At 73.8% G+C, this 230686-nt stretch carries 191 protein-coding genes, 1 tRNA gene and 3 pseudogenes (1 of these 195 cut by a window edge); 72 read left to right on the plus strand and 123 right to left on the minus strand.

The window, feature by feature from the left end; genetic code table 11:
* Positions 1 to 544: 544 nt before the first annotated feature.
* The 11 genes from ACZ514_RS12855 (at position 545) to ACZ514_RS12905 (ending at position 10120) form a co-directional block, all read left to right on the plus strand.
* A complete protein-coding gene (locus tag ACZ514_RS12855) occupies positions 545 to 628 on the plus strand; it encodes a putative leader peptide (protein ID WP_312847410.1) in 84 nt (27 codons plus the stop codon).
* A 219-nt stretch (positions 629 to 847) separates the two neighbouring features.
* Complete coding sequence (locus ACZ514_RS12860; protein ID WP_468165033.1) at positions 848 to 2554, plus strand: nitrite/sulfite reductase; 1707 nt, start codon at positions 848 to 850, stop codon at positions 2552 to 2554.
* Positions 2551 to 2730 (plus strand): hypothetical protein, encoded by a 180-nt coding sequence (locus ACZ514_RS12865; RefSeq protein WP_360896096.1) that lies wholly within the window; start codon positions 2551 to 2553, stop codon positions 2728 to 2730. Before ACZ514_RS12860 ends, ACZ514_RS12865 begins: the two co-directional genes overlap by 4 nt.
* Positions 2727 to 3425, plus strand: coding sequence for a phosphoadenylyl-sulfate reductase (locus ACZ514_RS12870; RefSeq protein WP_469124702.1), 699 nt, complete (start codon positions 2727 to 2729; stop codon positions 3423 to 3425). Before ACZ514_RS12865 ends, ACZ514_RS12870 begins: the two co-directional genes overlap by 4 nt.
* Complete coding sequence (cysC, locus tag ACZ514_RS12875; protein ID WP_468165037.1) at positions 3425 to 4006, plus strand: adenylyl-sulfate kinase; 582 nt, start codon at positions 3425 to 3427, stop codon at positions 4004 to 4006. The genes ACZ514_RS12870 and cysC overlap by 1 nt, the downstream gene beginning before the upstream one ends.
* Positions 4003 to 4944 carry a sulfate adenylyltransferase subunit CysD gene (cysD, locus tag ACZ514_RS12880; RefSeq protein WP_468697371.1) on the plus strand — a complete coding sequence of 314 codons (942 nt, stop codon included), beginning with the start codon at positions 4003 to 4005 and terminating at the stop codon, positions 4942 to 4944. Before cysC ends, cysD begins: the two co-directional genes overlap by 4 nt.
* A gap of 2 nt (positions 4945 to 4946) precedes the next feature.
* The gene (locus ACZ514_RS12885) at positions 4947 to 6275 is read left to right on the plus strand and encodes a sulfate adenylyltransferase subunit 1 (RefSeq protein WP_468165041.1); all 1329 of its coding nucleotides are present in this window, start codon (positions 4947 to 4949) and stop codon (positions 6273 to 6275) included.
* Between the two features lie 227 nt (positions 6276 to 6502).
* Positions 6503 to 7630: an aliphatic sulfonate ABC transporter substrate-binding protein gene (locus ACZ514_RS12890; protein ID WP_468697368.1), complete on the plus strand. Its 1128-nt coding sequence runs from the start codon at positions 6503 to 6505 to the stop codon at positions 7628 to 7630.
* A 34-nt stretch (positions 7631 to 7664) separates the two neighbouring features.
* Entirely contained in the window at positions 7665 to 8456 is a 792-nt protein-coding gene (locus ACZ514_RS12895; RefSeq protein WP_469124703.1) for an ABC transporter ATP-binding protein, read from the plus strand.
* Positions 8443 to 9348, plus strand: coding sequence for an ABC transporter permease (locus tag ACZ514_RS12900; RefSeq protein WP_468165047.1), 906 nt, complete (start codon positions 8443 to 8445; stop codon positions 9346 to 9348). The genes ACZ514_RS12895 and ACZ514_RS12900 overlap by 14 nt, the downstream gene beginning before the upstream one ends.
* A 10-nt stretch (positions 9349 to 9358) precedes the next feature.
* Positions 9359 to 10120, plus strand: coding sequence for a sirohydrochlorin chelatase (locus tag ACZ514_RS12905; RefSeq protein ID WP_469124704.1), 762 nt, complete (start codon positions 9359 to 9361; stop codon positions 10118 to 10120).
* A gap of 45 nt (positions 10121 to 10165) precedes the next feature.
* Here the strand turns inward: ACZ514_RS12905 and ACZ514_RS12910 are convergent, their stop codons facing one another.
* From ACZ514_RS12910 to mgt, 3 genes and pseudogenes are all read right to left on the minus strand, one after another.
* Positions 10166 to 11167, minus strand: coding sequence for a ketopantoate reductase family protein (locus ACZ514_RS12910; RefSeq protein ID WP_469124705.1), 1002 nt, complete (start codon positions 11165 to 11167; stop codon positions 10166 to 10168).
* Positions 11168 to 11257: 90 nt separating this feature from the next.
* Entirely contained in the window at positions 11258 to 11821 is a 564-nt protein-coding gene (locus ACZ514_RS12915; protein ID WP_469124706.1) for a DUF1697 domain-containing protein, read from the minus strand.
* Positions 11818 to 13079: pseudogene (gene mgt / locus ACZ514_RS12920) on the minus strand (macrolide-inactivating glycosyltransferase). The gene ACZ514_RS12915 and the pseudogene mgt overlap by 4 nt, the downstream one beginning before the upstream one ends.
* 145 nt (positions 13080 to 13224) lie before the next feature.
* Between mgt and ACZ514_RS12925 the strand changes: the two are divergent.
* A complete protein-coding gene (locus ACZ514_RS12925) occupies positions 13225 to 14088 on the plus strand; it encodes an aminoglycoside phosphotransferase family protein (RefSeq protein WP_468165055.1) in 864 nt (287 codons plus the stop codon).
* Positions 14089 to 14254: 166 nt separating this feature from the next.
* Here the strand turns inward: ACZ514_RS12925 and ACZ514_RS12930 are convergent, their stop codons facing one another.
* On the minus strand, positions 14255 to 14980 hold the full coding sequence (locus ACZ514_RS12930) for an exonuclease domain-containing protein (RefSeq protein WP_468165057.1): 726 nt from the start codon (positions 14978 to 14980) through the stop codon (positions 14255 to 14257).
* Positions 14981 to 15152: 172 nt separating this feature from the next.
* The gene (locus ACZ514_RS12935; RefSeq protein WP_468165059.1) at positions 15153 to 16427 is read right to left on the minus strand and encodes an SAV2148 family HEPN domain-containing protein; all 1275 of its coding nucleotides are present in this window, start codon (positions 16425 to 16427) and stop codon (positions 15153 to 15155) included.
* Between the two features lie 296 nt (positions 16428 to 16723).
* On the opposite strand from ACZ514_RS12935, the gene glgX reads away from it, so the two are divergent.
* On the plus strand, positions 16724 to 18838 hold the full coding sequence (gene glgX, locus ACZ514_RS12940; RefSeq protein WP_468165061.1) for a glycogen debranching protein GlgX: 2115 nt from the start codon (positions 16724 to 16726) through the stop codon (positions 18836 to 18838).
* Here the strand turns inward: glgX and ACZ514_RS12945 are convergent.
* Positions 18823 to 20091 carry an MFS transporter gene (locus ACZ514_RS12945; protein ID WP_469124707.1) on the minus strand — a complete coding sequence of 423 codons (1269 nt, stop codon included), beginning with the start codon at positions 20089 to 20091 and terminating at the stop codon, positions 18823 to 18825. The genes glgX and ACZ514_RS12945 overlap by 16 nt on opposite strands.
* Before the next feature lie 94 nt (positions 20092 to 20185).
* On the opposite strand from ACZ514_RS12945, the gene treY reads away from it, so the two are divergent.
* On the plus strand, positions 20186 to 22483 hold the full coding sequence (treY, locus tag ACZ514_RS12950; protein WP_469124708.1) for a malto-oligosyltrehalose synthase: 2298 nt from the start codon (positions 20186 to 20188) through the stop codon (positions 22481 to 22483).
* Positions 22484 to 22522: 39 nt separating this feature from the next.
* On the opposite strand, the gene ACZ514_RS12955 is transcribed toward treY, so the two are convergent.
* Positions 22523 to 23620: a serine hydrolase domain-containing protein gene (locus ACZ514_RS12955; protein WP_469124709.1), complete on the minus strand. Its 1098-nt coding sequence runs from the start codon at positions 23618 to 23620 to the stop codon at positions 22523 to 22525.
* Positions 23621 to 23881: 261 nt separating this feature from the next.
* Positions 23882 to 24454 (minus strand): C40 family peptidase, encoded by a 573-nt coding sequence (locus ACZ514_RS12960; protein WP_468165069.1) that lies wholly within the window; start codon positions 24452 to 24454, stop codon positions 23882 to 23884.
* Positions 24455 to 24658: 204 nt separating this feature from the next.
* On the opposite strand from ACZ514_RS12960, the gene ACZ514_RS12965 reads away from it, so the two are divergent.
* Together ACZ514_RS12965 and ACZ514_RS12970 are read left to right on the plus strand one after the other, a co-directional pair.
* The gene (locus ACZ514_RS12965) at positions 24659 to 25456 is read left to right on the plus strand and encodes an RICIN domain-containing protein (protein WP_469124710.1); all 798 of its coding nucleotides are present in this window, start codon (positions 24659 to 24661) and stop codon (positions 25454 to 25456) included.
* 107 nt (positions 25457 to 25563) lie between these two features.
* On the plus strand, positions 25564 to 26796 hold the full coding sequence (locus ACZ514_RS12970; protein WP_469124711.1) for a M14 family zinc carboxypeptidase: 1233 nt from the start codon (positions 25564 to 25566) through the stop codon (positions 26794 to 26796).
* Here ACZ514_RS12970 and ACZ514_RS12975 read toward each other — a convergent pair.
* Together ACZ514_RS12975 and ACZ514_RS12980 are read right to left on the minus strand one after the other, a co-directional pair.
* Complete coding sequence (locus tag ACZ514_RS12975; RefSeq protein ID WP_469124712.1) at positions 26778 to 27236, minus strand: GNAT family N-acetyltransferase; 459 nt, start codon at positions 27234 to 27236, stop codon at positions 26778 to 26780. The genes ACZ514_RS12970 and ACZ514_RS12975 overlap by 19 nt on opposite strands.
* A 207-nt stretch (positions 27237 to 27443) precedes the next feature.
* Positions 27444 to 28016 carry an FHA domain-containing protein gene (locus ACZ514_RS12980; protein WP_468165077.1) on the minus strand — a complete coding sequence of 191 codons (573 nt, stop codon included), beginning with the start codon at positions 28014 to 28016 and terminating at the stop codon, positions 27444 to 27446.
* A 121-nt stretch (positions 28017 to 28137) separates the two neighbouring features.
* Here ACZ514_RS12980 and treZ point away from each other — a divergent pair, with 121 nt between their 5' ends.
* On the plus strand, positions 28138 to 29889 hold the full coding sequence (gene treZ, locus ACZ514_RS12985) for a malto-oligosyltrehalose trehalohydrolase (protein WP_469124713.1): 1752 nt from the start codon (positions 28138 to 28140) through the stop codon (positions 29887 to 29889).
* 48 nt (positions 29890 to 29937) lie between these two features.
* Here treZ and ACZ514_RS12990 read toward each other — a convergent pair whose 3' ends face one another.
* Positions 29938 to 30813: an alpha/beta fold hydrolase gene (locus ACZ514_RS12990; protein ID WP_468165081.1), complete on the minus strand. Its 876-nt coding sequence runs from the start codon at positions 30811 to 30813 to the stop codon at positions 29938 to 29940.
* A gap of 82 nt (positions 30814 to 30895) precedes the next feature.
* Between ACZ514_RS12990 and ACZ514_RS12995 the strand changes: the two genes are divergently transcribed.
* Positions 30896 to 31450, plus strand: a complete 555-nt coding sequence (locus ACZ514_RS12995) for a CGNR zinc finger domain-containing protein (protein ID WP_468165083.1) — start codon at positions 30896 to 30898, stop codon at positions 31448 to 31450.
* A gap of 37 nt (positions 31451 to 31487) precedes the next feature.
* On the opposite strand, the gene ACZ514_RS13000 is transcribed toward ACZ514_RS12995, so the two are convergent.
* Positions 31488 to 32336, minus strand: a complete 849-nt coding sequence (locus tag ACZ514_RS13000; RefSeq protein WP_469124714.1) for a LysR family transcriptional regulator — start codon at positions 32334 to 32336, stop codon at positions 31488 to 31490.
* A 160-nt stretch (positions 32337 to 32496) separates the two neighbouring features.
* Here ACZ514_RS13000 and ACZ514_RS13005 point away from each other — a divergent pair, with 160 nt between their 5' ends.
* Positions 32497 to 33276: a CTP synthase C-terminal region-related (seleno)protein gene (locus ACZ514_RS13005; protein WP_468697338.1), complete on the plus strand. Its 780-nt coding sequence runs from the start codon at positions 32497 to 32499 to the stop codon at positions 33274 to 33276.
* Positions 33277 to 33349: 73 nt separating this feature from the next.
* Positions 33350 to 33422 (plus strand) — tRNA-His (locus ACZ514_RS13010).
* A 72-nt stretch (positions 33423 to 33494) separates the two neighbouring features.
* Here ACZ514_RS13010 and ACZ514_RS13015 read toward each other — a convergent pair.
* Positions 33495 to 34250 carry an alpha/beta fold hydrolase gene (locus tag ACZ514_RS13015; protein WP_468165089.1) on the minus strand — a complete coding sequence of 252 codons (756 nt, stop codon included), beginning with the start codon at positions 34248 to 34250 and terminating at the stop codon, positions 33495 to 33497.
* A gap of 125 nt (positions 34251 to 34375) precedes the next feature.
* Positions 34376 to 36436 (minus strand): phosphocholine-specific phospholipase C, encoded by a 2061-nt coding sequence (locus ACZ514_RS13020; protein WP_469124715.1) that lies wholly within the window; start codon positions 36434 to 36436, stop codon positions 34376 to 34378.
* 378 nt (positions 36437 to 36814) lie between these two features.
* Here ACZ514_RS13020 and ACZ514_RS13025 point away from each other — a divergent pair, with 378 nt between their 5' ends.
* Genes ACZ514_RS13025 through ACZ514_RS13050 form a run of 6 tightly spaced genes read left to right on the plus strand, consistent with a single transcriptional unit; the run spans position 36815 to position 42629 of the window.
* Complete coding sequence (locus tag ACZ514_RS13025; protein WP_468165093.1) at positions 36815 to 37837, plus strand: 3-oxoacyl-ACP synthase III family protein; 1023 nt, start codon at positions 36815 to 36817, stop codon at positions 37835 to 37837.
* On the plus strand, positions 37834 to 38580 hold the full coding sequence (locus ACZ514_RS13030) for a glycosyltransferase family 2 protein (protein WP_469124716.1): 747 nt from the start codon (positions 37834 to 37836) through the stop codon (positions 38578 to 38580). Before ACZ514_RS13025 ends, ACZ514_RS13030 begins: the two co-directional genes overlap by 4 nt.
* Entirely contained in the window at positions 38580 to 40070 is a 1491-nt protein-coding gene (locus ACZ514_RS13035) for a class I adenylate-forming enzyme family protein (protein ID WP_469124717.1), read from the plus strand. The genes ACZ514_RS13030 and ACZ514_RS13035 overlap by 1 nt, the downstream gene beginning before the upstream one ends.
* A complete protein-coding gene (locus ACZ514_RS13040) occupies positions 40067 to 40642 on the plus strand; it encodes a glycosyltransferase family 2 protein (protein WP_469124718.1) in 576 nt (191 codons plus the stop codon). The genes ACZ514_RS13035 and ACZ514_RS13040 overlap by 4 nt, the downstream gene beginning before the upstream one ends.
* Positions 40639 to 41730 (plus strand): cytochrome P450, encoded by a 1092-nt coding sequence (locus tag ACZ514_RS13045; RefSeq protein ID WP_469124719.1) that lies wholly within the window; start codon positions 40639 to 40641, stop codon positions 41728 to 41730. The genes ACZ514_RS13040 and ACZ514_RS13045 overlap by 4 nt, the downstream gene beginning before the upstream one ends.
* Positions 41727 to 42629, plus strand: coding sequence for an NAD-dependent epimerase/dehydratase family protein (locus ACZ514_RS13050; protein WP_468165103.1), 903 nt, complete (start codon positions 41727 to 41729; stop codon positions 42627 to 42629). The genes ACZ514_RS13045 and ACZ514_RS13050 overlap by 4 nt, the downstream gene beginning before the upstream one ends.
* Here ACZ514_RS13050 and msrB read toward each other — a convergent pair.
* From msrB to ACZ514_RS13070, 4 genes are all read right to left on the minus strand, one after another.
* The gene (gene msrB / locus ACZ514_RS13055; RefSeq protein WP_469124720.1) at positions 42610 to 43017 is read right to left on the minus strand and encodes a peptide-methionine (R)-S-oxide reductase MsrB; all 408 of its coding nucleotides are present in this window, start codon (positions 43015 to 43017) and stop codon (positions 42610 to 42612) included. The genes ACZ514_RS13050 and msrB overlap by 20 nt on opposite strands.
* 15 nt (positions 43018 to 43032) lie before the next feature.
* Positions 43033 to 44436, minus strand: coding sequence for a UDP-N-acetylmuramate--L-alanine ligase (murC, locus tag ACZ514_RS13060; protein ID WP_469124721.1), 1404 nt, complete (start codon positions 44434 to 44436; stop codon positions 43033 to 43035).
* A 60-nt stretch (positions 44437 to 44496) separates the two neighbouring features.
* Positions 44497 to 44964, minus strand: coding sequence for an indole-3-glycerol phosphate synthase (locus ACZ514_RS13065; protein WP_468165108.1), 468 nt, complete (start codon positions 44962 to 44964; stop codon positions 44497 to 44499).
* A 144-nt stretch (positions 44965 to 45108) separates the two neighbouring features.
* Complete coding sequence (locus ACZ514_RS13070; protein WP_468697322.1) at positions 45109 to 45891, minus strand: pyrimidine reductase family protein; 783 nt, start codon at positions 45889 to 45891, stop codon at positions 45109 to 45111.
* Positions 45892 to 45927: 36 nt separating this feature from the next.
* Here ACZ514_RS13070 and zapE point away from each other — a divergent pair, with 36 nt between their 5' ends.
* The 5 genes from zapE (at position 45928) to ACZ514_RS13095 (ending at position 51017) form a co-directional block, all read left to right on the plus strand.
* Positions 45928 to 47034, plus strand: a complete 1107-nt coding sequence (gene zapE / locus ACZ514_RS13075) for a cell division protein ZapE (RefSeq protein ID WP_467892046.1) — start codon at positions 45928 to 45930, stop codon at positions 47032 to 47034.
* 62 nt (positions 47035 to 47096) lie between these two features.
* Positions 47097 to 47525 carry an OsmC family protein gene (locus ACZ514_RS13080; protein ID WP_468165112.1) on the plus strand — a complete coding sequence of 143 codons (429 nt, stop codon included), beginning with the start codon at positions 47097 to 47099 and terminating at the stop codon, positions 47523 to 47525.
* Between the two features lie 150 nt (positions 47526 to 47675).
* A complete protein-coding gene (locus tag ACZ514_RS13085; protein ID WP_469124722.1) occupies positions 47676 to 49016 on the plus strand; it encodes an alkaline phosphatase PhoX in 1341 nt (446 codons plus the stop codon).
* A 262-nt stretch (positions 49017 to 49278) separates the two neighbouring features.
* Positions 49279 to 50100 carry a PPK2 family polyphosphate kinase gene (locus tag ACZ514_RS13090; protein ID WP_469124845.1) on the plus strand — a complete coding sequence of 274 codons (822 nt, stop codon included), beginning with the start codon at positions 49279 to 49281 and terminating at the stop codon, positions 50098 to 50100.
* Positions 50101 to 50117: 17 nt separating this feature from the next.
* Entirely contained in the window at positions 50118 to 51017 is a 900-nt protein-coding gene (locus ACZ514_RS13095) for a polysaccharide deacetylase family protein (protein WP_469124723.1), read from the plus strand.
* 140 nt (positions 51018 to 51157) lie between these two features.
* On the opposite strand, the gene ACZ514_RS13100 is transcribed toward ACZ514_RS13095, so the two are convergent.
* The 6 genes from ACZ514_RS13100 to ACZ514_RS13125 all read right to left on the minus strand — a co-directional run bounded on the left by ACZ514_RS13100 (position 51158) and on the right by ACZ514_RS13125 (position 57245).
* A complete protein-coding gene (locus ACZ514_RS13100) occupies positions 51158 to 52141 on the minus strand; it encodes a hypothetical protein (RefSeq protein WP_469124724.1) in 984 nt (327 codons plus the stop codon).
* 44 nt (positions 52142 to 52185) lie between these two features.
* Positions 52186 to 54615, minus strand: a complete 2430-nt coding sequence (locus tag ACZ514_RS13105; protein ID WP_469124725.1) for a hypothetical protein — start codon at positions 54613 to 54615, stop codon at positions 52186 to 52188.
* Entirely contained in the window at positions 54612 to 54992 is a 381-nt protein-coding gene (locus ACZ514_RS13110) for a DUF6507 family protein (RefSeq protein ID WP_469124726.1), read from the minus strand. Before ACZ514_RS13110 ends, ACZ514_RS13105 begins: the two co-directional genes overlap by 4 nt.
* A 110-nt stretch (positions 54993 to 55102) precedes the next feature.
* On the minus strand, positions 55103 to 55759 hold the full coding sequence (locus ACZ514_RS13115) for an ABC transporter (RefSeq protein WP_468165120.1): 657 nt from the start codon (positions 55757 to 55759) through the stop codon (positions 55103 to 55105).
* On the minus strand, positions 55756 to 56574 hold the full coding sequence (locus ACZ514_RS13120; protein ID WP_468697449.1) for an ABC transporter ATP-binding protein: 819 nt from the start codon (positions 56572 to 56574) through the stop codon (positions 55756 to 55758). The genes ACZ514_RS13115 and ACZ514_RS13120 overlap by 4 nt, the downstream gene beginning before the upstream one ends.
* Positions 56571 to 57245 carry an AIM24 family protein gene (locus ACZ514_RS13125; protein ID WP_468697311.1) on the minus strand — a complete coding sequence of 225 codons (675 nt, stop codon included), beginning with the start codon at positions 57243 to 57245 and terminating at the stop codon, positions 56571 to 56573. The genes ACZ514_RS13120 and ACZ514_RS13125 overlap by 4 nt, the downstream gene beginning before the upstream one ends.
* Positions 57246 to 57316: 71 nt before the next feature.
* Between ACZ514_RS13125 and ACZ514_RS13130 the strand changes: the two genes are divergently transcribed.
* From ACZ514_RS13130 to ACZ514_RS13150, 5 genes are all read left to right on the plus strand, one after another.
* Complete coding sequence (locus tag ACZ514_RS13130; protein WP_468165124.1) at positions 57317 to 58066, plus strand: peptidyl-tRNA hydrolase; 750 nt, start codon at positions 57317 to 57319, stop codon at positions 58064 to 58066.
* A 171-nt stretch (positions 58067 to 58237) separates the two neighbouring features.
* Entirely contained in the window at positions 58238 to 59521 is a 1284-nt protein-coding gene (locus ACZ514_RS13135) for an MbnB/TglH/ChrH family RiPP precursor modification enzyme (RefSeq protein ID WP_469124846.1), read from the plus strand.
* Positions 59518 to 60582, plus strand: a complete 1065-nt coding sequence (locus ACZ514_RS13140; protein ID WP_468165126.1) for a TIGR04222 domain-containing membrane protein — start codon at positions 59518 to 59520, stop codon at positions 60580 to 60582. The genes ACZ514_RS13135 and ACZ514_RS13140 overlap by 4 nt, the downstream gene beginning before the upstream one ends.
* 84 nt (positions 60583 to 60666) lie before the next feature.
* On the plus strand, positions 60667 to 61425 hold the full coding sequence (locus ACZ514_RS13145; protein WP_468165128.1) for a TIGR04222 domain-containing membrane protein: 759 nt from the start codon (positions 60667 to 60669) through the stop codon (positions 61423 to 61425).
* A 107-nt stretch (positions 61426 to 61532) separates the two neighbouring features.
* Positions 61533 to 63314 carry an alpha/beta hydrolase gene (locus ACZ514_RS13150; RefSeq protein WP_469124727.1) on the plus strand — a complete coding sequence of 594 codons (1782 nt, stop codon included), beginning with the start codon at positions 61533 to 61535 and terminating at the stop codon, positions 63312 to 63314.
* Positions 63315 to 63425: 111 nt separating this feature from the next.
* Here the strand turns inward: ACZ514_RS13150 and hemQ are convergent, their stop codons facing one another.
* Positions 63426 to 64139, minus strand: a complete 714-nt coding sequence (hemQ, locus tag ACZ514_RS13155; RefSeq protein ID WP_388938559.1) for a hydrogen peroxide-dependent heme synthase — start codon at positions 64137 to 64139, stop codon at positions 63426 to 63428.
* Positions 64140 to 64162: 23 nt separating this feature from the next.
* Positions 64163 to 65641 (minus strand): protoporphyrinogen oxidase, encoded by a 1479-nt coding sequence (gene hemG / locus ACZ514_RS13160; RefSeq protein ID WP_468165132.1) that lies wholly within the window; start codon positions 65639 to 65641, stop codon positions 64163 to 64165.
* Between the two features lie 139 nt (positions 65642 to 65780).
* Here hemG and ACZ514_RS13165 point away from each other — a divergent pair, with 139 nt between their 5' ends.
* Complete coding sequence (locus tag ACZ514_RS13165; protein ID WP_468165134.1) at positions 65781 to 66788, plus strand: DUF4349 domain-containing protein; 1008 nt, start codon at positions 65781 to 65783, stop codon at positions 66786 to 66788.
* Between the two features lie 63 nt (positions 66789 to 66851).
* On the plus strand, positions 66852 to 68231 hold the full coding sequence (locus ACZ514_RS13170) for an FAD-dependent oxidoreductase (protein WP_468165136.1): 1380 nt from the start codon (positions 66852 to 66854) through the stop codon (positions 68229 to 68231).
* 85 nt (positions 68232 to 68316) lie between these two features.
* Here the strand turns inward: ACZ514_RS13170 and hemE are convergent, their stop codons facing one another.
* Positions 68317 to 69381, minus strand: coding sequence for a uroporphyrinogen decarboxylase (hemE, locus tag ACZ514_RS13175; RefSeq protein WP_468165138.1), 1065 nt, complete (start codon positions 69379 to 69381; stop codon positions 68317 to 68319).
* A 91-nt stretch (positions 69382 to 69472) separates the two neighbouring features.
* Here hemE and ACZ514_RS13180 point away from each other — a divergent pair, with 91 nt between their 5' ends.
* The 5 genes from ACZ514_RS13180 to ACZ514_RS13200 all read left to right on the plus strand — a co-directional run bounded on the left by ACZ514_RS13180 (position 69473) and on the right by ACZ514_RS13200 (position 76076).
* Positions 69473 to 70129 carry a DUF3000 domain-containing protein gene (locus ACZ514_RS13180; RefSeq protein WP_468697292.1) on the plus strand — a complete coding sequence of 219 codons (657 nt, stop codon included), beginning with the start codon at positions 69473 to 69475 and terminating at the stop codon, positions 70127 to 70129.
* Between the two features lie 274 nt (positions 70130 to 70403).
* A complete protein-coding gene (locus tag ACZ514_RS13185) occupies positions 70404 to 71066 on the plus strand; it encodes a helix-turn-helix transcriptional regulator (protein WP_007267191.1) in 663 nt (220 codons plus the stop codon).
* Positions 71067 to 71192: 126 nt separating this feature from the next.
* The gene (locus ACZ514_RS13190) at positions 71193 to 72479 is read left to right on the plus strand and encodes an HRDC domain-containing protein (protein WP_468165142.1); all 1287 of its coding nucleotides are present in this window, start codon (positions 71193 to 71195) and stop codon (positions 72477 to 72479) included.
* 244 nt (positions 72480 to 72723) lie between these two features.
* Positions 72724 to 73950: a thiolase family protein gene (locus ACZ514_RS13195; protein WP_388938543.1), complete on the plus strand. Its 1227-nt coding sequence runs from the start codon at positions 72724 to 72726 to the stop codon at positions 73948 to 73950.
* On the plus strand, positions 73947 to 76076 hold the full coding sequence (locus tag ACZ514_RS13200) for a 3-hydroxyacyl-CoA dehydrogenase NAD-binding domain-containing protein (protein WP_468165144.1): 2130 nt from the start codon (positions 73947 to 73949) through the stop codon (positions 76074 to 76076). The genes ACZ514_RS13195 and ACZ514_RS13200 overlap by 4 nt, the downstream gene beginning before the upstream one ends.
* Positions 76077 to 76136: 60 nt before the next feature.
* Here ACZ514_RS13200 and ACZ514_RS13205 read toward each other — a convergent pair whose 3' ends face one another.
* A complete protein-coding gene (locus tag ACZ514_RS13205) occupies positions 76137 to 77873 on the minus strand; it encodes a polysialyltransferase family glycosyltransferase (protein ID WP_468165146.1) in 1737 nt (578 codons plus the stop codon).
* Positions 77870 to 78847 carry a glycosyltransferase family 2 protein gene (locus tag ACZ514_RS13210; protein WP_468165148.1) on the minus strand — a complete coding sequence of 326 codons (978 nt, stop codon included), beginning with the start codon at positions 78845 to 78847 and terminating at the stop codon, positions 77870 to 77872. The genes ACZ514_RS13205 and ACZ514_RS13210 overlap by 4 nt, the downstream gene beginning before the upstream one ends.
* A gap of 273 nt (positions 78848 to 79120) precedes the next feature.
* Between ACZ514_RS13210 and ACZ514_RS13215 the strand changes: the two genes are divergently transcribed.
* The 4 genes from ACZ514_RS13215 to ACZ514_RS13230 are packed head-to-tail and all read left to right on the plus strand — an operon-like array spanning position 79121 to position 83177.
* Complete coding sequence (locus tag ACZ514_RS13215) at positions 79121 to 80398, plus strand: DUF6716 putative glycosyltransferase (RefSeq protein WP_468165151.1); 1278 nt, start codon at positions 79121 to 79123, stop codon at positions 80396 to 80398.
* Positions 80399 to 80433: 35 nt separating this feature from the next.
* On the plus strand, positions 80434 to 81192 hold the full coding sequence (locus ACZ514_RS13220; protein WP_468165153.1) for an acylneuraminate cytidylyltransferase family protein: 759 nt from the start codon (positions 80434 to 80436) through the stop codon (positions 81190 to 81192).
* Between the two features lie 3 nt (positions 81193 to 81195).
* Entirely contained in the window at positions 81196 to 82116 is a 921-nt protein-coding gene (locus ACZ514_RS13225; protein WP_468165155.1) for an N-acetylneuraminate synthase family protein, read from the plus strand.
* Positions 82113 to 83177, plus strand: a complete 1065-nt coding sequence (locus tag ACZ514_RS13230; RefSeq protein ID WP_468165157.1) for a hypothetical protein — start codon at positions 82113 to 82115, stop codon at positions 83175 to 83177. The genes ACZ514_RS13225 and ACZ514_RS13230 overlap by 4 nt, the downstream gene beginning before the upstream one ends.
* Here the strand turns inward: ACZ514_RS13230 and ACZ514_RS13235 are convergent.
* Positions 83151 to 84191: a PLL family lectin gene (locus tag ACZ514_RS13235; protein ID WP_469124728.1), complete on the minus strand. Its 1041-nt coding sequence runs from the start codon at positions 84189 to 84191 to the stop codon at positions 83151 to 83153. The genes ACZ514_RS13230 and ACZ514_RS13235 overlap by 27 nt on opposite strands.
* A 245-nt stretch (positions 84192 to 84436) precedes the next feature.
* On the opposite strand from ACZ514_RS13235, the gene ACZ514_RS13240 reads away from it, so the two are divergent.
* On the plus strand, positions 84437 to 85546 hold the full coding sequence (locus ACZ514_RS13240; RefSeq protein ID WP_468165161.1) for an LCP family protein: 1110 nt from the start codon (positions 84437 to 84439) through the stop codon (positions 85544 to 85546).
* Between the two features lie 64 nt (positions 85547 to 85610).
* Here ACZ514_RS13240 and ACZ514_RS13245 read toward each other — a convergent pair whose 3' ends face one another.
* The 13 genes from ACZ514_RS13245 to ACZ514_RS13305 all read right to left on the minus strand — a co-directional run bounded on the left by ACZ514_RS13245 (position 85611) and on the right by ACZ514_RS13305 (position 102484).
* The gene (locus tag ACZ514_RS13245; protein WP_468165164.1) at positions 85611 to 87107 is read right to left on the minus strand and encodes an amino acid permease; all 1497 of its coding nucleotides are present in this window, start codon (positions 87105 to 87107) and stop codon (positions 85611 to 85613) included.
* 110 nt (positions 87108 to 87217) lie between these two features.
* Positions 87218 to 89131 (minus strand): 1-deoxy-D-xylulose-5-phosphate synthase, encoded by a 1914-nt coding sequence (gene dxs / locus ACZ514_RS13250; RefSeq protein ID WP_469124729.1) that lies wholly within the window; start codon positions 89129 to 89131, stop codon positions 87218 to 87220.
* 252 nt (positions 89132 to 89383) lie between these two features.
* Positions 89384 to 90643: a sugar ABC transporter permease gene (locus tag ACZ514_RS13255; RefSeq protein ID WP_469124847.1), complete on the minus strand. Its 1260-nt coding sequence runs from the start codon at positions 90641 to 90643 to the stop codon at positions 89384 to 89386.
* Between the two features lie 29 nt (positions 90644 to 90672).
* Positions 90673 to 91461 carry an ATP-binding cassette domain-containing protein gene (locus ACZ514_RS13260; RefSeq protein WP_388938517.1) on the minus strand — a complete coding sequence of 263 codons (789 nt, stop codon included), beginning with the start codon at positions 91459 to 91461 and terminating at the stop codon, positions 90673 to 90675.
* Positions 91462 to 91640: 179 nt separating this feature from the next.
* Positions 91641 to 92756: a sugar ABC transporter substrate-binding protein gene (locus ACZ514_RS13265; protein ID WP_468165166.1), complete on the minus strand. Its 1116-nt coding sequence runs from the start codon at positions 92754 to 92756 to the stop codon at positions 91641 to 91643.
* Between the two features lie 118 nt (positions 92757 to 92874).
* Entirely contained in the window at positions 92875 to 94089 is a 1215-nt protein-coding gene (locus ACZ514_RS13270) for an ROK family transcriptional regulator (RefSeq protein WP_468165168.1), read from the minus strand.
* Between the two features lie 277 nt (positions 94090 to 94366).
* The gene (locus ACZ514_RS13275) at positions 94367 to 95296 is read right to left on the minus strand and encodes a carbohydrate ABC transporter permease (RefSeq protein WP_468165170.1); all 930 of its coding nucleotides are present in this window, start codon (positions 95294 to 95296) and stop codon (positions 94367 to 94369) included.
* A 12-nt stretch (positions 95297 to 95308) separates the two neighbouring features.
* A complete protein-coding gene (locus ACZ514_RS13280; protein ID WP_468165172.1) occupies positions 95309 to 96253 on the minus strand; it encodes a carbohydrate ABC transporter permease in 945 nt (314 codons plus the stop codon).
* 38 nt (positions 96254 to 96291) lie between these two features.
* Positions 96292 to 97716: an N-acetylglucosamine/diacetylchitobiose ABC transporter substrate-binding protein gene (gene ngcE / locus ACZ514_RS13285; protein WP_468165174.1), complete on the minus strand. Its 1425-nt coding sequence runs from the start codon at positions 97714 to 97716 to the stop codon at positions 96292 to 96294.
* Between the two features lie 320 nt (positions 97717 to 98036).
* Positions 98037 to 100754 carry an aconitate hydratase AcnA gene (acnA, locus tag ACZ514_RS13290; RefSeq protein WP_468165176.1) on the minus strand — a complete coding sequence of 906 codons (2718 nt, stop codon included), beginning with the start codon at positions 100752 to 100754 and terminating at the stop codon, positions 98037 to 98039.
* A gap of 326 nt (positions 100755 to 101080) precedes the next feature.
* Complete coding sequence (locus tag ACZ514_RS13295; protein ID WP_468165178.1) at positions 101081 to 101533, minus strand: hypothetical protein; 453 nt, start codon at positions 101531 to 101533, stop codon at positions 101081 to 101083.
* Entirely contained in the window at positions 101530 to 102051 is a 522-nt protein-coding gene (locus ACZ514_RS13300) for an RNA polymerase sigma factor (protein ID WP_468165180.1), read from the minus strand. Before ACZ514_RS13300 ends, ACZ514_RS13295 begins: the two co-directional genes overlap by 4 nt.
* Positions 102035 to 102484 carry a DUF3995 domain-containing protein gene (locus ACZ514_RS13305; RefSeq protein ID WP_468165182.1) on the minus strand — a complete coding sequence of 150 codons (450 nt, stop codon included), beginning with the start codon at positions 102482 to 102484 and terminating at the stop codon, positions 102035 to 102037. The genes ACZ514_RS13300 and ACZ514_RS13305 overlap by 17 nt, the downstream gene beginning before the upstream one ends.
* A gap of 402 nt (positions 102485 to 102886) precedes the next feature.
* On the opposite strand from ACZ514_RS13305, the gene ACZ514_RS13310 reads away from it, so the two are divergent.
* Positions 102887 to 104416 carry a helix-turn-helix domain-containing protein gene (locus tag ACZ514_RS13310; protein WP_468165184.1) on the plus strand — a complete coding sequence of 510 codons (1530 nt, stop codon included), beginning with the start codon at positions 102887 to 102889 and terminating at the stop codon, positions 104414 to 104416.
* Positions 104417 to 104715: 299 nt separating this feature from the next.
* Positions 104716 to 106095, plus strand: a complete 1380-nt coding sequence (locus ACZ514_RS13315; protein WP_469124730.1) for a cytochrome P450 — start codon at positions 104716 to 104718, stop codon at positions 106093 to 106095.
* Positions 106096 to 106107: 12 nt separating this feature from the next.
* On the opposite strand, the gene ACZ514_RS13320 is transcribed toward ACZ514_RS13315, so the two are convergent.
* Entirely contained in the window at positions 106108 to 106677 is a 570-nt protein-coding gene (locus ACZ514_RS13320) for a hypothetical protein (RefSeq protein ID WP_469124731.1), read from the minus strand.
* Between the two features lie 37 nt (positions 106678 to 106714).
* Positions 106715 to 108280 (minus strand): MFS transporter, encoded by a 1566-nt coding sequence (locus tag ACZ514_RS13325; RefSeq protein WP_468165190.1) that lies wholly within the window; start codon positions 108278 to 108280, stop codon positions 106715 to 106717.
* Between the two features lie 83 nt (positions 108281 to 108363).
* Here ACZ514_RS13325 and ACZ514_RS13330 point away from each other — a divergent pair, with 83 nt between their 5' ends.
* Positions 108364 to 110433: a S9 family peptidase gene (locus ACZ514_RS13330; RefSeq protein WP_469124732.1), complete on the plus strand. Its 2070-nt coding sequence runs from the start codon at positions 108364 to 108366 to the stop codon at positions 110431 to 110433.
* A 92-nt stretch (positions 110434 to 110525) separates the two neighbouring features.
* On the opposite strand, the gene ACZ514_RS13335 is transcribed toward ACZ514_RS13330, so the two are convergent.
* The 14 genes from ACZ514_RS13335 to ACZ514_RS13400 form a co-directional block, all read right to left on the minus strand.
* Positions 110526 to 111539 (minus strand): ABC transporter ATP-binding protein, encoded by a 1014-nt coding sequence (locus ACZ514_RS13335; RefSeq protein WP_469124733.1) that lies wholly within the window; start codon positions 111537 to 111539, stop codon positions 110526 to 110528.
* Positions 111536 to 112558, minus strand: coding sequence for an ABC transporter ATP-binding protein (locus ACZ514_RS13340; protein ID WP_468165196.1), 1023 nt, complete (start codon positions 112556 to 112558; stop codon positions 111536 to 111538). Before ACZ514_RS13340 ends, ACZ514_RS13335 begins: the two co-directional genes overlap by 4 nt.
* The gene (locus ACZ514_RS13345) at positions 112558 to 113544 is read right to left on the minus strand and encodes an ABC transporter permease (protein ID WP_468697178.1); all 987 of its coding nucleotides are present in this window, start codon (positions 113542 to 113544) and stop codon (positions 112558 to 112560) included. The genes ACZ514_RS13340 and ACZ514_RS13345 overlap by 1 nt, the downstream gene beginning before the upstream one ends.
* Positions 113541 to 114518: an ABC transporter permease gene (locus ACZ514_RS13350; RefSeq protein ID WP_469124734.1), complete on the minus strand. Its 978-nt coding sequence runs from the start codon at positions 114516 to 114518 to the stop codon at positions 113541 to 113543. The genes ACZ514_RS13345 and ACZ514_RS13350 overlap by 4 nt, the downstream gene beginning before the upstream one ends.
* A 23-nt stretch (positions 114519 to 114541) precedes the next feature.
* A complete protein-coding gene (locus ACZ514_RS13355) occupies positions 114542 to 116284 on the minus strand; it encodes an ABC transporter substrate-binding protein (protein WP_468165200.1) in 1743 nt (580 codons plus the stop codon).
* Positions 116285 to 116532: 248 nt separating this feature from the next.
* Positions 116533 to 117243, minus strand: coding sequence for a GntR family transcriptional regulator (locus ACZ514_RS13360; RefSeq protein ID WP_468165202.1), 711 nt, complete (start codon positions 117241 to 117243; stop codon positions 116533 to 116535).
* Between the two features lie 56 nt (positions 117244 to 117299).
* A complete protein-coding gene (locus ACZ514_RS13365; RefSeq protein ID WP_468697443.1) occupies positions 117300 to 118226 on the minus strand; it encodes an ornithine cyclodeaminase family protein in 927 nt (308 codons plus the stop codon).
* A 62-nt stretch (positions 118227 to 118288) separates the two neighbouring features.
* Entirely contained in the window at positions 118289 to 119308 is a 1020-nt protein-coding gene (locus ACZ514_RS13370) for a proline racemase family protein (protein ID WP_468165204.1), read from the minus strand.
* The gene (locus tag ACZ514_RS13375; protein WP_468165206.1) at positions 119305 to 120309 is read right to left on the minus strand and encodes a proline racemase family protein; all 1005 of its coding nucleotides are present in this window, start codon (positions 120307 to 120309) and stop codon (positions 119305 to 119307) included. Before ACZ514_RS13375 ends, ACZ514_RS13370 begins: the two co-directional genes overlap by 4 nt.
* 32 nt (positions 120310 to 120341) lie before the next feature.
* Complete coding sequence (locus ACZ514_RS13380; protein WP_468165208.1) at positions 120342 to 121268, minus strand: dihydrodipicolinate synthase family protein; 927 nt, start codon at positions 121266 to 121268, stop codon at positions 120342 to 120344.
* Positions 121269 to 121343: 75 nt separating this feature from the next.
* The gene (locus tag ACZ514_RS13385; protein WP_469124735.1) at positions 121344 to 122828 is read right to left on the minus strand and encodes an FAD-dependent oxidoreductase; all 1485 of its coding nucleotides are present in this window, start codon (positions 122826 to 122828) and stop codon (positions 121344 to 121346) included.
* Positions 122809 to 123120 carry a (2Fe-2S)-binding protein gene (locus tag ACZ514_RS13390; RefSeq protein ID WP_468165213.1) on the minus strand — a complete coding sequence of 104 codons (312 nt, stop codon included), beginning with the start codon at positions 123118 to 123120 and terminating at the stop codon, positions 122809 to 122811. Before ACZ514_RS13390 ends, ACZ514_RS13385 begins: the two co-directional genes overlap by 20 nt.
* A 153-nt stretch (positions 123121 to 123273) precedes the next feature.
* Entirely contained in the window at positions 123274 to 124443 is a 1170-nt protein-coding gene (locus ACZ514_RS13395) for an NAD(P)/FAD-dependent oxidoreductase (RefSeq protein WP_469124736.1), read from the minus strand.
* 92 nt (positions 124444 to 124535) lie between these two features.
* Positions 124536 to 126932, minus strand: a complete 2397-nt coding sequence (locus ACZ514_RS13400) for a collagenase (RefSeq protein WP_468697164.1) — start codon at positions 126930 to 126932, stop codon at positions 124536 to 124538.
* A gap of 168 nt (positions 126933 to 127100) precedes the next feature.
* On the opposite strand from ACZ514_RS13400, the gene ACZ514_RS13405 reads away from it, so the two are divergent.
* A complete protein-coding gene (locus tag ACZ514_RS13405) occupies positions 127101 to 128474 on the plus strand; it encodes an aminopeptidase P family protein (protein ID WP_469124737.1) in 1374 nt (457 codons plus the stop codon).
* 75 nt (positions 128475 to 128549) lie between these two features.
* On the opposite strand, the gene ACZ514_RS13410 is transcribed toward ACZ514_RS13405, so the two are convergent.
* Positions 128550 to 129455 (minus strand): LysR family transcriptional regulator, encoded by a 906-nt coding sequence (locus ACZ514_RS13410; RefSeq protein WP_469124738.1) that lies wholly within the window; start codon positions 129453 to 129455, stop codon positions 128550 to 128552.
* Positions 129456 to 129558: 103 nt separating this feature from the next.
* Between ACZ514_RS13410 and ACZ514_RS13415 the strand changes: the two genes are divergently transcribed.
* On the plus strand, positions 129559 to 130305 hold the full coding sequence (locus tag ACZ514_RS13415; protein WP_468165224.1) for an SDR family NAD(P)-dependent oxidoreductase: 747 nt from the start codon (positions 129559 to 129561) through the stop codon (positions 130303 to 130305).
* A gap of 85 nt (positions 130306 to 130390) precedes the next feature.
* Here ACZ514_RS13415 and ACZ514_RS13420 read toward each other — a convergent pair whose 3' ends face one another.
* Both ACZ514_RS13420 and ACZ514_RS13425 read right to left on the minus strand, forming a co-directional pair.
* The gene (locus ACZ514_RS13420; protein WP_469124739.1) at positions 130391 to 130789 is read right to left on the minus strand and encodes a RidA family protein; all 399 of its coding nucleotides are present in this window, start codon (positions 130787 to 130789) and stop codon (positions 130391 to 130393) included.
* The gene (locus ACZ514_RS13425) at positions 130786 to 131907 is read right to left on the minus strand and encodes an acyl-CoA dehydrogenase family protein (protein ID WP_469124848.1); all 1122 of its coding nucleotides are present in this window, start codon (positions 131905 to 131907) and stop codon (positions 130786 to 130788) included. Before ACZ514_RS13425 ends, ACZ514_RS13420 begins: the two co-directional genes overlap by 4 nt.
* A 135-nt stretch (positions 131908 to 132042) precedes the next feature.
* Here ACZ514_RS13425 and ACZ514_RS13430 point away from each other — a divergent pair, with 135 nt between their 5' ends.
* The 3 genes from ACZ514_RS13430 to ACZ514_RS13440 all read left to right on the plus strand — a co-directional run bounded on the left by ACZ514_RS13430 (position 132043) and on the right by ACZ514_RS13440 (position 135590).
* The gene (locus tag ACZ514_RS13430) at positions 132043 to 133662 is read left to right on the plus strand and encodes an AMP-binding protein (protein ID WP_469124740.1); all 1620 of its coding nucleotides are present in this window, start codon (positions 132043 to 132045) and stop codon (positions 133660 to 133662) included.
* 4 nt (positions 133663 to 133666) lie between these two features.
* Positions 133667 to 134467, plus strand: coding sequence for a PaaX family transcriptional regulator (locus ACZ514_RS13435; protein ID WP_468697151.1), 801 nt, complete (start codon positions 133667 to 133669; stop codon positions 134465 to 134467).
* Between the two features lie 283 nt (positions 134468 to 134750).
* Entirely contained in the window at positions 134751 to 135590 is an 840-nt protein-coding gene (locus ACZ514_RS13440) for a GNAT family N-acetyltransferase (protein ID WP_469124741.1), read from the plus strand.
* A gap of 1 nt (position 135591) precedes the next feature.
* Here ACZ514_RS13440 and ACZ514_RS13445 read toward each other — a convergent pair whose 3' ends face one another.
* The 9 genes from ACZ514_RS13445 to ACZ514_RS13485 all read right to left on the minus strand — a co-directional run bounded on the left by ACZ514_RS13445 (position 135592) and on the right by ACZ514_RS13485 (position 144998).
* Positions 135592 to 137904, minus strand: a complete 2313-nt coding sequence (locus ACZ514_RS13445) for a bifunctional salicylyl-CoA 5-hydroxylase/oxidoreductase (RefSeq protein WP_469124742.1) — start codon at positions 137902 to 137904, stop codon at positions 135592 to 135594.
* 4 nt (positions 137905 to 137908) lie between these two features.
* A complete protein-coding gene (locus tag ACZ514_RS13450) occupies positions 137909 to 138736 on the minus strand; it encodes an enoyl-CoA hydratase family protein (RefSeq protein ID WP_469124743.1) in 828 nt (275 codons plus the stop codon).
* Positions 138737 to 138845: 109 nt separating this feature from the next.
* Complete coding sequence (argF, locus tag ACZ514_RS13455) at positions 138846 to 139856, minus strand: ornithine carbamoyltransferase (protein ID WP_469124744.1); 1011 nt, start codon at positions 139854 to 139856, stop codon at positions 138846 to 138848.
* 84 nt (positions 139857 to 139940) lie between these two features.
* Positions 139941 to 141167: an arginine deiminase gene (locus ACZ514_RS13460; protein WP_468165239.1), complete on the minus strand. Its 1227-nt coding sequence runs from the start codon at positions 141165 to 141167 to the stop codon at positions 139941 to 139943.
* A gap of 55 nt (positions 141168 to 141222) precedes the next feature.
* The gene (locus ACZ514_RS13465; protein WP_468165241.1) at positions 141223 to 141690 is read right to left on the minus strand and encodes a hypothetical protein; all 468 of its coding nucleotides are present in this window, start codon (positions 141688 to 141690) and stop codon (positions 141223 to 141225) included.
* A gap of 292 nt (positions 141691 to 141982) precedes the next feature.
* On the minus strand, positions 141983 to 142723 hold the full coding sequence (locus ACZ514_RS13470) for a hypothetical protein (RefSeq protein ID WP_468165243.1): 741 nt from the start codon (positions 142721 to 142723) through the stop codon (positions 141983 to 141985).
* Between the two features lie 133 nt (positions 142724 to 142856).
* Positions 142857 to 143087, minus strand: coding sequence for a hypothetical protein (locus tag ACZ514_RS13475; RefSeq protein ID WP_388938431.1), 231 nt, complete (start codon positions 143085 to 143087; stop codon positions 142857 to 142859).
* A gap of 106 nt (positions 143088 to 143193) precedes the next feature.
* Positions 143194 to 144060: a homocysteine S-methyltransferase gene (gene mmuM, locus ACZ514_RS13480; protein ID WP_469124745.1), complete on the minus strand. Its 867-nt coding sequence runs from the start codon at positions 144058 to 144060 to the stop codon at positions 143194 to 143196.
* A 14-nt stretch (positions 144061 to 144074) separates the two neighbouring features.
* Positions 144075 to 144998, minus strand: coding sequence for an LLM class F420-dependent oxidoreductase (locus ACZ514_RS13485; RefSeq protein ID WP_468165247.1), 924 nt, complete (start codon positions 144996 to 144998; stop codon positions 144075 to 144077).
* A gap of 202 nt (positions 144999 to 145200) precedes the next feature.
* Between ACZ514_RS13485 and ACZ514_RS13490 the strand changes: the two genes are divergently transcribed.
* Positions 145201 to 145482 carry a hypothetical protein gene (locus tag ACZ514_RS13490; RefSeq protein ID WP_468165249.1) on the plus strand — a complete coding sequence of 94 codons (282 nt, stop codon included), beginning with the start codon at positions 145201 to 145203 and terminating at the stop codon, positions 145480 to 145482.
* A 101-nt stretch (positions 145483 to 145583) separates the two neighbouring features.
* On the opposite strand, the gene ACZ514_RS13495 is transcribed toward ACZ514_RS13490, so the two are convergent.
* From ACZ514_RS13495 to ACZ514_RS13510, 4 genes are all read right to left on the minus strand, one after another.
* Positions 145584 to 146072 carry a DUF6099 family protein gene (locus ACZ514_RS13495; protein ID WP_468165252.1) on the minus strand — a complete coding sequence of 163 codons (489 nt, stop codon included), beginning with the start codon at positions 146070 to 146072 and terminating at the stop codon, positions 145584 to 145586.
* A 122-nt stretch (positions 146073 to 146194) separates the two neighbouring features.
* Entirely contained in the window at positions 146195 to 146590 is a 396-nt protein-coding gene (locus ACZ514_RS13500; RefSeq protein ID WP_468165254.1) for a nucleotide pyrophosphohydrolase, read from the minus strand.
* Positions 146587 to 147897, minus strand: a complete 1311-nt coding sequence (locus ACZ514_RS13505) for an AAA family ATPase (RefSeq protein ID WP_469124746.1) — start codon at positions 147895 to 147897, stop codon at positions 146587 to 146589. The genes ACZ514_RS13500 and ACZ514_RS13505 overlap by 4 nt, the downstream gene beginning before the upstream one ends.
* A 66-nt stretch (positions 147898 to 147963) precedes the next feature.
* Positions 147964 to 148359, minus strand: coding sequence for a cell division protein SepF (locus ACZ514_RS13510; RefSeq protein WP_388938420.1), 396 nt, complete (start codon positions 148357 to 148359; stop codon positions 147964 to 147966).
* A gap of 98 nt (positions 148360 to 148457) precedes the next feature.
* Between ACZ514_RS13510 and ACZ514_RS13515 the strand changes: the two genes are divergently transcribed.
* On the plus strand, positions 148458 to 149081 hold the full coding sequence (locus ACZ514_RS13515) for a TetR/AcrR family transcriptional regulator (protein ID WP_468165258.1): 624 nt from the start codon (positions 148458 to 148460) through the stop codon (positions 149079 to 149081).
* Between the two features lie 43 nt (positions 149082 to 149124).
* Positions 149125 to 149862: a DUF2470 domain-containing protein gene (locus tag ACZ514_RS13520; protein ID WP_469124747.1), complete on the plus strand. Its 738-nt coding sequence runs from the start codon at positions 149125 to 149127 to the stop codon at positions 149860 to 149862.
* 28 nt (positions 149863 to 149890) lie between these two features.
* Here ACZ514_RS13520 and ACZ514_RS13525 read toward each other — a convergent pair whose 3' ends face one another.
* From ACZ514_RS13525 to ACZ514_RS13550, 6 genes are read right to left on the minus strand one after another with little or no spacing between them, the layout of a single operon-like run.
* Positions 149891 to 151213 (minus strand): LLM class flavin-dependent oxidoreductase, encoded by a 1323-nt coding sequence (locus ACZ514_RS13525; protein WP_468697121.1) that lies wholly within the window; start codon positions 151211 to 151213, stop codon positions 149891 to 149893.
* A 43-nt stretch (positions 151214 to 151256) separates the two neighbouring features.
* Positions 151257 to 152198, minus strand: coding sequence for an ABC transporter permease (locus ACZ514_RS13530; RefSeq protein WP_469124748.1), 942 nt, complete (start codon positions 152196 to 152198; stop codon positions 151257 to 151259).
* Positions 152195 to 153010: an ABC transporter ATP-binding protein gene (locus tag ACZ514_RS13535; protein WP_468165266.1), complete on the minus strand. Its 816-nt coding sequence runs from the start codon at positions 153008 to 153010 to the stop codon at positions 152195 to 152197. Before ACZ514_RS13535 ends, ACZ514_RS13530 begins: the two co-directional genes overlap by 4 nt.
* Before the next feature lie 6 nt (positions 153011 to 153016).
* Positions 153017 to 154057 (minus strand): ABC transporter substrate-binding protein, encoded by a 1041-nt coding sequence (locus ACZ514_RS13540; protein WP_468165268.1) that lies wholly within the window; start codon positions 154055 to 154057, stop codon positions 153017 to 153019.
* Between the two features lie 30 nt (positions 154058 to 154087).
* Positions 154088 to 154660, minus strand: coding sequence for an NADPH-dependent FMN reductase (gene ssuE, locus ACZ514_RS13545; RefSeq protein WP_468165270.1), 573 nt, complete (start codon positions 154658 to 154660; stop codon positions 154088 to 154090).
* A gap of 34 nt (positions 154661 to 154694) precedes the next feature.
* Entirely contained in the window at positions 154695 to 155672 is a 978-nt protein-coding gene (locus ACZ514_RS13550; RefSeq protein ID WP_469124749.1) for a TauD/TfdA dioxygenase family protein, read from the minus strand.
* Positions 155673 to 157370: 1698 nt separating this feature from the next.
* On the opposite strand from ACZ514_RS13550, the gene mutA reads away from it, so the two are divergent.
* Genes mutA through meaB form a run of 3 tightly spaced genes read left to right on the plus strand, consistent with a single transcriptional unit; the run spans position 157371 to position 162430 of the window.
* A complete protein-coding gene (gene mutA / locus ACZ514_RS13555) occupies positions 157371 to 159236 on the plus strand; it encodes a methylmalonyl-CoA mutase small subunit (RefSeq protein WP_469124750.1) in 1866 nt (621 codons plus the stop codon).
* Positions 159233 to 161434, plus strand: coding sequence for a methylmalonyl-CoA mutase (gene scpA, locus ACZ514_RS13560; protein WP_469124751.1), 2202 nt, complete (start codon positions 159233 to 159235; stop codon positions 161432 to 161434). The genes mutA and scpA overlap by 4 nt, the downstream gene beginning before the upstream one ends.
* 12 nt (positions 161435 to 161446) lie before the next feature.
* On the plus strand, positions 161447 to 162430 hold the full coding sequence (gene meaB / locus ACZ514_RS13565) for a methylmalonyl Co-A mutase-associated GTPase MeaB (protein ID WP_469124752.1): 984 nt from the start codon (positions 161447 to 161449) through the stop codon (positions 162428 to 162430).
* Between the two features lie 35 nt (positions 162431 to 162465).
* Here the strand turns inward: meaB and ACZ514_RS13570 are convergent, their stop codons facing one another.
* Together ACZ514_RS13570 and ACZ514_RS13575 are read right to left on the minus strand one after the other, a co-directional pair.
* Positions 162466 to 165750, minus strand: a complete 3285-nt coding sequence (locus ACZ514_RS13570; RefSeq protein WP_469124753.1) for an NACHT domain-containing protein — start codon at positions 165748 to 165750, stop codon at positions 162466 to 162468.
* Positions 165751 to 165824: 74 nt separating this feature from the next.
* The gene (locus tag ACZ514_RS13575) at positions 165825 to 166826 is read right to left on the minus strand and encodes an asparaginase (protein WP_468165284.1); all 1002 of its coding nucleotides are present in this window, start codon (positions 166824 to 166826) and stop codon (positions 165825 to 165827) included.
* A 143-nt stretch (positions 166827 to 166969) separates the two neighbouring features.
* Between ACZ514_RS13575 and ACZ514_RS13580 the strand changes: the two genes are divergently transcribed.
* On the plus strand, positions 166970 to 167419 hold the full coding sequence (locus ACZ514_RS13580) for an Lrp/AsnC family transcriptional regulator (protein WP_468165286.1): 450 nt from the start codon (positions 166970 to 166972) through the stop codon (positions 167417 to 167419).
* A gap of 135 nt (positions 167420 to 167554) precedes the next feature.
* Positions 167555 to 169381 (plus strand): AfsR/SARP family transcriptional regulator, encoded by a 1827-nt coding sequence (locus ACZ514_RS13585; protein ID WP_469124754.1) that lies wholly within the window; start codon positions 167555 to 167557, stop codon positions 169379 to 169381.
* A 28-nt stretch (positions 169382 to 169409) separates the two neighbouring features.
* Here ACZ514_RS13585 and ACZ514_RS13590 read toward each other — a convergent pair whose 3' ends face one another.
* Together ACZ514_RS13590 and ACZ514_RS13595 are read right to left on the minus strand one after the other, a co-directional pair.
* Complete coding sequence (locus tag ACZ514_RS13590) at positions 169410 to 169991, minus strand: hypothetical protein (protein WP_469124755.1); 582 nt, start codon at positions 169989 to 169991, stop codon at positions 169410 to 169412.
* Between the two features lie 66 nt (positions 169992 to 170057).
* The gene (locus tag ACZ514_RS13595) at positions 170058 to 170846 is read right to left on the minus strand and encodes a 4'-phosphopantetheinyl transferase family protein (protein ID WP_469124756.1); all 789 of its coding nucleotides are present in this window, start codon (positions 170844 to 170846) and stop codon (positions 170058 to 170060) included.
* Between the two features lie 216 nt (positions 170847 to 171062).
* On the opposite strand from ACZ514_RS13595, the gene ACZ514_RS13600 reads away from it, so the two are divergent.
* Complete coding sequence (locus tag ACZ514_RS13600) at positions 171063 to 172070, plus strand: TauD/TfdA family dioxygenase (RefSeq protein WP_469124757.1); 1008 nt, start codon at positions 171063 to 171065, stop codon at positions 172068 to 172070.
* A gap of 73 nt (positions 172071 to 172143) precedes the next feature.
* Here ACZ514_RS13600 and ACZ514_RS13605 read toward each other — a convergent pair whose 3' ends face one another.
* From ACZ514_RS13605 to sbnA, 25 genes are all read right to left on the minus strand, one after another.
* Positions 172144 to 174705 carry an FtsX-like permease family protein gene (locus tag ACZ514_RS13605; RefSeq protein WP_469124849.1) on the minus strand — a complete coding sequence of 854 codons (2562 nt, stop codon included), beginning with the start codon at positions 174703 to 174705 and terminating at the stop codon, positions 172144 to 172146.
* On the minus strand, positions 174705 to 175484 hold the full coding sequence (locus ACZ514_RS13610) for an ABC transporter ATP-binding protein (protein WP_467894956.1): 780 nt from the start codon (positions 175482 to 175484) through the stop codon (positions 174705 to 174707). The genes ACZ514_RS13605 and ACZ514_RS13610 overlap by 1 nt, the downstream gene beginning before the upstream one ends.
* 217 nt (positions 175485 to 175701) lie before the next feature.
* Complete coding sequence (locus ACZ514_RS13615; protein ID WP_469124758.1) at positions 175702 to 176427, minus strand: hypothetical protein; 726 nt, start codon at positions 176425 to 176427, stop codon at positions 175702 to 175704.
* 265 nt (positions 176428 to 176692) lie between these two features.
* On the minus strand, positions 176693 to 177514 hold the full coding sequence (locus ACZ514_RS13620; RefSeq protein WP_468165298.1) for a 4'-phosphopantetheinyl transferase superfamily protein: 822 nt from the start codon (positions 177512 to 177514) through the stop codon (positions 176693 to 176695).
* A gap of 30 nt (positions 177515 to 177544) precedes the next feature.
* The gene (locus ACZ514_RS13625) at positions 177545 to 178933 is read right to left on the minus strand and encodes an alkaline phosphatase family protein (RefSeq protein ID WP_469124759.1); all 1389 of its coding nucleotides are present in this window, start codon (positions 178931 to 178933) and stop codon (positions 177545 to 177547) included.
* Positions 178930 to 180129 (minus strand): metabolite traffic protein EboE, encoded by a 1200-nt coding sequence (gene eboE, locus ACZ514_RS13630; RefSeq protein ID WP_469124760.1) that lies wholly within the window; start codon positions 180127 to 180129, stop codon positions 178930 to 178932. The genes ACZ514_RS13625 and eboE overlap by 4 nt, the downstream gene beginning before the upstream one ends.
* Positions 180130 to 180150: 21 nt before the next feature.
* Positions 180151 to 181008: a TatD family hydrolase gene (locus ACZ514_RS13635; protein WP_468165305.1), complete on the minus strand. Its 858-nt coding sequence runs from the start codon at positions 181006 to 181008 to the stop codon at positions 180151 to 180153.
* A 131-nt stretch (positions 181009 to 181139) separates the two neighbouring features.
* Complete coding sequence (locus ACZ514_RS13640; protein WP_469124761.1) at positions 181140 to 181814, minus strand: EboA domain-containing protein; 675 nt, start codon at positions 181812 to 181814, stop codon at positions 181140 to 181142.
* Entirely contained in the window at positions 181811 to 182707 is an 897-nt protein-coding gene (locus ACZ514_RS13645) for a sugar phosphate isomerase/epimerase family protein (RefSeq protein WP_469124762.1), read from the minus strand. The genes ACZ514_RS13640 and ACZ514_RS13645 overlap by 4 nt, the downstream gene beginning before the upstream one ends.
* Entirely contained in the window at positions 182704 to 183690 is a 987-nt protein-coding gene (locus ACZ514_RS13650; RefSeq protein ID WP_469124763.1) for an SCO3242 family prenyltransferase, read from the minus strand. The genes ACZ514_RS13645 and ACZ514_RS13650 overlap by 4 nt, the downstream gene beginning before the upstream one ends.
* A complete protein-coding gene (locus tag ACZ514_RS13655; protein WP_469124764.1) occupies positions 183687 to 184907 on the minus strand; it encodes an inositol-3-phosphate synthase in 1221 nt (406 codons plus the stop codon). Before ACZ514_RS13655 ends, ACZ514_RS13650 begins: the two co-directional genes overlap by 4 nt.
* A gap of 76 nt (positions 184908 to 184983) precedes the next feature.
* On the minus strand, positions 184984 to 185772 hold the full coding sequence (locus tag ACZ514_RS13660; RefSeq protein WP_468165315.1) for a Tat pathway signal sequence domain protein: 789 nt from the start codon (positions 185770 to 185772) through the stop codon (positions 184984 to 184986).
* 191 nt (positions 185773 to 185963) lie between these two features.
* Positions 185964 to 187376 carry an MFS transporter gene (locus tag ACZ514_RS13665; protein ID WP_469124765.1) on the minus strand — a complete coding sequence of 471 codons (1413 nt, stop codon included), beginning with the start codon at positions 187374 to 187376 and terminating at the stop codon, positions 185964 to 185966.
* On the minus strand, positions 187373 to 188383 hold the full coding sequence (locus tag ACZ514_RS13670) for an ornithine carbamoyltransferase (protein WP_469124766.1): 1011 nt from the start codon (positions 188381 to 188383) through the stop codon (positions 187373 to 187375). The genes ACZ514_RS13665 and ACZ514_RS13670 overlap by 4 nt, the downstream gene beginning before the upstream one ends.
* Positions 188384 to 188387: 4 nt before the next feature.
* Positions 188388 to 194933 (minus strand): amino acid adenylation domain-containing protein, encoded by a 6546-nt coding sequence (locus tag ACZ514_RS13675; RefSeq protein ID WP_469124767.1) that lies wholly within the window; start codon positions 194931 to 194933, stop codon positions 188388 to 188390.
* Positions 194930 to 200107 (minus strand): amino acid adenylation domain-containing protein, encoded by a 5178-nt coding sequence (locus ACZ514_RS13680; RefSeq protein ID WP_469124768.1) that lies wholly within the window; start codon positions 200105 to 200107, stop codon positions 194930 to 194932. Before ACZ514_RS13680 ends, ACZ514_RS13675 begins: the two co-directional genes overlap by 4 nt.
* 80 nt (positions 200108 to 200187) lie before the next feature.
* Positions 200188 to 200427: an MbtH family protein gene (locus ACZ514_RS13685; protein ID WP_468165325.1), complete on the minus strand. Its 240-nt coding sequence runs from the start codon at positions 200425 to 200427 to the stop codon at positions 200188 to 200190.
* Between the two features lie 143 nt (positions 200428 to 200570).
* A complete protein-coding gene (locus tag ACZ514_RS13690; RefSeq protein WP_469124769.1) occupies positions 200571 to 201743 on the minus strand; it encodes an FAD-dependent monooxygenase in 1173 nt (390 codons plus the stop codon).
* The gene (locus ACZ514_RS13695; protein WP_468165329.1) at positions 201740 to 203197 is read right to left on the minus strand and encodes a condensation domain-containing protein; all 1458 of its coding nucleotides are present in this window, start codon (positions 203195 to 203197) and stop codon (positions 201740 to 201742) included. The genes ACZ514_RS13690 and ACZ514_RS13695 overlap by 4 nt, the downstream gene beginning before the upstream one ends.
* Positions 203194 to 203922 carry a DsbA family protein gene (locus ACZ514_RS13700; protein WP_469124770.1) on the minus strand — a complete coding sequence of 243 codons (729 nt, stop codon included), beginning with the start codon at positions 203920 to 203922 and terminating at the stop codon, positions 203194 to 203196. The genes ACZ514_RS13695 and ACZ514_RS13700 overlap by 4 nt, the downstream gene beginning before the upstream one ends.
* A gap of 45 nt (positions 203923 to 203967) precedes the next feature.
* A complete protein-coding gene (fabG, locus tag ACZ514_RS13705) occupies positions 203968 to 204711 on the minus strand; it encodes a 3-oxoacyl-[acyl-carrier-protein] reductase (RefSeq protein WP_469124771.1) in 744 nt (247 codons plus the stop codon).
* Between the two features lie 87 nt (positions 204712 to 204798).
* Positions 204799 to 205893, minus strand: coding sequence for a beta-ketoacyl synthase N-terminal-like domain-containing protein (locus tag ACZ514_RS13710; RefSeq protein ID WP_469124772.1), 1095 nt, complete (start codon positions 205891 to 205893; stop codon positions 204799 to 204801).
* Positions 205890 to 207158, minus strand: a complete 1269-nt coding sequence (locus ACZ514_RS13715) for a beta-ketoacyl-[acyl-carrier-protein] synthase family protein (protein WP_468165337.1) — start codon at positions 207156 to 207158, stop codon at positions 205890 to 205892. Before ACZ514_RS13715 ends, ACZ514_RS13710 begins: the two co-directional genes overlap by 4 nt.
* Entirely contained in the window at positions 207155 to 207418 is a 264-nt protein-coding gene (locus tag ACZ514_RS13720; protein ID WP_467894902.1) for an acyl carrier protein, read from the minus strand. Before ACZ514_RS13720 ends, ACZ514_RS13715 begins: the two co-directional genes overlap by 4 nt.
* Before the next feature lie 64 nt (positions 207419 to 207482).
* A complete protein-coding gene (gene sbnA / locus ACZ514_RS13725; RefSeq protein WP_468165339.1) occupies positions 207483 to 208517 on the minus strand; it encodes a 2,3-diaminopropionate biosynthesis protein SbnA in 1035 nt (344 codons plus the stop codon).
* 177 nt (positions 208518 to 208694) lie between these two features.
* Here sbnA and ACZ514_RS13730 point away from each other — a divergent pair, with 177 nt between their 5' ends.
* The 3 genes from ACZ514_RS13730 to ACZ514_RS13740 all read left to right on the plus strand — a co-directional run bounded on the left by ACZ514_RS13730 (position 208695) and on the right by ACZ514_RS13740 (position 212354).
* Positions 208695 to 210293 (plus strand): tryptophan halogenase family protein, encoded by a 1599-nt coding sequence (locus ACZ514_RS13730; RefSeq protein WP_469124773.1) that lies wholly within the window; start codon positions 208695 to 208697, stop codon positions 210291 to 210293.
* A gap of 128 nt (positions 210294 to 210421) precedes the next feature.
* Positions 210422 to 211060 (plus strand): flavin reductase family protein, encoded by a 639-nt coding sequence (locus tag ACZ514_RS13735; RefSeq protein WP_468165343.1) that lies wholly within the window; start codon positions 210422 to 210424, stop codon positions 211058 to 211060.
* Entirely contained in the window at positions 211047 to 212354 is a 1308-nt protein-coding gene (locus ACZ514_RS13740; protein WP_468165345.1) for a cation:proton antiporter, read from the plus strand. Before ACZ514_RS13735 ends, ACZ514_RS13740 begins: the two co-directional genes overlap by 14 nt.
* A 100-nt stretch (positions 212355 to 212454) precedes the next feature.
* Here the strand turns inward: ACZ514_RS13740 and trpD are convergent, their stop codons facing one another.
* From trpD to ACZ514_RS13785, 9 genes and pseudogenes are all read right to left on the minus strand, one after another.
* Positions 212455 to 213552, minus strand: coding sequence for an anthranilate phosphoribosyltransferase (trpD, locus tag ACZ514_RS13745; protein ID WP_468171014.1), 1098 nt, complete (start codon positions 213550 to 213552; stop codon positions 212455 to 212457).
* Positions 213553 to 213586: 34 nt separating this feature from the next.
* Entirely contained in the window at positions 213587 to 213793 is a 207-nt protein-coding gene (locus ACZ514_RS13750; RefSeq protein ID WP_468171010.1) for a hypothetical protein, read from the minus strand.
* A gap of 264 nt (positions 213794 to 214057) precedes the next feature.
* Entirely contained in the window at positions 214058 to 215386 is a 1329-nt protein-coding gene (locus tag ACZ514_RS13755) for a class II 3-deoxy-7-phosphoheptulonate synthase (protein WP_469124774.1), read from the minus strand.
* 26 nt (positions 215387 to 215412) lie between these two features.
* Entirely contained in the window at positions 215413 to 216009 is a 597-nt protein-coding gene (locus ACZ514_RS13760; RefSeq protein WP_468171004.1) for an anthranilate synthase component II, read from the minus strand.
* Positions 216006 to 217544: an anthranilate synthase component I family protein gene (locus ACZ514_RS13765; RefSeq protein ID WP_468171001.1), complete on the minus strand. Its 1539-nt coding sequence runs from the start codon at positions 217542 to 217544 to the stop codon at positions 216006 to 216008. The genes ACZ514_RS13760 and ACZ514_RS13765 overlap by 4 nt, the downstream gene beginning before the upstream one ends.
* Before the next feature lie 85 nt (positions 217545 to 217629).
* Positions 217630 to 218664, minus strand: coding sequence for a 2,3-diaminopropionate biosynthesis protein SbnB (gene sbnB / locus ACZ514_RS13770; RefSeq protein ID WP_468170998.1), 1035 nt, complete (start codon positions 218662 to 218664; stop codon positions 217630 to 217632).
* A gap of 77 nt (positions 218665 to 218741) precedes the next feature.
* Complete coding sequence (locus tag ACZ514_RS13775; RefSeq protein WP_469124775.1) at positions 218742 to 221702, minus strand: AfsR/SARP family transcriptional regulator; 2961 nt, start codon at positions 221700 to 221702, stop codon at positions 218742 to 218744.
* Between the two features lie 407 nt (positions 221703 to 222109).
* A pseudogene (locus ACZ514_RS13780) lies at positions 222110 to 222718 on the minus strand (LysR substrate-binding domain-containing protein); the annotation flags it as partial.
* A gap of 139 nt (positions 222719 to 222857) precedes the next feature.
* Positions 222858 to 223034 (minus strand): annotated as a pseudogene (locus ACZ514_RS13785) (helix-turn-helix domain-containing protein); the annotation flags it as partial.
* Positions 223035 to 223112: 78 nt separating this feature from the next.
* Here ACZ514_RS13785 and ACZ514_RS13790 point away from each other — a divergent pair.
* Positions 223113 to 223859: an SCO6745 family protein gene (locus tag ACZ514_RS13790; RefSeq protein ID WP_469124776.1), complete on the plus strand. Its 747-nt coding sequence runs from the start codon at positions 223113 to 223115 to the stop codon at positions 223857 to 223859.
* A 3-nt stretch (positions 223860 to 223862) separates the two neighbouring features.
* On the opposite strand, the gene ACZ514_RS13795 is transcribed toward ACZ514_RS13790, so the two are convergent.
* From ACZ514_RS13795 to kdpF, 4 genes are read right to left on the minus strand one after another with little or no spacing between them, the layout of a single operon-like run.
* Entirely contained in the window at positions 223863 to 224576 is a 714-nt protein-coding gene (locus ACZ514_RS13795) for a potassium-transporting ATPase subunit C (RefSeq protein ID WP_468697087.1), read from the minus strand.
* A 6-nt stretch (positions 224577 to 224582) separates the two neighbouring features.
* A complete protein-coding gene (kdpB, locus tag ACZ514_RS13800) occupies positions 224583 to 226685 on the minus strand; it encodes a potassium-transporting ATPase subunit KdpB (RefSeq protein WP_469124777.1) in 2103 nt (700 codons plus the stop codon).
* Positions 226682 to 228346: a potassium-transporting ATPase subunit KdpA gene (gene kdpA / locus ACZ514_RS13805; protein ID WP_469124778.1), complete on the minus strand. Its 1665-nt coding sequence runs from the start codon at positions 228344 to 228346 to the stop codon at positions 226682 to 226684. The genes kdpB and kdpA overlap by 4 nt, the downstream gene beginning before the upstream one ends.
* A 4-nt stretch (positions 228347 to 228350) precedes the next feature.
* Positions 228351 to 228440 carry a K(+)-transporting ATPase subunit F gene (gene kdpF, locus ACZ514_RS13810; protein WP_468170977.1) on the minus strand — a complete coding sequence of 30 codons (90 nt, stop codon included), beginning with the start codon at positions 228438 to 228440 and terminating at the stop codon, positions 228351 to 228353.
* 576 nt (positions 228441 to 229016) lie between these two features.
* Here kdpF and ACZ514_RS13815 point away from each other — a divergent pair.
* The 3 genes from ACZ514_RS13815 to ACZ514_RS13825 all read left to right on the plus strand — a co-directional run.
* On the plus strand, positions 229017 to 229541 hold the full coding sequence (locus ACZ514_RS13815; protein ID WP_468170974.1) for a toxin-antitoxin system HicB family antitoxin: 525 nt from the start codon (positions 229017 to 229019) through the stop codon (positions 229539 to 229541).
* An 86-nt stretch (positions 229542 to 229627) separates the two neighbouring features.
* Positions 229628 to 230473: a DUF4097 family beta strand repeat-containing protein gene (locus ACZ514_RS13820; protein WP_469124779.1), complete on the plus strand. Its 846-nt coding sequence runs from the start codon at positions 229628 to 229630 to the stop codon at positions 230471 to 230473.
* A 61-nt stretch (positions 230474 to 230534) separates the two neighbouring features.
* Positions 230535 to 230686 carry the 5' portion of an ATP-binding cassette domain-containing protein gene (locus tag ACZ514_RS13825; protein ID WP_469124780.1) on the plus strand. The gene runs 841 nt beyond the window's last position, so the window shows 152 of its 993 coding nt (coding positions 1–152); it begins with the start codon at positions 230535 to 230537; the stop codon falls past the right edge of the window.

The following is a 230686-nucleotide window of genomic DNA, read 5'->3' on the forward strand; positions in this document are numbered from 1 at the left end:
GGGGCGGGGTCGGTGCCGGGGTGGGGTGTCGTCCGGGGCGGGCTTCGATGTTCGGCGCCCGTTCCGGATCTGCGTCGTACGGGGTGGCTCGCGCCGAATTCATCTCGTTTTAGCCCCGGACGACACCCCACCCCGTCCCCGCCCCCTCACGCAGCCACCTCCAGCCCCCGCCGGCAGCTCCAACCCCGCCGCCAACTCCAGCCCTCCGGCGCTTGAGGCGCGGGGGGCCAACTCCAGCCTCGCCGGCGATTGAGGCGCGGGGGGCCAACTCCAGCCCCGCCGGCGTTTGAGGCGCGGGGGTCTGGGGGCTGGCCCCCAGGACACGGTCCGCAGACGCACAGGCTGCGCCACCACACCCAGCCCCGCCGGCGTTTGAGGCGCGGCCCGGGAGAGGGCCGCACCCCACAGAACCCCCGCCCGGCAGCGCAGCCCTGAGCGCGGCTGCGCAGTGACGCCCGTCACGTCGTCCCAGGATGCGGGACCAGTTCGTCCGGATCGTGGACAGTAGTGGACTCCTCCAATCGCCACATGCCACGCTTCGGCCATGAATGGAGCTGGAATCGCCTTGGTGAGTCGGCGGCACGTCGACCTCGGCCGCATGTCCAGCGCCATCTGTCCGGCGCGCTGACGGAACCAGCGACCGCCGCACATCGCCGCAGTCCCCGCCGCCGCGGACGCGTCGATCACCCGCAAGCCCCCTGAGGCCGAACACCGCCCCCTGCCCGCCGGCAACCCCGGCACGCGGGCGGATGCCGGCCGCACCTGCTCAGAGACTCCAGCGTGACAGGGGCGCGCCGCCGCTCCCCCCTGCCTCCACCTCGAGCCGTTGAAGAAGGACGTACCCGCCATGGCCGCCACCCCTGATACGCCCGCAGCCGCCCCCGCAGCCGCAGCGCGCCGCAAGACCGGCCGTCACCGCGGCGAGGGCCAGTGGGCCGTCGGACACCACACGCCCCTCAACGGCAACGAGCAGTTCAAGAAGGACGACGACGGTCTCAACGTGCGGACACGCATTGAGACGATCTACTCCAAGACGGGCTTCGACTCGATCGACCCCAACGACCTGCGCGGACGCATGCGCTGGTGGGGCCTGTACACCCAGCGCAAGCCCGGGATCGACGGCGGCAAGACCGCGGTCCTGGAGCCGGAGGAGCTGGACGACAAGTACTTCATGCTGCGCGTCCGCATCGACGGCGGCCGGCTGACCACCGAGCAGCTCCGCGTCATCGGTGAGATCTCCGAGGAGTTCGCGCGCGGCACCGCGGACCTCACCGACCGCCAGAACGTGCAGTACCACTGGATCCGGATCGAGGACGTCCCGGAGATCTGGCGCCGCCTGGAGGCCGTCGGCCTCTCGACCACCGAGGCCTGCGGTGACACGCCCCGCGTCATCCTCGGTTCGCCCGTCGCCGGCATCGCCCGGGACGAGATCATCGACGGCACCCCCGCCATCGAGGAGATCCACCGCCGCATCGTCGGCAACCCGGCCTTCTCCAACCTGCCCCGCAAGTTCAAGTCCGCGGTCTCCGGCTCGCCGCTGCTCGACGTGGCGCACGAGATCAACGACATCGCCTTCGTCGGCGTGAACCACCCCGAGCACGGTCCCGGCTTCGACGTCTGGGTCGGCGGCGGTCTGTCCACCAACCCCAAGCTGGGCGTCCGGCTGGGCACCTGGGTCTCCCTCGACGAGGTCCCGGACGTCTACGAGGGCGTCATCTCGATCTTCCGGGACTACGGCTACCGCCGCCTGCGCACCCGCGCCCGTCTGAAGTTCCTCGTCGCCGACTGGGGCCCGGCCAAGTTCCGCCAGGTCCTGGAGGACGAGTACCTGAAGCGGAAGCTGACCGACGGCCCCGCGCCCGAGCAGCCCTCCGGCCAGTGGCGTGACCACGTCGGCGTCCACCAGCAGCAGGACGGCAGGTTCTACGTCGGCTTCGCGCCCCGCGTCGGCCGCGTCGACGGTGCCACCCTGACCAAGATCGCGGACATCGCCGAGCAGCACGGTTCCGGCCGGCTGCGCACCACCGCCGAGCAGAAGATGATCGTCCTCGACATCGAGGCCGACCAGGTCGACTCGGTGGTCGCGGCCCTGGAGTCGCTGGACCTGCGGGTCAAGCCGTCGCCCTTCCGCCGCGGCACCATGGCCTGCACCGGCATCGAGTTCTGCAAGCTGGCCATCGTCGAGACGAAGGCCCGCGGCGCCTCGCTGATCGACGAGCTGGAGCGCCGCCTGCCGGACTTCGCCGAGCCGATCACCATCAACATCAACGGCTGCCCGAACGCCTGCGCCCGTATCCAGGTGGCGGACATCGGTCTCAAGGGACAGCTGGTCCTGGACGACGACGGCAACCAGGTGGAGGGCTACCAGGTGCACCTGGGCGGCGCGCTGGGCCTCGAGGCCGGCTTCGGCCGCAAGGTCCGCGGCCTCAAGGTCACCTCGGCCGGTCTGCCCGACTACGTCGAGCGGGTCGTCAAGCGCTTCGCGGAGGAGCGCGAGGACGGCGAGCGCTTCGCCGCCTGGGTCGGCCGCGCCAGCGACGCGAGCCTCTCATGAGCGAGCGCGCCGCACCGTTCTACTGCCCGTACTGCGGCGACGAGGACCTGTTTCCCCACGAGACGGGTCACGGCGCCTGGGAATGCAGGGCCTGCAACCGGGCCTTCCAGCTGAAGTACCTCGGGCTGCTGGCCCGGGGCGTTCGGTCCGACACCGCTGGAGGGGACGAGATATGACCACCACTCAGGAAACCGGTCTCAAGGAGCTCGCCGAGCGGGCGGGCCGGGACCTGGAGGAGGCTTCCGCCACGGAGATCCTGCGGTGGGCCGTGGAGACGTTCGGGAACAGGTTCTGCGTGACGTCCTCGATGGAGGACGCGGTCGTGGCGCATCTGGCGTCGCGGGTGCGGCCGGGTGTGGACGTGGTGTTCCTGGACACGGGCTACCACTTCGAGGAGACCATCGGGACGCGGGACGCGGTGGCGGCGGTGATGGACGTCAACGTCATCACGCTGACCCCGCGCCAGTCGGTGGCGCAGCAGGACGCCGAGTACGGGCCGAGGCTGCACGACCGTGACCCCGACCTGTGCTGTGCGCTGCGCAAGGTCAGGCCGCTGGAGGAGGGTCTGACCGGGTACGACGCGTGGGCCACGGGTCTGCGCCGGGACGAGTCCCCGACCCGGGCGAACACGCCGGTGGTCGGCTGGGACGAGAAGCGGCGGAAGGTCAAGGTGTCGCCGATCGCCCGCTGGACGCAGGCGGACGTGGAGGCGTACGTGGCCGAGCACGGGGTGCTGACCAATCCGCTGCTGATGGACGGTTACGCCTCGGTGGGCTGCGCTCCCTGCACGCGTCGTGTGGCGGAGGGCGAGGACGCGCGGGCCGGCCGGTGGGCGGGTCTGGGCAAGACCGAGTGCGGGTTGCACGGCTGATGGCGACGAGTGAAGAAGTGACGGAGACGGAGCGGATGAGCGTGAGCGACCAGGGCGCCACGGTGTGGCTGACCGGGCTGCCGAGCGCGGGCAAGACCACGATCGCCTACGCGCTGGCCGAGCGGCTGCGCGCCGAGGGCCACCGGGTGGAGGTGCTCGACGGGGACGAGATCCGCGAGTTCCTCTCGGCGGGGCTGGGTTTCGGCCGGGAGGACCGGCACACCAACGTGCAGCGGATCGGGTTCGTCGCCGAGCTCCTGGCGAGCAACGGCGTCAAGGCGCTGGTGCCGGTGATCGCGCCGTTCGCGGACAGCCGTGACGCCGTCCGCGAGCGGCACGCGGCCGCCGGGACCACGTACCTGGAGGTGCACGTGGCCACCCCGGTCGAGGTGTGCTCCGAACGTGACGTGAAGGGCCTGTACGCCAAGCAGGCGGCGGGCGAGATCACCGGTCTGACCGGGGTCGACGACCCGTACGAGGCACCGCAGAAGCCGGACCTGCGGATCGAGTCGCACACGCAGACCGTGCAGGAGTCGGCCTCGGCCCTGCACGCACTGCTCACCGAGAGGGGTCTGGCATGACCACCGCCGCGCACCTGCACACCGATTCCGGTTCCGACGCGCCCTACGCGCTGTCGCACCTCGACGCCCTCGAGTCCGAGGCGGTGCACATCTTCCGTGAGGTGGCGGGGGAGTTCGAGAAGCCGGTGGTGCTGTTCTCCGGCGGCAAGGACTCCATCGTCATGCTGCACTTGGCGCTGAAGGCGTTCGCGCCCGCCGCGGTGCCGTTCGCGCTGCTGCACGTGGACACCGGGCACAACTTCCCCGAGGTCCTCGCCTACCGCGACCGCGCCGTCGCCCGGCACGGCCTGCGCCTGCACGTGGCCTCCGTCCAGGAGTACATCGACGCCGGCAAGCTCCGCGAGCGCCCCGACGGCGTCCGCAACCCGCTCCAGACCGTCCCGCTCACCGAGGCGATCCAGCGGCTGAAGTTCGACGCCGTCTTCGGCGGCGGCCGCCGCGACGAGGAGAAGGCCCGCGCCAAGGAACGCGTCTTCTCCCTGCGCGACGAGTTCTCCCAGTGGGACCCCCGCCGCCAGCGCCCCGAACTGTGGCAGCTCTACAACGGCCGCCACGCCCCCGGCGAACACGTCCGCGTCTTCCCCCTGTCCAACTGGACCGAGCTGGACGTGTGGCAGTACATCGCCCGCGAGGGCATCGAACTGCCCGAGATCTACTTCGCCCACGAGCGGGACGTCTTCCAGCGCAACGGCATGTGGCTCACCGCCGGCGAATGGGGCGGCCCAAAGGACACCGAGCCCGTGGAGAAGCGCCTCGTGCGCTACCGCACCGTCGGCGACATGTCCTGCACCGGCGCCGTCGACTCCGACGCGACCACGCTCGACGCCGTGATCGCCGAGATCGCCGTGTCCCGGCTCACCGAACGGGGAGCGACCCGCGCCGACGACAAGCTGTCCGAGGCCGCGATGGAAGACCGCAAGCGCGAAGGGTACTTCTAACCATGACGACCACCACCGAGCAGCTCAGCGCCACGACGCTGCTGCGCTTCGCCACCGCGGGTTCCGTCGACGACGGCAAGTCCACCCTGGTGGGCCGCCTGCTGCACGACTCCAAGTCGGTCCTGGAGGACCAGCTGGAGGCCGTGGAGCGGGTCTCCGCCGACCGGGGCCAGGACGCGCCCGACCTGGCGCTGCTCACCGACGGCCTGCGGGCCGAGCGGGAGCAGGGCATCACCATCGACGTGGCCTACCGCTACTTCGCCACCGCGCGGCGCCGGTTCATCCTGGCCGACACCCCCGGGCACGTGCAGTACACCCGGAACATGGTCACCGGCGCCTCCACCGCCGACCTGGCCGTGGTCCTCGTCGACGCCCGCAACGGCGTCATCGAGCAGACCCGCCGCCACGCCGCCGTCGCCGCCCTCCTGCGCGTCCCCCACGTCGTCCTCGCCGTCAACAAGATGGACCTCGTCGGCTACCGGGAGACGGTCTTCGCGGAGATCGCCGAGGAGTTCACCGCGTACGCCTCGGAGCTGGGCGTCCCGGAGATCACCGCCATCCCGATCTCGGCGCTGGCCGGCGACAACGTGGTGGAGCCCTCGGCGAACATGGACTGGTACGGCGGCCCGACGGTGCTGGAGCACCTGGAGACCGTCCCCGTCAGCCACGACCTCACGGCCTGCCCGGCGCGTTTCCCCGTGCAGTACGTGATCCGGCCGCAGACCGCCGAGCACCCCGACTACCGCGGCTACGCGGGCCAGATCGCCTCCGGCGTCCTGCGCGTCGGCGAGGCCGTCACCGTCCTGCCCTCCGGCCGCACCTCGGTCATCGAAGGCATCGACGCCCTCGGCGGGTCCGTGGACATCGCCTGGTCGCCGCAGTCGGTGACGCTGCGCCTCAAGGACGACATCGACATCTCGCGCGGTGACCTGATCGCGCCGTCCGCGAGCGCCCCCGCCACCACGCAGGACGTGGTCGCGACGGTCTGCCACGTGGCCGACCAGCCGCTGGCCGTGGGCGCGCGGGTGCTGCTCAAGCACACCACGCGCACGGTCAAGGCGATCGTCAAGGAGATCCCCTCGCGGCTGACCCTCGACGACCTGTCGCAGCACCCGGACCCCGGGCAGCTCGTGGCCAACGACATCGGCCGGGTCGTCGTCCGTACCGCCGAGCCGCTCGCGCTCGACGCGTACGCCGACTCGCGCCGCACCGGGTCCTTCCTGCTGATCGACCCGGCCGACGGAACGACCCTGGCGGCGGGCATGGCGGGCGAGGCCTTCGCCGCCAAGGCCGAGACCGTGCAGGCGGACGAAGAAGGGTGGGACTTCTAGATCATGTTCGGCGACATCTACTCCACCTTCGCGAAGGAGGGCGGCCGCGTGGGCAGCGGCGCCCTCGGCAGCGGCCAGGGAGGAGTGGCGCGATGTGTGCGATGACCGCACCGCCGTCGGCGTCCCGCCGTCGCGCCCTCGCTCCGCACGACCCCTGCCTGCCCTTCCACCCCAGACGAAGACATGCGCCGTAGTCCACAGACGGCGCGTCGAGAGGACGTCCTCCCGTGCCTGCCACCGGTTCCACCCGTAAGACCCTGCGCCGCGGCGTCGTCGCCGCAGCGGCCCTGCCCCTCCTGATCGGCGCGCTCGCCTCCTGCGGCTACGGCTCGCAGGCCGAGAAGACGGACGCGAAGGCGTCCGGCGCCGCCGACGGCGGCGGCCCGAAGCTCTCCGCCTCCGAGGTCCGCATCGGGTACTTCCCGAACCTGACCCATGCGACCGCCCTGGTCGGCCTCCAGGAAGGCCTGATCGAGAAGGAACTGAACGGCACCAAGGTCAAGCCGCAGTCCTTCAACGCCGGTCCGTCCGAGATCGAAGCCCTCAACGGCGGCTCTCTCGACATCGGTTTCATCGGTCCCTCGCCGGCCATCAACGGCTACGTGAAGTCCAAGGGGCAGAACCTGCGGATCGTCTCCGGCTCCGCCTCGGGCGGCGTGAAGCTGGTCGTGAACCCGGACAGGATCAAGTCCCTGGACGACCTCAAGGGCAAGAGGATCGCCACCCCGCAGAAGGGGAACACGCAGGACGTCGCGTTCCTCAACTGGATCGCCGAGAAGGGCTGGTCGGTCGACCCCGAGTCCGGCAAGGGCGACGTCTCCGTCGTCCGCACGGACAACAAGGTCACCCCGGACGCCTTCAAGCAGGGCTCCATCGACGGCGCCTGGGTGCCGGAGCCGACGGCTTCCAAGCTCGTCTCCGACGGGGGTTCCGTCCTCCTGGAGGAGACCTCCCTGTGGCCCGACAAGAAGTTCGTGATCACGAACGTGATCGTGTCGCAGAAGTTCCTCAAGGAGCACCCGGACGTGGTCGAGGCCGTGCTCAGGGGCACGGTGAAGACCAACGAGTGGATCAACGCCAACCCGGACAGGGCGAAGGCGTCCGCCAACGCCCGGCTGAAGGCGGACAGCGGCAAGGAGCTCGAGGCGAAGGTCCTCGACCCGGCGTGGCAGAGCATCCTCGTCACCGACGACCCGCTGGCGAACACGCTGAAGACGGAGTCGGACTGGGCGGTCAAGGCCAAGCTCCTCGAGAAGCCCGACCTGGCCGGCATCTACGACCTGACGCTCCTGAACAAGGTCCTGAAGGCCGCCGGCAAGCCCGCGGTCGCCGACGCCGGTCTCGGCGCCAAGTAAATCCGTAGTCCAGCAACCCCAGGAGGTGACGACCATGGCCACCACTCTCGCCAAGGCTGCCGAGGGCGCGGTAGCGGAGCAGACGCACGCCACCCGCATCGAGCACGTCTCGAAGTCCTTCCCCGGCCCGGCCGGATCGCAGCTCGTCCTGGACGACATCAGTCTCGATGTCGCTCCTGGCGAGTTCGTCACCCTCCTGGGGGCCTCGGGGTGCGGAAAGTCCACCCTGCTGAACCTGGTCGCGGGTCTGGACGAGCCGTCCGCGGGGTCCATCGAGACCCTCGGGCGTCCGGCCCTGATGTTCCAGGAGCACGCCCTCTTCCCCTGGCTCACCGCCGGCAAGAACATCGAACTGGCCCTGCGGCTGCGGGGGGTGGCGAAGACCGACCGCAAGCCCGAGGCCGAGCGGCTGCTGGAGCTGGTCCGTCTCGGCGGCGCGTACGGCAAGCGCGTCCACGAGCTGTCGGGCGGCATGCGCCAGCGCGTCGCCCTCGCCCGCGCCCTCGCCCAGGACAGCCGGCTGCTGCTGATGGACGAGCCGTTCGCGGCCCTCGACGCCATCACCCGCGACGTCCTGCACGGCGAACTCACCCGCATCTGGGAGGAGACCGGCCTGTCGGTCCTCTTCGTGACCCACAACGTCCGCGAGGCCGTCCGCCTCGCCCAGCGCGTCGTCCTCCTCTCCTCCCGCCCCGGCCGGGTCGCCAAGGAGTGGACCGTCGACATCCCGCAGCCGCGCCGCATCGAGGACGCGGACGTCGCGGAACTGTCCCTCGAGATCACCGAACACCTGCGTGGGGAGATCCGCCGCCATGGCCAGCACTGACACCACCCCGAAGGCCGGGGCCGTCCGGGGCACCCGCGACGACCTGGCCGGCCTGGAGGCCGGACTCGACGCCCTCGACGCGGTCCAGACCCACCGCACCCCGGTGCGCGAGGTCCTCACCAAGAAGGTCCTGCCGCCGGTCGTCGCCGTCGCCCTGGTGCTGCTGGTCTGGCAGGTCCTCGTCGCGGCGAAGGTCACCGAGGAGACCAAACTCCCCGCCCTGTCCGCTGTCTGGGACAGCCTGTCCGACATGTGGCTCAAGGGGACCCTCCTCGAGGTCGTCTGGACCTCCGTCTCCCGCGGCCTGCTCGGCTTCCTCCTCGCGCTGGCCATCGGCACCCCGCTCGGCCTGCTGGTCGCCCGGGTGCGGTTCGTCCGCGCCGCGATCGGCCCGATCCTCCAGGGCCTGCAGTCCCTGCCGTCGGTGGCGTGGGTGCCGCCCGCGGTGCTCTGGTTCGGGCTCAACGACGCCATGATGTACACGGTGATCCTGCTCGGCGCGGTCCCGTCGATCGCCAACGGCCTGGTCTCCGGCATCGACCAGGTCCCGCCCCTGTTCCTGCGGGCCGGCCGCACCCTGGGCGCCACCGGCCTGCGCGGCGCCTGGCACGTGGTCATGCCCGCGGCGCTGCCGGGCTACGTCGCCGGTCTCAAGCAGGGCTGGGCCTTCTCGTGGCGCTCCCTGATGGCCGCCGAGATCATCGCCAGCTCCCCCGACCTGGGTCTGGGCCTGGGCCAGCTCCTGGAGAACGGCCGCAACAACATCGACCTGCCGGGCGTGTTCCTCGCGATCATCCTGATCCTGGTCGTCGGCATCGCCATCGACCTGCTGATCTTCAGCCCGGTCGAGCGGTGGGTGCTGCGCAGCCGCGGCCTGCTGGTCAAGAGCTGAGACCGGTCCCATGTCCCGCGCACTTCTCGTGATAGCCCACGGCAGCCGCGATCCGCGGCACGCGGCGACCGTGCGCGCCCTCGTCGGGCGGGCCCGGTCGCTGCGGCCGGGGCTCCGGGTGGAGACGGCCTTCCTCGACTTCAACGGGCCGACCGTCTCCCGCTCCCTGGCCTCCCTGTACCTGGCGGGGGTGCGGGAGGTCGTGGCCCTGCCCCTGCTGCTGACCCGCGCCTTCCACGCGAAGGCCGACGTCCCGGCGGTCCTGGCGGAGGCCGCCACGCGCCTGCCCGGCCTCTCGGTCCGGGTCGCGGACGTCCTGGGCCCGCACCCCCTCCTGGTGGCCTCCCTGGAGCGCCGCCTCGCCGAGGCCGGCCTCGGCCTCACCCCGGCGGACCGCGCGACGACCGGCGTCGTCCTCGCGTCCGCCGGATCCACCGACCCGGAGGCGATCGCAGTGATCGCTGAAATCGCGCGGGAGTGGCGGCACACCGGTTGGTGCGCCGTGCGGCCTGCGTTCGCCTCCGCCGCCCTTCCCCGCACGGAGGACGCCGTACGCGCCCTGCGCGCGGAGGGCGTCCGCCGCGTGGCGGTCGCCCCGTACGTCATCGCCCCGGGTTTCCTCCCGGACCGCATCACGGCGGGCGCCGGGGCGGCGGGCGCGGACGTGGTCGCCGGCGTCCTGGGCGCCACCCCGGAACTGGCCCGCCTCCTGCTGCACCGCTACGACACGGCGGCCGGCCGCCAGGCGCCCGCCGCGGCCCTCACGGCCTGAACGGCGTCCGCCCGGGTCCGCGTACGAGGACCCGGGGCGGGCCGGTCAGCCGCGGGCGGCGGCCTCGTCGGCCAGGGCGGTCAGGTCGGTGATGGACATCGCGCCCGGCGGGAGTCCCTGGCGGGCGAAGATGTTCGCCGCCTGGCGCAGGACGTCGTTGACCGGGGTGGGTACCCCGTGGAGGCGGCCCAGCAGGGAGATCTCGCCGTTGAGGTAGTCGGCCTCGACCGAGCCGGTGCCCCGGGCCAGGCTCTGCCAGGAGGAGCCGCCGCGCACGCCCGCCGGCTGCTCGGCCTTTCCGTCGCGGGCGGCCGACTGTTCGGCCTCGGTGGCGTAGCCGATGCCCGCCGCGTCGAAGGCGGCCTTGCCCTCGCGGATCGCCCGCAGCAGCAGGGCCGCCTTGGCGGGGTCCGGCTCGGGGCCGGTGGTCGCCTGGATCGCGTTGCCCAGGTTCCCGAGGAGCTTCGCGTACTTCCACCGCATCACGTCCTCGACGACCGGCGCCTCGAAGCCCGCCCCGGCGAGGTCGGCGGCGACGGCCCTGATCCGCGCGTCCGATCCGCCGGCCGCCCTCCCGAGGTGCAGGATGCCGGTGGCGGGGGCGCACAGGGCCGAGACGGTTCCGGGCTCCAGGAAGGTGGCGGGCAGCCAGACGCAGACCCCGTAGACCCGGGAGAACCGGCGCAGCGCGAGCCGTTCGCTCTCGACGCCGTTCTGCGCGCACAGCAGCGGGAGCCGCTGCGCCGCCGTGCCGCCGCCGGCGACCTCCGCGTCGCCCCACGCGTCGAGGGCGGCGATGGCGTCCTGGGTCTTCACCGTCAGCAGCAGTGCGTCGTCCGGGCGCAGTCCGCCCAGTTCCGCCGGGCCGGTGACCACGGGCAGCCGGTGGAGGCGGGTGCCGTCGGCGGTGGTGAGCCGCAGTCCGTCCTTCTTCAGTGCCTCGGCGTGCGCGCCGCGGGCGACGAGGACGACCTCCCGGCCCGATTCCGCGAGGCGCCCGCCGAGGGTCGCGCCGACCGCGCCGGCGCCGATGATGATGTAACGCATGCCCAGAGCCTGGCACACCGGTCGGGTACCGCCGCCGTCGGGCCGTGACGGGCCCTTCCCGCGGCCGTCGTGCCCGCCGGGCGCGGGACTTCAGAGGCGGGTCAGCTCCATGAGCTTGACGACGGTGTTCCAGTTCCGGCTGGTGACGTCCAGGCCCTTGACGACGGCGGGCCGGTTGAGGGCCTCGGCCAGTTTCGAGCGGCCGAGGCCCTCGGGCGCGTAGAGGTAGAGGACGCGGTCCCCCAGGCGGTACTCCTCGGGGAGGTACGCGGCGGCGTCGAGCGCGGCGAAGCGCTCCGGGCCGGGCTGTTCGGAGAAGAAGGTGACGTGGAGCTGTCTGCCCTCCAGTTCGGCGGCCGGGAAGGGGCAGGCCTCGGCGACGGCCGCCAGGTGGTCGCCGTCGACGACCAGGCAGGCCACCCGGAACCCGAAGTGGGTCTCGATGGCCGCTTCCAGGTCCCGGGCGAGGGCGTCGGGGTCGGTCCCCGTGCTGCTGAAGACGGCGTTTCCGCTCTGCAGGTACGTGCTCACGTCGCCGTGGCCGAGGCCCTCCAGTACCGCGCGCAGTTCGGCCATCGGGACCTTCTTGTGCCCGCCGACGTTGATGCCGCGCAGCAGGGCGGCGTACTTCTTCGCACTCGCGTTCTTCGTCATGGCCGAACCCTAGGGGGTGCCTGTGACAGCGCGGCCTCGATGAGGTCGGCGGCCTGCCGGGTGCCGCCCTCGGAGGCCATGCCGGCGCGGACGGCCTCCGCCCGGACGGCGGTTCCGGGGTCGGCGAGCAGGCCGAGGACGGCCTCGCGCAGGGTGGTGGCGTTCGCCTCCTCCATCGGGAGGTGGCGGGCCACGCCGAGGGCGGCCAGCATGTCGGCGTTGCCGAACTGGTCGACGGCCTGGGGCACGGCCACCATCGGGGTCGCGGTGGCGAGGCCCTCCTGGCTGCCGCCGGCACCGGCGTGGGTGATGAAGGCGTCGGCCTGGCGCAGGACGTCCAGCTGCGGGACCCAGTGGTGGACCTCGACGTTGGCGGGGATGTCCCCCAGGTCGGCCTCGTCGGTGAACTTTCCGATCTGGAGGACGACGTGCCAGTCGGGGAGGTCCCCGAAGGCCTCGGCGCAGGCGCGGTAGAAGGCGGGCTGCTTCGTGAAGGTGGAGCCGAGGGAGACCAGGAGGACCTTCTTCCCCTCGGCGTGGGCGGGCCGTTCCCAGGTGCCCTGGGTGGCGCTGCGGTCGCCCTGGCAGGCGCCGACGAAGGTGTGGACGGCGGGGTCGACCCGGTCGGCGTGCGGCTGCAGGGCGCGGGGGATCAGGACGATGCTGCGGGACGGGCGGCCGACGAAGTGGTCCGGGTCGGCGTCGATGCCGTTCCCGTCGAGCCAGGCCCGGAAGCGGGCGTAGTACGCCCGGCCGCGCTCGGAGGCGCGCAGTTCGGCGGTCATGGGGGCGGCGACCTCCTCCTCGTAACCGGTCCAGGCGACCAGGTTCGGGGAGAGGGAGATCGCGGGGACGCCCCAGCGGCGGGCGAGGACGGGCGCCGGGTAGGCGGTGATGTCGTGGAGGACGAGGTCGGGTTCGTCGCCTTCGAAGGCGTCCGCGAGCTGCGGGAGCGCCTGGACGGCGTCGTTCAGGAAGGGCTCGACGTGGTCGACGAGTTCGGTGCCCCAGGCCTCGGGGTCGTCATCGGTGGGCAGGGTGGACTTCCAGATCACCGGGGTGGCGCCGGTCTCCGCGACCCTGTCGGCGAAGGGGGCGGGGATGGCGTAGCTGACGCGGTGTCCCCTGGCGACGAGTTCCCGGATGACTTCGATGCCGGGGTTCACGTGCCCGGCGGCGGCGATGGAGAACATGGCGATGTGGGCGGGCTTGCCTGAGGTCATGCCGCGAGCTTAACGAGACGAGACGTCTCGTTCAACCGGAGGGGGGCCGCCGGGACATCCCCGTCCGGAAATCGACCTGATGGCTCGTTCCTCCTCCCGCCGGGGGCTCCCGGGCCCGGAATGCGAGACTGGGGCGATCCACGGTGATCACGACGACCCGGCGAAGGACGAGACGAACGCATGGACGAGGCGCGGGCCAGGCACGTACTGGCGGAGGCGGGACTGGCGGGCGCGGGAACGGACCGCCCGGAGCTGCTCGCCTTCGGCGAGAACGCCGTCTTCGCGGTCGGCGGCCTCGTCGTCAAGGTGGGCCGCGAGGCGGGACTGCTGGAGCGGGCCGGGCGGGAACTGGCGGTCGCGGACTGGCTCGCCGACGCCGGGATCCCGGCGGTCCGGGCCGCGGAACCGAAGCCCCGGCTGGTGGACGGGCACCCGCTGACCCTGTGGCACCGGCTGCCGGAACCGGTCCGCCCGGCGGGCCCCGAGGACCTCGCGGCACTGCTGCGGCCGCTGCACGCGCTGCCCGCGCCCCCCTTCGCCCTGCCCGCGCGGGACCTGCTGGGCGGGGTCGAGCGGTGGCTCCGGCTGGCCGGCGCGGCCGTCGACCCCGAGGACGCGGCGTACCTGCGCGCCCGGCGCGACGCCTACGCGGGCGAGGTCGCCGCACTCGCCCCGCACCTGCCGCCCGGCCCCGTCCACGGCGACGCCCTGCCCCGCAACGTCCACGTGGGCCCGGACGGGCCGGTCCTGGTGGACCTGGAGACGGTCTCGGCGGACCTGCGGGAACACGACCTGGTGGTGATGGCCCTGTCCCGGGACCGCTACGGGCTGCCCGCCGCCGCCTACGAGGCCTTCACGGCCGCGTACGGGTGGGACGTACGGGAGTGGGAGGGCTGCACCGTCCTGCGCGGCGCCCGCGAGACGGCGAGCTGCGCCTGGGTCGCCCAGCACGCGCCGTCCAACCCCAGGGCCCTGACCGAGTTCCGCCGCCGCGTGGCCTCCCTGCGCGACGGCGACACGGAAGCCCGCTGGCACGCCTTCTGACGCCGTGACGGCGCCGGCCCGCCCCCGGGCGTGCTTCGACGCGCACCTCCCCATAAGCCGGCCGGTCCGCGTCCGCGCCGTCCCGCGGGCCGTCGCGGGCGGTGCGGTGCCGCACGGCCGGCCCGCTCCCGGGCCGAAACCGTCCAGGCGGTCCGCCCGGTGGGGCTCAGGCCGTGGCCGGGACCGGCCCGCGCAGCGGCCACGCCGTGTCGATCACCGCGTCCGGGCTGCCCTGGCGGCGCAGGTACGACTGGAAGTCGCGGGCCCAGCGGGCGTGCCAGCCGCCCTGCCGGTCGTGCAGCTCGGCCGGGCTGAGCGCGGCCACCTGCGGATGCCGGGCGGCTATCGCGCGGGCCACCTGTACCGCCGCCAGGGCGTCGGCCCCCGCGTCGTGCGCGGCGTCGAGGGTGACCCCGTACACCCCGCACACCGCCTCCAGCGTCCGCTTGCCGCGCCGGAAGCGGTCCACGGCCCGGTCTATCGTCAGCGGGTCCACCACCGGGCCGGTCTCGGCGCCGCCCAGCCGGTCGGCGAGCGAGGGCAGCCCGTGCCGGGCCAGCTCCGCCGAGAGCAGGGTCAGGTCGAAGGCCGCGTTGTACGCGACGACCACGGCTCCGCCGCGCCAGTGCTCCACCAGGGCCGCCGCCACCTCCTCGGCGACCTCCCGCACCGGGCGGCCCTCCGCGACGGCCCGCTCCGTGCTGATCCCGTGGATGGCCGCGGCCTGCTCGGGGATCGGTATCCCCGGATCCGCGAGCCAGCCGCGCCTGGCGTGCACCTCACCGCCCCGCACCTCGACCACCGCGGCCGTCACGATCCGGGACTCGCCCGGCTCCGTACCGGTCGTCTCCAGGTCGAACCCGACCAGCGCTCCCCCGTGCCACGCCTCCATGACGCGCCCCTCCCCCGTGTTTCAGGTCAACGCGTTTCAGCCTGCCACGCGGCACTGACACCGGGCCGGGCCACCCCCGCGCGACCGTCCCGTACCCGGCCCGGTACGGCCGGATGCGGGAGACCGACGGGAACCCGACGGAAGCGGGGCGGGCGGGCCGGGGGCCGCCCGGTCACGACACCGGCCGCGAGTCCTCCCACACCGACTCGAACTCCTCCCGGTACGTCTGGAACAGCCCGTGGTCGGCGTCCTTCGGCACCCCCCTGCCGCCCCCGCGCAGCACCAGCACCGGCGCCTCCATGCCCCGGGCCCGGCGCAGGTACGACTGGACCACCGCGATCCCCGAGGACTGGCCCTCCACCAGGTACGCCGTGAAACGAGGGGTCTCGTCGAAGACGTGGATGTCGAAGCGCGACGGGTCCTTCAGACCGGCCCGCACCCTGCGCACGTGCAGGATGTTCATCTCCACCGACCGGCTCAGCTCGCCCTTGCGCAGCCCCAGCTCGCGCTCGCGCCGCTTGACGGCGCTGCTCGCCGGGTTCAGGAACAGCAGCCGCACCCGGCAGCCGGCCTCCGAGAGCCGCACCAGCCTGCGGCCCGAGAAGTTCTGCACCAGCAGGTTGAGGCCTATGCCGATGGCGTCGAGCCGGCGCGCGCCCCCGAAGAGGTCCTCCGCCGGGAGCTGCCGCTGGAGCCGCACCCGGTCGGGGTGGACCGAGATGACGTCCGCGTACCGGTCCCCGACCAGGTCCTCGACGGCGTCGATCGGCAGCCGGTCCGCCGAGGGGCTGCCCGAGCCGGCGCCCAGCACCTCCAGCAGCCGCGCCGAGGCGCGTTCCGCCTGCTCCAGCACCGCCCGCGACAGCGCCCGGTTGCGGGAGACCACGTTGCGGGTGACCTCCAGCTCGTCGAGGGCCAGCTCGATCTCGCGCCGGTCGTCGAAGTAGGGCTCGAAGCAGGGCCAGTGCTGGACCATCAGCTCGCGCAGCTGCGGCAGCGTCAGGAAGCTGAGCACGTTGTCGTCGGCCGGGTCCAGGAGGTAGCCCTTGCGCCTGCTGACCTCGCGCACCGCCACCGCCCGCTGCACCCATTCCTGCCCGGCGGGTCCCGCGGCGGCGACCACCCAGTCGTCCCCGCCGTGCACCGGCTCGTAGACGGGCCGCAGCACGGCGCCGACCACCGAGCGCAGCCGCTGCTCGATGAGGTTCAGCCAGATGTACGCGCGGCCCGCGCGCTGGGCCCGCGTACGGACCTCGCTCCACGCGTCCGCGCCCCAGTCGAGCTCGGCCCCGGCCCGCGCGTCCCCGGCCTCCTGCGGGGCCAGCGACACCGCCGCCCCGGCCGCCGCCGCGCCCGGCACACCGGCGGACGCGCCGCCCGCCGTGTCCGCCGGGCCACCCTCGTGACCGCTGTCACCAGGGGGCAGCTCCAGACCTCCCGAGCTCACCCGTGCACCGCCTTCTGCGTCTGGACGCCCGTCTCCAGTGATCACGGAAGGGTACTCCGCGCACGCGGCCCGACGCAGCCCGAAGCCGTCCCCCATGACCTCAGGTCCCCTGGTCCGGCCGTCCGTTGACCCATTATGTGATGCCCGGACAGTCGGTTGACCCGCCTATCGGGTCTCCGGTTCACCCATCGGCAGCATGCCAAGTCCACGCGTGGGGCACCTCTTTCGGGGAAGATCTGGCAGAGACGTGATGCACGCCGGAGCGAGCCGGACCAGGACGGGAAGAGTCGTTAGCCATGCAAGTCTGGCCGGGACAGGCGTATCCGCTGGGCGCCACGTACGACGGGGCGGGCACCAACTTCGCGGTGTACTCGGAGGTCGCCCGCCGCATCGAGCTGTGCCTGCTGCACGACGACGGCTCGGAGACGGCCGTCGAGCTGCGCGAGACGGACGCCTTCGTCCGCCACGCCTACCTGCCCGGGATCATGCCCGGCCAGCGGTACGGGTTCCGCGTGCACGGGCCGTACGAGCCCGAGCGCGGGAACCGCTGCAACGCGGCGAAGCTGCTGCTGGACCCGTACGCGCGGGCCATCAGCGGGCAGGTGTCCTGGGGCGAGGAGGTCTACGGCTACCACTTCGGCCGGCCCGACTCCCGCAACGACCTGGACTCGGCGCCGCACACGATGAGTTCGGTGGTGGTGAACCCGTACTTCGACTGGGCCAACGACCGGCCGCCGCGCCACGAGTACCACCACACCGTGCTGTACGAGGCCCACGTGAAGGGCCTGACCATGCGCCACCCGGACCTGCCCGAGGAGCTGCGGGGCACCTACGGGGCGCTGGCGCACCCGGCGGTGATCGGGCACCTGGCGAAGCTGGGGGTGACGGCGCTGGAGCTGATGCCCGTACACCAGTTCGTCAACGACCACCGCCTGGTGAACGACGGGCTGAGCAACTACTGGGGCTACAACACCATCGGCTTCTTCGCCCCGCACAACGGCTACGCCTCCGGGGACCGGGGCCAGCAGGTGCTGGAGTTCAAGTCGGCGGTGCGGGCCCTGCACGAGGCGGGGATCGAGGTGATCCTGGACGTGGTCTACAACCACACCGCCGAGGGCAACCACCTGGGGCCGACGCTGTCCTTCCGCGGCCTGGACAACGCCTCGTACTACCGGCTCGCGGACGACCCCCGTCACTACATGGACACCACGGGGACCGGGAACTCGCTGCTCATGCGCTCCCCGCACGTACTCCAGCTGATCATGGACTCGCTGCGGTACTGGGTGACCGAGATGCACGTGGACGGCTTCCGCTTCGACCTCGCGGCCACGCTGGCCCGGCAGTTCCACGAGGTGGACCGGCTGTCCTCGTTCTTCGACCTGGTGCAGCAGGACCCGGTGGTCAGCCAGGTGAAGCTGATCGCGGAGCCCTGGGACCTGGGCGAGGGCGGCTACCAGGTGGGGAACTTCCCGCCGCTGTGGACCGAGTGGAACGGCAAGTACCGCGACACCGTCCGGGACTTGTGGCGCGGGCAGCCGCGGACGCTCGCGGAGTTCGCCGGGCGGCTGACGGGCTCCTCCGACCTCTACCAGGACGACGGGCGCCGGCCGCTCGCCTCCATCAACTTCACCACCTGCCACGACGGGTTCACGCTGCGCGACCTGGTCTCGTACAACGAGAAGCACAACGAGGCGAACCGGGAGGGCAACCGGGACGGCGAGACGCACAACCGGTCCTGGAACTGCGGGGTCGAGGGGCCCACCGAGGACAAGGAGGTGCAGGAGCTGCGCGAGCGGCAGATGCGCAACTTCACCGCCACCCTGATGCTGTCGCAGGGCGTGCCGATGCTCAGCCACGGAGACGAGTTCGGCCGCTCCCAGGAGGGCAACAACAACGCCTACTGCCAGGACAACGAACTGTCCTGGGTGACCTGGCCGGAGCCCGGCAAACCACCGCCCGCGCTGCTGGAGTTCACCCGCCGCATGGTCTGGCTGCGGCGCGACCACCCGGTGTTCCGGCGGCGCCGGTTCTTCCACGGACGGCCGGTGGAGGGCACCCACGACGAACTCTCCGACATCGCCTGGTTCACCCCGCACGGCGAGGAGATGCGGGCGCGGGACTGGCAGGCGCAGCACGCGCGGGCGCTGACCGTGTTCCTCAACGGGGAGGCGATCTCCGAGCCCGGCACGCGCGGGGAGCGGATCACCGACGACTCGTTCCTGCTGATGTTCAACGCGGGCGCCGAACCGCAGGAATTCACCGTTCCGGCCGGGCACGGCGCGCACTGGCGGCTGGTCGTGGACACGGCGCGGGCGGAAGTGCCGCCACCCGGCTCCGGGCCGCAGTACGCGGCCGGGGACCGGGTGCCCCTGACGGGGCGGAGCCTGGTGGTGCTTCAGCGGCCGGCGTAGCCGGCGGCGGTGCCTTCGGGCGAGGGAGCGGGCCGGGCCGCGGCGGAGGCACCCGCCGGGGGCCGGGCGGACGGCACCCGGGTCACGAGGGCGATGACCAGGCACAGCGCGGCCGCGCCCACCGCCACGGCGAAGGCCCCGGCGGGCCCGTACGACTCGGCGAGCCGCCCGGAGACGGCGAGCGCGGCGGCCTGCCCGGCCACCAGGGAACTCGCGGCGAAGGCCATCGACTCGGCGAGCCGGGCCGGCTCCACGACGCGTTCGGTGAGCGCGAACGCGGTGATCAGGTGCGGGGCGTAGGCGGCTCCGAGGACGGTGACGACCGCGTACAGCGGCCAGAGGGTCTCGGTGAACAGCAGCGGCACCGAGAGGACCAGCGCGGCGCCGGTGGCCACCCGCCAGCGCAGCCTCAGCCCGAAGCGGGCGGGCAGCGCGCCGAGCGCGAGACCGACGGCGGCGCTGGCGACGCCCATGGCGGCATACACCAGCCCGGCCTGGCCCGGGACGCCCAGCTTGGCGGTGAGCGAGGCGATGCCCGCCTGGCAGGCGCCGAACATGGCGCCCTGGAGGGCGAGGGAGCCCCGTACGGCGTGCACCACGCGGGGCGGGCGGGCGGGCCGGGCGCCGCCGGTGCGCCGCGGCGCGGGGGCGCCCGCCGTGACGGCGGCGGTCGGGTGCAGGGCGTACGCGGTGCCGAACACGGCCACGAGCGCGGCGGCGCCGCCCAGGGCGACGGCCGGGTGCGCGACGAGCGCGGCGAGGCCCACGAGGGCCGGGCCGAGCACGAAGGAGACCTCGTCGAGGGTGCCCTCCAGCGAATGCACGGCGCCCACCACCTTCTCGTCGGCGCCGGCGCGGTGCGCGAGCGCGACGGAGCGGGTGCGGGCGAGCGGCCCGATCAGCGGTACGGAGGCCCCGGCGACGGCGCCGAGCGCGGCAAGGGGGGCGGTCGCGAGCCCGCCGAGGGCGCCGGCGACGAGCACGGCGGTGGCGAGGGCGTTGACGGCGGCGGCGGTGAGCACGACGGGCCGCTGCCCGTGGCGGTCGGCGAGCCGGCCCAGGACGGGCCCGCAGACCACCTGGCCGGCCGAGAGGGTGCCGCCGACGATTCCGGCGGTGGTCAGCGATCCGCTGGTCCCGGCGACCAGCAGGACGCTCCCGAACTGGGACATGGCGACGGGCAGTCGGGCGAGGAAGGAGACGAGCGGGAGCAGGGGCCCGGTCAGGGCGATGACGTGTCGATAGGTACTCACGGTTCCGGCCACTTGATCGACACTAACGCGCTGGAGTCACCCGGATGCATTGGGTCATGGCACGGAATCGCCCGGGCGGGGTACGTACGTTCTCATGACCCTGGGGTATTCAAGCAGCCGATCGGAATCCGACGCGTCGACACCGGACGTCCCCGCGTCGACCTACCGCCTCCAGCTGAGCCCGCGCTTCACGTTCGCGGCGGCCGAGGCGGCCGTGCCGTACCTCGCCTCGCTCGGCGTGTCGCACCTGCACCTGTCCCCCGTGCTGGAGGCCGTGCCCGGCTCCGAGCACGGGTACGACGTCGTCGACCACGCGCGGGTCCGCGCCGAACTGGGCGGCGAGGCGGGGCTGCGCGCGCTCGCGGCGGCGGCGCGGGCCCACGGGCTGGGGCTGGTCCTGGACATCGTGCCGAACCACATGGCGGTACCGGTGCCGTTGCGGCTCAACCGGCCCCTGTGGGAGGTGCTGCGGGAGGGGCCGGACTCGCCGTACGCCCGGTGGTTCGACATCGACTGGGAGGGCGGCGGGGGGCAGGTGCTGCTGCCGGTGCTGGGCGGCCCGGACGAGGACTGCGAGGTGGCGGCCGGGGAAGGCGGCGAGGAACTGCTCCGGTACGCGGGCGGGCTGGAGCTGCCCCTGCGGGCGGGGACGGCCGCGCTGCCGCTCCGGGAGCTGCTGGACGCGCAGTGGTACCGGGCCGCCTGGTGGCGCGAGGCGCGGACGGCCCTGAACTACCGGCGGTTCTTCACGATCTCCGACCTGATCGGGGTGCGGGTGGAGGACCCGGCCGTGTTCGCGGCCGGTCACGGGAAGATCCTGCAACTGGTGCGGGAGGGTGTGGTGTCCGGCCTGCGGATCGACCACGTGGACGGGCTCGCGGATCCGGAGCAGTACCTGCGGCGGCTGCGGGCCGCGGTCGGGAGCGGGTGCTGGATCGTCGTGGAGAAGATCCTGGCCCGCGGGGAACGGCTGCCCGCGTCCTGGCCGGTGGCCGGGACCACCGGATACGACGCGCTGCACCGGGTGGACGGCGTGTTCACCGACCCGGTGGGGGTGCGCCGGCTGGCGCGCTCGTACGGGGAGGCCGCCGGGGGGCCGGCCTCGTGGGAGGAGACCGCCTCGGAGGCCGCGCGGGAGGTGCTGACGGTCGATCTGGCCGCCGAGCTGGCGACGCTGGAGCGGTGGGCCGGCCCGGAACTGGCCGTCGGCGTGCGGGAGCTGCTGCTCGCCTCGCCGGTGTACCGGACGTACCCGGGCGGACCGGGGCCCTCGGCGGCGACCCTGGCGCGGGCCGCCGCGCGGGCGGGGGCCGCGGTGGTCGAGGGCGTACGGGAGCTGCTGCTGAGGGAGCCCGCCTTCGCGGCGCGCTTCGCGCAGACCTCGGCCGCCCTGCGCGCCAAGTCCCTGGAGGACCGTGCCTTCTACCGGTGGGCCCCGCTGCTGTCGGCCACCGAGGTCGGCGGGGAGCCCGGGGACCCGGCGGTGTCCGTCGCCGGGTTCCACGCGTACTGCGCGGAGCTGGAGCGGGAATGGCCCGCCTCCGGGACGGTGCTGTCCACGCACGACACGAAGCGCAGCGCGGACGTGCGGGCCCGGATCTCGGTGCTGTCGCAGGCCCCGGAGGCCATGGGGGCGCCGGGCGGGGCCGACCCGCAGCTGGCGTGGGTGGCCCGGCAGAGCGCGCTCGGGCTGGGTGAGGCGCCCGAACGGGAGTCCCGGCTGGCGGCCGCCCTGCTGAAGGCCGCGCGGGAGGCGGCGGTGCACACCTCCTGGACCGACCCCGACGAGGCGTACGAGGCGGGCATCGCCGGTCTGGTGCCCCGGGAGGCGGTGGAGCTGCCGCCGGAACTGGCGGAGGCGGCCCGGGCCAACCTGCTGGGGATGACCCTGCTGCACCTGGCGATGCCGGGGGTGCCGGAGGTGTACCAGGGCTGCGAGTACGAGTACCGGGCGCTGGTCGACCCGGACAACCGCCGCCCCGTCGAGTTCCCCCGGAAGGCGCTCGCCGCCCTGGACGCCGGCGCCGCCCCGCCGGACCCGGCCCGGGAGAAGCTCGCGCTGACGGCGGCGCTGCTGCGGCTGCGCCGCGACCGGCCCGGGCTGTTCACCGGCTATGCCCCCCTGCCCGCCCGGGGCCCGGCCGCCGACCACTGCGTGGCCTTCGCCCGTCCGGCCGGGCTGATCGCGGTGGCGACCCGCCTCTCCCACCGCCTCGCGGCCGCGGGCGGCTGGCGCGGCACCACCCTGGAGCTGCCGGAGGGGCGGTGGGCGCGGGTCGGCAGCCGGCCGGGCGGGACGGCCGGCGCCGAGTACGGGGGGCGGGTGGCGCTGGCGGAGCTGCTGGACGGGGTGCCGGTGGCGGTGCTGGTGCGCGAGGAGGCGTACCGGTAGGGGGCGGGGGCCGCCCGCCGGGAATGAGCGGGACGGCCCTCAGGCGTTCCGGCAGAGGGCCGTGTCCACGAGCTTCTCGACGTGCCTGGTGACCGCTCCGTCGACCGGGTCGGTGGTCACCGCGACAGCGGCGGCGCGCCCGTCCTCGGTGACTCCCCCGCGGGTCTCGTAGCCGGCGATGTCGCCGCCGTGGCCCCAGTAGACGCCGCCGCACGACAGCGGCCTGCTCATCAGGCCCAGCCCGTAGCCGGCTCCCGTGTCGCCGAGGGGGACGGTGGTGCGCATCTGGGCGAGCTGGGCGGGCCGCAGGAGGCGGCCGTCCAGGAGCGCGGTGAGGAACTGGTTGAGATCGGCGTTGGTGGAGATCATCTGGCCGGCGGCCCAGGACGCGGAGGGGTCGATCTCCGTGACGTCGCGCAGGGGCGCGCCCGGCGCGTCCTGGTGGTAGCCCCTGGGATGGGGTTCCCGGATGGTCATGTCGCCGGCGGCGGGGAAGTAGGTGTGGCGCAGTCCGAGGGGCCGGACGATCCGTTTGTCGATCTCCTCGCCGAGGGGACGGCCGGTGGTCTTCTGGACGATGAGGCCGGCCAGGACGTAGTTCGTGTTGCTGTAGGCCCAGCCGGTTCCCGGTGCGAAGACGGCCTTGTGCCGGAAGGCGATGTCGAGGACGTCGCGGGGTTCGAGGTAGCGGTGCCCGAGGATGTCGTCGGTGACGTCCGCCTCGTAGTCGGGCAGTCCGCTGGTGTGCTGGAGGAGTTCGCGGACGGTGATGCGGCTCCCGTCGATCCCTTCGCCGCGCACGAGGCCCGGGAGGTGGGTCTCGACCTTGTCGTCGAGGCCGATCCTGCCCTCGCCGACCAGTTGCAGCACGACCACGGCGGTGAACGTCTTCGTGTTGCTGCCGATGCGCACCTGCCCGTCCCTGGCGCCGGCGGTGTACGTACGGGAGCGCCCGTCGCGGTCCGTGACGCTCGCCAGGGCGGCGGGCACGCGGTCCTCGGCCACCAGGGCGTTCAGCCCCTGTTGGACGGGGTCCGGGCGGGCGGTGGCGGCCGCGGCCGGGGCCAGGGCGCCGACGGCCATGACGGCCGCGGCCGCGGCTCGTGCGAGGGTCCTGCGACGGGTCTGCCTGGGCATGGGTGAACTCCTACGGAAATGCGGGGAATCGGTGGTGTGCCCAGCATTTCCGTATGCGGCGGTCCGGGCGATCCTGCTGCCCGCATGCCGCGGGGTGGGGCTTTCCCCCGGCCGCCCCCGCCTGCCCCCGGGCCTTCCCTCAGCGCCAGGTCCGGTCGCCGTCGAGCGTGCCGGCGTCGGCGGTGGTGGCCGCCGGGGCGGAAGCGGGCAGGATGCCCGCGGGGACGGCCGTACGGGCGTCCACGCCGTGCCCCGGTGGGGTCAGCCGACGATGTTGACGGGGCGGTAGGCGTGGTAGCCGTCGCGGCCGTTCACGCCGTAGGAGTGCTTCTTCCAGCGCGTTCCGACGCCGCCGGCCTGCTCGTAGGACTTGTAGACGGTGTGCGCGCTGTTGGCCCAGCCGTCGAAGATGACGACGTGGCGGTGGTCGGCGCTGCTGCTGTTGGCCTTGATGACCAGGTCGCCGGGGGCGAGGTCCTTCATGGCGATGCGGCGGGTGAAGCCGTCGTTCTTGAGGGAGACGGTGTTGGGGCCGGGCTTGCGCAGACCGAGGGTCATGGAGACGTAGCCGGAGCAGTCCTGCCGGTAGCCGTCCTTCCAGTATGTGGTCTGGCTGTAGGGGACCGGGCGGCCGTTGTTGGCGGTCAGCCACGTCCTGGCCCGGGCGAGGACCTCCGAGCGGGTGATGCGGGGAGCCGCCCGGAGGGTCTCGGCCGAGGAACCGGCCGAGGAACCGGCCGCGGGGGCCGGCGGCGCGGCCAGCGCGAGGGAGCCCAGGGACAGGAGGGTGGTCAACGCGGCCGTGGCCACGCGGCGGGTGAGGTTGACGGACATGCCCGTCCTCCGATTTCCGGCAGGGGGAACGCGCCGGTACGGCGCAGGTGGTGGGATCGCCGCTCACTCGACGGGGAGCCGGCTGACGCAGAGTCTGCGGCGGTCCGGCGAGGCCGCGCAACGCTGTCCCGTTTGCTTCGGGCAAGTCGGGATCCCTACCCTTTTGACCTGCTGGGACACGACCATCCCGGGACAGGGGCGAGCATGGTGGACGTCGGCGGGCGCAGCCCGGGGCAGCAACTGGGCGGGGCGCTGAGGGCGCTGCAGCAGCGGTCGGGGCGGACGCTGCGCTCCCTGGAGTCGGAGGTGATGATCAGCGACTCCTCGCTGTCCCGCTACTTGCGCGGCAGCACCGTCCCGCCGTGGAGCACCGTCCGGGACCTGTGCCGGGCCCTGGGCGCCGACCCGGCGGAGTACCGGGCCCTGTGGGAGGCGGCGGACCGCAGCCAGCCGGCGCCTCCGCCGCCGCCCCCGGTCCGCCCGTGGTGGCGCGGCCGCTGTGCGTGGGCGGCCGTCGGCGCCCTGGCCGGGCTGGTGCTCGGCACCGCGCTCTGCCTCCTCGTCCTGGCGCCCGGGCCGCCGCCCCCGCAGCCGCGCGCGGCGGGCGGGGGGCCGGCTGGGGAGGCGCCGCCACGGACCGACCTGACGCGGATCTTCGTCAACCGCTCCACGGGCAGCTGCCTGGACCACAGCCTCGACCAGGGCCTGCGCTCCTTCCCGCCGAACGGCACGAGCTACCAGCGCTGGACCGTCCACCCGCTGCCCGACGGCACCAGCACGGTCAGGAACCACGCCACCGGTGCCTGCCTGGACAGCGACGAGGAGGGCGGACTCGTCGCCCGCTCCTGCGACAAGGCCCCGTCGCAGCGGTGGACCGTCACGACGTGGCCCGACGCGTCGGCCGAGGTCAAGAGCCGGACCACCGGTCAGTGCCTGGACGACGGACCCGCCGGCCTGCGCGCCCTGCCGTGCGACCGTTCGGACCGTCAGAAGTGGGGCTGAGCGCGGGTCCCGTAGCGGACGGCATGCTCACGGCACCGGCCGAGGGCCCCTGCCGGGCACACGTACGTTCGGTCCCCGCGGAGCAGTAGCCGGCCGGTATGGCGGGCATGGCATCACATGTGACCCTCCTCCGTGACATGTGCTATCCCACCCCGCACGAACTCGCCCTGGCCGGACGGGCCCTGGCCGACGCGCACCCCGGCCGGGTGCGGATGCGGCAGGCCGGTGTCTCCCGGGGCGGCAGGCCGCTGTGGCTGCTCTCCGTCGACGGGCGGCGCGGCGCGCCCCGGGAGGTGCTCGTCGTCGCCGGGGCCCATGCCAACGAGCCCGTCGGCGGAGCGACCGCGCTGGACCTCGCCCGGCGGGTGATCCGGACGGGGGGCGGCGGCGCCGGCTGGCACTTCCTGCTCTGCGCCGACCCCGACGGCGCCGACCTGCACCGCACGCCCCGCCCGTACTCGCTGCTGGACTACCACCGCAACTTCTACCGGCCGCCCGGCCCGGAACAGCCCGAGTGGGCCCCGTCCCTGCTCCCCCCGGACCGGCTCCCGCCCGAGACCCGCGCCCTGACCGCCCTCCTGGACCGGCTGCGGCCGGTCCTCCAGGTCTCCCTGCACGGTACGGACCTCGGCGGGTCCTGGGTCCAGCTGACGCGTGACGTGCCGGGACTGGCCGAGCCCTTCGGGAAGTCGGCGGCCGAACTGCGGATCCCGGTGGAGACCCGGGCCTCGGACGCGGCCGGCTGGGGCACGCCCGGACCCGGGATATTCGTGATGCCGCAGGCCGGGAGCGAGGACACCCGGCTCAGTACCTGGTGCCGCCACCACGGGACCACCGCGATCGTCGAAGTCCCCATGTGGGCCTCGCCCGTGGTGGACGACCCGGCCCCGCACCCGGACCCCCGGCGGGCCCTGCGCGTGCTGGCGGAGCGGCTGACCGGTGAGGCCGCGCGGGTGGCCGGGCTGCGGGTGGGGGTCGCGGCGGCCGGGCCGGGCGCGGCCGCCCTGCTGCGGGCGGTGGACTGGACGCTCGGGCTGATCCCGCAGGTCACCGCCGAGTGGACGGCTCCCGGGGCCCCCGCCGAGGCCACCGCGGCCTCCCTCGGCAGCATCGACGCCTTCGGGCGGCGGCTCTCGCTGCGCGCCGCCGCGATGCTGCTGCGCGTCCTGCGGTCCCAGGCCCATCCGTCGGCGCCCGCCCTGGACCGCCTGGTGACGGGGTGGTGCGAGGAGTTCTCCGCCCGCTTCCAGGCCCGCTGGGTGCCGGTGGCCACGCAGGTGGAGCACCAGTCGCGGACGGTCCTGGCCGCGTACGGGTGTCTTCAGACCGGCCAGGCGTAGCGCCGCTTGGGGCGGCCCGTGGCGCCGAGGCGGTCGTAGAAGCGGATCGCGCCCTCGTTCCAGTCGGGGGTCTGCCACTCGACGTGCTCGAGGCCGAGGCGCCGGGCGAGACCGGCCACGCCCGCCATGAGGGCCGCCCCCAGACCGTGGCCCCTGGCCTCCTCGGCGAGGTAGAGGCAGTCCATGTGGAGGTAGGGGCGGGCGTCCCAGAACGCGAACTCCTCCGAGCAGGCGGCGTATCCGGCCACCGCGCCCGCGGGGGTCTCGGCGAGCAGCACCCACAGCCGGGCCTCCTCGGCGAACAGCCGGGGACCGAGGCGCTCGCCGAGGTCCGCGGGCCGGGGCGCGGACTTCTCGTACGCGACGTGCTCGTGGATGAGTTCGGTGAGACGCGGAAGGTCTTCGGGACGGGCGGGGCGCACGAGGTCGGTGTGGTCCATGAAGGGCATACTGCCGGGCTTCCGGTCGGCGGTGGAGCACGGGTGTCCTGCCGGCCCGCGGCCGGCGCCGAACCCGGGACGGGAGGCCCCGGGCGGTCGGCCGCCGGCCTCCTCGCTCCGCTGCCGGACCGTCCCCGCCGTCACCGGGCCCAGCCCGGACGGCGGTCCGTCACGGACCGGTCGTGCCCGACCGGCGCTGCCGGCCGCTCACTCCTGCGAGAGCCGGAAGCTCACCCTTCCGAATCCCACCTGGTCCCCCGGCCGCACCACGGCCGTGCCCGTCACGCGGCGCCCGTTGACGGTGGTGCCGTTGGTCGAGCCGAGGTCCCGCAGCAGCCACGTCCCGTCCCGCATGCTCAGCTCCGCGTGCGCCCGCGAGACCGTGTCGTGGCTGAGCCGCAGCCCGTTGCCCGGGTCGCGGCCGATCCGCAGCGGGCCGGCGGCCGGGTGGGGGAACAGCAGCGCGGGCAGGCGCTCCACCTGCCAGGCCCGGCGTACGCCGGCGGACACCGCCGAGGCCCGGCCCACCCAGCCGAACAGCCGGCTGGTCCACGGGCCCGCGGCGCCGCGCGCTCCCTCCCGCGTCTGGAGGTCGGCGAGGAGGACGGCGAGGTCCTCGGAGCGACGGGCCGCCAGCGCGAGTTCCATACGGCGCAGGAAGGTGTCGTGCGACAGCCTGCCGAGGGCCGCGCCCTCCCTGAGCTGGCCCAGCGCCCGGTCGCGCTCCGCATCGGAGAGCCGGGGGGCCGGATAGGCGGGGAACTCGAAACTCGACGTCACAGGGTGATTGTCGGCCCGTCGGGTGCGGGGTGTCCAGAACTCCCCCGCCGGGCCCGGAATGATGGGCACGATACGGGCAGGATACGCATGCTGGACACCGCCGGAGACGAGGGGACCGTCCGTGCAGTTCGAGGTGTGGGCACCGCTGACAGGTCGGGTCGCCATGCGACTGAACGACACCGCCTACGAGATGAGCCCCGACCCGGCACCCGGGCGCTCCGGCTGGTGGGTCGCCGAGGCCCCGGCGGCCGACGGCGACCGGTACGGGTTCCGCCTCGGCGACGATCCGGTGGTCCGGCCCGATCCGCGCGGGCGCCGGCTGCCCGACGGTACGGAGGGCCTGTCGGCGGTGGTCGACATGGCGGCCCTCACGCCCCGGGTGCCGCCGCCGCGCGTCCCGCTCCAGGACGCGGTCCTGTACGAGCTGCACGTCGGCACCTTCACCCCCGAGGGCACCTTCGAGGCGGCGGCCGCCCGCATGGGGTACCTGGCCGGGCTGGGCGTCACGCACGTGGAGCTGATGCCGGTCTGCCCCTTCCCTGGCCGGCACGGCTGGGGGTACGACGGCGTCGCGCCGTGGGCGGTGCACGAGCCGTACGGGGGCCCGGCGGGGCTGGCGGCGTTCGTGGACGCCGCGCACGCCGCCGGGCTCGGGGTGGTGCTGGACGTGGTCCTCAACCACCTGGGCCCCTCCGGCAACCACCTCCCCGCCTTCGGCCCCTACTTCACCGACACGCACCACACGCCCTGGGGCGCGGCGCTGAACCTGGACGCGCCCGGCTCCGACGAGGTCCGCTCGTACCTGATCGGGAGCGCGCTCGCCTGGCTGCGGGACTACCGGATCGACGGGCTGCGGCTGGACGCGGTGCACGCGCTGGCCGACGGGCGGGCGCTGCACTTCCTGGAGGAACTGGCGGCGGCCGTGGACGGGCTGGCGGCGGAGACCACGCGCCCGCTCTTCCTGATCGCCGAGTCCGACCAGTGCGATCCCCGCCTGACGACGCCGCGTGCCGCCGGGGGCCTGGGGATGCACGCGCAGTGGAACGACGACTTCCACCACGCGCTGCACTGTGCCCTGACCGGTGAATCGCAGGGCTACTACGCGGACTTCGCCGAGGCCCCGCTCGGCGCCCTCGCCAAGACCCTGACGCGGGCGTTCTTCCACGACGGCACCTGGTCGTCCTTCCGCGGCCGCACCCACGGCCGGCCGGTGGACCGGCGCCGCACCCCCGCGCACCGTTTCGTCGGCTACACCCAGACCCACGACCAGGTCGGCAACCGGGCGCTGGGCGACCGGCTGTCGGCCTCCTGCTCCCCCGGGCTGCTGGCCTGCGCGGCGGCGCTGGCGCTGACCGGGCCCTTCGTGCCGATGCTGTTCATGGGCGAGGAGTGGGGCGCCGGCACCCCGTGGCAGTACTTCACCGACCATCCCGACCCGGAGCTCGCCGAGGCGGTGCGCAGCGGCCGGCGGCGGGAGTTCGCGTCGCACGGCTGGAAGGCGGAGGAGATCCCGGACCCGCAGGACCCGGCGACCCGCGCCCGGTCCTGCCTGGACTGGGCCGAACCGGAACGGGAGTCGCACGCCTGGCTGCTGGAGTGGTACCGGACCCTGATCCGGCTGCGCCGCACCCACCCGGACCTGCGCGACCCGGACCTCGCGGCGGTCCGGGTGGCGTACGACGAGGAGCGCCGCTGGCTGACCTTCCGGCGGGGCGAGGTGCGGGTGGTGGTGAACCTGTCGACGGAGTCGGTGACGGTGGCGCTGGGCCGCAACGGGGTGCGGGTGCTGGCCTCCTGGGAGCCGGTGGAGCATCCGGGGCCGGACGGACGGATCCGCGTACCGGGCGAGTCGGCGGTGGTGCTGGGGCCGTGACGCCACCGGGGAACCCCGGGGTCGCCGCCAGGTCCCGCGGGATGCCGGCTACGGGAGATCCGTGAGGAACGCCGCGATCAGGGGGGCGATCTCCGGGAGGTGGGTTTCCAGGGCGAAGTGGCCCGCGCCCTCGAAGACGTGGACGTCCGCGTCCGGGGCGTCCCGCAGGTACGCCTTGGCCCCGGCCGGGGTGAAGAAGGGGTCCCCGGCGCCCCAGACGACCAGCACCGGCACCCCCGCCGACCGCAGCCAGGCCTGCCAGGCCGGGTAGTGCGCGAAGTTGGAGGCGTAGTCGAAGGCGAGGTCGGCCTGGGCGTCGGTCCGTCCCGGCAGGTTCAGGTAGTGGACGTCCAGGGTCCAGCTGTCGGGGGAGAGGAGGCCGGTGTCGGCGACGCCGGTCTCGTACTGGAAGCGGGTGCCCTCCAGGGTGAACAGGCCCCGGACGCGCTCCTCGTCGGCCGGGACCTCCCGCCGCAGAGCGGTGAACTCGCGGGCGGCGTCCGAGAGGCCCTCCTCGTACGCGTTGCCGTTCTGCACGATCAGCCCGGTGACCCGTTCGGGGCGCCGCGTGGCGAGCCGGAGTCCGACGGGGGCGCCGAAGTCGAAGACGTACAGGGCGAAGCGGTCGAGGCGCAGGGCGTCGGTGAAGCCCTCCACGATGTCGGCGAGCCGGTCGAAGGTGTAGGTGAACCCCTCCGGTGCCTCGGTCCGGCCGAAGCCGGGGTAGTCCGGGGCGATCAGGCGGTACGGGGTGTCGCCGAGGGCGTCCATCAGGCGGGCGAACTGGTGCGAGGCGGTCGGGAAGCCGTGCAGCAGGAGGAGTACGGGGCCGTCGGCGGGGCCGCTCTCGCGGTAGGCGACGCGTACGCCGTCCACGTCGACGGTGCGGTGCCGGACGGACGGGATGGTGCGGCGAGCGGTCATCACATGCCTCCTGGGTGGGTGGTGGCATTAGCTTTGCCGATCACCCGCTAATGGGTCAAGCGATTCAGGTATCATTAGCCAGGTGAAGGTGACCTTTCCGCTCATCGGCGAGCCGCTGGCTCTGGACCTCCTCAACACCCGCACCGCCGGGGGCGATCTCGTCGCCGGTCCCGCGGGCCTCGCGGCGTGGCTGGCCGAGCAGGCCGGGAGGCTGACGCCGGTCGAGGAGACGGGCGCGGCCGAGGTGGCCGCCGTACGGGCCGTACGGGAAGCCGCGCGGGCGGCGCTCGAGGCCACCCTGCGCGGTGAGCGGCCCCCGGCCGGCGCCCTGCGCACGCTGAACGCCGCCCTGTCCGCCGCCCCGTCCCACCGGGAGCTGGCCTGGACCGGGGCAACCGGCCTCACCGCGGCCCCGCACCGGCCGCCCGGCCCCGCGCGGCGGCTGGCGGCGGAACTGGCCGAGGCGGTCGCGGAGCTCCTGACCGATCCCCGCGTGACGTCGGTCCGCGCGTGCGAGGCGGAGGACTGCGTCCTGCTCTTCCTGCCGGCGCATCCGCGACGCCGCTGGTGCGTGGCGGCCGCCTGCGGCAACCGCGCGCGGGTGGCCCGCTATTACGCCCGTCACAAGCGCCCGTGACACCCGTCGCCGGCCGGGCCGGGAGCCGGCGCGGCGGTCATGCCGGGCCTCCCGCCGTGAGGCGTGCGGCGAGCGCGGCGGCCGCGCCGGACAGGCCGGCGGGCGCGAGCAGCTCCGTACGGTGCGCGAGGCGGGGTGCGGCGAGCGGTACGGCGACCCCCGCGCGGGCGGATTCGGCGAGCGGACGCGGCAGCAGCACGAGGCCGTGCCCGGCGGCGGCGAGAGCGCACAGGGCGTGCGGGTCGGTGCCCTCGTAGCGCAGGCCGCCGCGTCGGGCGGTGAGCGGCAGCCCCACGTCCGGCGCGTCGAGCCAGCGCGCGTCGGCGAGGTCGTCGAGCCGGACGGAGCGCCGCGCGGCGAAGGGGTGCCCGGCGGGGAAGAGGACGGCGAGCTCCTCCTCGCCGACGCCGGTGACCCGCAGCGGGGCCACGTCGGGCAGCCGCAGCGGGTCGCTCGGGGCGGCGAGGCCGTCGACCAGCCCGAGGTCGCAGTCCCCGGCGGCGACAGCGGCGGGCACCCGGTCCGGGGGCAGTACCCGCAGGGTGACGCCGGTGGCGGGCAGGGCGGCGGGCAGCCGGGGGCCGGCGGCGGCGAGCGGGGAGGCGGCGAGGGTGATCCGGCCGGGCGGGGCGGTGGCCAGCCGCAGTACGTCGGCACGGGCCGCGTCCAGCCGCAGCAGCAGTGGCCGGGCGTGCTCCAGCAGCCGCGCCCCGGCCGGGGTGGGGGCGACGGGCCGCCGGGTGAGCAGCTCGGTGCGCAAGTCGCCCTCGAGCGCGGCGATGTGCTGGGAGACGGCGGACTGGGTGTAGCCGAGTTCGCGCGCGGCGGCGGAGAAGGAGGCGAGGCGGGCGACGGCGGTGAAGGTGCGCAGCAGGTGGGGGTCCATGCCCGCAGGATGGCACCGCACCTCGGCTCCACCCCTCAGCACCCCACCTGGGCACCACCCCCACAGCACCGCTCGTCAGCACCGCCCATCAGCGCCGCTTATCGGCCGTGCGGAAAAGGTCGTTGGCGCTGGAGCGGCACGGGGTCGCAGGATGGTCCGCATGACCACCGCGCAGACCGCGTACGGCCCGTCCGTCGCCCGGATCGCCCTCGTCGGCGACCGCTCCCCGCACGTGGAGTCCCACACCCGGATCCCGCTCCTGCTCGACGCGCTGGCCGCCCGCGACGGGCTGGTGCTGGACGCCTACTGGATCCCGACCTCGGCCGCCGCGGCGGAGGCCGCGGCGGGGACCCTGTCCGGGTTCGACGCCGTGTGGGTGCTGCCGGGCAGCCCGTACGCGAGCGAGGCCGGGGCGCTGGCGGCGATCCGGGTCGCCCGGGAGGAGGGCGTGCCCTTCCTCGGGACGTGCGGGGGCTTCCAGCACGCGCTGCTGGAGTACGCCCGCCACGTCTGCGGGCTGGCGGGGGCCGCGCACGCCGAGAACGACCCCGGGGCGGACGACCCGCTGATCGCCCCGCTGACGTGTTCGCTGGCCGGGCACGAAGGACTCGTACGGACCGAGCCCGGTTCCCTGGCCGAGTCGGCTCTCGGGGCGGAGCGGTCGACGGAGCGCTACCACTGCCATTATGGGCCCTCGGCCCGCCACCTGCCGGTGCTCGCCGCGCACGGGCTGCGCATGTCCGGGCACGACGGGGAGGGGCGGGTGCGGATGGCGGAGCTGCCCGGGCACCCCTTCTTCCTCGCCACCCTCTTCCAGCCGGAGCTCGCCGGGGACGGCTCGCGTCCCCACCCGGTGATCCGCGCCCTGGCCGTCGCGGCCGTCGCCCGCGCCGCGCGCCGCGCGGCCGGGACGTCCGCCGGCCGGCGGGACGCCGGATGACCGGTCGCGGGACCACCCGTGGGATCGGCTATGCTGTGCGTGCACGACGAACGGGTGGTCACCGCCCTTCGTGGTGGGTGTAGCTCAGTTGGTAGAGCACCTGGTTGTGGTCCAGGTGGCCGCGGGTTCAAGTCCCGTCACTCACCCTGTTGGTCCCGTAGCGGGTACGAGGTTCGCCTCGTGCCCGCTACGGGCTTTTCCGCCGGACGGGCCCGGGATCAGCCCCGCAGGAAGGCCTCCACCTCCGTGACGAAGGCCACGGGCGTCTCGTGCGGCGGGTAGTGGCCGGCGCCGGGGATCGTCACGACCCTGCAGTTCGGGTACGAGGCCTGGAAGGTCGTCCGCATGACCTCGGCGGTCAGGGCCAGGTCGTACTCCCCCACCAGGACGAGCACCGGCACGGTGCTGCCCTTGACCGCGGCGGACAGGTCGCGCGGCTGCCAGTCGGCGAAGTAGCCGGCGAAGGCCTCGGGGCGGGAGACGGCGAGGGAGTGGCCGACCATGCGCTCCAGCCAGTGGCGGCTCGCCCGGTGGCCGGTGACCAGGTCGAGGATGGTGCGGCGCTTGTCGGGGTCCTCGGCGGCGCCGTGGAAGAGGGCGTGGGTCGCGTCGTCCATCGCGTACGGCCCGGCGGGCACCGGGGTGAGCCCGATGAGCTTCTCGACGCGCTCGGGGGCGCGGGCCAGGACCTGCTGGGCGGCCTTGCCGCCCATGGAGTGGCCGATCAGGGAGAAGGTGTCCCAGCCCAGCTGGTCGGCGAGGGCGAGGACGTCGTCGGCGATCTCCGGGACGGTGTAGCGGCCGGACACGTCCCGGCGCTCTCCGTAGCCCCGGTAGTCGAGGAAGGCGTACGAGAACCCCCGCGGGTCCAGGTAGTCGAGCACGGAGCCCCAGTTGGCGGAGGTACCGAACCAGTCGTGCAGCACGATGACGCGGACGGGTCCGGTGCCGATCCGGCGATGGGCGATGGCCATGCGTTCTCCCTCGGTGACGGGGGTGGCGGAAACCGACGCCGTAGGTACTGCCCATCCGGCCCCCGGTCACACCACCGCCCGCGGCGGTGGTGTGACCGGGCCGGTCCGCCCGGAGGGCGGACGTGTCAGACGGTCCTGATCGCCGGGTCCGAGACGCCCGCGGCACCCGTCTCCACGTGCCCCGCGAAGCGGCGCAGGAAGGTGGTGTCGGCGTCCGAGACCACGGAGACGTCGTACCAGCGGCCCGAGGCGCGCAGGTCGACGGTGTGGGAGACGGTGGCGCCCGGGTTGACCCTGAAGGTCTGCGGGGCGCCGCCGTAGGTGTTGGTCACGGTGAGGTTCACCGCGGCGGTGCCCCCGTTGACCAGGGTCAGGGCCAGGTTGCCGGTGGCGTCCACGTGGCGGGCGGTGACCTCGGGGCCGGCCTTCTTCGCCGGGCCCTTCCAGGTGCGCAGGAAGCCGTTGGGGCCCCAGACCGTGAGGTCGATCCTGTTGCCGGTGGAGCTGCTGGTGGACCAGGTGTCCGAGAGGGTCTTGCCCGCCTCGACCGTGTAGGGCCAGGGGCCGTCCGTGCGGTTGCCCGAGGTGCTGTGGAAGTGGGCGCCGAGCCGGGGACCGGAGGAGAAGGTGAGCGTGAACTTGCCGGTGGAGACGGTGCGGGAGCCGTCCACGTACGGGCTGTAGCCGAGGGCGCGGGCGGGCTTGGACCCGGCCTCCTGCCTCGGCAGGGTGCCGGAGGCCGGCGGGGTCGGGTAGTAGGACGGGTGGCGGTTCTTGTCCGGCGGCACGTACCCGGCCGTCGAGGGCAGGGCGGCGGGCGCCGCGTCCGCCAGGGTGAAGTCGAAGGCCGAGGTCAGGTCGCCGCAGACCGCGCGGCGCCACGGGGAGATGTTGGGCTCGTGCACCCCGAAGCGCTTCTCCATGAAGCGGATCACCGACGTGTGGTCGAAGGTCTCCGAGCAGACGTAGCCGCCCTTGCTCCACGGGGAGACCACGATCATCGGGACGCGCGGCCCGAGTCCGTAGGGGCCGGCCGCGTACCCGCCGCCACCGGGGTAGAGGTCGCGGGAGACGTCGGCCGTGGACAGGCCCCAGGCCGAGGAGGCCGGCGGGTACGGCGGGACCACGTGGTCGAAGAAGCCGTCGTTCTCGTCGTACGTGAGGAAGAGGGCGGTCTTGGCCCACACCGCCGGGTCGGCCGTCAGCGCGTCGAGGACCTGCGAGATGTACCAGGCACCGAAGTTCGCCGGCCAGTTCGAGTGCTCGCTGAACGCCTCGGGGGCGGCGATCCAGGACACCTGGGGCAGGGTCCCGTTCAGCACGTCCGCGCGCAGCCGGTCGAAGTAGCCGTCGCCCGCCTTGACGTTCGTGCCGGTGCGGGCCTTCTCGTACAGGGCGCTGCCGGGCTGGGCGTTGCGGTAGGCGTTGAAGTACAGCAGCGAGTTGTCGCCGTAGTTCCCGCGGAAGGCGTCGTTGATCCAGCCCCAGTGACCGGCCGCGTCCAGGCCGTCGCCGACGTCCTGGTAGACCTTCCAGGAGACGCCGGCGGCCTCCAGGCGTTCGGGGTAGGTCTTCCAGCCGTACCCGGCCTCCTGGTTGCCGAGGACCGGGCCGCCGCCCAGGCCGTCGTTGCCGGTGTGACCCGTCCACATGTAGTAGCGGTTGGGGTCGGTGGCGCCGATGAACGAGCAGTGGTAGGCGTCGCACACGGTGAACGCGTCGGCGAGGGCGTAGTGGAAGGGGATGTCCTTCCGGGTCATGTACGACATGGTGGTGGCGGTCTTCGCCGGGACCCACTTGTCGTACTTGCCGTTGTTGTAGGCCTGGTGGCCGCCCGCCCAGTCGTGGTCCAGGCCCGTGAGGAACTGCATCCCGAGGTCTTCCGCCTGCGGGTTGAAGGGCAGGACGTCCTTCGACCCGTCGGACTGGTGGAAGACCGGCTTGCCGTTGTCCTGGAGGACCGGCCGCGGGTCCCCGAAGCCCCGGACCCCCTTCATCGCGCCGAAGTAGTGGTCGAAGGAACGGTTCTCCTGCATCAGGACGACGACGTGCTCGATGTCCTGGATCGTTCCGGTGACGCCCTGCGCGGGAATGGCGGCGGCGCGCGCGATGCTCTCGCCGAGCATCGTGGCGGCCGCGGTGCCGCCGGCGATCTGGAGGAACCTGCGTCGGTTGAGTTCAGCCATGGGTGACGACCTCTAGGGGGTGAGGGGGGATCGAGGGGCGCCCCAAGGACAGCGGTCCCGGGGTACCGGACGGGGATCCCCGTCTGACGTCGGGCCGTACAGCGGACGAACGGAAGGCCCCGTCGACGACGGCTCCAGGACGGTCCCGGCATCCGCCGCACCGGCCTCCCGCGCACCGCGACGGAGCCCCGGCGGGGGCCTGAAGGGGCGTGCCGTGCGCTCCGCTGCCGGAACGGTACGTCCCTCACGCCGCGCACGACAGACCCCGGTGTCACCCCGGCCGGCCCGGAGCGGCACGCGCGCCTACTCAGCGCCCCCACAAGGGAACTGAGCATCCGTACTCAGGCCCCGGCGCGGCCCGGTCGTCATCGTGGAGGCATGTCCAGACAGTCTTGTGATCCGCGCCCGCGCGTCGGCATAACCGCCGTCGCCAGCCTGCTCCCCGAGGACGCCGTGTCGTCCGACGAGCTCCAGCGGGAGGTGTCCCGGCGCAGCGGTCTCGCGCTGCCCGCGCGGCTCCTGACGCAGGCCACCGGGATCGTGTCGCGCAGGGTCGCGGCCCCGGGGGTGTACGCCTCCACGCTCGCGGTGGGCGCGGCCCGCCGGGTGCTGGACTCGGCCGGGCTCTCGCCGCTCGACGTGGACCTGCTGGTCTTCGCCTCCGCCTCGCGGGACGTGGTCGAGCCGGCGACCGCGCACATCGTGCAGGCCGGACTCGGTTCCCGGGCGCACGCGGTGGACGTGACCAACGCCTGCAACAGCTTCGTCAACGGGATCGACCTCGCCCGCAGCGCGGTCCTCGCCGGGCGGGCCCGGCGGGCGCTGGTGGTCACCGGGGAGACCCCGAGCCGGGCGGTGCGCAAGGACCCCGCCGGCCTCGCGGAGTTCCGCGGCGCCTTCGCGGGCTACACCTTCGGCGACGCGGGCGCGGCCGTCCTGCTGGAGGAGGTGGGCAGCGGCGGGATCCTGGACGTGGACAGTGAGACGCATTCCGAGCACTGGGAGGTCGGGGGCATCCCGGGCGGCGGGTCGCGGCACCCGCGCGGGGACGCGTACACCTACTTCCAGGGGGACGGGCACGAGCTGCGCGGCGTGTTCGAGAAGGTGGGGACCGCGGTCATCGACCGGACGCTGCACCGGACGGGCATGGACTGGGACGGCTTCGCGAAGGTGCTGGTGCACCAGGTGACGGTGCCGTACCTGGAGCGGTTCGCGGAGCTGACCGGGGTACCCGAGGAGAAGCTGGTGGTCACGGTGCCCGAGCTGGGGAACGTGGCGAGCGCGAGCATCGGGGTGCAGCTGGACCGGGTGTTCGCCGGGCTGGCGACCGGGGAGCGGGTGCTGTTCGTCGGGCTGGGCGGCGGGATCAGCATCATGACGATGGTCTGGGAGAAGTCGTGAGCGCGCGCCTGTGGGTGGTGGTGCCCGCGCACGAGGAGGCGGCGCGGCTCGGCCGGACCCTGCGGGCGCTGGCCGAGCAGCGGGACCGGGACTTCACCCTGCTGGTCGTGGACAACGCCTCGGCGGACGGCACCGGCCGGATCGCGCGGGAGTTCGCGGCGGGGGCGCCCTTCCCGGTGGAGGTGATCGAGGAGCCGGAGAAGGGGGTCGGCTCGGCGGTGGACACCGGTTTCCGGTACGCGATCGGGCGCGGCGCCACGCTGCTGGCGCGCACGGACGCGGACTGCCTGCCCCGGCCGGGGTGGACGGGCGCGGCCCGGGCCGCGCTGCTGGCCCGGCCGGGGCTGGTGTGCGGGCGGGTCACGGCCCGGCGCGACGAGCACGGTCCGCTGGGCCGGGCCGGTTTCGCGTGCCTGGTCGCGCTGGCGGCGCTGTTCGGGCGGCTGCGGCCCGGGCACGCCCGGCGGCACGGCTTCCGGGCGCCGTACCGGATGCACGCCGGGAACAACATGGCGATCACCGCCGAGCTGTACCTGGCCGTGGGCGGGATGCCGCGGCGCCCCTCGCCGACGGACCGGCTCTTCCTGAACGCGGTACGCCGCCACACCGACCGGATCTCCCGCTGCCGGGGCATGGTCGTGGAGAACTCCACGCGCCGGCTGCGCGCGTACGGCCTCGCCGGGACCGCCCGCTGGTACCTCGGCCGGGGCAGCGGCACGCACGGAACGGACGACCCCCGCTGATGCTGGACCGACTCGAACACGCGCTGCGGGCCCGCCCCGAGCAGCCCGCCGTGCTCTCCGCGACCCGTTCCGGCGGCACCCGGGTCCGCGCCACCCGGGGCGAAGTCGCCGCGCTGGCCGACGGCTTCGCCGCGGCGCTGCACGCGCGCGGACTGCGCGCCGGGGACACCGTCGGCGTCGCGGTGCGGCCGGGCCCGCGCGCGCTGGCGGTGCTGCTCGCGCTGTGGCGGCTCGGGCTGTGCGGCGCGGTGCTGGACCCCGGTGCCGGGGCGGAGGTGCTGCGGGCCCGGCTCCGGCTGGGGCGGCCCGCGCTGGTGCTGGCCGACGCCGCCGCGCAGGCGGTGGCGGGATGGGCCCGGCCGCTGGCCCGGCGGGCGGCGCTGGAACTGCCGGAGCTGGCCTCGCTGGGGCCGGTGGCCACGGTGGGGCCGCGGCTGCCGGGGTGCGCGCCCGCCCTGGGGCGGGGGGCGTCCGGGGCGGGGGCGCCGGCCCGGTACGAGGGGGACGGGGACGCGGTGGTCGTGTTCACCTCCGGGACCACCTCGCGGCCCCGGGCCGTGGTGCACACCCGGGCGGGGCTGGCCGCGGGGATGGAGACGGTCTCCGCGCTGTTCGCCGCCGGGGGCGGCCGCGGGGAGCCCGTGCTGGGCGGGACCTTCTTCGTGCTGGTGCCGTCGCTGACGGGCGGGGCGCCGGTCGCGCTGCCGGCCCGCTCCCCCGCGACGCTGGCCCGGCAGCTGGACCGGCTCCGGCCCCGCGACACCTATCTGACCCCGCCCCAGCTGCGGGACGCGCTCAGCGCGGGGGCCCGGTTCGGGGGCCGGGTGTGGACGGGTTCGGCTCCGGCGAGCGCCGAACTGCTGGGCCGGGTCCGGGAGGCGGGCGCGGAGCAGGCGTGGGGGGTGTACGCGCTGACCGAGCTGTTCCCCGCGGCGGCGGTGGAGTCCCGGGAGAAGGCCGCCTTCGAGGGGGCCGGGGACCTCGTGGGCGCCCCGCTGCCCGGGGTGCGGACCGCCGTGGACGCGGACGGCCAGCTGCTGCTGACCGGGCCCGCGGCCCGGGACCGCTACCTGGGGGAGCCGCCCGACCCGTGGGTGGCCACCGGGGACCGGGCGGCCCTGGACGGCGCCGGGCGGATCGTGCTGGGGGGCCGCTGCAAGGACATGGTGCTGCGCAGGGCGGAGAACATCTACCCGGGCCTGTACGAGCCGGGCCTGCACGTGCCGGGGGTGGAGCTGGGCGTGCTCGTCGGGGTCCCGGCGGGCGACGGGGACGAGCGGCTGGTGGCGGTGGTCCAGCCGCGCCCCGGTGTCCCCGAGCCGGCCCTGCGCGCCGCGCTGTCCGAACCGCTGCGGCGGATGGGCACCGCCCGGCCGGACGCGCTGCTGTTCGCGCGGATCCCGCTGTCGGGGCGCTCGCGCAAACCGGACCGGGCGGCGGTGTCCGCGCTGGCGGCCCGGCTGGTGACGGCCGCCGGGACGGGGTTGTGAGCCTGTGGGTGGTGATCCCCGCGTACCACGAGGCGGGGTCGATCGGGGCGACCCTGGCGGCGCCGGCCGCGCCGTACGACACCGGCTTCCGCCTGGTGGTGGTGGACAACGCCTCCACCGACGGGACGGCCCGGATCGTACGGGAGTTCGCACGGTCGGCGCCCTTCCCCGTCGAGCTGGTCCACGAGCCCGGGCCGGGGGCGGGGACCGCCGCCGGCACCGGCTTCCGGCACGCCGTACGCGGCGGGGCGCGCCTGTTGCTGCGTACGGACGCGGACTGCCTGCCCGCCCGGGACCGGACGGCCGTCGCCCGGGCGGAGTCCGGCCGGGGGGCGGAGGCGCTGTGCGGGCGGAGCGTGCCGCGCCGGGACGAGCGGCCGTCCTCCGCCGAGTCCCGGCTGCTGCCGGCGCTGGTGCGGCTGGCCGCGCTGTACGGGCGCGTGCGCGCCGCGCACCGGGTGGTGGAGAACAGCCCGCGGCGGCTGCGCTCCTGGGGTGCGCGGCGCACCCTGCTCTGGTACTGGGACCGGCGCTGCCGGCCCACCAACACGGAAGAGGTCCACGTCAGATGACCACCACCGCCCGGGCACGGGCTCGCCGGCGCGACCGCCGGGTCTACCTGCGCAGCCACCCGTTGCTGTTCGGGCTGCTCGCCGCCACGCGCGGGCGGGCCGTGCGCCGGATCGGGGGCACGGTGCTCGTGCACGACGCCGACGCCTACCGGGAGGCGCTGACCCGGATCCCGCTGGACCGGACGGCGGCGGGCACCACGGGCGGGGCCGCGCGGGAGGCGCTGCGCGGGGACGGCGGGGTGCTGTTCGACCAGGAGGGCGGCGGGCACCGGGCGGGCCGGCGTTCGCTCGCGGAGGGCCTCGGCGCGGCCGGGGTGGAGGAGCTGCGCGCGGTGTGGCGGCCGCTGCTGGTACGGGGTCCGGCTCCGCTGGCCCGGGGCGCGGAGGTGGACGTGGTGGCGCTGGCGCGGGAGCTGGCCGGCACGGTGGCGGCGGCCCTGCTGGACAGCCCGGCCGCGCCGCGGGAGCTCGCGGAGGCGGCCGCGCGGGCCGCGTCGGCCTCGGTGCGCAGCCACCTGCCGGGCCCGCCGAGGCCCGGCGCGGGGGCGGCGGCGGCCCGGGCGGCGGAGCACCTGCGGGGGCTGCTGGGCGGCGGGGACGCCCTGGACGCGATGGTGGCGGTGGCCGCGGTGAACACCACCGTGGCGGCGGTGCCCCGGGCCGTCGCCTGGTGCGCGGACGCCGGGCTGTGGGGGCAGGCCGCGGACCCGGTGCTGCGGCCGCGGCTGGCGGAGGAGCTGCTGCGGGTCACGGCGGCCTCGCCGCTGCTGCCCCGGGTCGCGGCCGGGGCGGGGACCGTCGGGGGCTGTCCGGTGCGGGGCGGGGACCGGCTGCTGCTGGTGGCCCGGTACGCGGCGGGGGCGCACCGGCGCGACCCGGACGGGCGGGATCCGGCGGGGGCGGGGACGGCGCGGCTGGTGTTCGGGGCGGGGCCGCACGTGTGCCCGGGGGCCCGGCTGGCGACCGTCCTGCTGGGCGACGTCCTGGAGGCGCTGGCTCCGTACCGGCCGGTGGTGACGCGCTCCCGGGTGGACCGGCGGGCGGCCCTGCCGGGGTGGCGGGTGCTGCGGCTGAGGGCGGGTTCATGAGGATCGCGGTGACGGGGGCGAGCGGCTTCTGCGGCGGGCACGTGGCCCGCGCGGCCGCGGCGTCGGGTGCGGCGGTGGTCTGCCTGGGCCGCGGGCCGGGCCCGCTGGGCGAGCACCGGTTCTGGGACGCGGCGTCCGCCGTGCCGGACCTGTCGGGCGTGGACGTGGTGGTGCACTGCGCGGCGGCGGTGGGCGATCCGGCGCCGGGCTCGCGGGCGGAGGCCGCCATGCGCGCCGTCAACGTCGGGGGCACCGAGCGGCTGCTGCGCGCGGCGGCCGGGCGGCCGGTGGTGTGGGTGAGCAGCGCGAGCGTCTACGACCCGCGGCGGGACCGTCGCCGCGTCACGGAGGACCATCCCCGAGCGCACCACCTGAACGCGTACGGCCGTACGAAGGCGGCGGGCGAGGCGCTGGCGCTGGAGGCGGGCGCGGTGGTCCTGCGCCCGAGGGCGGTCTACGGTCCGGGCGACACCCAGCTGCTGCCCCGGCTGGTCTCCCGGGTCCGCGCCGGGACCCTGTTCCTGCCGGGGCCGGACGTGCGGCTGAGCCTGACGGCGGTGGAGAACCTGGCGGACGCCTGCCTGGCGGCGCCCGGCTGGGTCCCGGGCGCGTACAACGTGGCGGACGCGGCCCCGTACGGCCGGGACGCGGCGGTCGGCGCGGTGCTGCGCGCCCACGGGGTCCGTGCCCGCGTCCGGCACCTGCCGCTCCCGGCGGCGGGCGCGGCGGCCCGGGCGGCGCAGTCGCTGGCCCGCCTCAGCGGATCCGAGCCGGTTCTCAGCCGTTACGCGGTGGACCAGCTGGCGCACCCGGTGGTCCTGGACCTGACCAGGGCCCGCTCCCAGGGGTGGACCCCGCGGCGGACCCTGGAGGACTACCTCAGCTCTGTGCGGGGGTGAGCCGCAGGGAGATGCTGTTGATGCAGTACCTCTGGTCCGTCGGGGTGGGGTAGCCCTCGCCCTCGAAGACGTGGCCGAGGTGGGAGCCGCACTTCGCGCAGAGGACCTCGGTGCGGACCATGCCGTGCGAGGTGTCGGCCTTCAGCTCCACCGCCTCGCTGTCCTTCGGGTCGTAGAAGGACGGCCAGCCGCAGTGCGACTCGAACTTCTCCGAGGAACGGAAGAGCTCGGCGCCGCAGCCGCGGCAGGAGTAGACGCCTTCCGTCTTGGTGTCGGTGTACTCACCGCGGAAGGCGGGCTCGGTGCCGGCGAGGCGCAGCACCTGGTACTCCGACGGGGTCAGCTCCGCCTGCCACTGCTCGTCCGACTTCTGGACCTCGTACGCCATGACTCTCCCGCTCCCTCAGTTCGACAGGCGGGCGATGGTTTCCAGGATCCGGGGGCCCAGATCCGTGACGTCGCCCGCGCCCATCGTGAGAACGAGATCGCCGGGCTTGGCCATTCCCGCGATGACGTCGGCGACGGCGTCCTTGTCGTGCTCGGCGGCGACGTCGGCGCCGGCGGTGCGGGCTGCGGAGATGATCAGTTCGCTGGTGACGCCGGGGATCGGGTCCTCGCGGGCCGGGTAGATGTCGAGGACGACGGAGGCGTCGGCGAGGGCGAGTGCCTGGCCCATCTCCTTGCCCAGTTCCTGGGTGCGGGAGAACAGGTGGGGCTGGAAGACGACCAGGATGCGGGAGTCCCCGGCGGCGCCGCGGATGGCCTCCAGGTCGGCGGTCATCTCCGTGGGGTGGTGCGCGTAGGAGTCGATGACCTGGACGCCGGCCGCTTCGCCCTTGAGCTGGAGGCGGCGCTTGACGCCGGTGTACTTGCCGAGGGCCGAGGCCAGGTTGTGCGCGGGGATGCCGAGGGCGACGCCGGCGGCGAGGGCCGCGACGGCGTTGTGCGCGTAGTGGCGGCCGGGCACGGAGACCGTGAAGGTGAGCGGGCGGCCGTCGAGGAGGACGGTGACCTCGCTGGTCAGACCCCGCGGGGTGATCTTGGTGATGCGGACGTCGGCGTCCTCGTCCTCGCCGTACGTGACGACGTTCAGGCCGTCGCGGCCGGCGACGCGGCGGGCGATCTCGGCGGCGCCTTCCTGGCCGTGGGCGACGACCAGGGTGCCACCGGGGACGATCTTGCCGACGAAGGTCTCGAAGGACTCGTAGATCTCCTCCATCGACGCGTAGTTCGCGTGGTGGTCGAGCTCCGCGTTGAGGATGATCGCGACCTGCGGGGTGTACTTGTGGAAGCTGCGGTCGCTCTCGTCCGCCTCCGCCACGAAGACCTCGCCCTCGCCGTGGTGGGCGTTGGAGCCGGGGGCGTCCAGGTCGCCGCCGATGGCGTAGGAGGGGTCGAGGCCGAGCGCCGAGAGGGAGACCGCCAGCATCGAGGTGGTGGTGGTCTTGCCGTGGGTGCCGGCGACGGCGATCGGGCGCAGGCCGTCCATGACGGAGGCGAGGGCGTCGGAGCGGTGCACGACCGGGATGCCGAGCTCGGCGGCGCGGGCCAGCTCGGGGTTGTCGGCGCGGATCGCGCTGGAGACGACGACGCAGGTGGCGTCGGCGGCGAGGTGGCCGGCGGCGTGCCCGATGTGGACCGTGGCCCCGTGGGCGCGCAGCGCCTGGGCGGTCTCGGAGTCACGGGAGTCGCTGCCGGCCACCCGCGCGCCGCGCTGGGCGAGGATCTTCGCGATGCCGGACATGCCGGCGCCGCCGATGCCGATGAAGTGGGGCCGTTCCATCGCGGTCGGCAGGCCGGGCTTCATTCAGGTCGCTCCAGGATCGAGTGCGGGACGCGCTGCCCGCCGGGGTGTGTCCGCCCCAGCCTATTCGTTGTGGGCGAAGAGCTTGAGCACCGGAACCTCCACCTTGTGCCGGGCGCGGGAGGCCCAGTCGCGGTGGAAGAACTCCTCGACCAGGTGCGGGGCGGTCAGGACGATCACCTCGTCGGCGTTGGTCTCGTCCACCACGGCCTTGAGTTTGTCGAGGGGATGGTCCTCGACGATCTGGCCGACGGCCTCGGCGCCCTTGGCCCGCAGGGCGGCGAGCGAGTGTTCGAGCGCCTGTGCGGCGGGGCCGAGGGCGGCGTCGCCCTCGGGTACGTCGGCCTCGCGGAGGGCCTCGGGCAGTTCGCCGAGCGCCACGTCGTCGATGGCCCGCAGCAGTCGGTCCCGGTCTCCCCTGGGTTGCATGAGGACGAAGAAGGAGACCGGGTCCTCTCCGTGCAGAGTGGTGACGAAGTCCACGTCCACCGGGGTCAGCGGCTGCTCGATCATCAATACGCTCGTGAACACGGACGCCCTCTCCTTCATGGCGGGGGCCGGTCGGCCGGCCCCTGCAAAAACCATCCTGCCCCGCTGGCGCGCGGGGCCTCGCAGCTATGTGTGCCCAGGTACGTACCCCTCGGAAGCTAAGCGGAACGAGAAATTCCGCTCTTGTCAGATCCGACGGTAGCTGGTGAAGAGGAACCCGGCCTCTTCCAGTACGCAGGCGGGCGCGAGCCGGTGCGGAACGGTGACGGAGGGCCCGCCGGAGATCCGCTGGGCGTCACCCGCCGTGAGCGTCGGGGAGATCGTCAGGCACAGCTCGTCGAGCACGTCGGCGGCCACGAACTGGCCCAGCAGCCGGGGTCCGCCCTCGGTCAGCTGGCGGCGCAGCCCGCGCGCGGCCAGCTCGCGCACCGCCCGCTCCGGGTCCACCGCGGCCCCCTCGCCCGCCACCACGACCTCGGCGCCGGCCGCGGTCGCCTCCGCCACCCGGTCGGAGGGGGCGCCGGCGCCGGTGACCACCAGGGTGGGGACCAGGGGCGAGGTGAACAGGGGCAGGCCGAAGTCCAGGTCCAGGCTCGCCGTGACCACGGCGATGACGGGCGCGGGCCCCTGTCCGGCGGCCGTGCGGCGCGCCGCGAAGGCCTCCCGGGCCCGGGCCGGGCGGTAACCCTCCTGGCGAACCGTTTCCGCCCCGACGACCACCACGTCGGCCAGGGCCCTCAGGGTGCCGAAGATCCGCATGTCGGTCTCGCCGGAGATGGGATGCGAGCGGCCGTCGTGCTGCGCGGCGCCGTCGAGGGTGGAGACCATGTTGGCCCGCAGCCAGTGCGCGCCGGGGGCGAGGTCCGGATAGGCGTACGCTTCGGCCAGCTCGTCGAGCGACCACTCGCGGTCGGCCGTGGCCCCGGACGGGGCGGATGTCTGATCGGTCACAGGGAACAGGCGTCGCATCGGTGCAGTGTGACACGCCCCGTAGAGTTAAGAGCTGTGTCAACATCACTCTCCACCTCCGGTCCTGCATCCGGGCGGCCCCCGATAGCCGACGCGGGGCCCCTCGCCCTGTGCGCCCGCGAGCCGCGCGTGCCGGCCGAACGGCTGGTGGCCGAGATGGTGCCGCCGCCGCGCTTCGACTCGGTGCGCTTCGACACCTACGACCCGGACCCGGCCCAGCCGAGCCAGTCCGAGGCCGTCACCGTGCTGAGCGGCTTCGCCGCCGGCCTGGGCGGCGCGCACGCCAGCGGCGCCGGCAAGCGCAGGTGGTTCCAGAAGAAGGCCCCGGCCCCCGCCGCCGGACCGCGCGGGGTCTACCTCGACGGCGGCTACGGCGTCGGCAAGACCCACCTGCTCGCCTCCCTCTGGCACGCCACCCCGGCCGAGCCCGCCCTCAAGGCCTTCGGCACCTTCGTGGAGCTCACCAACCTGGTCGGCGCCCTCGGCTTCCAGCAGACCGTCCAGACCCTGGGCGGTCACCGGCTGCTGTGCATCGACGAGTTCGAGCTGGACGACCCGGGCGACACCGTGCTGGTGTCCTCGCTGCTCAGCCGCCTGGTGGAACAGGGCGTGGCGCTGGCCGCCACCTCCAACACGCTCCCGGGCAAGCTCGGCGAGGGCCGCTTCGCCGCCGCCGACTTCCTGCGCGAGATCCAGGGGCTGTCCGCCCACTTCCGGCCGCTGCGCATCGACGGCCAGGACTACCGCCACCGCGGCCTGCCCGAGGCCCCGGCGCCCTTCTCCGACGAGCAGGTCACGAAGGCCGCGTACGCGACCCCGGGCGCGAGCCTCGACGACTTCCCGGGCCTGCTGGAGCACCTGGCGAAGGTCCACCCGAGCCGCTACGGGGCGCTGACCGACGGGATCGCCGCGGTCTGCCTGACGGACGTGGTGCCGGTTCCGGACCAGTCGACGGCGCTGCGCCTGGTGGTGCTGGCCGACCGGCTGTACGACCGCGAGGTCCCGGTCCTCGCGTCCGGGGTGCCCTTCGACAGGCTGTTCAGCGAGGACATGCTCAACGGCGGTTACCGGAAGAAGTACTTCCGAGCCATATCGCGGCTCACCGCGCTCGCACGCGACGCGAAACCCCTGGTGTCCCAGTAGGTTTGGCACGGCCGGGTCGCTTCTCGCGGCCCGGCCGTTTCCACTTCTGCGAAGGGATCACCATGGCTGCCACACGTAACGCACACGCCGTCTGGGAAGGCGACCTGTTCGAGGGCAAGGGCGTCGTCACCCTCGACTCGTCCGGCCTCGGCAGCTACCCCGTCTCCTGGCCCGCGCGGACCGACGAGGCGGCGAACGGGCGGACCAGCCCCGAAGAGCTGATCGCCGCGGCGCATTCCAGCTGCTTCAACATGGCCTTCTCGAACGGCCTGGCCAAGGCCGGCAACCCGCCGGCGAAGCTGACCACCTCGGCCGCGGTCACCTTCGTGCCCGGGCAGGGCATCACCGGCATCCACCTCACCGTCGAGGGCGAGGTGCCCGGCCTCGACGAGGACGCCTTCGTCGCCGCCGCCGAGGACGCCAAGAAGAACTGCCCCGTCAGCCAGGCGCTGACCGGTACGACGATCACCCTGAGCGCCAAGCTCGTCTGATCCGCGCACCACCACCGGGCCCCCGCGCAGGCCGCCGGGGCCCGGTGGGGTGACGGGCCGCGTCCCGCGCACCGCGTCGCGGCCCCCGCCGCGGTGCGCCGTGGTACCACGGGCCGGTCACTCCTCCAGCCGCCCACCGCGGAGCCGCCGATGTCCGTCACCCGACGCAGCCTGCTCGCCGCCGGCGCGGTCGCCTTCAGCGGGGCCCTCGGAGCGCTCTTCGCCACGGGGGGCGCCCGCGCATCCGCCCGGGGGTACGGGCCGCTGCTGCCCGACCCGGCCCGGCTGCTGGACCTGCCCGCCGGATTCTCGTACCGGGTGCTCTCGCGCGCCGGGGACCCGCTGCGCTCGGGCGGGGGGACGGTGCCGGCCAACTGCGACGGCATGGCCGCCTTCGGCGCGGGCCGCGGCCGGCTCCGCCTGGTCCGCAACCACGAGAACCGCGCCACGGCCGCGCTGCGCGTCCCCGCCGCGGCCGGGCTCACGTACGACCCCGCGGCGCTGGGCGGCTGCACGGTGCTCGAGCTGGACGCGGCGGGGCAGGTGTCCGCCGAGCGGGTCGGGCTGGCCGGGACCGCCGTCAACTGCGCGGGCGGGCGCACCCCCTGGGGCACCTGGCTGAGCTGCGAGGAGACCGAGGAGCGGGCCGGGGAGTCCGGGTACGCCCGGGACCACGGGTACGTCTTCGAGGTGGATCCCGCCGACCCGCATCGGCTCGGCGCCGTCCCGCTGACCGCGCTGGGCCGTTTCGCGCACGAGGCCGTCGCCGTGGACCCGTACCGGGGGGTGGTCTACGAGACCGAGGACGCCTTCGTACGGCCCTTCGGGCTCTTCTACCGCTTCCTGCCCGCGCTGCCGCTCGGCGGCCGCGGCTCCCTGCGCGCCGGCGGCGCCCTGGAAGCCCTGCGGGTGCCCGGGGTCGCGGACCTGGCGGAGGTCGACGAGCCGGGGGCGGAGTTCCCCGTGGAGTGGGTCCCGGTACCGGACCCCTCGGCGGCCGGTACACCGGTCCGCTTCCAGGACTTCGGCCCGCGCGGGATCACCCACGCGCAGAAGCTGGAGGGCTGTTACTGGGGGGACGGCGGGGTGTACTTCGTCTCCAGCTACGCCCGCAGCGGCGAGGGGGCCGCCGCCGACCACCACGGCCAGGTCTGGTTCCACGACCCGCTGCGCGGCAGGCTGCGGCTGGACGTGCTCTTCGGCCCGGCGGCGGCCGCCTCCCCGCCCGGGGACTCCCCCGACAACATCTGCCTGGCGCCCGACGGCGGGCTGATGGTGTGCGAGGACGGCGGCGGCGACCAGTACGTCTTCGGCGTGACTCCGGGCGGTGAGGTCTATCCGGTGGCCCGCAACGCCGACGACATCGGCACGCCGGGTGCGCCGGCGTGGGGGGAGTTCGCGGGGGTGACCTTCTCCCCCGACCGGCGGACGATGTTCGTCAACGCCTACGCGCCCGGCACCACCTTCGCGGTGACCGGCCCCTGGCGGTGAGCCGCCCCCCGGCCGCGGCCGTCTCGCGCCCGCGTCCCGCGTGCCGCACGATCGTACGGAACCGAACGGATCGGGGTGGACAGCGGTGGCCGACGAGGAGAAGAGCGGCAGGGGCGCCCGGAGGTCCGGGGACGCGCCGGGGTCCGGGGACGCCCGCACGGCGACGGACTCCGGGGAGGACGCCCGGCAGGCCGACGGAGCGGGCGGGGACGCGCGCGAGCGCGGCGGAGCGCGCGGGGAGGAGACCCGGGCGCTCGGGCCCGTGCTGCGGGTGACGCCCGGGGAGCGGGTCGCCCTCGCCGCCCTGGACCCCTCCGCGACCCCCGGCGGGCCGCGGGACAAGGCGGCCGCCCTCGCGGCCACCGCCCGGCTGGCCGAACCGCTGGCCTCCCTCCAGGAACGGCTCTACGCGGCCAGCACCGCCGGTGACCGCCGCCGGGTCCTGCTGGTCCTCCAGGGCATGGACACCAGCGGCAAGGGCGGCACCGTCAAGCACGTGATCGGCCACCTCAACCCCTCCGGCTGCCGCATCAAGGCCTTCAAGGCCCCCACGGAGGAGGAGCGCGCCCACCCCTTCCTCTGGCGGATCGAGAAGGCCCTCCCCCTGCCGGGCGAGATCGGCATCTTCGACCGCTCGCACTACGAGGACGTCCTCGTCGCGCGGGTCCACGGGCTGGTGCCGCGCGAGCGGCTGGAGGGCCGCTACGCCGGGATCAACCGCTTCGAGCAGGCGCTCGCCGACGACGGCGTGACCCTGGTCAAGGTCTTCCTCCACATCGGCTACGAGGAACAGCGCGCACGGCTCCTGGAGCGGCTCGACAACCCCGGCAAGCACTGGAAGTTCAGCCCCGGGGACATCGACGAGCGCGCGGCGTGGCCCGCGTACCGGGAGGCGTACGAACGGGCGCTGGAACGCTGCTCGACGGCGGCGGCGCCCTGGTACGTGGTCCCCGCGGACCACAAGTGGTACCGCAACTGGGCGGTCGCGAAACTGCTGCTGGAGCACCTGGAGGAGATCGGCCCGCGGTACCCGCCGGGTGACTTCGACGTCCAGGAGTGCCGCGCACGCCTACTTGCCACATAGTCATATATTTTGCGTACGTGACCCTTTCCGTACGCAAAGCAGCGGCCGCGGCCGTGCTCGGTGCCGCCCTCGCGGGATGCGGGGGCGGCCCCTCGGGCACCCCGCAGGGCTCCGGGCAGGCACGACTGGCCAGCCCCGCGGCCTCCCGGCCCGCCACCGCGTCCACCCAGGCCTCCCCCTCCGCCCCCGCCTCCGCGCTGCCCGGCGCGCCCGCCCGGGTGCCGGTCCTGCCCCCCGGCCCGAACGGCCTGGCCCCCGTCTTCGAGCGGGCCCGGCAGCGCTCCGAGAAGACGGTCGCGCTCACCTTCGACGCCGACATGACCTCCGACCAGGGGCCGCGCGCCGCCTCGGGGGAACGGTTCGACAACCCGGACCTGATCGCGACCCTGCGCCGGCTGAAGGTGCCCTCGACGGTCTTCATGACGGGCCGCTGGGCGGAGGAGTACCCCGACCAGGCCAAGTCCATCGGCACGGACCAGAACTTCGAGATCGCCAACCACTCGTACAGCCACCACGCGTTCACCTCCCCCTGCTACGGACTGCCCGCGCTGGACGCCGGGGCGGCGCGGGCCGACGTGGACCAGGCCTTCGCGGCGTTCCGGAAGGCGGGCGCGGTCAACACCGTCCCGTACTTCCGTTTCCCCGGCGGCTGCTACGACGACCGGGCGCTGCGGGCGCTGTCCCCCGCCGGGGTCACCGCGGTGCAGTGGGACGTGGTCAGCGGGGACGCCTTCGCGAAGGACCCGGACGCGGTGGCGGAGCAGGTGCTGGCCGGGGTCAAGCCCGGTTCGGTGGTGGTCATGCACTGCACGCGCAGCGCGGCGCCGGTGACCGAGCAGGCGATCCAGAAGATCGTCCCCGAGCTTCGGAAGAGAGGGTTCAGCTTCGTGAAGGTGTCGGAGCTGGTGGGGAAGTGACGTCTCTGGGTCCGGGGCGCGGGCCCGACGCCGGCGTCAGCGAGATCATCAGCGCCCTGTCCGCCGGCATACGGCCGGCACGGTGCGGCACGACGCCCGCAGCCGCCCCAGCATCAGAGCGGCTGCATCCGTCGACACCCTCAGAACCTTCCGGACAGTTCCTCCAGCGCGTCCAGCGTGACCGCCTCCTGCGCCGTGGCTTCGACGACCGAGCCGCCCGGGCCCTCGTCCGACCTCCCGACCAGCTCCTCCAGAGCTTCCACCGCCCCGAAGCCCCGGCGCTTCAGGGAGCGGAGCTGCAGCAGCCACGGGACGCCGGCCGTGAAGGCCTCGTCACCCGCCGCGTTGCGCGGCTCGTACCCGGCCGCCGCGTCACCGACGGACGCCCAGAGGTAGCCCAGGACTTGTCCTCCACGCAGCACCCGCGCGTAGCGCACGGGATGCTCCGTGGTGCTCTCGTAGTCCTCGCCCCCGTGTTCACCGGGCACGAGCCTCATCAGCCGCTTCCAGCGCGCGGGGATCTCGAAGTTGCCCCACGAGTCGTCATACTCCGCCCCCTCCACCAGCAGGTCGGCGAATCCGTCCGGCGTGGGGCGGGCGTGCTTGGTGGCGTCCCCGGGGTCGGTCTCCGACCCCGTCAGCTCGGAAATCCGCTCCAGCCCGGCGGCGAGCCGGGGGGCGTTCTCCGCAGCGACTTCGGGCTGCGCACGCTCTCGGAGGTCCTGGGTCAGGCATGCGTCGGCGTAGGTGGACAGCACGAGCAGCATCGCACCCTCGCCCCACACATCGACCCGTACGGTGAACAGCTTCTCCGCACGGCGTCTGACTCCGGACTCCGTCCATTCGCCGGGCAGCCTGAGGCTCACTGTCAGCAGACGGCCCGCCAGGAGTCCTACGCCAGCGGCCTGCTCGCCAGCGGCGGCCAAGTCCTGGCCGAGGCTGCCGCCGGAGGCCAGCGGAACGCCATGAACCTCGAAAAGGGGGCTGCCCATCGCCTGCCGGTCGCTGAGCACGACCGCAGCCGTGCCCCCGTCCGTGACCAGCCCGGCCGAAGCCAGGACGCTCCTGACGTCCGACAGCAGGCCGAGCGCCCTCGCGGTGCCGTTCTCCGCTGCGTCGGACACCGGAGAGGGCTCCCAGTACCATTCGCCCACGGGCTCAGATGTGATCACTGGCTTTCCTTCAGAATTCCCATGGGGTCGGTCGGAGTTCCACGCGGAACCACGATGATTCCGTCGTCAAGTCGAAGGACGAAGGCTACGCCCTTACCGGCACCCCACTTGCCGCGTCCGTTCTGGTGGATCTCCATCAGCTGGTCGACCGCCCCATTGGCCCTCCACTGCGCCATGGTGCCCTGACCGTCGACGAGCATGAGCTTGTTCTTGGCCGTCGAGTGGGTGATCTGGCTGAGGTACTTTCCGCGGGTGATCTCGCTCACCGGGTCGATGGGGTTCTCCAGACGCTTCATCTGGTAACCCCAGGACTCCCCGTCCTTCGGACCGTAGTAGACGTCGGTGTCCTCGAATTCCGCCTTCTTGACCTCGAAGTGAATGTCTTCACCCTTCAGACCGCTCTTCCGCAGGTCGTCAGCGAAGATGATTTGGTCGAGTGCGGGTTCGAGCATGCCCGCCTTGCGTGCCCCCATGCTGGACACGACCTGCGAGAAGTTCTCGCTCTCCCTGAAGGCGCCGGAGCTGATGATCTCCGCGACGTGCTGGCCGCGCGGGTTCTCCGCCAAGCGTTCGATCGCCCGCTCGAGGACATCCGGCTTGGGGCGCTCCTTGCCGGGAAGCTGCTTGACCGCGTCGCGGAGCTGCTGCTCCGCCTCACCACCACGGACCAGCGGCCTGGGCTCGCCGCCACCGGGCGGCGTGTGCTCTCCGGCCGGGGGCTGCCCGTCGCCCGGGCCGTCGCCATGGCCGCCGCCGGGGGTGTGGTCGCCACCAGGACCGTCACCCGGGCCGTCGCCGTGGCCGCCGCCCGTGGAGGGGCCGTCGCCGTGGCCGCCCGTGGACGGGGTGTCGGTGTGGCCGCCGGTGGTGGGGGTGGTGTCGGTGTTGCCGTGGCCCCCTGTGCCGCTGTTGCCCCCGGGTTCGGTGTGGCTGTTGTGCGGGGTGTTGTCCGCGATGCCGCCGGGGGTGTGGGTCGTGACCCCGCCCGGGGTGTGGGTCGCGATGCCGCCCGGGGTGTGGGAGGTGACGTCCGTGGGGCGGGCGCCTACGCCTACGGGGACTTCCTCGCGCTTGGGGACTTCGGCCAGGGGGTGGTCGGGGCCCTTGGGGACCGAGGTGAGGTCCTGCTTGGGCAGGCCCTTGTGGTCCAGCAGCTGGTTCGTCGTCTTGTCGAAGTACTGGGGGCGTCCGAGGGCGTCGTCGGGGAGGCGGACGGTGTCGTCCGGGTGCGGGAACTTCACCCCCGGCGCGTCCGCCTTGGGCAGGTCCTTCCACACCACGTCGTCCAGCTTCGGGAACGCCCCGTCGACCTTGCCGAGGTTGGCGAACATGTCACCGATCTTCAGCTTCGCCAGGGAGCCGGCCTTGCCGATGTAGGTGATCGGGTCGATCAGCTTGCCGGCCTTGCCCGCCACGCTGACGACCTTCGCGACCGAACCGGCCTTCGCCGCCGTCCCCGCACCACCGGTGAACACCGTGGTCAGGACGTTGAAGGTGACCGCACCCGCCGCACGCGCCGGGTTCTTGCCCCACTCGTCCCACGCCACCAGCGCCTTGCCGGTCTCCTTCATCGCCGTACGCGAATCCCGCAGCCAGCCCGGCAGGTCCTTCTCATCGGCCATCCAGAACGCCGTACCCACCCCCGGCGTGACGGTGATCGCAAGACCCGTCGCCAGCTTCGCCAGGCCCAGCCACGCCTGCCCCGCCGCGTCCGCGCCATCCACACCCACCAGCGTGCCCAGGCCGCGGATCGTGCCCCAGATGCCGTCCACGATCAGGCCGTCCCACACGAACGACTTGATCCAGTAGCCGACCTCCCACGCCCGGTGGGTCTCCTCCAGCTGCGAACCCCACGGCAGATCCTGCGCCTTGTCGAGGTCCTCACCCCTGTAGCCGTACATGTTCGCACCGTGCGAACCGTCATCAGCCGTCAAAGGCGGCGCACAGTACAACGCACGGATCTTGTTCGCACACGTACGCTCCGCCGCCCAGAAAGCGGAGACGGCGGCGTTGACGTCGTGGATCAGATCGTTGTTCTCATTGATCTTGTCCGCGTCGTCCTTCCAGTGCTCATCCCCCGCGATCTTGTTGCTGAAGGTGGTCGCCTTCGCCTGCAACTCCTTCAGCCGCGCCACGATCGGACGCGCCTCGGTCACGTACTCGCCCAGCGCCTTCGCCGCCGACTCCAGCTGGTCCGCGAAGAAATCGCTGTCGGTCTTCACCGGCTTCGTCGTCGCGAACAACCGCGCCGCCTCAGGAGCCGAGTAGAACGCCGACAGGCCCTGGAACTCACCGTCCACGTTCGACCCGGCATCACGGAACGTCCCCGCCGCCGCCGCGATCGCCGTACGGTCCTGCTCCAGCGCGTCCAGATCACCCGTGAACTGCGGGATCGTGCACGGATTGATCGGTACGTGGTCGGTCACTTCTGACCCGCCCCCGGGAGATCGACCTTCGGCTCCTTCAGGGCCTCGCGCTGCGCGTTCTGCGCCTGCTCGATGTTGCCCTGCACGTACGCCGTCGTGGCCTTGACGACGCCGTTGATCGAGGCCTCCGTACGGGCTCCGATGTACGAGAGACGGTATTCGTGGGATTTCATGAGCTCACCCAGCGCGCCGGCGATCGGGCCCATGCCGCCGCCCTCGCCGCCGGTGCCGCCGCCCGGCGTGACCGTGCCCGCGTGCTTCGCCGCCTCCGGCAGCTCCGTCTGGAGCGTCTTGCCCGCCTTCTGGAAGCCCTCGGCGGCGGTGATCGTCTTGCTGACGACCCCCTGCACGCCCGACGGCTTGATGTCCCAGTCCATGCCCTACCCCCGTGTCCTTCGCGTCCCTCGTCGCGTCCCGTTTCGGCACGGGCGGCACGGGCAGCACGGGCGGCCTCACCGCCCGGCGCGGCCCCCGCGGTCCCGCCCCGTCAGCTCCCCCGCGTGCTGACGAGGCAGGCCACCGCCCCCGCCGCCCCCGCCAGCAGCAGTGCGCCCGCCAGTGCGCCCAGCGGCAGCGGAACGGCGTCCGAGCGGGCGGCCTCCACCAGCGCGGACACCGCGCGGCGGGCCGGGGAGAAGGGCGCGGCCCAGGCCAGCACCGAACCCACGCCCCCGGCGAGCACCGCGGGGCCGCGGGCCCGCAGCAGCGGCCTGCTGCACACCGCGCCCACGGCCGTCCCCGTCAGGGCGCACACCGCCACCGCCACCGCCCCGGCGAGGGCCGTCGCGGCCGGGGGCCGCTGCCCGAGGTCGCCGAGCAGCAGGGCGGGGGCCGCGCCCGCCGCCCCGGCGAGCAGTGCCCCGGCCAGCGCCGTGAGCAGGGCCGCCGCGTGCACCCGTACCGGACCGGCCGCGGCGGCGGAGACGGCCCGGGCCGCCGGGGGTTCGGCGGTGACGCAGATCCGGGCCAGCCAGGCGCTCACCGGCACCAGGCCGGCCGCCGCGTAGCCGAGGGCGTCGGGTGCCGGGTCGCCGGAGCGGATGCCGGCCGCGAGGAACGCCGCGTACAGGACGGACGGGGCGATCCAGCGCTGGGAGCGCAGCAGCAGGGCTCCCTGGTAGCGCAGCAGGGCGGCGACGGTCACGGGAGTTCCTCCACGGCGCGGATGTGCCAGGGCGGGAGCGCGGTGAGCAGCTCGCGCAGCACGGCGTCGGAGCGGGCGGCGTCCACGGTCAGCAGGACGCCGCCGTCGGGGGCGGGCACGGCGGCCAGGCCGGCGGGCGGGGCGGCACCGGGCGGGCCGGCCGCGTGGATCCGTACGGCGGGGGCGCGGGCCGGGGCGGGCGGGGCGGCGGGCGCCAGCGTGCCGCCCCGGAGCCGGTAGTGGGCGTCGGGCAGGCCGGCCAGCCGGGCGGGGTCGTGGTCGACGAAGACCACCGTGCCCCCGGCGGCGGTGCGTTCGGTGACGGCCCGGTCCAGCTCCGCCCGGGCTGCGGCGTCCAGCCCGGTCCAGGCCTCGTCGAGGACGAGCAGCGCCGGCCCGGCGAGCAGCGCCTGGGCGACGGCCACCTTCTGGCTGGTGCCCTTGGACAGTTCGGCCATCGGGGTGCGGGCGTGGCCGGCGGCGCCGAACCGCTCCAGGGCCCCGGCGGCGCGCCGGGCGGCCTCGGCGGCCGTCAGGCCGTGCACCCGGCCCAGATGGGTCAGGTAGGCGCCCGCCGTGAGCGGCAGGGCCGCCGGGAAGCGTTCGGGGACGTAGGCGGTGCGGGACGGGCGGCCCTCGACGCGCCCCGTGGTCGGCGCGTCGATGCCGGCGATGACGCGCAGCAGGGTGGACTTGCCGCCGCCGTTGCCGCCCTCGACGCGGACCAGGGAGCCGGCCGGCAGCTCCGCCGTGATGCCGCGCAGCACCCAGGGCCGCCGCCGGCCGTAGCGGCGGCCGACGTCGGTGAGCCTCAGTGGGCGGCCGCCGTCTCGGTGACCTCGCTGGGCCGGACGATGACGAAGCCCTCGCCGCTCAGCTTCAGCTGGACGGCCTCGCCGGAGCCGCCGCGGATCATGGAGCCGACGGACTGGGAGCGGTGCAGCCCGGTCTCCAGCGCCGCGCTCCAGCCGACCACCGCGTCCGTGTCCACGTACACCGGCGACTGCGCGGTGACCGGGATGACGAGCGGGTTGCCGTCGCAGACGACGGCGAGCTTTCCGGTACCGGTGAAGACGCTGTTGAAGAGGCCGCCGGCGGTCATGCCGGCGCCCTTCACCATCCTGATCTCGTAGGAGAGCGTCGCGTCGAAGCACAGGACGTTGCGCCCGTTGACGGTCAGGGCGTCGCCGGGCTCGAGGTCGACGATGAAGCAGTTGCCGGCCTGGTGCGCGAACCACGCCTCCCCCTGGCCGCGTACGGACATCAGCGCGAGGCCCTCTCCGGTGACGGCCCGCTTGAGCATCCCGCCGATGCCCTGGCCCCGGCGTTCGAACTGGAGGTTCCCGCGGAAGGCGACCATGGAGCCCTGCCGGGCGAGCATCTCCCCGTTGACGGCGTACTTGACGGACTTGGCGTTCTGCAGGGTCATACCGGGCGCGGTGGCGGGCTGGGCGAGGTTCTCGCTCGCGAAAAGGTCGCTCTTCATGGACCCGATCCTCGCCCGCGCCGGCCACCCGGGGCATCCTCCTGAAGGCGGAGCCTGGCATCCTTGGCGGGATGAGCAGCCAGCACCCGAACGAGACCACAGACGTACCCGCGGTCGGCGCGGACAGCCCCTTCCGGCGCGAGCACGCCCTGCGCGACGAGGCCCCGCAGTTCGTCCTGCCGCTGGTGGTGCGGATCGAGAAGACCGACCCGCCGGCGCGGACCGACGCGCTGGAGACGGCGGCCCGCGCGGTACTGGTCCTGCTGGCGGACGAGCGGTCGCACGGCGAGGGCGAGTGGGCCCGGGCGGTGCGCGACTGGCAGGACGCGCGGATCCGCAAGGTGGTCCGGCGGGCGCGCGGGGCGGAGTGGCGCAAGGCGGGGGCCCTGCCGGGGGTCACCGTGGAGGGGGAGGCGTCCGAGGTCCGCGTCTTCCCGCCGGTGCCGCTGGACGGCTGGCCCAAGGAGCTGGCCAAGCTCCAGGTGTCGGGCACCGACCTGGACGACCCCGAGCCGGCCGGTCCGGTCGAGCCGGGCGTGCCGGTGCTGTGGCTGAACCCGGACCTCGGCATGTCGGCGGGCAAGGCGATGGCCCAGGCCGGGCACGCGGCGCAGCTGGCCTGGTGGGAGCTGACCGCGGCCGAGCGGGCCCTGTGGCAGGCCTCCGGCTTCCGGCTGGCGGTACGCACCGCCCCGCGCGAGCGGTGGGCGCTGCTGAGCGGGAGCGGGCTGCCGGTGGTCCGGGACGCCGGCTTCACGGAGATCGCCCCGGGCTCCTGCACGGTGGTGTCGGACCATCCGGCGCTGCGCGCCCGGCTGTGAACCGGCCTGAGCCGTCGGTGAACCCGCCGTGAGCCGGCGGTGAGGCGGCGGTGAGGCGGCGGGAACCTCAAATGTTGCTCTGAACGTCCCCTCCTCGTGGTTGGGCGTGCCCGTGGGAGGTCATCACTTCGGCACACGGTCCGTGAAGGGGGCGAGGGGGACATGAAGCCCATGGAACGCCTGGGGGTGGGCATCGGCTGGCGGCCGGAGATCGCGGACGCGGTCGAGCGGCTGGACGGCCTGGACTGGGTCGAGGTGGTGGCGGAGAACGTCTGTCCGGGCCACCTGCCCGAGTCCCTGGTGCGGTTGCGCGAGCGGGGGGTCAGGGTCGTGCCGCACGGGGTCTCGCTGGGCCTGGGCGGGGCCGACCGTCCCGACCCGGGGAAGCTGGCGGCGCTCGGGGAGCGGGCGGTGGCCCTGGGGGCGCCGCTGGTCACCGAGCACATCGCCTTCGTACGGACCTCCTCGCCGCTGCTGGAGGCCGGGCACCTGCTGCCCGTGCCCCGGACCCGGGACGCGCTGGACGTGCTCTGCGAGAACGTCCGGATCGCGCAGGACGCGCTGCCCGTGCCGCTGGCCCTGGAGAACATCGCCGCGCTGTTCACCTGGCCCGGGGAGGAACTGACGGAGGGGCGGTTCCTGACCGAGCTGGTCGAGCGGACCGGCGTACGGCTCCTCGTCGACGTGGCCAACCTGCACACCAACCGCGTCAACCGCGGCGAGGACCCCGCCGCCGTGCTGGACGGGATCCCGCTGGAGGCGCTGGCGTACGTGCACGTCGCCGGGGGCGTGGAGCGCGACGGCGTCTGGCACGACACCCACGCCCACCCCGTGCCGCCCGTGGTGCTCGACGTCCTGGCCCGGCTGCGCGAGCGGGTGGACCCGCCCGGCGTCCTGCTGGAGCGGGACGACGACTTCCCGCCCGGGCCGGAGCTGGCCGCCGAACTGGGCCGGATCCGCGCGGTGGTGGACGCGGGCGGGCCCCCGGGCGCCCTGCGCGAGCGGCTCACCCTCCGCGAGGACGCGGCGGGCACGGCCGGTGAGGCCGCGCGGACCCGGCTGGGGCTCGGTCAGGCGGCCCTGCTGTCGGCGCTGGTCGCCGGGACACCCGTGCCCGAGGGCTTCGACCGGCAGCGGGTCCGGGTGCAGGCGCGGGCGCTCGCCGCCAAGCGGGCCTCGGTGGTCGCGAAGGTGGCGCCGGAGCTGCCCGGCATCCTGGGCGGTCCCGCCGCGTACCGCACGGCCTTCCTGCGCTACGCCCGCAGCCGCCCGATGACGGCGGGGTACCGCCGGGACGCCCTGGACTTCGCCGAGTACCTGCTCGTGCGGGAGCTGCCGGCCGACCCGGCCGCCCGCGGCCGGCTCGCCGCGTGCTGGCGGGAGCGCGCGGGGGTGCGGCCGCCGGGCCGCTTCACCCGCTGGGCGCGCGCCCTCGTGGGAAGGGCGTCGCCGTGAACACGCTGGCCGTCGCCGTCTGGGCGGCGGTGACCGTCTCCACCCTCCTGATGCTGCGCTCCCTGCGCCGCTCCCGGCCGCCGGTGCCCGGGCCCGCGCCCGCCGTGCACGACCTGTCCGAGGCGGCGTTCCTCGCGGGCGGTCCCGGCACGGTGGTCGACACGGCGCTCGTCTCGCTGCTCGGGGACGGCCGGCTGCTCGTCGGCGGCCCCGGCATCGTGCAGGCGCGGCCCGGGGCGCGGGGCGCGGACCCCGCCGAACGGGCCGTGCTGCTGGCGCTGTCCCGGGCGCCGTCGGGGTGGCTCTACCAGGTGCGGTACGCCGCCATGCGGGAGCCGGCCGTCCAGGAGACCGGGGACGCGCTGGCGGCGCGCGGGCTGCTCTCGGCCCCCGGCGCGGGGCGCGGGACGCGTCGCTGGGGGCTGGTGCAGGCGGTGGTGTGCCTGGTGATGCTCCCGTTGTCGCTGCCGGTCACCTTCGTCTTCCTGGTGACGGCCCCGGAGCCCGGGGTGCCGTTCGCCCTCACCGTGCTCCCGGTCCTGCTGGGCGGCCTCGTGGCGGGCCTGGTGTGCGCGCGGCGGGCCGGGCGGCGGATCACCCCGGCGGGGCGGCGGGCGCTGGCCGCCTTCCGGGAGCGGTACGCGGCCGATCCGGCTCCCCGGGTGCGGACGGCGCTGTTCGGGCTGCGGGGCCTGCCGGATCCGTACCTGCGCGAGCTGCTGGTGCCGGCGGCCCGCGGTACCCGGCTGGCGGCGGCCCAGTCCCGGGGGCGCGGGACCGGTGCGGCGGGCACGTCGGGCGCGTACGGGGCGTCGGCGGAGCCGTTGGCGGTGCTCTGGTGCGCGATGGGCGACGGCGGGGGCGGTTCCTCCGGGCCGGGCGGCTGCGGGGCCTCGGGGAGCGGCTGTGCCGGCGGCTCGGGCCACGGGTGCTCCGGTGGTTCCGGTGCGAGCTGCTCCAGCGGTTCGGGTTCCAGCTGTTCCAGCGGTTCGGGTTCGAGCTGCTCCAGCGGTTCGAGCTGCGGGGGTTCCTCCGGTTCCAGCTGCTCCAGCAGTTCCTGACCGTCCATCACCGGCGGATCACGAGCTGCTCACGCTTGGGCACCGGCGGCGCGCACGCGGCTCCGGCGGCGATAGAAATCGGCCATGCTCTGGATCTTGTTCCTGCTGCTCGCCTGGGCCGGGGTGCTGACCTCGGCCGCGTGCCTGCTGCGGGCCGCCACCGAGGCCGCCGAGCCGGTGTCCCGCCCCGGCGCCGCCCGGCGGCAGGGGGCGCTGAGCCTGTACGAGGCGGCGTACCTGTCCGGCGGCCCGGAGAGGGTCGCCGTACTGACCCTGCTGTCGATGGCGCGCCGCCACCGGCTGCTGCTCGCCCGGACCGGCTGGGTCACCGTGCTCGACCCGGTCGCCCGGGACGCCCACGAGCGGGCGGTGCTGGGCGCGTTCGGGCCCGACGGCCGCTCCCCGGTGTCCGCCGTCCGGCGGGCCGCCGCCGCGCACGCCGCCGTACGGGCCCTGGCGGACCGGCTGGACGAAGCGGGCCTCACGGTGCCGTGCGGGCCGCGGGAGGCGGTGGCGGACGGGGCCCGGTCGGTGCGCCGGGCCGCCGTCCTGGTGGTGGCGATGGCGGGGGCCGCGCTGGCCGTTCCGGGGGACGGGGCGGATCCGGCGAGGGTGCTGTACTGGTTCGCCCTGCCGGTGCTGCTCGCGGTGTGCTGCGCGGCCGCCGCCGGCCCCGAGGGCCCCGCCCGCTCCCCCTGGGCCTCCCCCGCCGGCCGGCGCCTGCTCGTCGCCCTGGACCGGGACCGCTGCGCCGCCGACCCGCTGGCGGCGGTGGCCGTGCGGGGACTGCGCGCGGTACGGGACCCGGAGCTGCGGGCGGCACTGGGGCGCGACACGCCGTGAGCCCTACGGCAAGAGGGCGTACCCGGTGCCGTGTCGCGGCGGTGTGCCTGTACTGGCGCGCGGTCCTGGCATCTCATCGGACCGGACGATGAGATGAAGGGGCCGCCATGCGGACGTTCCGGACGACGACGCGCCTCCGGCGGGGGACCGCCGCCGCGGCGCTCTGCCTCGCCCTGTGCACCCCCGCCCCGGCGGCCCGGGCGAGCGCGGACGGCACCGGGGACGGGTCCTGGAGCGGGCCCGGGGACGGGAGCACCGCTGCGGAGGACGCCGGGGCGGAACTCGTCGCCCGGCGGGCGGCCGCCGCCGCGCTGCGGCCGGCGGCCGGGCAGGCCGGGCCCGCCGGGGCGGCGGGGGCTCATGGGGCTCCGGTGACGGGCACCCGGCCCGTGCCCCGGCCCCGGACCGGGGGCGGACGGCTGGAGTTCCGGCCCTGTCCCGCCGTCGAGGAACTGCCCGATCCCGTGCGGTGCGCCACGCTGCGGGTCCCGCTCGACTACGCCCGCCCCGACGGCCCGCAGATCTCCCTCACCGTCAGCCGGGTCCCGGCGAGCGGCCACGGCGGCGCCGCCCGGCAGGGCGCCCTCGTCCACAACCCCGGCGGACCGGGCGCCTCCGGGATGTACTTCCCGCTGCTCGCCGACCGCCCCGCGTGGAGGCGCATCGCGGCCGCCTACGACCTCGTCGGCTACGCACCGCGCGGAGTCGGCCGCTCCGCCCCGCTGGCCTGCCAGGACCCGGCCGAGTGGCCGCAGGGGCCGACCCAGGTCCCGGCCGATCCCCCACCCGCCCACAAGCGGGAGCGGCTGGCCGCGGCCCGGGCCTACGCCGAGGGCTGCGCCCGGCACGCGGGCCCCGCGCTCGCGTACTACACGACCCTGAACAACGCCCGCGACCTCGACGTGCTCCGGGCCGCGCTCGGCGAGCGGCGGCTGACCTTCCTGGGGGCCTCGTACGGCACCTACCTCGGGGCGGTCTACGCCACCCGCCACCCGGAGCGCGTGCGCCGCATGGTCTTCGACTCGGCGGTCGATCCCCGCCCGCGCGGCGTCTGGTACCTCAACAACCTCGCCCAGGCCCCCGGCTTCGAGCGCCGCTGGGCCGACTTCCGTGCCTGGGCGGCCCGTCACCACGCGGCGTACGGGCTCGGCACCACGGCGCGGGCCGTGCGGGAGAGCTACGAGAAGGTCCGCGCGGCCGTGGCCCGCACCCCTGCGGGCGGGGTGGTCGGGACGGGCGAGCTGCACGCCGCGTACCTCCAGACCGCGTACTACGACGACGTCTGGCCGGACCGGGCCGCGGCCCTCGCCGCCTTCCTGCGCGGCGACCCGGCCCCGCTCGTGCGGCAGGCGGCCCGCGATCCGCGAACGGCGCGCGAGGCGGCCAACGCGACGGCCGTCTACACGGCGGTGCTGTGCAACGACGCCCCCTGGCCCGCCGACTGGGAGACCTGGGACCGCGACCACACCGAACTGGCCCGCCGGGCCCCCTTCGAGACCTGGGCCAACGCCTTCCTGAACCTGCCGTGCGCCTCCTGGCCCGTATCCGGCCGGCAGCGGCCCGTCGAGGTCGGGGCGGAGCCGGGCCGTCTGCCCGGCACCCTGATCGTCGCGGCGGAGCGGGACGGGGCCACGCCCCACCGGGGCGCGCTGGCACTCCAGGGGCGGCTCGGGGACCGGGCCGCGCTCGTCACGGAGCGGGGGGCGGGCACCCACGGGGTGGCCGGCGGACGCAACGCGTGCGTGGACCGGCACGTGGAGCGGTATCTGCTGACGGGCGCCACCCCGGGGTGGCGCGTCACGTGTGCGCCGCATCCGGAGCCCGCGCCGGTGTCGCTGGACGACGGGGCGGCGAGCACCTCAAGGGCGCTGCTGCCGCCGGTCGTCTGAACTTCCGGGCGGGGTCTCCGGCTGCGTCGATTCGGGGGCAGGGCCTCCCGATCCCCGGAGTCCACCCTTGTGTCACGGGTGTCCCTCCGGTCCTTCCCCCCAGGGGAGGTATCAGGCGAGCCCGGCCACCAGGTCGGCGACGGACTTGCGGCGCCCGGTGTAGAAGGGCACCTCCTCGCGGACGTGCATCCGGGCCTCGGAGGCACGCAGGTGGCGCATGAGGTCGACGATGCGGTAGAGCTCGTCGGCCTCGAAGGCCAGCAGCCACTCGTAGTCGCCCAGCGAGAAGGAGGCGACGGTGTTGGCGCGCACGTCCGGGTATCCGCGGGCCATCTTGCCGTGGTCGGCGAGCATGCGGCGGCGGTCCTCGTCGGGCAGCAGGTACCAGTCGTAGCTGCGCACGAAGGGGTAGACGCTGACGTAGTCGCGGGCGACCTCGTCGGCCAGGAAGGCCGGGATGTGCGACTTGTTGAACTCGGCCGGGCGGTGCAGGGCCATGTTCGACCACACCGGCTCGAGCGCCCGGCCCAGCTTGGTGCGGCGGAACAGGTTGTAGGCGGTCTGCAGCTCGTCCGAGGTCTCGGCGTGCCACCAGATCATGATGTCCGCGTCGGCGCGCAGGCCGGAGACGTCGTAGGTGCCGCGGACGGTGATGTCCTTGGCGGCCAGCTGGTCGAACAGTTCCTGGACCTCGTCGGCGAAGCCGGTGCGGTCCTCGGGCAGGACGTCCTTCAGCTTGAAGACGGACCACAGGGTGTAGCGGATGACCTCGTTGAGGTCCTTCGCCTTCTTCCCCGCGTTGGGAATCTTCTCTGGTGCAGTCATGTGTCCATTGTCCCGTGTGCTGATCAGTGGTCTGTCCCAGGGGTGGCCAAAGCGGCGGTCACCGCGTCGGCCGCCTTCCCGGCGCTCGCGACGCAGGCCGGGATGCCGACCCCGTCGTACAGGGCCCCGCAGACCGCGAGACCCGGCAGCCCGGCCACGGCGGACCGGATCCGCTCGACCCGGGCGAGGTGGCCGACCGGGTACTGGGGCAGTCCGCCGTCCCAGCGGGTGACGGTGGCGGCCACCGGCCGGGCGGCCAGCCCGACGGCCTCGCCGAGGTCACGGAGGGAGACGTCGACCAGCTCGGAGTCCTCCCGTTCGAGGTCGCCCTCGTCGCCGTGGCGGCCGATGGAGGTGCGCAGCAGGAAGAGCCCAGGATCGGCCCCGGCCCAGGCCCACTTGTTGCTGGAGAAGGTGGACGCCTTGATCGTGCGGCCGTCCACGGGCGGTACGAGGAACCCGCTGACGCCCCCGTCGGTGATCGCGGCGGGCAGGTCGGAGCGCCGGAAGGCCATCGTCACCAGGGCCATGGAGGCGTACTCGGCCTCGCGCAGGCCGGCGGCCGCCGCCGGGGCGAGGCCGGCCAGCAGCGCGGCGGCGGGTCCGGCCGGGGTGGCGAGGACCACGGCGTCGGCGTCGACGGCCTCGCCGTCGGTGGTGACCCGCCAGCCCGCGGGCGTACGGCTGAGCCCGCGCACCGGGGTGCCGGTCAGGATCCGCGCCCCGGCGGCCCGGCAGGCGTCGGCGACGGCGAGCGGCAGCCGGCCGATGCCTCCGGAGATCCCCGCGAAGAAGGTGCCGGAGGCTGCCGCGCCGATGACGGTGGTCCGCTCGGCGGCCGCGCGGGCCGCGGCCCCGCTCTGGAGGGAGCGGACGCTCTCGGTCAGCGTGCGGTGGGTGCGGACGGCCTCGTAGAGGGCGGGGACGGCGGCGCGCAGCGAGATGCGGTACGCGTCGCCGGCGTAGACCCCGCCGAGCAGCGGTTCGACCAGGCGGTCGACGACTTCGCGGCCCATCCGGGCGGCGACGTACTCGCCGACGGCCACGTCCTCGCCGACCTCGGTGGGCGGGAGCCCGGTGTCGGCGGCGATGCGGGCGAGGCCCTCGGCGGACAGCACGCCCGAGGCGGCGAGCGCGGCCGTGTCGCCCGGGACGCCCATCACGTGCCCGCGCGGCATCTCCCGCAGCGTGCCCCGGGTCCACAGCCGGGCGGTGGTGGTGGCCGGAGCCTGGAGGGCGTCGCCGAGGCCGACGGCGCGCGCCAGTTCCAGCGCCTCGGGGCGGCGGGCGAGCACGGATTCGGCGCCGAGGTCGACGGGGTTCCCCGCGAGCTCTCCGGCGTACAGCTTGCCGCCGAGGCGCGGGCCGGCCTCCAGGAGGGTGACGCGGAGTCCGTCGGAGAGGAGCCGGTGGGCGGCGGCGAGGCCGGAGATGCCGCCGCCGATGACGACGGCGTGCCGCGAGCGGCCCGGCCGGTCCGTACGTGTGTCCGCTTCGTGCATGAACACATCGTCTCAGACCGGCCGGTGAGGCCTGAACGTGACCGCATCGGGACCGGGCCGGAACCTCGCGGGCGCAACCCGGCGGGGGCCGCCGGACGTCGAAACGGGGACATCAGCCGATCCCCCGGGGGTACTGACGATGCACACGCTCCACAGACACCGCCGCGCCGCGGCGCTGGCCGGCCTCCCGCTCGCGGCGGCCCTCGTGCTCACGGGCTGCGGGGCGGACGGCGGAGGCGCCGCCTCCGACCGGGCGGCGGCCGCCGGCCCCCGGGAGGGCGCGGCCGCCCCGGGCAAGCCGGGGGCCGGGGCCGCCGCTCCCCCGGCGGCGGCCCAGGACTCCAAGGCCGGGCCGCAGGCGCCGCTGCGTCCGCACGTCATCCGTACGGGGACGCTGACCATCGAGACGGGCGAGCCGCAGAAGGCGCTCGCCACGGCGCGTACGGCGGCCGAGGGCGCGGGCGGGTACGTCGGGAACGAGTCCACCGAGCGCGGCCGCGACGGCCGGCTGACCTCGACGCTGACCCTGCGCGTGCCGGGTGAGCGCTTCGACGCGGTGATCGGCGCGCTGGAGGGCAGCGGGAAGCTGCTGAACCGCAAGGTGGAGGCGCAGGACGTGACCGAGAAGGTCGCCGACGTCGACAGCCGCGTCAAGTCGCAGCAGGCGAGCGTGGCCCGGGTGCGGGAGATGATGGAGAAGGCGTCGGCGCTGAGCGACGTGGTGATGCTGGAGGGCGAGCTGAGCCGGCGCCAGTCGGACCTGGAGTCGCTGCTGGCCCAGCAGAACGCGCTGAAGGACCAGACCGCGCTGGGCACCATCACGGTGTCGGTCTCGGAGCCCGCCGCCGGGCCGGAGAAGTCCCGGGAGGAGGAGCCGGGTCTGGGCGATGCCCTGGGCGGCGGCTGGGGCGTGTTCGTCACGCTCGTGCGCTACCTGGCCCTCGCGGTGGCGGCGGTCCTGCCGTTCGGGATCGCCGCCGCCCTGCTGGCCCTCGGGTTCAGGGCGTACCGCCGCTTGCGCCCGGCGAAGCCGAAGACGGGCCTCAGGCGGACCCTGGTGCCCCGCCAGGGTCCGCCCGCGGATCCGGAGCCGGCCGCCGCGGGCGCGGGTGCCGCGGAGCGGACTGGAGCGGATCTCCAGGACTGACGGCGGGTCCGCCCGTAGCGTGTCCCCGTACACGCAGGCGACGGCGCGGAGGCGGGGCGGACGATGGCGGTGGAACGACTGGTGGTGGTCGGCGGTGACGCGGCGGGGATGTCCGCCGCGTCACAGGCCCGGCGGCTGAGGGGTCCGGCGGAGCTGGAGATCGTCGCGTTCGAGCGCGGGCACTTCACCTCGTACTCCGCGTGCGGGATCCCGTACTGGGTCGGCGGGCTGGTCGGCGAGCGGGACGACCTGATCGCCCGCACCCCGCGGGAGCACCGTGAGCGGGGCATCGACCTGCGCACCCGGACGGAGGTCGTGGAACTGGACGTGCCGGGCCGCCGGGTGCGCTCCCGGGACCTGGAGAGCGGCGCCGAGTCCTGGACGGGCTACGACAAGCTGGTCCTGGCGACGGGCGCCCGCCCGGTCCGGCCGAAGCTGCCGGGGATCGGCGCGCACGGGGTGCACGGCATCCAGACGCTGGACGACGGCCAGCGCCTGGCGGACACGCTGGAGCGTACGGAGGGCCGCCGGGCGGTCGTCGTCGGCGCGGGCTACATCGGCGTGGAGATGGCCGAGGCCCTGGTGAACCGGGGGTACGAGGTCACCGTGCTGCACCGGGGCCCGCAGCCCATGTCCACCCTGGACCCGGACATGGGCGCCCTGGTGCACGCCGCGATGAACGCCATGGGCATCGTGACGGTCGCCGACGCCGAGGTGGTGAAGATCCTCTCGGACGAGGAGGGCCGCGCCCGCGCGGTGGCCACGGCCGACGGCCGGGAGTACCCGGCGGACGTGGTCGTGCTCGGCCTCGGCGTGGAGCCCCGTACGGCCCTGGCCCGCGCGGCAGGGCTGCCGCTGGGCGAGTCGGGGGGCCTGCTGACGGACCTGTCGATGCGGGTCCGGGGCCACGAGGACATCTGGGCCGGCGGTGACTGCGTGGAGGTGCTGGACCTGGTGGCGGGCCGCCTGCGGCACATCCCGCTGGGCACCCACGCCAACAAGCACGGGCAGGTGATCGGCTCGGGCGTGGGCGGCGGCTACGCCACCTTCCCCGGCGTGGTCGGCACGGCGGTCAGCAAGGTCTGCGACCTGGAGATCGCCCGTACGGGGCTGCGCGAGAAGGACGCGCGGGAGGCGGGGCTGCGCTTCGTGACGGCGGCCATCCGCTCGACGAACACGGCGGGCTACTACCCGGGCGCGCAGGAGATGACGGTCAAGATGCTGGCGGAGCGGCGCACGGGCCGCCTGCTCGGTGTCCAGATCGTCGGCGGGGCCGGTTCCGCGAAGCGGGTGGACATCGCCGCGGTCGCCCTGACGGCGGGCATGACGGTGGACCAGGTGGTCTCCCTGGACCTGGGGTACGCCCCGCCGTTCTCCCCGGTCTGGGACCCGGTGCTGGTCGCCGCCCGCAAGGCGGTCGCGGCGGTCCGGGCGGCCGGGTAGGACCGCGGGCCGGGCGGCGGAACGCCGGCGCGCCGCGGGACGGTGTCCCGCGGCGCGTGGGGGCCGCCCGGGCGGGCGGCGGGGGTCAGCGGGCCGTGCTGGTGTGGACGTACTCGACCAGGCGGGTCAGCGCGTCCGGGTCGGTGGTCGGCAGGACGCCGTGGCCGAGGTTGAAGACGTGGCCCTCCAGGCCGGCCGCGGCGGCCAGGACCTCGTCCGTCTTGGCCCGGACGGCCTCGGGGGTGGAGAAGAGGACGGCCGGGTCCAGGTTGCCCTGGAGCGCCTTGCCGGGGCCGACGCGGCGGACGGCCTCGTCCAGCGGGACCCGGTAGTCGACGCCCATGACGTCCGCGCCGGCCTCGCCCATCAGGCCGAGCAGCTCACCGGTGCCCACGCCGAAGTGGATGCGCGGGACGCCGTACGGGGCGACGGACTCCAGGACCTTCGCGGAGGCGGGCATGACCGAGCGGCGGTAGTCCGCCGGGGCGAGGGCGCCGACCCAGGAGTCGAAGAGCTGGACCGCGGAGACGCCGGCCTCGATCTGGACCTTCAGGAAGGCGGAGGTGATCTCGGCGAGGCGGTCGAGCAGCTCGGCCCACAGCTCCGGGTCCCCGTACATCAGGGCCTTGGTGTGCTCGTGGTTCTTGGAGGGGCCGCCCTCGACGAGGTAGCTCGCGAGGGTGAAAGGCGCGCCGGCGAAGCCGATCAACGGCGTGCCGCCCAGTTCACCCGTGAGCATGCCGATCGCCTCGGTGACGTACGGGACGTCCTCCGGGGTGAGGTCGCGCAGCTGTGCGAGGTCCTCGCGGCGGCGGATCGGCTGGGCGACGACGGGGCCGATGCCCGGCTTGATGTCGAGGTCGACGCCGATGGCCTTCAGCGGCACCACGATGTCGGAGAAGAAGATCGCCGCGTCGACGCCGTGGCGCCGCACGGGCTGCATGGTGATCTCGGTGACCAGGTCGGGGCGCATGCAGGACTCCAGCATGGCCGTGCCCTCGCGCACCTTGCGGTACTCGGGGAGTGAGCGGCCGGCCTGCCTCATGAACCACACCGGGGTGTGCGGCACCGGCTCCCGCCGGCACGCCTTCAGGAAGGCGGAATCGTACGTCTGGCTCGGCGGGCCCTGGGGGCGGTCGTTGGCGCTCACGACCCAAATCTTCGCACGTATGAAGAAGTGCCCGGCCCGGCGCGGGTGTCCCTGCGCCGTACGGGCGCCCGTTCCGCCTAGTCTTCCCGGCATGGCTGCGGCTCAGGGACGATTTTCAGATGGCGCCGAGGGTACGGACAGCGCGAAGGAGAGTTCCGTCCCGCTCCCGTTCCGGCGGGCGGTCGACGGCTTGCGCAAGGCGCGGCTGCGGTCCGGGATCGAGATCGAGCCGACGAAGCCGCCCCAGCGGCTGGCGCCGTACGCCTACGCGCTCGAGGCGGCGGTGGTGGAGGGCGAGGACGACCTCGCCGACGGCCGGCTCATCCTGCTGCACGATCCGGCCGGGCACGACGCCTGGCAGGGCACCTTCCGCCTGGTGACGCTGGTCCGGGCCGAGCTGGAGCCGGAGATGGCGGCGGACCCGCTGCTGCCGGAGGTGTGCTGGTCCTGGCTGACGGGGGCGCTGGACGCGCGCGGGCTGGCGTACGGGGAGGCGAGCGGCACCGTGACGATGGCGGCCTCACACTACTTCGGAGGGCTCGCGGAGCGGCGTCCGGCCACCCAGATCGAGATCAGGGCCTCGTGGACGCCGCGCGAGGGGGCGGGCGGGGTGCCGGACACCACCGCGCACCTGGCGGCGTGGTGCGAGCTGCTGTGCCAGATCGCGGGACTGCCTCCGATGGGGCCGACGGACAACGTCACGGGCGTGGTGTCCCTGCCACAGCGGCGTGGTCCGCACCACCCGTAGCCGGCCGTCCCGAGGGGGCCGTCCGGCCCCGTGCGCGCACGGGAACGACCGCTCGATGTCGTAACGGTGTGTCAGAAGTGCGTTCGCCGGGCGGCCTTCTGATCGCCCTTTGATCGATCGTGCGTCCGAATTGCCCGAATTGTTACTCACCAAATCGTGATCATTCCCTAAAGCCGGGTGGGTGACGTGCCGAAGGACTCAGTGACCATCCGCACGGTGCGAACCGGCTTCCTTCCCCGAGCCGGCCGTCCCGCCACTCCCCCAGGAGGCCTAGGTGTCCGTTCTTCTCGAGCAGCCCGCAAGCCTGGTCGCCTACCGCCCGAACAAGCCGACCGCCATGGTCGTCGTGGCCGACCCGCGCGTACGCTCCACCGTGACCCGCCATCTGTGGGCCCTCGGAGTCCGTGACGTGATCGAGGCTTCGTCCATCGCGGAGGCCCGCCCCCGCGTCGGCAGCCCGCGCGACATCTGCGTGGCCGACGTACACCTGCCCGACGGTTCCGGTCTCACCCTGCTCTCCGAGACCCGCGCCGCAGGCTGGCCGAACGGCCTGGCCCTGTCCGCCGCCGATGACATCGGTGCCGTGCGCAACGCCCTCGCGGGCGGAGTGAAGGGCTACGTCGTCACCGGAACCCGGACCAACATCGGGCTCCCCACCCGGCCCGGCGCCGCCCCCATCGGCGCCGCCGCCGCCCGTATGCACCGCCGCCCCCCGGGTGCCCCGAGCCACCCGGGCGGCTACCGAGAGCTCTCCGGCCGCGAGGTCGAGGTCCTGCGCCTCGTCGCGGAGGGCCAGTCCAACAAGGCCATCGGCGTCTCGATGGGCCTGTCCGCCCTGACCGTCAAGTCCCACCTCGCCCGGATCGCCCGCAAGCTGGGCACCGGCGACCGGGCCGGGATGGTCGCCGTCGCGCTGCGGACGGGGATCATCCACTGATCCCGTCCCGAGGCTCCCGGGCGGACCGCCCGGTGACCCCGGGAACCGGCCGCCGTTCTCCCCCGCGCGCCCGTCGACGGAACGTTCCGGCGACGGGCGCGTCCCATACACGGATACCCTTTACCGGTGACCGACGCCCAAGAGACCGCAGCACACCTGCGCACCACCACCGGGGGCGGCCCCCCGGACGCCGAGGTTCCGTCCGATGGGCAGCCGACGCCGATTCCCTTGCTCGAGCCCCGTGAGGGCATCCCGCCGGTCGTCGCCGACGCCGAGGGCCTCGCCCGCGTCGTCGCGGCCTTCGCCGCCGGCACCGGGCCCGTGGCCGTGGACGCCGAGCGCGCCTCCGGTTACCGGTACGGCCAGCGCGCCTACCTGGTGCAGCTGCGCCGCGAGGGCGCGGGCTCCGCGCTGATCGACCCGGTCGGCTGCCCGGACCTGTCCGCGCTGGGCGAGGCCCTTTCCGGGACGGAATGGATCCTGCACGCCGCCACCCAGGACCTGCCGTGCCTGCGGGAGATAGGCATGGTGCCCGCCTCGCTCTTCGACACCGAGCTGGCCGGCCGCCTCGCGGGCTTCCCCCGGGTCGGACTCGGCGCCATGGTCGAGAGCGTGCTCGGCTACGCCCTGGAGAAGGGGCACTCCGCCGTCGACTGGTCCACCCGCCCGCTCCCCGAGCCCTGGCTGCGCTACGCCGCGCTCGACGTGGAGCTGCTGGTGGACCTGCGGGACGCGCTCGAGGAGGAACTGGACCGGCAGGGCAAGCTGGAGTGGGCCCGCCAGGAGTTCGACGCCATCGCCTCGGCCCCGCCCGCCCCGCCCCGCAAGGACCCCTGGCGCCGCACCTCCGGCATGCACAAGGTGCGCCGCCGCCGGCAGATGGCGGTCGTGCGGGAGCTGTGGGAGTCCCGCGACCGCATCGCGCAGCGCCGGGACGTCTCCCCCGGCAAGGTGCTGGGCGACGCCGCGATCGTGGAGGCGGCCCTGGCCCTTCCCGTGAACGTGCACGCCCTGTCGGCCCTGCCCGGCTACGGGCAGCGGATGGGCCGGCGCCAGCTGGACCAGTGGATGGCCGCCGTCGAGCGGGCGAGGGCCCTGCCCGAGAGCGAGCTGCCGCAGCCGGGCGCGTCCCCTTCGGGTCCGCCCCCGCCGCGTTCCTGGGCGGACAAGGACCCGGCCGCCGCGGCCCGGCTGTCGGCGGCCCGTGCGGCCGTCTCCGCGCTGGCCGAGCGGCTGAACCTGCCGCAGGAGAACCTGATCACGCCGGACACGGTCCGCCGGGTGTGCTGGGAGCCGCCCAAGCGGCTCGACGCGGACGCGGTGGCGCAGGCCCTGGCCGGTCACGGCGCCCGTCCCTGGCAGATCGAGCAGGTGACCCCGGCCCTGGTCACGGCCCTGGCCGCGACCGCCTGAGCCCTCGAACCCCGTGCAGGCCCCCGGCTCCCGAGCCGGGGGCCGCGCGCGTTCCCCCCGCCCCGCCGGGGTCTCCCGCCGCCCGGGCCGGCGCCGGCGGAGTGTGACCTTCGCCGCTCCTCGGGGAGGGGGTGTGCACATTGGTTACCCGCAAGTAGCATGGGCCGGGTGAGCGGGCGCTCAGCCACACCGGCCGGGCCGCCCCCGCGCAGCAGCGCCATCCCGTACCTGGAGGAGAGCCAACGTGCCTCGTACCGTCAGGGACGTCGTCTTCGTCGACGGCGTCCGCACCCCGTTCGGCAAGGCGGGCCCGAAGGGCATCTACCACGAGACCCGCGCCGACGACCTCGTCGTGAAGGCGATCCGGGAGCTGCTGCGCCGCAACCCGGACCTGGACCCCAAGAAGATCGACGAGGTCGCCATCGCCGCGACCACGCAGATCGGCGACCAGGGCCTGACGCTGGGTCGCACGGCCGGCATCCTCGCGGGCCTGCCGCAGTCCGTCCCGGGCTACTCCATCGACCGCATGTGCGCCGGCGCGCTGACCGCCGTGACCGCGGTCGCGGGCGGCGTGGCCTTCGGTGCGTACGACGTCGCCCTCGCCGGCGGTGTCGAGCACATGGGCCGCCACCCCATGGGCGAGGGCGTCGACCCGAACCCGCGCTTCGTCTCCGAGAAGCTGGTCGACGAGTCCGCCCTGTTCATGGGCATGACCGCCGAGAACCTGCACGACCGGTACCCGACGATCACCAAGCTCCGCGCCGACCAGTACGCCGTGCGCTCGCAGGAGAAGGCCGCCAAGGCGTACGCCGACGGCAAGATCCAGCAGGACCTGGTCCCGATCTCGGTGCGCAACACCAACGAGGCCGCGGGTGAGACGGGCTGGGGCCTGGTCACCTCCGACGAGCCGATGCGCCCGGGCACCACGCTGGAGAACCTGGCCGGCCTGAAGACCCCGTTCCGTACGCACGGCCGGGTCACCGCGGGCAACGCCGCCGGTCTCAACGACGGCGCCACCGCCGCGATCATCGCGTCCGAGGACTTCGCCCGGGAGAACAACCTCCCGGTCAAGATGCGCCTGGTCTCGTACTCCTTCGCGGGCGTCGAGCCGGAGGTCATGGGCTACGGTCCGATCCCGGCCACCGAGAAGGCCCTCGCCCAGGCCGGCCTGTCCATCGAGGACATCGGCCTGTTCGAGATCAACGAGGCCTTCGCCGTGCAGGTGCTGGCCTTCCTGGAGCACTACGGCATCGCCGACGACGACGCCCGGGTGAACCAGTACGGCGGCGCCATCGCGTTCGGCCACCCGCTGGCCTCCTCCGGCGTCCGCCTGATGACGCAGCTGGCCCGCCAGTTCGAGGAGCAGCCGCACGTCCGCTACGGCCTGACCACCATGTGCGTCGGCTTCGGCATGGGCGCCACGGTCATCTGGGAGAACCCGCACTTCACCGCCGAGGGAGACGCCAAGTGAGCACCACCGCTGAGCTCCTGAAGGGTGCGGCCGAGCTGTTCCCGGACGAGGTCGTCACGTCCGCGCACGTCCGCCACCTGGACCTGCCGTTCGGCGCCGGGCGCTTCGCGCTCATCACGCTGGACAACGGTTTCGACCACACCAAGCCGACCACCTTCGGCCCGCAGTCGCTCGCCAACCTGAACGCGGCGATCGACCAGGTCGAGCAGGAGGCCACCGCCGGCTCCATCGTCGGCGCGGGCATCACCGGCAAGCCGTTCATCTTCGCCGTCGGCGCCGACCTCAAGGGCGTCGAGCTGCTGAAGCGGCACGACGACGCGCTCGCCATCGGCAAGGGCGGTCACGACGTCTTCAAGCGCCTCTCCGCGCTGGCCGTCCCCACCTTCGCGTACTACAACGGCGCGGCGATGGGCGGCGGTGTCGAGGTCGGCCTGCACTGCTCGTACCGCACCGTCTCGAAGGCCATCCCGGCCTTCTCCCTGCCCGAGGTCTTCCTCGGCCTGGTCCCGGGCTGGGGCGGCTGCGCCATCCTCCCGAACCTGATCGGCGCGGAGCGCGCGGTCTCGGTCATCATCGAGAACTCGCTGAACCAGAACCGCCAGCTCAAGGGCAAGCAGGTCTTCGAGCTCGGCATCGCCGACGCGATCTTCGAGGGCGCGGACTTCCTGGAGCAGTCCCTGCTGTGGACCGCGAAGGTCCTCAAGGGCGAGACCGAGGTCGTACGGGCCGAGGTCGACCGCGGCGAGGCCTGGGACGCGGCCGTCGCCAAGGGCCGCTCCCTCGCGGACTCCAAGGTGCACGGCGCCGCTCCCGCCGCCTACCGCGCGCTGGACATCATCGCCGCGGCCAAGGACGGCGACCTCCAGGCCGGCTTCGACGCCGAGGACGCGGCCCTGGCCGACCTCATCATGGGCGGCGAGCTGCGCTCGGGCATCTACGCCTTCAACCTGGTCCAGAAGCGCGGCAAGCGTCCGGCCGGCGCCCCGGACAAGTCGCTGGCGCGCCCGGTGACCAAGGTCGGCGTCGTCGGCGCGGGCCTGATGGCCTCGCAGCTGGCGCTGCTGTTCCTGCGCCGCCTGGAGGTGCCGGTGGTCCTCACCGACATCGACCAGGAGCGCGTGGACAAGGGCGTGGGCTACGTCCACGCCGAGATCCAGAAGCTGCTCGGCAAGGGCCGCATCAACCAGGACAAGGCCAACCGCCTGACCGCCCTGGTGACCGGCGTCCTGGACAAGGCCGAGGGCTTCGCGGACGCGGACTTCATCATCGAGGCCGTGTTCGAGGAGATGTCCGTCAAGCAGAAGGTGTTCGCGGAGGTCGAGGCGGTCGCCCCGGCGCACGCGATCCTCGCCACCAACACCTCCTCGCTGTCGGTGTCGGAGATGGCCTCCAAGCTCCAGCACCCGGAGCGCGTGGTGGGCTTCCACTTCTTCAACCCGGTCGCGATCCTCCCGCTGCTGGAGATCGTCCGCGGTGAGCGGACCGACGACGCCTCGCTGGCCACGGCCTTCGGCGTCGCCAAGAAGCTGAAGAAGACCGCGGTCCTCACCAAGGACGCCCCGGCGTTCGTCGTGAACCGCATCCTGACCCGCTTCATGGGCGAGATCCAGAACGTCATCGACGAGGGCACCCCGGTCGCCACCGCCGAGAAGGCCATCGAGCCGCTCGGCCTGCCGATGTCCCCGCTGGTGCTGCTGGAGCTCGTCGGCCCGGCGATCGGTCTGCACGTCTCCGAGACGCTGAACCGCGCCTTCCCGGAGCGCTTCACCGTCTCGCCGAACCTCAAGCGCGTGGTCGAGGCCGGCAAGCGCGGCTTCTACGTCTACGACTCCGGCAAGCCGGAGCTGGACCCCGAGGTCGCCGCCCTCCTGGTGCAGGGCGACTCCGTCCTGACGGAGGAGCAGGTCCGCGACCGCGTCCTGGACGCGGTGGCGCAGGAGATCGGCCTGATGCTGGAGGAGGGTGTCGTGGCCGAGGCCCAGGACATCGACCTCTGCCTCATCACCGGTGCGGGCTGGCCCTTCCACCTGGGCGGCATCACCCCGTACCTGGACCGTGAGGGCGTCTCGGAGCGGGTGAACGGCAAGAAGTTCCTCGCCCCCGGCGTCGCCAGCGTCCCGGCGTAACACCCCGCGGTACGCAGAACGGCCCCGTCCGCACCTGGTGCGGACGGGGCCGTTCGCGTGTCACCTGCGGCCGAGCCGGCCCGATTTGACCAGGCGCTGGGCGGCCGGCGAGTCCGGGTTCAGGGCCAGCGCCCGCCGGCCCGCCTCGCGGCGCAGGTCGTCGCCGGGCTTGCCCAGTTTCGCGGCGGTCTCGGCGATCCGCAGCCAGACCAGGGCGCGCCCGCTGTCCGCGGAGATCTGGATGGCCCGCTCGATCCGCCGCCTGGCCTGGTCGGTCTCCTTGCGGCGGATGTGGGCCTGGGCCATGCCGATGAGCAGGTCGAGGTTCTCGTGCTCGGCGAGCAGCCGCGCGCCCACCTCCAGGACGCCCCGGTCGTCCTTCGCCTCGACGAGGGAGGCGAAGCCGCTGAGGGTGATGTCGGTGAAGGGCACGTCGTCGTCGGCCCGTTCCCTGGCGGCGAGGAAGGTCCAGCCCTTGCCGCGCCGCCACTTCCAGGTGCGCGGGCCCGGCAGGTCCAGACGGGTCCGGGTCCGCTCGTTGAAGTGCATGGACAGCTCGGGCCGGCCCTCCCACTGGTCGACGGCGGCGGCCACGTACTCCTCGGCCACCGGGCGCAGGAAGGCGTACCGCTTGGGCTGCATGCAGTAGCCGACGGCCTGGACGTACGGGGTGACCTCGCCCCGGATGTACCCGACGTCCAGCACCCGGTCGGCCGGCGGGCCGGCCGGGGCGTCCAGGTCGGGCAGCAGGGCGTGGGTGAGGGTGGCGGGGATGCGGTTGCTGTTGGCGTACGGCCGCATCCGGCGGATCACCTCGAGCGCGCCGATCTGGGCGACGGGGATCCCGTACAGCGCGCGGGCGGTGAACAGGCCCGTGGAGAAGCAGCCGATGACCTGGCGGGGGCGCAGGTACTCGAAGACGGTCTCGGCGAGGACCGGTACGTCCAGCAGCAGGAAGGGGACCCCGGCCGCGCGGGCCGCCTCGCCGAGGGTGTCGGCGAGGCTGGAGGGGGCGCTGGGGTGGGGTTTGAAGACGATCGAGGTGTGGCCGAGCCGCAGCGCGTGCCGGAACATCCGCAGGTGCAGCTCCTCCTCTTCCTCCTCGGTGAGGATGCCGAGGGGGGAGAGGTACTGGCCGAGCAGCACGGCGCCGTCCGGGCCGGTGCGGGCGGGCTGCGGCGGGACCACCCGGTCGAGGATCGGACGGCACGCGTGGGTGACCTCCGCCATCAGCTTGAGGACGGCGGCGGTGTGCACCGGCTGCGAGGGGATGCCGTACTCGGTGAGGAGCATGGGCAGCAGGGTGGGGACCAGGTCGAGGTAGAGCACCCGTTCGATGCGGCCGTGGATGGCGCGGGGCAGGTCGTTGCGCGTGGGGCCGTAGCTCATCAGCCCGTCGGCGTACACGGCGAGCGTGGCGTCCGAGAAGATCTTGCAGAGGGTCTGGGCGGGTTTGACCTGGATCGACTCGACGACGAGTTCCAGGGGACCGGGCCGGATGCCGATCTTCTCCGCCATGACGGTGCGCCACAGCGGGGCGTCCTCGTCCCGGGGGGACCAGAGCGCCGGGTGGAACGGGTAGATCAGGTCGTTCCAGTAGACGACGCGGTGGAAGCGCGCGAGCACGGCGGCGGCGCCCGGCATCTGGTGCAGGGGGGTCGCGACTTCGGGGATGTCGACGTTGTTGCACACCAGCAGGATGCGCTCGCGGTCGTCGTGGCCGAGCTGGCCGGCGTCGATGGCGGCGGCCACCGTCATGGCGCCGTACAGGGTGGAGGCGGCGAATATCCGGGTCATCGGGCGGCGGCGCCCGGGTGACGGGACATCAGTGCTCTGAGCTTCTTCACGCGTGGGGAGTCCATTCCTTCCAGCGTCCCCTCGAGGACGTCCTGGGGGAGGTCGAAGAGGATCCGCGCGGACCGCTCCATCAGCAGGCCGCGGGTGAGTTCCTCGTACGACTCGGCGCGGTCCATGTGAATGACGATGAGCGCGCAGAGGGTGCGCATCGCCTTGAAGGAGAGTTCGTATCCGCGCGGATGTCCCGCGAGTTCCTCGAATATGAGGCGGAAGGCCGGAAGGAAGTCGAGCTGCCGCTCGTCGGGGACCTTCGTCAGGGAAGTGGCCACATCGCGGCGGTAGAAGATGCCGTGGAGGTCGACGACCCCGAAGGAACGCGTCCTCAGGTGCAGCTTGTAGAACCAGGGGCGGTCCTCGGCGGTGCGCAGGCTCTCGTCGAAGAACAGCGCGCCGGCCTCCAGGAGGCGCTCGCGGTCGTAGATACCGGCCCAGGACTGCGGGTAGTCCATGAAGGTCGAGGCGTCGACCGGGCCGATGTAATCGGCGGGATCCAGCGGAAGGGCCCTCGGCGCGAGGGGCGCCATGACGATCTTCCGCTTTCTTCCGTAGACGCGGACATGGCCGGTGCGCAGGAAGTCCACGCCGGCCTGGCTCATCCAGCCGACCAGTTGCGCGAGATATCCGGGGGCGTACCAGTCGTCGCCGTCGAGGAAGGTGAAGAAGCGTCCGCGGGCGGCCGCGAGCCCTATGTTGCGGGTGGCCGATATCCCCAGATTCCGCTCGTTCCGGATCAGTACGGCACCGGGAATCCCCGGCACCATTTCCTGCAGGATCTCTGACGTCCCGTCAACGGATCCGTCGTCCACGACGATGAACTCGAAATCCTCCCGGGCATTGAGCGCCAGCGACTTGAGCGCCGTCCGGCAGAACTCCCGGACGTCACACATCGCGACGATCACCGAAAGGGTCACCACCGGAAGCACTCACCTTCTCCCCATTTGCCCACACACCTCCGGCGAAGCCGCACGGACGGACCGGACATCATGATAGAAGCGCCCGGAGAGGGTCCCGGAACCCGTGGGTGTGACGTACAACTCCCTCGGCGGTCGAAGCCTTTTCGTGACACATAAGGCTGAGGTGAGCATGTAGGGTCTATCGGGCCCGGCGACAGTCCCGCCCCTGCCCGCGCTCGGCCGCGGGTACGCCGACGGCAGTTGGGCTCCGCCGACCGACCCGGGAATCACCAAGTGCGCATCCACGTGCTCGCAGACTCCGACACCCGCTGGAAATGGGGCGCGGGGCTGGCGGTGGGCCTGGCACCGGGCAGCGAGGTGCACGCCCACATGCTGCGGGGCCGCAGCACCCCGACCGCGCGCCAGCTGGCGGAGGTCGGCATCACCCCCGCCTCGATCACCGAGGCCACGCTCGCCGGTTTCGCGGCGGCGCCGGAACTCGACGGAGCGGATCTGATCATCCTGGGCACGGTGGGCGGCGCCACGCACGCGGCCCTGCACGCGCTCGCCCACCGGTTCGCGGGAGCGCCCCGGCGGCCGATCGTGATGACCGGTTACGTCGGCGTCGTCTACGAGAAGATGGCCGACGGGCTCCTGCTGCGCGCCGGGGCCGACATCGTCCTCGCCAACAGCCCTTTCGACCGGCGCCGTTTCACCGAGGTGTACGAACCCCTCGGAATTCCCGTTTCCTGCATCGTCCAGACGGCACTGCCCTTTCTCGACCAGAGACCGTACGACCCGAGCCGGACCCACGCCACCCACCCCTACACGGTGTGCTTCGCCGTCCAGCCCTCGGTGCCCGCCGACCGCAACGGCCGGCTCTACATGCTGCGCCGCGCCATATCCCACGCGCGCCTGCGCCCGGGGCGCGACGTACTGGTCAAACTCCGCAGCAGGCCCGGTGAGGCGACCACCCATGTGGAGGCCTTCCACTACCAGGTCCTCGCGGAACAGCTCGAAGAACCGCTGCCGCCCAATCTGCATTTCGTCTACGGAAACATGTCGGACACCCTCGACCGTACCGACCTGCTGGTGACGGTCAGTTCCACCGCCGCGCTCGAATCGATGCACCGCGGAATGCCGACCGCCATCCTCAGTGATCTCGGCGTCCGGGAAGTCCACGGAAACCACTACTTCACCGGTTCGGGCTGCGTCACCGACTGGACCGCGATAGACGAGGGCGACGCCCCGCTCGCGGACGAGGCCTGGACGGCGGACCAGGGCATCCGCGCGGTGGATCCGTACGGGGAACTGCGCCGCCGCATCGAACAGCTGCGCGGCGTCCCGCTGCCGCCGATATCCCCGTACTACACGGCCGTCAGCGCCCCCGAATACGTGGGGACCCTGCTGCGCCGCCGGGGCCTGAACCCGGACGGCTCCCCCGGCGCCGGTGCCGCCGCGGGGCGCCCGAGCGGCCCCATGCGGCGCACCTCCCGCCGTGTGCTGAAGGTGGCCTACCAGTTCGGGGTCCAGCGCGTGGCCCCGAAGATCCAGCAGTGGGGCGGCGTATGAGCGCCCCCGTCGTCCGCACCCCAGGGGGAAGCCTCGTGAACGTCACCGCCGTCATACCCGCCCGGGGCGGCTCCAAGGGCATCCCCGGGAAGAACACCGCCGAGGTCGGCGGGGTCCCTCTCGTCGCCCGCGCGGTCCTCGCCTGCCGGGGCGCGGCCCACGTGACCCGGGTCGTGGTCTCCACCGACGACGCGGCGATCGCCCGGGCCGCCCGCGGGGCCGGGGCCGAGGTCGTCGACCGCCCCGCCGAGCTGGGCTCCGACCGGGCCTCCAGCGAATCCGCGCTGCTGCACGCGCTGGACGTACTGGAGGAGCGGCACGGGGAGCCCGTGGACGTCCTCGTCTTCGTCCAGTGCACCAGCCCCTTCACCACCCCGGAGGAGGTCGACGGGACGGTCCTGGCCGTGGTCCGCGACGGCGCCGACTCCGCCTTCACCGCGGTGCCCTTCCACGGCTTCCTGTGGGGCACCGGCCCCGACGGGGCCGGCCCGGGCCACCACGCGCACGGCGTCAACCACGACAGCTCCGTACGCCTGCGCCGCCAGGACCGCACCCCCGAGTACCTGGAGTCGGGCGCCGTCTACGCCATGCGCGCCGACGGCTTCCGCCGGCACGGCCACCGCTTCTTCGGCCGGACCCAGCTCGTCCCCACGGCCCCGGAGCGGGCCATCGAGATCGACGAACCCGGCGACCTCGACCGGGCACGGGCCCTGGCCCCCCTCCTCGACCCGCAGCAGACACCGGCGGCCCCGTCGTCGCCGGACCCCTCGCAGTACCCCGGAAAGGAACTCTGAACAGTGGTGCACAGCAACCGGATCCGCCGCATCGGGAACAAGGAGGTCGGCCCCGGCCGGCCCACCTATGTGATCGGTGAGATCGGGATCAACCACAACGGTGAGCTCGCGAACGCCCTCGCGCTGATCGACGCGGCCGCCGACGCGGGCTGTGACGCGGTGAAGTTCCAGAAGCGCACCCCCGAGATATGCACCCCGCGCGACCAGTGGGACATCGAGCGGGACACCCCCTGGGGGCGGATGACCTACATCGACTACCGCCACCGCGTGGAGTTCGGCGAGGACGAGTACCGGGCCATCGGCGAGCACTGCGCCGCACGGGGCCTCGACTGGTTCGCCTCCCCGTGGGACACCGAGGCCGTGACCTTCCTGGAGAAGTTCGGCGTACCGGCCCACAAGGTGGCCTCCGCCTCCCTGACCGACGACGAGCTGCTCCTCGCCCTGCGCGCGACCGGCAAGACGGTCATCCTGTCCACCGGCATGTCCACCCCCCAGCAGATCCGGCACGCGGTGGAGGTGCTGGGCAGCGCCAACGTCGTCCTGCTGCACGCCACTTCGACGTACCCGGCCAAGGCCGAGGAGCTCAACCTGCGCGTGATCAACACGCTCCAGGAGCAGTACCCCAACGTCCCGATCGGCTACTCCGGCCACGAGACCGGCCTCCAGACCACGCTGGCCGCCGTCGCCCTCGGCGCCTGCGCCGTCGAGCGGCACATCACCCTCGACCGCGCCATGTGGGGCTCCGACCAGGCCGCCTCCGTCGAGCCCGGCGGCCTCGCCCGGCTGGTCCGCGACATCCGCACTATCGAGACCGCCCTCGGCGACGGCGTCAAGCGCGTCTACGACTCCGAGCTGGGCCCCATGAAGAAGCTCCGCCGCGTCCAGGGCACCCTCGCCGCCGAGGGGGTGACGGCCTCGGCATGAGCGACACCCTCGCCCTGGTGGAGAGCCCGGCTCAACTACTGAACGTCCTGGAGTGGGCGTACGTCCACCCGGGCGAGGCAGCGTCCCTCACCATCGCCGTCCTCCAGCCGACGGACCCGCGCTCGCGTGCGCAGGTCCGCCGGCTGTGCCGGTTCGCCTCGCAGTCCAAGGTGGTCTGGCGGCGCTACGAGGTGCGCGCCGGCTACCTGGGACGGGCGGGCGAACTGGTCCGTCTCGGCCGGGCGGTCGCGGCCGCCCGGCGCCTGGTCATCGGGGACCTGTTCTCCCGTACGATCCAGCTGCTGCTGCCCCGCTCCAAGGCCCGTGAGGTGGTCGTCGTCGACGACGGCACCGCCACCACCGAGCTGGTCAGCCTGCTCACCTGCGGGCAGCAGCTGACCCGCTGGCACCAGGGCGAGCTCAAGCCCTCCGCCAAGGGCGGCCCGGTGAACCGCTGGCTGGCCCGCGGGGACCTGGAACGGGCCACCTTCTTCACCTGCATGCCCGTCACCGCACCGCCCGGCACCGAGCTGCGGCCCAACGACTACGCGTGGAGCCGGGCGGCCTTCGGCCCGGTGCGCGTGCGGTCCGGGGCCGACCTGGCGGGCAGCTCCCTGGTGGAGACCGGCGTCGTCGACGAGGACCGGTACATCGAGGCGGTCGGCTGGATCGCGCGCCACCGGGCGGCCGGGCGCTACTTCGCGCACCGCAGGGAGAGCGGCCCCAAGCTGGAGCGGATCGCCGCGCTCACCGGCATGGAGATCGTCCACCCCGAGCTGCCGCTCGAACTGACCGTGCTGACCGAGCCGGTCGGCCGGACCGTGCTGACCTTCGCGTCCACCATCGCCTACACCCTGCCCATCGTGCTGGCCGGCTCCCCCGTGCGGGTGGAGCTGTGCGACATCGACGACGCCTGGATCACCCCGGACACGGCCGGCCGGTCGGTGGACTTCCTGCGCCGGATATCGGCGCTGGCGGTGGACCGGCACAACCTGCCGAGGATCCCGCCGCAGGGGCGCCGGCGCCCCGAGCCGTCAGAACCGCTGCCAGCGGCCCAGTGACAGGCCGGAGCTGTCCTTCTGCCGGTTGACCAGCAGTTCGCCCCGGGCGCCGACACAGGCGATGACGACCATGCCCCGGGCGTCGACCGCGAGGGCCGGGGAGCCCAGGCACTCCTCGCCGATCTCGGTCCACCAGAGTCCGGCCGCCTCGTGTTCCGTCGGGTACGCCGCGAGGGCGGTGCGCCCGTTCACCGCCCGGTAGGCCAGCACCGTGCAGTCGTAGCCGTCGACCAGCGCCCGGACGGCGGCCACCGCCCCGGCCGCCGGCCCGCCGCCCAGCGCCAGCACCCCGGCGCCGTCCCGGCAGGCGAACACCCCGCTCCCGTCGGCGGCGTGCCAGAAGTGGGTGACGCGGCCCGGAGCCGTCTCCAGCGTCCGCACCGAACCGTCCTGGGCGAGGTACGGGATGTCCTCGCCCCGCTCCAGCGGGCCGCCGGGGCCCGTCTGGGCCCAGCGGGACAGACCCCGCTCGCCGGGCGCCGCCAGCCAGACCCGGCCCTCGGAGGTGGAGTCGGCGCCGGTGCCCTCGAAGAACTTGCTGCCGCGGAGGTCTTCCCAGTCCCGCCAGCCGCCCTTCCTGTCCTGGCGTTTGACGTGGACGCCGCGCCCGGCGTTGCGGACGAAGACGTGGGGCGCGCCCTGGGCGTCCACCGCCAGCGTGGGCGGGCCGCCGCGGTGGTGCATGTCGGGCCGCTGGTAGAGGGTGCCGAGGGAATGCCAGGGGCCCATCGGGCGGCCGCTCTGGTACTGCACCGCGTGGTGGTAGGTGACCGTCTCGGCGTCCCCGGTCCGGGTGCGGCGCCGGCCGGCGAAGTGGGCGTACCCGTCCGGTCCCTGGCCCACCGCGAGGTCGGTCAGGCCGTCGGCGGGGAAGAGGTCGGGGCCGCTCCAGCCGGGTCCGCCGGGGGCGCGCTCGGTCCAGCGGAGCAGGCCGTCCTCGGCGCGCGCGTAGGCGGTGAGCCGGCCGTCCTTGCCGGCGAGGAGCCAACGGCCGGTCAGGGGGCCCAGCGCCACGGTGTTCCAGTCGCCGGCGGGAGCTCGGCCCGCTCCGGGGGCGGGCCGCTCGGGGGACCTGTTCGGAGCGCGTCGGGATCGCGTCGCCATGAACCGCAGCAACCCTTCCGCTTCACCATTCGAACAGAATCAGGATACCCCGGGGGCCCGGGGCGGCCTCCTGCGTCTATGTTGTAGCCCGCGAGATCCCCCCGAGATCCCCACCGGATCTCCCGCCACCCGTTCGGAAGGACCGGTCCCCGGGCATGACTTCAGACTCCACCGCCGCCACGACACCGCCCCGCTCGCGCGCCGCCCGGATCAGGCGGGGGCTCGCCTGGACGGCGGCCGTCGTGGTCCTCGGCGCGGCGGGGTCCGGCTGGTGGGTCTACGACCACCTCAACGGGAACATCGACAGCGTCGACCTGGACCAGGCCATCGGCACGGACAACCGGCCGCCCAAGTCGGCCGGCAACGCGCAGAACGTCCTGGTGCTCGGCTCGGACTCGCGGGCCGGCGCCAACGGCGAACTGGACCACGGCGACGTGAGCGGCGCCCGCTCCGACACCGCCATGCTGGTGCACATACCCGAGGGCCGGGCCAGGGCCACCGCGGTGAGCATCCCGCGCGACACCCTGATCACCCGGCCCGAGTGCAAGGACGAGGACGGCAGGACCGTTCCGGAGGCGAGCCGGGTCATGTTCAACTCCGTCTACTCGCTGGGCGGTCCGGCCTGCGTGGTCAAGACGGTGGAGCAGCTGTCCGGGATCCGCGTGGACCACTTCGTCGAGGTGGACTTCGCCGGCTTCAAGGGGCTGGTGGACGCCCTCGGCGGGGTCACCGTCACCCTCGACCAGCCGATGACCGGCGCGAAGGGCGGCCTCAGGCTGGACGCGGGCACGCACCGGCTGAACGGCACGGACGCGCTGAAGTTCGTACGGACCCGCTACGGCTACGGGGACGGCAGCGACCTCGGGCGCATAGGACTCCAGCAGCAGTTCATGATCGCGATGCTGTCCGAGATCAAGAAGCAGGACGCCTTCGGCAATCCGGCGCGGCTCTACAAGCTGGCCGACGCCGGCACCAAGTCGCTGACCACCGACTCCGATCTGGCCTCGCTCACCGCGCTGTCCGACTTCGCGCGGAGCATGAAGGGCGTGGACCCGTCCACCATGGAGACCATCATGCTGCCGGTGGCCTACGACAAGGTGGACCGCAACCGCGTCGTCGTCGCACAGGAGCAGGCCTCCCTGCTGTGGGAGGCCCTGCGCACCGACCAGAAGGTCCCCGCCGCGGCGAAGGACTCCCCCGCCAAGGGCGGCCCGGGCGCCAAGTCGCCGGCGCCCGGGCATTCCCCGTCGGCGGGTTCCCGGTGAACCGCCGCGTCCGCCCCTGGTGACCTGAGTCGGAGATCTGCTGGTGGATCTCCGACTCAGGTCACTAGTACTCGGCGTCCTGGCCGGCCTGGGCCAGGCGGCTCTTGCGCCTGCCGTACAGGAAGTAGACGACGATGCCGACGACCATCCAGATGCCGAAGCGCAGCCAGGTCTCGGCCGGCAGGTTGAGCATCAGCCAGAGCGAGGCCGCCATGGACAGGATCGGGATCACCGGCACCCACGGGGTGCGGAAGGCCCGGTGCAGGTCGGGGCGGGTCCTGCGCAGGATGATCACGCCGAGCGCCACGATGACGAAGGCGAACAGGGTGCCGATGTTGACCAGTTCCGCGAGCTTCTCGAGGCTGGTGAACCCGGCGACGACGGCGATGAGCACACCGAGCAGCAGGGTGGCCCGGTAGGGGGTGCGGTACTTCGGGTGGGTGACGGAGAAGACCCGCGGCAGCAGTCCGTCGCGGCTCATCGCGAAGAACACGCGGGTCTGGCCCAGCAGCAGGATCATGCACACCGTGATGAGGCCGACGGACGCCCCGAGGCTGATGGCCCCGGAGAAGAAGGGCTGGTCCACGGCCTTGAAGGCTTCGGCGAGCGGGGCGGTCGGCGACATCTCCCGGTAGTACTGCATCCCGGTGACCACGACCGTCACCGCGACGTACAGCACCGTGCAGATCAGCAGCGAGCCCAGGATGCCGCGCGGCATGTCCCGTTGGGGGTTCCTGGTCTCCTCTGCCGCGGTGGCCACGACGTCGAAGCCGATGAAGGCGAAGAAGACGAGGGAGGCCGCGGTGAAGATGCCCATGACGCCGAAGTTGGTGGGTTCGTAGCCGAACAGCAGCTGGACCAGTGGCGCGTGCCAGCCGGCTCCGCCGGACTGCGGCTCGGCGGGCGGGATGAACGGGGAGTAGTTGTCGGCCTTGATGAAGAACAGGCCCGCGATGATGACCAGCATCACCACGGTGACCTTGATGGCGACGACGACCGCGGTGATGCGGGCCGACAGCTTCGTCCCGACGACGAGGACCGCGGTCAGCACCAGGACGAGCAGGAAGGCCAGCAGGTCGAAGGTTCCGCCCTCGTCGGGCCCGGACAGCGCGACGGGCATGTCCCAGCCCAGGTTCGTGTGCATGAGGTGGCGTACGTATCCGGACCAGCCGACCGCCACGACGGCGGTGCCGAGCGCGAACTCGAGCACCAGGTCCCAGCCGATGATCCAGGCGGGCAGCTCGCCGATCGAGGCGTACGCGAAGGTGTACGCCGAGCCGGCCACCGGGACGGTGGACGCGAACTCGGCGTAGCAGAGCGCTGCGAGGGCGCAGACGACGCCCGCGGCCACGAAGGCGAGGGCGGTGGCGGGTCCGGCGTTGTTCCGGGCCGCGATGCCCGTGAGGACGAAGATGCCGGTGCCGATGATGACGCCGACACCGAAGACCGTCAGGTCCCAGGCGGAGAGCGATTTGCGGAGCGCGTGCTCCGGCTCCTCCGTGTCACGGATGGACTGCTCCACCGTCTTGGTGCGGAACGGGCTGTTCTGATCCGTGCTCACCTACGCACCTCCCAAGAAGTACGCGAACGGGCCGGGAGGCCCACCCCTCAAGGGTGATCTCCCGGCCCGTGACGTGCAACCGCGCGGTCCGGCCCGTCGGGCCCGTCCGGCTAGTCGAGGGCGGCGGGCTCGTTCTCGTAGCGCCCGTCCAGCTTGGCGACCAGACCGGTGACCTGGCGGGCGATGTCCGGAGCGGTCAGGCCGATCTCGGCCATGATCTCCTTGCGCAGCGCGTGGTCGAGGAAGCGCTGCGGGATGCCGAAGTCGCGCAGCGGCACGTCGACGCCCGCGTCGCGCAGGGCCTGCGAGACGGCCGCGCCCACGCCGCCGGTGCGGCCGTTGTCCTCGACGGTGACGACGACCCGGTGGCGGTCCGCGAGCGGGGCCAGGGCCTCGTCCACGGGCTTGACCCAGCGGGGGTCGACCACGGTCGAGGAGATGCCCTGCTTGTCCAGCAGGTCGGCGATCTCCAGGCACATCGGGGCGAGGGCGCCGACCGAGACGAGGAGCACGTCCGGCCGGGTGACCTCGGGGGCCGGGGTGCGCAGGACGTCCATGCCGCCGATCCGGCCGACGGCGGGGACGGCCGGGCCGACGACGCCCTTGGAGTAGCGGACGACCGTCGGGGCGTCCTTGACCTCGACGGCCTCGCGCAGCTGGGCGCGCAGCTGCTCGGCGTCGCGCGGGGCGGCCAGCCGCAGGCCGGGGACGACCTGGAGGATGGACATGTCCCACATGCCGTTGTGGGAGGCGCCGTCGTCACCGGTGACCCCGGCCCGGTCCAGCACGAAGGTGACCCCGCACTTGTGGAGGGCCACGTCCATGAGGACCTGGTCGAAGGCGCGGTTGAGGAAGGTGGCGTACACCGCGAAGACGGGGTGGACGCCGCCGGTGGCGAGCCCGGCGGCCGAGGTGGCGCCGTGCTGCTCGGCGATGCCGACGTCGTAGATGCGGTCCGGGAAGGCCTCGGCGAACTTGTTGAGGCCGACCGGGTGGAGCATGGCGGCGGTGATGCCGACGATGTCCGGGCGCTCGTGGCCGAGCTTGACCATCTCGTCGGCGAAGACGGAGGTCCAGCTGGCGGCGGCGGTCTTGACCGGCAGCCCGGTGTCGGGGTGGATCACGCCGACCGCGTGGAAACGGTCCGCCTCGTGCTCCAGGGCCGGGGTGTAGCCCCGGCCCTTCTGGGTGAGGCAGTGGACGATGACCGGGCCGCTGAAGCGCTTGGCGCGCTGGAGGGCGGACTCCAGGGCCTCCATGTCGTGGCCGTCGATGGGGCCGATGTACTTCAGGCCCAGGTCCTCGAACATGCCCTGCGGGGCGATGAAGTCCTTGAGGCCCTTCTTGGCGCCGTGCAGGGTCTCGAAGAGCGGCTTCCCGACGACCGGGGTGCGCTCCAGGATCTCCTTGCCGCGGGCCAGGAAGCGTTCGTAGCCGTCCGTGGTGCGCAGGGTGGCCAGGTGGTTGGCGAGGCCGCCGATGGTGGGGCCGTACGAGCGCTCGTTGTCGTTGACGACGATGACGAGCGGGCGGTCCTTGGCGGCGGCGATGTTGTTCAGCGCCTCCCAGGCCATGCCGCCGGTCAGCGCGCCGTCGCCGATGACGGCGGCGACGTGGTGGTCCTCGCGGCCGAGCACCTCGTTGGCCTTCGCGAGGCCGTCGGCCCAGCCCAGCACCGTGGAGGCGTGGGAGTTCTCGATCACGTCGTGGTCGGACTCGGCGCGCGACGGGTAGCCGGACAGGCCGCCCTTGGCGCGCAGGTTCCCGAAGTCCTGGCGGCCGGTGAGCAGCTTGTGGACGTAGGCCTGGTGGCCGGTGTCGAAGAGGACCTTGTCCTTGGGCGATTCGAAGACCCGGTGCAGGGCGATCGTCAGTTCGACCACGCCGAGGTTGGGGCCGAGGTGCCCGCCGGTCTTGGAGACGGCGTCGACGAGGAAGGACCTGATCTCGGCGGCGAGCTGAACCAGCTCCTCCTGGCTGAGCCGGTCCAGATCGCGCGGTCCCTTGATGCGGGTCAGCAGCACCCGTGCCTCCTTGCAGTTGCTTGCTGGTCTGTCGAGTCTAATGTTCCGCTCGCGGAGCCGGTCATCGGGCGGTCCCTGGCGGGTCACACCCGTGTCATACCTGCGCTCCCGGCAGCGGCGTCACACCTCCCGAACGGGCGTATACCCGCACATCCGTACGCCTGCGCGCACGCACGGGTGCCCGGTGCCACACGCAGTGGCACCGGGCACTGTGACGGGTCTTACCGCCCGGGATCGGCCCAGGTCGCGCGGTCAGGCGCGGCCGGCCGTCTTCTGGGTCTTGCGGGTCACCGAGTCGATGACCACCGTGGCGAGCAGGACGGCACCGGTGATCATGTACTGGACCGGGGTCGCGATGCCCTCCAGGGCCAGACCGTACTGGATGCTGGTGATGACCATCACACCGAGGAGGGCGTTCCAGGTCCGGCCGCGGCCGCCGAAGAGGCTGGTGCCGCCGATGACGGCCGCCGCGATGACGTTCATCAGGAGGTCGCCGGCGCCGGCGCTCTGGTTGGCCGCCGCGATCTTGGAGGCCCAGAAGAGGCCGCCGATGGCCGCGAAGGTGCCCGCGATCGCGAAGACCGCGATGCGGATCCCGTTGACGTTGATGCCCGCGCGGCGGGAGGCCTCGACGCTGCCGCCGAGGGCGAAGACGTTGCGGCCGAAGGTGGTGCGGCGCAGGACGAAGTCCGTACCGACCAGGGCCACCACGAAGAGCACCAGCGCGAGCGGCAGGCCCTTGTACTGGTTGAACACGACGGCGGGGCCGAACGTGAACAGGGCCAGCAGGCCGGTGCGCAGCAGGATCTCGCTCAGCGGCCGGGAGGGGACCCCCGCGGCCTCCTTGCGGCGGTTGTCGGAGAAGGTGGCGAGGAAGTACGCCACCGTGGCGAGCGCCGCGAGACCGTAGCCGGCGGCCACGTCCGAGAAGTAGTACGTGGTGAGCTGCCCGACCACGCCCTCGGAGTCGAGGTTGACGGTGCCGTTGCTGCCCAGGATCTGGAGCATCGCTCCGGACCAGAACAGCAGGCCGGACAGGGTGACCGCGAAGGCGGGGGCCCCGATCTTGGCGAAGAAGAAGCCGTGGACGGCCCCGATCAGGGCGCCGCCGGCGACGGCGGCGAGGATCGCGAGCCACTCGTTGACCCCGTGGGTGACGGCGAGGACGGCCACGATCGCGCCCGAGACGCCGCTGACGGAGCCGACCGACAGGTCGATCTCGCCGAGCAGCAGGACGAAGATGATGCCGACGGCCATCATGCCGGTGGCGACCATGGTGATCGCGATGTTGGAGAGGTTCTCCGGGGAGAGGAAGTTCGAGTTCAGCCCCTGGAAGATGCCCCAGATGATGATCAGGCCGAGGACGACCGGGATCGAGCCCAGGTCGCCGGCCTTCATCTTGCGGCCGAACTCGCTCAGGTAGCCGGACAGCCCCTGCTCGCGCACGAGCAGGCGCGGGTCCACCACGGGGATGGCGTCCGCCGGGGCGGCCGGGTTGGCCAGCTTGGCCACCTCTTCCGCCGAGGTGTGGTGTTCGGTGCTCACTTGCGGGCCTCCCCGGTGCGGGCCGCCCGGCGGGTCACGGCGTTGTCCGTGGCCCCGGTGATGGCGGAGATGATCTCTTCCTGCGAGGTGTCGGCGACGTTGAAGACGCCGTTGTTGCGGCCCAGCCGCAGCACCGCCACCTTGTCGGCGACGGCCTTCACGTCGGCCATGTTGTGGCTGATGAGGATGACGGCGTGGCCGCGCTCGCGCAGCCGCTCCACGAGGTCGAGCACCTGTGCGGTCTGCTCGACGCCGAGGGCGGCGGTGGGCTCGTCGAGGATGACGAGCCGGGGCTCGCCCAGCATCGAACGGGCGATCGCCACGGTCTGGCGCTGGCCGCCGGAGAGCGAGGCGATGGGGATCCGGACACTGGGGATCCGGATGGACAGGGTGGTCAGGAGTTCGCGGGCGCGGCGCTCCATCTCCACCTCGTCGAGGACGCCGAAGCGCTTGAGCTCGCGCCCGAGGAAGAGGTTGCCGACGACGTCGATGTTGTCGCACAGCGCGAGGTCCTGGTAGACGGTCGCGATGCCGAGGTTCTGGGCGTCGTGGGGCTTGTTGATGGAGACCGGGCGGCCCTCCCACTCGATGACTCCGTCATCGATGGGGTGCACGCCGGCGATCGTCTTGACCAGCGTGGACTTGCCGGCGCCGTTGTCGCCCACCAGGGCGACGACCTCACCGGAGTGGATCTCGAGTTCTACGTCGGTCAGGGCCTGGACGGCGCCGAACCGCTTCGAGACCCCTCGCAACGCCAGCACGGGCGCAGCGGACACATGAACCATCTCCTTCGCCGCCTGACCGGCGGGGATGTCGTGCAAAAGAGCAGGAGCGGGGCGGATGGGGGAAATGCGACAAGCGAAAGACGAAGCGTTTCTGCCCGGCGCCCCGCGGGTGGCGGGGCATGAGGTGCGGGGCACCGGGCAGGGAAGGTGGGCCGCCGCTCCGAGGCGGCGACGGGGCCTTACTTGAGGCCGATGGCGGCGCAGGAGGCCGCGAACTTGTCGGTGCAGATCTCGTCGGCCGTGTAGACGCCGTCCTTGACGACGGTGTCCTTGATGTTGGCCTTGGTGAGCGAGACGACCGGGATCAGCACGGACGGAACGCCCTTGGAGGTCGGGCTGTCGACCTTGTTGTTGATGATCCCGTCGATCTTCTCGCCCTTGGCGAGGGCGACGGCCATCTCGGCGGCGGCCGCGGCCTCCGGGGCGTACGGCTTGTAGACGCTCATGAACTGCTCGCCCGCGACGATCCGCTGGACGCCGGCCAGTTCGGCGTCCTGGCCGGTGACCGGCGGGAGGGGGGACAGACCGGCGGCCTTGAGGGCCGTGATGATGCCGCCGGCCATGCCGTCGTTGGCCGAGTAGACGCCGATCACCTTGTCCTTGCCGAGCGCGGTGAGCGCGCCCGCCATGTTGGTGTTGGCGTTCTCCGGCTTCCACTCCTTGGTGTCGTACTCCTTGCCGATGTTCACCTTGCCGTCGAGGACGGAGTGGGCGCCCTTCTTGAACAGCGCGGCGTTCGGGTCGGTGACGGAGCCGTTCATCATGACGATCTGGCCGTCCTTGGCCTTGTCGCCCAGGGCTTCGAGCAGGGCCTTGCCCTGGACCTTGCCGACCTCTTCGTTGTCGAAGGAGGTGTAGGCGTCGATCGGACCCTCCGCCAGGCGGTCGTAGGCGACGACCGGGATGCCGGCGTCCTTGGCCTTCTTGACCGAGCCCGCGATGGCCTTGGCGTCGACCGCGTCGATGATCAGGACGTTCACCTTGTTGGTGATCATCGTGTCGACCTGCGAGTTCTGCGTGGTCGCGTCCTGCTTGGCGTTGGCGTAGACCACCTCGGCCTTGCCGCCGGTGAGATCGGCGACCTTCTTCTCGATGAGCGGCTTGTCGAACTTCTCGTAGCGCGCGGTCTGGTTCTCCGGCAGGAGCAGACCGACCTTGATGGCGTCACCGGCGGCGGCGGAGCCGGAGGGCTTCTTCTCGCCGCCTGCTTCCTTGGCACTGCCACATGCGGCCAGCGAAACGGCCATGGCACCCGCGGCGACGGCTACGGCGGCTCTGCGCATACGCGTGTTCATTCGTTGAACCTCCCTGACGAGGCCGCAACGCTGCGGCCGAGGTGGATGTGAGTCAACCCCGGCCGCAAGTTTGTCGTCAAGGAGTGAATCCTTAACGAGATGACAACGGTGCCATCCGTTATCTAACTGAAGACATGACGGCGGGAGCTCGCACCCCAATGCCATTTTCCGCCAAAAGCGTCGAATCGCCCATCTCGCTGAGTACGAGCGCCAGCGCGCCGAGTACCTCCGCCCGGCCGCCCAACGAACCCGTGAGCACCGACAGCTGACGGGCCGCACTGGGGATCGCGTACCGCCCCACGGACTCGCGTATCGGCGAAAGCACCAGTTCACCGGCCTCCGCCAGCGAACCGCCCAGCACCACCCGGCTCGGGTTCAGGAGGTTGCAGAGGCTGGCCACGCCGCTGCCGATGTGGCGGCCCACGTCGGTGACCACCCGGCGGCAGCCGGGGTCCCCGCCCCGGGCCAGCTCCACCACCTTCTCCATCGTCAGCCCGGGCCCGTGGGTGCCCTGGAGCAGCGGCAGCACGTAGCGCGCGGCGGCGAAGGTCTCCAGGCAGCCGCGGTTACCGCAGCGGCAGACGGGGCCGGACTCGTCCAGGGTGATGTGCCCGATCTCCCCGGCGGTGCCGCCGGGTCCCCGGTAGATCTGCCCGTTGATCACCAGGCCCGCGCCCACACCGCTCGCGACCTTGATGTACGCCAGGTCGCGGACTCCCCGGCCGCTGCCCCAGACCAGCTCCCCCAGCGCGCCCAGGTTCGCGTCGTTGTCCACGTAGACCGGTACGCCCAGGCGCTGCGAGAGCTCCTGGCGCGGGTTGATCCCGGCCCAGCCCGGCAGGATCGCGGTCGAGCCCAGCGTGCCCGACTCCACGTCGATGGGGCCCGGCACGCCGAGCCCCACCCCGATGACCTTGTCGCGGGCCACGCCTATGCCCTCGACCAGCCGTCCGACCAGGGTTTCCGCCCGGTCGAAGCCGTCGACCCAGGAGGCGTCCACGTCCAGCGGCTCGGCCTCCTCGGCCAGCACCTGGTGCGCGAGGTTGCCCACGGCCACCCGCAGGTGGGTATGGCCGAAGTCCACGCCGATCACGATGCCGGCGTCCCCGCTGAGCGAGACGCTGCGGGCCCGGCGTCCGCCGGCCGAGGTGTCGGTGACCTCGACGGTCCCGCTCTCCTTGAGCTCACGGACGATGTTGGAGACCGTGGCCGCCGACAGTCCGGTGGTGCGGGCGATCTCCGCCTGGGTCAGCGAACCGGCGAGGCGCACGGCCCGCACGACTCGTTCCAGGTTCGCGCGGTGCAGCGAGGACTGCGATCCGGGAGTCTGCACGACTCATCCACTCCTGCCCATGAACGGCGGACGTCCGCCGCCCCCCGGCCGGTGTCGCGGCTGTGCGCTCCGAGACCCCGGCGTCTCTCCAACTTGTGAACCTTAAGTCGAGCCTTTGGCCACTCCGCCGTCAAGACCCTGAGACGGAGCGAACCGGACACATAGCCAGAAAGTATGAACAAGGGTCGCGGTGTGAGCCTCTTTTCCCTTTCCCTCGGGATGCTCTGACTCTCCTGTCAGGCATACGTCATCCAGGCCCCGGGCGCACCCCGTGGCGCTACTTCAGGGTCGCCGAGGTCAGGCCGGCCTGGATCTGGCGCTGGAAGGACAGGTAGACCACCAGCATCGGGATCATCGCGATGGTCACGCCGGCGAACAGCACCGGCAGGTCCGTCTCGTAGCCCATCTGGTACTGGAGCTGGATCAGACCCTGGGTGAGCATGTAGCGCTCGGGGTCCGCCCCGCTCTGCGGCTGCATCAGCACCGACGGCAGGATGTACTGGTTCCACTGGCCCAGGACATTGAATATCCCCACGCTGATCAGGCCCGGCTTGGCCATCGGCAACATCACCTGGAAGAAGATCCGGGTGTCGGAGGCCCCGTCGATCACGGCTGCCTCGTGCACCGCCGTCGGCAGGGTCCGGAAGAAGGAGTGCATGAAGAAGACGGTGAAGGGCATCGAGTAGGCGACGTAGACCAGGACCAGCCCCTGGTACGTGTTGAGCATGTCCAGGCGCTTGACCATGAAGAACAGCGGTACGAGCGCCAGGAAGACGGGGAACATCGCCCCGCTGACGAAGAAGTAGTAGATGATCCGGTTCCCCCGGAAGGGGTAGCGGGCCAGTACGTACGCGGCCATGGAGCCGAGCAGCATGGTCAGCGGGACCGAGAAGGCCATCACGATCAGGGTGTGGCCGAAGTAGCCGCCGATGCCCTTGTCCCAGGCACGGCCGAAGGCGTCGAAGTGCCAGTGGGAGGGCCAGCTGAGGGCCGAGGCCCCGATCTGCGTGTCGGTCTTGAACGATCCGAGCGCCAGCCAGACCAGCGGCAGCACGATCAGAACCGCCCAGACGGCGAGGAAGCCGTGCGAGAAGACGTTGAGCGCCATCCCGTCGGAGCGGCGCCCCCCGCCGTCCCCGTCCCGGCCTCCGCCGGCGCCGGGCCGCTCCGCGGAGGGCTCGCCCGGCGCCTTGATCACTGTGGTCATCGCGTCTCCCGCTCAGAACTCGATGCGCTCGCGGCGGGTGGCGCGCAGCGTGACGATGGAAAGGATCATGGTCAGGACGAGCATGACCACGCCCATGGCGCAGGCGTAGCCGCTCTTGCCGAAGTACAGGAAGTTGCGCATCAGTACGGTGGCCATGACCTCGCTGTGGTGGTCGGGTCCGCCGCCGAACTGGGCCGAGGTCATCGTCGACACCAGGACGAACATGTCCATCGCGGCGATGCCCAGGTAGACCGCGGAGGTCTGCACGGAGTCCCACAGCAGGGGCAGGGTGACCCTGAAGAAGGTCTGGGCGCGGCCGGCCCCGTCCAGCAGCGCGGCCTCGTAGATGTCCTTCGGCACGGACTGCATGGCCGCCGAGAAGAGGACCAGGTAGAAGCCGACCCCGTGCCAGACCACCACGAGCAGCAGGCACCACAGGACGAGGTCGGGGTCGTTGAGCCATTCGACGGGGTGGGCCGGATCGACCAGACCGGCCCGGATGAGGAAGCCGTTGAGCAGGCCGCCCTCGTCGCTGCGGTACACCGCCCCGAAGAGCACCGCGAGGATGGCGAGGGAGAGGACCTGCGGGAAGAAGTAGACGATCTTGTAGAAGGCCGATCCGCGGACGCCCCGCACCCCGCCGGCCCCGCCGCGCCCTCCCGCGTTCACCATGAAGGCGAAGAAGAGGGCGAGCAGGATGGTGATCACCGGGACGAACACCAGGAGCAGCAGGTTGTGCCAGAGGGCGACGCGGAAGACCTCGTCCCTCATCAGGGCGGAGTAGTTCTCCAGGCCGACGAAGTCGAACGTCGGCGACTGGCCCGACCAGTTGGTGAAGGAGTATCCGAACGTCTGAACGTACGGCCAGATGACGAAGGTCAGGTACAGCGCGAGCGGCAGGAAGAGGAAGCCGGCGATGAAGCCGGTCCTTCCTCCGCGCCGGGCTACGTGGCTCATGGTGTCCGTCCCTGATGACGCTGCCGGTGGACGTGTGGTCAGCTGCGGCGGTTGTTCTTGGCGTTGGGGTCCTTGGCAGCCTTGTCTACCGCAGCCTGGGCCCGCTTGATCCACTCCTTCGGCTGGATCCGCTGGGTCATCAGCTCATTGGACGCGTTCTGGATCTCGGCGTCCATCTCGCTGTACCAGTCGGGGTACAGGTAGTTGAAGGTGTTCGGGCCCGCCGCCTTGACGGCGGAGACGGCCGAGGCGGTGCCGGGGCGGAGCTTGACGCCCGGGTCGACCCCTTCCTTGACGACGGTGAGCGAGTTGGCCTGCTGGGCGAAGAGGGTGGACCATTCGCGTGACAGCATCGACCGCAGGAACTCCAGGCCGCCCGCCTTGTTGGCGGCCTTCTCCGGGACGATGAAGGGTTCGCCGGCGCCGGCCCGGATGGCTTCGAAGGGGAGCTTGCTGTCGGCGAGGACCGGGACGGGCAGGAACTTCATGTCGAAGTCGTCGGGGGTCTGCTTGAGCTGCTCGTTCTCCAGCCAGGAGCCGGAGGGGATGAAGGCCGCCTTGTACTGGTTCCAGGCGGTCTGGGACTCGGTGTGGGTCAGGCCGTTGGTGCCGGGCATGAGGTAGCCCTTCTCGACCACCTCGTAGACCGCCTCGGCGGCGGCCAGGGCGGCGGGGTTGCCCTCGAAGGCGTTCGGCTCCAGGTTGTCGATGGCCTTCATGGCCTCCAGACCGCCCTTCTTGGCGATCAGGTCCATGATGACGACGTTGATGTAGTACGGGAACTTCCCCTGGTGGGCCAGGCCGCCGATACCGGCCTCCTTGGCCTTGGCGCAGACGGCCAGGAACTCGTCCCAGGTCCTGGGCTCGGTCCAGCCCTTCTCCTTGAAGAGCTTGCCCGAGTACCAGAAGCCGTAGACGGTGTAGACGTAGTAGAGGGCGACGAACTTGCCCCCCTGGGTCCCCTGTTCGACGGTACCGGGGATGAGCGTGTCCCGGACCTTCTTGCCGGGGTCGTCGAGCGAGGGCGCGTCGAGCACGACGCTGAGGTCGGCGAGCTGGCCGCCCTTGGCGAGGACGTCGATCTTGATCTGCTGGGCGCCGGAGTCGTCGACCACGTCCGGCGGGGTGCCGCCGTTGAAGCGGGGCTGGAGCTTGGCCGCGATCTCCTGGGTGCTGACGTGGGAGCTGGTGGTGCCCCACTTCTTGTCGAAGGCGGCCTCCCAGGCCTTCGCGTAGTCGTCGCCGAAGCCGCCCTTGAAGACGACCACGTCGAGTTTGCCGCCCTTGGCGACGCCGAAGGGGTTCTCCTTGGACACGACCCCCTTGTCGGGGCCCTTCGTGGTGTCCTCACCACCGGAGGCGCAGGCGGACAGGAAGCTCATCGTCGGCACGCTGATCAGTCCGAGCGCTGCGGAACGCTTGATCAGATCACGGCGGCCGAGGCCCTCACCAGTGGATCCCATGCTCATGTCCTCGCCTTCGTCAGGAGTGTGAAGGAGGCCGGAAACCGCGGCAGTTACCACAAGACGGGCCTCACCGCGGGTCCCCCGGCATCCCCCGGCCCGGAGCCGCTGATCGCACGGCGGCCCGGACGGGCACAGGTATAGTCCACTTCCGCTCGGCTCAGCAAGATCGTGCGCAAGGATCGTTCCCGGCTTTTCCGAGTTGAGACCTGTCCGTCACCTGGGACCGCCGCCGCGAAAAGCGGAAGGGCCGCACCCCCTTGACGGGGGTACGGCCCTATGGTGCCGACAGACGGCGGATCGCTCCGCCTGGCGCGCCCTTAGCCGCGGATGAGGTTCCGCAGGACGTACTGCATGATGCCGCCGTTGCGGTAGTAGTCGGCCTCGCCCGGCGTGTCGATGCGGACGACCGCGTCGAAGGAGACACCGGTGTCGGTGGTGACCTTGACCGTGCGCGGCGTGGTGCCGTTGTTCAGCTCCTCCACACCGGTGAAGGAGAAGGTCTCCTCGCCGGTGAGGCCCAGGGAGGCCGCGGTGGCGCCCTCGGGGAACTGCAGGGGCAGGACGCCCATGCCGATCAGGTTCGAGCGGTGGATGCGCTCGTAGGACTCGGCGATGACGGCCTTGACGCCGAGCAGCGCGGTGCCCTTGGCCGCCCAGTCGCGGGACGAGCCGGAGCCGTACTCCTTGCCCGCCAGGATGACCAGCGGGATGCCGGCGGCCTGGTAGTTCTGCGAGGCGTCGTAGATGAAGGAGACCGGCGCGCCCTCGACGGTGAAGTCGCGGGTGAAGCCGCCCTCGGTGCCCGGTGCGATCTGGTTGCGCAGGCGGATGTTGGCGAACGTACCGCGGATCATGACCTCGTGGTTGCCGCGGCGGGAACCGTACGAGTTGAAGTCGCGGCGCTCGACGCCGTGCTCCGTGAGGTACTTGCCGGCCGGGGTGTCGGCCTTGATCGCACCGGCCGGGGAGATGTGGTCGGTGGTGACCGAGTCGCCCAGCTTCGCCAGCACGCGGGCGCCGGTGATGTCGGAGACCGGGGTGGTCTCCATCGTCATGCCCTCGAAGTAGGGGGGCTTGCGCACGTAGGTGGACTGCGGGTCCCACTCGAACGTGTTGCCGGTCGGGATCGACAGCGCCTGCCACTGGGCGTCGCCCGCGAAGACGTCCTGGTAGGACTTGTTGAACATGTCCTCGCCGATGGCGTTCGCCACGACGTCGTTGACCTCGGCCTCGGAGGGCCAGATGTCCTGGAGGAAGACCGGCTTGCCCTCGGTGTCGGTGCCGATGGCGTCCTTGGTGATGTCCACCTTCATGGAGCCCGCGATGGCGTACGCGACGACCAGCGGCGGGGAGGCCAGGTAGTTCATCTTGACGTCGGGGTTGATGCGGCCCTCGAAGTTGCGGTTGCCCGAGAGGACCGAGGTGACCGCGAGGTCGTGCTCGTTGATCGCCTTCGAGATCTCCTCGTCCAGCGGACCGGAGTTGCCGATGCAGGTGGTGCAGCCGTACCCGACGAGGTTGAAGCCCATCTTGTCGAGGTACGGGGTCAGGCCGGCCTTGTCGAAGTAGTCGGTGACGACCTTCGAGCCGGGGGCCAGGGTGGTCTTGACCCACGGCTTGCGGGTCAGGCCCTTCTCGACCGCCTTCTTGGCCACGAGCGCCGCGGCGACCATGACGTAGGGGTTCGAGGTGTTGGTGCAGGAGGTGATCGCGGCGACGGTGACGGCGCCGTGGTCGATCTCGAAGGACGAGCCGTCCGCGAGGGTGACCAGGGTCGGCTTCGACGGGGCGCCGTCCGGGCGGATCGCCGGGGCGTCGGAGGCCGGGAAGGACTCGATGCCCGCCTCGTCCACGTCGTCGACGTAGTTGCGCACGTCCTGGGCGAACTGCTCGGCGGCGTTCGCGAGGACGATGCGGTCCTGCGGGCGCTTCGGGCCGGCGATGGAGGGGACGACCGTGGAGAGGTCGAGCTCCAGCTTCTCGGAGAAGTCCGGCTCGGCGGCCGGGTCCAGCCACAGGCCCTGCTCCTTGGCGTACGCCTCGACCAGCGCGACCTGCTGGGCGTCGCGGCCCGTCAGGCGCAGGTACTTCAGCGTCTCGTCGTCGATCGGGAAGATCGCGGCGGTCGAGCCGAACTCCGGCGACATGTTGCCGATGGTGGCGCGGTTCGCGAGGGAGGTGGCGGCGACGCCCTCACCGTAGAACTCGACGAACTTGCCGACGACGCCGTGCTTGCGCAGCATCTCGGTGATCGTCAGCACCAGGTCGGTGGCGGTGGTGCCGGTCGGCAGCTCGCCGGTCAGCTTGAAGCCCACGACGCGCGGGATCAGCATGGAGACCGGCTGGCCGAGCATCGCGGCCTCGGCCTCGATGCCGCCGACGCCCCAGCCCAGCACACCCAGGCCGTTGACCATGGTGGTGTGCGAGTCGGTGCCGACGAGGGTGTCGGGGTACGCCTGGCCGCCCCGGACCATGACGGTGCGGGCCAGGTGCTCGATGTTGACCTGGTGGACGATGCCGGTGCCCGGGGGGACGACCTTGAACTCGTCGAAGGCGGTCTGGCCCCAGCGCAGGAACTGGTAGCGCTCCTTGTTGCGGCCGTACTCCAGCTCCACGTTCTGGGAGAACGCGTCCTTGGTGCCGAACTTGTCGGCGATGACGGAGTGGTCGATGACCAGCTCGGCCGGGGCCAGCGGGTTGATCTTGGACGGGTCGCCGCCGAGCTCCTTCACGGCCTCACGCATGGTGGCGAGGTCCACGACGCACGGGACGCCGGTGAAGTCCTGCATGATCACGCGGGCCGGCGTGAACTGGATCTCCTGGCTGGGCTGCGCCTGGGAGTCCCAGCCGCCGAGCGCCCGGATGTGGTCGGCGGTGATGTTCGCGCCGTCCTCCGTGCGGAGCAGGTTCTCCAGCAGGACCTTCAGGCTGTAGGGCAGGCGGGCGGCGCCCTCGACCTTGTCCAGCCGGAAGATCTCGTACGACTCGTCGCCCACCTGCAGCGTGCTGCGGGCGTCGAAGCTGTTCGCCGACACGACAGTCTCCTTCATGCATGATTTCGCGCGTATAACCGCATCCTGCCGCCACGCCCTGTGGCCAATCCGCTAAGGTCAGGCTAAGTTAGGTAACCCTTATCAGCGGGGGCGGCTTGCGGAACGCCTTCGGCAGATATCTCGATGTCGAGATAACTCTAGTACATGTCCGGGGGCGGGGACGAGGTGCACACCTCGCGGCCCGCTCAATCGAGTCGTTTCTCAGCGAACCGGGTCGTTCGGGCTCCGATCTCGGCGGTGAGGACCGGCCGGCACGTCGGCTTCGAGCCGTGGACCGGCTCCGGACCCCGGAGCCGGTGGCTTCCCGGTCACAGCAGGGCCGTCAGGCGCTGGACGCTGCGGCTGCCCTCACGACGTACGCCCAGGGGGATCAGGGCGGCATGGGCCGGCAGGCGCACGCCCCCGGTGAACGCCACCCGAGTGCCGGGACCTTCTGGCGCCGCCGCCACGCCGAGCAGCAGGAACCGGCTCTGCAGCCAGCACCAGCCGGGCCGCTGCACCCCGCGCAACCGGGCCCGCATCCCGTACCTGCTGCGCACCAGTGCCTCCACGCGCTCGCCCTGCCGGTGGACGACACGCAACCGCTCCATGTCGGGCACGACCTGCCCGAAGGAGCCCTCCAGGTCGCCCAGCAGGGCCCAGACCCGTTCGAAAGGGGCGTCGATGTGCGCCTCGGTCACGTGGGCGCCGCGAATGCCGCCGGCCAGGGCGTGCAGGCGGCGTACGGGGTCGAGGTGGGTGAGGGGCCAGGGCTCGTTCATGACGTCCACGCCTTTCGGAAGGTGTCTCGGGCCCGGTGCAGCCGCGACTTGACGGTGCCCGTGCGCACGCCGAGCAGGGCGGCGGCGGTGCGTTCGTCCAGGCCCTCGACGTCCCGCAGCATCAGCACCGCGCGGTGCTCGGGGGAGAGCCGGTCCAGTACGTCCCTGATGTCTGCGGAGAGCTGGGGGTCGCTGCGGGCGGGGAGCGCGCTGAGATCGGCAGGTACGGTGCGGGCGGCGCGGTGCGCGGTGCGGATCCCCTCCCGTACGGCGATGGCACGGACCCAGCCGTGCAGTGCGGCCGGGTCCTTGAGGGTGCGGAGCGACTTGAAGACCGACACCAGGGTCTCCTGCGCAGCGTCCGGGCCCTGGCCCAGGGCTATGGGTCCGCAGATGCGGCCCACGTACGGGGCGAGGAGATCGAGGAGTTCGGCCATGGCGAGGGTGTCGCCACGCTGGGCGGCCCGCACGAGGCGGACCGTCCGGTCATCGGACCGTTCGTCAGGCACGGGCCGCATCCTTCCCCCGCGCCACGCGCAGAGCGGCGATGGCCAGGACGGCGCACAGTGGGGTGTAGAGCATGAGGTTGAGCCAGTAGAAGGCGGTGCCGGTCTCCTTGGCGAACAGCCAGTAGATCCCCGCCAGGGCGCGCAGCGAGAGGCCCGCGGCCACGGCCAGGGTGCCGACGCGGAGTAGCAGGTGACGGGGCCGGCGAGAGTGGGCGAGGACGAAGGCGGCGGCGGTGAGGAGCAGGGCGACAAGAGGAAGCAGGATCGGTGGCGTGAACGGCACGTCCGTACCGAGAACCGCGTGGGAGAGGCTCCTGTCGTCGGCTGCGGGCCATGTGGCTCCCGTCGTCCAGTACAGGTGGAGCACAGCGTCCACGGTGAGCACCGAGGCGACGAGCGCGGCGGCGCGGGTCGGGGCGGGGGTGGCAGGCCGGCACAGCATGGGTCCTCCTACGCGGCGGGGGGTTCCGTCGCCCTGTTGAGGAGCCGCGCACGCGAAACGTTCCCTCGGAGTACGTAAATTTTCCGAGACGTCCGAAGCCAACGAGCCGAGTCCGGTCCTCATGTCTCACCCCGTCCAGTCCACACGGGTAGGCGACATGGGGACGACTGGCGGCGTCCCGCGGTGACGGCCGGGCGCCGTCACCGCCAGGCCGAGAGACGGCGCCACCGGGACCGCCGGGGTGTGACCGCCGCGACGCGGCGCCTCACCGACACCTCGGCGAGGAGGCGCAGGGCGCCGGGGCAAGCCGCGTTGGGCCGGAAGGGGAATCTGACGGACCGGTTGCACCCGTCTGCCGCACCCCACGCGAACCACATCTCATATCTGAGATACGGTGCATCCATGGCAGACGACTACCTCGTACGCATCGGCAAGCTCATCCGTGACGCCCGGCAGCACCGGGGCTGGACACAGAGTCAGCTCGCCGACGCCCTCGGCACCAGCCAGAGTGCGGTGAACCGCATCGAGCGCGGCAATCAGAACATCAGCCTTGAGATGATCGCCCGAATCGGTGAAGCGCTCGACAGCGAAATCGTCTCCCTGGGCTACGCCGGACCGATGCACCTGCGCGTCGTCGGCGGACGCCGCCTCTCCGGCTCCATCGACGTCAAGACGAGCAAGAACGCCTGCGTGGCGCTGCTGTGCGCCTCCCTGCTCAACAAGGGGCGCACCGTCCTGCGCCGGGTGGCCCGCATCGAAGAGGTGTACCGGCTCCTCGAGGTCCTCAACTCCATCGGCGTCCGCACCCGCTGGATCAACGACGGCGTGGACCTGGAGATCGTCCCGCCGGCCCGGCTCGACATGGACGCCATCGACGCGGACGCGGCCCGCCGCACCCGCAGCATCATCATGTTCCTGGGCCCGCTCCTGCACCGCACGGACCAGTTCCGCCTGCCGTACGCCGGCGGCTGCGACCTCGGCACCCGCACCATCGAGCCCCACATGATCGCCCTGCGCCGCTTCGGCCTGGACATCACCGCGACCGAGGGCATCTACCACGCGAAGGTCGAGGCGGGGGTCTCCCCCGGCCGGCCCATCGTCCTGACCGAGCGCGGGGACACGGTCACCGAGAACGCCCTGCTGGCCGCGGCCCGCCACGACGGCGTCACCGTCATCCGCAACGCCTCCTCCAACTACATGGTCCAGGACCTGTGCTTCTTCCTGGAGGCCCTGGGCGTCCAGGTCGAGGGCATCGGCACCACCACCCTGACCGTCCACGGCGTACCCGCCATCGACGTCGACGTGGACTACAGCCCCTCCGAGGACCCGGTCGAGGCGATGAGCCTGCTGGCCGCCGCCGTGGTGACGGAGTCCGAACTCACCATCCGCCGCGTCCCGATCGAGTTCATGGAGATCGAGCTCGCGGTCCTGGAGGAGATGGGCCTCGACCACGACCGCTCGGCCGAGTACGTCGCCGACAACGGCCGCACCCGCCTGGTCGACCTCACGGTCCGCCCCTCCAAGCTCGAAGCCCCGATCGACAAGATCCATCCGATGCCCTTCCCCGGGCTGAACATCGACAACGTCCCGTTCTTCGCCGCCATCGCCGCGGCCGCCCAGGGCAAGACGCTGATCCACGACTGGGTGTACGACAACCGGGCCATCTACCTGACCGACCTCAACCGCCTCGGCGGCCGGCTCCAGCTCCTGGACCCCCACCGCGTCCTGGTCGAGGGCCCCACCCGCTGGCGCGCGGCCGAGATGATGTGCCCCCCGGCCCTCCGCCCCGCGGTGGTCGTCCTCCTCGCGATGATGGCGGCCGAGGGCACCTCGGTCCTGCGCAACGTGTACGTCATCAACCGCGGCTACGAGGAACTCGCCGAGCGCCTCAACTCGGTCGGCGCCCAGATCGAGATCTTCCGCGACATCTAGGGACAACCCACCCCCAGAACAGCTCAGGAGCCCCCGCCCCGGCACCCGGCCGGCCGGCGGGGGCTTCGCCGTTCCCCGCCCCGGGGGTCGGCCCAAGTACTCGTTCCGCCACTCCAAGGCCGCCGAGTTGACCTCGTTCGCTACGAGGTCGGCTCCCCATGCGCGGTGCGGTGGAGGGGCGGGGCCGACGGCTCCGGCATCAGAAGGGCGGGATTCGGCCGGATGGCTGAGGGGGCCTCGCCCGCGGGGTGGTGGGCGGGCAGAATCCGGCGGGACGGTGACGAGAGGCGGGGGCGGGCATGGTGGTGCGGACGGGCGGGGCCGGGGTTCCCGGGCTGGAGGGGGTGCCGTTGCTCGGGTCGCTCTTCGACCTGAAGACGGACTCCCTCAGGACCTACGAGCGGGCCCGGCAGCGGCACGGGGACGTCGTACGGATCAGCGCCGGCCCGCCCGGGCTGCGCGCCGAGCTGTACTGCGTGTTCTCCGCGGAGGGCGCCCAGCGGGTGCTGGCCACCGAGGCGGCCAACTTCCGCAAGGACAACGCCTTCTACCAGGAGGTCCGGGACTCCTTCGGCAACGGGCTGCTGACCAGCCAGGACGCGGACTACCTGCGCCAGCGCCGGCTGGTGCAGCCGCTGTTCACCCGCAAGCGGGTCGACGGCTACGCCGCGGCCGTCGCCGCCGAGACCGAGGACACCCTGGCCGCGTGGGCGCAGGCCCTGGACGGGATCGTCGACGTCTCCGCCGAGATGATGCACCTGGCCCTGCGCGCGGTGTCCCGGATCCTGTTCGGCGCCGACGTCGACGCCACCGTGGACGTCGTGCACCGGTGCTTTCCGGTCATCACGGAGTACGTGCTGCGCCGCGGCTACTCCCCCGCCAACCTCCCGCGCACCTGGCCGACGCCGGGCAACCGGCGGGCGGCCGTCGCGCTGGACGAGCTGTACGCCGTCTGCGACGGGATCATCGCCCGGCGGCGGGGGGCCGCTTCCGGGCAGCCGGCGGCCGAGGACCTGCTGACGCTGCTCGCCGGTGCGCGGAGCGCGGACGACGGCACCTTCGACGCCGCCGAACTGCGCGACCAGGTCCTCGTCTTCCTGCTCGCCGGGCACGAGACGACGGCGACCTCGCTGGCCTTCGCCCTGCACCTGCTCGCCCGGCACCCCGAGGAACAGGCCCGGGCCCGGGAGGAGGTGCGCGGCGTGCTGGGCGACGGGCGCACCCCGCGGGCCTCGGACCTCGAGCGGCTCCCCTACCTCACGCAGGTGCTCAAGGAGGCGATGCGGCTCTACCCGGCGGCCCCCGTGATCGGCCGCAAGGCGGTCGCCGCCACCGAGGTCGAGGGCCACACCGTCCCGGCCGGCGCCGATGTGATCCTGGCCCCCTGGGTGACGCACCGGCACCCCCGGTACTGGAGCGACCCCGGGCGTTTCGACCCCGAACGCTTCACCCCGGAGGCCGAGGCCGGCCGGCACCGCTACGCGTGGTTCCCCTTCGGCGGCGGCCCGCGCGCCTGCATCGGGCAGCACTTCTCGATGCTGGAGTCGGTGATCGCGCTGGCGATGCTGCTGCGCGCCTACGCGTTCGAGGCCGTGGACCAGGAGGTGCCGGTGAGCGCCGGGATCACCCTGCGGGCGGAGGGACCGGCACGCTGCCGGATCCGCCGCGTGGAGGGGTAGCGGGCCCCGCGGTCAGCGGTAGTCGTCGGGGTGGTCCTGCATCCAGGTGTTGATCTCGTCCCGGGTGGCGGTCAGCGCGCTCTCGTGCTTCTTCAGGTTCTCGAAGCCTCGGTCGCCGCCCAGTTGCCCGTCGAGCTTCGCGATCAGGGCGATCGGCTCGGGAAAGTGGCCGGGGCCCTTCGGGTCGGCCTTCATCGCCCGGTCCAGGCGGTGGAGTTCGTCGTGGACGCGGCCGAGGAAGTACGCGCAGTTGCCGGGCGTGCAGGAGTCCCCCAGGGTCGCCTGGAGTCCGGCGAAGGCGTCCCGGACGCGTTCGGGCGGCGCGGAGGGCAGGCCGCTCGCGGAGGCCGGGCCGGTGGCCCGGGCGGTGGGCGTCGCGGCCGGGGACGCGGGTGCGCCCGTACCGCCGCCGGAGGCGCCGGACCTCGGGGACGCGGACGCGGCGGGCGACGGGGCGGAGGCGGCGGGCGACGGGGCCGCGGCGGCCCCCGGCTCCGGGTCGCTCCCGCAGGAGACGGTGAAGGCCGCCAGGGTGACGGTCAGGGCTGCAGCGGCGGCGCCGCGCACGGTCGATCGGAACATCGGACATTCCCCCCGGTTTTACGATGAGCCGCCGAGCCTACCCGCCCCGCTCGTCCGGGACCGGGGCCGGGGTGTGGTTGCCCTGGAGGCTTTCCAGGTCCGAGGGCCGCACCTGGATCGCGACGAGCGCGATGACGGCGCCGGCGAGCGTGAAGAGGGACGCCGCGACGAAGGCCGCGTTCACGCCCGAGGTGAGCACCTGGTCGGCCCAGGGGCGGGGGAGCTGCCCGGTGCGCGTGAAGAAGGCCTTCTGTTCGGGGCTCGCGGCGCCGAGGAAGGCCGGCACCTGCTCCTTCGCCTCGTCGCGGCTGGCCGTTCCGAAGACGGTGACCAGGATCGACAGTCCCAGTGAGCCGCCGACCTGCTGCATCGAGTTGAGCAGCCCGGAGGCCGCGCCGGACTCGCGGTCGGGGACGCCGGACAGGGCCATCAGGGTCAGCGAGACGAACTGCAGCCCCATGCCGGTGGCGAACACCAGCAGCGGGCCGAGGATGCTGCCCGGGTAGGTGGAGTGGACGTCGGTGAGCGTCAGCCAGCCCAGCCCGGTCGCGCAGCACAGCGCGCCGGCGACCATGAAGGGCTTGGGTCCGTACCGGGGCAGCAGTTGGGAGGCGGATCCGGCCGCCAGCGCGACCACGACGCTGACGGGCAGGAAGGCGAGTCCGGCCCGCAGCGGGCTGAAGTCGAGGACGTTCTGCACGAACAGGGTCAGGAAGAAGAACATGCCGAAGATCGCGCAGGCGAGGAAGAGCATGATCCCGTAGGTGCCCGCGCGGTTGCGGTCGGCGAACATGTGCAGCGGGGTGATCGGCTGGGGCGAGCGCCGCTCGTTGAGGAGGAACAGGGCCAGCAGGACCACGGAGGCGGCGAAGGAGGCGAGGGTGAGCCCGTCGCGCCAGCCCTCCTGGGAGGCGCGGATGAAGCCGTAGACGAGGCTGACCATGCCGCAGGTGCCCAGCAGCGCGCCGGGGAGGTCGAAGTGCCCGGGGTGGCGCGCGGACTCGCGCAGGACCCTGGCGGCCAGGACGGCGATCAGCAGGGCGATCGGGACGTTGACGAAGAGCACCCAGCGCCAGTTGAGCCATTCGACCAGGATCCCGCCCGCCAGGAGCCCGATGGCACCGCCGCCGGCGGAGACGGCGGCGAACACGCCGAAGGCCCGGTTGCGCGCCGGGCCTTCGCGGAAGGTGGTGGTGATCAGGGCCAGCGAGGTCGGGGAGGCGATGGCGCCGCCGACGCCCTGGAGGGCCCTGGCCGCCATCAGCTGGCCGGCGTTCTGGGCGAGTCCGCCGAGCAGGGAGGCCAGGCCGAAGAGCAGTACTCCGAAGACGAAGACGCGCTTCCTGCCGAGGATGTCGCCGGTGCGGCCGCCCAGCAGGAGCAGACCGCCGAAGGTGAGCGTGTAGGCGCTGACGACCCAGGAGAGGCTCTCGGTGGAGAAGTCGAGGGCGGTCTGGATGTGTGGTAGCGCGATGTTCACGATGGTGATGTCGAGCACGACCATGAGCTGGCACGAGGCAATGACGAACAGGGCCAGCCCGTTTCCGCTCCCGCGGACCTTGCCGTCGGTCCCGTTGTTGGTCGGCAGTGCGTTCGGGTCCACTAGTCGACGCTAAGCCCGGGGGCGGGGTGCCACCACTCGAACGGCCTATGCCATGTGACATTTCACCTGCCACAATGGGGATCATGGACGATTTCCTCAGGCTCTCCGGCGACACCGCCCGGTTCACGTACGGCTCCCCCCGGGCTTTCGCCTTCGGCGACGACGGCCGCCTCCTCTGGTTCCTGCGCTCCACGGGCCCCACCGACCCCCTGGAGAGCCTCTGGATCCTCGACACCGCCACCGGCACCGAGACCCGGCTCGCCGACCCGCGCGCGCTCTGTCCCGAGCCCGGCCCGCTCCCCGTCGCCGAGCGCCGGCTGCGCGAGCGCACCCGGCTCGTCGCCGCCGGGATCGGCTCGTACGCCCTCACCGGCGACGGCCGCCGCGCCGTCTTCCCGCTCTACGGGAAGCTGTACGAGGTCACCTGTGACGGCACCGGCACGCCCTCGCCGGTCCCCACCGCCGGCCCCGCCCTGGACCCCCGCCCCAACTCCGACGGCTCGCGCGTCGCGTACGTCACGGACGACGCCCTCTACGTCCACCCGGGCGGCCGCGCCAGCCCCGCCGACGGAGCCCGCTGGGGCGTCGCGGAATTCGCCGCCGCCGAGGAACTCGGGCGCGCCCGGGGCCACTGGTGGTCCCCCGACGGCGTCACCCTGCTCGCCGCCCGCGTCGACGAGAGCGCCCTCCCGCGCCGCCACTTCACCGACCCGGCACACCCGGAACTCCCGGCGGAGGACTTCGCGTACCCCGAGGCGGGCGGCCCCAACGCCGACGTGCAGCTCTGGGTGCTCCGCCCGGACGGCGGCCGGGTCCGGCTCGACTGGGACGCCGAGGCCTTCCCCTACGTCTCCGACGCGGGCTGGGACTCCGGGACGGAGATCCTGCTGACCGTCCAGGACCGGCTCCAGCGCACCGTGCTGCTGCTGAGCGCCGACCCGGCCACCGGCCGCACCACCGAACTCTCCCGCACCACGCACCCCCAGTGGGTGGACCCGCTCGTGCCCGGCACCCCGGCCCGGCTGCCCGACGGCCGGATGCTCACCGCCACCGACACCCCCGGCGGGGCCGCCCGCGCCCTCGCCGTCGACGGCGAGCCGCTCACCGGCGACGGGATACAGGTCCGCCGGGTGGCCGGCCTGCACCGGGGACTGCTGCTGATCGAGGCCGGGCTGCGCGACCCCGCCGAGCAGCAGGTGCTGCTGCTCGACCCCGGCTCCGGAGCGCTGACCCCGCTCGCCGACGGTCCCGGGGTGCACTCCGTGTCCGCCGCGTCCTGCGGGGCCCTGCTGCTCACCGGCGCCCGCGCCGAGGGGATCCGGCGTACCGTACGCGCCCCCGACGGCCGGGAGTCCAGCCCCGCCGATCTGTCCGCGCCGCTGCCGTACCGGGTGCGACCGGTCCTGGAGCGGGTCACCGAACACGGGGTCCCCACCGCGCTCGTGCTGCCCCGCGGCCACGTCCCCGGCCGGAAACTGCCCGTACTGGTGGACGGTTACGGCGGACCCGGCTACCAGGACGTGTGCGCCGAGCCGCGCCGCTGGCAGCACCGCCAGTGGTGGGCCGACCAGGGCTTCGCCGTCGTCACCGTCGACAACCGGGGCACCCCGTACGTCTCGCCCGCCTTCACCCACGCCATGTACCGGGGCTTCTCCGAGGTCACCCTCGAGGACCAGGTCGCGGCGCTGCGGGCGCTCGGCGAGCGCCACCGCGACCTCGACCTCGGCCGGGTCGGGGTGCGCGGCTGGTCCTACGGCGGCTACCTGGCGGCCATGGCCGTGCTGCGCCGCCCGGACGTCTTCCACGCGGCTGCCGCCGGGGCCGCGCCCACCGACTTCCGGCACTACGACACGGCGTACACCGAGCGCTACCTCGGACTCCCGCAGGACCACCCGGAGGTGTACGAGCGGGACTCCCTGATCCCCGACGCGCCCGCGCTGGTCCGGCCGTTGCTGCTGGTCACCGGACTGGCCGACGACAACGTCCACCCCTCCCACACCCTGCGCCTGTCCCGGGCCCTCACGGACGCCGGCCGTCCGCACCAGCTGCTGGCGCTGCCCGGCGTCACGCACATGACCCCGGGCGGGACACGGGAGAAGGTCATGGCGCTGGAGCTGGAGTTCTTCCGCCGCGAGCTGGGCCTGACCGGCTGAGCGGCCCCGACGGCACGGGGCCCCGGGGACTTCGTCGTCCCCGGGGCCCCTCCCCCCTCCCGCGGTCCCGTCGGTCACCCGGGACCCGCCGCCTACGCCAGGTGGCACGCCACCTCGCGCGAGGCGACGAGCCGCAGCGCCGGCCGCTCGGTGCGGCAGACCTCCTGCGCCAGGGGGCAGCGCGGGTGGAAGGTGCAGCCGGGGGGCGGGGCGGCCGGGCTCGGCGGATCGCCGAGCAGCACGATCCGCTCGCGCCGCCGCTCCGCCGCCGGGTCGGGCAGCGGTACGGCGGACAGCAGCGCCCGGGTGTAGGGGTGCTGCGGGTTCTCGTAGAGGGACTTCTTGTCCCCGATCTCGACGATCCGGCCGAGGTACATGACCGCCACCCGGTCGCTGACCCGCTTGACGACCGACAGGTCGTGCGCGATGAACACGTAGGCCAGGCCCAGTTCGGCGCGCAGCCGCTCCATCAGGTTGACGATCTGCGCCTGGACGGAGACGTCGAGGGCGGAGACCGGTTCGTCGGCGATGACCAGCCGGGGGCTGGTGGCGAGCGCACGGGCGATGCCGATGCGCTGGGCCTGGCCGCCGGAGAACTCGTGCGGGTAGCGGTCGATGTGCTCGGGGATCAGCCCGGTCAGCTCCATCAGCTCGGCGGCCCGGCGGCGGGCGTCCGCCGCGCTCCAGCCCTGCACCATCAGCGGGTCGGAGATGATCCGGGCCACGGTCTGGCGGGGGTTGAGGGAGGAGTGGGGGTCCTGGAAGACCATCTGGATGTTCCTGCGCAGGGGGCGCAGCTCGCCCTGGGAGAGGCGGCTGATGTCCCTGCCGTCGAAGGTGACGCTGCCGGAGGTGGGTTCCAGCAGCCGCACCAGCATCCGGCCGGTGGTGGACTTGCCGCAGCCGGATTCGCCGACGAGGCCGAGGGTACGGCCGGCCTCCAGGTCGAAGGAGATCCCGTCGACGGCCCGCACGGGGGCCGCCCGGCGCCCCGTCAGCGAGCGCTTGCCGGGGAACGTCATGGTCAGGTCCCGTACGGAGAGCAGGGGGCCGGCCGGGCCGGCCGGCCGTGCGGCCCGGTCCTCGCGGGTGGCCGGGGCGGTCATCGGGACACCTCCGGGGTGCGGGCGGGGGCGGAGCCCGCGAAGTGGCAGGCGGCCGTCCGGGCCGGGGAACCGTACGGGAGCAGCTCGGGCAGTTCGGCCGCGCAGCGCTCGCGCTCCTGCGGCGGGCCGGCGGCGGCCCGCGGGCAGCGCGGGGCGAAGGCGCAGCCCGGGGTGCGGTTGAGCAGCGATGGCGGGGAGCCGGGGATGGAGGGCAGCGGGACGTCGTCGGCGCTGTCGAGACGGGGCAGGGAGTCGAGCAGGCCCCGGGTGTAGGGGTGGGCGGGGTCGGCGAACAGGGCGTCGGCGGGGGCCTGTTCGGCGGCCCGGCCGCCGTACATGACCAGCACCTCGTGGGCGACGCGGGCCACCACCCCCAGGTCGTGGGTGATCATGACGACGCCGAGGCCGCGTTCCTCCTGGAGGCGGGCGATCAGTTCGAGGATCTGCGCCTGGACGGTGACGTCGAGGGCGGTGGTGGGTTCGTCGGCGATGAGCAGGTCGGGTTCGCAGGCCAGGGCCATGGCGATCATCGCGCGTTGGCGCATGCCGCCGGAGAACTGGTGCGGGTACTCCCCCGCCCGGCGGGCCGGTTCGGGGATGCCCACCTCGCCGAGCATGTCGACGGCGCGTTTGCGGGCGGCGGCCCGACCGGCCTTGAAGTGCACGCGGAAGTGCTCGGCGATCTGCTCGCCGACGGTGTAGTAGGGGTGCAGGCTGGACAGCGGGTCCTGGAAGATCATGGCCATCCTGCGGCCGCGCACCTTGGCGAGTTCCTTCTCGGGGAGGCCGGTGAGCTCCTGCCCGGCGAGGGCGACGGAGCCGGTGACCTCGGCACCGGCGCGGTGCAGGCCCATGACGGCGAGGGAGGTGACGGATTTCCCCGATCCGGATTCTCCGACGATGCCGAGGGTGCGGCCCGCCTCGACGGTGAAGCCGAGCGAGTCGACGGCGCGTACGGTGCCGCGCGGGGTGGTGAACGTGACGCACAGGTCGCGCACGTCGAGCAGCGGGGTGCTCATCAGTACCTCACCCTCGGGTCGATGACGGCGTACAGCAGGTCGACGGCGAGGTTCGCGACGACGATGAAGAAGGCGGCGAGCAGGGTGACGCCGAGGACCACGGGCTGGTCGGAGCTGACGAGGGCTCCGTAGAAGAGCCTGCCGACGCCGGGGAGTCCGAAGATGGACTCGGTGATGACGGCTCCGGCGAGCAGGCCGCCGAGGTCCATGCCGAAGATGGTGAGGATCGGGGTCATACCGGAGCGCAGCCCGTGTTTGACGACGACCGTGCGCTCGGGCATGCCCTTGGCGCGGGCGGTGCGGATGTACGGCTCGGCCATCGCCTCGATCATCGAGCCGCGGCTCTGGCGGGCGTACATGGCGGCGTAGAGCAGGGCGAGCGCGGTCCAGGGCAGCAGCAGGTTCGCGGCCCAGCCGAGGGGGTCGCCGGTGAAGGGCTGGTAGCTGGGGTAGGGCAGCAGCCCGGCGGTGCGGATGACCCCGTAGATGAGCATGACGGAGGTGAAGTAGACGGGCAGGGAGGCCGCGGCGACCGCGCCGACCATGAGGGCCTTGTCGGTGGCGGTGTCCTTGCGCAGGGCGGCGGTCACGCCGGCGCCGAGGCCCAGGAGGAGCCACAGGGCGGCGGCGCCCACGGCGAGGGAGGCGGAGACGGGGAGCCGGTCCATCAGCAGGTCCCAGACCGGCAGGGAGTTCTCGTAGGAGTAGCCCAGGCAGGGGAAGTCGCACTGGACGGCGTACTGGCCGGAGCCGAGGGTGCGGCCGGTGAAGATGCCGGTGAGGAAGTCGGCGAACTGCCGCCACAGGGGCTGGTCGAGGCCCAGGTGGGCGCGTACGTCGGCGAGTCGTTCGGCGCTGCACGTCTTGCCGCAGGCGGCGGCGGCCGGGTCGGAGGGCAGGACGTAGAAGATGAGGAAGGTGACGGCCGCGATGGCGAGGAGCACGCCGGCCAGGGCGACGAGGCGGCGCAGGAGGTAGAGGATCAACTGCGGCCGCCCCTCGGGTCGAGGACGTCGCGCAGGGCGTCGCCGAGGAGGGTGAAGGCGAGGACCGCGAGGAAGAGGAAGACGCTCGGGATGACGAAGTACATCGGGTCGGTCTCGTAGAAGGCCACGGACTCGGCGATCATCTGGCCCCAGGACGGGGTGGGCGGGCGGACCCCGACGCCGAGGTAGCTGAGCGCGGCCTCGGTGCTGATCATGCCGGGGATGAGCAGGGTGGTGTAGGCGATGACGGGGGCGGCGACGCCCGGGAGGATGTCGCGGGTCAGGATGCGCCAGGCGCTCGATCCGCCGACGCGGGCGGCGTCGACGTACTCGCGGTGTTTGAGGGAGAGGGTCTGGCCGCGGACGACGCGGGCGACTCCGGGCCAGCCGAAGAGCCCGATGACGGCGGTCATCAGGACGATGCGGTTGACGTCCTTGGCCACCGACAGCATCGCGATCATGAAGATCAGCGAGGGGAAGGACATGGTGAGGTCCATCAGCCGGGACAGGACGGCGTCGGTGCGGCCGCCGAAGTAGCCGGCCGCGATGCCGGCGGCGGTTCCGGCGAGGACGACGATGGCGGTGGCCGCGAAGGCGATGAGCAGGGAGACCTGGGCGCCGTGGACGACGCGGGCGAACAGGTCCCGCCCGGTGACGGGTTCGACGCCGAGCCAGTGCTCGGGGCTGATGCCGCCGAGGAAGCCCAGTGGGAGGCCGCCGAGGTAGGGGTCGACGGCGCTCTTGTCGAACTCCTCGGGGGACCAGCCGCCGAGTGCTCCCAGCCAGGGGGCGGTGGCGGCCATCAGGACGAAGAGGAGGACGACGCCGGCGCTGACGCGGACGGCGGGACGACGGGCCAGTTCCCGCCGGGCGAGCTGCCAGGGGCTGCTGCCCGGCGGGAGGTCCTTGGCCGGGGCTCCGGGCGGTGGGGCGTCGGGGGCCGGGGCTCCGGACGCCGGTGCGGTGGTGGTCATGGCGCTGTGGGTCCCTGGCCGCCTCAGCCCTGGCTCTTCGCGGGGTCCTTGAGGCCGACGGTCGCGTAGTCGATGGTGCCGGTCCACACGGGGTGGCCGTAGGCGCCGGCGATGTTGGGGCCGACGAGCAGCGGCTTGCGCTTCAGCGTGACGGGGACGGACGGGGACTTCTTCATGATCTCCGCGTCGAGGTCGATCCAGGCCTGGTTGGCCTGCTTGGCGTCGGCCATGGCGTTGATCTCGTCGATCCGCTTCATGACGGCCTCGTCGCGGAACTGGCTGTAGTTGCCCTGGTTGCCCTTGTCCTTGATGGTGCGTCCGTCGAAGACGAAGGGGATCCAGGTGGAGCCGGAGGGGTAGTCGGGGCACCAGCCGGTGAGGGTCATGTCGGGCGTGGTGGAGAGGTCGCCGATGACGTCGTAGTAGGCGCCCGGGTCGACGGTGTCGATGACGACCTCGACGCCGGCGCGGGACAGGCCCTGCTGGATGGCCTCGGCCTTGCCCTTGTCGCCGGTGGAGACGGCCAGGGAGACCTTCAGGTTCTCCTTGCCGGCGGCCTTGAGGAGTTCCTTCGCCTTGGCGGGGTCGCCGGACGGGGCGATCTTGAGGGTGTCGGCCTGCTTGCCGCCGGACAGGGCCGGGGGCAGGTAGGCGGTGGCGACCTCGTTGAGGGCGGGGCCGCCGCTCGCGGTGACGACGGCCTCCTTGTCGACCGCGTACTGCATGGCCTCGCGGACCTTGGGGTCGTTGAAGGGGGCGCGGGAGTTGTTCAGGTGGAGCATCTCGGTACAGCCCTGGGACTCGGCGAGCAGGCGCGTCTTGACGTCCGGCTTGGGCAGCACCTTGGGGGCGCTTTCGGGGCGCATGTCGGAGTACTGGACGGCGGAGGCGTCGGCGCCCTCGCCGGCGATGATCCGGTCGTCGATCTGGCCGCCCTTGAGGCCCATGACCACCACGAACTTGTCGGGGTAGGCCTTGCGGACGGTGTCGGTCCGCGGGTCCCAGTGTGCGTTGCGGACGAGCACGAGCTTCTTGTCGCGGTCGTAGGTCTCGATCTTGTAGGGGCCGGAGGAGAAGGGGCGGGCGTCGTACTGGGTGCCCTTCTCCTGGGCCTGCGGGACGGGCGCGAAGGTCGGCAGGGTGGCGGTGGCGGAGAACTCGGCGACCGGGCGCTTGAGTTCGAACACGATCGTCCGGTCGTCGGGGGTCTTCACGGAGTCGAGGTGCTGTCCCTGGAGGGGGCCCTTGTAGCCCTCGGCGCCGGCCAGGTACTGGGCCGCGTAGTCGGGGCCGCCGGTGAGGTCGGGGGCGAAGGAGCGTTCGACGTTGTACTTGATGTCCTGGGCCTTGATGGGGCTGCCGTCCTCGTACTTGAGGCCTTCCTTGAGGGTGAAGGTCCAGGTGCGGCCCCCGTTGGAGGGGGTGCCGAGGTCGGTGGCGAGGTCGGGGACCAGTTCGCTGCCCGCCTTGCCGGGCTCGGCCTTGAAGGTGACGAGCGTGCGGTAGAGCAGCCGGGTCCCGAAGTCGATGGTCGGCATCACCCAGTTGCGGGCGGGGTCGAGGTGGGAGAAGTCCTGGTTGGACAGGACGGTGAGGGTGCCGCCCTTGACGGGCGTGCCGCCGAGGACCTTCCCCTCGTTGGCGGTGGCCGGGTTGGACGCGCCGCCGGCCGCGGGGCCCTTCGTGGTGCCGGAGCAGCCCGAGGCGCCGACGACGAGCGTCGCCACCAGGGCGGTGGCGAGGGTGAGCTGGGTGCGCTTGGTCATGGGTCACTCCAGGGAAGGGCCGCGCTTTAGGGTGTGACCGGTAACATAGTAATGTGAAATTGCACTGACAAGGGGTTGTCGCCGCCGTTATCCAGCCGTGTCCAAAACCCGTCGTCCGAACGCGAGTTGGGCCCGGACCCGAAGGTCCGGGCCCTGGGGCCCTACGGGATCCGGCCCGAGACGGACCGGTGCCGGGTCAGACGCCGAGCCGCCGGTGCCGGGTCAGACGCCGAGCCGCCGGTGCCGGGTCAGACGCCCGAGCCGAGCACGCCCGGGGTGCGGCCCACCGGTTCGTCGCGGCCCTGCGCCCAGAGCGAGCGGACGTGGCCGAGGTGGCGCTGCATGCAGGCCTCGGCGGCCTCCGCGTCACCGGAGAGCATCAGGTCGAGCAGCTCGATGTGCTCCTCGGCGGAGGAGACCAGCTTGCCGGCCTCGTCCAGGCCCGTGAGGCCGTACAGCCGGGAGCGCTTGCGAAGGTCGCCGACGGTCTCGACCAGGCGCTCGTTGCCCGCGAGGGCGAGCAGGCCGAGGTGGAAGCGGCGGTCGGCCTCCAAATAGCCGATGAGGTTGTGCTCGCGGGCGCTGCTGACGATCTCCTCCGCGACGGGGCGCAGGGCCTCCAGCTGCTCGGCCGTGGCAATCCTGGTGATCTTGCCGATGGTCGGGACCTCGATCATCGTGCGCAGTTCGGTGTACTGGTCCAGGTCGCGCTCGCTGACCTCGGTGATCCGGAAGCCCTTGTTGCGGACCGGCTCCACCAGGCCCTCACGGGCCAGGTCGAGCATGGCCTCGCGGACCGGGGTGGCGGAGACCCCGAGCTCGGCGGCCAGGCCGGGCGCCGAATAGACGCTGCCGGGGCGCAGTTCGCCCGCTATCAGGGCGGCCCGGAGGGCATGGCCGACCTGGTCGCGCAGCCGCTCCTGCGCCTTGATGAGACTGTGCTGCTTCAGGTCACCCATTGCTCTTCCTCCGAGACCCCGCACACCAGCGACGGGCAGGGGAACAGCGTACAATGTCACGTTTCGCCGCTGACCCCGGTCGCCGCCCGGTAGATCGCCACCGCCACCGCCAGATCCTCCCAGGCCATGCCCACGCTCTTGAAGAGCTGGGGACAACTCGCCCGCCCCGGCAGCGGATCGCGGCCCCGCACCAGGTCGGCGAGGGTGCCGCTGATATGACCGGGGCCGATCGCCCCCTCCGCCTCCGGCACCAGCAGGTCCCCCGCCTCGCGCAGCGCCGCCGCCCGCGACTCCACGTACACCGCCGCGCGTCGCACGAGGGCGGTGTCCGTCTCCCGGGCGTCCGGCTCGTGCGAGCCGACGGCGACGACCACCGCTCCCGGGGCGACCAGCCGCCCGTCGAACAGCGGCTCCCTGGCGGTCGTGCAGCACAGGATCAGATCGGCGCCGGCCACCTCCTCGGCGGTCCCCGTACCGGTGCGGGCCGCGACCCCCAGGGACCGGGCGTGCGCGGCCAGCCGGGCGGCGCCCTGCGCACCCCGGGCGACGACCACCGCCCCGGCCAGCTCCCGGACGGCGAGCACCGCTTCGAGGTGGCCGTACGCCTGCGGGCCGGAGCCGAAGAGCAGCAGCCGCAGCGGCCGCCCCTCCGGGGCCAGGTGGCGCAGGGCGAGCGCGGACACCGCCGGGGTGCGCAGGGCGGTCAGGGCCGCGCCGTCGAGCAGGGCCAGCGGGCACAGGGTCGGGCCGTCCAGGAGCAGGTAGCTGCCGGTGATCCGGGGCAGCCCGCGCGCGGGGTTGCCGGGCGCGACTCCGGCGATCTTCACCCCGGCGTACGCGCCCGTGGCCGCCGGCATCAGCAGCAGCTCCCCCGCCGGGACGGGGACGCCGGTGCGCTGCGGGCAGGCCTCCGGATCCGGGCCGGCCCGCAGGGCGGCCGCCAGGGCGTCGACGGCGGCCGCCGGGGTGAGCAGACGGGCCATCTCCCCGGCGCCGAACTGCGGGAGCGCGGCCCCCGCGCCCCCCGGCGGGGCGGTCGGGGGCGTCACAGCAGGAAGCCCGCGCCGAGCGCGTCGTACGGGTCGGCGGTGAAGAGGTGCTCGCCGGTGCGGTAGGCCGTACCGGTCACCTCGGTGACCCCGTCCTCCAGGACGCGCCCGGTGAAGACGGTGCCGGTCACCGACTCGTGGAGCAGGTCCTCCCCCGCCCCGAGCCGGCCGTCCTCCGCCAGCAGCGCGAGCCGGGCGGAGGTGCCGGAGCCGCAGGGCGAGCGGTCGGTCTGCCCGTCGGCGAAGACGGTGACGTTGCGCTGGTGCGGCCCGAAGGGGGTGTCGGGCAGCTCCTCGTGGAGGATCACCCCGTACACGCCCGACAGCAGCGGCCCGCCCGGGTGCCAGGTCGCGGGGTGCGTGGCGAGCGCGGCGCGGATCTCCCGCCCGGCGCGCACCAGGGACGGCAGCGCGGCCCGGGTGACCTCCAGGCCGAGGTCGCGTGCGGCGACGGAGGCGTAGCAGGCCCCGGCGTGCGCGATGTCCACTTCCGCGATGCCGAGGCTGGTGGCGACCGGGACCTTGCGGGCGGCGACCCGGGCCGGGACGTTGCGGAAGGTGACCCCGGTGGTGCGGCCCTGCGCCCGGTGGACGGTGGCGGTGACCCGGCCCGACGGTACGTCGATGCGCACCCGGGCGTCCCCGTCGTCGGGGGCGGCGACCCGCCCGGTGTCCACGGCCCAGGCGCCGAGCGCCATGGTGCCGTGGCCGCACGCGGTGGAGTAGCCGTCCTTGTGCCAGAACAGCACTCCGAGGTGGGCCCCGTCGTCGTCCGGGGGCACCACGAACCCGCCGTACATCCCGGCGTGCCCGCGCGGTTCCTGTACGAGCATCCGCCGTACGTCGTCCAGCGGGCCCCGGCGCGGCGCGGTCCCGGAGCCGCCGGGGCCGATGGCCGTGGCGCAGCGCTCGGCGACGGTGTCCCCCGGGACGGGGGGCATCCCGTCGGCGGCGGTGTCGACGATGCGGAAGGGCTCCCCCGCCGTGTGGTAGTCGGTGGTGCGGACGGCGGTCACAGCAGGAACCCTCCGGGGAAGGGGTCGGTCGGGTCGAGGAAGTACTGGGCGGTGCCGGTGATCCAGGCCCGGCCGGTGACGGTGGGGACCACGGCGGGGTGTCCGCCGACCGTGGTCGCGCCGACGAGCCGGCCCGTGAACTCGGTGCCGATGAAGGACTGGTTGACGAAGTCCGTGCCGAGCGGCAGTAGTCCCCGCGCGTGCAGCTGGGCCATGCGCGCGCTGGTGCCCGTACCGCAGGGCGAGCGGTCGAACCAGCCGGGGTGGATGGCCATGGCGTGCCGGGAGCGGCGGGCGTCGGAGCCGGGGGCGGCGAGGTAGACGTGCTTGACCCCGGCGATGGAGGGGTTCTCGGGGTGGACGGGGCGGTCGGGGCCCGCGTTGACGGCGTCCATGACCGCGAGCCCGGCCGCGATCAGGTCGTCCTTGCGGGCCCGGTCGAAGGGGAGCCCGAGGGCGTCGAGTTCGACGAAGGCGTAGAAGTTGCCGCCGTAGGCGAGGTCGTAGGTGACCGTGCCGAAGCCGGGGACCTCGGTCTTCAGGTCCAGGCCCACGCAGAAGGAGGGGACGTTGGTGAGGGTGACGGCGGTGGCGGCTCCGTCCTCGACGCGTACGTCGACGCTCACCAGCCCGGCCGGGGTGTCGAGCCGGACCGTGGTGACCGGCTCGACGGCCGGGACCATGCCGGTCTCGACCAGGACGGTCGCCACCCCGATGGTGCCGTGCCCGCACATGGGCAGCAGGCCCGACACCTCGATGTAGAGCACGCCGAAGTCGGCGTCGGGCCGGGTGGGGGGCTGGAGGAGGGCGCCGCTCATCGCCGCGTGGCCGCGCGGCTCGTACATGAGCAGGGTACGGACGTGGTCCATGTGCTCCATGAAGTGGAGCCGCTTGTCGGCCATGGTGGCGCCGGGGATCACCCCGACTCCCCCGGTGATCACCCGGGTGGGCATGCCCTCGGTGTGGGAGTCCACCGCGTGGTAGATGTGGCGCGTGCGCATTCCGGTTCCCTCCGTCGTCCCCTCCGGGGGACCTAGTTGAGTCCTTCGGCCAGGGCCTTCTCGGTGGCGGCGCGCACGGCGGCCTCGGTCTCGCCGGTGAGCGGGAAGCGGGGCGGGCGGGTGGCGCCGCCGGGGCGTCCGGCGAGGTCCATGGAGAGCTTGATGGCCTGGACGAACTCGGTCTTGGAGTCCCAGCGCAGCAGCGAGTGCAGGGACTTGTAGAGCGGCAGGGCCGTGGCCAGGTCGCCGGCGACGGCGGCCCGGTACAGGGTGGCGCAGGACTGCGGCAGGGCGTTGGGGTAGCCGGCGATCCAGCCGACGGCGCCCGCGAGGGCCAGTTCGAGCAGGACGTCGTCGGCGCCGATGAGCAGGTCGAGGCCGGGGGCGAGTTCGGCGATCTCGTAGGCCCGGCGGACGTCGCCGCTGAACTCCTTGACGGCGACGATGCTGCCGTCGGCGTGCAGGCGGGCGAGGAGGGAGGGCGTCAGGTCCACCTTGGTGTCGTACGGGTTGTTGTACGCGACCACCGGCAGGCCCGAGCCGGCGACCTCCGCGTAGTGGGCGCGTACGGTCTCCTCGTCGGCGCGGAAGGCGTTGGGGGGCAGGAGCAGGACGGAGCCCGCTCCGGCCTCGGCCGCCTGGTCGGCCCAGCGGCGGGCCTCGGCGCTGCCGTACGCGGCCACGCCCGGCATGACCCGGGCCCCGTCGCCGGCGGCCTCGACGGCGGTGCGGACGACGCGGGCCCGCTCCTCGTCGGTGAGGGTCTGGTACTCGCCGAGGGAGCCGTTGGGGACGACGCCGTCGCAGCCGTTGGCGATGAGCCAGGCGACGTGTTCGGCGTAGGCGTCGTAGTCGACGGTGAGGTCGGCGCGCAGGGGCAGGGCGGTGGCGACCATGATGCCGTGCCAGGGGCGGGTGCGGGTGTCGGGGCGGGGCGCGGGGGTGGGCGCGTGGTTCATGAGGGGGCTCCCTAGTGTGGTGTGTGACATTTTACTAGTGGGTGTGAGGTGGCCACAAGGGTCCGGGAGGACCGATCAGCGGCCGGGGGCGGGAAGTTGGCCGCCCGAGGAGGAGCCGCCCCGGGGGGCCGTCTCCTCCAGACCGGCCAGCTGGCGCAGCGGAACCGGGCAGGACAGCGGGCGCCGGTCGGGCGCGGGGACCTCCCCCGCCAGGGCGGCCACGGCCGGACCGCACATCCGGCCCTGGCACCAGCCCATCCCGGCCCGGGTGAGCAGCTTGACCGTACGGGCGTCCCGCGCGCCCAGGTCCCGGGCGGCCTCGCGGATCCGGCCCGCCGGGACCTCCTCGCAGCGGCACACGTCGGTCTCCTCGCGCAGCCAGCCGGTCCAGCCGGGGCCGGGGCGGTGGGCGGCGGCCATGGCGTCGGCGAAGGCGCGCAGCCGGGCGCGGCGGCGGACCAGGGCGGCCGGGACGGGCCGTCCGGCGATGGCGTGGGCGGCGATCTCCCCTTCGGCGAGGGCCAGTTCGGCACCGCCGATGCCCCCGGTCTCCCCCGCCGACCAGACGCCGGGGACGGATGTGCGCTGCGCCGCGTCCAGTTCCAGGGCGGCCGCGCCGTCGGAGCAGCGGCGGGTGGCGCAGCCGAGGCCGGTGGCCAGCTCCAGCTGCGGGACCAGGCCGTGGCCCACCGCGAGGGCGTCGCAGGGGATCCGGCGTGCGGTGCCGGGCAGCGGGCGCCAGTCCGCGTCGAGCCGGGTGACGGTGACCGCCTCGACCCGGCCGGTGCCGTGCGCCTCGGTGACGGCGTGCCGGGTCAGCAGGCGGATGCCGTGGCGCAGCAGGGCGCCGCCGTACGTGGCGCCTTCGGCGAGTTTGGCGGGGTTGCGCAGGAGGTCGGGGGTCCGGGGGGCGTACGCGGTGTAGGAGGCGGCCTCGACGACGGCCGGCACGGCGGCGCCGGCGGCGGCGAGGGAGCCGGCCACGGCGAGGAGCAGGGGGCCCGAGCCGGCGACGACGACGCGGCGGCCGGGCAGGACGAGGTTGTTCTTGAGCATGGCCTGCGCCCCGCCGGCGCCGACGACCCCGGGCAGCGTCCAGCCGGGGAAGGGCAGTTGCCGCTCGTAGGCGCCGGTGGCGAGGAGGACGTGGCGGGCCCGGCGGGTCGCGGGGGCCTCGTCGGGGCCGTGGCCGGCCACCGCGTGCAGCGTCCAGGTGCCGGCGGGTGCGGGGACCACCGTCCACACGTGATGTCCGGGGAGGTAGGTGACGCGGCCCGCCGCCTCGTGGGCGCGCAGGGCGGCCTCACGGGTGACGAAGGCCCGCCAGCCGTGGTGCAGGGCCCCGGGGCGGGCCGCGCCGAGGGCGGGGGCGGGGTGGCGGTAGTACTGGCCGCCGGGGCGGTCGGCGGCGTCGAGCAGGACGACGCGCAGGCCGAGGCGGGCCGCGGTGACGGCGGCGGCCAGGCCGGCGGGGCCGGCGCCGACGACGGCGAGGTCGGCGGGGCCCTCGGCCGCGTCCTGGCCGGCGGGGGTGGAGCGGTCAGACGGCGAGGTCGGCATGGCCGGTGCCCTCCTGGGTGGTGACGGTGTCCCCGGGGCGGGCGGGGACGAGGCAGGCCCGCTGGTTGGGGCGGCCGTTGACGGTGACGAGGCAGTCGTAGCAGGCGCCGATCCCGCAGAAGGCCCCGCGGGGGGAGCCGCCGCCACGGGTGGTGCGCCACGCGAGGATCCCGGCGGACCACAGCACGGCGGCGATGGACTGGCCTTCCAGGGCGGGGAGTTCGCGGCCGTCGAAGCTGATCGGGTGGGCGGCCGCCGGGCTGCCGCCCACCAGCTCGCGGGGGCTGCGCATCAGGGTCTCCTCGGGGGTGCGGTCGCCCTGGCCGGGCGGACGGGGCGGGGGGCGGCGGGGGCCGGGGCGGGGTGTCGTACGGGGTGGGCTTCGACGTGCGCCGCCCGGCGGGGACACCGCCGTGACCGGGCGGTGCGCCGGGGGCGTGCCGTGTCAGTCCCGGACTGCATCCCACCCCGTCCCCGTCCCCGGCGGCTCCGGCGTCCGCGGGAAGCGGTCCGGGCGGAAGGGGGCGAGGGGGAGGCGGGGCTCGGCGCCGGTGAGGGCGGCGGCGATCAGGACGCCCGTGGCCGGGGCCAGGCCGATGCCCGCGCCCTCGTGGCCGCAGGCGTGGAGGAGCCCCGGCACCCGGGGGTCGGGGCCGATGGCCGGGAGGTGGTCCGGGAGGTAGGGGCGGAAGCCGTGGTAGGTGCGGATCACCTTGACGTCGGCGAGTACGGGGAACAGGGCCGCGGCCTGGGAGGCCAGGCGGCGCAGGGCCTCGGGGGAAAGGGTGCGGTCGAAGCCGACGCGTTCGCGGGTGGCGCCGATGAGGACCGGGCCGGAGGGGGTGCCCTCCACCACGGCGGAGGACTGGAGGGCCGCCGAGTCGCTGGCCACGTCGGCGATGTAGTCGGCCGCGTAGACCTTGTGGCGGACCACGCGGGGCAGGGGTTCGGTGACCAGCACGAAGCCCCGGCGGGGAAGGACCGGGAGGCTCGTGCCGGCCAGGGAGGCGAGGGCGCCGGCCCAGGTGCCCGCCGCGTTGACCACGGCCGGCGCCCTGAGCGTGCGCCGGGAGGTGCGCACCCCCCGGACCGCCCCGGACTCCAGCAGCAGTCCGGTGACCTCTTCGCCCAGGTAGCGGGTGGCGCCCGAGGCGGCCAGCAGGTGGGCCGCCGCCAGGGCGGGCTGGACCTGGGCGTCCTGCGGGTAGTGGAAGCCGCCCGCCAGGCCCCGGGCGAGGTGGGGCTCCAGGTCGTGCAGGGCGTCCGGTCCCACCTCGTCGGCGACGACCCCCGCGGCGCGCTGGCCCCCGGCGAAGTCGCGCAGGGCCTTGAGGGTCGCCGGGTCGGGGGCGACGACCAGGCCGCCCTTGGGTTCGTACTCGACCGCCCCGGGGAGTTCGGCGCGCAGGTCGCGCCAGAGCTCCGTCGAGAGGAGGGCGAGGTCGAGCTCGGGGCCCGGCTCCTTGTCGGAGACGAGCAGGTTGCCCTCCCCCGCGCCGGTGGTGCCGCCCGCGACGGGCCCCCGGTCCACCACCGCCACGGAGAGACCGGAGCGGCTCGCGTAGTACGCGCACGCGGCTCCGACGACGCCGGCGCCAATGATCACGACGTCCATGGTCAGTAATATGTCACATTCTTTTGAGGGTGCCTAGAGGGAGCCCGGCCGGCCCCGCCCCCCGTCAGGTGCGGGGCCGGCCGGACGTGACGTCAGCTGCGGAGCGGGCCTTCGCAGCTGTAGGAGGAGGTGCCCGCCGTCTTGCTGCTCCAGATCTCCAGCGGCCCGAAGGAGCAGTTCATGTCGGCCAGGTTGTTCGAGGCCGCCCCCGCCCGGTCGAGGATGAAGTAGTCGACCGTCTCGGACATGTCCTTGAAGTTCTGGTCGTCGCTGCGCCAGTCCTTCAGGTTCGCGGTGATCCGGCCGGTACAGGTGAAGCGGCGCTTGCCGGGGTCGCCGTTCTCCACGCAGTCCGGGGTGTTGTAGGTGGCGGCCGCGAAGGAGGACTTCACCGAGGCGAGCGCCGCGTCGCGCAGCCGCTCGTTCGGCGTGAAGGTGGTGTTCGGCACGAAGAGCTGGTCCACCTTGGCGATCTGGGCGTCCAGGAAGCGGTCGTAGTCGCGCTGGAGGTAGGTGTCCGCGCCCAGGCGGTGGCGCCACGCGTCGTAGCCGGCGACGTCGTCGGCCCGCAGGTGGCGGTACATCTCGCGCAGCAGCGAGGGCTTCTCGGTCCACAGGAACTCGAAGAAGGTGCCCGCGTAGCTGTAGAAGCGGAAGCCGTCGCCGTCGTAAGTGGCGTTCAGGAGCTGCTCGACGGTCATGCGGGGACCGCCGCCGGCGGTGTCGTTGATGATGCTCTTGACGAGGGACTTGCGGACGGCGATGCCGTTGTCGCGGGTGGCGCCGTCGAAGAACTCGGCGGTGCCCTCGTCCATGGCGGTGGTGCGGTCGCCCTCGTACCAGGGGCCCTGGCCGAAGAAGCCGGGGACGGCGAAGCGGCCGTTGAGGTAGTGCGTGTACTCGTGGCGGAAGAGCTCTTCGAGGGTGAGGGAGGAGTCCTGCGGGACGCGGCGCTGGTAGGTGTAGAAGGTGGCGCCGTTCTCGATGTAGATGCCGCCGTTGTTGGTGTCGTAGCCCGTCAGGATCGGGTGGTAGTTCTCGTAGTCGGCGCGGGAGCCGTAGAGCACGATGTTGAGGGTGCTGTTCGGGTCGCCGGCGAGCGGCTGGTCCGTGCCGAGCACGCGGTGGAACTGGGTCTTGACCTGCTTGCTCGCGTAGTAGAGCTGGTCGACGGTGGCCTTGTCGAGGCCGGTGCGGACCTTGATGGCGCCGTTGTCGTAGGTGTAGGTGTACGGGAAGATCTGCTTCTCGATGTCCTCCTTGCACACCCCGTACGGCTTGCAGGCCCCGTAGAAGTTGAGCCAGGAGACGATCTTCGCCCAGGCCTCGGTGCCGAGGCCGGACCTGGCGGGCTCCAGCATGGTGCCGAGGTCGGCGACGACCTGGTCCCGCAGTCCCTCGACCTGCCCGAAGCGGGCGTACTCGCTGAGGGCGTCGCGCGCCACCCAGGCGTTGCCGGTGCCCTTCAGGTGGGTGTAGCCGGCGAAGGCCTTGAAGGCGGCGCGGTACGAGGCGTCCCCCGCGACCGCCGCGTGGAAGGCCGTGTCCTGGTTGCCCGGGTAGACGCCCAGGTAGTTGGTGGAGAGGGCGGCGAGGACGGCGCCCGCCCAGCCGGCGTCGAGGTGGGTGGCCGGGTGCGCCGGGTCCATGGTGGCCAGGACCTTCTTGATCAGGCCGAGCTGGTGGTGGCGCAGGCCGGGACCGGCGGAGTACAGGGCCTCGCGCAGGGTGCGGGCGTTGGAGGGGGTGACGTCGAAGGACCGCGCGGCGCTGCCGAAGGCGTCGATGGCCTGGCGGATCGCGGCGGTGGTGGGGGCGTCGGTGACGTCGATCTCGTCACGGGAGAAGTCGTGGTAGGCGACGGCGTGCAGGTAGGTGAACATCTCCTCCAGGTGCGAGGAGTTACGGCCGTCGTGGGCGGCGGCCAGGCCGGATATGCGGCGGGCGACGGCCTGCACGTGGGCGTCGGACATGACGGGCGCCAGGCGGGCGTCCCAGGTCCAGATCAGCCCGCGCAGACAGCCGTCGGCGGTGACGGCCTGGTCGGCGAGGAAGTCGGCGAACTGCTCGGGGGTGAGGTTCTTGATCCCGTCGAGGGTGCAGGGGACGCCCGCGGCGACGCTCTTCGCGGTCGGCGCGCTCAGGGCGGACTCACGGCTCTTCTCCGCGCGTTCGGCGCTCGCGGTGGAGCCCGGGGCCTCCACGGCCGGGGCGGCGCCCGGGACCCGGCCGTCGGTGACGGCCTTGCCGCCGGGGGCCGGGGCGGGCGCCGGGGTGAGCGGCTTGGCGTCGGCCAGCCGGTCGACCTCGTCGAAGGGGTTGGGCGCCGCGGCGGTCGCGCCCCGCGCTCCGGCGGAGAAGGTGGACGCCGGGGCGGCCGGGGCGGCCGGGGCGGCGGCCTGGACCGAGGCCTGGCCGGCGGTGGCGAGGAGGGTGACCGCCACGGCGGCGGAGAGGAGAGACGTACGCACAGCTCTGTGCTGGAACACCGATGACTCCTGGTGGGAGGGAGGTGGGGGAAAGGTGCGAACTGCCCTGCGTCACGCGGCGTTTGACGGGGATTAACGTGCCGCGGTGTGAGCTGTAACATAGTAATGTGAAATTGCACTGACAAGACCCCGGCGCACACCAGTTCAGTACTTCTTGAGGGAGCCCCCGTGACCGACACCCCCTCCCGCCTGAACCCCGGCAGCCACGACCTGCCGGTATCAGCCGAGTTGTCCCGCTCCATGGCGGAGAACTGGGCGGCCACACCGCTGGCCGACACCGCGCGCACGGCCTCGTACGCCGTCACCCCCGCCCGCCGCGCCCGGCTCTCCGCGCTCTTCCCGGGCGAACGGCTCGTCGTACGGGCCGGCGAACTGCTGGTGCGCTCCAACGACTGCGACCACCGCTTCCGGCCGCACAGCGCGTACGCCTGGCTGACCGGGCTGACGGGCGAGGACCAGGCGGGCCACGTCCTGGTGCTGGAGCCGGCCGGACCGCACGGCCACGAGGCGGTCCTGTACGTGCGGCCCCGCTCGCCCCGGGCCGAGGGCGACGAGGAGTTCTACCGCAGCCGGCGCTACGGCGAGTTCTGGGTGGGGCGCCGCCCGGACCTGGCGGAGGCCGAACGGCTGACCGGCATCCGCTGCGCCCACCTGGACACCCTCGGGTCCCCGCCGGCCCGCGACGCCGCCACCGACCCGGAACTGGCCGCCGCCCTCTCCGAACTCCGCCTCGTCAAGGACGCCTGGGAGGTGGAGCAGCTCCAGCTCGCCGTCGACCACACGGCGGCCGGCTTCGAGGACGTCGTACGCGCCCTGCCGCGCGCGCTGGCCCACCCGCGCGGGGAACGCTGGATCGAGGGCGTCTTCGGCCTGCGCGCCCGGGCCGAGGGCAACGGCACGGGCTACGACACCATCGCCGCGTCGGGCGCCCACGCGTGCGTGCTGCACTGGATCCGCAACGACGGCCGGCTGGACCGCGACGAACTGCTGCTGCTGGACGCGGGCGTGGAGACCGACACCCTCTACACGGCCGACATCACCCGCACCCTCCCGCTGTCGGGGCGGTTCTCCCCCGTGCAGCGGCAGGTCTACGAACTGGTGCTGGCCGCCCAGGACGCCGGCATCGCCGCACTGCGGCCGGGGGCCCGCTTCCGCGACTTCCACCGGGCCGGGATGCGGGTCATCGCGGAGGGCCTCGCCGAGTGGGGGATCCTCAAGGACGCGGAGGGTGACCTGTACCGGCGGTACACCCTGTGCGGCAGCGGGCACATGCTGGGGCTCGACCTCCACGACTGCGCGAAGGCGCGGGCCGCGACGTACCTCGACGGGGTGCTGGAGGAGGGCCAGGTCCTCACGGTGGAACCCGGGCTCTACCTCCAGCCGGACGACGAGACGCTCCCGGCCGGACTGCGCGGCATCGGGGTGCGCATCGAGGACGACCTGGTGATCACGGCCGACGGCGCCCGCCTGATGTCGGGGGCCCTGCCGCGCACGGTGGAGGGCGTCGAGGAATGGATGGGCGCCCTGCTGGACGCCCGCTGAACCCGCGGGGGCGGCCGCGCCGGTCGGGGTGCCGGTGTTCCGGACTCCCCCGCCGCCGTGCCGGCCGGGCGCCGGTCAGCGCCCGGGAGCCCTGAGGCGGGTCAGGAGTTCCTCCACGAAGCTCTCCAGGTGCGGCGGGTGGGGCCCCGGCCGGGTGGCGCAGAACCAGGTCCGGGTCAGCGGCCGTTCGCCGATCCGGACCAGCGCCAGTCCGTGCGAGGACGCGTACGGGGCCGCGACCCAGTTCGGCAGCACCGCCGCCCCCTGGCCGCCCGCCACCATCTCGACCACCAGATCGGTCACCACCGGCATGGTGGTGACCCGGCCGGGCCGGGCCCCGTCGGGGATCGGCAGCGGCTCGGCGGGGATGCGCCTCTGGTCGTAGACGTCGTAGAGGACGAGGTCCGCGCCGTCGAAGTCACGGGCGGTCAGGTGCGGGAGCCCTGCCCAGGGGTGGCCTTCGGGCACCACCGCCACCATCTCGTCCTCGAAGAGCCGGGTCAGGGTCACCCGGTCCATCCGCGCGTCCGGCTTGGTGATGAGCGCCACGTCGATCTCGTCCTCGAGCAGGGCCGGGATCGGGGCGTCGTCCGGGACGGTCGCGATCCGCACCTCGATGCCCGGCTCCCGCTCCCTGAAGGCCCGCAGTACGGGCGGCAGCCAGGGGAAGGTGGTGCTGCACTGGGCGGCGAAGCGCACGCGCCGTTCGCGGCCGTCGCGGATGTCGCGCAGGTCGCGGCCGGCCGACTCCAGCTCGCCCAGGACGCGGCGGGCGGTGACGAGCATCCGGCGGCCGGCGGCGTTGGGCACCAGGCGGCGGCCCCGCCGGTCGAAGAGCCGCATCCCCAGCCGGTCCTCCAGCCGGGTCAGCCGCTGGCTCAGGGCGGGCTGGCTGACGTAGAGCCGCTCGGCCGCCGCGGTCAGCGAGCCCGTCTCGGCGGTGGCGTCGAGGAGTTCCAGGTCCCGCAGGTCCACATCCATAACGCTGGATTATCCCATGCTCCAATTTCCGTCGTGGTGTTATCGGTTGACTGCTCATACGTTTCTGGTGTCTCCACCGAGCCGACCGAAAGGCACCACCGACATGAGCGACTCCACGACCCGCCGCACCGCCCTGATCACCGGATCCTCCAGCGGCATCGGGCTGGACATCGCCCGGGCCTTCCTCGCCGACGGGGCCAACGTGGTCCTGGGCGGCCGGGACCGCGACCGCCTCGCCAAGGCCGCGGCCGGGCTGGGACAGCCCGAGCGCACGGCGTGGGCGGCGGGCGACATCGCGGCGAAGGAGACCGGCGAGCTGCTCGTGCGCACCGCGCTGGAGCGCTTCGGCCGCATCGACGTGCTGGTCAACAACGCCGGCACCTTCGCCTCCACGCCCTTCACCGAGGTCACCGAGGAGCAGCTGGACGGCTTCCTCACCGGCAACCTCAAGGGGACCTACCTCACCACCCAGGCCGTGGTGCGGGCCCTGCGCGCCCAGGGCCGGGGCGGCAGCATCGTCAACATCGGCACCGTGCTGGTGGACCACGCGGTCGCGGGTTTCCCCTGCTCCGCCCCGATCGTCAGCAAGGCCGGCGTGCACGCGCTGACGACGAGCCTGGCCGCCGAGCTGGCGGCGGACGGCATCCGCGTCAACCTCGTGGCGCCGGGCGTGATCCGCACGCCGCTGCACGCGGGAACCGAGGTGGACTCCTTCGGCGGGCTCGCCCTGATGAACCGGATCGGCGAGGTCTCCGAGATCTCCGAAGCGGTGCTGTACCTGGCGGGAGCCGAGTTCGTCACCGGCCACGCGCTGCGGGTGGACGGCGGCCACGTCACCGGACGCCCCTGACCCCGGCCTGCCCCGACCCCCCGGCCTGCCCTGACCCCGGCCTGCCCTGACCCCGGCCGCCCGCCGAGGGGCAGGGGCGCCGCGGTCACGGGAGCACCGCGATCCCGTCCAGTTCCAGCTGGGCCTCGGTGTCCCACAGGCGGACCACCCCGACCACCGCCATCGCCGGGTAGTCGCGGCCCGCGAGACGGCGCCAGACGCGGCCCAGCTCGGCGGCGTGCGTGCGGTACGCCTCCACGTCCACGGCGTACACCGTCACCCGGGCCAGGTCGGACGGGGCGCCGCCGGCCGCCGCGAGGGCGGTCAGCAGATTGGCCAGGGCGCGCTCGAACTGCTCCGGCAGGGTCTGCCCGACCACCTTCCCGGAGCCGTCCAGCGCGGTCTGCCCGGCCAGGAAGACGATCCGCGACCCGGCGGCCGACACGGCGTGGGAGAAGCCGCTGGCCGGGGACAGCTCCGGCGGGTTGAGGCGCTCGGGGCTCATCGCGCCACCCCCCGGTACAGCTCCTTGGCGATGATGGTGCGCTGCACCTCGCTCGCCCCCTCGTAGATCCTGGGCGCGCGCACCTCGCGGTAGAGGTGCTCCAGCAGGTGGCCCCGGCGCAGGGCGGCGGCGCCGTGCAGCTGTACGGCGTGGTCCACGACGTACTGGGCCGTCTCCGTCGCGAGGAGCTTGGCCATGGCGGCGCGGCCGGGGACGTCCGGCGAGCCGCGGTCGTACGCCCCGGCCGCCGCGTACACCAGCAGCCGGGCGGCCTCGGTGCGGGTGGCCATCTCCGCCACCCGGTGCGCGACCGCCTGGAGGTCGGAGAGCACCCCGCCGAACGCGGTCCGGCCCGCCGTGTGGGCCAGCGTCGCGTCGAGCGCGGCGCGCGCCATGCCGACCGCGAAGGCACCCACGCTGGGCCGGAAGAGGTTCAGGGTCTCCATCGCGACGCGGAACCCCTGCCCGGGCTCGCCGAGTACGTCCTCGCGGCCGACCGGTACGCCGTCGAAGGCGAGCGAGCCGATCGGGTGGGGGGAGAGCATCTCCAGGGCCTCCCCCGTCAGTCCCGGCCGGTCGGCGGGGACCAGGAAGGCCGTGATGCCCTTGGCTCCGGGGGCTTCGCCCGTACGGGCGAAGACGGTGTAGAAGTCGGCCTCGGGGGCGTTGGAGATCCAGCACTTGGTCCCCGTCAGCCGCCAGCCCGGCCCGTCCGGGGCCGCCGCCAGGGCGAGGGCCGCGGCGTCGGAGCCGGCGCCGGGCTCGCTCAGCGCGAAGGCCGCCACGTGCCGTCCCGTCCGGACCCCCGGCAGCCACCGCTCCCGCTGGGCCGTGCTGCCCGACCGGAGCACCGGGTGGGCCCCGAGCCCCTGGAGGGCCAGGGCCGTTTCCGCCTCCGTGCACCCGTAGGCGAGGGACTCCCGCAGCAGGCACAGCTCCAGCGCCCCGGAAGCGAAGACCCTCTCCAGCAGGCCCAGTTCCCCCAGCTCGGCCAACAGGGGCCGGTTCACCCGTCCGGGCTCACCCTTCTCGGCGAGCGGCCTGAGCCGCTCGCGCGCCAGGGCGCGCAACCGGCCGCACCATTCCTCTTGTTCCACCGCGAGCGCGAAGCCGGCCATCCGCATGCCCCCAAGTCCTGTCGACACTCTTATCGCGTCCTGTTGACTGCCGTCACCATCACGATACGCTCGGAAGGCATTCGCACGGCCGGCTCCACCCCAAAAATCCGGACGTCGCAAGGGGGCGTAACCGCCTTGGAGCTCAAGCCATCCGCTCACGCCGACACCTTTGCCCGCGACCACCTGCCGCCCGCCCACGCCTGGCCGCAGCTCCTGTTCCAGTTGCCCGAACTGGCCTACCCGGACCGGCTGAACTGCGGCGCCGAACTGCTCGACGCCACCATCGAGCGCTTCGGGCCCGACCGGCCCGCCTTCCGCGACGGCGCCGGCGGGGTGTGGTCGTACGGGCAGCTCCGTGAGCGCGTCGACGCCCTCGCCCACGTCCTCACCATCGACCTCGGCGTCGTCCCCGGCAACCGGGTCCTGCTGCGCGGCCCCACCGGCCCCTGGCTGGCGGCCTGCTGGCTGGCCGTGATGAAGGCGGGCGCGGTGGCCGTCACCGTCCTGGCCCAGCAGCGCGCCCAGGAACTGGCCACGGTGTGCTCCATGGCCGAGGTACGGCACGCCCTGTGCCATGTGAGCGCCCTGGACGACCTCGCCCGGGCCCGTGTGCCCGGACTGCGGATCACCCCGTACGGCGGCACGGGCGCGGACGACCTGCTGCGGCTCGCCGAGGCGCGTTCCGCCCCCTTCCCCGTCGTCGGCACCTCCGCCGACGACGTCGCACTGATCGCCTTCACCTCCGGGACCACCGGGCGCCCCAAGGGCTGCATGCACTTCCACCGCGACCTCCTCGCCGTCGCCGACACCTTCTCCCGCAACGTCCTGCGGCCCCGCCCCGACGACGTGTTCGCCGGCAGTCCGCCGCTCGGGTTCACCTTCGGCCTCGGCGGGCTGGTCGTCTTCCCGCTGCGCGCCGGCGCCTGCGCGCTGCTCCTGGAGCGGGCCACGCCCCGGACGCTGCTGCCGGCGCTCGCCGAGCACCGGGTCACGGTGCTGTTCACCGCGCCCACCGCGTACCGGTCGATGCTGGACACCCTGGGCCCCTACGACACGGGCGCCTACGACCTGTCCGCGCTGCGCCGCTGCGTCTCGGCCGGCGAGAACCTGCCCGCCGCGACCTGGCAGGCCTGGTACGAGCGCACCGGGCTGCGGATCATCAACGGCATCGGGGCCACCGAGCTGCTGCACATCTTCATCTCCGCCGCCGACGAGGACATCCGCCCCGGTACCACCGGCCGGGTGGTACCGGGCTGGGAGGCCCGGGTGGTGGACCCGTCCGGGCGGCCCGTCGCGGACAACGAGCCGGGGCTGCTGGCGGTGCGCGGGCCGGTCGGCTGCCGCTACCTCGCCGACCCCCGCCAGGCCGAGTACGTCCGGGACGGCTGGAACCTGACCGGCGACACCTACGTCCGCGACGCCGACGGCTACTTCCGCTACGTGGCCCGCGCCGACGACATGATCATCTCCTCGGGCTACAACATCGCGGGCCCCGAGGTGGAAGAGGCCCTGCTGCGTCATCCGGACGTCGCGGAGGCGGCGGTCGTCGGCCGCCCGGACGAGCGGCGCGGGCAGGTCGTGGTGGCCTACACCGTGCCGCGCGACGGCGCGGTGCTGACCGAGGACGCCCTGCGGACCTTCATGAAGGGGGAGCTGGCCCCGCACAAGTGCCCGCGCTCCTTCGTCTTCCTGCCCGCGCTGCCGCGGACCCCGACCGGCAAACTTCAGCGGTTCCGGCTGCGCGATCTAGAGTGAACCCGTGGTCGAGCAGCACACTCCGCGATCTCTGATCGTCACGTTCTACGGAGCCTACGGGCGGTCCTTCGACGGGGCCGTCCCGGTATCGGCGCTGGTCCGCCTGCTGGGCGCGGCGGGAGTGGACGCGCCCTCCGTCCGCTCCTCGGTGTCCCGGCTCAAGCGGCGCGGTTTCCTGGTGCCCGCGAAGGCCGCGGACGGCTCGGCCGGATACGAGCTGTCCGAGGAGGCCCGGCTGCTGCTGGAGGACGGGGACCGGCGGATCTACGGAACCGTGCCGGTGTCCCAGGAGTGGCTGGTCGCCGTCTTCTCGGTCCCGGAGCAGGAGCGGCACAAACGGCACCTGCTGCGCTCGCGCCTGGCCCGGCTGGGCTTCGGGTCGGTGGCCCCGGGCGTGTGGATCGCGCCCGCCCACCTGGCCGAGGAGACGGGGCACACCCTCGAGCGGCTGCACCTGACCGGATACGTGGAACTCTTCCGCGGCACGCACCTCGGTTTCGCCCCGACCGCCGAGGCGGTGGGCCGCTGGTGGGACCTGACGGCCCTGGCCAAGCAGCACGAGGAGTTCCTCGACCGGCACGAACCGGTCCTGCGGGCCCTCCAGACGGGCCCCGAGCCCACTCCCGAGGCCGCCTACCGGGCGTACCTGGACGCCCTGGACTCCTGGCGGCGACTGCCCTACGCCGACCCCGGGCTGCCGCGGGAGCTGCTCCCGGCGGACTGGCCCGGCGACCGCGCCGCGGCGGTCTTCGCCGAACTCCACGCCCGGCTGCGCGACACGGGCGCCCGCTTCGTGCGTCCGTAGCCGCGCGGGTCCGGTGCCCCGCCCGTGCTCCGCCCGGATGGGCTGCGTCCCGCTCATGGTTCCTCCTCGTCCCGTGGCCGCCGCCGGCCGGCGACCGCTCGTACTCCCAAGATCCCAGCGGCCCGGCCCCCGCTCCTCCCCCGCGCGGGGGGAGCGTCTCCCCCACGCGGGGGAGCGCTCACCCAGCGGTCCGCGCCCACCCATCCGCGCCTACGGCTCCCCCGGCGTCCCCGGCGCCGGAAATCCCGGTGCGGCCGGCTCCTCCGGCCCGCCACGATGGGGCATGCCATGGACCTTCAGCACTGATCTGGCGGCCTATCTCGCCGCCGCGCGCCCGGCCGTCGCCGCGCGGCCCGTCGTCAACACCGGCCTGCTGACCGTCACCGATGCCCTGGTGCGGCGCGGCCCGCACGCCTTCGGCTCCGCCGACCCCGTCTTCGGCTGGTGGACCGGGGCGGACGGAGCCGTCGCCGGGGCCCTGCTGCGCACCCCGCCCTTCCCGCTGCTGCTCGGGGCACTGCCCGGGGAGGCGGTCCGGGAGCTGGCCCGCGTCTTCGCGTCGGAGCCGCTGCTCCGCGGTGCCGGGTCCCTGAACGCCCGCCGCCCCGACGCGGCGGCGCTGGCCGGGGTGTGGGGGGCGCCGGCCCGCGTCGCCGAGGAGCAGCGGCTGTACCGGCTGGACGGGCTCCGCGCCCCGGACCCGGTCCCCGAGGGCGGCGTCCGGCCCGCCGCCGAGGCGGACCTGCCGCTGCTGGTGGAGTGGCTCACGGCGTTCCACCGGGAGTGCGACCTGCCGGGCACCCCCTCCGAGGCCGCCCTGCGCGACCGCATCTCCTACGGCGGCTGCCTGCTCTGGGAGCACGGCGGTGTCCCGGTGTCGGTGGCCGGTTTCTCCCGCCCCCTCGCCGGCGCCTCGCGGGTCGGGCCGGTCTACACCCCGCCCGCCGCGCGGGGCCGCGGCTACGCCGCCGGGGCGACGCACGCCGCGAGCGGCGCCGCGTACGCGGCCGGCGCCGCACAGGTGCTGCTCTTCACCGACCTGGCCAACCCCACCAGCAACGGCGTCTACCAGCGCCTCGGCTACACCCCGGTCGAGGACCGCGTCGTGCTGGAGGCGCCCTGACCTACCCCTTGCCGGTCGGGGGCCTGCGGCTGCCGGCCCGGTACGGGGCGGGCCAGGGCGCGCCGGGGCCCGCGTACCCCTGCTCGGCGGCCGCGTGCAGCGTCCAGTGCGGGTCGTACAGGTGGGGGCGGCCGAGCGCGCACAGGTCGGCGCGTCCGGCGAGCAGCAGGGAGTTGACGTCGTCCCAGGAGGAGATCGCGCCGACGGCGATGACGGGGACGCCGAGCGCGTTGCGGATCCGGTCGGCGTAGGGGGTCTGGTAGGAGCGCCCGTACTCGGGGGCCTCGTCGGCGACGACCTGTCCGGTGGAGACGTCGACGGCGTCGGCGCCGTGGGCGGCGAAGGCCGCCGCGATCCGTTCGGCCTCCTCGGGCGTGGTGCCGCCGGGGGCCCAGTCGGTGGCCGAGAGCCGGACCGTCATGGGGCGGTCCCCGGGCCAGACCTCGCGGACCGCGTCGAAGACCTCCAGGGGGAACCGGAGCCGGTTCTCCAGGGGGCCTCCGTAGGCGTCGTCGCGGTGGTTGGTGAGCGGGGAGAGGAACCCGGACAGCAGGTAGCCGTGCGCGCAGTGCAGTTCCAGCAGGTCGAAGCCGCATTCGGCGGCGCGGACGGCGGCCGCCGCGAAGTCGGAGCGGATCGCCGCGAGGTCGGCGGCCTCCAGGGCGCGCGGGACGGCGGAGACCCCGGGCCGGTAGGGCAGTGCGGAGGCGGCGACCAGGGGCCAGTTGCCGTCCGGCAGCGGTTCGTCCATGCCTTCCCACATCAGGCGGGTGGAGCCCTTGCGGCCGGAGTGGCCGAGCTGGACGCCGAGTGCCGTTCCGGGCGCGGAGGCGTGGACGAAGTCGGCGATCCGCTTCCAGGCGGCCGCCTGCTCCGCGGTCCACAGGCCGGAGCAGCCGGGGGTGATCCGGCCTTCGGCGCTGACGCAGACCATCTCCGTCATGACGAGCCCGGCGCCGCCGAGGGCCCGCGAGCCCAGGTGGACGAGGTGGAAGTCGCCGGGCACGCCCTCCCGGGCCGAGTACGTGTCCATCGGCGAGACCACGACGCGGTTGCGCAGGGTGAGTCCCCGCAGGGTGAACGGGGTGAACATGGGCGGGGTTCCCGTGCCGTCCGCGTTCTCGGGGCAGCCGAAGTCGCGTTCCACCGCCCGGGTGAACCGTTCGTCGCGCAGCCGCAGGTTGTCGTGGGTGACGCGGCGGCTGCGGGTGAGCAGGTTGAAGGCGAACTGCCGGGCGGGCTGGTCCACGTATCCGGCGAGGTCCTCGAACCAGCGCATGCTGGCCGCGGCGGCGCGCTGGGTGCTGGCGACGGCCGGGCGCCGTTCCTCCTCGTACGCGGCGAGGGCCGAGGGGACGTCGGGCCCGCGGTCGAGGGCCTCGGCGAGGGCGAGGGCGTCCTCGACGGCGAGCTTGGTGCCGGAGCCGATGGAGAAGTGCGCGGTGTGCGCCGCGTCGCCGAGCAGCACCACGTTGCCGTGCGACCAGTGCTCGTTGACGACGGTGCGGAAGCGGGTCCACGCCGAGCGGTTGCCGTGCAGCGGCCGGCCCCGCAGGGCCTCGGCGAAGGTCTTGGCGCAGCGGGACGCCGATTCGGTCTCGTCGCACAGGTCGAGGCCGGCGGCCCGCCACACCTCCTCCCGCATCTCCACGATCACGGTCGAGGCACCGGACGGGCCAGGCGATCCGGCGGGGGCCGACGGGGGCCGGCCGGACGAGGGGCGGGCGTACGGGTAGCCGTGCAGCTGCATGACCCCGTGCTCGGTCTCGGCGATCTCGAAGCGGAAGGAGTCGAAGGCGAAGTCGGCGGCGAGCCAGATGTAGCGGCAGCGTCCGGGGGTCTCGGTGGGCCGGAAGCGGGCGGCGCCGCGCGCGCGGGTCGCGCTGTGCACCCCGTCCGCCGCGACCACCAGGTCGTGGGAGCGGGCCAGTTCGAAGGCGTCGGGCGCCTCGGCGCGGAAGCGGAGCCGGACGCCGAGGCCGGCGCAGCGTTCGTGCAGGATCTCCAGCAGCCGGCGGCGGCCGAGCGCGGCGAAGCCGTGGCCGCCGGAGGTCAGGAGACGGCCCCGGTGCACGACGTCCACGTCGTCCCAGCGCACGAACTCGGCCCCGAGGGCGGCGTGGACGACGGTGTCGGCCCGTTCGATGCCGCCGAGGGTCTCGTCGGAGAGGACCACGCCGAAGCCGAAGGTGTCGTCGGGGGCGTTGCGTTCCCAGACCTCCACGCTGTGCCCCCGGCGGGCCAGCAGCGCGGCGGCGTACAGTCCGCCCGGCCCGCCGCCGATGACGGCCACCCTCATGGCGCTCGCGGACATGTGGTTACCTGCCCTTCCACTCCGGGGGCCGCTTCGCGGTGAAGGCGGCGTGGAACTCCGCGTAGTCCTGGCCGTTCATCAGCAGGGCCTGGGTGGTGGCGTCCAGCTCCACCGACGCGGCCAGGGGCATGTCCAGTTCGGCGGTGAGCAGGGCCTTGGTCTGGGCGTGGGCGAGGGCGGGTCCCGCGGCGAGGCGGGCGGCCAGTTCGGCGGCGCGGGCGTCGGCCTCGCCCTCGTCGACCAGTTCGCTGAGCAGGCCGATCCGCTCGGCCTCGGTGGCGCGTACGGGCTCTCCGAGCATCAGCAGCCGGGTGGCGTGGCCGAGGCCGACGACCCGGGGCAGCAGGTACGCGGCGCCCATGTCGCCGCCGGAGAGGCCGACGCGGGTGAAGAGGAAGGCGAAGCGGGCGGAGGGGTCGGCGATCCGGAAGTCGGCGGCGAGGGCGAGCACGGCGCCGGCGCCGGCGGCCACCCCGTGCACGGCGGCGATGACCGGGAAGGGGCATTCGCGGATCGCGCGGACCACCTGGCCGGTCATCCGGTTGAAGTCGAGGAGCTCGGCGGTGTCCATGGCGAGGGTCGCGCCGATGATCTCGTCCACGTCCCCGCCGGAGCAGAAGCCGCGGCCCTCGCCGGCGAGGACGAGGGCGCGCACCGAGCGGGTGCGGGACAGTTCGGCGAGCAGATCGCGCAGGTCGGCGTAGGCGCCGAAGGTGAGCGCGTTCAGCTTCTCGGGGCGGTCGAGGGTGACGGTGGCCACGCCGTCCTGCCGGGTCACCCGCAGGTGGCGCCACCGTTCGGTCGCTGGTGTGGAACCGGTGAAGGGACTCACACGGGCGAAGCTATCACCGATCGGTGACCGCCGTCAGATAAACGCGACAGGAGGCGGCACGGTACCGCCCGGCGGGGCGCGGGACTCCCCGCCGCAGCGGCACGTATGACTATGCGGTGGGCTTGGCCAGCGTCGCGACGAGCACGGCCTTGATGGTGTGCAGCCGGTTCTCCGCCTCGTCGAAGACGACGGAGTGCTCGGACTCGAACACCTCGTCGGTCACCTCCAGCGAGTCCAGCCCGCGCCGCTCGTGGACCTCCCGGGCCACCTTGGTGCCCAGGTCGTGGTAGGCGGGCAGGCAGTGCAGGAACCTCACGTCCGGGTTGCCGGTCGCGCGCAGCACGTCCATGGTGACGGCGTACGGGGCCAGCGCCTCGATCCGCTCGTCCCAGACCTCCTTGGGCTCGCCCATCGAGACCCAGACGTCGGTGGCCACGAAGTCGGCCTGCGCCACGCCCTCCGCGACCTCCTCGGTCAGGGTGATCCGGGCCCCGCTCGCCGCGGCGAGCTCCCGGGCCCGCGTCACGACGGCCTCGGCCGGCCAGTACGCCTCCGGCGCGACGACGCGTACGTCCATGCCCAGCAGGGCGCCGGTCACCAGGTAGGAGTTGCCCATGTTGAAGCGGGCGTCGCCCAGGTAGGCGAAGGAGATCCGCTCCAGCGGCTTGGCGCTGTGCTCCGTCATGGTGAGCACGTCGGCGAGCATCTGGGTGGGGTGCCAGTCGTCCGTGAGGCCGTTGAAGACGGGCACGCCGGAGTGGGCGGCCAGCTCCTCGACGGCCTCCTGGCTGTCGCCCCGGTACTCGATGCCGTCGAACATCCGGCCGAGCACCCGCGCCGTGTCCCGGACGGACTCCTTGTGGCCGATCTGGGAGCCGGAGGGGTCGAGGTAGACGGTGTGGGCGCCCTGGTCGGCGGCGGCGACCTCGAAGGCGCAGCGGGTGCGCGTGGAGGTCTTCTCGAAGATCAGCGCGAGGTTCTTCCCCTGGAGGAGGCGCCGCTCGGTCCCCGCCTTCTTGGCCGCCTTCAGTTCGGCGGCGAGCTCGACCAGGCCGCGGAACTCGGCGGCGGTGAAGTCGAGCTCCTTGAGGAAACTGCGACCGAAGAGGTCGGTGGCCATGGGGACGCTCCTGGGTGGCGCTGACGGGGGATGCTGGAAGTCTATACGATCCTCTGCATTGATATACGGGACGGGTGGATCACGTCACACGGGGTCCCGCTCGACGGGGCAGCTCATGCACCGCGGACCGCCGCGGCCCCGCCCCAGCTCACTGCCCGGGATCTCGATCACCTCGATCCCCTCCTTGCGCAGGTGGGTGTTGGTGGTGACGTTGCGCTCGTAGGCGACGACCACTCCCGGCTCCACGGCCAGCACGTTGCACCCGTCGTCCCACTGCTCGCGCTCCGCCGAGTGCACGTCCTGCGTGGCCGTGAGCACCCGCACCCGGTCCAGGCCGAGGGCGGAGGCGATGGCCCGGTGCATGTGCTCCGGCGGGTGGTCGCTGACCCGGAGGTCGCTCGCCCCCTCGCCCGGCCGGATCGTGTAGGAGCGCAGCATGCCGAGGCCGGCGTACTGAGTGAACGTATCTGCGTCGACCATCGTCATCACCGTGTCCAGGTGCATGAAGGCCCGCCGCTTGGGCATGTCGAGGGCCACGATGACCTCCGCCGAGCCGGCCGCGAACAGGCCGCGGGCCAGCATCTCCACCGCCTGCGGGGTGGTGCGTTCGCTCATCCCGATCAGGACCGCACCGTTGCCGATGACCAGGACGTCGCCGCCCTCGATCGTGGAGGGGTAGTCCGGCTGGCCCTGCGACCAGTAGTGGAAGGGGCCGGATCCGGTGAAGAGCGGGTGGTGCCGGTAGATCGCCTCGAAATGCACGGTCTCGCGCTGGCGGGCGGGCCAGCGCATGGCGTTGATGGACACCCCGTCGTAGATCCAGGCGGACGTGTCACGCGTGAAGAGGTGGTTCGGCAGCGGCCCCAGCAGGAAGCCGTCCATCTCGAGGGCGTGGAAGCGCACCGAGACCGGCTCGGCGTGCCGCTCCAGGAACTCCCGCTTGGTCATGCCGCCGACCAGCGCCTCCGCGAGGGCCTCCGACGGCAGCCCGTCGAAGACCGCGCGCAGGTGGTCGGTGGCGAGCGGCCCGTACTCCTTCTCGTCGAAGACCCGGTCCAGTACGAGGTGACGGGCCTCGGTGACGTCGAGGACCTCCCGCAGGAGGTCGCCGAAGAGGTGGACGGACACCCCCCGGTCGCGGAGCACGTCCGCGAAGCCGTCGTGCTCCTGGCGGGCCCGGCGCACCCACAGCACGTCGTCGAAGAGCAGGGCGTCCTTGTTGCTTGGTGTGAGCCGCTTCAGCTCCAGGTCGGGCCGGTGGAGGATGACGCGGCGAAGCCGCCCGGTCTCGGAGTCGACATGGAATCCCATGCCGTACACGTTCCCAGACCGGGCGGCTTTCTGACCTCGCGTCGGCTTTCCCGGCTCAGCGCAGGCCGAGAAGTGCCGTCGGGGTGCCGACGACGTCCGGGGCGGACAGGCCCAGGTCGGGGACGGCCAGGTTCGGGATCCCCGAGTTGCTCGCGTCCGGCATCGTCAGCGGGGCACGGAGGTTCGCGCCGGGGGTGCGGGTGAGCAGGGTGCTGTCCGACGACTCGAGGAACCCCTCGCCGTCCGTCTTCTGCTCCCCCATCAGGTTGGGCACCGGGGACGTGAGACGGGTGGCCCCGAGGTCGGCCGCGATCGGCACCACCGGGAGCAGCGGGGTCGGCAGCAGGTCGCCCCGGTGGAACCGGGGCGCCTCGGGGGCGCCGACGAGCGGCACCGGGACCCCCGTCGCCAGCTGGGGGGCGGGCAGGCCCAGCGTGGTCTCCACCGCTTCCAGCGGGACACCCACCGGGACCGAGTCGGCCACGGCCGGGGAGGCCGCGCCGGCCGCGGCCATACAGGTCATGAGCGCCGCAATGCTTCCGCGCGCGGTCATCTTCATAGGTGACGTTCCGTCCTTCCTGGGTCGCGGACACTCCGCTTCCCTGGATGAACGATCCCGCCGGCGCTTTCCCGGGGCTTCCGGGGGAAAGTTCCCCCATACGACCTAATTCGCGGCCGTACGGGGGCGTCCGCTTTACGCCGCGCCTTTACACCGCGCCCTTGCGCCGCGCCTTCGCGGTCGCCGCTCACGGCCGGGGGCGGCCGGCTCCGGCACGGTCCGGGCGGCACCGCCGGGGGGAACGGACTTCCGGGGTTCAGTCGTCGGACGGGCCGGGATCGCGGGTGCAGATGTGGCCGGACGGGCAGGCGGGACAACCCTTGACCGCCGCCAGTTCGGCGACGGCCCCGAAGAGCTCGCGGGCCCGCTCGACGGTTCCGACGCCTTCGTGCCGGGCGAACTCCTCCGGGTCGGCCTCGGTGCCCGCGGCCATGTGGGACCTGATGTAGGCCAGGGTCGCGAACTCGTCGAGGCTGATGTCACCGGGGTACGCGGGGACGCAGACCTTCGGGACGAGCGTCTCCTCCGGGGAGTCGGCGAACACCCAGGGCTCGCCGGGGCGTTCGGGTCGCTGGGCGACGACCCGCAGGAGGGTCGCCTCCGCGGCGGTGTCCACGAGGACGCCCCCGTGGGCGTGCAGTTCGTGCAGGCTCCTGCGGACCTGGTCGCCGGCCGGGTCGACACCGAGCATCTCCGCGGCCACGTCCACCGGCAGCGGCGCGACCGTGTCGCCCTGGCGCAGCAGGACGGTGCCCTCGTCGATGGCGACGTCGAGGTGCACGGCCTGGACGGGGATGCGGCCCGGGTAGAAGGCGCGCAGCCGCCCGAGGCGGCGTACCAGGTCGACGGCGTCCGGGGACAGGCCGGGACCGGCGTCGGCGCCGGCGGACTTCGGGTCGACCCTGAGCCACTCGTCGTAGCCGGGGGGCTGCAACTGCTGGAGCGTGTACCGCGCCCGGCGGTCGCGCCCCGGCTTGTTGGGCTTCCTGCGTCCCATGGGGATCGGTTCCTCTCGCCCGTAGGGGGTGTCGGACCCTGCACAACGAGCGGGTCCGGCCGAGGTGCGGCGGCCGGACCCCCCGGGGGGAGGATTCGGCCACCGCCGCGCGGGCACCTCCTGGGCGTCGTGTTCAGCGCTGCTTGGGAATGTTGAGCGGGCGGCCGATGTGCCAGTGCGGTTCGCTGCCGCTGTACGGGCACAGGTAGGCGATCCGCTCGTGCTGCCACGGCTGGATCCGGTTCATCTCGCTCGCGGCCCGTTCGGCCGCGGCCTCGTTCGCGAACTGCTTCTTCTCCCCGCACGCCCTGGAGCGGGTGATGCGGCGCCTGGCGGCGGCGCCCGTCCTGCTGGTGCGCTTCATCCCTCCTGCCTATCCCAGCGGGAGCCGCCCAGAAAGGCCGTTCACCCGATCGAGTGACAGTCGGCCGCGGGCCCTTGCCTTGGCCGCGTCAGGTCCCGCGTCCCGGTCAGAGCGGTCGGGCCCCGAGTGCGGCGATGCCGTCCGGGCCGACGCGGCAGCAGCCGCCGATGAGGCGCGCCCCGGCCGTCCGCCAGGCCCCGACGGGCCACGGGACGGGGGTGGCGGGGGCGTCCCAGGTGCCGGTGGCCGCGTCCCAGACGGAGCCGTCGTTCGGGTAGGCCACCAGCGGCTTCGCGGTGACGGACGCGGCGGCCTCCAGGGCGGGCAGCACATCGGCCGGATCACAGCAGTTGACGCCGACCGCGATCACCTCGGGCGCGGCGGCCGCCAGGGCGAAGGCCTCGGCGAGGGGCTGGCCGGCCCGGGTGCGGCCGCCCGCGGCCGTGTAGCTGAGCCAGGCACGGGCCCCCGTCCCCGCCAGTACCCGCAGCAGGGCCTCGGCCTCCAGGACGTCGGGGACGGTCTCCAGTGCCAGCACGTCCGGGCCCGCCGCCAGCAACGCCCCGATCCGGGGCCGGTGGAAGGCGGCCAGCTCCGCCACGCCCAGCCCGTACCGTCCGCGGTACTCGGAGCCGTCCGCCAGGACCGCCCCGTACGGGCCCACCGAGGCGGCCACCCAGACCTCGTGCCCGGCGGCCCCCGCCGCGCCGCCGGCCACCCGTACGCTCCGCTCCAGCAGGACGGGATCGTCCCCGACCTGGTAGCTCGCGGTGATCAGCACCTCGGCCCCGGCCCGGACGTACGCCGTGTGGGCGGCCGCCACCTGTTCGGGGTGCTCGGCGAGCACCCGGCCCGTCCACATCCCCCCGGTCAGGTCGCAGCCCTGGTCGGCGAGCTGGTTGCTCAGTCCGCCGTCCAGGAGCACGCCCCTGCGGGCCAGGGCTTCGGCGAGCGGGCGGGTCGCACGGGGCATGGCTCCACGGTCCCCTAACCGAGCTGGGACAGCACCCGGGCGGAGATCAGCTCCAGGTGGTCGAGGTCGTCGAGGTCGAGGAGCTGGAGGTAGGCGCGCGAGGACCCGATGGCGGAGTAGGTGCCGAGCTTCTCCACCACCTCGTCCGGGGAGCCGGCCAGGCCGTTGGCCTTGAGCTCGTCCACCTCGCGTCCGATGGCGGCGGCCCGGCGGGCCACCTCGGCGTCGTCCTTGCCCACGCAGACGACGAGGGCGTTGGAGTAGACGAGGTCCTCCGCCGTGCGTCCCGCTTCGGCGGCGGCCTCCCGGACACGGGCGAACTGCCGGCGGCTGTCCTCCACCGAGGCGAACGGCATGTTGAACTCGTCGGCGTAGCGGGCGGCGAGGCGCGGGGTGCGCCGCGCTCCGTGCCCGCCGATGAGGACGGGCACCTTGTCCTGGGCGGGCTTGGGGAGCGCCGGGGAGTTCTCCACCTGGTAGTGGACGCCCCGGTGGTCGAAGGTGGCGCCGGGCTCGGTGGCCCACAGGCCCGTGACGATGGCCAGCTGTTCCTCCAGCCGGGCCATCCGCTCCGCCGGGAAGGGGATGCCGTACGCCTTGTGTTCCTCCTCGAACCAGCCGGCGCCGAGGCCCAGTTCCACGCGGCCGCCGGACATCTGGTCGACCTGCGCCACCTGGATCGCGAGGACGCCGGGCAACCGGAAGGTGCCGGCCGTCATCAGCGTGCCCAGCCGGATCCGCTTCGTCTCGCGGGCCAGGCCCGCGAGGGTGATCCAGGCGTCGGTGGGGCCCGGCAGGCCGTCGACGGAGCCCATGCGCAGATAGTGGTCCGAGCGGAAGAACGCGTCGAAGCCCAGGTCCTCGGTGGCCTTGGCGACGGTCAGGAGCGTGTCGTAACTGGCGCCCTGCTGGGGTTCGGTGAAAATGCGGAGATCCATGCTCCCCATCCTGCCCGTCCCGACCCTGCCGGGTGAATCTGCGTCAACCGGGAGGCCCGCCGCCGGCCCCGCCAGTGACCAGCGGCGATGGAGATCGTTGCTCGGACGGAGCCGGACCGCCCGGCCCGCGCGCCGGCGGCCTCCCGCCGACGCGTCCACCGCCCCCTTCCGCACCGGAAGGGCCAGGGCCGAGGAGGCCGCCATGTCCCACGAGTCCGTGCCCGAGCATCCCGCACAGACCGGACAGGCAGCACACGACGACGCGGGCCGGGAGGGCGCGGCTCCCGCCCGGGGCGGAGCGCCGAAGGGCCTGTTGCAGCAGATGGAGGAGCTGATGGCGGCATTGAACGCCGACCTCTCCCAGCTCGACGCCGACCTCCAGCACTCCGCGGACCGTACTCCGCCGGCGGCGGACCGTACTCTGCCGGCGGCCCCCGGTACCCGCGCGTACGAGGGTGAGCTCCGCTCGGACCGGTCCCGCTGACCGCTGGGGTCCCGTCGCACGCGCCGGGACCCCAGCCGCGGCGGGGACCGGCGCCCTTCCGGCGGCGCCGTTCCTCCCGGCCGGTCCCGGCCGCTCCCGGCTCAGCCGACTCCCGAGGCCGGACCCCGTTCCCGCACGGACGCCATGCGGCGCAGCAGTGCCCGTACCCGGTCGCTGGACTCGTCCGCCGCGTCGATCGACTCGATGCACTGCCAGTACAGGCCCTCCTCGTCCGTCGCGCAGGCGACCCCGACCAGGGCTATGCCGACCTCGCCGAGCAGTTCCTGGAGCCCGAGCAGTGCCTGCCGTACGTCGGCCACCCCGCTCAGCTGGGCGGCCCGCGGCGGCTGTTCGGGCGGTCTCCCCTCGCCGAGCAGGGCCGCCCGGTCTATGACCCCGCACCCCCTGCCGCCGGCTTCCCCCAGTCCCCGCGCCTCCGCCCTCAGCTCGGCCGGCCCCGTGACGGCCAGCCAGCTCCCGATGCCCTGCGCGAGCGCCTGGGCCTGCCAGGCCTCGCCCACGATGCCCCATGCCGCCCCGCTCCGTGCCAGCGCGTGCCGGCCGGCCGCGATGAGCCGTACCGCATCCATATGCCGTCCCCCGTCCGCACGACATCCCCTCATTCTTCACTACCCAGAGTGAAGGCAGCGAGCCAGTAAAGCCAGGGGTATTCGGAAATCTGTGGACACAAACATGGTTGTGGACGACGCCATCACTCCGAAGAGTGACGATCTGGTGTCGACGTACCGGTTACCGGGAAGCGGTGTTCGTTCCTCTCGATCTTCGCGGCCAGCGCATCCAGCACATCCACCCCGAGAACCTCACAGAACTGCAACAGGTACGCCATCACGTCGGCGACCTCGTCGGCCACTCTGCGTGCGCTCTCGGGCTCTTCCATGACCGCGGCCGACTGTTCCGGCGTCAGCCACTGGAAGATCTCGACCAGTTCGGCGGCCTCCACGCTCAGCGCCACGGCCAGGTTCTTGGGCGTGTGGTAGGGGCCCCAGTTCCGGGCGGCCGCGAAATCGGCCAGCCGCCGCTGGAGCCGGTAAAGGCGTTCGCCCTGCCGGTGAGCGGGCCCGTCGTCCGTGGGTGCTGCGTCGTTCATGGGGACAGGTCTACCACCGAGACGCCCGGGAGCCCCCGTCCGGTTCCCGCGGTGTCCTCGCCGACCGCCGCCACCAGCCGGATGTGCCCGCGCCCGCCGGACAGGAGGGCCAGGCGCAGCAGTTCGGCGGCCTGCCGGCGGTCCAGTCCCCGGTCGAGGCCGTCGGCGAGGACGGTGAGGGCCTGGCGGGCGGAGAGCAGTTCGGCCGCCGGGTCCACGGCCAGCACGCCGGGTCCGGTGAGCAGGACGAGGGCCAGCGCGAGGAAGCGCAGCTCCCCCGCGCCGAGGCGGTCCAGGCCGGTGGCGGGGAGGGCGGGGCCCCGGTCCAGTACGGCGGCGACGAGCCCGGTGCCGTCGGGGGCGGTCCGTACGTCGAGCCCCGCCACCGGCCCGGCGCAGCCGGCCCGTGCCGCCGCGGCCAGCAGGGCGTGGCGGGTGCCGCATTCGTGGCGGGTCCGGCGCAGTACGTCGGCCAGGTTGCCGCAGTCGGTCCGCAGCCGGCCCTCGCCGGGCGGGACGGGCGCCCGCATCCGGCCGGGACGCGGATCGCAGGGGAAGACCGCCCGCAGGGCGACCACCACCTGCTCGGCGGCGGCCAGCACCCGCTGCTGCCCGGCGGTGGAGCCGGCGACGCGCAGCGGCAGCAGACCGGTCCCGAGCCGGTCGTCGGGCAGTTGCGCGCGGGTCATGCCGACGGCTCCGCCGGTGAACCAGGCGGCCTCGACGGTGCGCCGGCGCGGGTCGCGCAGGGCGGTGGTGAGGAGGATCCGGCCGTCCTGGGAGAGCCGTTCGCCGGCGATCCGCAGCACGGGCTCGGCCTGGACGGCGAGGTCGAGGCGGACCTGGCCGGACGGGCCGTCGACCGTGCAGCCGAGGTGGAAGCCGCGCCGCCCGCCGGGGCCGGGCCGGGCCCCGTCGGGCACCCGGCGCCGCGGGTCGGGGAAGACCTCGCCCAGGGCGGCTCCGGAGGCGAGGCCGGCCAGCGCCCCGTAGGCGTCCAGGGCCTGCGACTTGCCGCTGCCGCTGGGGCCGGTGAAGAGGGTCACGGGGCCGAGCGGGAACACGGCCGCCCGGTGCGTCCCGAAGGCGGACAGCCGCAGCTCCGTGACGGCCGGGCGGGGTGGGCCGGCGCCGGCGGGCGCGTCGCCGGGGGCGGTGGCTCCGTCGGCGTGCGGCGGCGTACCGGAGCGGGTGCCGCGGCCGGGGTGCGCGCGTAACGGGCTGTCAGCGGTCTCGTCGCACGGGGGCGTACCGGTCGGGGCGGCGGCGGGTGCGCCGGGCCTCGCCGTGTCCAGGATGGCGTCCATGGCCGGACGGTACGGTCCGCCGGGCGGGCCGGGTGGCCGCCGAACCGTTCCGCCGCCGCGACCTTCCTACGATCGGGGGACGGCCGCCGCCGCGATGCCCTCCACCTCGGTGCCGACCGGCGCCAGCAGGAAGACGTTGCGGTCGACGCGGTGCATGCCGCTGCCCAGGCCGAAGACCACGCCGCTGCTGAAGTCCAGGATCCGCTTGGCCACTTCGCTGTCCGCGCCGGTGAGGTCCAGCAGTACAGGGATCTGCGCGATCAGGTACTCCGCCACCTCCCGCGCGTCGGCGAAGATCTGGACCCGGATCACCACGAAGCGCCGCTGTTCCGCCGCGGCCGGTCCGGGAGCCTTGGGGATGGTGCGGTGGTCCACCCGGGAGGGCCACTCGTTGCGGCTGCGCAGGGGTACCACCTGCGCGAGCCCCTCCCACTGCTCGTCGGTGACGTCGTACCTGCTCACCGGGCCGCCTCGGCCGCGCGCTTCATGTGCATCCACCCATCCTCTCGCGTTTCACCCGTTCAGCCCAACACCGACACGGAGCACGTAGGGTCGCCGCCATGACCAATGGCGACGAGGTCCGCACGCTACGCGACACCACGGCCGCCGGGCGCCCCCCGCTGCGCGAGGACGCGATCCGCAACCGCGCGCAGATCCTCGCCGCCGCCGAGCAGTTGTTCACCGAGCGGGACCCGCGCACCGTGACGATGGATCACATAGCCAAGGCCGCGGGGGTCGGGCGGGCCACCCTCTACCGGCGTTTCCCCGATCCCGCCTCCGTGGCCGGGGCACTCCTCGAGGAGCACGAGCGGATCCTCGGGGGGCTGCTCGCGTTCGGCCCGCCGCCCCTGGGGCCCGGCGCTCCCCCGGCGCAGCGGCTGACGGCCTTCTACTCCGCGGCCCTGGAGCACCTGGAGCGGCACCTGCCGCTGGCCCTGGGCATCGGCCCGGGTCCGGCCCGGTTCTCGGGCGGCGCGTACCGGCACTGGCGCGCGCACGTGCGGGAGCTGCTGGTGGAGGCCGGTGCCGACGACCCCGACGTGAGCGTGGACGCCCTGCTCAGCCCGCTGTCCCCGGAGGTCTACCAGTTCCAGCGGCACACGCTGGGCTTCCCGACCGTGCGGATCGCCGAAACGCTCGCCCGGCTGGCGCGCGGGGTACTCCCCGCCGCACCGATGAGTTAGGTTAGGCATACCTAAGTTAACTTCGGATGAGGGAGAGATCCGCATGCGCCTGCCCGGTGCCCCCGCCGCCGCCCCCGCCGCCCGGCCCACCGGGGCCGAGCTGGTCCGCTCGGTCCTGGCCGCCGCCCACTCGATGACGGTGGTCGTCGACGGGGTGCGCCACGAGGTCCGCGACCTGGACGGCGGGAACGTGCTCGGCCGGCTGCACCTGCACCCCGCCGCGCCCCTGGCCGGACACCCGGCTCCGGCGCAGGGCGCCGCACTGCCCGATGTCCGGCTGGAGTTCACCGACATCGCCCCGACGCCCGTACGCGACCGGGTGCGCGCCCGCGTCACCGTCCTGGGCCGCCTGCTGACGCCCTGGGCCGACGAGGGCTCCGCCCCCGGCACCACCGCCTGCGTGGAATACGGCCGGGCGGTGCTGGAGACCGCGCGCGGGACCTCGTACATCGGCCTGGAGGAGCTGGACGGGGCCTGGCCCGACCCGCTGGCCCCCTACGAGGCGGGCATGCTCACCCACCTCCTCGACGACCACCCCGAGCTGGTGACGCTGCTGCTGCGGCTGGTACGGCCGCGGCCCTCGGCCGCCGTCGTGCGCGCGCTGCCGCTGGCCCTGGACCGGTACGGGATCACCCTGCGCCTGGAGGAGCGCGCCGGCCACCGCGACGTGCGGCTGGCCTTCCCCTCCGTCCTCGACCACGTCGACCAGGCGGGCGCCCAGATCCAGGCCCTGCTCAGCGCGGCCCGGCGGCGCTCCCACCGCAACACGCTGCCGGCCTGAGGACCTCCCGGGCCGCTTCCCCGTCCCCCTACCGGGTGTGGCGGTTGGCGGGGCGCGGCAGACCGTAGTGCTCGCGCAGGGTGGTCCCCGTGTACTCGGTGCGGAAGAGGCCGCGGGCCTGGAGGACCGGCACGACGTGGTCCACGAAGTCGGTGAGGCCGGTGGGCAGGACGGGCGCCATGATGTTGAAGCCGTCGGCGGCGCCCCGGGTGAACCACTCCTCCAGCTGGTCCGCGATCTGCTCGGGGGTGCCGGCGAACACCCGGTGGCCGCGGCCGGCGCCCAGGCGGGCGATCAGTTCGCGGAGGGTGAGTCCGTCGCGGCGGGCGATCTCGGCGACGAGCGTGAACCGGCTCTTGTTGCCGTTGATCTCCCGCTCCTCGGGGAGTTCGGGCAGCGGGCCGTCGAGGTCGGCGCCGGTGAGGTCGGTGCCCAGCATCCCGGACAGCTGGGCGAGCCCGTACTCGGGGACCTGGAGGTCGGTCAGCTCCTGCTCCAGCGCCCTGGCCTCGGCCTCGGTGGAGCCGATGACGGGGGCGATGCCCGGCAGGACCAGCAGCTCGTCCTCGGAGCGGCCGTGGCGGGCCAGGCGGGACTTGAGGTCCTTGTAGAAGGCCTGCCCGTCGGCGAGGGTCTGCTGGGCGGTGAAGACCGCCTCGGCGTACCGGGCCGCGAACTCCTTCCCGGACTCGGACGAGCCGGCCTGCACGAGCAGCGGGTAACCCTGCGGGGAGCGGGGCACGTTGAGCGGGCCCGCGACGGAGAAGTGCTCGCCGCGGTGCGCGGCCGGGTGCAGCTTGCCGGTGTCGGCGTAGACGCCGCGTTCCTTGTCGAGGACGATCGCGTCGTCCTCCCAGCTGTCCCAGAGCTTGGTGGCGACGTCGAGGAACTCGCGGGCGCGGTCGTAGCGCAGACCGTGCTCGAGGTGCTCCTCGCGGTTGAAGTTGCGGGCCTCGTCGACGGTGCCGGAGGTGACGATGTTCCAGCCGGCGCGGCCGCCGCTGATGTGGTCGAGGGAGGCGAACGCGCGGGCGAGGTGGTAGGGCTCGTAGAACGTCGTGGAGGCGGTGGCGATCAGGCCGATGTGCTCGGTGACGGCGGCGATGGCGGAGAGCAGGGTGATCGGCTCGAAGCCGCCGAGGGCGTTGTGCCGGGCCTTGCCCCAGAGGGCGAGGCCGTCCGCGAAGAAGACCGAGTCCAGCCGTCCGCGCTCGGCGGTGCGGGCCAGCTCCTGGAAGTAGCGGAGGTCGGTGATGCGTTCGGGGCTGCCGGCCGGGTGCCGCCAGGCGGCGTCGTGGTGGCCGGCGTTCATCAGGAAGGCGTTGAGGTGGAGGGTGCGGGCTGCGGGCATGACTGTTCCCTGGGTCGGGCGGAGGAGCGGAGGGGGCGGCGGGTCAGGCGGGGACGCGCCAGAGGCTGAGGCGGCGTTCGACCGTGACGAGGAGCTGGTTGAAGGCGACGCCGATCGCCGAGATGGTGACGATCCCCGCGTACATCTGCGGGATGGCGAAGTTGAACTGCGAGGCGTTGACCAGGTAGCCGAGCCCCGCCTTGGCGCCGATCATCTCGGCGGCCACCAGGACCAGGATCGAGACCGCTCCCGCCAGCCGGATGCCCGTGAAGACCGCCGGGACGGAGGCCGGCAGGATCACCTTCTGGAAGAGGCGGGGCGTCGACAGGTCCATCGACCGGGCGAGCCGGACCAGGGTGGGGTCGGCGTTGCGGACGGCGCTGATGGTGTTCAGCAGGACGGGCCAGACGCAGGCGTAGACGACGATCGACACCTTCGAGGTCTCCCCGATGCCGAGGAGCAGGACGAAGACGGGCAGCAGCGCGAGGGCCGCCGTGTTGCGGAAGAGTTCCAGCAGCGGGCCGAGGAAGGCGGCGACGGGCCGGTACCAGCCGATCAGCAGCCCGAGCGGGACCGCCACCGCCACGGCGATGACGAAACCGCCGAGCGCGCGGGTGAGGCTGGCCCGGACGTGCTCGCCCAGCTGCCCGTCGCCGAGCAGTTCCCACCAGGCCCGGGCCACCTCGCTGACCGGGGGCAGGAAGGTGGCGTCGACCAGGCCGAGCCGGGGCGCGGCCTCCCACAGCGCGAGCAGGGCGAGGACGGCCGCCGAGCGCAGCAGGCCGGCCCGCAGCCACCGCAGGACGGCCGCGGCCGGGGCGGGGCGGCGGACGGCCGCGGGTGGCGCGGGGGCGGCCGGGGGCCGGTCCGCGGCGGGGGCCGGGGCCGTGGGGGCCGGGGCCGTGGGGGCCGGGGCGGGGTGTGCGGGGCCTCGTACCTCCGGCTCGGGACGGGCCGGGGCGGCGGCGGGGGTGTCGGTGCTCATGCGGAGGCCTCCTCCTTCTCCAGTTGCCGGGCCCGGGCCACCTCGTCGTGGAGCAGGCCCCAGATCTCGTGGCGGTAGCGGGCGAACTCCGGGCTGGACCGCAGGTCCTCGCCCGTGGCGCCGGCGAGCCGGTCGCCGAGGGAGACCGGCACCACCTCCTTGACGCGGCCCGGGCGCGAGGTGATGACGGCCACCCGCTGCCCGAGGTAGACGGCCTCCTCGATGCCGTGCGTGATGAAGACGACCGTCTTGCCGGTGCGCAGCCAGATGCGCCGCAGCTCGTCCTGGAGGGACTCGCGGGTCTGCGCGTCCAGAGCGGCGAAGGGCTCGTCCATCAGCAGCACGTCCGGGTCGTACGCCAGCGAGCGGGCGATCGCGACCCGCTGGCGCATGCCGCCGGAGAGCTCGTGCGGGTGCCGGTCCTCGAAACCGGTGAGACCGACCAGGTCGAGGAACTCGCGGGCGCGCTCCTCGCGCCGGCGGCGCGGGACGCCGGTCGCCTCGAGGCCGAACTCGACGTTGCCGAGCGCCGTGCGCCAGGGCAGCAGGGCGTACTGCTGGAAGACGATGCCCCGGTCCAGGCCCGGCCCGGTGACGGGCACGCCGTCGAGCAGGACGCGTCCCGAGGTGGGGAGGGCGAGCCCGCCGAGGAGGTCCAGCAGGGTGGACTTGCCGCAGCCGCTGGGGCCGACGACGACCAGGAACTCCCCCGCGCCGATCTCCAGGTCGATGCCGTCGAGGGCGGTGAACTCGCCCGCGCCGCCCTTGACGGGGAACCTCTTGGTCACCGCGTCGAACACGATCTTCGTCATACCGGTTCAGCCCTTCCCGAGGCCGTTGAACTCGTTGGTGTAGAGGTCTGCCGCCTTGAGCCCGCCCGGCTTGATCTCGCCGCGCTTGCCGAGCCAGTCGAGCCAGAGCTGGAACTCCCCGTCCTCGATCCGGCCGTACTGCCCCGCCACCCCGTAGGAGCGCCAGAACCGCAGCGTCGAGGTGTCCTCGTTGCGGCCGCGCTTGCGGACGATCTCGGTCTGGCGGGCGATGACCTCCTCGCGCGGTGTGGTGCGCGACCACTCGATGGCCTTGCCGACCCCGGTGACGAAGGTGCGGACCGTGTCCGGGTTGTCCTTCACGAACTGCCTGGTCATCACGTACGAGCCGGCGCTGAACCTGCCGAGCAGGTCGTAGTCGCTGAACAGCGGCCGGATCCCGCCCGCCGCCAGGGCCTTGTCGCGCAGTACGCCGCTGAGCACGCCGACCTCGATCTGCTTCTGGCGCAGCACCTGCTCGGTGTTCACGGGCGGCACGACCAGGGCCTCCACCTTGGCGGCCTCGGCCTGGGAGACGCCGTTGCGGCTCAGGTAGATGTCGAGGAGCGCCTGGGAGTGCGCGCCCAGGGTGTTCATGCCGACCTTCTTGCCGAGCAGGTCCCGGGCGGAGCGGACCGGGCTGTCCTCCAGCACGTAGTAGCCGCTGTAGGCGTCCTGGTCGACGCCGTAGTAGGAGATGACGGAGGTGATCGGGGCCTTGCTCGCGGCGAGTTTGACGATGGCGCCGTTGAAGGCGCCGCCGAAGTGGATCTGGCCGGTGGCGGCGGACTGGATGTCCTGGGGGCCGCTGATGGTGTTGCCGACCCACTCCAGGGTGAGGCCCTCCAGGTAGCCGAGATCGGCGGCCAGCTCGGGGAGCGTGACGGCGCCGACGTTGCCCTGGTACTTGAGGGTGGTGACCTGGCCGCCGGAGCGGCGGCCGCCTCCGGTGGCGGTGGCCGTGCCGCAGCTCACCGCCGCCGCCGAGATGCCGAGCAGGGTGAGGAACTGGCGCCGGGAGCGGGTGGTCGTGGCGGGTGCTGCGGGCATGGCGGGGTCCTTGGGTGACGGGGCTGCTGGTTACGGGGTGGCGGTGAGGGCGGTGGCGGCGGCTTCGGCGGCGCGGCCGCGCAGGGCGTCCGCGAACTCGTCGACGGCCTGGAAGAGGTCCAGCTCCGCCTCGGGCCGCAGCCGGTCCGGGCCGGCTCCCCGTTCGACGGAGGAGTCCAGGACGAACCGCCCGGCGGTGACGTGCCGGGCCCCGAGGGCGGCGAGGACCGGGCGCAGGGCGTAGTCGAGGGTCAGTACGTGGGCGAGGCTGCCGCCGGTGGCGAGGGGCAGGACCGTCTTGCCGGCCAGGCCGTCCTGCGGGAGCAGGTCGAGGAAGGCCTTGAGGAGGCCGGTGTACGAGGCCTTGTAGACCGGGGTCGCGATGACCAGGCCGTCGGCCGCGGCGACGGCCTCCAGGGCGCGGCGGATCTCCGGCTCGCCGCGCCGGGCCGAGAGGAGGTCGGCGGCGGGGAGGGTGCGTACGGCGAGGCGGGCGGTCTCGAAGCCGGCGTGCGACAGGCGCCCCAGCACGTGGTCGGCGACGACGTCGGTACGGGAGTGGGCGGAGGGGCTGCCGGTGAGGGCGAGCAGTCTGGGCGGCACAGGGGGCTCCGTTCTGGTGGTCAGGCGGTGGTGGTCAGGCGGTGGTGGTGGAGGCGGTGGAGGGGGACGCGGTGGAGGCCGTGGAGGCGCCGGAGGCGATGCCGAAGGAGGGCGCCGGAACGGCTTCCGGGCGGATCAGGCGGGACGGCACCCCGTCGGGGCCGACCGGGACGTCGCCGTCGACGGTGACGCGGCGCAGGACGCGCTCGTGGTCGTCGGAGTCGTCGACGCCGTAGTGCTGGGTGGCGCGGTTGTCCCAGATGGCGACGTCACCGGCCCGCCACTGCCAGCGGACGGTGTTCTCGGGGCTCTCGACGTGGGCCTGGAAGAGGTCGAGGAGCGCGCGGCTGTCACGGCCGGTGAGCCCCTGGATCCGCTGGACGAAGTTGCCGAGGAGCAGGGTGCGTTCGCCGGTCTCGGGGTGGACGCGGACCACCGGGTGCTCGGTGAGGAAGGCGGTCGAGGTGAACACCTCGCGATACTGGGCGAGGGCCTCGGGAAGGCCGTCGGGCCGCAGGGCGGCGTAGTCGTACTCGTTGGAGTGGAGGGCGCGCAGGCCGTCGGCGAGGGCGCGCAGCGGCTCGGGAAGGTGGGAGTAGGCGGTGGCGGTGTTGGCCCAGAGGGTGTTGCCGCCGTACGGGGGCACGGTGACGGCGCGCAGGACGGAGAAGGCGGGGTAAGCCGGGACGAAGGTGACGTCGGTGTGCCACTGGTTGGCGCGGGCCCCGTGGTGGGAGTCGATGCCGAGGGCGTAGCGGCCGTCGGCGGACGGGACGGTGGGGTGCGCGACGGGCGTGCCGAGCAGCCGGGCGAAGGCCTCGTGACCGGCCTCGTCGAGGTGGTCCTGGCCGCGGAAGAAGACGACCTTGTGGGTGAGGAGGGCGGCGCGGATCTCCGCGACGGTTCCGGCGGCGAGCTCGCCGCCGAGGCGCACGCCGCCGATCTCGGCGCCGAGGCGGCCGCCGAGGCGGGTGACGGTGGTGGTGGTCGTGGGGGCGGTGGCGGTGGTCATGGGGGCTCCTCGGAGGTGTGGCGGGTGGCGGGGTCGTGCCGGCTCTGCCCGGAGGGAGCTGCCGGTGGCGCCCCGGGGAAGCGGAGGCGAGGGGGCGTGGGGGCGTGGGGGTACGGCGGTGGGCCCGCGGGGTCGCCGGGGCGGCCGGCCGGGCCGCGTCCGGCGTGTGGAGGGCGGGGCCGCGCGTCCCGGGGTCCGGTACCGCTGGGACCGGCTCCGGCGTTCGGGCCCTGGGGCCCACGGGCCTTCGGGCACGGCGGAGCGGGGCGGGCCGGCGGGCCGGCGGGGTACGGGGCGGCTTGGAGCCTCAGGCCCCGACGCGGGCCGGACAGCGGCCCGGACACGTGCCCGGCGCGGTACAGGGGCCGGGGGTGTGGAGCCGCGGAGCGAGGTGGTCGTTCGCGGTCATGGCTCGGAGCGTGTCAGGGGCCCCGCGGTGGGTCAATCCCCGCCGGAGGGCCCGGGGGGCGGCCGGTGAGCCGCGCTGACCTGGGGTTTCTCCACGCCGGGCGGCCGGAAACGGCTGGCTGGATTTCATGGCGCCGCAACGCCGCCGCCATGACCGTGGTCCGGTGGGGGGTCTGCGGGGCCGGGGCCGGTGGGTGGGTGCGGGGTGGCTGCCGCTGCGCGGGGCTGTCCCCTGCCCGCCCTTCCACCGTTCCCCGGGGCTTCGCCCCGGACCCCACGCCGGCGAGGCTGGAACGTGCGGACGGCCGGCCCCTCGCGCTGAGCGCCCGGCGGCGCCGGACGGCCAGCCGGCGGGCGGCCCCAAGCGACACACACGGGCGCAACCGCAACGCACCGTCCCGCACGCCCGCGACGGCGGCGGGCGCAACGCCGCCCGGATCCCGCCCGGCAGGCCCGGCGTGAGGCCGGAGAGCGCCCGGCACCGCCCCGCACCCCCGCGCGCCGGCGGGCGCACCCCGCTCCACACGCCCGTGATGGCGGCAGGTGCGACGCCGCCCGGACCCCGCTCCACACCCCCGCGGTGCCAGCCGGCGCACCCGCCCAGGGCCGCCCCACACGCCCGGGACGAGGCCGGAGAGCACACCCCGCCCCCCCGGTCCCCAGACGTCGCGACGCCGAGAGAGCCTCCCGCCCGGCGCCACCCCCCGCGCGCCTGCAAGGGCGGCGGGCGCGCGCGCCGTCCAGGCCCGCCAGCCCACCGGTGAGGCGGCGGGCACGCCCCGCCCTCGCTCCGCCCCACACGCCCGGCGCGAGGCCGGAGAGCACACCCCGCCCGGCCCCCGGTCCCCAGACGCCGGGACGCCGGGACGCCGGGACGCCGGGACGCCGGGACGCCGGGACGCCGGGACGCCGGGACGCCGGAAAGAGCCTCCCGCCCCGCACCACCCCGCGCGCCCGCAAGGGCAGGGGGGCGCGCCCCGCCCAGGCCCGCCCCGCACGCTCGCGAGGACGGGGCGGGCGCATGCTGCCCGGCGCCCGCCCCGTGGGCCCTCATCAGGGCGGCGGTGGTCCCGTCCCGGTCTGGGGCCCGGGCTTCGGTGGGGGCGGTCGGGGGCGCGGGTGGACCCCACTCGGGTCCGGGCCGACCCCGATCCGGATGCCGGGAACCCCTGACCGGCAGGGCGGCGGACCGGCCCGTACGCCGCCCGGCCAGGGCCGGCTCATCTGAGAGGGCGAGATCACATCCGATGGTTCTGGTACCGCCGAGTAGGCCCCCCTAGCATTCGAGCCATGACGGTCCTGCCTGACGACGGGCTCTCCCTGGCCGCCGATTTTCCTGACGCGACACATGAGCAGTGGCAACGCCTCGTCGAGGGCGTCCTGCGCAAGTCGGGCAAGGAAGTAACCGGCGAGGCAGCGGAAGCAGCACTGTCCACCACGCTCGAGGACGGGCTCATCACCCGCCCGCTGTACACGGCGCGCCCCGACGCGGACTGCCCCGACACCGGCTTTCCGGGGTTCGCGCCCTTCGTCCGGGGCGGTACTCCCCAGGGCAACAGCGCCTCGGGCTGGGACGTGCGCCAGCGCATCGCGGGCAGTGATCCGGTACGGGTCAACGAGGCGGCCCTCGCCGACCTCGAGAACGGCACGACCTCCCTGTGGCTGTCCGTCGGCCGCCACGGCATCCCGGTGGAGGGCCTGGGCCGGGCCCTGGACGGGGTCTACCTCGACCTCGCGCCGGTCGCCCTGGACGCGGGCGCCGAATACGCCGACGCCGCACGCGCGTTGCTCGCCCTGTTCGCGGAGCGCGGCACCGCCCCCGACGCCGCCCGCGCCTCGCTCGGCATCGACCCGCTGGGCCACGAGGCCCGCACCGGCGAGGCCCTGGACCCGGCCCCCGCCGCCGGGATCGCCCGTGAGGCGGCGGCTTCCTGGCCGGGCGTGCGCGCGCTGACCATCGACGCCCTGCCCTACCACGAGGCGGGCGGCTCGGCCGCCGAGGAGCTGGGGCTGTCCCTGGCCACCGGCGTGGCGTACCTCCGCGCCCTGACGGAGGCCGGGCTGAGCTCCGAAGCCGCCTTCGGGCAGCTGGAGTTCCGCTACGCGGCGACCGCCGACCAGTTCCTGACGATCGCCAAGCTGCGTGCGGCCCGGCGGCTGTGGGCCCGGATCGCCGAGGCCTGCGGCACGCCCGGAGCGGGCGCCCAGCGGCAGCACGCCGTCACCTCGCCGGTGATGATGACCCGCCGCGACCCGTGGGTGAACATGCTGCGGACCACCGTCGCCTGCATGGCGGCCGGAGTGGGCGGCGCGGACTCCGTCACCGTGCTCCCCTTCGACAGCGAGCTGGGTCTGCCGGACGCCTTCGCGCGCCGCATCGCCCGCAACACCTCGACCGTCCTGCTGGAGGAGTCGCACCTGGCCCGGGTGATCGACCCGGCGGGCGGCTCGTACTACGTGGAGCAGCTCACCGAGGAACTCGCCCACGCGGCCTGGGAGTTCTTCCAGACCGTCGAGCGGGCGGGCGGTCAGGCCGCCGCGCTGCGTTCCGGGCTGGTCGCCGAGCGCCTCGCGGCCACCTGGGCGGCCCGTTCCAGGAAGCTGGCCACCCGCCGCGAGCCGGTCACCGGCGTCAGCGAGTTCCCGCTGCTGTCGGAGAAGCCCCTGGTGCGCGAGCCCCTGCCGGCGGCACCGTCCGGCGGCCTGCCCCGGGTGCGGCGCGACGAGGCGTACGAGGCGCTGCGCGCCCGCAGCGACGCGCACCTGGAGGCCACCGGCAGCCGGCCGCGGATCTTCCTCGCCGCGCTGGGTCCGGCGTCCGCGCACACCGCGCGCGCCACGTTCGCCTCGAACCTCTTCCAGGCGGGCGGCGTCGAGCCGGTGCACGACCCGGTGTCCGTGGACGCGGGAAGCGCCGCCGAGGCGTACGCGGCGAGCGGCGCGGACGGTGTGGCGGTGCTGTGCTCCAGCGACGCGCTGTACGAGGAGCAGGCCGGGGCGGTGGCCGCCGCCCTGCGCGGGGCCGGCGCGACGACCGTGTTCCTCGCGGGCAGGCCCGGCACCTCGGCCGGCGCCGTGGACGAGTACGTCTTCGCCGGCTGCGACGCGGTCGCCGTGCTGTCCTCCGTACTCGACCGGATGGGAGTCGCGCAGTGAGCAGCATCCCCGATTTCTCCGAGCTCGCGCTCGGCGCGGCCCCGCACGGTGCCTCGGAGGACCAGTGGCGGGCGGCGGTGAAGGAGTCCACCGGGGCCGCCGCCGGCGACCTGCTGTGGGAGACCCCGGAGGGCATCGGCGTGCAGCCGCTGTACACCGGGCGCGACCTGGAGGGCCTGGACTTCCTGGGCACGTACCCGGGCATGGCCCCGTACCTGCGCGGCCCGTACCCGACGATGTACGTGAACCAGCCCTGGACGATCCGGCAGTACGCCGGTTTCTCCACGGCCGAGGAGTCCAACGCCTTCTACCGGCGCAACCTGGCGTCCGGGCAGAAGGGCCTGTCGGTGGCCTTCGACCTGCCGACGCACCGGGGTTACGACAGCGACCACCCGCGCGTGACGGGCGACGTCGGCATGGCGGGCGTGGCGATCGACTCGATCTACGACATGCGGCAGCTCTTCGACGGCATCCCGCTGGACAAGATGTCGGTGTCCATGACGATGAACGGCGCGGTGCTGCCGGTCCTCGCGCTCTACATCGTGGCGGCGGAGGAGCAGGGGGTCTCCCCCGACAAGCTCGCCGGGACCATCCAGAACGACATCCTCAAGGAGTTCATGGTCCGCAACACCTACATCTATCCGCCGAAGCCCTCGATGCGGATCATCTCGGACATCTTCTCCTTCACCTCGCAGAAGATGCCCCGCTACAACTCCATCTCGATCTCCGGGTACCACATCCAGGAGGCGGGGGCCACGGCCGACCTGGAGCTGGCGTACACCCTGGCGGACGGGGTGGAGTACCTGCGCGCGGGCCAGGGCGCCGGTCTGGACGTCGACGCGTTCGCGCCGCGCCTGTCCTTCTTCTGGGCGATCGGCATGAACTTCTTCATGGAGGTCGCGAAGCTGCGCGCCGCCCGCCTGCTGTGGGCGAAGCTGGTCCGGCAGTTCGACCCGAAGAACCCCAAGTCGCTGTCGCTGCGCACGCATTCGCAGACCTCCGGCTGGTCGCTGACCGCGCAGGACGTCTTCAACAACGTGACGCGTACGTGCATCGAGGCCATGGCGGCGACCCAGGGGCACACCCAGTCGCTGCACACCAACGCCCTCGACGAGGCCCTGGCGCTGCCGACGGACTTCTCGGCGCGCATCGCCCGCAACACCCAGCTGCTGCTCCAGCAGGAGTCGGGGACCTGCCGGTCGATCGACCCGTGGGGCGGCAGCGCGTACGTGGAGAAGCTGACGTACGACCTGGCGCGCCGGGCCTGGCAGCACATCCAGGAGGTGGAGGCGGCCGGCGGGATGGCGCAGGCCATCGACGCGGGCATTCCGAAGCTGCGCGTGGAGGAGGCCGCCGCCCGTACGCAGGCGCGGATCGACTCCGGCCGCCAGCCGGTGATCGGCGTGAACAAGTACCGGGTGGAGAACGACGAGCAGATCGACGTCCTCGTCGTCGACAACTCCTCGGTGCGCGCGCAGCAGATCGCCAAGCTGCGGCGGCTGCGCGAGGAGCGCGACGAGGCGCGTACGCAGGACGCCCTGCGCGCGCTGACGAACGCCGCCGAGCGCGGCGCCGGCCAGGGCCTGGAGGGCAACCTGCTCGCCCTGGCGGTGGACGCGGCGCGGGCCAAGGCGACCGTCGGTGAGATCTCGGACGCGCTCGAGAAGGTGTACGGGCGGCACGCGAGCCAGATCCGTACGATCTCGGGTGTGTACCGCACCGAAGCAGGCGAGTCCCCGTCCGTGGAGCGCACCCGTGCGCTCGTCGACCGGTTCGAGGAGGCGGAGGGCCGCCGTCCGCGCATCCTGGTCGCGAAGATGGGCCAGGACGGACACGACCGCGGCCAGAAGGTGATCGCGACGGCCTTCGCCGACCTGGGCTTCGACGTGGACGTCGGCCCGCTGTTCCAGACCCCCGCGGAGGTGGCCCGCCAGGCCGTCGAGGCGGACGTCCACGTGGTGGGCGTCTCGTCGCTGGCGGCCGGCCACCTGACCCTCGTACCGGCGCTGCGCGAGCAGCTGGCGGAGGAGGGGCGCGAGGACATCATGATCGTGGTCGGCGGGGTGATCCCGCCCGCCGACGTCCCGACGCTGCTGGAGATGGGCGCGACGGCGGTCTTCCCGCCGGGGACGGTCATCCCGGACGCGGCCCACGACCTGGTGACGCGGCTGGCCGCGGATCTGGGCCACGGGCTGTAGGCGGCGCCGGGTATGCCCCCGAAGATCGACATCGACGTGTACGTGAAGGGCGTGCTCGACGGGAGGCGCGCGCACGTCGCGCGCGCGATCACCCTGGTCGAGTCCACCCGGGCGGACCACCGCGCCCTGGCGCAGCGGCTGCTGACGGAGCTGCTGCCGCACGCGGGCAAGGCGCGCCGGATCGGCATCAGCGGGGTGCCGGGGGTGGGCAAGTCCACCTTCATCGACGCGTTCGGCTCGATGCTGACGGGCCTCGGGCACCGGGTGGCCGTCCTCGCGGTCGACCCGTCCTCGACCCGTACGGGCGGCTCCATCCTGGGGGACAAGACCCGGATGGAGCGGCTGGCCGTGGACCCGGCCGCGTTCGTGCGGCCCTCGCCGTCGGCGGGGACGCTGGGCGGGGTGGCCAGGGCCACGCGCGAGTCGATGATCGTCATGGAGGCGGCGGGCTACGACGTGGTCCTCGTGGAGACGGTCGGCGTCGGCCAGTCGGAGACCACGGTGGCCGGGATGGTGGACTCCTTCCTGCTGCTGTCCCTGGCCCGTACGGGCGACCAGTTGCAGGGCATCAAGAAGGGCGTCCTGGAGCTGGCCGACGTCCTCGCGGTGAACAAGGCGGACGGCCCGCACGAGCGCGACGCGAAGGCCGCCGCCCGGGAGCTGTCGGGCGCGCTGCGCCTGATGCACCCGGCGGACGCCGCGTGGACCCCGCCGGTGCTGACGTGCAGCGCGCGGGAGTCGGCGGGTCTGGACGAGGTGTGGAACCGCCTGGAGCAGCACCGGACGGTCCTGGAGACGGGCGGCCGGCTGGCGGCGAAGCGGGCGGCGCAGCAGGTGGAGTGGACCTGGTCGATGGTCCGCGAGGCCCTGCTGGAGCGGCTGCGGGCCGATCCCGCCGTGCGGGAGCTGGCTCCCGCCCTGGAGGCGGCCGTCCGGGAGGGCTCCGTCACGGCGACGTCGGCGGCGGACCGGATCCTGGGGGCGTTCGCGGGCTGACCGGGCCCGCGGGGCCGGGGGCCGGACCCCGCGGGTCACCCGTGGGACAGACGTCCCCAGCTCAGGGCCACGCCGGGCAGCAGTTCGGCACCGCGGAAGCGGTCGCGTTCCACGGTGACGTGCAGTTGCTTGAGCGTGGCCAGGTCCGCCAGCGGTCCGATGTCGACGGTTCCTTCCCCGGAGAAGTCGCCCAGGAGCCTGCACTCCTCCAGCCGGGGGAAGACGGTCGCCATCCGACGGAGGGCGGTCCGGAGGGACCCCGGACCGCCTCCGAGGAGGACCAGGCCGGTGACGTGCGGCAGGACCGCGTCCGCCGGGAGGGTGTCGACCGCCGCGGTGGACACGGTGAGGTGTCCGAGGGGCAGGGCCAGGATCTCGTGCCAGTCGGCCGCCGAGACCGGGCTGGAGGCGGCGTTGAGCAGCAGCTCCCGCAGCCCCGAGAACGTCCCGAGTCCGGTGAGCCCGCGCACGGGACCCACCTTGCCCGACACGTGGAGCACCCGCAGCGGGGCGCCCTTGGGCAGGTCCCCCGGGGACCAGCTCATGCCCTCGGGGCCTTCGATGGTCAGGGTGTCCAGCTCCCGCAGCTCCGAGACCGCGCTCATGTCGACGTCGGGCCGGGGGCTGGCGACTTCGAGGTGGGTGACCGGCATCCCGGCGAGCGCGGAAAGGTCCGTGAGCTGCGGGCAGGCGACGAGGGAAAGCGAACCCGGAGCGGTGTCCGCCCGCAGGAAGCCCACGTCGCGGACCTCGGCGCCTTGCAGCACGAGGTGAGCGGGCCGGTACCGGCCGAGGAATCGCGCCAGGGCTCCCGCGGACACGCGGCTGCGGACGTCCAGGCGCTCCGGGCGGAGTCCGAGGCGCTCCAGTTGCTCCAGCTGTTCGTCGGACCGGACGGTGTACAGGAGACCGGCGGGGTCCAGGCGGGCGACGACCTCGTCGGCGTAGTCGCGGCAGTCGTAGCGCGACCAGGCCCAGACCAGCTGGGAACGCACCGGGGTGAAGGGGTGCCGGGCGTACCGCGCCAGGAAGGGGACCGCGGCCGGCGAGGTCACGTGGGACGCCGCGATCACCACGTAGTACGCGTCCGTGGCGTCGAGTTCCGCCGGACCCGGGAGGAGGTCCAGGAGCAGCGGTCCGACCTCGGCCAGGGCGCGGGCCTCCTCCTCGCTCGTCGGCGGGACGAGAGTGGTGGTGCGGGCCTGTACCTCCGCGCGGACCTCCGGGGCGAGGTGGGTCGCGTGTTCGAGGCAGGCCGCCGCCAGCAGGTACACGCGGGCCCGGGTGCGCCGGTCGGCGGAGCGGTCGCCCAGGGCCAGCAGGTCCCTGAAGATCGCTACGCGTTCCCCGGGCCGGGCGAGGGAGACGGCCATGCGGATGACGTCCTCCCACTGGTCGTCGTCCGCGTGCTCGGTGAGCAGCCCGAAGTCCCCCTCCTCGACGGCGGCGCCGGCTCCGAGGAAGTCCTGGAAGGTGCGGTGGACGAAGTCGACCGTGCCGGGGGCGGGTTCGCGGAGCAGGCCGCTGCGCTGGAGGAAGTGTTCGAAGACGGCGGGCGCCTCCCCCAGGGCCGCCGCCTCCGGGACGGCGGGGAGGGCGCGGGCGATGATGTCCTCGGCCCGTGAACGGTCCATCTCCGTGCGGCCGTTCTTGATCAGCCAGTACGCGAGCCGCTGGAGCAGGTCGAGCTGCGGTTCCTCGCGGAGGTCCGGGACCCGCATGTCGCGCTCGCGGTCGCGGCGGCTCAGCAGCATGGAGAGCGCGGCCTCGTAGAGGTCCTTGCGGCCGTGCGGGAGGTAGCCGCGGCGGTCGCGGTGGAGGGCGCAGACCAGGCCGCACATCAGGGGGTTGGTGGCGAGCCGGCCGAGGTCGGGCTTGAGGCGGACGGCTGCGAGGAGCTGGGCCTCGTACGCCGCCAGTTCCTCGTCCTGGTCCGTGCCCTGGCGGGCGGCCGCGTGCCAGCGCCTGATGAAGGTGGTGGTCTCGGCGGGCCCCATCGCGGAGAGCGTCAGCTCGGTGAAACCCTCCTCGGCGAGCCAGTCCATGCCGACGGCGGAGGGGCGGGAGGTGACGAGCCAGCGGTTGTCGCCGTCGTACAGGTCCATGAGGTCGCGCAGCCAGGTACGGGTGCGGCCGCGCTCGCGGTCGGGGACCTCGTCGATGCCGTCGATGAGCACGAGGCCGCGGCCCGCGGCGAGCACGCGGTGCGCCCAGCCGTCGGGCTGGCTCCCGCCGAGCGGGCAGCCGGCGGCGGTGAGGAAGTCGCGGGGCTCGGGGAGCCGTTCGCCGTGGCGGGTCAGCGTGCGCAGGGGCAGCACGAAGGGGACCCGGTCCTCCAGGTACGCCATCTGCGGCGGCAGGTCCTGTCGGGCGGCGGACACGGCCAGCCACTGCACCAGGGTGGTCTTGCCGGAGCCGGCCTCGCCGCGCAGCAGGACCCTGGGACTGCGGGCGAGGGCCTCGTCCGCGCGCTGCGGGCCCTCGGCGAGCGCTCGGATGATCCACTCGGCCCGGGCCGAGTCGACGGGGCCGTCGATGGCGAACACGCCGGAAGGCGCGTCGTCTTCGGTATCCGGGTCCAGGTCGCCCGCCGGAACCGTCCGCAGCCCCAGCCGCGCCGTCACCTCCAGGCTCAGGTACGCCGCGTCCAGGGGCCAGCGCGCCGGGGAGTTGCCGAGGTCGATGCCGTAGATGGTGAGCTTCGCGTGCCGGCGCGCCACGTAGGGCAGGTACTCCTCCTCGAACGCCGCGTCCCGCGCCCCGGGCAGCGGGTCGCGGCGGATCAGTTCGTCCACCTTGGCGGTCAGCTCCGCGATGCCCCGGGTCTGCGTCACCAGGGCGTGGGCGACGAAGGTGGAGCGCTGGGTGAAGAAGTGCAGGATGTGCAGGCAGGCGGCTTCGAGGAGGCGTTCGTAGAAGTACGTGCCGTCCGCGCTCAGTTCCCGTTCGGGGCGGCCGGCGGCGCGGCGCAGTTCCCGGGCGAAGTCGGCGGCCCCCAGGCGGACCGCGTCCACGTCGCTGAGCGTGAGGTCGCCGAGGGCGTGCAGGGTGGCGGCCAGCGCGTCGGCCACCGCGTGCTCCTCGTCGGCGGCGACGGGGCGTTCGCCCGTACGCAGGGCCTGGCGGACCAGTTTCCCCGCCAAGGCCCGCACATCGGACTCCGTCAGGGAGCGCTTCTCGCCGGTGAAGGAGACGTATCCGGAGATCCGGACCGGCTTGTCGACGAGGCCCGCCCCGGGGCCTTCGGTGACGAAGAGCTTCTTGACGAGCGGGCCGATGACGGCCGAGGCCAGCCGGATGCCGATGTTCCCGGGCTCCATGTCCGCGTCCCCCCGCGACGTCGTGTCCGTTGCGGAGATCCTATGGGGCCCGGGGGCGGTGCGGCGACGGAACGCTACGCGTCGACGAGCACCGGGTCCGGCGTGCCGAGGGCGGCGCGCAGGGTGCGCGTCCGCGCGGCCGGGTCGGTGGCGGACAGGAGCGCGGCGAGGACCGCGATGCGGGCCTGGCCGGCGCGCAGGGTGCCGGTCGGGACGGCGCCGGCGGCGACGAGGTCGACGGCGCCGCCGTGCGTGTAGATCTCGGTGACGGGCCCGGCCGCGACCCGCGTGGTCAGGGCGACGAGGACGCCCCGGGCCACGGCGGCCCGTACGGCTTCGACGATCTCGGGGGTGGCGTTGCCCGCGCCGGTGCCGATGAGGACGATGCCCTGGGCGCCCGCCTCGACGGCGGCGTTCAGCAGCAGCGGGTCGCCGTCGGCGTGGTGCATCACCATGTCCACGCGCGGCGGCACCTCCGGCATGGCGGGCAGTGCGAGGGCGGCCGGGCGCTCGGGCCGGCGCAGCACGGCGACCTTGCCGAAGCCGATCTTGCCGAGGAGTTCCTTGGAGGGGTCGGCGAAGGCGTCCAGGGCCACGGCCTGGGTCTTCACGGTGCCGCGGGCGGCGTGCACCCGGCCGGCGAAGGTGATCAGGACGCCCAGCCCGCGTGTGGTAGCGGCGGTCAGGAGGGCGTCGTAGAGGTTGCCGGGGCCGTCGCCGTCGGCGGAGCCCATGGGGAGCTGCGAGCCGGTGAAGACGACGCTGCGCGCGTCGTGGTGGTGCAGGTCGACGAGGAAGGCCGACTCCTCGAGGGTGTCGGTGCCGTGGGTGACGACGACGCCGTCCACGCCCGGGTCGGCGAGGACCTCGTGGACGGTGCGCAGCAGGGTGAGCTGGTGGGCGGTGGTGAGGCGGGGGCTGTTCACGCTGAACAGGTCGACGACGTCGACGGTGACGCCCTCGGGCAGCGGTGCGGTGGCCATGACCTCGCGGCCGTCCGCTTCCGCGGCGAAGCCGGAGCCCTTCCACCGGCTGGCTATCGTCCCGCCGGTGCTGATGACGACGATGCGCCCCATGGCCACCCTTCCCTCACGTGTGGACCGACCCCCGGCCGGAGTCCGTACAGATTTTCTGAAGAGGGCAATGATAGTGAGATCTACGCGCAATGCGATTGCTTGTTCCGGCCCTTCTGCAACAAAATGCGAGTGATAATTGCGCCATGGACGCCATTGATCGTGAAATCTTGCGCGAGCTCCAGCGCGACGGCCGGCTCAGCAACCAGGAGCTGGCCCAGCGCGTCGGCCTGACCCCCTCGCCCTGTATGCGCCGGGTGCGCCAGCTGGAGCAGGACGGGGTGATCCAGGGGTACCGCGCGGTGATCGACCCCGAGGCGGTGGGCCGGGGTTTCGAGGTGCTGGTGTCGGTGGAGGTCCGCCGGGACCGGGACGCCGTGGAGGCCTTCGAGGCGGCGCTCCAGGACATCCCCGACGTGGTCGAGGCGTACCGCCTGTTCGGCAGTCCGGGCTGCCTGCTGCGCATCGCGGTCGCGGACCTGCGCGCGTACGAACGGCTGTGGATCGAGCGGCTGACGGCGCTCTCCGGGGTCACCGAGGTCAACTCCCAGATCATCATGAAGCGCGTCAAGGGTCCCACCGGCCTGCCCGTCTGAGCCGGCGGCGCCCGCCCCCCACCTGCGGATATCGCCCCTCCCCCGGAGGCGCGCGACGAGCGATAACCCGCCAATAAGGCCCCCGCATAGCTTCTGGAATCCAGAACGGACGCTCACACCAGAAGGGGGTGCCGCATGGACTTCCGGCTGCTCGGGCCGATCGAGGCCAAACGGGGAGGCGGCGCTACGATCCCGCTCTCCGGTTCGAAGGTGCACACGGTGCTCGCCGCGCTGCTGCTGTCCGAGGGGCGCGTGGTCTCCGATGCCCGGCTCAGCGCGCTCCTGTGGGGCTGGGACCCGCCGGCGACGGCGAGCGCGCAGATCTACACGTACATGTCGAGGCTGCGCAAGCACCTCGGCGAGGAGATCGAGATCGTCCGGCGCCAGCCCGGCTACGTCCTGCGGGCGCCCGGCGCGTGGATCGACCTGACCGAATTCACCCGGCTCGACCGGCTGGGCCGCGAGGCCCTCGCCGAGCGGCGGTTCGAGGAGGCCGGGTCACTGCTGCGCGACGCGCTGGACCTGTGGCGGGGCACCGCGCTGGCCAACGCGACGGAGCAGATGATCGAGACGGAGCTGCCCCCGCTGGAAGAGGCGCGGATGATCGCGCTGGAGAGCCGGATCGAGGCCGACCTGGCCGTCGGCCGGCACGAGCAGGTGACCGCCGAGCTGACCGGGCTGGTCGCCGAGCACCCCGTACGGGAACGGCTGCGCGCCCAGCTGATGACGGCCCTGTACCGCTGCGGGCGGCAGGCCGACGCCCTGCACACCTACTACGAGGGGCGCGCGGTCCTCGCCGACCAGCTGGGCGTGGACCCGGGCGAGGCCCTGGGCTCCACCTACCAGGCGGTGCTCGGCGGCGGCCTGGGCCTGGCCTCGGCGGCCCCCGCCGCTGCCGCCGGTGACGGCGCTCCGGCCGCCGCGCCCGCAGGGCGGGCCGCGCCGTCGACGCTGCCGGCCCCCTACGGGGAGTTCACCGGCCGCCGGACCGAACGGGCCGCGCTGCGCGAGCGGCTCACCCGGGAGGACGGGCGTCCGCGCCGGCTGCTGATCACCGGCATGGCCGGGGTGGGCAAGACCGCGCTCGCGGTGCGTGCGGCCCAGGACTGCGCCGCACGGTTCCCCGACGGGCAGCTGTACGTGGAGCTCTGCCACCCGGACGGCGTCCCGAAGGAGCCCGCCGAGGTCCTGGTGCGGCTGCTGCGCGCCCTCGGGGAGCCGCCGCCGGCCGGCGCCGCGCAGGACCTGGAGGAGCTGGTGCGGCTGTACCGGACCCGGACCTCGGGCGCCCGGCTGCTGCTGGTGCTGGACGGCGCGGTCGGCGACCGGCAGGTGGCCCCGCTGCTGCCGGGCGGCCCCGAGGCGGCGGTGCTGATCACCAGTCAGGCCCGGCTGGCCCGGGTGGCGGGCGCGGACACCGTCGCGCTGGCCCCGGTCGACGACGAGGAGGCGCTGGAACTGCTGGCCTCGCTGGTCGGCCGGGACCGGCTCGAGGCGGACCCGGACGCGGCCGACGACCTGGTGGCGTACTGCGCCGGGTTGCCGCTGGCCCTCTCCGTGACCGGGGCCCGGCTCGCCTCGCGGCCGCACTGGCCGGTGGCCCGGCTGGCGGCCCGGCTCGCCGATCCGGACGGCCGGCTGGGCGAGCTGGCGTACGGGGACGTGAGCGTGCGCGAGGCACTGGTGCACTGCGTGCGCCGGGTGGGCGGCGCCGAGCTGGCCACGCTGACCGGACTCGCCGACTGGGACGGGGAGCCCTTCTCCGCCCAGTACGCGGCACTGGTGCTGGGCTCGGCGGAGGAGGAGGCGGAGTCGGCCCTGGACGCCCTGGTGGACCGCGCCCTGATGGAGCTGTCCGGGCTGGACGCCCAGGGCAGGCCGCTGTACCGGTGCAACGACCTGGTGCGGCTGCTGGCGGCCTCGCTGACGACGCGGGACGCCTTCCCCTCCGCGGTGCGGTGAGCGTGCGGTCCGGGCGCCCGCCGGGCGCTCACCAGGAGCTGTGGGAGCGCGGCTGGAAGCTGCCGGCCGGCCGCAGGGCCGGTTCGATGGTCTCCCGGACGATGGTCCACACGTCGCCGACGACCCGCTCGCGCGGTGGACGCGGGGCCTGGGCGAAGGCGTCGGCCACGATGGCCCAGGCGGACGCGACGGCGGCCGTGGCCCGCACCTCGGCGGACGGCTTCGCGGCCTTCGCCCGGGCCCGGCCCACGTCGATGCGGAACGCCAGCTCGGCCGCCTGGCCCCGCTGGGCCTCCCGGATGACCCCGGTGACGGGGAGCGCGAACACGACCGGGGACAGCGGGTGTTCATAGGCCCGGCGGACCCAGGTGGAGAAGCGCAGCCGCTCCCGCTCCTCCCAGCCGCCGCGCGCGGCCGGGCCCGGGTCGTCCTGTTCGACGGCCTCCGCGATCCGCGCGAAGTACGCGTCCAGGTCCTCGGGGGTCAGGCCCGGCAGCTGTCCGGACGCGTCGAAGCGCGCGGCGCCGGGAGCGGCCTGGGAGGCCGGCCGGCCGGGGAGGGGGCGGGCGGCGATCAGCTCTTCCACGGGGAAGAAGGACTCGATGGTCATGGCGCTACGGGCCTTTCGCTGAGGCGGTACCGGGACGGTCGGGCGGGGACGGGCGGCGGGGCGGGTTCAGGGGGTGTACGGGCGGTCGGTGTGGTGGTGGACCGGGCCGTGCGCGGCGGGTCCCGCCGGCCGGGCCAGTGCCACCGCGACGCCCTCGAGGACCTCGAGGTCCTCGACGGTCCAGGCGGTGGTCCGGCCGCGGTGGGTGTGGGTGACCCGGACCGGGCCGGAGCGGGCGGGATGCGTTTCGAGCAGGCCCAGCTCGACGCCGGACAGGCCGAGGCCGGTGGCCTTGACCACGGCCTCCTTCCGGGTCCAGATGCGGTGGAAGGCCGCGTCCCGCCCGGGGCCCGGCGGCAGGGCGGCCAGGTGGGCCCGCTCGGCGGGGGTCAGGTCCGGATCGGTGATCGCCGGTCCGCGGACGGGGCGCAGCGCCTCGGCGTCGATGCCGATCGCGGCGCCGGCGCCGAGCACGAAGACCCCGCAGCCGTTCGTCCGGCTCATGCTGAGGGCGAGCGGCACCGGCGGGACGACGAGCCGGGGCGGACCGTGGCTGCCGTCGCCGCAGCCGGGACAGTCGTCCCGGCCGAGGGCGATGTCCCGGGGTTCGAGGCCGAACAGTGCCCCGAGTGCCCGGCGGGCGGCGGCGCGGGAGCGGACGAAGGCCGCGGCGTCGCGTTCCGCGGGGAGGGACAGCGCCCGCCGGAACTCCTCGGTGTCCAGCAGCGGCAGATCGGCCGGATCGGTGTCCTCCGGCGGACGCCACCACCAGACGTGGGCCTCCCCCTGGGCGCCGAGGGCGCCGGCCGCGGCCATCGCCGCGGCGTGGGCGGAGTCCTCTTCCCTTAATGCCATGAAATCCTCCTCTCTTCTCCCCCGTCGGACGGTGCGTGGACCGCGGCGGGCCGGCCGGTGTGCCGGGCAAAGCCGCTCCACAAGCATTCGGCGGGCGACTACGTCCCGCCTATACCTATGTCCGCCGGCCGTCCGGGAGCGTTTTCCATAGGAATGCGATAGGGGGCGTCCGGAAACTGACTCGGGTCAAGGCTCATCTACCCCGAGGAATTCTTCATGCCAAGGACGCGAGAGCACACCCTTACCCTTTCCGCGACCGGTACGACGCCGGACGCCGTGACCCTCACGGAAGCCGAGCGCGACGAACTGACCGCCCTGGCGACCGGGTTGCTGGAGTCCGGCCCGGCGCTGATCGACGAACCCGCCTGGCTCGACGCCGTCCGGGACGCCTCGGCAATGCTGCCCCGCCGGATCCTCTCCGAGCTGCGCCGCTTCCGTCACGACGCGGGCCCGGACGCGGTGCTGCTGCTGCGCAACGTGCCGGTGGTGGCGAACGACCCGCTGCCGGAGACGCCGAGCGTGCCCGGTTCGGTGGAGCGGGTGCCGGCCGTCGCGTCGGCCCTGGTGACGGCGGCCATGCTGCAGCTCGGAGAGGTCATCGCCTATCACAGCGAGAAGACCGGGGCCCTGGTGCAGAACGTCGTGCCGGTGCCGGGGAGCGAGAATTCCCAGAGCAATGCGGGATCGGTTCTGCTGGAACTCCACGTCGAGAACGCCTTCCATGACAACAAGCCCGACTACGTGGGGCTGCTGTGCGTGCGCGAGGACTCGACGGGCGATGCGAAACTGTGCACGTCCTCGATCCGGCGGGCGCTTCCGCTGCTTTCCGGGCACACAGCCGCCGTACTGGCGTCGCCCCGGTTCCTCACCGAGCCGCCGCCGTCCTTCGGCGACCTGAATTCCGTCACTCCGGCGCATCCCATCCTGGTCGGGGACCCCGAGGACCCGAACGTCCTGGTGGACTTCGCCGCGACGCATCCGCTGGACGACGAGGCCGCGGCCGCCATGGGCGAGCTGCGCGAGGCGCTCATGCGGACGATGTCGGCCCTCGCGCTGCGGGTCGGCGACCTCGCGGTGGTGGACAACCGGCTCGCCGTGCACGGCAGGACCTCCTTCACCCCTCGTTACGACGGCCAGGACCGCTGGCTGCACCGGGTCTACGCGCACCTCGACCACCGGCGCAGCCGGGTGGACCGCAGGGGCGGCGGGGCGGTGCTCAACTGAGGCCGCCACCGCACGCACCGACGGCCGGAGGGCCGGCCCCCTGGCGGGGGCCGGCCCTCCGGCCGTGGTGCCGTTACTGGCGCGAGCCGATGACGTCCGCGGGGCGGCCCGCCAGGGCGAGGCGGCCCGGGACCAGCGTGGCCAGGACGGTGAGCACCGCGGCGAAGCCCAGCACCCCGAGGTACATCCAGGGGTCGATGGACGGGGACGCGGAGCCCGTCATCCCGACGCTGAAGGCGGTGAGCACCGCGAAGGCGATGCCCGTGCCGAGCACGGCGGAGATGAGGACGACCAGGGCGGACTCGATCCGGAGCATGCCCATCACCTGCCGGCGCGTGGTGCCGACGAGCTGGAGCAGGGCGAACTCGCGGATCCGGTCGGAGACCGACATGGCCAGGGTGTTGACGACGGCGATCGCGGTGAAGGCGATGATCAGGCCCATCGCGACGTAGTTCACCTCGGCGTTGGACTGCTGGACCTCCGCCTGCAGGTCCTCGACCTGGTCGCGGTCGAGGACGCCGACGCCGGGCAGGCCCCCGACGGCCTTCTGCAGCTCGGCCCTGCCGGGCTCGCCCGCGCCGCCGGTCTTGACCAGCAGTGAGGAGGCCAGCGGGTTGTCGACGTGCTTGACGACCAGTTCGTGGGACATCGTCAGGTCGCCGAAGCCCAGTCCGCGGTCGTAGACGGCCGCGACGGTCAGCTCGGTCTCGGTGCCGTCGCCGAGGGTCAGCTTCAGCTTGTCGCCGGGCTTCTTGCCCAGGTTGTCGGCCGCGACGTCGCTGAGGGCGACCGACTGAGCGCCGAACCCGTCCAGGCTGCCGGCGCTGACGCCCGGGTCCCAGGTGCGGGTCAGGCCCTCGGTGGACACGCCCTGCGCCGGGTACTTCTCCAGGCCGACGCGCACGGAGGTGCGTACGACCTCGGTCACCGCCGACACGCCGGGGACCCGGCGGAGGCTGTCCGCGGCCTGCGCGGGCACCCCGGGACCGGCGGATCCGACGACCCAGTCGGCCTTGTTGCCGGCCTTGGCCTGGGCGGTGGCCGCCGCGCCCATGGTGGTCTGCACGAAGAACACCGTGCAGGCCATGCCGATCAGCAGCGCCAGCGGGGTGACCGCCGCGGACAGCCGCTTGGTGTTGGCGCGGGCGTTGGCGGTGGCCAGGTAGCCGCCGACCCGGGAGGCCCTGAGCGGGATCCCGAGGACCGCGACCGCGATCCGGGCGATCAGCGGCCCGAGCAGCGACACCGCCACCGCGAGGACGACGACCGACAGGAAGGTCACCGGTGTGGAGGCGGGCTCGCTGCGCAGCGCCGACAGCACCGCCAGCAGGACGACGCCGCCCGCCAGGAACGCGGCGCCGGCGCCGAGCCGGCCCCAGGCGTAGTTCCGCTGCTCCATGGCCGCCTCGGACAGGGCCTCGGCGGGGCGGATGCGGGCGGTGCGGCGGGCCGAGATCCTCGCGGCCGCCCAGGCGCCCAGCAGGGCCGCGCCGATCGCCGCGAAGAACGGGAAGACGCTGAAGGTGACTTCGAGGGTGTCGGGGATCGCCTTGAAGCCGACGAACTTGCCGTGCAGCCAGTAGGCGATGGGCAGGCCGGTGACCGAGCCGAGCACTCCGGCGAGGGCGCCGACGATCAGCGCCTCGCGGCCGATGAGCTGGCGGACCTGCTTGGGCGTCGCCGCGATGGCGCGCAGCAGGGCCAGTTCGCGGTAGCGCTGCTGGATGGACAGGGCGAAGGTGCCGACGACCACGAGGATCGCGACGAGCAGCGAGGTGCCGCCGATGGCACCGCCCATGGAGACCAGCTTGATCCGCGCCTTGGCCGCGTCGAGGAACTCGACCGGGCCGCGCTCGCCGCCGGTGACCACCTGGGCGGTGGTGCCGTCGAGCGCCTTCTCGACCTGCGCGGCGAGGTCCGCGGTGGACACGCCGGGCTTGGCCAGCACACCGACCACCGCGACCTGTCCGGCGCGGCCCGACAGCCGCTCGGCCTCGGCGTCCGAGAAGAACAGCGAGGTCTGCTGTTCCAGGTCGCCTCCGGCGGGCGCCGCGATGCCGCTCACGCGGTACGTGCGCGGCGAGCCGGTGGCCTGGACGGTCAGCTCGGTGCCGGGCTTAATGCCGGCCCGGCGGGCCAGTTCGCGGTCGACGACGACCTCGTCGGCGCCGGCCGGGGCGGCGCCCTCCGACAGGGTGAACGGGGTCAGGGCCGCGGAGGTCCAGGCGTGTCCGTAGGAGGGCTTGCCGTCGACGCCCGGGACGACCTGCCCCTTGGGGCCGACCGCGTACGCGGGGAAGGTGACCTCGGGCAGCGCGGCCCGGACGCCGGGCAGCGAGCCGAGGGCGGTCGCGGTGTCGGCGGGCAGCCAGACCCGTTCGCCGAGCGGCTTCTCCTTCTCCTTGGTCTTGGTCTTGTCGCCCTTCTTCTTGACGGTGACCTGGTGGACGTTCTGGTCACCGCCGACGATGACCGGGGCGCCGGCGTAGCGCTCGGTGCCGATCTCCCCTCTCAGGCCCGTCTCCAGGAGGATGCCGCAGGCCGTGACGAGCGCGGCCGCGCAGAAGAGGGCGAGGAAGGCCCCGATGAAGCCGCCCTTGCGGGCGCGCAGGGTCTGCAGGGCGTAGCGCAGCATCAGGCCCACGCTCCCAGGTGTGTCATGCGGTCGGCGACGCGGTCGGCGGTGGGGGCGTGCATCTGGTCGGCGATGCGGCCGTCGGCGAGGAAGAGGACGGTGTCGGCGTAGGAGGCGGCGACCGGGTCGTGGGTGACCATGACGACGGTCTGGCCGGTCTCGTCGACGCAGGAGCGCAGCAGGGAGAGGATCTCCTTGGCGGTCACCGTGTCGAGGGCGCCGGTCGGCTCGTCACCGAAGATGACGTCGGGGCGGGTGATCAGGGCGCGGGCGATGGCCACGCGCTGCTGCTGGCCGCCGGAGAGTTCGGCGGGCCGGTGGGTGGCCCGGCCGCCCAGGCCGACGCGGGTCAGGATTTCCTCCAGCCACGCCGGGTCGAGGCGTTCGCCGGCCAGGCGCAGGGGCAGCTCGACGTTCTGGCGGACCGACAGCGCCGGGATGAGGTTGAAGGCCTGGAAGACGAAGCCGATGCGCTGGCGGCGCAGCTTCGTCAGCTGGGTCTCGTTCATCCCGCCGAGTTCGGTGTCGCCGATGTAGGCCTTGCCGCTGGACGGCTTGTCCAGGCCGGCGGCGCAGTGCAGGAAGGTCGACTTGCCGGAACCGGAGGGTCCCATGACGGCCGTGAAGGAGCCGCGCTCGATGCCGACCGAGACTCCGTCCAGCGCGCGCACGCCGCGCCCGCTCTTTCCGTACTCCTTCACGACCCCGTCCAGGCGCAGCGCGAACCCGGGGGATCCGGTGCTGCTCTGCCCACGGAGGCTGTTCGTCTGGGTCCGCATGCGCGACCAGTCCTTCCCATGCGTTTGAGGGGGGTATGCCAGCAGCCCCATCCGCCCAAGTCGGCGGATGCAACACGCCGATCCTTGGGGGCGGACCTATATTCCCTCTACGCGGGAAGGCCCCGGCCGAACGGTTTCGGCCGGGGTGGTGTCATCCGGCCGGAACCGTGCGGTCCGGGGCTGCTGCGGTGGGTGGCGGCGGACGGCCGGCGGACGGTCAGCGGGTGGGGGCGGTGCGGCGGCCGCGGGTGAGGCGGTGGGCCAGGGCCGCGAGGGTGGCGGCGCCGCAGAGGGCGTAGCAGGCGACGACCCAGCCGGCGGGGGTGCGGCCGGCGCCGAGTCCGTGCACCAGGCCGGCGGCCCAGCCTGCGTACGCGAGCCCGTGCAGGACGCGGAACGGGCGGATCCAGCGGCGGGTGGCGAAGACGCCCCGCCACAGGCCGGTGAGCAGGGCCAGTACGAAGAGCTGGGCGGCCAGGGTGCCGAGGTCGACCAGGAGGTCCCCGCTCCCCCAGCCGAGCACCGCGTCGACCGCGTCGACCTTCTGCCCGGCGACCTTGACGCCGATGTGGACGAGCAGGAAGCCGACGCCGGCCAGGCCGGCCGCGCGGTGCAGGAGCTGGGCGAGCTGCCGCCGGGCGGGGCCGAGTACGTCACGGAAGACGGTGGCGAGGCCGAGCATCACCGAGCCGGTGAGCGCGACCAGCGCGAAGACGCCGGCCATGCGGTCCAGGAACTCCTGGACGGCGCCGCCGGCGAGGGGACCCGCGCACAGCAGCAGGGCGACGGCGAGGAGCCCCCCGGTGACGGCCGCGGCCCCGGGGGCGGGGGTGTGCGGGGGCCCGGTCCGGGCGGGCGCCGGGACGGTGGGCACGGCGGGTGCGGAAGCGGTGGGCGCGGCGGGTGCGGGAGCGGTGGGGGTGGGGGTGGCGGACTGGGCCATGGGGAGCTCCGGTTGAAGTCGGTCCTCCGTGCGGGAGGTCGGCCGGACCGGGCCCGGACCCCACGCGGGAGGGATCCGGGCCCAGAGCCTGGTGGTGGACGCCGGGGCCGCGCCGGGCCGCGCCGGACCGGGCCCCGGCCGGAAACCGGAACCGGCGGGGGCCGGGCCCCGGGCGTGGCAGGGGCCCCGGCCGGGCGCGGGGGCCGGCGGAGGCAGGGCCGGACGGGACCCGCCGGCGCCACCGGGCCCCGGGGGGCGCCGGGGGTCAGGACGGGCGGTGGCGGTGGACCGGGCCGAGGGGGGACCCGTCGACGGGGCGGGCCAGGGAGGCCGACCAGTTGCCGTCCAGGTCGAGGTCGTCGATCTGCCAGCGGCTGACCTCGCCCTGGTAGCCGTGCTCCACCTCCACCGGGCCCGGCCTGCCCGGGCTGACGTCCAGGGCGTTGAGGTCGATGCCGAGCAGCCCCAGCCCGACCCCCTTGAGCACGGCCTCCTTGCGGGTCCACACCCGGTGGAAGGCGGCGGTGCGCTCCGGCCCGGCGGGCAGCGACAGGATGTAGGCGTGCTCGGCGGGCGCCAGCACCACGTTGGCCAGGGAGCCGGACTCCACGGGCCGCAGCGCCTCGACGTCCACGCCGATCCAGTCCCCCGCGTGCAGGGCCAGCACTCCGCAGCCGCTCGTGCGGGTCAGGCTCACCGCGAGCCCGACGGCGGGGCTCGCGACGGCCGGCGGGCCGTGCTCGAGGTCGCCGCAGCCGGGGCAGACGCGGCGGCCGAGCGCCACCGTACGGGCGTCCACCCCCAGCAGCGCGCCGATCGCACGCCGGGCGCCGGCCCGGGTCCGGACGAAGGCGGCGGCGTCCTTCTCGGCCCGGTAGCGGCGGGCGCGTACCTGCTCGACCTCGTCGAGCAGGTCGAACTCGGCCTGGTCCACGCGGTCCTCGAGCGGCCACCACCACACGTGCGCCTCGCCCGTGGCGCGCAGTCTCGCGGCCTCCCGTGCGGCCGGGCCGGGCACGGGCAGCACACCGGTGGTGGCGGTGTGGCCGACGCGGCCGCGCACGGCGGTCAGGGTCTGGCTCGTCATCGGGTCCTCCTCTCCCCCTTGAGGGCGTTGTCAGGTCAGTCCGCCGAGGCGCAGGAGCAGGTCCTTCACCTCGGTGGCGTGGTAGCGGGGCCGTTCCTGGGACGGGTCCGAGCAGAGCAGCACGGGCCCGTCGCGGTCGTCGCCGGGCAGCCGTCCGTGGCTGCCGCGGACGCAGCCCGGGTCGAGCGGCACCACCTGCAGCGGTGCGCGCATCCCCGCCTTCTTCTTCAGCACGGCGAGGGCCGCCCTGGCCTTGGCCGCGGGATCGGCGGGGTCGAAGAACAGCTCGGCCGGGTCGTAGCCCGGCTTGCGGTGGATCTCGACGCCGCGCGCGAAGTCCGGGGCGCGCCGGTCGTCGAGCCAGTAGTAGTACGTGAACCAGGCGTCGGGTTCCGACACGGCGACGAGCTCGCCCGCGTGGGGGTGGTCGATGCCGTAGTCGGCCTGCTGGGTGCGGTCCCAGATCTCGTCGACCCCGTCCAGGGACTTCAGTACGTCGCGCACGCGCGGGACGTCGGCCGGGTCGGGGACGTAGACGTGGGCGGCCTGGTGGTCGGCGACGGCGAACGCCCGTGAGGTGTACGGGTCGAGGTACTCCATCCCGCGCTGGGTGTAGACCGACAGGAGCCCCTCGCGGCGCAGCGCGCGGTTGATGTCCACGGGCCGGCTGACCGGTGAGATGCCGTACTCGCTGAGGGCGACGACGGTGGTGCCGCGGTCGCGCAGGTCGGCCAGGAGCGGCCCGAGGGCGGCGTCGGCCTCGCGGGCGGCCCGGACGGCCTCGGGGCTGTCGGGGCCGAACCGCTGGAGGTCGTAGTCCAGGTGCGGGACGTAGATGAAGGACAGGTCGGGGTCGCGGGTGTCCGCGACGTGCCGGGCGGCGCCGGCGATCCACCGGGTGGAGGTGAGCGAGGCGGTCGGCCCCCAGTAGTGGAACAGGGGGAACTCGCCCTGGGCGGCCGTCAGTTCGTCGCGCAGGGCGGCCGGGACGGTGTAGCAGTCCGGTGCCTTGCGGCCGTCGTAGTGGTAGACGGGCCGCGGGGTGAGCACGGTGTCCACGTCCGCGCCCATCGCCCACCACCAGCACAGGTAGGCGGTGGTGTGGTCCGGGTCGTGGCGGCGGGCGGCCTGCCAGACCTTCTCGCCCCGGACGAGGGCGTTGTGCTGGCGCCACATCATCACTTCGCCGTGGTCGCGGAAGTACCAGCCGTTGCCGACGGCGCCGTGCTCGCGGGGCAGGGTGCCGGTGGTGAGGGTGGCCTGGACGGTGGCGGTGACGGCGGGGAACACCGTGTCGAGCGGGGCGGTGAAGCCCTGCTCGCCGATGGCCCGGACGTTCGGCATGTGGGGCAGCAGCCGGGGCGTGAGGCCGACGGTGCACAGGACGGCGGTCTTCTTCCGCCGGACGGAGGGGGTCATGAGCCGGGCTCCTTCTGCGCGGCGGGTGCGGTCGGGGTCAGGCCGAGCGCGGTCAGCTCCCGCGCCGTCCAGGCGAGTTCGGCGGCGATGCCCTTGACGAGGCCGGCCCCGCCGACGGGCCGCGCGTCCTCGGGCAGCACGGACCAGGTGTACGTCTCCACCTCGACGTGGTCGGTGACGGCGTGGTCCCCGCCGAACAGGGTCCGCAGGGTGTCCCGCAGCACCGGACTGGTGGAGGTCAGCGGCGGGGCCGGCTCCTCGTGCAGCGGCACGTGGTAGTGGATGCGCCAGGGCGCCTTGCCGGGCAGGGCTCCGGCGAGCGCGGGCCCGAGGTCGTCGGAGCCGTGGAGCCCGGCGCCGTCGGGACCGGCCTCGCGGGTCTGGTGCAGGAAGCGCGGCTCGGCGAACGCGGCCAGGGCCTCCCGTACCCGCGGGTCCTGCGGGTCGGCGGCCTCCAGGGCGCTGGACGCCTGGAGCTTGACCACCTGGAGCCCCGCCGCCAGCAGCCGGCCGACGGCGGTGTCGGGGTCCTCGTGCGCGACGGCGAGGTGGCAGGCGTCCAGGCACAGCCCGATCCGGTCGTGGTCGACGTCGGACAGGACCTCGATGGCCTGCTCGGTGGTCTCCGCGACGCAGCCCGGCTCGGGCTCCACGGCGACGCGCACGGTGCGGCCGGTCTCCGCCTCGACCCGGGCGAGGCCGGCGGCGAGCGCGTCGAGATTGCGGGACGCGGCGGCCCTCCGGGTGCGCGACCAGGCGGTGCGCCAGGCCAGCGGCAGGGTGGAGACCGAGCCGCGCTCGGCGTCGTCGGGCAGCAGTCCCGCCAGGATCCGGGCGAGGTTCAGGGTGTAGTCGAGCCGGGCGGGCTCGGACCAGTCCGGGTAGTACACGGCCCGCTTGACCACGGGGGCGTGGAAGCCGCGGTACGGGAAGCCGTTGAGGGTCACCGTCTCCAGTCCGCGGGCGGTGAGCTCCCCGCGCAGCCGGGTGACGGCGGCCGGGTCGGCGGCGAGGGCGGCGGCCGCGTCGACCGGCAGCCACAGGCCGAGGCCGACGACGGGTTCGCCGGTGGCCCGGCGGACCGGTTCGGCGTACGTGTCGAGCTGGGCGGTGATCCCCTCCAGGGTTTCGGCGGGGTGGACGTTGGTGCAGTAGGCCAGGTGGACGGCGGAGCCGTCCGGGTGGCGGAAGCGCATCAGGCGTTCCTTCTTCCCTGATCAGTTTCCGCCGCGGGCGATCGAGTTGCCCGCGTAGAGGCCGGCGGCCTGTACGTCCGTGTAACCGTCGAGGCCGAGCCGGCCGGACTGGGCGTAGAAGGCCACCGGGTTGCGCCACAGCACGCGGTCCACGTCGTCCTCGTCGAAGCCCGCGGCGAGCATGGCCTCGGCGGTGGCCCGGGTGAGCAGCGGGTCGCTGTGTCCCCAGTCGGCGGCGGAGTTGACGAGGATCCGCTCGGTGCCGTGCTCCTCGAGGATGGCGACCATGCGGTCGGGGGTCATCTTGGTGTCGGGGTAGATGGAGAAGCCCATCCAGCAGCCGGAGTCGCGGACCTCGCGGACGGTGACCTCGTTGAGGTGGTCGAGGACGACGAAACCGGGGTCGATGCCCGATTCGCGGATCACGGCGAGGGAGCGGCCGGTGCCGCCGGCCTTGTCGCGGTGCGGGGTGTGGACGAGCGCCGGCAGGGCGAACTCGACGGCGAGGGCGAGCTGGACGGCGAAGGCGTGGTCCTCGGCCTCGGTGACGGTGTCGTAGCCGATCTCTCCGACCGCGACGACCCCGTCCTTGGCGAGGTAGCGGGGCAGCAGGTCCAGGACGGGGGTGCAGCGCGGGTCGTTCGCCTCCTTGGGGTTGAGGCCGATGGTGCAGTGGTGGCTGATCCCGAACTGGGCGGCGCGGTACGGCTCCCAGCCGAGGAGCGCGTCGAAGTAGTCGGTGAAGCTGGCGGGGGAGGTCCGGGGCTGGCCCAGCCAGAACGCGGGCTCGACCAGCGCGCGCACGCCGGCGGCGTGCATCGCTCGGTAGTCGTCCGTGGTGCGGGACGTCATGTGGATGTGCGGGTCGAAGATGCGCATGGTCGGGGCTCCGGTCGGGGTCGGTGGTACGTCAGTTGTCGTGGGCCGCCGGCGCGGCGGCCCGGCGGGCCCAGGCCCGGTCGTCAAAGTCCCGCCTGGTCCGCGCTGCTGTGACGACGGGGCCTAGCCGGTCACGGCACCAGGGACCACAGGTCGGCCGGTACGGTGCGGTCGGCGGCGCGCCGCTCGGCGGCGAACCCGTGCGCCATCCGCGCCAGTTCGGCGTCACGGCGTTCGTGCAGGCCGGCCACCTTGGCCAGCGGGATCCCGGTGAACAGGCACTTCAGGACGGCCTGGCGCCAGCGGTACTGGTCGAGGTGGGTCCGGGCGTAGGGGCCGAGGGCGGCGGCGATGAGCCGGTTGTCGTTGGTGCGCACGGCGTCGTCGGTGAGGTGCACGGCGCGGTCGCCGACCGGCAGGAAGGGCAGGGCGCGCAGGACGCCGCGGCGTTCGGCGGCGTCGCCGTGCGCGTACCGTTCGGCGGCTTCCGCGGCGAGGGCGGCGCCGGTGGTGCCGTACCGGGTCAGGGCGAGCAGCAGGACGGTGCGTACGGCGTCCTCCACGGCCCAGTCGGCCCAGCCGGGCAGGGGGCCGCGCCCGTAGTCGCGTCCGGCGGCGGGGAAGCGGCGGTCGAGGGCGGCGGGGCCTTCGGCGGCCACGGCGTCCGCGGCGGCGGTGAGCCGGGTGCGGTGTTCCTGGTCGAGGACGGAGCGCAGGGACTCCCGGAGGGTGCGCAGGGTCAGCGCGTCGTGCACGGCGCTGTCCGCGAGGGGGGCGGCGGACGGGGCGAGGGTGGGGGCGGTCATACCGGTACGGCCTCCTTCTGTGGGGTCTGGCGCGGCGGGCGCCGGCCGGCGGCGGCGTGCAGGAAGGCGATGCTGTGGCGGGCCGTCTCCGCTCCGGCGTGGCTGTGGCGCGGGAGCTCGACGGAGACGAGCCCCTGGTATCCGGCGCCGGCGAGGGCCCCGAGGACGGGCGGGAAGTCGATCTCCCCCTCGCCGAAGGGGAGGTGCTGGTGCGTGCCCCGGCGCATGTCCTCGATCTGGACGTGGGCGAGGCGGTCGGCGGCCAGGGCCACGCAGTCGGCGACGGGCCAGGGCTCCAGGCACCGGCAGTGGCCGAGGTCGAGGGTCAGCCGGAAGCGGTCCGGGCGGCCCAGGTCGGCCAGCAGCCTGCGGTAGCCGGTGAGGTCGGCGACGAGCATGCCCGGCTCCGGTTCGAAGGCCAGGTCGATCCCGGCGGCCTCGGCGTGGCCCACGGTCTCGGCGCAGCCGTCGACCAGCCGCCGCCAGGCCTGTTCGCCGGTGGTGCCGGGGTCGGCGGTGCCGCTCCAGAAGTGCACGGCTCCGGCGCCCAGTTCGGCGCCGATGCCGACGGCGCGGCGCAGCAGGCCGAGGCGGAGCCGGCGGCCCTCGGGCTCGGCGGACAGCAGCGTGGGGCGGTGCTTGCGGCGGGGGTCGAGGAGGTAGCGGGCGCCGGTCTCCACGACGACGGCCAGGCCGGTGGCGTCCAGGGCGCGGCGGACCTCGTCGACGCGGGCGGCGAGGTCCGGGGCGTACGGGTCCAGGTGCTGGTGGTCCAGGGTCAGCGCGACGCCCTCGTAGCCGAGGTCGGCGAGCAGGCGCAGGGCGTCGCCCAGGCGGTGGTCGGCGAGGCCGTTGGTGCCGTACGAGAACCGGAGCGCGGCGGCTGCGCTCATGTCGGGGAGACCTTCCGGGCGAGGCGGCGCACCACCGGCAGGGCGGCGGCGAGGGTGACGGCGAGCCGGGGCGAGCCGGCCCGGGCGGCCAGGGCGGCCTGGAGGGGCAGGAGGGCGTGGATGCCGGCGCCGACGGCCCGGCGCACCTCGGGGGCGGCGGGGCGGCGGACGGCCCGGGCGAGGGCGGGCCCGTAGCCGGCACCGTAGAGGGCGAGGGCGGCTGCCTGTACGGGTCCGGTGGCACGGGTGAGGGTGCCCGCGGCCGCGGCGGCCGAGGCCAGCGCGGTCAGGGCCGCTTCGTGGGGCGGGGCGCCGGCGACCTCGTGGCGGCTGAGCCGGGTCAGGGCCAGGGTGTGGCCCGCGACGGCGGCCGCGGCCGTGAGGGCGGGGCGGGCCGGGCCGGGGCCGGTGCCGTGCAGGACGTCGAGGGCCCGGGCGGCGGCCATCACGGCCGGGCCGAACGGGGTGTTCTTGGCTCCGAGGTCGTAGGCCCACACGGCGGCGGCCAGGGGCAGGGTCCGGGTGAGGACGGTGCGGGGGCCGCCGGCGAGGGCGGCGGCGCCCAGGCCGGCGGTGGTGAGCGCGGCGGCCGTGGCGAGGGCGGCACCGGGGGTGATCCGGCCGGAGGGCAGCGGCCGTTCGGGCCGCTCGACGGCGTCCGTCTCCCGGTCGGCCCAGTCGTTGAGGGCCATGCCCGCCCAGTAGAGGCAGACGGAGGAGCCGGCCAGGCCCAGGGTGCGGGGGCCGCTGCCCCGTCCGGCGGCCAGGGCCCCGGCGAGGACGTCGCCGGGGACGGTGATCGCGGCGGGTGCCCGCAGCAGCTCGGCGTAGGCGCGCAGGGTGCGCCGGGCCCGGAAGGCCCGCCCGGGGAAGGGCGGCAGGCGCAGCGGCCCGGTGGGGGCGGCGGATCCGGGCCGGAGCGGCCGCCCGGCCGCGGCGGCCGTCGCGGCGGGGCTCACGGCCGGGCCCGCTGCCGGGGTCACGGCCGGGCTCCGGTCAGCGGACCGGGCTGGGCGGGGGCGCCGGCGGGGGCGCCGGCGGGGGCGCCGGCGGCCCAGGCGCGCAGGGTCTCGTACTGGAGGGTGAGGTTGTGCTCGGCGGAGCCGGCCGGGTCCTTGAAGAAGAAGCCGAGGGCGGGCAGCGCCCCGGACTCGCCGCGGCGGCCCGCCAGCGCGGTCAGCCGTACGAGGTCGAGGACCAGGGGGGCGGCCAGCGCCGAGTCGCAGCCCTGCCAGGTGAACTGCATGGTCATCCGGACGCCGAGGAACCCTTCGAAGGAGATGTGGTCCCAGGCGGTCTTCCACTCGCCCATCTCGGGCACGTTGTCGATGTGGACCTGGCCCTGGACGGCGTGGCCGACGGTCTCCTCCAGGCTGCGCTGCTTCGACTCGGTCTTGGAGCGGGCCGCCGCCGGGTCGGCGAGGGTCGCCCCGTCGCCGCCGCCGAGCAGGTTGGTGCCGGACCAGGAGCGCAGGCGCAGGGCGCGCTGGGTGAACATGGGCGCGAGGGCGCTCTTGACGAGGGTTTCGCCGGTCTTGCCGTCGCGGCCCGCGTGCGGGACGCGGCGCAGCCGGGCCAGTTCCTCCAGGGCGGGCAGGGCGGCGCCCGCCGAGGGGGTGAAGTTGACGTAGGAGAACCCGGCGGTGAAGGCGGCGTAGGCGTAGAGGGAGCTGGCGGGCAGGGTCACCGTGCCGGCGGCGAGGCCCGCTTCGAGGGCGGCGAGGTCCAGGAAGGCGGGGTCGGGTTCGGGCAGCGGCTCCGTGGAGGAGACGTTGACCACGACGACCTGTTCCAGGGCGTGCCGGTCGCGGAAGGCGGCCATGTCCTCGGCGAGGCGGGCGGCGGTCCGGGCCTGGGACTCCCCCGGGCGGGGGGATCCGTCGCGGATCTCCAGCTCGGCGGCGGCCAGCGGGGTGTCCAGCGCCCTGAGGACGGAGGCGGGCAGGACTCCGGCGTCCACGAGCTGTCCGGCCCTCGCCGCCAGCGGGGTGCCGACGACGTCGTGGCCGCCGAACACCAGGTCGGCGAGGGCCGGGAGGGGCGCGTCGGCGAATGCGGGGGTTTCGGTGACGCACCCGACGGGGGAGGCGGCACCCGCCACGATGGCGGCGGCGCCGGCGATGGCGGCCGTGGCGACCGAGCCTCGCGCGCCGACCATCCAGACTCCGATTCGGGGTGCGGATCCGGTCGTGTGTCGCATGGTGTGCCATTCCTCCTGAGTCTTACGGGATGTGGGGGGTCCGGGGCCCGTCCGGCGGACGGGCCCCGGCGAGCGGTCACTTGCCCATGTCGGCCGGGTAGGGCCAGACGTCGAAGGCCGAGGTGACCTTGGCGTCGGAGCGGCACAGCCACTTGGCGGTGACCTTGTTGACCACGTGCTTGGGCAGGTGCTTGTTGTCGTTGGCGTCGTTGACCGGCTTGCCGATCGACTGGAGCTCCCAGGCCATGCCGGTGAGGCGGTTGATGTGCGCCCAGAAGCGGCGGTCGATGCCCAGCAGCTGGAACGACTGCAGGTAGGCGTGCCAGCGGTGGTAGGCCTGGGTGGGCGTGGGCGGCGTGTAGTTCATCATGTGGACCTTGTTGCCGGCGGGGCGGCGCGGGTCGAAGAGCGTGCCCTGGCCGAACTCCTGGAAGGCGAAGACGAGGCCCTTCGGGTCACGGCCGTACCACTTGTCGTAGACCTTCCGCTGCTCGCGGGAGAGGAGCTCGAAGTGGGCGCGGTTCGGCTGGATGATCTCCATCCAGCTGCGCGGGTAGCGCCCGCCCTGACGGGTGGCGACCCAGGCGTCGTACGACTTGGTGAACCCGCCGAAGGGGGCGGTGATCGCCCCGACCGCGGCCTTCATCTCCGCGGAGGGGTTGTAGTACGACATCTCGTCGTAGTCGTACCAGAACTCGCTCGCCCAGCGGTCGCCGACCAGGCCCTCGACCTTGGGCAGCTCCGGGCGGCGGCGGCCGTGGGCCGCGGCCGGCGCGGCACCGACGAGTCCGACGGTGGCGGCGGCCCCGGCAACGCCGAGGGCGGTCCGCAGGACGCTCCTCCGGTCCATGGAGTTGAGCGGCATGGGCGTGCTCCTTCAAGGTCTGGCGCGGATGCGGACGGGCATTCGGGGGACTGCGATGACCTGTACTTTTCCGTGGCCCGCTATGGCCGCTCTATACGTCCCGTACGTCCGTGCGGGTCCCGGGACGCGGGCCGCGCAGACCCCCTGGCGGGGGCCTGCGCGGGTACGGGACGGGGTGCGGCGGGCGGGTGCTACGCGTCGAGCGGGTTGCGGCGCAGGGCGGGCGAGAGCAGCGCGGCGAGCGCGGTCAGGCCCATGGCGGCACTGAGTCCGAGGACCGTACGGGTGGGCCCGTACGCCTCGAGGGCGAAGCCGGCGGCGACGGGTCCGGCGGCCATGGCTCCGCCGCCCACCAGCATGGCGAGGGAGTTCGCCCTCCCCCGCATCCGGTCGGGGGCGACGCGGACCATGAAGACCCCGCCGGCGACGTTGAAGACGCCGCCGACGTAGCCGCTGGCCGCGAACAGGGCGCCCAGGGCGAACGGGTCGCGCAGGAACGCGACGGGCACCATGAGGGCGGTCCAGACGGCCAGTCCGCCGAGGACCAGGGTCCGCAGGGAGAACCGGGTGGCCCACCAGCCGCCGCTGATCGCTCCGACGAGACCGCCGGCTCCGCTCAGGGACAGGACGACACCGATCTGGAACTGTGAGCCGTGGTTCTCCTGGATCCCGGTCATGACCGCCAGGTTGAGGCCCTGGAAGAGCAGGTTCGAGACGGCCACGGCGGCCATGACGGCGCGCAGGAAGTGCTGGCGCCACATCCAGACGAGGCCCTCCTTGACGTCGGCGACCAGGTCGGGGCGCGGTCCGGTGCGTTCGCTCTGGAGCTTGCCCCGGACCCCGGACAGCAGGGCCAGCGAGGCGAGCTGGCCGGCCAGTGCCGCCACGTAGGGGAGGGAGGCGCCGAGGGCGACCAGGCCGCTGCCGAGGGGCTGGCCGGCGATGGCCGCGCCGCGGGTCCGTGCCTCGTTCCCGGTGAGGGCGGCGGGCAGCTGCGCGGCGGGGACGACGGCCGGCACCGCGGCCCGCTCGGCGAGCTGGTGCAGGACGCCGAGGGTGCCTTCCACGAAGGCGGCGGCGAGCAGCGCCCACAGCCAGACGTGCCCGCTGAGCAGCAGCGCCGCCACCGCCCCGGCGACCAGGGCCTGGCCGAGGCCGGCGCCGAGCATGATCCGGCGCCGGTCCCAGCGGTCGACGAGGGCGCCGCCGGGGAGCTGGACGAGGAGCTGCGGGAGGAGCAGGGCGGTGCCGACCAGGCCGGCGTCGCCGGGCGAGCCGGTGAGCCACAGCACGGTGAGCGGGTAGGCGACCGCGGTGGCCCGGCCGGCGAGGAGCGAGAGTCCGGCGCCGCCCCACAGGAGGGTGAAGTCCCGGTTGCGGCGCAGCGGTACGTCCTTCGGCGCCTCCGGTGCGTCCTCGGCCGCGGCTTCGGCCCCGGCTTCGGCTCCGGCCCCGGCGTCGGCGGCCCGGGCCCCGGCCCCGGCTCCGGCGGCCTCGGCCGCCGGCCCGGCCTCCGTCGCGGCGCCGGGGACGCTCCCGGCGTCCTCGGCCAGGTGCCACGGGAGGACCGCCGGGTCCGTCGCCGTCTTCGGCGGCGGCGTCACCGTACGGCCAGTGCGGGACGCGGCCCGGCGAGCTCGTCGGCGCCCGGCTCCGGACCGGAGTGGGTGTACTCCAGCACCGCCATCGCGCTGTGCATCTTGTTGGCGGCCTGGGCGAAGGCGATGCTCATCGGCCCGTCCAGTACCTCCGCGGTGACCTCCTCGCCCCGGTGGGCGGGCAGGTCGTGCAGGAAGACGGCCCGCGGGCTGCCGTCCCACAGGCGGGTGGTGACCTGGAAGGGGGCGAAGACCTCCCGCCAGTTCGCGTCCGGCTTCTCGGTGCCCGTGGTCTGCCAGCGCGTCGTGTAGACGACGTCGAAGCCCTCGGGCAGCGCGTCCATGTCGTGCCGCTCCACGAGTACCGCCCCCGTGCGCCCGGCCTGGGCGAGGGCCCGCCGCGTGACGGAGGGCAGCAGCCCGTACCCGGGCGGGGTGCGCAGCTCGAGGTGGACGCCGGGGAAGCGGGTGAGGGCCAGGGCCAGGGCGGCGGCGGTGTTGTTGCCCTCGCCGACGTACAGGACGCGCAGTCCCTCGATCCGGCCGAAGTGGCGCAGCAGGGTGGTGAGGTCGGTGAGGGCCTGGGTGGGGTGTTCCTCGGCGCTCATCGCGTTGATGACGGCCATCCGGTCCTGGGAGGCCCAGCAGCGCAGCTCGGCCTCGGGGCCCGCGGTGCGGGCGACGAGGACGTCGAGCATCCCGGAGAGGACGCGGCCGGTGTCCTCGACGGACTCCCCGGTGTTCAGCTGGAGGTCGCCGGGGCCGTAGGCGACGATGCGGGCGCCCACGCGCAGTGCCCCGGAGGAGAAGGCGGTGCGGGTGCGGGTGGAGGTCTTGGCGAAGTAGATGCCGGCGACGAGCCCTTCGAGGGCGTCGGAGCCGGTGGCGGTGCCGGCCGAGAACTCGGCGCCCCGGGAGACGATCCGGCGCAGGTCCCGGTCGGTGAGGTCGTCGATGGAGATCAGGTGGCGGGCGGGGCGTCGGCCCTGCCGGTCGGAGGTGTGGCGGTCCATCGGATCAGCCCTTCCGGGGGTGGTCGGCGCCGTCCTGGCGGGCGGCGGCTTCGAGCGCGGCGGCGGTCTGGGAGACCGTGTGGTTGCGGAGCGCGGTGGCCAGGTCGAGGGCCAGTCCGTGCCGGCGGGCGGTGACGAGCAGGGGTGCCACCAGCAGCGAGTCCCCGCCGAGGTCACGGAAGTCGTCGTGCACGCCGACCTGTTCGAGGCCGAGGACCTCGCACCAGACCTCGGCGAGCACCTTCTCCAGGTCGGTGCGGGGGGCGGTGTGGGGCAGGGGGGTCGCGGTGGCCCGGCGGGAGGCCAGGGCGGCCTTGTCGCGCTTGCCGTTCGCGGTCAGCGGGAGCTGTGCGACGACGGTGACGGTGGCCGGGATGACCGCGGCGGGCAGGACGGAGCGCAGCCGGTCGCGCAGGGCGGGGACCTCCACGGAGGCCCCGTCCGCGGGGACCACCCAGGCGGCGAGCCGCTTGCCGCCGTCGGCGGCGTCCACGGGGACGACGAGCGCCTCGCGGACGGCGGGGTCCGCGGTGAGGGCCGCTTCGGCCTCGCCCGGCTCGACGCGGTGGCCGCGGATCTTGACCTGTTCGTCGGCGCGGCCGGTGAACTCCAGCACCCCGCCGGGCAGGACGCGGGCCAGGTCACCGGTGCGGTAGAGCCGGGTGCCGGGCAGTCCGTACGGGTCCGGCAGGAACGACTCCGCGGTGAGGGCGGGCTGGCCGGCGTACCCCCGGGCCAGCCCCTCGCCGCCGATCCAGACCTCACCGGTGATCCCGTCGGGCACCGGCCGCAGCCGCTCGTCGAGGATCCGCAGCAGTACGCCGGGCAGGTTGGAGCCCAGCGGGACGAGGCTGCGGGCGCCGCCCTTGAGGTGACCGGCGGGGCGCACGTACCCGAAGGTCGCGGCGACGGTGGCCTCGGTGGGGCCGTACTCGGTGCCGAGGAGCATCCGCCCGCCGGCCGCGGCGATCCGGGAGTGGACCCGCTCGGCCTGCGCGGTCGGGTAGGCGTCGCCGGCGCAGACGGCGATCCCGGCGAGCCCGCCGAGTTCGGCGTCGCTCAGCTGTCCTTCCAGCAGCTGGAGGTGGCCCGGGGTCAGGCCGACGAAGGAGTACGGCGCCCCGGCCAGCAGCAGCCGTCCGAACTCCCCCGGCTGCCAGCCCTGCGGCAGCAGGTGGACCGGCTGCCCGGTCATCAGCGGCGCGTACAGGGCGGGCAGGCCCAGGTCGAAGCCGACCGAGGTGAACCAGGGGGCGCCGCCGGTGCCCGCCTCCGCGTAGGCCCGTACGGCCCAGTCGAGGTAGTGGGCGAGGGCGCGGTGCGTGACCTCGACGCCCTTGGGGGTGCCGGTGGAGCCCGAGGTGTGCAGCACGTAGGCGAGCCGGTCCGGGTCCAGGTCCAGGCCCAGCGGGCCGCCGTCGCCCTCGTCGGAGACCTCCTCGGCGGCCAGGACCCGCCCCTCGGGGAGGATCCCGGCGAAGCGGCCGGCGTACGCGGCCTGCGTGAGGGCCAGTTCGAAGCCGAGCGCGGCGATCCGGGCGTCCGGGGTGCAGGGGTCGACCGGCAGCTGGGCGGCGCCGGCCTTCCACACGCCGAGCAGCGCGGCCACCAGCTCGGGCCCGCGGTCCAGCAGGACGGCGACCCGGGTCTCGGGGCCGGCGCCGAGGGCGCGGAGCCTGCGGGCGATCCGGTTGGCCCGCTCGTCGAGCTCCGCGTACGAGGTGCCGGGGGTGCCCGCGCCGGTGAGGGCGGTGGCCCACGGGGTGCGGGCGGCCCGCGCCTCGAAGGCGGCGAGGACGTCGGCCGGGGTCTCCGGGTGCGGCAGCGGCGGGGCGGCGAGGCGGGCCTTCTCGTAGGCGCTGGGGAAACCTGCCGTGGCGTCGCCGTCGGCGCCGGTGCGGGCCATGTCGGCGAGCACGGCCTTGTAGAGCGCGGCGAGCCGCTCCGCGTTGGCCTTGGAGAGGGTCCGGGTCCGGGAGGCGATCGACAGGTGGCCGCGCACCGGGGTGCCGACGACGAGGGGGAACTCGTTGGGGCTGTCGTCGCGGCTGGCCATGATGTCGATGAGTTCCACGTCGACCTGGTGGAAGTCGAGGTAGTGGAAGAGCACGTCGATGAGGTGGCTCTCGCCGCCGGGCACGCGCATGGCGGGCATCGGGTAGCGGCGGTGCGGCCACAGCGACACCTCCCGGGCGAACACCTCCTGCGCCAGCTCGCCCCAGGTCGCGGCGCCCCTGCGGTACGGGAAGGGCACGGAGTTGAGGTACATGCCGGAGACCCGTTCGGCGCCCGCCTCCTCGGGGCGGGCGTCGGCGACCATGCCGCCGCGGAAGGCCCCGGCGCGGGTCAGCATCGACAGGACCTTGCCGTGCGCGGCGTGCAGCACGCTCTTGTAGGGGACCTGCGCGGCCGAGGCGAGGGCGCGCAGGCCCGGCTCGACGTCGCCCAGCGCGATGTCGAGCCGGTAGCGCTCGTCGACGCCGTGCGGGTCGCCGGCCCAGCCGGTGGGGAGGGTGAACTTCTCGTGGCTGTCGACGAGTTCGCGCCAGTAGTCGCGGTCCTCGGTGCCGGCCAGGGACCGCAGCTCGCCGGCGATGAAGTCGGCGTAGCGCACGGCCGGTACGGGCGGTGCCGGTGCGGGCTCGCCCCCGGCGCGCATGGCGTGGTAGGCGCGGAGCATCTCCATCAGCTGGGAGTGGTAGCTCCAGCCCTCGATGACGGGGTGGCACTCGGTGATGGAGAGCCACCAGCTCTCGTCGTCGACGAGGTGCACGGCCATCCGCATGAGGGGGGCGGCGGTGAGGTCGAACAGCTCCTCGCGGTCGCGGTCGGCGAAGGACCACAGGGTGGACTCGCGTTCCTCGCGCGGCAGGTGGCGCAGGTCCTCGAAGAGGCAGGGCATCGCCACCGCGGCGGCGTCGTGGACCAGCTGGAGCGGCTCGCTGTAGCCCGTCATGGCGAAGGAGGTCCGCATCACCTCGTGGCGTTCGACGATGAGGTCGGCGGCGCGCTGGAAGACCTCGGGGTCGAAGGGCAGGGCGTCGCGGATCCGGAAGGAGGTGATGTTGTGGTAGCGGTTCTCGCCGCTGCGGCCGTGCATCTCGACGAGCATGCCCGCCTGGATCCGGGAGACCGGGTAGGCGTCGGTGATGCCGGCGGGCAGGGTGCGCCGGTCCTCTTCGGAGATCAGGGCGAAGGGGGCGACGGGCCCGTCTGCGCGCTCGGCGGAGCCGTCGCCCGCCTGGCCTCCGAGGGCGGCGCGCAGCCGGGCGACGGTGCGGTGCTCGAAGACGTCGCGGACGCTGGTCTCCCAGCCGGCCTCGCGCAGGGCGCCGACGAGGGAGACGGCGCGTATGGAGTCGCCGCCGAGGTCGAAGTAGTTGTCGTGGACGCCGACCTCCTCCAGGCCAAGCACCCGGGCCCAGACCGCGGCGATGGAGGCCTCGGCGGCGTCGCGGGCCTCGACGTGCTCGCCGACGGCGGTGGCCCCGCGCCCGGGGGCGGGCAGGGCGCGCCGGTCGAGCTTGCCGTTGGCGGTCAGCGGGAGGGCGTCCAGGCGCAGGTAGGCGGAGGGGATCATGTAGGCGGGCAGCGCCTCGGCCAGCGCCTCCTTGAGGGCGGCGGGGGCGAGCGCGGCCTCGTCGGCGCCGGCGGCGGGGACGACGTAGGCGACGAGCTGCTTGTCGCCGGGGGTGTCCTCGCGGACGAGGGCGACGGCCTCCCCGACGGCCTCCCGGGCGGTGAGGGCGGTCTCGATCTCGCCGAGTTCGATGCGGTAGCCGCGCAGCTTGACCTGGTGGTCGACGCGGGCGACGAAGTCGAGGCTGCCGTCGGGCAGGACCCGGGCGAGGTCGCCGGTGCGGTAGACGCGGGCGCCGGGGGCTCCGTACGGGTCGGGCAGGAAGCGCTCGGCGGTCAGGTCGGGACGGCCGGCGTAGCCGCGGGCCAGGCCGGTGCCGCCGATCCACACCTCGCCGGGGACGCCGACGGGCAGCGGGCGCAGCCGCTCGTCGAGGACGTACATGGTGGTGTTCGGGATGGCCCGGCCGATGGAGACGAGCTCGGTGGTGACGGGGCCGTGGGGGGCGCCGTCGGCGGCGAGGAAGTGGGCGGAGTTGCCGACGGTGATCTCGGTGGGGCCGTATTCGGCGGCGAGGCGGGTGCCGCCGGGGCCCGCGGCGGCGGCCCAGCGCTCGGCGAGGCGGTGGGTGAAGGAGTCCCCGGCGGCGATGACCAGCCCGGCCAGGTCGCGGACCTGTGCGGCGTCCAGCTGCTGGGAGAGCAGGTCGAGGTGGCCGGGGGTGAGCTTGATGAAGGCGTACGGTCCCCCGTCCGCGAGCAGCGCGCCGAGGTCGGCGGTGTCGAAGTCCTGGGGCAGCAGGTGCACGCTCTGCCCGGTCATCAGGGGGGCGTACAGGTCGGGGACGCCGAGGTCGAAGGCGACGGAGGAGAACAGGGGCGCGCCGCCGGTGCCGGCCGAGGCGTAGGCGCCGGCGGTCCAGGTGAGGTAGTTGGCCAGGCCGCGGTGGCCGATGAGGACGCCCTTGGGCCGGCCGGTGGAGCCGGAGGTGTAGATGACGTAGGCCAGCTGGTCGATGTCGTACGCGGCGGGCAGTTCGACGTCGGCGGTGGCGAGCGCGGTCCGCTCGGCCGGGTCGTCGGTGACCACCAGGTCCGGGCCGTCGAACCGGTCCGCGTGCCGGGTCTGGGTGACGACGAGGCGGGTGCCGGTGTCGCCGAGCATGAAGGCGATGCGCTCGTCCGGGTAGCCGGGGTCGATCGGCACGTACGCGGCGCCGGCCCGCCAGACGCCGAGGAGCGCGGCGACGAGGTCGGGGCCGCGGTCGAGGAGGACGCCGACGGTGTCGTCGGGGCGTACGCCGAGCTGGACCAGCCGGCGCGCGAACCGGTCGGCGCGGGCGCCGAGTTCGGCGTAGGTGAGCTCGCCGGAGGCGTGCCGGACGGCGACCGCGCCGGGGGTGCGGGCGATCTGCGCGGCGATGGTCTCGGACACGGGCCGCAGGGCGGCGGCGTCGACGGGGGCGCCGACCGGCTCGGCCGGGCCGTCGAGCAGCAGGGCGCGTTCGGCGCCGCCGATGAACTCGAGGGCCGACAGGGGTGCGCCGGGCTGCTCGGCGACGGCGTCGAGGAACGCGGCGTAGTGGCCGGTGATCCGCTCGGCGGTGGCGGCCTCGAACAGGTCGGTGGCGTACTCCAGGGCGCCGTGCAGGGAGCCGTCGGGGCGCTCGGCGAGGTGCATGGTGAGGTCGAAGCGGGCGATCCGGCCGCTGGCGGCGACGGGGCTGACGGTGAGGCCGGGCAGCTCGGGGCTGTCGGAGCCCTGGCCGGAGGCCAGGTCGAACATCACCTGGAAGAGCGGGGTGGTGGACAGGTCGCGTTCGGGCTCCAGCAGGTCGGCGATCCGGTCGAAGGGGGTGTCCCGGTGGTCGAAGGCGTCCAGGACGGCGGTGCGGTTGCCTGCGAGCAGCTCGCGGAAGGCGGGGTCGCCCTCCCAGCGGCCGCGCAGGACGAGGCTGTTGTAGGCGTAGCCGGCCATCTGCTGGAGCTCGGGGCGGGTGCGGCCGGAGACGGCGGTGCCGACGCTGACGTCCTGCTTGCCGGTGTAGCGGCCGAGCAGTGCCTGGTAGGCGCTGAGCAGGACCATGAAGAGGGTGGCCCCCTCCTGTTCGGCGAGGGTGCGCAGCCGGGCCGCGGTGGGGGCGGGCACGTCGAACTCGGCGACGGCGCCGGCCCAGCCGCGGACGGAGGGGCGGGGCCGGTCGGTGGGCAGGCCCAGCGGCTCGGTCCCGGCGAGCCGTCCGCGCCACCAGTCGAGGGCGGCCTCGGCGGCGGGGCCGCTCTGGCGGGCGTTCATCCAGGCGGCGTAGTCGGCGTACTGGACGGGCGGTTCGGGCAGGACGCCGTCCAGCGGGCCGGTGACGGTGCCCGCGGCCCGGTAGCAGGCGGCCAGGTCGGCGAGGAGCAGCGGCCGGGTCAGCGCGTCGCAGGCGATGTGGTGCATGACGACGACCAGGACGTGGTCGTCGGCGGCCAGGCGCAGCAGCCGGACCCGCAGCGGGGCCTCGGTGGCCAGGTCGAACACCTCGGTGGCGCGGTCCCGGGCGAAGGCGGCCGCGGCGGCGTCGCGGCCGGCCTCCGGCACCCCGGTCAGCTCGGTGACGGCGTAGTCGACGGGGCCGGCGGGGTCGATGACCTGGCGCGGCTCGGCACCGTCGAGGACGTAGCGGGTGCGCAGGATCTCGTGACGGGCGGCCAGGGCGTCGAAGGAGCGGCGCAGGGCGCTCTGGTCGAGGGTGCCGCGCAGCCGGTGGGCGAGCGGCAGGAGGTACTCGGGGCTGTCCGGGTCGAGCTGGTGCAGGAACCACAGCTGGCGCTGGCCGGCGGAGAGCGCCAGCGGCGCGTCGCGGTCGGCGCGCGGGATCCCGGTGCGGGCCGGGACGCCCGCGGCGCGGCCCGCGCGGCCGGCGAGCCGCCTGCGCAGCAGCTCCGCGCGCAGCTCGTCCTGCGTGGGTGCGGTGGGTGCGGTCACGGCTGGTACTCCCTGTGGGCGATGGCGAGTTCGGCGTGGTTGAGCGTCTCGATCTCGAGGCGTACGGCTTCCTCGACGGCGGCGGCGAGACCGGCGACGGTCGGGTGCTCGAAGACGGCCCGCAGCGGCATCTCGACGTCGAACTCCTCGTGGAGGCGGGCGATGACGCGGGCGGCGAGGACGGAGTTCCCGCCGATCCGGAAGAAGCCCTGGCGGGCGCCGATCCGGCGGGTGGTGCCGTCCTCCCCGGCGAGGACCTCGGCCCAGATCTCGGCGACGATCTCCTCGACCGGGCCCTCGGGCGCCGTGTACGGCTCGTCGGAGAGGGCGGCGGCGAGGTCGGGGGCGGGCAGGGCCGCGGTGTCGACCTTGTTGTGCCGGGTGAGCGGGATCCGCGGTACCGGCACCAGCAGCGCGGGCACCATGTAGTCCGGCAGGCGGCGGGCGCAGTGGTCGAGGAGCGCGGAGTCGGCGGGCGGGTTGGCGCCCCGGGGGACCCAGTAGCCGACGAGCGCGGCGGTGGAGCCGGTGCCGTGCACGACGACGGCGCACTGGGAGACGCCGGGGTGCTCGGCGAGGACGCCCTGCACCTCTCCGGTCTCCACGCGGCGGCCGCGGATCTTGGCCTGGCCGTCGGAGCGTCCGGCGAACTCGATGGTGCCGTCGGCCGCCATCCGGGCCCGGTCGCCGGTGCGGTAGAGGCGGGCGCCGGGGGCCCCGTACGGGTCGGGGACGAAGGCGGCGGCGGTCAGTCCGGGCCGGCCGTGGTAGCCGCGGGCCAGTCCGGTTCCGCCGACGCAGAGTTCGCCGGTGGTGCCGTACGGGACGGGCTCCAGGTACGCGTCGAGGACGCGGGCGGTGACGTGCGGGTAGGCGCGGCCGACGGGGACGGCGGTGGCGGTGTCGTGGGCGTCCCAGCGGGTGGCGGCGATGGTGGTCTCGGTGAGCCCGTACTCGTTGACGAACCGCAGCAGGCGCCGGGACAGCTCGCGGGCCAGGGCGGGCGGGCAGGGCTCGCCGCCGGTCTGGCCGACGAGCGGGCGCCGGCCGAGCCCCGCGTCGATGAGCATCTGCCAGTGCGGCGGGGCGACCTGGAGGTGGCTGACGCCGTGCTCCTCCATGAGCCGCAGCTGCGCGGCGTGGTCGGCGAGGTCGCGTTCCCGGGCCAGGACCACCCGGCCGCCGGCGACGAGCGGCATCAGCAGTTCGGTGCAGGAGATGTCGAAGGTGGGCTGGGCCAGGGCGAGCCAGGCGTCGTCGGGGCCCTGGCCGAAGTCCAGGTGGGCCTGCGAGGCGCGGAGCATGGCCAGCAGGGTGCGGTGCTCGACGGCGACGCCCTTGGGCCGGCCGGTGGAGCCGGAGGTGTACATGATGTACGCCAGCCGGGCCGGGTCGGCCGGGGGCTCCGGCGGGGTGGCGGGCCAGGACGGCACGCCCTCGGTCGGGTGCGCGCCCGGGGCCCCGGTACGCGTCCCCGTGCCGGGGCGACCGGCGGGGGACGCCGGGTCGCCGGCCGGACCGGCCGCGCCCGCGGCGGGCCCGGCGGGGCCCAGGGCCGCGAGGCGTTCGTCGGTGTCCACCGCCAGCCAGGGCCCGTCGTGGTGGCCGCGCAGCCGGGTTGCGCCGGCCAGGTCGGAGACCAGCAGGGTGGCGCCGGCGTCCCGCAGGACGTAGCCGAGGCGCTCGTCGGGGGCCGCCGGGTCGAGCGGTACGTAGGCGGCGCCGGCCTTCCAGATGCCGAGGTGGGCGGCGATCAGGTCGGGGGTGCGGCCGAGCATGACGGCGACGGTGCTCTCGGGGCCCGCGCCCAGTTCGCGCAGCCGCTGCCCGAAGGCCTCGGCGCGGCGCTCCAGCCGGGCGTAGCTCCAGCTCTCGCCGCCGCACACGACGGCGGTCGCGTCCGGGGAGCGGCGGGCGACGGCCGCGACCGCGGTGTGCACGGCGTCCTCGCCGGCCCGGTCCCCGCCGGGTTCGGGGGCGCCGGGGCCGAGGGCCAGGATCTCGGCGCGCAGGGCGGCCGGGAGCAGGTCGGCCCGGTCGAGGCGGACCCCGGGGTCGGCGGTGACGGACTCCAGGAGCCGGACCCAGCCGGCCGCGAACCGTTCGACGGTGGTGGCGTCGAAGAGGGAGGTGGCGTACTCGACCATGCCGAGCAGGGAGCCGTCGGCCTGCCGCTGCACGACGAAGGTGAGGTCGGTCCGGGCGGAGCGCCAGGCGCCGCGGAAGGCGGCGAGGTCGTCCTCGGCGGCGGCGGTGCCGGTGCGGCCCTCCTCGTGCAGGTCGAACATGACCTGGTAGAGCGGGGTGCGGCCGGGGTCGCGGGCCTCGTCCAGCTCGGCGACGAGCCGGTCGAAGGGCAGGTCCTGGTGGGCGAAGGCGGCGCGGGCGGTGTCGCGCACCCGGACCAGCGCCTCGGTGAAGGTGGCGTCGGCGGGGGCGTCGCAGCGCATCACCAGGGTGTTGAGGAAGAAGCCGACGACGTCGGCGACCTCGGGCCGCTCGCGTCCGGCGACGGGCACCCCCACCGGCACGTCCCACTGCCCGGTGAGCCGGGCCACCAGCGTCCCGAACACGGTCAGCAGGGTCTGCTGGAGGGTGGCGCCGTGGCCGCGTCCGAGGGCGGCGGCCCGCTCGGCCAGCTCGGCGGGGACGGTGAACACGTGGGCGGCGCCGAGGCCGTCGCGGACGGCGGGCCGGGGCCGGTCGGCGGGCAGGTCGACGGGCAGGACGCCCTCCAGGGCCCGCTTCCAGTGGGCGAGTTCCGCGTCGGCGGCGGACCCGGCCAGCCGGCGCCGCTGGTGGGCGGCGTGGTCGGCGTACTGCACGGGCAGCGGGGGGAGGACGGCGGCGGTGCCGCGGTGCGCGGCCTCGGCGAGGGCCAGCAGGTCCCGTTCGAGGACGACGGAGGACCAGCCGTCGCAGGCGATGTGGTGGAGGGACAGCACCAGGTGCAGGGAGTCCGTGCCGCGCAGGCTGAGCGCACGCCAGACGGGGCCGTTCTCCAGGTCGAAGGGGCGGGCGAACTCGTCCTCGATCAGGGCGGCGCGGGCCTCGGCGGTCTCGGCGCGGGTGGTGCGCAGCTCGACGCGGGCGTCGGCGTCGGCGATCTGGACGGGTTCGGTGCCGCGCAGGACGTAGCGGGTGCGCAGGATCTCGTGGCGTTCGGCGAGTGCGGTCAGGGCGGCGGTGACGGTCTCGTCGGTGTGGGCGGGCGGCAGGGTGATGAAGACGGGCGCGTTCCACTCGGCGCTGCCGGGCCGCATCCGGTCCATCAGCCACAGGCCCTGCTGGCCCGGTGACAGGGGCAGGCCCCCGTCGGGGCGCGGCACGGGCCGGACGGTCTCGTCGGTGCCGGGCCCGGCGGCGGTCAGGGCCGGGGCGTCGGCGAGCAGGGCGGCCTGCGCCTCCACGGTGGTGGCGGTGAACAGGGCGCGCAGCGGGACGCGGGTCCCGGCGGCGGCCGACAGGGCCTCGGCGAGCCTGCTGAGGAGCAGGGAGGCGCCGCCGAGCTGGAAGAAGTCGTTGGTGGCGCCGACCTGCCCGGCGGGGATCCCGAGGAGGGCGGACCACTGCTCGGCGACGACCCGTTCGGCGGGCGTGCGCACGGGGACGTGCGCGCCCTCGGCGGCGGAGGCGGCGGAGGCGGGTTCGGGCAGCGCGGAGCGGTCGATCTTGCCGTTGGCGGTGAGCGGGAACTCGGTGACGGACACGTAGACGGACGGGACCAGCGGGTCGGGCAGGGAGCGGCGCAGGAAGGTGCGCAGTTCCTCGGGGCGCAGCCGCTCGCCCCGGGACTGGACCCAGGCGACGAGCCGGTGTCCGCCGGAGCCGTCGGGGACGGCGGCGGCGACGGCGGCGCGCACCCAGGGGTGGGCGGCGAGCGCGGCCTCGACCTCCCCGGTCTCGATGCGGACGCCGTTGACCTTGACCTGGTGGTCGAGGCGGCCCAGGTACTCCAGGGTGCCGTCGGCCAGCCAGCGGACGCGGTCGCCGGTGCGGTAGAGCCGTTCGCCGGGCGGGCCGTACGGGTCGGGCACGAAGCGCTCGGCGGTCTGGGCGGCGCGGCCCTGGTAGCCGAGGGCGAGGCCGATGCCGCCGGCGTGCAGTTCGCCGGGGACGCCGACGGGGACGGGCCGGCCGGCCGGGTCCAGGACGAGGGCCCGCATGTGGGCGATGGGCCGGCCGATGGGGACGGCGCCGGTCCGCTGGGCGGGGTCCCAGCGGTGCTCGGTGACGTCGACGGAGGCCTCGGTGGGGCCGTACGTGTTCCAGATCTCGGCGCGCGGCGCCAGCTCGGCGAGCGCCCGGCACAGTTCGGCGTGCAGCGGCTCGCCCGCGCTGAAGATCAGCCGCAGGGCGCCGGCGTCCTCCCAGCCGGACTGCTCGGCCAGGCGCCGGTAGACGGAGGGCACGCCCTGGAGGACGGTGACCTGGTGCTCGGCGACGGCGCGCAGCAGGGCGGCGGGGTCGCGTTCGGCGTCCTCGGGGGCGACGGCCACGGCTCCCCCGCTGATTAGCGGGGAGAAGAGTTCCAGGCCGGCGGCGTCGAAGCCGATGGTGGTCTTGAGCAGGAAGCGGTCGGCGGCGCCCAGCTTGTGGCGGTGGGCCAGCCAGCGGACGCGGTTGGCGATGCCGCCGTGCGGGACCACGACGCCCTTGGGGCGGCCGGTGGAGCCGGAGGTGTGCAGGATGTAGGCGGGCCCGGCGGCGTCGGGGGCGAGCGGGAAGGCGGCGGCCTCCTCGGCCGGTACGGGCTCCGGCGCGTCGGCGACGTCCAGGACGGTGGCGCCGTCGGGCAGCCGGCCGGCGGTGCCGTGCCCGGCGAGGACGACGGCCGCGCCGGCGTCCTCCAGCACCAGGGCGAGCCTGGCCCGGGGGTAGTGCGGGTCGAGCGGGACGTACGCGGCCCCGGCGAACCAGACGCCGAGCAGCGCGGCGATCAGCTCGGGGCCGCGCGGCAGGCACACGCCGACGAAGTCGCCGGGGGCCACTCCCCCGGCGCGCAGGGCCGCGGCGTAGCGGCCGGCGAGCCGGTCCAGGCCGGCGTAGTCGAGGACGGCTCCGCCGGCGCCGAGGACGGCGGGGGCCTCGGGGGTGCGGGCGGCCTGGGCCCGGAACAGGGCGGGCAGCAGCAGACGGCCGGGGGCGGATCCCGACTGCGTACGGTCGTTCACGTTCTCTCCTTCATCGGGATCGGGTGGCGTCGGCCGTGCCCGAGGGCTTGGCGGACCGGGCGGGCCCGGACCTGGTGCGGTCAGACCGCTGAGGCGGCGGACATCCGGCGGCGCAGGCTGGCGGGGCGCAGGTCGGTCCACACCTCGCTGATCCGGGCGAGGCATTCCTCGCGGGTGCCCTCGGTGCCCTCGGCCTTCCATCCGGCGGGGAGTTCGCGGCCGGCCCACCAGATCGAGTACTGCTCCTCGTCGTTGAGGACGACGCGGTAGCGGGTGTCGGACTGCCCGTCGTGCCGGGGGGCGTTCTGCTGTTCGCTCATCGCTTTTCCCTTCGCGTGATCAGATGCGGCCATCCTTGAAGAGGGCGCTATCGATGCCCTATCGGGCGCATATACGTGCCGGGACGCGGACGGGCCCCCGGCGCCGGCTGGCGTCGGGGGCCCGTGGGGCGGGGAGCGCGGGTTCAGGCGGCCCGGCTGCTCACCGGGGTGCGCAGGGCGGCCTCCGCGTCGTGGTCGAGGATCCAGCTGACGTCGGCGGCCGCGCCCCTGACGTCCCCGTCCGGCGCGCCCCGCGGCGTGCCGCCCTCGCGGGAGCCGAGCTGCACCCGGGTGGTGTGGGGGCGGCGGGCCGCCTCGTAGCGCTCCAGGGCGGCGCTGACGCCGTGCGCGTCCCCGTCCGCCTCCGCGAGGCAGACGGCGAGGGCGACGGCGTCCTCGACGGCCTGGTTGGCGCCCTGGCCGTGGTGCGGCAGCATCGGGTGCGCGGCGTCGCCGAGCAGGGTGGTGCGGGCGGTGCTCCAGCGTTCCAGCGGTGCCCGGTCGTACAGGGCCCAGCGGCGCACCTCGCCCGCGGCGGCGGCCAGTTCGCGGACCTGCGGCGCCCAGCCGGCCAGGACGGCGTCCAGGTCGGCCCGGTCGCCGGCGCTGGTCCAGGACTCGGCGTCGCCCTCGGGCGCCGGCGTCACCACCACGTAGGTGAACCGCCGTCCCCCGGAGACGGGGTAGCACAGGACCCGTGCCCCGGGGCCGGCGAACATGTACATCCGGGCGGGGTCGAGCGCGGGCACGTCCGCGGCGTCGACCAGGCCGCGCAGGGCGCTGTTGCCCGAGTACACGGGGGCGTCGTCCCCGGCGACCGCGCGGCGCACCGCGGAGTGCACGCCGTCGGCTCCCACCAGTACGTCGGCCCGGTCGGTGGTGCCGTCCGCGAACTCCAGGAGCACCCCGTCGGGGCCTTCCTCGTACCGGACCAGTTCCTTGCCGGTGCGCACCCGGTCCGCCGGTACCAGGCCGGCCAGCATCCGGTGCAGGTCGCCGCGGTGGACGGTGAGGTAGGGGGCGCGGAACTGCCGCTCCCAGGCCTCGCCCATCTCCTGTACGGCCACCTGGGCGCCGTTGTGGAAGGCCCGGACCTCCAGCGCCTCGGGGCGGACGGCCAGCTCGGCCAGGCGCGGGCCGAGTCCCAGGCGCTCCAGCAGCCGGGTGCCGTTGGGGCCCAGGTGCATGCCGACGCCCTGTTCGCGCAGGGCGTCGCCGCGCTCGTAGACGGTGACGTCCAGGCCGCGGGCGTGGAGCGCGGCGGCGGCGGTCAGCCCGCCCAGTCCGGCGCCGATGACGGCGGTCTTCGGGCTCACCGGTGCTCCCAGGCGTTCTCGAAGGACTCGAACTCGTCGAACTCGTCGAAGCCGCCGAAGCCGTCGAGGTCGCCGCCGGCGGCGGTGCCCAGGGCCAGCAGGGCCTCCAGTTCGCTCCCGCCGGCCAGTTGCACGTCGGCGACGGGGGTGTCCGGGTCCTGGACGGCGGCCGCGAGCATCCGCTCGTAGCCGTCGGCGAAGCGCGCGACCGTCTCGCGGTCCAGCACGTCCGTGTCGTACGAGAAGACGGCCGTGATCCCGTCGGGGGTCTGCTCGATGCGCAGCAGCAGGTCCAGCTGGCCCTCCTGCTGCGGGACGTCGATCAGGGCGATGTCCAGGCCCGCGTACGGGACGGACGGCCCCTCGCTCGCGCCGGGCGGCACGTTGGGGACCGGCGGCTCCATGCGGTCCATCTGGACCAGGAACAGCGCGGTGCGGAAGACCGTGGCGCGGGGGAAGGCCAGGGCGCAGGGGTAGCGCACGTTGACCATGCCGCGCATGACCCGTTCGCCGGCCTGGGCGGCCGCGCCGCGGAAGGTGGAGCGCTCGTCGAAGTCGGCGCGGACCGGCATGGTGTTGAGGAAGCAGCCGATCACGTCGCGCATGGCGCGGCCCATCCGGCTGGTGGCCGGGACGCCGAGGACGAAGGCGTCCTGGCCGGTCCAGCGGTGGGTGAGGGCCTGGAAGACGGAGAGCAGGTACGCGAAGGGCGTGACCCCGGCGGCCGAGGCCGCGCCGGGCAGGGCGCGCGCGAGGTCCTCGGGGAGTTCGCGCACGACGGTTCCGCCCCGGTACGAGCGCAGCGCGGGCCGGGGCCGGTCGAGGGGCAGTTCGGCGGCGGCGGCGCCGGCCACCGACTCGTGCCACAGCGCGGCGGCCCGCCGCCCCGCCTCGGAGGCGGTGTAGCGCAGTTCCTCGGCCGCGTGGTCGGCGTACGAGCCGGGGACGGGCCGCCAGGCGGGCTCGGTGCCGGCCGCGAGGCCGGCGTAGGCGTCGAGGACGTCGCGGACCAGCAGCCAGCGGGAGGTGAAGTCGCTGACGATGTGGTGGGCGGAGGTGACCAGGGCCCAGTCCTCGTCGGAGCGGCGCAGCAGCACCACCCGGAAGGCCCCCGACTCCAGGCGGAAGGGGCGGGACCCGGCCTCCTCGGCGGCGCGGTGCAGGGCGGCCTCGTCGGCTCCGTCGAGGTCGTGGAACTCCAGGCGGACCAGGGGACGTTCGCTGACGGTGCGGCGCACCCCGGCGGCGCTCTCGGTGAACACCGAGCGCAGCAGTTCCTGGCGGGCGCCGACGGCGGTGACGGCGGCGTCCATGGCGACGGGGTCGACGCGGCCGCGCAGCCGCAGCGGCATGACGATGTTGTAGGCGGAGGCCTCGGGCGAGACCCGGTAGGCGGTCCACATCGACTGCTGGATCGCGGTCAGCGGCAGTGCCTCCACGGTGGTGGCGCTCATCCGCAGCCTCCCGCGTGGCTCATGTCCGTGGTGCGGCCGGCTCCGACGGCCGCGAGCTCCTTCTCGGCGGGGACGGCGGGCGCCCCGGCGGGCGCCCCGGCGGCGGCGGCCGTGAAGGAGGCGGCGAAGGCCTCCACCCGGTCCAGGCCCCAGTACGGCTCGCTGCCGTGGATGAGGTACGGGACCCCGAACACCCCGTCGCGGTGCACGTCCATCAGCGCGGCCGCCCCGCGGGCCCGCAGTCCGGCGTCCTCGGGGGCGGCGGCCACCGCGGCCGCGTCCAGGCCGATCTCCGCGGCCAGTTCGACGACGGTCCCCGGGTCGCAGATGTCGCGGCCCTCCAGCCAGCGGGCCCGCCCGGCGCGTGCCACCCACTCCCGGCCCAGGCCCGCGTCGTCGGCGAGGAACCAGGTCAGGTGCGCCGGCTCCCACCAGGGGGTGCGGTCGGCCGGCCAGGTCAGCGGCAGGCCCCGGTCGGCGGCGAGCCGGCGTACGTCGCGCAGGATGTAGAACTGCTTGGCCCGGCTCATCGGCGTGTACGGGAACTGCCCGCCCGCCTCGTCCAGCAGCCGGGCGCTGGTCTCGTCCGGCTCCCAGAAGGGGCGCCACTCGACCCGGTCGAGGAGTCCGGGGTGCCGGCGCTCGATGTCGTGCAGGGCGAAGAAGTTGTAGGGGCTGCGCAGGTTGAAGTAGAACCGGGGCGGTTTGGCGGCACGGCCGGCCATGTCGAACTCCTCTGTGAATCGGGCTGGTCCCGGTGGTCGGGCGGGTCAGACGACCAGACCGCCGTCGATGTGGAAGACCTGTCCGGTGATGTAGGAGGCGCGGTCGGAGGCGAGGAAGGACACCAGCTCGGCGACCTCGTGCGGCTCCCCGAAGCGGCCCAGCGGGATGCGGGCCGTCATCTCCTTCGCGTGCTTCTCGGACAGGCCGCCGACCATGTCGGTGGAGATGAAGCCGGGGGCCACGGCGTTGGCGCGCAGGCCGCTGCGGCCGGATTCCTTGGCCAGGGCCTTGGTGAAGCCGATGATCCCGGCCTTGGTGGCCGCGTAGTTGCTCTGGGTGGCGTTGCCGGCGGCGGCGACCGAGGAGAGGGTGATGATGGTGCCGCGCCGGCGCTTCATCATCGGGAAGGCCAGCGCCTTGGCGAAGTTGAAGGTGCCGTCGAGGTTGGTGCGGACCACCGCGTCCCAGTCCTCGTCCCTCATCATCGCCAGGTGGCCGTCGCGGACGATGCCGGCGGCGGTGACGAGCACCTCCACCGGGCCGAGCTCCGCCTCGGCCTCCGCGGTGAAGGCCCGGACCCCGTCGCGGTCCGTGACGTCCACCTGGCGTGCGAGCACCCGCGCCCCCAGCGCCTCGGCGGACTTCGCGGCGAGCCGGGCGGCCTCTTCGTTGGACTGGTAGCAGAACGCCACGTCGTGGCCGTCCCGCGCCAGGATCTCCACCACGGCCCGGCCGATGCCGCGGGAGCCGCCGGTGACGAGGGCTACCGGCCTCGGTGTCTCGGACATGGATAGATGCCTTTCTCTTCGGGACGCGGGTGCGTGTGCGTGTGGGATGCGGGAGGCCGGGGGTCCGGACGTGCGCCCCCGGCGGGTTCAGCCGAGCCGCAGCAGGGTGGCTCCGACGGTGCCGTCCCGGTCGATGGCGGTGACCAGGGCGAGCCGGTCGACCAGGGCGGGTTCGGCGCCCGCGTGGGCGAGGACGGCGGCCAGCTGGAACGCGGCCGATGCCGCGGTGGCGTCGCCGACGAGCGCGCGCACGGCGATCCGCTCGCCCGCGACGGCCTCGAGCGCCGACTCCTCCTGCTTTCCGAGCAGCCCGGGCGGGGTGCCCGGTGCCACCAGGGCGACGTCCTCGGGTGCGGCGCCCGCGTCGGCGAGCACCTCCGCCACGCAGCGGGCCAGCGCGGATCCGGCGCGCCCGCTCTCCGGGAAGGCCCGGAAGCGGGAGCCGAGCACGGTGGCGAGCACCTGGCGGCCCCCGTCGCGGGCGGCGGCCCCGCTCTCCAGCAGGAACAGCGCGGCGCCCTCGCCGAGCGGATCGGGCAGGGCCCCGCCGTGGTCGGCGACCCGCTCCAGCCGGGCCCGCTGGACGGAGAACTCCTCGGCCGCACCGGCCAGCAGCGCGTTGGCGTGACCGCCGCGCAGCAGCCGGGAGGCGTAGTTCAGGGCGAGCAGGCCCGTGGCGGAGCCGCCGGAGACGGTGACGTTGGGGCCCTTGAGGGTGTGCCGGATGGCGCTCTGGCCGGTCGGGCAGTTCATCACCGTGTTCGGGAACCGGGCCGGGTCGACGAGGTAGGGCTTGTCCCCGGTCAGGGCGTCCTTGGTGAAGTCCATGATGGACTGGACGCTGCCGGAGGTGCCGAGGACCAGCCCGGTCTTCTCCGGGTCGGCGGCGAGGCCCCGCCCGAAGTCCTCCAGGAGCTCCCCGACGGTGACGACGGCGATCCCGGTGGCGCGGTCCATGGAACGGGTGCCCTTGCGGCCGAGCACCTCCTTGATGTCGAAGCCGGGGATCAGGCCCGCGTCCTCGTACGGGACGGGCCACGTCCCGGTGTCGACGGGGGCGGTGGCCGCCGTCCGCGCCAGGAGGCCTCCGGCGAAGGCCCGCCGGCCCAGCCCGTACGGGGAGGTCACCGCCCAGCCCGAGATGACGAGCTGCCGCTCGCGGGGTTCCGCTGCCGTGCTCATGCGACGGCGCTCCTCTCGTCTTCCCAGTGGCCGAGGACCAGCACGGCGTTGTTGCCGCCGAAGGCGAGTCCGTTGTTCTGCACGACCTTGAGGTCGGCCTCGACCGCCTCGTTCGGTACGCAGTCCACCCCGCACTCGGGGTCGGTGGTGCGGTGGTTGACGGTCGGCGGGATGAACCCCTCGCGCAGGGCGAGGGCGCAGGCCGCCGAGGCCAGGGCGCTGGCGGCGCCCATGGTGTGGCCGATCATCGACTTGATGGAGACGGTGCGGGGCAGGTCCTCGCCGAACACCTGGCGGATCGCGCCGACCTCGGTGACGTCGTTGGCCTTGGTGCCCGTACCGTGCGCGGAGATGAAGTCCACGTCGGCGGGGGTGATGCCGGCGTTGGCGTGCGCGGCGGTGATGCAGCGGGCGATCGAGTCGCGGTCGGGGGCGACCGGGTGGCTGGCGTCGCAGGACAGTCCGTACCCGAGCACCTCGGCGTAGATCCGCGCGCCGCGGGCGAGGGCGGACTCCAGGGACTCCATCAGCAGGATGCCGGCGCCCTCGCCGGTGAGGATGCCCTGCCGGTCGGCGTCGAAGGGCCGGCACACGTCGGGGGCGATGGTGCCGAGCCGGTAGAAGCCGGTGAACGTCTTGCGGCACAGGGCGTCGGCCCCGCCGCACAGGGCCATCTCCACGTCGCCGGAGCTGATGGCGTCGTAGCCGTAGCCGACGGCGTAGTTCCCGGCGGCGCAGGCGGTCGGGACGGTGACCGTCTCGACGTCCTCCAGGCCCAGTTCCCGGACGATGCCGGCGGAGAGCCGGCCCGGCCAGACGCGCCGGGCCACCACCGGGTCGAGGGTGTCCTCTCCGTGGGCGACCTGGAGCCCGGTGAGGTGGTCCAGGTCGCGGGACTCGCCGTCGGTGGTGCCGACGGAGACCAGGGAGCGCCTGGCCCGGACGTCGGCCTCGGTGAGCCCGCCGTCGGCCACCGCCATGCGGGCCCCGGCGACCGCGAACTGGGCGGCCCGTCCGAGCTCGTCGGCCGGCAGCTCGCGCAGCCAGGCCTCGGGCTCGAAGTCGGTGATCTCGCAGGCGTTGGAATGGGCGAAGCCGGTGGTGTCGAACGCGCTGATGGGCTTCGCCCCGCTGCGTCCGCCCCGCAGGCCCTCGGCGAAGGCGTCGACGCCCGTGCCGATGCTCGTCACGACACCGAGACCCGTGATCACCACCCGGTGCCGGGCGGCGGGTCGCCGCCCCGCCGCGGCCGTCTCGGTGGTCACTTGCCCTCGGCCTCCGCGATCACGGCGTACACGCCGACGAGGTTGACCATGCGGCTGAGCTCGGCCTGCTCCAGCGTGATGCCGAAGACCCGCTCCAGGGAGGCGAGGATCTCGATGGTGCGCAGGGAGTCGGCGTCGTGCTCCTCCTTGAAGAGGCTGGTCTCGGTCACCTCGTCGAGGTCGAGCTCGAGGATGTCGCAGACGATCTCCTTGATCTGCTCCTTGCGCTCGGCGTCGAGGGTGGGGATCTGGGTGGTCATCCGAATTCCTCCGTTGGGTGGGGATCGTGCGAGGGGGGCGATGGATCGATGGTGGGAGCGGCCGCTATCGGTGGCCTATATCCACGAGGTGCGGCGTGACCGCGGGCTGCGGGTCCTTCCACAGGTGCGAGACCTCGCCGAACTGGCGGTGCACCCAGGCGTCGTCGTAGATCGTCTCCAGGTAGCGGTCGCCGCCGTCGGGCAGGACGAGCACCACGTTGGAGCCCGGGATGATGTCCGGGGCGATCCGCTCCAGGGCGGCGACCACGGCCCCCGAGGAGCCTCCGGCGAGGACCGCCTCGTGGCGGACGAGCCGGCGGCAGCCCACGACGCAGTCGAGGTCGCCGACGTGGATCACCCGGTCCGCGTCCGAGGGGCGCAGCAGCCGGGGCACGACCGAGGCGCCGTGGCCCGGGATCAGCCGGGTGACGCGCTCGGGCGGGGCGAAGAGCACGCTGCCGATCGCGTCGACCGCGTTGACGGTGGTGTTCATGCCGTGCCGGCGGATGTACTCGGCGCAGCCGCCCAGGGTTCCGCTGGTGCCCGCGGCCACGATGAGCTGGTCGACGCGGCCGTCGAGGGCCTCGGCGATCTCGCGCATCGTGGTCTGGTGGGCTGTCGGGTTGAGCGGGTTGGAGTACTGGTCGGGCCAGTAGGCGTCGGGGATCCCGGCGACCAGGTCGGCGACGCGTCGCAGCCGGGCGGGCAGCAGCTCGCCGGTGGCCGGGTCGGGGTCGACGACGATCTCGACCTCGGCCCCGTAGGCGCGCAGGATCGCCACGTTCTGCCGGGTCGTGCGGGCGTCCACCACGCAGATGAAGCGCAGGCCGAAATAGCCGCAGATCTGGGCGAGCCCGATCGCGAGATTGCCCGAACTCGATTCGACCACCGTGGATGTGCCGGGGACGAGTTCCCCCGACCTGATGCGCGCCAGCACCATGGAGAGTGCCGAGCGGTCCTTGATACTTCCTCCGGGATTGAACCGCTCCACCTTGGCGAACACCCGCGAGCCGAGGCCCGGCAGCAAACGCTCCAGTTCGATGAGCGGCGTTCCTCCCACAGTCGAGAGGATTCCCTTCGTCCCTTCGTCGTACGGCATCTGATGCAGCCATCCTCTGCTGGGAGTTGCGGGGTGCGGATACAACGGGACCGAGATTCGGCCAATCCGCTATACCGATGCCATACGGCCGGTTATAGGCGGCGCATAGCCGGCGGCCGGAATCTCTTCCCATCGCACAACGGAACTCCCCATGCAGACGGAAGAGAGAGTCCCTACATGACCGGCACCGACTCGCGCATTCAGAAAGTCGTCATCCTGGGCGGCGGTACCGCCGGGTGGATGACCGCCGCCTATCTCGGGAAGGCGCTCCAGGGCACCGTGGACATCACCGTCCTGGAGGCGCCGGCGATTCCGCGGATCGGTGTCGGCGAGGCCACCGTCCCCAACCTCCACAAGGTCCTCTTCGACTACCTCGGCATCGCCGAGGAGGAGTGGATGCGGGAGTGCAACGCCAGCTTCAAGATGGCGGTGCGGTTCGTGAACTGGCGGACCGGCGGCCAGGGCCAGCCCGACGCCCGCGAGCTGGAGAACGGCGGTCCGGACCACTTCTACCACCCGTTCGGCATCCTGCCCGACAGCGACAACGTCCCGATGTCGCACTACTGGGCCAAGCGGAAGCTGGAGGGCCAGACCGAGGAGCCGTTCGACTACGCGTGCTTCCGCGAGCCCCCGGTGATGGACGCGAAGAAGTCCCCGAAGTGGCTCGACGGCACCCCGTCCACCCGCTACGCCTGGCACTTCGACGCCGCGCTGGTCGCCGACTTCCTGCGCCGCTTCGCCACCGGCAAGCAGGACGTCAACCACGTCCAGGACGAGATGACGCACGCCGAGAAGGACGAGCGCGGGTTCGTCAAGGCCCTGCACACCAAGGGCGGCCGGGTGCTGGACGCCGACCTGTTCGTGGACTGCTCCGGCTTCCGCGGCCTGCTGATCAACCAGGCCATGGAGGAGCCGTTCATCGACATGAGCGACCACCTGCTGTGCGACAGCGCCGTCGCCACCGCGGTGCCGCACGACGACGAGGCGAACGGCATCGAGCCGTACACCTCCGCCATCGCGATGTCCTCCGGCTGGACCTGGAAGATCCCGATGCTGGGCCGTTTCGGCTCGGGCTACGTGTATTCCAGCAAGTTCACGACGAAGGAGGAGGCCACCAGGGAATTCAGCGCCCTGTGGGGCCTGGACCCGGAGACGACGAAGTTCAACCACGTGAAGTTCCGCGTCGGCCGCAACCGCCGCGCCTGGGTGAACAACGTGGTGAGCATCGGCCTCTCCTCCGCCTTCCTGGAGCCGCTGGAATCGACCGGCATCTACTTCATCACCGCGGCCATCTATCAGCTCGCCAAGCACTTCCCGGACCGCACCTTCAACCCGGAACTGGCGAACAGCTTCAACCGCGAGATCGAGGTGATGTTCGACGACACCCGCGACTTCATCCAGGCGCACTTCTACTACGCGCCGCGCAACGACACGCCGTTCTGGCGGGCGAACAAGGAGCTGACGCTCCCGCAGAACATCCAGGAGAAGATCTCCGCCTACAAGGCCGGCCTGCCGATCAATTCGCCGATCGCGGACGAGTCGACGTACTACGGCAACTTCGAGGCGGAGTTCCGCAACTTCTGGACCAACGGCAGCTACTACTGCGTCTTCGCGGGTCTCGGCCTGGAGCCGGACGCCCCGCTGCCGATCCTCGCGCACAAGCCCGATTCCGTGGCCGGCGCCGAGGCCATGTTCGGCAAGGTCAAGCAGGAGCAGGACCACCTGCTCGACACGCTGCCCAGCACGTACGACTACCTGCGCAAGCTGCACGGCTAGTACGCGTCTCCTCCCTTCCGGTGCGCAGGCCCGGAGCCGGCTCCTCCCACCGGCTTCCGGGCCCGCGCCGCACCCCCAGCGCCAGCCCCGGGTCCGGCCCGGGCCCAGCCCCAGGAGAGTTCCCACCCATGACAGCCACCTCGCAGCCGTCCCCCGCCGCCCGCGCCGCCGCGTCCGACGCCGCGTCCGAAGCCGACATCAGGCCCCTGATGTCGGCCTTCCCCTCCGGCGTCTCGGTGATCACCACGATCGGTACGGATTCCGAGCCGCGCGGCATGACGTGCAGCTCCCTCGCCAGCGTCGCCCTCTCCCCGCCCACGGTGGTGCTGTGCCTGCGCACCGAGAGCCCGACCGTGCAGGCGGTGCTGGAGACGGGGCACGTGGCGGTCAACCTGCTCCACGAGAACGCCCGCCCGGTGTCGGACCTGTTCGCCTCGGGTTCCCCGGACCGCTTCGGGAGCGTCGAGTGGCGGCTGCCGCTGGGGGCCGGCGGCCCGCACCTCGCGGAGGCCGCGCACGCGATAGCCGACGGGGAGGTCACCCAGACCGTCGAGTTCGGCGACCACACCGCCGTGTTCGTCCGGATCAGCCGCGTCTCGCTGCGCGAGGAGGAGGAGCCCCTGCTGTACGGGAAGCGCCGGTACGCCCGCTGGACCGACGCCACCGCCGTCCCGGGCCCACCCGCCGCGGCCCCGCCCCCGCCGACGGTGGCCGCCCCGCGCGTCGCCCCTTCGGCCGCGGAGGGAGCTGCCCGTGTCCGCCCGTGACCCGCTGCCGGATCTGCTGATCGCGATCCCCGCCGTCATCCTCGCGTGCAAGGCCGGCGCGATGCTCTTCCGCCGCCTCGGTCAGCCGCCGGTGGTCGGCGAGATCGCCGTCGGCATCCTGCTGGGTCCCTCGCTGCTCGGCTGGCTGTGGCCCGACGCCCAGACATGGCTGTTCCCCGGGACGGTCCTGCCGTTCACCGGGGCGTTCGGAAACATCGGTCTGCTGGCGTTCATGTTCCTGGTGGGCCTGGAACTGAACCTCTCGGCGCTGCGCGGGCACAGCCGCACCGCCATCGCCGTCAGCCAGGCGAGCATCGCGCTCCCCCTGCTCCTCGGCTCGGGCTTGGCCCTGCTGATGTACGACACGATGGCGCCGCAAGGGGTCAGCGAGATCGCGTTCGTCCTGTTCATCGCCGTGTCCATGAGCATCACGGCCTTCCCCGTGCTCGCCCGGATCCTGACCGACCGGGGGCTCTACAACACCCGGATCGGCGCCCTGGCCATGGCCTGCGCGGCCGTGGACGACGTGACCGCCTGGTGCCTGCTCGCCGCGGTCGTCGCCGTCAGCACCAGCAGTTCCCCGCTCGAGGCGGCCACCACGGCGGCCCTGGCGGCCCTGTTCCTGGCGTTCATGATCTACGCCGTCCGGCCGCTGCTCGCCAAGTGGGCGGAGCGCGCGGCCCGCACGGTCGACTCCGTCGTCCTGGTGGTGCTCTTCAGCGGGCTGTGCCTGTCCGCCTTCACCACCGACAAGATCGGCGTGCACGCCCTGTTCGGCGCCTTCGTCTTCGGGGTGATCACCCCGCGCGGCTCGCGGGTGATCGAGCTCTGTGCGGCGCGGCTGCGGGCCTTCACCATCCCCATCCTGCTGCCCCTGTTCTTCGTCAACACGGGCCTGAAGACCGATGTGGGGCTGCTCGCCGCCGATCCGGTGATGTGGCTGTGGGCCCTGGCCGTCATGGCCGTCGCCTTCCTCGGCAAGTGGGGCGGAAGCACCACGGCCGCCCGCGCCACCGGCCAGTCCTGGCGGGACGCCATGTCGATCGGGGCGCTGATGAACTGCCGCGGCCTGACCGAGCTGGTGGTGCTGAACCTGGGCCTGGAGCTGGGCGTGATCGGACCGGAGCTGTTCACGATGCTGGTGCTCATGGCCCTGCTCACGACGGCGATCACCTCGCCGGCGCTTTCCTGGATCCGGCGGGGCGTCCCTCGCGGCGAGGAGGCCGACGACGGGGCCGAGGGGCCGCTGGTCCACGAGCCGGTGCGGCTGCCGGCGAAGGCGGCCGTCCTGTGATCCCGGACCCGTGACCGCCGCCGGTGCGGCCGCGCCGTCCCCCTCCCGGGGACCGGCCCGGCCGCACCGGCGCGACCGCGCTCCGTACGGGACGTACCGCTCACCGCCCGGCGGCGGCGAGCGGCGCCCCCGCGTGTCCGGCCGCCGCCCGCACCCAGCGCTCGAGGACCGCCTCCGCGGCTCCCGTGTCCAGGGAGGCGGCCGCCGCGGCGACCCCCTCGCGCAGCCGCTCGGTGACCGTACGGCCCCCGGACGGCTCCGCCGCGGCCAGCGCGGCGGCCGCCGAGAGCAGCACCGCGTCACGGACCGGCCCGCGCTCCCCGCCGGCGAACAGCCGCCGGGCCACGTCCGCGTTGTGCCCGGCGTCCCCGCCGCGCAGCGCGTCGACCGGGGCCGGCGCGATGCCCGCGTCCCGGGGGTCGAAGGATTCCTCCCGGACCCTTCCCCCCTCGACGCTCAGCACGGTGGACGTGGTGGTGACGCTGAGTTCGTCGAGGCCGTCGTCCCCGCGGAACACCAGGGCGCTGCCGCCCCGGCGGGCCAGTACTCCCGCGATCAGCGGCAGCAGCCGCGCGTCGGCGACGCCGACCGCCTGGGCGGTCGGCCGGGCCGGGTTGGTCAGCGGCCCGAGCGCGTTGAAGACGGTGGGGATCGCCAGCTGCTTGCGGACGCCGGCGGCGTGCCGCATGGACGGGTGGAAGTCCGGGGCGAAGCAGAAGGTGATCCCCGCTTCGTCCACGAGGGCGGCCACCCTCGCCGGCTCCAGGCGCAGCCGCACGCCCAGGGCCTCCAGCACGTCCGCGGATCCCGAGGCCGAACTCGACGCCCGGTTGCCGTGCTTGACGACGCGGGCGCCCGCTCCGGCCGCGACGATCGCCGACATGGTCGAGATGTTGACCGTACGGGCCCCGTCGCCGCCCGTACCGACCACGTCGACCGTGGCTCCGGGGACGTCGAGGGGCACCGCGTGGTGGAGCATGGCCCGTACGAGGCCCTCCAGTTCGCCGACCGTCTCCCCCTTGCCGCGCAGGGCGACGAGGAAACCGGCGAGCTGCGCGTCGGTGGCCTCGCCGCTCATCACCCGGTCCATGGCCCAGGCCGTGTCGGCGGCGGCCAGGTCACGGCCGGCGAGCAGGGTTTCCAGCAGGGCGGGCCAGCTGCGCGCCCCGCGGCCGGGTTCTGGTCTGGCGGTGGTCACTTGGTTCCCCCTCGGGGTCGTCGGGTGTGGCGGCTCAGCCCCACTCGTCGATGTCCTTGGAGAAGGACGGCGACGGCGTCTGGGCCGAGGCCGGGGCCTGCGGGGTGGTGGCGTCGGCCGTCACGCTGCTGACGCCGCCCGCGGGACCCTCGTTCGCGATCTGCACCCCGCCCGCGATCGCCACCGCCGCGACGATCGCGATGGTGATGCGCTTGACCTGGGTGCGCCACGTGTTCTGCATCTCTGTCCTTCTCCCCGTTGAGTACCGCTTGAGCTTCGCTTTGTTCCGGTGAGAAGAACACTAGGAAGGAGCGGCTTCGAGCTGATATCGCTCCGTCTTCCGGGGCCGCGCCATTTCGATAAGGACGATATACTCGCAGGTCAGGAGGGGCCCCCAGGTCGATTAAAACTCCTTGGGGCCCCTCTTGACCTCCGCTCGCGGACCGCTTGAGGGATCATCGGGGCGCCTTCGGGGACGCCCGGCGATAACGGCAATAAGCGGAATTCAGCGTTCCCGGTAAATCTCGGCGACCAGGAATGCGAGATCCAGCGACTGGGTGCGGTTCAGGCGCGGGTCGCAGGTGGACTCGTAGCGCTCGCTCAGTGCGTCGAGGCTCACCTCCTCACCGCCGCCCACGCATTCGGTGACGTCGCCCCCGGTGAATTCCAGGTGTACGCCGCCGGGATGCGTCCCGAGCTCGCGGTGGACCTCGAAGAAGCCCTTCACCTCGTCGACGATGTCGTCGAAGCGGCGGGTCTTGAGGCCGGACGGCGCCTCGAAGGTGTTGCCGTGCATGGGATCGCTCACCCAGGCCACCGGCGCGCCCTCGGCGGCCGTCTTCTCCACCAGCTCGGGCAGCCGGTCACGGACCTGTCCGGCGCCCATCCTGACGACGAAGGTGAGCCGGCCCGGTTCGCGCTCCGGGTCGAGCCGGTCGATCAGCCGCAGCACGGTGTCGGAATCCGTGGCGGGGCCGAGTTTGACCGCGACCGGGTTGGCGATCCGCGAGAAGAACTCCACGTGCGCGCCGTCCAGGTCCCGGGTGCGTTCCCCGATCCACAGCATGTGCCCGCTGGTCGCGTAGCGCCGGCCGGACGCCGGGTCCTCGCGGACCAGCGGTTCCTCGTACTCCAGCAGCAGGCCCTCGTGGCTGACGTAGAACTCCACGGCGTGCTGGATGCGTTCGTCCGCCCCGCACGCCCGCATGAAGTTGAGGGCCTGGTCGATCTGGGTGGCGAGCGCCGTGTAGCGCTCCCCGACGGGCGAGCGGGCCACGAAGTCCTGGTTCCAGGCGTGCGCCTGGCGCAGGTCGGCGTAGCCGCCGGTGGTGAAGGCCCGTACGAGGTTCAGCGTGCCGGAGGCCGCCTGGTGCATCCGCAGCAGGCGGTCCGGGTCGGGGGTGCGCTCGGCCGCCTCGAAGGGGAAGCCGTTGACGGCGTCGCCCCGGTAGGCGGGCAGGGTCAGCGCGCCGCGGGTCTCGGTGGGCTTGGAGCGGGGTTTGGCGTACTGGCCCGCCATCCGGCCGATCTTGACGACCGGCACGGAGGCGGCGTACTGGAGGACGAGCGCCATCTGGAGCAGGGTCTGCACCTTGCGGCGCACCGAGTCCTCGCGGACGTCCGCGAAGGTCTCGGCGCAGTCCCCGCCCTGGAGCAGGAAGGCCTCGCCCCGGGCGACGGCGCCGAGCCGGTACTTGAGCTGCTCGCACTCGGCGGCGACCACGAGCGGGACGGTGTCGCGCAGTCGTGCCCGCACCTCCGCCAGGGCGGCGGGGTCGGGCCATTCGGGCTGTTGTGCCGCGGGCAGGGCCCGCCAGGAATCCACGTGCTCCACGAGATCGCTCCTTCGTTGCTCCTTCGTCACCCGGCGAGGATGTCCGCGGGCCGGGTCCGTGCGGTGGTGAGGAAGTTGCGCAGGAGGCGCATGCCGCCGACCGTGGTGATGGACTCGGGGTGGAACTGCACCCCTTCCACGGCGAGGGTGCGGTGGCGCAGTCCCATGACGTAGCCGTCGTCGACGGCGTGCGCGGTGGCGAGCAGCTCCTGCGGCAGGGGTTCGGCGACGATCAGGGAGTGGTAACGGGTGGCGGTCATGGTCGCGCCGAGCCCCGCGAAGACGCCGGCTCCGTCGTGGGCGACCTCGCTGGTCTTGCCGTGCTTGAGCCGTTCCGCCACCTGTACGCGGCCCCCGTAGGCCAGGCCGATGGCCTGGTGGCCCAGGCAGATGCCCAGCAGGGGCACCCGTCCGGCGAAGCGGTGCACCAGCTCGACGTGGCCCGACTCGGCGGGGTGGCCCGGTCCGGGGCCGAGGACCACCGCGTCCGGCAGCCGGGCGGCGAGCTCCTCGGGGCTCTCGGTGCGGGAGCGGACGACCTCGGTGTCCGCGCCGAGGGTGCGCAGGTACTGGTCGATGATGTGGGTGAAGCTGTCGTAGGCGTCGACGAGCAGGACCTTCACGGGAGCAGCTCCTCACCGGTGAGCGCCCAGTAGGCCGCTCCCATCTTGTGCAGGGTCTCGCGCCACTCGGCGGCGGGCGAGGAGTCGGCGACGATGCCGGCGCAGCTCTGGGTGGAGTAGGCCGTTCCGTCGTGGGTGACCGTGCGGATGCACAGGGCGAGGCGGGACCAGCCGCGCAGGTCGACCAGGCCGACGGCACCGGCGTACATGTCGCGGGGCTCGCACTCCAGTTCGGAGATGATCTCCATGGCGCGGATCTTGGGGGCGCCGGTGACCGTCCCGGCGGGGAAGGTGGCGGCCAGCGAGGACCAGGTGTCCTCACCGGGGGCCAGGCTCCCCTCGACGGTGGAGACCAGGTGGAAGACGTGGCTGAAGGTCTCGACCGTCATCAGCTGGGTGGCCTCGAGGGTGGTGGGCAGACACACCCGGCCGATGTCGTTGCGGCACAGGTCGACCAGCATCACGTGCTCGGCCTGCTCCTTCTCGCTGGCGAGCAGGGCCTCGACGCGCCGCCCGTCCACGGCGGGGTCGCCGCTGCGCGGGGTGGTGCCGGCGATGGGGCGCATCACGATGCGGTCGCCCTCGGTGCGGAAGAGCACCTCGGGGCTGGCGCCGATCAGCGTGGAGCCGTCGCGGGGGACGAGGTACATGTACGGGGACGGGTTGCGTCCGCGCAGCCGCCGGTAGACGTCGAGCGGGGTCAGGTCCGTGTCGACCTCGATGCGGTGGCCGATCTGGATCTGGTAGATGTCGCCGACGCCGATGTGCCGCAGGCAGCGTTCCACGTGGGCGAGGAAGGTCTCCTCGTCGGTGCTGTCGCGGACGGCCCGGGGCGCGGGGGCGGCCGGCACGCGCCCCGCGGGTTCGGTCATCCCGGAGGTCAGCCGCTCGACGATGCCGGCCAGGTCGGTACGGGCGGCGGGGCCGCCGTCCGGGCCGAAGGCCTCGCTGCGGGCCGCGAGCCGGACGGCCGTGCCGGCGTCCAGGTCGTACCAGACGGTGTCCTGGAACAGGGTCAGGACCAGGTCGGGCGCCCCCTCGTCGGTGTGCTCCCGGACGGGCAGGTCCTCCATGTACCAGGCGGCGCCGTAGCCGATGGTGGCGAGGAAGCCGAAGGCGTACTCGGGGCGGGGGCTGTCGACGTCGAAGCGGGCCTGCACGGCCCGCAGGACGTCCCACACCTGGCCGGGGCGTTCGAAGATCCGGTCACCGCCCGGTCCGGCGGCCAGCCCCAGTCCGTCGGCGACGCGCGACAGCTCGGCCAGTACGGCCGGCACGCCGGCCGCGGAGATCCGGCCGGCGCGGATGCGCAGCTCGGCGAGGCGGCCGAAGCCGACCACGGCGGAGTTCCCGTCGAACTCGGGGCTCTCCAGGGACTCCAGGAGGAACACGTCCTCCCCGAACCGCGCCCGCAGGGCCTCGTACAGCTCGATCGGGGGGTGCGGGTCGAGGACGGTCTCCTCGACCCGGACGGGGAGGGGGCGCCGGCCGGGTGCGGCCGGCGCCCGAGTGGCGGTGTCGAGCAGCGTGGTCACTGAATCACTTTCCTCGGATGGCTCGGGGCCGTGCGGACGGCCGGTTCGCGCCGTGCGGGCGGCGCCAGGGTGGGGGGTACGGGACTCAGCCGTAGCGGCGCATCTCGTGGAAGAAGTCCTCCACGACCGACAGGTCGCCGCGCTCGCACAGGGTGTCGTAGACGTGCCGGCCGACCGCGAGGTCGAGGACGCCCAGCCCGAAGGGCGAGAAGAAGACGGGCTCGTCCTCGGGGACGGCGAGCTGCCCGGACAGCACGTCGTAGAGGGTGCCGTCGACGAAGTCGCGGTTCCCGGTGAGCTGTTCGGCCAGGTGGGGGGAGGTGTCCGCCTTGAGGCAGTGCTCGACGTCGTCGACGACGTTGAAGCCGGAGAGGATCACCTCGGGCGACAGGTCGCGCAGCGAGACGTGCAGCACCAGCGGGTTGTGGGCGAACCAGCCGGGGTCGGTGACGTGGGGGGTGCCGGCGACGGTCGCGAAGACCACCAGGTCGCTGCCGCGGATCAGCTTCTCGGCGCTGTCGTGGACGGTGACGGGGCCCCGCTCCCCGGAGCGGGTCAGGTAGTCGGCGAAGCCGTCGGCGTGCTCGGCGGACAGGTCGTGCACGCCGATCTCGTCGAACTCCCAGCCGGTGCCGGCCAGGTACTGGTGGACGAAGCGGGCGATCAGGCCGACGCCGAAGAAGCCGATCCGGCGCGGCCGGCGGCCCGCCGGGCTGAGCCGGTCGGCCGCCAGCGCGGCGGAGGCGGCGGTGCGGGCCGCGCTGATGATCGAGGATTCCAGGCAGGCGAGCGGATATCCCGTCTCGGGGTCGTTGAGGATCAGCACGGCGGAAGCACGCGGAATTCCGGCCGCCACGTTGTCGGGGAAGCTGGAAATCCACTTCACTCCGTCGACCGGGGCCGCTCCCCCGATCGACGCCGGCAGCGCGATGATCCGCGAGGTGGGCCGGTCGGGAAAACGCAGGAAATAGGACGGCGGATTGACCGTACCGCCCTCGCCGTGCACCCGATATGCGGATTCGATCAATCCGACCACTTCGGGCGCACGGCCGTCCAGGACTTCGTGCACCTGGGCGCCGGGGATCACGGCGAAAGAGGGCGCGCCGGTCGTACGTGACATCGCAGACTCCACAGCTCGGCAGTTTTCTCGTCTGCGATGACGCTAGGGAGCCGCTTTATCGCCGGGTTATTGACGGGTTACGCCTTCCGCGACGCCTCCCGCAGCCGTTCCAGCGCGGCGGCCGCCTTCCCCTCCCAGGGCGGGGAGCCGATGCGCTGGAAGATGGCGAGCGCTTCGGCGAGGTGCGCCCGGCCCGCGTCGCCGTCACCCCGCTCACCGTACGCCCGGCCCAGGGCGAGCCTGATCTGGCCCTCGATCATCGGGCTCCGGGTCCGCCGGGCCGCGTCCAGGGCCTCCAGGAAGGTCCGCTCGGCCGCCTCCGCGGCGCCGGTCTGGAGCCGCGTCTCGGCGAGCCCGAGGAGCGCGTGGGCGAGGCCGAGCAGATCGGACCTCCCGCGCACGATCTCCACGACCCGGGTGAACTCGCTCTCGGCCTCCTCCAGCTGCCCCAGCGCGAGGTGCGCGCCGGCGAGGCGGTGCGTGGCCAGCGCGAGCCCGTGCTGGTCGCCCTTGCTGCCCTCGCACACGCGGAGCGCCTCACGGCTGAGCTCGGCGGCGGTCTCGGGCCGCCCCTGGTCGAGGGCGAACTGCGCCATGTTCTGCAACGCGTACGCCTCGGAGTACCGGTCGCCCGCCTCCCGGAAGACGGGCAGTGCCTCCCCCAGCCGCTCCATTCCCTGATCGAGGTCTCCCCGGATCCGGTCGATGAACGCGAGGCCGCTCAGCACCAGCGCGCGCCCGAGCGCGTCGCCGGCCTCCGTGTAGAGCGCGAGCGCGGTCTCCTGCCGCGCGGTCGACTCGGCCAGTCTGCGGAGCCGCAGTTCGACCAGGCCCAGCTTGCGCTCCATGGCCGCCTGTCCGCGCAGGTTGCCCGCGCCGCGCGCCGCCTGGAGGGCGTGCTCGCTGCAATGGCGCCAGTCCTCGAGGTAGTTGCGCGACGAGAAGAGCACTTCCATGGCGATGACCAGGCCCCACGCCAGGTCGTCCATGCCCAGGGCGGCCGTCTGCTCGACGACGGCGACCAGGGAGAGCCGTTCGGCCTCGAACCACTCCAGCGGAGCCACCAGCAGCTCTTCCAGCAGCACGGAGTCGATCTCCCGGCGCGGCGTCTCGCAGTCCACGATGCCGCCGCTGCTCCTCTCGCGCCGGTGCGCCTCCTCCGCGATGGTCAGGCACGTCCGGAACACCCGGTCGCACGCAGCCAGCCGCTCCTCCTCGCTCTCCTCCTCCCGGGCCAGCTCCTCCGCGTACAGCCGCATCAGGTTCTGGAAGCGGTAGCGCAGCTGTCCGGTGGCGTCGACGCCGACCACCTCCAGGAACTGCGCGTCCACCAGGTGCTCGATCAGCCGCTCCGCGTCCAGGACGTCCGCGTCCAGCAGCGCGGCGCCGACCCAGGCCGTGAAGTCCGGTACGCCGAGCAGCCCGAGGAGCCGGTACAGCCGGGCCGCGTCCTTGTGCAGGTACCGGTAGCTCAGCTCGAAGCTGGCCCGGACCTGGGACTCGCCCTGGCTCAGCTCGTCCAGCCGGCGGCGCCCGTCACTGAGCCGGGTCACCAGGTGGCGCACCGTCCAGTGCGGCTTCGACGCCAGCCGGGCCGCCGCGATGCGCAGCGCCAGCGGCAGCCGGTCGCACAGCTCGACCAGGCGCGCCGCGTCCTCGGGAGCGGCCTGGATCCGGGCCTCGCCGACGATCCGGCCGAGCAGCTCGACCGAGTCGCCCTCGGGCAGGACGCCCAGGTGTACGCGGCCCCGCTGCGGCCAGGTCACCAGCTGCTCCAGCTGTTCCCGGCTGGTGACGAGCACGGTGCTGCCGCCGCTGCCGGGCAGCAGCGGGCGGATCTGCGCGAAGGTGCGTACGTTGTCCAGCACGATCAGGACCCGGCGTTCCGCGAGCACGCTGCGGTACAGGGCGATCCGGTCCTCCAGGCCGTTGGGCACGTCGTCGCTCTCCACGCCGAGCGAGCGCAGGAAGCGGCTCAGTATGTCCCCGGCGGTGGTCGGTGCGTGGTGCTCGTCATAGCCGCGGAGGTCCGCGAAGAGCCGGCCGTCCGGGTACTGTTCGGTGACACGGTGCGCCCAGCGGACCGCGAGGCCGGTCTTGCCCACGCCCGCGACGCCGGTGATCAGCCCGACGGTGGAGGCGCGGCTGTCCTCGCCCTGGCCGTCCACCAGGGAGTCGAGCGCGGCGAGTTCAGCGCCACGGCCGGCGAAGCCCGGTACGTCGGGCGGCAGTTCGGAGGGCACGACGCGCCCGCGTGCAGCTAAGGCGTCGGCGGGGTCGGCGGCGACGTCCAGCGGTTCGGCCGGCGGCTCGTAGGCCAGCGACGGGTCGTCCCGCAGGATCGCGTCGTGCAGCTCCTGGAGTTCGGGGCCCGGGTCCATGCCGAGTTCGTCGATGAACTGGCGGCGCGCCTCCCGGAAGCTCTCCATCGCCTCGGCCCGCCGTCCGGAACGGTACTGGGCGAGGATCAGGTGGTACCGGGTGCGTTCGCGCAGCGGGTGTTCCCTGACGGCGGCGGCCAGTTCGGGCAGCAGCAGCTGGTGCCGCCCCAGTTCCAGCTGCACGCCCGTCATCGCCTCGTAGGCGTTGATCCGTACTTCTTCCCAGCGGGCCGCCTCGTCCTCGACGAGCTGACCGGTCACCCCGGCGAGCGCGGGTCCGCGCCAGAGCCCGAGCGCCTCGGCGTAGCAGCGCGCCGCGTCGGCCGGGCGGTGGGTCCGGACCGCCTCCTCCGCCTCGGCGACGCGTTCGGTGAAGGTGACGGTGTCGAGCACGTGGCCGTCGGGGCGCAGCAGGTAGCCGGGGTGCGCCGTGATGATGACGTCCTCGGCCACGCCCCCGCTCTTGATGGCCTTGCGCAGGGCCGCGATCACGATGGCGACCTGGGTCCGTGCGGTGGCTGGCGGACGACCGTTCCAGACCACGTCCACGAGGGTGTCGACCGGAACGATCCGCCCTGGACTCAGGAGCAGAAGGGCCAGAATCGTACGTTGCCGGGCACCTCCTACCTGAACCGTCCGTTCCCCCGCCATCACCATGAGTGGTCCGAGAATTCCGAATCTGAGTGGCTCGCCCAATGTCTCTCCCCCCGTCACCGCCGGGCCCGGCGGCGTGATCACCCTACCTGTCTGCCGCTGACAGAAAAGGGTCAGGACACAAGCCTCTGGGCTGCTGGGGCACCATGACCGAAAGCTGATTGATCATCTCGCGGTTGGCCGGAATCAATCGGAATCACGGCCTCCTGTGACCGGATGCCATGGGGGCGACATCCAGCCAATCCAGGGGAACGGGAAGGTCCCGTTCAGGCACCCGCAACGCCCCCTCCACGCCCCCTCCACGCCACCCCGCGGCCATCCCCCGGACGCCCCCGCGACCGGCGCCGGCTGCGGGACGACGTGACGCCGCACGGGTAACCGAGCGAACACCGCCGACTGGTGACGACGCCTCAGCCGCCCGCCGGGCCCGTTCCGCGGATCTCGCGCGCGGCGCTCCGGAGCGCGGAGACGACGGCCGCCGTCGTCGGGTTCGCGCTCCCGGTGCGACGGGTCGCGGCGAACAGCAGGCGCAGGATCGGGACGTCCGCGACGGGCACGGCGCGGATACCGGGCGCGGACAGGTCGATGGCCGTCCGGGGGACGAGCGCGGTGGCGAGACCGGCCCGCGCCAGGGCCAGCTGGGCGGCGATGTCCGCGGTGACGTAGCGGGGCGCGGGGGTGAATCCGGCCTGCCGGCAGGCGTCCAGGATGGCCCGCCCGCAGTCGGTGGTGGGCGGCGGCACGGCCAGATCGTGCGCGGCCAGCTCCCGCAGCGGGACGGGCCGTTGGCCGGCACCGTCCGCCGCGGTGACGACGAGCAGCGGGTCGTCGAGCAGCGGGGAGACCTCGACGCCCCGCGGTGTCTCATCGGCCAGGTGGTGGTAGCGCTGCCCCAGCACGACGTCGACGGCGCCCAGGGTGAGTTCCCGCAGCTGCGCCCGGTCCGTGACGTGACAGGTCACCGCGAGCCGAGGGTGGCGTGCGCCCAGCGCGGTCAGCGCGGGCGCCACGATCCCCGCGACGGCCGACGGCCGACGGCAACGCGGCGAGCGTGGCGGCGGTGCCGACCGTGCCCTTGACCGCCACGACGGCGGACTCGGCCTCCTCCACGGCGGCGAGGATCCGGCCGGTGTGTTCGAGGAGCACCCGGCCGGCCTCCGTCAGAGCCACGGTCCGCCCGTCGGGGCGCAGCAGATCGACGCCCACCTCGCGGCGGAGTGCGGCCAGCTGCTGGGACACGGCACCGGCGGACAGCGACAGGGACTGGGCGGCCGCGGCGATGGAACCGCGGGCGGCGACGGTCTTGAGCATGTGCAGACGGCGGACATCCAGCATGACCCGACAGATTACCTAATGGGTTGCCCCAGGAATCATGCCTTGACCTGCCGAGTCGGGCTGGGGGACCTTCGGCTCATGGAAATCTTCGACTGCCTGTCCGCGGTGGCCCGGCCCCTCCACGACCTCGGTGACGCGTTCATGTCCGACCCGGCGACCGCCGCCCTCGGTCTGCGGGCCGGGTTCGCCCCGGGACGCGGCTTCTACTGCCGCGGGCGGTTCGGGGTGCTCGGGGAAGCTCCGGCCGCGGTGGTCCAGGCGGTACAGGGCTTCCTCGGCCCCAGCCTCGTCACCGCGGGCTGGCGGGCCGGCCGGCCCGTGATGCCCGCGCACGAGGCCGCCGCCCGCTACGCCGGGGCCATCCGGACGTGGGGCCGCGCCCACGTCCCGGCCGACGTCGACGTGGAGCACTTCAACCACCTGGCCCAGCGGCTGATCGACGCCGCCGACGGCGACGCCCTGCCCCTGTTCGCCGGCTGGCGCGCCCAGCCCTGCCCCGCCGGCGATCCGGCGGGCGCGGCCATGCAGCGCGTACACGTCCTGCGGGAACACCGTGGCGCCTGCCACCTGGCGGCGGTGCGCATGTCCGGGCTGAGCGCCCGTGCGGCCATGGTCGTCAGCCTCGGCGTCGAGCGGGCGGCCCACTACGGCTGGTCGCGGCCGCCCGCCGCGACCGCGGCCGAGTTCTCCCTCATGCGGCACGCCGAGCGGCGCACCGACGAGATGCAGGCACCCCTCTACGCCGCTCTGACGCCCCGCCGGCGCGCCGACTTCGCCCGCCTCACCCGGGCCCTGACGGGCTCCCGGGATTCCCTGGCCCCGTGACCGTCAGCGCCCGGCCAGGGCCTTCAGCGCCGTGTTGAGCTCCAGGACGTTGACGCGGGGCTCGCCCATGAAGCCGAGGGTGCGGCCCCGCGTGTGGTCCGCGACGAGCTTCTCGACCTGGTCGACCCCGAGCCGGTTGCGCTCGGCCACGCGGTGGACCTGGAGTTCCGCGTACTCCGGGGAGATGTGCGGGTCGAGGCCGGAGCCGGAGGAGGTGACGGCGTCGGCCGGCACGTCCTCGGGTTCGACCCGGTGGCCGGCGGTGGAGTTGTCGGCGACGACCGCTTCCTTCGCGGCGACGACCTGGGCGCAGAGGGTGCCTTCCCCGGCGTCCCCCGTGCAGGCGCCGCCGACCGCGCCGTCGTCCGCGGAACGGTTGGTCGCCCCCGAAAGGACCAGCGCGTACTGCCTGTTGACGCTGTTGCGGCCCAGGCCGTTCGAGGGGCGCGGCTGGAACCACCTCAGGTCCGGCCGGGCGGCCTCCTCCGCGTCGTCCGGGTCCCTCTTCGGCAGGTCGTAGCGCTGGCCGATGAGGGAGGAGCCGACGACGCGTCCGCTCTCGTCCTTGATCTCGGAGCCGTTGGCCCGGCCGGGGAACACGGCCTGGGCGATCCCGGTCACGGCGAGCGGGTAGACGATCCCGCAGATCACGGTCAGGACGAGGAGCGCCCGCAGGGCCGCGCCGGCCAGCCGCGCGGTGCTGGATACAGGGTTCATGGCGGATCAGCCGATTCCGGGGATGAGGGAGATGAGCAGGTCGATGAGCTTGATGCCGATGAACGGGGCGATCAGGCCGCCCAGTCCGTAGAGACCGAGGTTGCGGCGGAGCATCCCGTCCGCGCCGGCCGGCCGGTACCGCACGCCCTTGAGGGCGAGCGGCACCAGGGCGAGGATGATCAGCGCGTTGAAGACGACGGCCGAGAGGACCGCCGACTCGGGCGAGGCCAGGCCCATGACGTTGAGCTTGTCCAGGCCCGGGTAGACCACCGCGAACATGGCCGGGATGATCGCGAAGTACTTCGCCACGTCGTTGGCGATGGAGAAGGTGGTCAGCGCGCCGCGGGTGATCAGGAGCTGCTTGCCGATCTCCACGATCTCGATCAGCTTGGTGGGGTCGGAGTCCAGGTCCACCATGTTCCCGGCCTCCTTGGCGGCCGAGGTGCCGGTGTTCATGGCCACCCCGACGTCGGCCTGCGCGAGGGCCGGGGCGTCGTTGGTGCCGTCGCCGGTCATCGCGACCAGCTTGCCGCCGGCCTGCTCCCGTCTGATGAGGGCCAGCTTGTCCTCCGGCGTGGCCTCGGCGAGGTAGTCGTCGACCCCGGCCTCCGCGGCGATGGCCTTCGCGGTCAGCGGGTTGTCACCGGTGACCATGACGGTCCTGATGCCCATGCGCCGCAGCTCGTCGAACCGCTCGCGCATGCCTTCCTTGACGACGTCCTTGAGGTGGATCACCCCGAGGATCCGGGCGCCCCCGGAGTCCTCGACGGCGACCAGCAGCGGCGTGCCGCCGGCTTCGGAGATCCGGTCGGTCAGGGTCCGCGCGTCCTCGGAGACACCGCCGCCCCGCTCCTCCACCCAGGCCACGACCGAACCGGCCGCACCCTTGCGGATCTTCCTGCCGTCGACGTCGACGCCCGACATGCGGGTCTGGGCGGTGAAGGCGATCCACTCGGCGTGGGCGAGCCCGCCCCGGTGCCGTTCGCGCAGCCCGTACTCCTCCTTCGCGAGGACCACGACGGAGCGGCCCTCCGGGGTCTCGTCGGCCAGCGAGGACAGCTGGGCGGCGTCCGCGAGTTCGGCCCGGGTGCTGCCCTTGACCGGCACGAACGCGCAGGCCCGGCGGTTGCCGAGGGTGATGGTGCCGGTCTTGTCGAGCAGCAGCGTGGAGACGTCGCCGGCGGCCTCCACCGCACGGCCGGACATGGCGAGCACATTGCGCTGGACCAGGCGGTCCATGCCGGCGACGCCGATCGCGGAGAGCAGGGCGCCGATGGTGGTGGGGATCAGGCAGACCAGCAGGGCCGTCAGCACGATCATGGACTGCTCGGCGCCCGCGTAGACGGCGAACGGCTGCAGGGTGACCACGGCCAGCAGGAAGACGATCGTCAGCGACGCCAGCAGGATGTTGAGGGCGATCTCGTTCGGCGTCTTCTGCCGGGCCGCGCCCTCGACCAGGCTGATCATCCGGTCGATGAACGTCTCGCCCGGCTTCGTGGTGATCCTGACGACGATCCGGTCCGACAGCACCCTCGTCCCGCCGGTGACCGCGCTGCGGTCGCCGCCCGACTCCCGGATGACGGGAGCGGATTCGCCGGTGATGGCCGACTCGTCCACGGAGGCGACGCCCTCCACGACGTCGCCGTCGCCCGGGACGACGTCGCCGGCCTCGCAGACCACCAGGTCGCCGATGCGCAGCTCCGTCCCCGGTACCGCCTCCTCGCCGCCGTCCCCGGTCAGCCTGCGGGCCACCGTGCCGGTCTTCGCCTTCCGCAGGGTGTCCGCCTGCGCCTTGCCCCGGCCCTCGGCCACGGCCTCCGCGAGGTTCGCGAAGACCGTGGTCAGCCACAGCCAGGCCGTGATGGCCCAGCCGAACCAGTCGCCCGGGTCCTTCAGCGCCAGCACGGTGGTGACCACCGAGCCGATCAGCACCACGAACATGACCGGCGACGCGGCCATGACGCGCGGGTCGAGCTTGCGGACCGCGTCCGGGAAGGACTTCAGCAGCTGCCCGGGGTCGAACAGGCCGCCGCCCACGCGGTTCCCGCCCGGTGTGTGGCCGGTGGGCGCGTCCTGGTGCGGAGCCCTGGTGGGAGTGGCGGTGCTCATGAGGCGAGCCCTTCGGCGAGCGGTCCCAGCGCCAGGGCCGGGAAGTAGGTGAGACCGGTGAGGATGAGGATGGTCGCGACGAGCAGGCCGGCGTAGAGCGGCTTGTCGGTGCGCAGGGTGCCCGCGGTCTCGGGCACCGGCTTCTGTCCGGCGAGCGCTCCGGCCAGCGCGAGGACGAACACCATGGGCAGGAAGCGGCCCAGCAGCATGGCGAGGCCGAGGGTCGAGTTGAACCACTGCGTGTCGGCGTTCAGGCCCGCGAAGGCCGAACCGTTGTTGTTGGCGCCGGAGGTGTAGGCGTAGAGGATCTCCGAGAAGCCGTGCGCCCCGGAGTTCGTCATGGAGTGCGCCGGGGTGCCCAGGGCCATCGCCGCGGCCGTGAAGCCGAGGACCAGCGCGGGGGTGATCAGGATGTAGCAGGCCGCGAGCTTGATCTCGCGGGTGCCGATCTTCTTGCCCAGGTACTCGGGGGTGCGGCCGACCATCAGACCGGCGATGAACACCGCGATGACCGCCATGACCAGCATGCCGTACAGGCCGGAGCCCACCCCGCCGGGCGCGATCTCGCCCAGCTGCATGCCCAGCAGCTGGATACCGCCGCCCAGACCCGTGTAGGAGGAGTGGGAGGAGTTCACCGCACCGGTCGAGGTCAGCGTGGTCGCCACCGAGAAGATCGCGGAGGCGCCGGTCCCGAAGCGGTTCTCCTTGCCCTCCATCGCCCCGCCCGCGATCTCGAAGGCCGGGCCGCGGTGGGCGAGTTCGGTCCACATCATCAGCGCGGTGAAGCCGATCCAGAGGGTGGCCATCGTCGCGAGGATCGCGTGGCCCTGGCGCGGGTTGCCGGCCATCCGGCCGAAGGTCCGGGTCAGGGAGAACGGGATGACCAGGATCAGGAAGACCTCGAAGAGGTTCGAGAACGGGGTCGGGTTCTCGAAGGGATGGGCGGAGTTGGCGTTGAAGTAACCGCCGCCGTTGGTCCCCAGCTCCTTGATGACCTCCTGCGAGGCCACCGCCCCGCCGTTCCACTGCTGGGTGCCGCCCGTGAACCGGCCGACCTCGTGGATCCCGGCGAAGTTCTGGATCACACCGCACGCGACCAGGATGACCGCGCCGACGATCGCGAGGGGCAACAGGATCCGTACGGTGCCCCGCACCAGGTCCGCCCAGAAGTTGCCCAGCTCGCCGGTGCGGGAGCGGGCGAAGCCCCGTACGAGCGCCACCGCGACGGCCATGCCGACCGCGGCCGACACGAAGTTCTGCACCGCCAGGCCGCCCGTCTGCACGACGTGGCCCATGGCCTGCTCACCGGCGTACGACTGCCAGTTCGTGTTCGCCACGAAGGAGGCGGCCGTGTTGAACGCCTGGTCCGGGTCGATCGAGGCGAAGCCGAGCGAGCCGGGCAGGGCGCCCTGCGAGCGCTGCAGGGCGTAGAGGAAGAGGACGCTCACGGCGGAGAAGGCCAGTACGCCGCGCAGGTAGGCGGGCCAGCGCATCTCGGCGGCGGGGTCGGCGCCGACGGCCTTGTAGATCCACCGCTCGGGGCGGTAGTGCTTCTCGGAGGAGTAGACCCGCGCCATGTGGTCGCCCAGCGGGCGGTACACGAGGGCGAGGGCGGCGATCAGCGCGAGGAGTTGGAGCACGCCGGCGGTTCGGGGACTCATCCGCTCAGAACCTCTCCGGCTTGACGAGGGCGAGGACGAGGTATCCCAGCAGGGCGAGGGCGACCACGAGGCCGACGACGTTCTCGACGGTCACAGCTTCGCCACCCCCCGTGCGACGAGTGCCACCAGCGCGAAGACCGCGACCGTGGTGACGACGAAGGCCAGATCGGCCATCGTGAGCTCCTGAGTGAAGTGAGGAAATGGATTCGGCCGTCTGGCCGAGGACCATCTGACCCCCTGCCCTCCACCGCGTCAGGACGCCTTGACGCGGTCCATACGGGCGCCCCGGCGCCCTTGACGCGACCCTGACGCCGCTCGGCCGCCTCCGCCTCCGGCCGGGCCGGGGGGACGTCTTCCTCGGCGGCCCGGCACCGAGGTCACCGTCCGCGCCCCGGGGGCCGACCCGGCCCCGCCTGCGTCAGCGCCTCCGGCGGAACCAGCGGCACGCACCCTCGCCCCCACCGCTGGCACCACATGGCACCACGCGGCACCAAGTGGCACCAAGTGGCACCAAGTGGCGTCACCTCGACACCTCAGCCGACGCGACACCACCACCGATCAGCCCGCCGCGCACACAAACTCGCAGGTCAGACGGGCCCAGGCACCTCATCGGCCGTCATGACACCACAAGGCCTTGCACATGGCGCCAACATGGTGCCATTATGGCGTCATGGACCTCACGCCGTATGTCGACACCCTCCGCCGCGAACTCGCGGTGGCCGCCGAAGCCGGCGGGGAAGACGCCCGCGAGCTGGCCGACCGGCTCACCGCCCCTCTGGAGTCGGCGACCCGGCTGACGATGCTCCACGTCCTCTCCGCCGCGATGGACGAGATCACCCGTGACATCGCCCCCGGCTCGGTCGACGTACGGCTGCGCGGACTGAACCCCGACTTCGTGGTGACGCTGCCGCCCGACGGCCGCGGCGTCCCCGCGGAGCCGGCCGCGCCCGCCGAGGCGTTCAGGACCGAGGCCCCGGCCGACGGGGACGAGGGCGGCACCGCCCGCGTCAACCTGCGCCTGCCGGCCCACCTCAAGGCGCGCGCCGAGGAGGCCGCGAGCCGCGAGGGCCTGTCGGTCAACGCGTGGCTCGTCCGGGCCGTGTCGGCCGCGGTCGGCGCGGGCGGCGGCGCGCAGCCGAGGCCGGCGGAGAAGACCCGGACCATCGGACAGAACTTCACGGGCTGGGTGCGCTGACCGCACGCCCCGCCCCCCGCACGACTTCACCCACACCGTGTCCCACCAGCGGGGACGACCCGAAGAGCCAAGAGGACGGGACAGCCATGCCTTCTTTCGACACTCCCGAACCGATCTCGGTCACCGCACGCGTGGAGGCCGGTTCCCTCCAGTTCACCGCGGGCGACGGCCACCCCGTCACCGTCGTCGACGTACGGCCCCGCGACCCGAAGAAGGACCTGGACGTGCGGACGGCCGCCCAGACCGAGGTCACGTACACCGGCGGCGCGCTGACCGTCAGGACACCCAAGTCGAACATGTTCGGCCGCACCGGCATCGTCGACGTGACGGTCGCGCTGCCCACGGGCTCGGACGTCGACATGACCGGCGCCTGGACCCAGGTGCTCGGCGAAGGCCGGCTCGGCGAGGTCCGCGTGAAGACCTCGTCCGGCGACGTCCGCCTCGACGCGACCGGCCCGCTCCACCTGACCGCGTCGCACGGCTCGATCACCGTGGAGCGGGTCGAGGGCGCGGCCGAGATCACCACCAGCTCCGGCAGTCTGCGCGTCGGCCTGCTCGACGGCCCCGCGGTCCTGAAGAACTCGCACGGCACCACGACCGTCGGCGCCGCGACCGGGGAGCTGCGGGTGAGCGGCGCGAACGGTGACATCGTGATCCAGCGCGCCGAGGACTCGGTCACCGCGACCACCGCCCACGGCGCCCTGCGCGTGGGCGAAGTCGCCCGTGGCACCGTCCAGCTGGAGACCTCGTACGGGTCCGTCGAGGTCGGCGTCCGCGAGGGCACGGCGGCCTGGCTCGACATCAACGCGGGCCTCGGCCAGGTGCGGAACGCGCTCACCGCGTCGCAGGGCCCGGGAGAGGCCGAGGACACCGTGAAGGTCCTCGTCCGCACCCGGCACGGCAACGTCGACATCGTGCGCGCCCGCGGCTGAACACCGCCCCGAAGCCCGTCACTCCAGCCTCCGAAAGGGAGGACACATGCCCACTTCTGTCATGCACACGCCCACTGACCACCACGGCCAGGAGCCGCCCGCCGCCGTCTCCGCCTCGGGCCTGCGCAAGTCCTACGGCGACACACTCGTCCTCGACGGGATCGACCTCCACATCCCGGCCGGCACCGTCTTCGCGCTGCTCGGCCCGAACGG

It is taken from the genome of Streptomyces sp. NPDC034086 (assembly GCF_055575515.1).

Coding starts and splice junctions, on each gene's coding strand:
- ACZ514_RS13520 (WP_469124747.1), top strand. CDS start 149,125: ATGCGCCTGCCCGGTGCCCCCGCCGCCGCCCCCGCCGCCCGGCCCACC.
- ACZ514_RS12955 (WP_469124709.1), bottom strand. CDS start 23,620: ATGCCCAGGCAGACCCGTCGCAGGACCCTCGCACGAGCCGCGGCCGCG.
- hemG (WP_468165132.1), bottom strand. CDS start 65,641: ATGCACGAAGCGGACACACGTACGGACCGGCCGGGCCGCTCGCGGCAC.
- ACZ514_RS13815 (WP_468170974.1), top strand. CDS start 229,017: ATGGACCTCACGCCGTATGTCGACACCCTCCGCCGCGAACTCGCGGTG.
- ACZ514_RS13710 (WP_469124772.1), bottom strand. CDS start 205,893: ATGAGCACGGCAGCGGAACCCCGCGAGCGGCAGCTCGTCATCTCGGGC.
- cysD (WP_468697371.1), top strand. CDS start 4,003: ATGACCACCGCCGCGCACCTGCACACCGATTCCGGTTCCGACGCGCCC.
- ACZ514_RS13365 (WP_468697443.1), bottom strand. CDS start 118,226: ATGGCCCGTCTGCTCACCCCGGCGGCCGCCGTCGACGCCCTGGCGGCC.
- ACZ514_RS13670 (WP_469124766.1), bottom strand. CDS start 188,383: ATGGACCGCCACACCTCCGACCGGCAGGGCCGACGCCCCGCCCGCCAC.
- ACZ514_RS12990 (WP_468165081.1), bottom strand. CDS start 30,813: ATGACCGCTCGCCGCACCATCCCGTCCGTCCGGCACCGCACCGTCGAC.
- ACZ514_RS13165 (WP_468165134.1), top strand. CDS start 65,781: ATGCACACGCTCCACAGACACCGCCGCGCCGCGGCGCTGGCCGGCCTC.
- ACZ514_RS13070 (WP_468697322.1), bottom strand. CDS start 45,891: ATGCGACGCCTGTTCCCTGTGACCGATCAGACATCCGCCCCGTCCGGG.
- ACZ514_RS12915 (WP_469124706.1), bottom strand. CDS start 11,821: ATGACGAAGAACGCGAGTGCGAAGAAGTACGCCGCCCTGCTGCGCGGC.
- mmuM (WP_469124745.1), bottom strand. CDS start 144,060: ATGCCCCGTGCGACCCGCCCGCTCGCCGAAGCCCTGGCCCGCAGGGGC.
- ACZ514_RS13330 (WP_469124732.1), top strand. CDS start 108,364: ATGGACGATTTCCTCAGGCTCTCCGGCGACACCGCCCGGTTCACGTAC.
- ACZ514_RS13550 (WP_469124749.1), bottom strand. CDS start 155,672: ATGACCACCGCCACCGCCCCCACGACCACCACCACCGTCACCCGCCTC.
- kdpB (WP_469124777.1), bottom strand. CDS start 226,685: ATGAGCACCGCCACTCCCACCAGGGCTCCGCACCAGGACGCGCCCACC.
- ACZ514_RS13635 (WP_468165305.1), bottom strand. CDS start 181,008: ATGCGCATCTTCGACCCGCACATCCACATGACGTCCCGCACCACGGAC.
- ACZ514_RS13605 (WP_469124849.1), bottom strand. CDS start 174,705: ATGCTGCGCTACGCCCTGCAGACCCTGCGCGCCCGCAAGGGCGGCTTC.
- ACZ514_RS13390 (WP_468165213.1), bottom strand. CDS start 123,120: ATGCGCAGCCCCCGCGAGCTGGTGGGCGGCAGCCCGGCGGCCGCCCAC.
- ACZ514_RS13380 (WP_468165208.1), bottom strand. CDS start 121,268: ATGAACCACGCGCCCACCCCCGCGCCCCGCCCCGACACCCGCACCCGC.
- ACZ514_RS13600 (WP_469124757.1), top strand. CDS start 171,063: ATGCCAAGGACGCGAGAGCACACCCTTACCCTTTCCGCGACCGGTACG.
- ACZ514_RS12885 (WP_468165041.1), top strand. CDS start 4,947: ATGACGACCACCACCGAGCAGCTCAGCGCCACGACGCTGCTGCGCTTC.
- ACZ514_RS13280 (WP_468165172.1), bottom strand. CDS start 96,253: ATGAGCCACGTAGCCCGGCGCGGAGGAAGGACCGGCTTCATCGCCGGC.
- ACZ514_RS13540 (WP_468165268.1), bottom strand. CDS start 154,057: ATGCCCGCAGCACCCGCCACGACCACCCGCTCCCGGCGCCAGTTCCTC.
- ACZ514_RS13700 (WP_469124770.1), bottom strand. CDS start 203,922: ATGGCCGGCCGTGCCGCCAAACCGCCCCGGTTCTACTTCAACCTGCGC.
- ACZ514_RS13410 (WP_469124738.1), bottom strand. CDS start 129,455: ATGGATGTGGACCTGCGGGACCTGGAACTCCTCGACGCCACCGCCGAG.
- ACZ514_RS13620 (WP_468165298.1), bottom strand. CDS start 177,514: ATGACGAGCCAGACCCTGACCGCCGTGCGCGGCCGCGTCGGCCACACC.
- ACZ514_RS13170 (WP_468165136.1), top strand. CDS start 66,852: ATGGCGGTGGAACGACTGGTGGTGGTCGGCGGTGACGCGGCGGGGATG.
- ACZ514_RS13525 (WP_468697121.1), bottom strand. CDS start 151,213: ATGCCCGCAGCCCGCACCCTCCACCTCAACGCCTTCCTGATGAACGCC.
- argF (WP_469124744.1), bottom strand. CDS start 139,856: ATGGCCACCGACCTCTTCGGTCGCAGTTTCCTCAAGGAGCTCGACTTC.
- ACZ514_RS13275 (WP_468165170.1), bottom strand. CDS start 95,296: ATGACCACAGTGATCAAGGCGCCGGGCGAGCCCTCCGCGGAGCGGCCC.
- ACZ514_RS12930 (WP_468165057.1), bottom strand. CDS start 14,980: ATGGAGGCGTGGCACGGGGGAGCGCTGGTCGGGTTCGACCTGGAGACG.
- ACZ514_RS13595 (WP_469124756.1), bottom strand. CDS start 170,846: ATGGCATTAAGGGAAGAGGACTCCGCCCACGCCGCGGCGATGGCCGCG.
- ACZ514_RS12900 (WP_468165047.1), top strand. CDS start 8,443: ATGGCCAGCACTGACACCACCCCGAAGGCCGGGGCCGTCCGGGGCACC.
- ACZ514_RS12895 (WP_469124703.1), top strand. CDS start 7,665: ATGGCCACCACTCTCGCCAAGGCTGCCGAGGGCGCGGTAGCGGAGCAG.
- murC (WP_469124721.1), bottom strand. CDS start 44,436: ATGAAGCCCGGCCTGCCGACCGCGATGGAACGGCCCCACTTCATCGGC.
- ACZ514_RS13150 (WP_469124727.1), top strand. CDS start 61,533: ATGCGGACGTTCCGGACGACGACGCGCCTCCGGCGGGGGACCGCCGCC.
- ACZ514_RS13440 (WP_469124741.1), top strand. CDS start 134,751: ATGCCATGGACCTTCAGCACTGATCTGGCGGCCTATCTCGCCGCCGCG.
- ACZ514_RS13300 (WP_468165180.1), bottom strand. CDS start 102,051: ATGCGGCCCGTGCCTGACGAACGGTCCGATGACCGGACGGTCCGCCTC.
- ACZ514_RS13085 (WP_469124722.1), top strand. CDS start 47,676: ATGTCCGTCACCCGACGCAGCCTGCTCGCCGCCGGCGCGGTCGCCTTC.
- ACZ514_RS12960 (WP_468165069.1), bottom strand. CDS start 24,454: ATGTCCGTCAACCTCACCCGCCGCGTGGCCACGGCCGCGTTGACCACC.
- ACZ514_RS13475 (WP_388938431.1), bottom strand. CDS start 143,087: ATGAAGCGCACCAGCAGGACGGGCGCCGCCGCCAGGCGCCGCATCACC.
- ACZ514_RS13305 (WP_468165182.1), bottom strand. CDS start 102,484: ATGCTGTGCCGGCCTGCCACCCCCGCCCCGACCCGCGCCGCCGCGCTC.
- hemQ (WP_388938559.1), bottom strand. CDS start 64,139: ATGACTGCACCAGAGAAGATTCCCAACGCGGGGAAGAAGGCGAAGGAC.
- ACZ514_RS13350 (WP_469124734.1), bottom strand. CDS start 114,518: ATGACCACCACCGCACCGGCGTCCGGAGCCCCGGCCCCCGACGCCCCA.
- ACZ514_RS13145 (WP_468165128.1), top strand. CDS start 60,667: ATGCTCTGGATCTTGTTCCTGCTGCTCGCCTGGGCCGGGGTGCTGACC.
- ACZ514_RS13355 (WP_468165200.1), bottom strand. CDS start 116,284: ATGACCAAGCGCACCCAGCTCACCCTCGCCACCGCCCTGGTGGCGACG.
- ACZ514_RS13590 (WP_469124755.1), bottom strand. CDS start 169,991: ATGACCATCGAGTCCTTCTTCCCCGTGGAAGAGCTGATCGCCGCCCGC.
- ACZ514_RS13125 (WP_468697311.1), bottom strand. CDS start 57,245: ATGAAGAGCGACCTTTTCGCGAGCGAGAACCTCGCCCAGCCCGCCACC.
- ACZ514_RS13485 (WP_468165247.1), bottom strand. CDS start 144,998: ATGGATCTCCGCATTTTCACCGAACCCCAGCAGGGCGCCAGTTACGAC.
- ACZ514_RS13505 (WP_469124746.1), bottom strand. CDS start 147,897: ATGGACGCCATCCTGGACACGGCGAGGCCCGGCGCACCCGCCGCCGCC.
- ACZ514_RS12860 (WP_468165033.1), top strand. CDS start 848: ATGGCCGCCACCCCTGATACGCCCGCAGCCGCCCCCGCAGCCGCAGCG.
- ACZ514_RS13615 (WP_469124758.1), bottom strand. CDS start 176,427: ATGGCCCAGTCCGCCACCCCCACCCCCACCGCTCCCGCACCCGCCGCG.
- ACZ514_RS13240 (WP_468165161.1), top strand. CDS start 84,437: ATGACTTCAGACTCCACCGCCGCCACGACACCGCCCCGCTCGCGCGCC.
- ACZ514_RS13420 (WP_469124739.1), bottom strand. CDS start 130,789: ATGAGCCCCGAGCGCCTCAACCCGCCGGAGCTGTCCCCGGCCAGCGGC.
- ngcE (WP_468165174.1), bottom strand. CDS start 97,716: ATGGGATCCACTGGTGAGGGCCTCGGCCGCCGTGATCTGATCAAGCGT.
- ACZ514_RS12865 (WP_360896096.1), top strand. CDS start 2,551: ATGAGCGAGCGCGCCGCACCGTTCTACTGCCCGTACTGCGGCGACGAG.
- ACZ514_RS13080 (WP_468165112.1), top strand. CDS start 47,097: ATGGCTGCCACACGTAACGCACACGCCGTCTGGGAAGGCGACCTGTTC.
- ACZ514_RS13135 (WP_469124846.1), top strand. CDS start 58,238: ATGGAACGCCTGGGGGTGGGCATCGGCTGGCGGCCGGAGATCGCGGAC.
- ACZ514_RS13775 (WP_469124775.1), bottom strand. CDS start 221,702: ATGGTGATGGCGGGGGAACGGACGGTTCAGGTAGGAGGTGCCCGGCAA.
- ACZ514_RS12965 (WP_469124710.1), top strand. CDS start 24,659: ATGGTGGACGTCGGCGGGCGCAGCCCGGGGCAGCAACTGGGCGGGGCG.
- msrB (WP_469124720.1), bottom strand. CDS start 43,017: ATGGCGTACGAGGTCCAGAAGTCGGACGAGCAGTGGCAGGCGGAGCTG.
- treY (WP_469124708.1), top strand. CDS start 20,186: ATGACCCTGGGGTATTCAAGCAGCCGATCGGAATCCGACGCGTCGACA.
- kdpA (WP_469124778.1), bottom strand. CDS start 228,346: ATGAGTCCCCGAACCGCCGGCGTGCTCCAACTCCTCGCGCTGATCGCC.
- ACZ514_RS13660 (WP_468165315.1), bottom strand. CDS start 185,772: ATGCCGCTCAACTCCATGGACCGGAGGAGCGTCCTGCGGACCGCCCTC.
- ACZ514_RS13310 (WP_468165184.1), top strand. CDS start 102,887: ATGGCAGACGACTACCTCGTACGCATCGGCAAGCTCATCCGTGACGCC.
- ACZ514_RS13460 (WP_468165239.1), bottom strand. CDS start 141,167: ATGGGATTCCATGTCGACTCCGAGACCGGGCGGCTTCGCCGCGTCATC.
- ACZ514_RS13130 (WP_468165124.1), top strand. CDS start 57,317: ATGAGCAGCCAGCACCCGAACGAGACCACAGACGTACCCGCGGTCGGC.
- glgX (WP_468165061.1), top strand. CDS start 16,724: ATGCAAGTCTGGCCGGGACAGGCGTATCCGCTGGGCGCCACGTACGAC.
- ACZ514_RS13610 (WP_467894956.1), bottom strand. CDS start 175,484: ATGCGGACCCAGACGAACAGCCTCCGTGGGCAGAGCAGCACCGGATCC.
- ACZ514_RS13500 (WP_468165254.1), bottom strand. CDS start 146,590: ATGAACGACGCAGCACCCACGGACGACGGGCCCGCTCACCGGCAGGGC.
- ACZ514_RS13640 (WP_469124761.1), bottom strand. CDS start 181,814: ATGACCGCCCCCACCCTCGCCCCGTCCGCCGCCCCCCTCGCGGACAGC.
- sbnB (WP_468170998.1), bottom strand. CDS start 218,664: ATGTCACGTACGACCGGCGCGCCCTCTTTCGCCGTGATCCCCGGCGCC.
- ACZ514_RS13005 (WP_468697338.1), top strand. CDS start 32,497: ATGACCACCGCGCAGACCGCGTACGGCCCGTCCGTCGCCCGGATCGCC.
- ACZ514_RS12870 (WP_469124702.1), top strand. CDS start 2,727: ATGACCACCACTCAGGAAACCGGTCTCAAGGAGCTCGCCGAGCGGGCG.
- ACZ514_RS13750 (WP_468171010.1), bottom strand. CDS start 213,793: ATGCAGAACACGTGGCGCACCCAGGTCAAGCGCATCACCATCGCGATC.
- ACZ514_RS13695 (WP_468165329.1), bottom strand. CDS start 203,197: ATGAGCGCCACCACCGTGGAGGCACTGCCGCTGACCGCGATCCAGCAG.
- ACZ514_RS13685 (WP_468165325.1), bottom strand. CDS start 200,427: ATGAGCGAACAGCAGAACGCCCCCCGGCACGACGGGCAGTCCGACACC.
- ACZ514_RS13645 (WP_469124762.1), bottom strand. CDS start 182,707: ATGAGCGCAGCCGCCGCGCTCCGGTTCTCGTACGGCACCAACGGCCTC.
- ACZ514_RS13795 (WP_468697087.1), bottom strand. CDS start 224,576: ATGAACCCTGTATCCAGCACCGCGCGGCTGGCCGGCGCGGCCCTGCGG.
- ACZ514_RS13730 (WP_469124773.1), top strand. CDS start 208,695: ATGACCGGCACCGACTCGCGCATTCAGAAAGTCGTCATCCTGGGCGGC.
- ACZ514_RS13020 (WP_469124715.1), bottom strand. CDS start 36,436: ATGGCTGAACTCAACCGACGCAGGTTCCTCCAGATCGCCGGCGGCACC.
- ACZ514_RS13045 (WP_469124719.1), top strand. CDS start 40,639: ATGACCACCACCGCCCGGGCACGGGCTCGCCGGCGCGACCGCCGGGTC.
- ACZ514_RS13735 (WP_468165343.1), top strand. CDS start 210,422: ATGACAGCCACCTCGCAGCCGTCCCCCGCCGCCCGCGCCGCCGCGTCC.
- ACZ514_RS12905 (WP_469124704.1), top strand. CDS start 9,359: ATGTCCCGCGCACTTCTCGTGATAGCCCACGGCAGCCGCGATCCGCGG.
- fabG (WP_469124771.1), bottom strand. CDS start 204,711: ATGTCCGAGACACCGAGGCCGGTAGCCCTCGTCACCGGCGGCTCCCGC.
- ACZ514_RS13415 (WP_468165224.1), top strand. CDS start 129,559: ATGAGCGACTCCACGACCCGCCGCACCGCCCTGATCACCGGATCCTCC.
- ACZ514_RS13720 (WP_467894902.1), bottom strand. CDS start 207,418: ATGACCACCCAGATCCCCACCCTCGACGCCGAGCGCAAGGAGCAGATC.
- ACZ514_RS13790 (WP_469124776.1), top strand. CDS start 223,113: ATGGAAATCTTCGACTGCCTGTCCGCGGTGGCCCGGCCCCTCCACGAC.
- ACZ514_RS13035 (WP_469124717.1), top strand. CDS start 38,580: ATGCTGGACCGACTCGAACACGCGCTGCGGGCCCGCCCCGAGCAGCCC.
- ACZ514_RS13000 (WP_469124714.1), bottom strand. CDS start 32,336: ATGGACCCCCACCTGCTGCGCACCTTCACCGCCGTCGCCCGCCTCGCC.
- ACZ514_RS13515 (WP_468165258.1), top strand. CDS start 148,458: ATGACCAATGGCGACGAGGTCCGCACGCTACGCGACACCACGGCCGCC.
- ACZ514_RS13495 (WP_468165252.1), bottom strand. CDS start 146,072: ATGGATGCGGTACGGCTCATCGCGGCCGGCCGGCACGCGCTGGCACGG.
- ACZ514_RS13470 (WP_468165243.1), bottom strand. CDS start 142,723: ATGGGACGCAGGAAGCCCAACAAGCCGGGGCGCGACCGCCGGGCGCGG.
- ACZ514_RS13375 (WP_468165206.1), bottom strand. CDS start 120,309: ATGCGCACGCGCCACATCTACCACGCGGTGGACTCCCACACCGAGGGC.
- ACZ514_RS13265 (WP_468165166.1), bottom strand. CDS start 92,756: ATGAACACGCGTATGCGCAGAGCCGCCGTAGCCGTCGCCGCGGGTGCC.
- ACZ514_RS12975 (WP_469124712.1), bottom strand. CDS start 27,236: ATGGACCACACCGACCTCGTGCGCCCCGCCCGTCCCGAAGACCTTCCG.
- ACZ514_RS13575 (WP_468165284.1), bottom strand. CDS start 166,826: ATGGGGCGCATCGTCGTCATCAGCACCGGCGGGACGATAGCCAGCCGG.
- ACZ514_RS13580 (WP_468165286.1), top strand. CDS start 166,970: ATGGACGCCATTGATCGTGAAATCTTGCGCGAGCTCCAGCGCGACGGC.
- ACZ514_RS13340 (WP_468165196.1), bottom strand. CDS start 112,558: ATGAGCACCCCGCTGCTCGACGTGCGCGACCTGTGCGTCACGTTCACC.
- ACZ514_RS13625 (WP_469124759.1), bottom strand. CDS start 178,933: ATGACCCCCTCCGTCCGGCGGAAGAAGACCGCCGTCCTGTGCACCGTC.
- ACZ514_RS13425 (WP_469124848.1), bottom strand. CDS start 131,907: ATGGCCGGCTTCGCGCTCGCGGTGGAACAAGAGGAATGGTGCGGCCGG.
- ACZ514_RS13295 (WP_468165178.1), bottom strand. CDS start 101,533: ATGAACGAGCCCTGGCCCCTCACCCACCTCGACCCCGTACGCCGCCTG.
- ACZ514_RS13655 (WP_469124764.1), bottom strand. CDS start 184,907: ATGCGACACACGACCGGATCCGCACCCCGAATCGGAGTCTGGATGGTC.
- ACZ514_RS13015 (WP_468165089.1), bottom strand. CDS start 34,250: ATGGCCATCGCCCATCGCCGGATCGGCACCGGACCCGTCCGCGTCATC.
- ACZ514_RS12925 (WP_468165055.1), top strand. CDS start 13,225: ATGGACGAGGCGCGGGCCAGGCACGTACTGGCGGAGGCGGGACTGGCG.
- ACZ514_RS13585 (WP_469124754.1), top strand. CDS start 167,555: ATGGACTTCCGGCTGCTCGGGCCGATCGAGGCCAAACGGGGAGGCGGC.
- eboE (WP_469124760.1), bottom strand. CDS start 180,129: ATGCGCTTCCGCCACCCGGACGGCTCCGCCGTCCACCTGGCCTACTGC.
- ACZ514_RS13025 (WP_468165093.1), top strand. CDS start 36,815: ATGTCCAGACAGTCTTGTGATCCGCGCCCGCGCGTCGGCATAACCGCC.
- meaB (WP_469124752.1), top strand. CDS start 161,447: ATGCCCCCGAAGATCGACATCGACGTGTACGTGAAGGGCGTGCTCGAC.
- ACZ514_RS13465 (WP_468165241.1), bottom strand. CDS start 141,690: ATGACCTGTATGGCCGCGGCCGGCGCGGCCTCCCCGGCCGTGGCCGAC.
- ACZ514_RS13395 (WP_469124736.1), bottom strand. CDS start 124,443: ATGGACGTCGTGATCATTGGCGCCGGCGTCGTCGGAGCCGCGTGCGCG.
- ACZ514_RS13820 (WP_469124779.1), top strand. CDS start 229,628: ATGCCTTCTTTCGACACTCCCGAACCGATCTCGGTCACCGCACGCGTG.
- ACZ514_RS13050 (WP_468165103.1), top strand. CDS start 41,727: ATGAGGATCGCGGTGACGGGGGCGAGCGGCTTCTGCGGCGGGCACGTG.
- ACZ514_RS13360 (WP_468165202.1), bottom strand. CDS start 117,243: ATGGGTGACCTGAAGCAGCACAGTCTCATCAAGGCGCAGGAGCGGCTG.
- ACZ514_RS12910 (WP_469124705.1), bottom strand. CDS start 11,167: ATGCGTTACATCATCATCGGCGCCGGCGCGGTCGGCGCGACCCTCGGC.
- ACZ514_RS13385 (WP_469124735.1), bottom strand. CDS start 122,828: ATGCCGACCTCGCCGTCTGACCGCTCCACCCCCGCCGGCCAGGACGCG.
- cysC (WP_468165037.1), top strand. CDS start 3,425: ATGGCGACGAGTGAAGAAGTGACGGAGACGGAGCGGATGAGCGTGAGC.
- ACZ514_RS13205 (WP_468165146.1), bottom strand. CDS start 77,873: ATGACCCGGATATTCGCCGCCTCCACCCTGTACGGCGCCATGACGGTG.
- ACZ514_RS13315 (WP_469124730.1), top strand. CDS start 104,716: ATGGTGGTGCGGACGGGCGGGGCCGGGGTTCCCGGGCTGGAGGGGGTG.
- ACZ514_RS13110 (WP_469124726.1), bottom strand. CDS start 54,992: ATGGACTGGGACATCAAGCCGTCGGGCGTGCAGGGGGTCGTCAGCAAG.
- ACZ514_RS13320 (WP_469124731.1), bottom strand. CDS start 106,677: ATGTTCCGATCGACCGTGCGCGGCGCCGCCGCTGCAGCCCTGACCGTC.
- ACZ514_RS13490 (WP_468165249.1), top strand. CDS start 145,201: ATGTCCCACGAGTCCGTGCCCGAGCATCCCGCACAGACCGGACAGGCA.
- ACZ514_RS13230 (WP_468165157.1), top strand. CDS start 82,113: ATGAGCGACACCCTCGCCCTGGTGGAGAGCCCGGCTCAACTACTGAAC.
- ACZ514_RS13260 (WP_388938517.1), bottom strand. CDS start 91,461: ATGGTTCATGTGTCCGCTGCGCCCGTGCTGGCGTTGCGAGGGGTCTCG.
- ACZ514_RS13335 (WP_469124733.1), bottom strand. CDS start 111,539: ATGACCGCCCCGGCCACCCGCGAGGACCGGGCCGCACGGCCGGCCGGC.
- ACZ514_RS12970 (WP_469124711.1), top strand. CDS start 25,564: ATGGCATCACATGTGACCCTCCTCCGTGACATGTGCTATCCCACCCCG.
- ACZ514_RS13530 (WP_469124748.1), bottom strand. CDS start 152,198: ATGAGCACCGACACCCCCGCCGCCGCCCCGGCCCGTCCCGAGCCGGAG.
- ACZ514_RS13445 (WP_469124742.1), bottom strand. CDS start 137,904: ATGTCCGCGAGCGCCATGAGGGTGGCCGTCATCGGCGGCGGGCCGGGC.
- ACZ514_RS12855 (WP_312847410.1), top strand. CDS start 545: ATGAATGGAGCTGGAATCGCCTTGGTGAGTCGGCGGCACGTCGACCTC.
- mutA (WP_469124750.1), top strand. CDS start 157,371: ATGACGGTCCTGCCTGACGACGGGCTCTCCCTGGCCGCCGATTTTCCT.
- sbnA (WP_468165339.1), bottom strand. CDS start 208,517: ATGCCGTACGACGAAGGGACGAAGGGAATCCTCTCGACTGTGGGAGGA.
- ACZ514_RS13570 (WP_469124753.1), bottom strand. CDS start 165,750: ATGGAGCCCGGGAACATCGGCATCCGGCTGGCCTCGGCCGTCATCGGC.
- ACZ514_RS13535 (WP_468165266.1), bottom strand. CDS start 153,010: ATGACGAAGATCGTGTTCGACGCGGTGACCAAGAGGTTCCCCGTCAAG.
- ACZ514_RS13180 (WP_468697292.1), top strand. CDS start 69,473: ATGGCTGCGGCTCAGGGACGATTTTCAGATGGCGCCGAGGGTACGGAC.